This window comes from Neorhizobium sp. DAR64872/K0K18, assembly GCF_050500175.1.
In the GTDB taxonomy this organism is placed as follows: domain Bacteria; phylum Pseudomonadota; class Alphaproteobacteria; order Rhizobiales; family Rhizobiaceae; genus Neorhizobium; species Neorhizobium soli.
The window spans coordinates 921072-1112500 of the sequence record NZ_CP191445.1 but is presented as its reverse complement, the minus strand read 5'-3'; the positions used below and the strand labels follow the sequence as shown (position 1 = coordinate 1112500).

The 191429-nt window shown below is 57.4% G+C and carries 157 protein-coding genes, 3 tRNA genes, 7 pseudogenes and 2 other annotated features (1 of these 169 only partly in view); of the genes and pseudogenes, 62 read left to right on the top strand and 105 right to left on the bottom strand.

What is annotated here, in order from left to right; translation table 11 throughout:
- Nucleotides 1-131: 131 nt before the first annotated feature.
- On the top strand, nt 132-2069 hold the full coding sequence (locus tag ACQY1P_RS04910) for a M23 family metallopeptidase (RefSeq protein WP_430253235.1): 1938 nt from the start codon (nt 132-134) through the stop codon (nt 2067-2069).
- Between the two features lie 68 nt (nt 2070-2137).
- Here ACQY1P_RS04910 and clpB read toward each other — a convergent pair whose 3' ends face one another.
- The 7 genes from clpB to ACQY1P_RS04875 all read right to left on the bottom strand — a co-directional run bounded on the left by clpB (nt 2138) and on the right by ACQY1P_RS04875 (nt 13291).
- The gene (clpB, locus tag ACQY1P_RS04905; protein ID WP_325264143.1) at nt 2138-4738 is read right to left on the bottom strand and encodes an ATP-dependent chaperone ClpB; all 2601 of its coding nucleotides are present in this window, start codon (nt 4736-4738) and stop codon (nt 2138-2140) included.
- Nucleotides 4739-5132: 394 nt separating this feature from the next.
- Nucleotides 5133-6140, bottom strand: a complete 1008-nt coding sequence (locus tag ACQY1P_RS04900; protein WP_062454272.1) for a DUF4167 domain-containing protein — start codon at nt 6138-6140, stop codon at nt 5133-5135.
- Between the two features lie 314 nt (nt 6141-6454).
- On the bottom strand, nt 6455-7369 hold the full coding sequence (prmC, locus tag ACQY1P_RS04895; RefSeq protein WP_062454273.1) for a peptide chain release factor N(5)-glutamine methyltransferase: 915 nt from the start codon (nt 7367-7369) through the stop codon (nt 6455-6457).
- Nucleotides 7366-8448, bottom strand: a complete 1083-nt coding sequence (gene prfA / locus ACQY1P_RS04890) for a peptide chain release factor 1 (RefSeq protein WP_062454274.1) — start codon at nt 8446-8448, stop codon at nt 7366-7368. Before prfA ends, prmC begins: the two co-directional genes overlap by 4 nt.
- A 32-nt stretch (nt 8449-8480) precedes the next feature.
- Nucleotides 8481-10748, bottom strand: a complete 2268-nt coding sequence (ptsP, locus tag ACQY1P_RS04885) for a phosphoenolpyruvate--protein phosphotransferase (protein ID WP_062454964.1) — start codon at nt 10746-10748, stop codon at nt 8481-8483.
- An 81-nt stretch (nt 10749-10829) separates the two neighbouring features.
- Entirely contained in the window at nt 10830-12104 is a 1275-nt protein-coding gene (locus tag ACQY1P_RS04880) for an aspartate kinase (RefSeq protein WP_062577503.1), read from the bottom strand.
- Between the two features lie 293 nt (nt 12105-12397).
- A complete protein-coding gene (locus ACQY1P_RS04875; protein WP_092664587.1) occupies nt 12398-13291 on the bottom strand; it encodes an SH3 domain-containing protein in 894 nt (297 codons plus the stop codon).
- Nucleotides 13292-13583: 292 nt separating this feature from the next.
- Here ACQY1P_RS04875 and ubiG point away from each other — a divergent pair, with 292 nt between their 5' ends.
- The gene (gene ubiG, locus ACQY1P_RS04870) at nt 13584-14330 is read left to right on the top strand and encodes a bifunctional 2-polyprenyl-6-hydroxyphenol methylase/3-demethylubiquinol 3-O-methyltransferase UbiG (RefSeq protein ID WP_113110273.1); all 747 of its coding nucleotides are present in this window, start codon (nt 13584-13586) and stop codon (nt 14328-14330) included.
- Between the two features lie 3 nt (nt 14331-14333).
- Here ubiG and ACQY1P_RS04865 read toward each other — a convergent pair whose 3' ends face one another.
- From ACQY1P_RS04865 to ACQY1P_RS04840, 6 genes are all read right to left on the bottom strand, one after another.
- Entirely contained in the window at nt 14334-15425 is a 1092-nt protein-coding gene (locus ACQY1P_RS04865) for an acyltransferase family protein (protein WP_430253233.1), read from the bottom strand.
- A gap of 151 nt (nt 15426-15576) precedes the next feature.
- Nucleotides 15577-15650: transfer RNA gene (locus tag ACQY1P_RS04860), tRNA-Ala, on the bottom strand.
- 143 nt (nt 15651-15793) lie between these two features.
- On the bottom strand, nt 15794-16222 hold the full coding sequence (locus ACQY1P_RS04855) for a DUF1178 family protein (protein WP_430253231.1): 429 nt from the start codon (nt 16220-16222) through the stop codon (nt 15794-15796).
- Nucleotides 16219-17079, bottom strand: a complete 861-nt coding sequence (locus tag ACQY1P_RS04850) for a carbon-nitrogen hydrolase family protein (protein ID WP_430253229.1) — start codon at nt 17077-17079, stop codon at nt 16219-16221. Before ACQY1P_RS04850 ends, ACQY1P_RS04855 begins: the two co-directional genes overlap by 4 nt.
- Before the next feature lie 12 nt (nt 17080-17091).
- A complete protein-coding gene (gene grxC / locus ACQY1P_RS04845; RefSeq protein ID WP_062454280.1) occupies nt 17092-17349 on the bottom strand; it encodes a glutaredoxin 3 in 258 nt (85 codons plus the stop codon).
- Between the two features lie 56 nt (nt 17350-17405).
- Nucleotides 17406-18164, bottom strand: a complete 759-nt coding sequence (locus tag ACQY1P_RS04840) for a ComF family protein (RefSeq protein WP_430253226.1) — start codon at nt 18162-18164, stop codon at nt 17406-17408.
- Nucleotides 18165-18257: 93 nt separating this feature from the next.
- On the opposite strand from ACQY1P_RS04840, the gene ACQY1P_RS04835 reads away from it, so the two are divergent.
- On the top strand, nt 18258-19136 hold the full coding sequence (locus ACQY1P_RS04835; RefSeq protein ID WP_430253224.1) for a methyltransferase domain-containing protein: 879 nt from the start codon (nt 18258-18260) through the stop codon (nt 19134-19136).
- Nucleotides 19137-19163: 27 nt separating this feature from the next.
- On the opposite strand, the gene ACQY1P_RS04830 is transcribed toward ACQY1P_RS04835, so the two are convergent.
- From ACQY1P_RS04830 to ACQY1P_RS04805, 6 genes are all read right to left on the bottom strand, one after another.
- A complete protein-coding gene (locus ACQY1P_RS04830; RefSeq protein ID WP_325264164.1) occupies nt 19164-19337 on the bottom strand; it encodes a Flp family type IVb pilin in 174 nt (57 codons plus the stop codon).
- A gap of 61 nt (nt 19338-19398) precedes the next feature.
- Nucleotides 19399-19719 carry a hypothetical protein gene (locus ACQY1P_RS04825; RefSeq protein ID WP_062454284.1) on the bottom strand — a complete coding sequence of 107 codons (321 nt, stop codon included), beginning with the start codon at nt 19717-19719 and terminating at the stop codon, nt 19399-19401.
- A gap of 111 nt (nt 19720-19830) precedes the next feature.
- Complete coding sequence (mutT, locus tag ACQY1P_RS04820) at nt 19831-20235, bottom strand: 8-oxo-dGTP diphosphatase MutT (protein ID WP_062577544.1); 405 nt, start codon at nt 20233-20235, stop codon at nt 19831-19833.
- Between the two features lie 8 nt (nt 20236-20243).
- Nucleotides 20244-21014, bottom strand: a complete 771-nt coding sequence (locus tag ACQY1P_RS04815) for a GNAT family N-acetyltransferase (RefSeq protein WP_430253925.1) — start codon at nt 21012-21014, stop codon at nt 20244-20246.
- A gap of 8 nt (nt 21015-21022) precedes the next feature.
- Nucleotides 21023-22264 (bottom strand): bifunctional glutamate N-acetyltransferase/amino-acid acetyltransferase ArgJ, encoded by a 1242-nt coding sequence (argJ, locus tag ACQY1P_RS04810; RefSeq protein WP_430253222.1) that lies wholly within the window; start codon nt 22262-22264, stop codon nt 21023-21025.
- A 57-nt stretch (nt 22265-22321) separates the two neighbouring features.
- Nucleotides 22322-23200 carry a peptidylprolyl isomerase gene (locus ACQY1P_RS04805; protein ID WP_325264170.1) on the bottom strand — a complete coding sequence of 293 codons (879 nt, stop codon included), beginning with the start codon at nt 23198-23200 and terminating at the stop codon, nt 22322-22324.
- A 261-nt stretch (nt 23201-23461) separates the two neighbouring features.
- Here ACQY1P_RS04805 and secA point away from each other — a divergent pair, with 261 nt between their 5' ends.
- From secA to ACQY1P_RS04785, 4 genes are all read left to right on the top strand, one after another.
- Nucleotides 23462-26173, top strand: a complete 2712-nt coding sequence (gene secA / locus ACQY1P_RS04800; RefSeq protein WP_092664569.1) for a preprotein translocase subunit SecA — start codon at nt 23462-23464, stop codon at nt 26171-26173.
- A gap of 170 nt (nt 26174-26343) precedes the next feature.
- The gene (locus tag ACQY1P_RS04795) at nt 26344-27756 is read left to right on the top strand and encodes a lipopolysaccharide biosynthesis protein (protein WP_113469605.1); all 1413 of its coding nucleotides are present in this window, start codon (nt 26344-26346) and stop codon (nt 27754-27756) included.
- 53 nt (nt 27757-27809) lie between these two features.
- Complete coding sequence (locus ACQY1P_RS04790; protein ID WP_430253923.1) at nt 27810-29039, top strand: GNAT family N-acetyltransferase; 1230 nt, start codon at nt 27810-27812, stop codon at nt 29037-29039.
- A gap of 82 nt (nt 29040-29121) precedes the next feature.
- Nucleotides 29122-29206, top strand: a tRNA-Leu gene (locus ACQY1P_RS04785).
- A 251-nt stretch (nt 29207-29457) separates the two neighbouring features.
- Here the strand turns inward: ACQY1P_RS04785 and ACQY1P_RS04780 are convergent.
- Complete coding sequence (locus ACQY1P_RS04780; RefSeq protein ID WP_430253220.1) at nt 29458-30225, bottom strand: EAL domain-containing protein; 768 nt, start codon at nt 30223-30225, stop codon at nt 29458-29460.
- A gap of 251 nt (nt 30226-30476) precedes the next feature.
- On the opposite strand from ACQY1P_RS04780, the gene ACQY1P_RS04775 reads away from it, so the two are divergent.
- Complete coding sequence (locus tag ACQY1P_RS04775) at nt 30477-30875, top strand: hypothetical protein (protein ID WP_325264175.1); 399 nt, start codon at nt 30477-30479, stop codon at nt 30873-30875.
- Between the two features lie 56 nt (nt 30876-30931).
- On the opposite strand, the gene paoC is transcribed toward ACQY1P_RS04775, so the two are convergent.
- Genes paoC through paoA form a run of 3 tightly spaced genes read right to left on the bottom strand, consistent with a single transcriptional unit; the run spans nt 30932 to nt 34737 of the window.
- Nucleotides 30932-33139, bottom strand: a complete 2208-nt coding sequence (gene paoC / locus ACQY1P_RS04770) for an aldehyde oxidoreductase molybdenum-binding subunit PaoC (RefSeq protein WP_062454371.1) — start codon at nt 33137-33139, stop codon at nt 30932-30934.
- Between the two features lie 3 nt (nt 33140-33142).
- Nucleotides 33143-34093 carry an FAD binding domain-containing protein gene (locus tag ACQY1P_RS04765; RefSeq protein WP_062577460.1) on the bottom strand — a complete coding sequence of 317 codons (951 nt, stop codon included), beginning with the start codon at nt 34091-34093 and terminating at the stop codon, nt 33143-33145.
- Nucleotides 34090-34737: an aldehyde dehydrogenase iron-sulfur subunit PaoA gene (gene paoA, locus ACQY1P_RS04760; RefSeq protein ID WP_062454375.1), complete on the bottom strand. Its 648-nt coding sequence runs from the start codon at nt 34735-34737 to the stop codon at nt 34090-34092. Before paoA ends, ACQY1P_RS04765 begins: the two co-directional genes overlap by 4 nt.
- 210 nt (nt 34738-34947) lie before the next feature.
- Between paoA and ACQY1P_RS04755 the strand changes: the two genes are divergently transcribed.
- Nucleotides 34948-37650 (top strand): DNA translocase FtsK, encoded by a 2703-nt coding sequence (locus tag ACQY1P_RS04755; RefSeq protein ID WP_430253922.1) that lies wholly within the window; start codon nt 34948-34950, stop codon nt 37648-37650.
- 48 nt (nt 37651-37698) lie between these two features.
- Here the strand turns inward: ACQY1P_RS04755 and ACQY1P_RS04750 are convergent, their stop codons facing one another.
- Genes ACQY1P_RS04750 through ACQY1P_RS04730 form a run of 5 tightly spaced genes read right to left on the bottom strand, consistent with a single transcriptional unit; the run spans nt 37699 to nt 41918 of the window.
- Complete coding sequence (locus ACQY1P_RS04750; RefSeq protein ID WP_430253921.1) at nt 37699-38115, bottom strand: DUF2177 family protein; 417 nt, start codon at nt 38113-38115, stop codon at nt 37699-37701.
- 37 nt (nt 38116-38152) lie between these two features.
- On the bottom strand, nt 38153-38533 hold the full coding sequence (locus tag ACQY1P_RS04745) for a DUF2147 domain-containing protein (protein WP_430253218.1): 381 nt from the start codon (nt 38531-38533) through the stop codon (nt 38153-38155).
- Nucleotides 38526-39758 carry a class I SAM-dependent methyltransferase gene (locus tag ACQY1P_RS04740; protein WP_430249575.1) on the bottom strand — a complete coding sequence of 411 codons (1233 nt, stop codon included), beginning with the start codon at nt 39756-39758 and terminating at the stop codon, nt 38526-38528. The genes ACQY1P_RS04745 and ACQY1P_RS04740 overlap by 8 nt, the downstream gene beginning before the upstream one ends.
- Nucleotides 39745-40560, bottom strand: coding sequence for a DUF1365 domain-containing protein (locus tag ACQY1P_RS04735; RefSeq protein WP_430253216.1), 816 nt, complete (start codon nt 40558-40560; stop codon nt 39745-39747). Before ACQY1P_RS04735 ends, ACQY1P_RS04740 begins: the two co-directional genes overlap by 14 nt.
- Nucleotides 40557-41918, bottom strand: a complete 1362-nt coding sequence (locus ACQY1P_RS04730; protein ID WP_113110201.1) for an NAD(P)/FAD-dependent oxidoreductase — start codon at nt 41916-41918, stop codon at nt 40557-40559. The genes ACQY1P_RS04735 and ACQY1P_RS04730 overlap by 4 nt, the downstream gene beginning before the upstream one ends.
- A gap of 197 nt (nt 41919-42115) precedes the next feature.
- On the opposite strand from ACQY1P_RS04730, the gene ACQY1P_RS04725 reads away from it, so the two are divergent.
- Genes ACQY1P_RS04725 through ACQY1P_RS04715 form a run of 3 tightly spaced genes read left to right on the top strand, consistent with a single transcriptional unit; the run spans nt 42116 to nt 45005 of the window.
- Nucleotides 42116-42910 (top strand): DUF1295 domain-containing protein, encoded by a 795-nt coding sequence (locus ACQY1P_RS04725; RefSeq protein ID WP_430249571.1) that lies wholly within the window; start codon nt 42116-42118, stop codon nt 42908-42910.
- A gap of 12 nt (nt 42911-42922) precedes the next feature.
- Nucleotides 42923-43951, top strand: coding sequence for an SAM-dependent methyltransferase (locus ACQY1P_RS04720; protein WP_062454391.1), 1029 nt, complete (start codon nt 42923-42925; stop codon nt 43949-43951).
- A gap of 19 nt (nt 43952-43970) precedes the next feature.
- Nucleotides 43971-45005 carry a trans-3-hydroxy-L-proline dehydratase gene (locus tag ACQY1P_RS04715; RefSeq protein ID WP_430253214.1) on the top strand — a complete coding sequence of 345 codons (1035 nt, stop codon included), beginning with the start codon at nt 43971-43973 and terminating at the stop codon, nt 45003-45005.
- A 7-nt stretch (nt 45006-45012) separates the two neighbouring features.
- Here ACQY1P_RS04715 and ACQY1P_RS04710 read toward each other — a convergent pair whose 3' ends face one another.
- From ACQY1P_RS04710 to cyoA, 6 genes are read right to left on the bottom strand one after another with little or no spacing between them, the layout of a single operon-like run.
- Nucleotides 45013-46881 (bottom strand): adenine deaminase, encoded by a 1869-nt coding sequence (locus ACQY1P_RS04710; RefSeq protein ID WP_430253212.1) that lies wholly within the window; start codon nt 46879-46881, stop codon nt 45013-45015.
- A 33-nt stretch (nt 46882-46914) separates the two neighbouring features.
- Nucleotides 46915-47673, bottom strand: a complete 759-nt coding sequence (locus tag ACQY1P_RS04705; RefSeq protein ID WP_430253210.1) for an SURF1 family protein — start codon at nt 47671-47673, stop codon at nt 46915-46917.
- A gap of 7 nt (nt 47674-47680) precedes the next feature.
- Nucleotides 47681-48082 carry a cytochrome o ubiquinol oxidase subunit IV gene (gene cyoD / locus ACQY1P_RS04700; protein WP_062454400.1) on the bottom strand — a complete coding sequence of 134 codons (402 nt, stop codon included), beginning with the start codon at nt 48080-48082 and terminating at the stop codon, nt 47681-47683.
- On the bottom strand, nt 48079-48699 hold the full coding sequence (gene cyoC, locus ACQY1P_RS04695; protein WP_062454402.1) for a cytochrome o ubiquinol oxidase subunit III: 621 nt from the start codon (nt 48697-48699) through the stop codon (nt 48079-48081). The genes cyoD and cyoC overlap by 4 nt, the downstream gene beginning before the upstream one ends.
- Nucleotides 48700-48704: 5 nt before the next feature.
- Nucleotides 48705-50708 (bottom strand): cytochrome o ubiquinol oxidase subunit I, encoded by a 2004-nt coding sequence (cyoB, locus tag ACQY1P_RS04690; RefSeq protein WP_430253208.1) that lies wholly within the window; start codon nt 50706-50708, stop codon nt 48705-48707.
- 11 nt (nt 50709-50719) lie between these two features.
- Complete coding sequence (gene cyoA / locus ACQY1P_RS04685) at nt 50720-51841, bottom strand: ubiquinol oxidase subunit II (RefSeq protein WP_244473942.1); 1122 nt, start codon at nt 51839-51841, stop codon at nt 50720-50722.
- A 304-nt stretch (nt 51842-52145) separates the two neighbouring features.
- Here cyoA and ACQY1P_RS04680 point away from each other — a divergent pair, with 304 nt between their 5' ends.
- Nucleotides 52146-53495 carry an MFS transporter gene (locus ACQY1P_RS04680; RefSeq protein WP_062454408.1) on the top strand — a complete coding sequence of 450 codons (1350 nt, stop codon included), beginning with the start codon at nt 52146-52148 and terminating at the stop codon, nt 53493-53495.
- A gap of 84 nt (nt 53496-53579) precedes the next feature.
- On the opposite strand, the gene modC is transcribed toward ACQY1P_RS04680, so the two are convergent.
- The 3 genes from modC to modA are packed head-to-tail and all read right to left on the bottom strand — an operon-like array spanning nt 53580 to nt 56140.
- On the bottom strand, nt 53580-54650 hold the full coding sequence (gene modC, locus ACQY1P_RS04675) for a molybdenum ABC transporter ATP-binding protein (protein ID WP_325264198.1): 1071 nt from the start codon (nt 54648-54650) through the stop codon (nt 53580-53582).
- Nucleotides 54647-55348: a molybdate ABC transporter permease subunit gene (modB, locus tag ACQY1P_RS04670; protein WP_174197373.1), complete on the bottom strand. Its 702-nt coding sequence runs from the start codon at nt 55346-55348 to the stop codon at nt 54647-54649. The genes modC and modB overlap by 4 nt, the downstream gene beginning before the upstream one ends.
- A gap of 48 nt (nt 55349-55396) precedes the next feature.
- Entirely contained in the window at nt 55397-56140 is a 744-nt protein-coding gene (gene modA, locus ACQY1P_RS04665) for a molybdate ABC transporter substrate-binding protein (RefSeq protein WP_184656013.1), read from the bottom strand.
- A gap of 768 nt (nt 56141-56908) precedes the next feature.
- Here modA and ACQY1P_RS04660 point away from each other — a divergent pair.
- Nucleotides 56909-57568, top strand: a complete 660-nt coding sequence (locus tag ACQY1P_RS04660; protein WP_430253206.1) for a hypothetical protein — start codon at nt 56909-56911, stop codon at nt 57566-57568.
- Nucleotides 57569-57572: 4 nt separating this feature from the next.
- The gene (locus ACQY1P_RS04655; RefSeq protein ID WP_430253204.1) at nt 57573-58529 is read left to right on the top strand and encodes a hypothetical protein; all 957 of its coding nucleotides are present in this window, start codon (nt 57573-57575) and stop codon (nt 58527-58529) included.
- A 353-nt stretch (nt 58530-58882) separates the two neighbouring features.
- Here ACQY1P_RS04655 and ACQY1P_RS04650 read toward each other — a convergent pair.
- From ACQY1P_RS04650 to ACQY1P_RS04615, 8 genes and pseudogenes are all read right to left on the bottom strand, one after another.
- A pseudogene (locus ACQY1P_RS04650) lies at nt 58883-59080 on the bottom strand (transposase); the annotation flags it as partial.
- Nucleotides 59081-59219: 139 nt separating this feature from the next.
- Nucleotides 59220-60059 (bottom strand): HEPN domain-containing protein, encoded by an 840-nt coding sequence (locus ACQY1P_RS04645; protein WP_430253202.1) that lies wholly within the window; start codon nt 60057-60059, stop codon nt 59220-59222.
- A 225-nt stretch (nt 60060-60284) separates the two neighbouring features.
- Entirely contained in the window at nt 60285-60902 is a 618-nt protein-coding gene (locus ACQY1P_RS04640; RefSeq protein ID WP_430253201.1) for a hypothetical protein, read from the bottom strand.
- 549 nt (nt 60903-61451) lie between these two features.
- Nucleotides 61452-61528 (bottom strand) — tRNA-Ile (locus ACQY1P_RS04635).
- Between the two features lie 689 nt (nt 61529-62217).
- Nucleotides 62218-62529, bottom strand: coding sequence for a helix-turn-helix domain-containing protein (locus ACQY1P_RS04630; protein ID WP_430253199.1), 312 nt, complete (start codon nt 62527-62529; stop codon nt 62218-62220).
- A gap of 70 nt (nt 62530-62599) precedes the next feature.
- A pseudogene (locus ACQY1P_RS04625) lies at nt 62600-62966 on the bottom strand (VOC family protein).
- Between the two features lie 302 nt (nt 62967-63268).
- Entirely contained in the window at nt 63269-63982 is a 714-nt protein-coding gene (locus ACQY1P_RS04620; RefSeq protein WP_430253197.1) for a hypothetical protein, read from the bottom strand.
- A 1155-nt stretch (nt 63983-65137) separates the two neighbouring features.
- A complete protein-coding gene (locus ACQY1P_RS04615; RefSeq protein WP_430253195.1) occupies nt 65138-65872 on the bottom strand; it encodes a 3-oxoacyl-ACP reductase family protein in 735 nt (244 codons plus the stop codon).
- A 105-nt stretch (nt 65873-65977) separates the two neighbouring features.
- Between ACQY1P_RS04615 and ACQY1P_RS04610 the strand changes: the two genes are divergently transcribed.
- From ACQY1P_RS04610 to ACQY1P_RS04590, 5 genes are all read left to right on the top strand, one after another.
- Nucleotides 65978-66610, top strand: coding sequence for a TetR/AcrR family transcriptional regulator (locus ACQY1P_RS04610; protein WP_430253193.1), 633 nt, complete (start codon nt 65978-65980; stop codon nt 66608-66610).
- A 532-nt stretch (nt 66611-67142) separates the two neighbouring features.
- Nucleotides 67143-68780: an AAA family ATPase gene (locus ACQY1P_RS04605; protein WP_430253191.1), complete on the top strand. Its 1638-nt coding sequence runs from the start codon at nt 67143-67145 to the stop codon at nt 68778-68780.
- A gap of 8 nt (nt 68781-68788) precedes the next feature.
- Nucleotides 68789-69457: a 4Fe-4S single cluster domain-containing protein gene (locus ACQY1P_RS04600; protein WP_430253189.1), complete on the top strand. Its 669-nt coding sequence runs from the start codon at nt 68789-68791 to the stop codon at nt 69455-69457.
- A 196-nt stretch (nt 69458-69653) separates the two neighbouring features.
- Nucleotides 69654-75707, top strand: a complete 6054-nt coding sequence (locus ACQY1P_RS04595; protein WP_430253187.1) for an AAA domain-containing protein — start codon at nt 69654-69656, stop codon at nt 75705-75707.
- Nucleotides 75704-77062, top strand: coding sequence for a hypothetical protein (locus ACQY1P_RS04590; protein ID WP_430253185.1), 1359 nt, complete (start codon nt 75704-75706; stop codon nt 77060-77062). The genes ACQY1P_RS04595 and ACQY1P_RS04590 overlap by 4 nt, the downstream gene beginning before the upstream one ends.
- Before the next feature lie 257 nt (nt 77063-77319).
- Here the strand turns inward: ACQY1P_RS04590 and ACQY1P_RS04585 are convergent, their stop codons facing one another.
- Nucleotides 77320-77604 (bottom strand): hypothetical protein, encoded by a 285-nt coding sequence (locus tag ACQY1P_RS04585; protein ID WP_430253183.1) that lies wholly within the window; start codon nt 77602-77604, stop codon nt 77320-77322.
- Nucleotides 77605-78082: 478 nt separating this feature from the next.
- Here ACQY1P_RS04585 and ACQY1P_RS04580 point away from each other — a divergent pair, with 478 nt between their 5' ends.
- Both ACQY1P_RS04580 and ACQY1P_RS04575 read left to right on the top strand, forming a co-directional pair.
- Nucleotides 78083-79222 carry a hypothetical protein gene (locus ACQY1P_RS04580; protein ID WP_430253181.1) on the top strand — a complete coding sequence of 380 codons (1140 nt, stop codon included), beginning with the start codon at nt 78083-78085 and terminating at the stop codon, nt 79220-79222.
- A gap of 108 nt (nt 79223-79330) precedes the next feature.
- Nucleotides 79331-79639, top strand: a complete 309-nt coding sequence (locus tag ACQY1P_RS04575; RefSeq protein WP_430253179.1) for a helix-turn-helix domain-containing protein — start codon at nt 79331-79333, stop codon at nt 79637-79639.
- A 541-nt stretch (nt 79640-80180) separates the two neighbouring features.
- Here the strand turns inward: ACQY1P_RS04575 and ACQY1P_RS04570 are convergent.
- The 7 genes and pseudogenes from ACQY1P_RS04570 to ACQY1P_RS04540 form a co-directional block, all read right to left on the bottom strand.
- Nucleotides 80181-80821 (bottom strand): annotated as a pseudogene (locus tag ACQY1P_RS04570) (integrase core domain-containing protein).
- A 370-nt stretch (nt 80822-81191) separates the two neighbouring features.
- Nucleotides 81192-82190 carry a hypothetical protein gene (locus tag ACQY1P_RS04565; protein WP_430253177.1) on the bottom strand — a complete coding sequence of 333 codons (999 nt, stop codon included), beginning with the start codon at nt 82188-82190 and terminating at the stop codon, nt 81192-81194.
- Nucleotides 82191-82200: 10 nt separating this feature from the next.
- Nucleotides 82201-83955, bottom strand: coding sequence for a hypothetical protein (locus tag ACQY1P_RS04560; RefSeq protein ID WP_430253175.1), 1755 nt, complete (start codon nt 83953-83955; stop codon nt 82201-82203).
- A gap of 5 nt (nt 83956-83960) precedes the next feature.
- Nucleotides 83961-85208 carry a hypothetical protein gene (locus tag ACQY1P_RS04555; protein ID WP_430253173.1) on the bottom strand — a complete coding sequence of 416 codons (1248 nt, stop codon included), beginning with the start codon at nt 85206-85208 and terminating at the stop codon, nt 83961-83963.
- 1545 nt (nt 85209-86753) lie between these two features.
- Nucleotides 86754-88496, bottom strand: a complete 1743-nt coding sequence (locus ACQY1P_RS04550) for an AAA family ATPase (protein WP_430253171.1) — start codon at nt 88494-88496, stop codon at nt 86754-86756.
- 177 nt (nt 88497-88673) lie between these two features.
- Complete coding sequence (locus ACQY1P_RS04545; RefSeq protein WP_430253169.1) at nt 88674-89096, bottom strand: hypothetical protein; 423 nt, start codon at nt 89094-89096, stop codon at nt 88674-88676.
- A 568-nt stretch (nt 89097-89664) separates the two neighbouring features.
- Nucleotides 89665-90318, bottom strand: coding sequence for a glutathione S-transferase family protein (locus ACQY1P_RS04540; protein WP_430253167.1), 654 nt, complete (start codon nt 90316-90318; stop codon nt 89665-89667).
- Nucleotides 90319-90479: 161 nt separating this feature from the next.
- Nucleotides 90480-90597, top strand: a sequence feature (AL1L pseudoknot).
- Between ACQY1P_RS04540 and ACQY1P_RS04535 the strand changes: the two genes are divergently transcribed.
- Entirely contained in the window at nt 90535-90711 is a 177-nt protein-coding gene (locus tag ACQY1P_RS04535) for a hypothetical protein (protein ID WP_430253935.1), read from the top strand. It overlaps the preceding feature by 63 nt.
- Before the next feature lie 31 nt (nt 90712-90742).
- Here ACQY1P_RS04535 and ACQY1P_RS04530 read toward each other — a convergent pair whose 3' ends face one another.
- From ACQY1P_RS04530 to ACQY1P_RS04520, 3 genes are all read right to left on the bottom strand, one after another.
- A complete protein-coding gene (locus ACQY1P_RS04530) occupies nt 90743-92134 on the bottom strand; it encodes an anti-phage deoxyguanosine triphosphatase (RefSeq protein ID WP_430253165.1) in 1392 nt (463 codons plus the stop codon).
- Nucleotides 92134-92292 carry a hypothetical protein gene (locus ACQY1P_RS04525; protein ID WP_430253163.1) on the bottom strand — a complete coding sequence of 53 codons (159 nt, stop codon included), beginning with the start codon at nt 92290-92292 and terminating at the stop codon, nt 92134-92136. Before ACQY1P_RS04525 ends, ACQY1P_RS04530 begins: the two co-directional genes overlap by 1 nt.
- Nucleotides 92293-92464: 172 nt before the next feature.
- Nucleotides 92465-93898 (bottom strand): hypothetical protein, encoded by a 1434-nt coding sequence (locus tag ACQY1P_RS04520; RefSeq protein ID WP_430253161.1) that lies wholly within the window; start codon nt 93896-93898, stop codon nt 92465-92467.
- A gap of 319 nt (nt 93899-94217) precedes the next feature.
- Here ACQY1P_RS04520 and ACQY1P_RS04515 point away from each other — a divergent pair, with 319 nt between their 5' ends.
- The 4 genes from ACQY1P_RS04515 to ACQY1P_RS04500 all read left to right on the top strand — a co-directional run bounded on the left by ACQY1P_RS04515 (nt 94218) and on the right by ACQY1P_RS04500 (nt 99786).
- Nucleotides 94218-95585 (top strand): SIR2 family protein, encoded by a 1368-nt coding sequence (locus ACQY1P_RS04515; protein WP_430253159.1) that lies wholly within the window; start codon nt 94218-94220, stop codon nt 95583-95585.
- Between the two features lie 65 nt (nt 95586-95650).
- On the top strand, nt 95651-97363 hold the full coding sequence (locus tag ACQY1P_RS04510; RefSeq protein ID WP_430253157.1) for an ATP-binding protein: 1713 nt from the start codon (nt 95651-95653) through the stop codon (nt 97361-97363).
- Nucleotides 97364-98372: 1009 nt separating this feature from the next.
- Nucleotides 98373-99068, top strand: a complete 696-nt coding sequence (locus tag ACQY1P_RS04505; protein WP_430253155.1) for an SOS response-associated peptidase — start codon at nt 98373-98375, stop codon at nt 99066-99068.
- 214 nt (nt 99069-99282) lie between these two features.
- Nucleotides 99283-99786: a PAS domain-containing protein gene (locus ACQY1P_RS04500; RefSeq protein ID WP_430253153.1), complete on the top strand. Its 504-nt coding sequence runs from the start codon at nt 99283-99285 to the stop codon at nt 99784-99786.
- A gap of 304 nt (nt 99787-100090) precedes the next feature.
- Here the strand turns inward: ACQY1P_RS04500 and ACQY1P_RS04495 are convergent.
- The 3 genes and pseudogenes from ACQY1P_RS04495 to ACQY1P_RS04485 all read right to left on the bottom strand — a co-directional run bounded on the left by ACQY1P_RS04495 (nt 100091) and on the right by ACQY1P_RS04485 (nt 103360).
- A pseudogene (locus ACQY1P_RS04495) lies at nt 100091-101358 on the bottom strand (IS3 family transposase).
- Nucleotides 100921-101077 (bottom strand) — a sequence feature (AL1L pseudoknot). (Overlaps the previous pseudogene by 157 nt.)
- A 69-nt stretch (nt 101359-101427) precedes the next feature.
- Complete coding sequence (locus tag ACQY1P_RS04490; protein ID WP_430253151.1) at nt 101428-101685, bottom strand: hypothetical protein; 258 nt, start codon at nt 101683-101685, stop codon at nt 101428-101430.
- 1270 nt (nt 101686-102955) lie between these two features.
- Nucleotides 102956-103360, bottom strand: coding sequence for a winged helix-turn-helix transcriptional regulator (locus tag ACQY1P_RS04485; RefSeq protein ID WP_430253149.1), 405 nt, complete (start codon nt 103358-103360; stop codon nt 102956-102958).
- Between the two features lie 84 nt (nt 103361-103444).
- Here ACQY1P_RS04485 and ACQY1P_RS04480 point away from each other — a divergent pair, with 84 nt between their 5' ends.
- Entirely contained in the window at nt 103445-104209 is a 765-nt protein-coding gene (locus ACQY1P_RS04480) for an NADPH-dependent F420 reductase (RefSeq protein ID WP_430253147.1), read from the top strand.
- 242 nt (nt 104210-104451) lie between these two features.
- Nucleotides 104452-108429 carry a PAS domain S-box protein gene (locus ACQY1P_RS04475; RefSeq protein ID WP_430253145.1) on the top strand — a complete coding sequence of 1326 codons (3978 nt, stop codon included), beginning with the start codon at nt 104452-104454 and terminating at the stop codon, nt 108427-108429.
- Nucleotides 108430-108498: 69 nt separating this feature from the next.
- Here the strand turns inward: ACQY1P_RS04475 and ACQY1P_RS04470 are convergent, their stop codons facing one another.
- Nucleotides 108499-109071, bottom strand: coding sequence for an alpha/beta hydrolase (locus ACQY1P_RS04470; RefSeq protein WP_430253143.1), 573 nt, complete (start codon nt 109069-109071; stop codon nt 108499-108501).
- Between the two features lie 316 nt (nt 109072-109387).
- On the opposite strand from ACQY1P_RS04470, the gene ACQY1P_RS04465 reads away from it, so the two are divergent.
- The 3 genes from ACQY1P_RS04465 to ACQY1P_RS04455 all read left to right on the top strand — a co-directional run bounded on the left by ACQY1P_RS04465 (nt 109388) and on the right by ACQY1P_RS04455 (nt 111380).
- Nucleotides 109388-109732 carry a DMT family transporter gene (locus tag ACQY1P_RS04465; RefSeq protein ID WP_430253141.1) on the top strand — a complete coding sequence of 115 codons (345 nt, stop codon included), beginning with the start codon at nt 109388-109390 and terminating at the stop codon, nt 109730-109732.
- A complete protein-coding gene (locus ACQY1P_RS04460; RefSeq protein WP_430253139.1) occupies nt 109732-110301 on the top strand; it encodes a TetR/AcrR family transcriptional regulator in 570 nt (189 codons plus the stop codon). Before ACQY1P_RS04465 ends, ACQY1P_RS04460 begins: the two co-directional genes overlap by 1 nt.
- A gap of 704 nt (nt 110302-111005) precedes the next feature.
- Nucleotides 111006-111380, top strand: coding sequence for a hypothetical protein (locus ACQY1P_RS04455; RefSeq protein ID WP_430253137.1), 375 nt, complete (start codon nt 111006-111008; stop codon nt 111378-111380).
- A 623-nt stretch (nt 111381-112003) separates the two neighbouring features.
- Here ACQY1P_RS04455 and ACQY1P_RS04450 read toward each other — a convergent pair.
- Both ACQY1P_RS04450 and ACQY1P_RS04445 read right to left on the bottom strand, forming a co-directional pair.
- A complete protein-coding gene (locus ACQY1P_RS04450; RefSeq protein WP_430253135.1) occupies nt 112004-112435 on the bottom strand; it encodes a response regulator in 432 nt (143 codons plus the stop codon).
- A gap of 308 nt (nt 112436-112743) precedes the next feature.
- On the bottom strand, nt 112744-112971 hold the full coding sequence (locus tag ACQY1P_RS04445) for a hypothetical protein (RefSeq protein ID WP_430253133.1): 228 nt from the start codon (nt 112969-112971) through the stop codon (nt 112744-112746).
- A gap of 308 nt (nt 112972-113279) precedes the next feature.
- On the opposite strand from ACQY1P_RS04445, the pseudogene ACQY1P_RS04440 reads away from it, so the two are divergent.
- From ACQY1P_RS04440 to ACQY1P_RS04430, 3 genes and pseudogenes are all read left to right on the top strand, one after another.
- Nucleotides 113280-113783: pseudogene (locus tag ACQY1P_RS04440) on the top strand (non-homologous end-joining DNA ligase); the annotation flags it as partial.
- Between the two features lie 104 nt (nt 113784-113887).
- Nucleotides 113888-114328 carry a hypothetical protein gene (locus ACQY1P_RS04435; RefSeq protein ID WP_430253131.1) on the top strand — a complete coding sequence of 147 codons (441 nt, stop codon included), beginning with the start codon at nt 113888-113890 and terminating at the stop codon, nt 114326-114328.
- An 81-nt stretch (nt 114329-114409) separates the two neighbouring features.
- A complete protein-coding gene (locus tag ACQY1P_RS04430) occupies nt 114410-114757 on the top strand; it encodes a hypothetical protein (protein ID WP_430253129.1) in 348 nt (115 codons plus the stop codon).
- A 1028-nt stretch (nt 114758-115785) separates the two neighbouring features.
- On the opposite strand, the gene ACQY1P_RS04425 is transcribed toward ACQY1P_RS04430, so the two are convergent.
- Both ACQY1P_RS04425 and ACQY1P_RS04420 read right to left on the bottom strand, forming a co-directional pair.
- A complete protein-coding gene (locus tag ACQY1P_RS04425; RefSeq protein ID WP_430253127.1) occupies nt 115786-116097 on the bottom strand; it encodes a hypothetical protein in 312 nt (103 codons plus the stop codon).
- Between the two features lie 255 nt (nt 116098-116352).
- On the bottom strand, nt 116353-116772 hold the full coding sequence (locus ACQY1P_RS04420; RefSeq protein WP_430253125.1) for a hypothetical protein: 420 nt from the start codon (nt 116770-116772) through the stop codon (nt 116353-116355).
- A gap of 203 nt (nt 116773-116975) precedes the next feature.
- On the opposite strand from ACQY1P_RS04420, the pseudogene ACQY1P_RS04415 reads away from it, so the two are divergent.
- From ACQY1P_RS04415 to ACQY1P_RS04405, 3 genes and pseudogenes are all read left to right on the top strand, one after another.
- A pseudogene (locus ACQY1P_RS04415) lies at nt 116976-117575 on the top strand (IS3 family transposase); the annotation flags it as partial.
- Between the two features lie 242 nt (nt 117576-117817).
- The gene (locus tag ACQY1P_RS04410) at nt 117818-118816 is read left to right on the top strand and encodes a hypothetical protein (RefSeq protein WP_430253123.1); all 999 of its coding nucleotides are present in this window, start codon (nt 117818-117820) and stop codon (nt 118814-118816) included.
- Nucleotides 118817-118913: 97 nt separating this feature from the next.
- Nucleotides 118914-119126: pseudogene (locus tag ACQY1P_RS04405) on the top strand (IS3 family transposase); the annotation flags it as partial.
- A gap of 86 nt (nt 119127-119212) precedes the next feature.
- Here ACQY1P_RS04405 and ACQY1P_RS04400 read toward each other — a convergent pair.
- From ACQY1P_RS04400 to ACQY1P_RS04375, 6 genes are all read right to left on the bottom strand, one after another.
- The gene (locus ACQY1P_RS04400) at nt 119213-119440 is read right to left on the bottom strand and encodes a hypothetical protein (RefSeq protein ID WP_430253121.1); all 228 of its coding nucleotides are present in this window, start codon (nt 119438-119440) and stop codon (nt 119213-119215) included.
- Nucleotides 119441-119655: 215 nt separating this feature from the next.
- Nucleotides 119656-120399, bottom strand: coding sequence for a hypothetical protein (locus ACQY1P_RS04395; protein ID WP_430253119.1), 744 nt, complete (start codon nt 120397-120399; stop codon nt 119656-119658).
- Nucleotides 120400-120586: 187 nt separating this feature from the next.
- On the bottom strand, nt 120587-121414 hold the full coding sequence (locus tag ACQY1P_RS04390) for a hypothetical protein (protein ID WP_430253117.1): 828 nt from the start codon (nt 121412-121414) through the stop codon (nt 120587-120589).
- A gap of 14 nt (nt 121415-121428) precedes the next feature.
- Nucleotides 121429-123111: an AAA family ATPase gene (locus ACQY1P_RS04385; protein WP_430253115.1), complete on the bottom strand. Its 1683-nt coding sequence runs from the start codon at nt 123109-123111 to the stop codon at nt 121429-121431.
- Nucleotides 123112-123343: 232 nt separating this feature from the next.
- On the bottom strand, nt 123344-123523 hold the full coding sequence (locus ACQY1P_RS04380; RefSeq protein WP_430253920.1) for a 3-hydroxyacyl-CoA dehydrogenase NAD-binding domain-containing protein: 180 nt from the start codon (nt 123521-123523) through the stop codon (nt 123344-123346).
- Nucleotides 123524-123672: 149 nt separating this feature from the next.
- Complete coding sequence (locus tag ACQY1P_RS04375) at nt 123673-125349, bottom strand: ATP-dependent nuclease (RefSeq protein ID WP_430253113.1); 1677 nt, start codon at nt 125347-125349, stop codon at nt 123673-123675.
- Between the two features lie 762 nt (nt 125350-126111).
- On the opposite strand from ACQY1P_RS04375, the gene ACQY1P_RS04370 reads away from it, so the two are divergent.
- Both ACQY1P_RS04370 and ACQY1P_RS04365 read left to right on the top strand, forming a co-directional pair.
- On the top strand, nt 126112-126747 hold the full coding sequence (locus ACQY1P_RS04370) for an N-6 DNA methylase (RefSeq protein WP_430253111.1): 636 nt from the start codon (nt 126112-126114) through the stop codon (nt 126745-126747).
- 142 nt (nt 126748-126889) lie between these two features.
- The gene (locus ACQY1P_RS04365) at nt 126890-127591 is read left to right on the top strand and encodes a hypothetical protein (RefSeq protein ID WP_430253109.1); all 702 of its coding nucleotides are present in this window, start codon (nt 126890-126892) and stop codon (nt 127589-127591) included.
- 439 nt (nt 127592-128030) lie between these two features.
- Here the strand turns inward: ACQY1P_RS04365 and ACQY1P_RS04360 are convergent, their stop codons facing one another.
- The 3 genes from ACQY1P_RS04360 to ACQY1P_RS04350 form a co-directional block, all read right to left on the bottom strand.
- Nucleotides 128031-128969 carry a hypothetical protein gene (locus ACQY1P_RS04360; protein ID WP_430253107.1) on the bottom strand — a complete coding sequence of 313 codons (939 nt, stop codon included), beginning with the start codon at nt 128967-128969 and terminating at the stop codon, nt 128031-128033.
- Between the two features lie 950 nt (nt 128970-129919).
- Nucleotides 129920-130510 (bottom strand): hypothetical protein, encoded by a 591-nt coding sequence (locus tag ACQY1P_RS04355; RefSeq protein WP_430253105.1) that lies wholly within the window; start codon nt 130508-130510, stop codon nt 129920-129922.
- Nucleotides 130511-130764: 254 nt separating this feature from the next.
- Nucleotides 130765-135084 carry a hypothetical protein gene (locus ACQY1P_RS04350; RefSeq protein ID WP_430253104.1) on the bottom strand — a complete coding sequence of 1440 codons (4320 nt, stop codon included), beginning with the start codon at nt 135082-135084 and terminating at the stop codon, nt 130765-130767.
- Nucleotides 135085-135610: 526 nt separating this feature from the next.
- Between ACQY1P_RS04350 and ACQY1P_RS04345 the strand changes: the two genes are divergently transcribed.
- Nucleotides 135611-136165, top strand: a complete 555-nt coding sequence (locus ACQY1P_RS04345; RefSeq protein ID WP_430253102.1) for a hypothetical protein — start codon at nt 135611-135613, stop codon at nt 136163-136165.
- 126 nt (nt 136166-136291) lie between these two features.
- Here ACQY1P_RS04345 and ACQY1P_RS04340 read toward each other — a convergent pair whose 3' ends face one another.
- The 4 genes from ACQY1P_RS04340 to ACQY1P_RS04325 form a co-directional block, all read right to left on the bottom strand.
- A complete protein-coding gene (locus ACQY1P_RS04340; protein ID WP_430253100.1) occupies nt 136292-136888 on the bottom strand; it encodes a hypothetical protein in 597 nt (198 codons plus the stop codon).
- A gap of 129 nt (nt 136889-137017) precedes the next feature.
- On the bottom strand, nt 137018-137419 hold the full coding sequence (locus ACQY1P_RS04335) for a hypothetical protein (protein WP_430253098.1): 402 nt from the start codon (nt 137417-137419) through the stop codon (nt 137018-137020).
- 474 nt (nt 137420-137893) lie between these two features.
- Nucleotides 137894-138148, bottom strand: coding sequence for a 30S ribosomal protein S21 (rpsU, locus tag ACQY1P_RS04330; protein ID WP_430253918.1), 255 nt, complete (start codon nt 138146-138148; stop codon nt 137894-137896).
- 430 nt (nt 138149-138578) lie between these two features.
- Complete coding sequence (locus tag ACQY1P_RS04325; RefSeq protein ID WP_430253096.1) at nt 138579-138872, bottom strand: hypothetical protein; 294 nt, start codon at nt 138870-138872, stop codon at nt 138579-138581.
- A gap of 1075 nt (nt 138873-139947) precedes the next feature.
- Between ACQY1P_RS04325 and ACQY1P_RS04320 the strand changes: the two genes are divergently transcribed.
- Together ACQY1P_RS04320 and ACQY1P_RS04315 are read left to right on the top strand one after the other, a co-directional pair.
- Nucleotides 139948-140466, top strand: a complete 519-nt coding sequence (locus ACQY1P_RS04320) for a PIN domain-containing protein (protein ID WP_430253094.1) — start codon at nt 139948-139950, stop codon at nt 140464-140466.
- Nucleotides 140467-140726: 260 nt separating this feature from the next.
- The gene (locus ACQY1P_RS04315; RefSeq protein WP_430253092.1) at nt 140727-143030 is read left to right on the top strand and encodes a DNA cytosine methyltransferase; all 2304 of its coding nucleotides are present in this window, start codon (nt 140727-140729) and stop codon (nt 143028-143030) included.
- On the opposite strand, the gene ACQY1P_RS04310 is transcribed toward ACQY1P_RS04315, so the two are convergent.
- Complete coding sequence (locus ACQY1P_RS04310) at nt 142952-143743, bottom strand: hypothetical protein (protein WP_430253090.1); 792 nt, start codon at nt 143741-143743, stop codon at nt 142952-142954. The two genes, ACQY1P_RS04315 and ACQY1P_RS04310, sit on opposite strands and share 79 nt — an antisense overlap.
- 425 nt (nt 143744-144168) lie before the next feature.
- Here ACQY1P_RS04310 and ACQY1P_RS04305 point away from each other — a divergent pair, with 425 nt between their 5' ends.
- The 6 genes from ACQY1P_RS04305 (at nt 144169) to ACQY1P_RS04280 (ending at nt 151652) form a co-directional block, all read left to right on the top strand.
- Nucleotides 144169-144570 carry a hypothetical protein gene (locus ACQY1P_RS04305; protein ID WP_430253088.1) on the top strand — a complete coding sequence of 134 codons (402 nt, stop codon included), beginning with the start codon at nt 144169-144171 and terminating at the stop codon, nt 144568-144570.
- Between the two features lie 138 nt (nt 144571-144708).
- The gene (locus ACQY1P_RS04300; RefSeq protein WP_430253086.1) at nt 144709-145566 is read left to right on the top strand and encodes a hypothetical protein; all 858 of its coding nucleotides are present in this window, start codon (nt 144709-144711) and stop codon (nt 145564-145566) included.
- A gap of 353 nt (nt 145567-145919) precedes the next feature.
- Nucleotides 145920-146327: a hypothetical protein gene (locus ACQY1P_RS04295; protein ID WP_430253084.1), complete on the top strand. Its 408-nt coding sequence runs from the start codon at nt 145920-145922 to the stop codon at nt 146325-146327.
- 170 nt (nt 146328-146497) lie between these two features.
- Complete coding sequence (locus tag ACQY1P_RS04290) at nt 146498-148657, top strand: hypothetical protein (RefSeq protein ID WP_430253082.1); 2160 nt, start codon at nt 146498-146500, stop codon at nt 148655-148657.
- 118 nt (nt 148658-148775) lie between these two features.
- Nucleotides 148776-149741, top strand: coding sequence for an ATP-binding protein (locus ACQY1P_RS04285; protein WP_430253080.1), 966 nt, complete (start codon nt 148776-148778; stop codon nt 149739-149741).
- A 9-nt stretch (nt 149742-149750) separates the two neighbouring features.
- Complete coding sequence (locus ACQY1P_RS04280) at nt 149751-151652, top strand: TniQ family protein (RefSeq protein ID WP_430253078.1); 1902 nt, start codon at nt 149751-149753, stop codon at nt 151650-151652.
- 260 nt (nt 151653-151912) lie between these two features.
- Here ACQY1P_RS04280 and ACQY1P_RS04275 read toward each other — a convergent pair whose 3' ends face one another.
- Complete coding sequence (locus tag ACQY1P_RS04275; RefSeq protein ID WP_174197375.1) at nt 151913-152089, bottom strand: hypothetical protein; 177 nt, start codon at nt 152087-152089, stop codon at nt 151913-151915.
- A gap of 67 nt (nt 152090-152156) precedes the next feature.
- Nucleotides 152157-153749, bottom strand: coding sequence for an isocitrate lyase (locus tag ACQY1P_RS04270; protein ID WP_430253076.1), 1593 nt, complete (start codon nt 153747-153749; stop codon nt 152157-152159).
- A 117-nt stretch (nt 153750-153866) separates the two neighbouring features.
- Between ACQY1P_RS04270 and ACQY1P_RS04265 the strand changes: the two genes are divergently transcribed.
- Nucleotides 153867-155267: a helix-turn-helix domain-containing protein gene (locus tag ACQY1P_RS04265; RefSeq protein ID WP_430253074.1), complete on the top strand. Its 1401-nt coding sequence runs from the start codon at nt 153867-153869 to the stop codon at nt 155265-155267.
- Between the two features lie 213 nt (nt 155268-155480).
- Here ACQY1P_RS04265 and ACQY1P_RS04260 read toward each other — a convergent pair whose 3' ends face one another.
- The 6 genes from ACQY1P_RS04260 to pcaD form a co-directional block, all read right to left on the bottom strand.
- Nucleotides 155481-156656 (bottom strand): ABC transporter substrate-binding protein, encoded by a 1176-nt coding sequence (locus ACQY1P_RS04260; protein ID WP_430253072.1) that lies wholly within the window; start codon nt 156654-156656, stop codon nt 155481-155483.
- Nucleotides 156657-156768: 112 nt separating this feature from the next.
- A complete protein-coding gene (locus tag ACQY1P_RS04255; protein ID WP_430253070.1) occupies nt 156769-157839 on the bottom strand; it encodes a 3-carboxy-cis,cis-muconate cycloisomerase in 1071 nt (356 codons plus the stop codon).
- A gap of 40 nt (nt 157840-157879) precedes the next feature.
- Nucleotides 157880-158497 carry a protocatechuate 3,4-dioxygenase subunit alpha gene (pcaG, locus tag ACQY1P_RS04250; protein WP_325264210.1) on the bottom strand — a complete coding sequence of 206 codons (618 nt, stop codon included), beginning with the start codon at nt 158495-158497 and terminating at the stop codon, nt 157880-157882.
- Nucleotides 158498-158499: 2 nt separating this feature from the next.
- The gene (gene pcaH, locus ACQY1P_RS04245; RefSeq protein ID WP_430253069.1) at nt 158500-159240 is read right to left on the bottom strand and encodes a protocatechuate 3,4-dioxygenase subunit beta; all 741 of its coding nucleotides are present in this window, start codon (nt 159238-159240) and stop codon (nt 158500-158502) included.
- Nucleotides 159237-159656, bottom strand: a complete 420-nt coding sequence (gene pcaC / locus ACQY1P_RS04240; protein ID WP_062576770.1) for a 4-carboxymuconolactone decarboxylase — start codon at nt 159654-159656, stop codon at nt 159237-159239. Before pcaC ends, pcaH begins: the two co-directional genes overlap by 4 nt.
- A gap of 5 nt (nt 159657-159661) precedes the next feature.
- Nucleotides 159662-160456 carry a 3-oxoadipate enol-lactonase gene (gene pcaD / locus ACQY1P_RS04235; RefSeq protein WP_430253067.1) on the bottom strand — a complete coding sequence of 265 codons (795 nt, stop codon included), beginning with the start codon at nt 160454-160456 and terminating at the stop codon, nt 159662-159664.
- 86 nt (nt 160457-160542) lie between these two features.
- Here pcaD and pcaQ point away from each other — a divergent pair, with 86 nt between their 5' ends.
- Both pcaQ and ACQY1P_RS04225 read left to right on the top strand, forming a co-directional pair.
- Nucleotides 160543-161487: a pca operon transcription factor PcaQ gene (pcaQ, locus tag ACQY1P_RS04230; protein WP_430253065.1), complete on the top strand. Its 945-nt coding sequence runs from the start codon at nt 160543-160545 to the stop codon at nt 161485-161487.
- 54 nt (nt 161488-161541) lie between these two features.
- Entirely contained in the window at nt 161542-162798 is a 1257-nt protein-coding gene (locus ACQY1P_RS04225) for a glycerate kinase type-2 family protein (protein WP_430253063.1), read from the top strand.
- A gap of 12 nt (nt 162799-162810) precedes the next feature.
- Here ACQY1P_RS04225 and ACQY1P_RS04220 read toward each other — a convergent pair whose 3' ends face one another.
- The 4 genes from ACQY1P_RS04220 to ACQY1P_RS04205 all read right to left on the bottom strand — a co-directional run bounded on the left by ACQY1P_RS04220 (nt 162811) and on the right by ACQY1P_RS04205 (nt 165952).
- A complete protein-coding gene (locus ACQY1P_RS04220) occupies nt 162811-163716 on the bottom strand; it encodes a S1C family serine protease (RefSeq protein WP_430253062.1) in 906 nt (301 codons plus the stop codon).
- Nucleotides 163717-163914: 198 nt separating this feature from the next.
- Nucleotides 163915-164442 (bottom strand): DUF992 domain-containing protein, encoded by a 528-nt coding sequence (locus tag ACQY1P_RS04215; RefSeq protein ID WP_062454438.1) that lies wholly within the window; start codon nt 164440-164442, stop codon nt 163915-163917.
- A 192-nt stretch (nt 164443-164634) separates the two neighbouring features.
- Nucleotides 164635-165048: a TIGR02588 family protein gene (locus tag ACQY1P_RS04210; protein WP_430253061.1), complete on the bottom strand. Its 414-nt coding sequence runs from the start codon at nt 165046-165048 to the stop codon at nt 164635-164637.
- Nucleotides 165049-165058: 10 nt separating this feature from the next.
- Nucleotides 165059-165952: a TIGR02587 family membrane protein gene (locus tag ACQY1P_RS04205; RefSeq protein WP_430253060.1), complete on the bottom strand. Its 894-nt coding sequence runs from the start codon at nt 165950-165952 to the stop codon at nt 165059-165061.
- A gap of 118 nt (nt 165953-166070) precedes the next feature.
- Between ACQY1P_RS04205 and ACQY1P_RS04200 the strand changes: the two genes are divergently transcribed.
- The gene (locus tag ACQY1P_RS04200; protein ID WP_430253059.1) at nt 166071-166706 is read left to right on the top strand and encodes an alpha/beta hydrolase family protein; all 636 of its coding nucleotides are present in this window, start codon (nt 166071-166073) and stop codon (nt 166704-166706) included.
- Nucleotides 166707-166734: 28 nt separating this feature from the next.
- Here ACQY1P_RS04200 and ACQY1P_RS04195 read toward each other — a convergent pair whose 3' ends face one another.
- From ACQY1P_RS04195 to ACQY1P_RS04145, 11 genes are all read right to left on the bottom strand, one after another.
- Nucleotides 166735-167529, bottom strand: coding sequence for a DUF1194 domain-containing protein (locus tag ACQY1P_RS04195; RefSeq protein ID WP_174197384.1), 795 nt, complete (start codon nt 167527-167529; stop codon nt 166735-166737).
- 103 nt (nt 167530-167632) lie between these two features.
- Nucleotides 167633-167809, bottom strand: a complete 177-nt coding sequence (locus tag ACQY1P_RS04190) for a hypothetical protein (protein ID WP_174197385.1) — start codon at nt 167807-167809, stop codon at nt 167633-167635.
- A gap of 291 nt (nt 167810-168100) precedes the next feature.
- Nucleotides 168101-168880: an ABC transporter ATP-binding protein gene (locus tag ACQY1P_RS04185; RefSeq protein ID WP_113110186.1), complete on the bottom strand. Its 780-nt coding sequence runs from the start codon at nt 168878-168880 to the stop codon at nt 168101-168103.
- Nucleotides 168877-169893, bottom strand: a complete 1017-nt coding sequence (locus tag ACQY1P_RS04180; RefSeq protein WP_430253057.1) for a FecCD family ABC transporter permease — start codon at nt 169891-169893, stop codon at nt 168877-168879. The genes ACQY1P_RS04185 and ACQY1P_RS04180 overlap by 4 nt, the downstream gene beginning before the upstream one ends.
- Nucleotides 169890-170876, bottom strand: a complete 987-nt coding sequence (locus tag ACQY1P_RS04175) for a FecCD family ABC transporter permease (RefSeq protein WP_430253055.1) — start codon at nt 170874-170876, stop codon at nt 169890-169892. Before ACQY1P_RS04175 ends, ACQY1P_RS04180 begins: the two co-directional genes overlap by 4 nt.
- Nucleotides 170873-171919 carry an iron-siderophore ABC transporter substrate-binding protein gene (locus ACQY1P_RS04170; RefSeq protein WP_430253053.1) on the bottom strand — a complete coding sequence of 349 codons (1047 nt, stop codon included), beginning with the start codon at nt 171917-171919 and terminating at the stop codon, nt 170873-170875. The genes ACQY1P_RS04175 and ACQY1P_RS04170 overlap by 4 nt, the downstream gene beginning before the upstream one ends.
- A gap of 80 nt (nt 171920-171999) precedes the next feature.
- Nucleotides 172000-174105, bottom strand: a complete 2106-nt coding sequence (locus ACQY1P_RS04165) for a TonB-dependent siderophore receptor (RefSeq protein ID WP_430253051.1) — start codon at nt 174103-174105, stop codon at nt 172000-172002.
- Between the two features lie 293 nt (nt 174106-174398).
- The gene (locus ACQY1P_RS04160; protein ID WP_062576754.1) at nt 174399-174863 is read right to left on the bottom strand and encodes a GNAT family N-acetyltransferase; all 465 of its coding nucleotides are present in this window, start codon (nt 174861-174863) and stop codon (nt 174399-174401) included.
- A 48-nt stretch (nt 174864-174911) separates the two neighbouring features.
- Entirely contained in the window at nt 174912-175205 is a 294-nt protein-coding gene (locus ACQY1P_RS04155) for an Rmf/CrpP family protein (protein ID WP_430253049.1), read from the bottom strand.
- A 73-nt stretch (nt 175206-175278) separates the two neighbouring features.
- Entirely contained in the window at nt 175279-176781 is a 1503-nt protein-coding gene (locus ACQY1P_RS04150) for a carnitine 3-dehydrogenase (protein WP_430253047.1), read from the bottom strand.
- A 5-nt stretch (nt 176782-176786) separates the two neighbouring features.
- Entirely contained in the window at nt 176787-177689 is a 903-nt protein-coding gene (locus ACQY1P_RS04145) for a 3-keto-5-aminohexanoate cleavage protein (RefSeq protein ID WP_062454994.1), read from the bottom strand.
- Nucleotides 177690-177796: 107 nt separating this feature from the next.
- Here ACQY1P_RS04145 and ACQY1P_RS04140 point away from each other — a divergent pair, with 107 nt between their 5' ends.
- The gene (locus tag ACQY1P_RS04140) at nt 177797-178783 is read left to right on the top strand and encodes a GlxA family transcriptional regulator (RefSeq protein ID WP_430253045.1); all 987 of its coding nucleotides are present in this window, start codon (nt 177797-177799) and stop codon (nt 178781-178783) included.
- Here ACQY1P_RS04140 and ACQY1P_RS04135 read toward each other — a convergent pair.
- Both ACQY1P_RS04135 and ACQY1P_RS04130 read right to left on the bottom strand, forming a co-directional pair.
- Nucleotides 178767-178925 carry a YqaE/Pmp3 family membrane protein gene (locus ACQY1P_RS04135; RefSeq protein WP_082471680.1) on the bottom strand — a complete coding sequence of 53 codons (159 nt, stop codon included), beginning with the start codon at nt 178923-178925 and terminating at the stop codon, nt 178767-178769. The two genes, ACQY1P_RS04140 and ACQY1P_RS04135, sit on opposite strands and share 17 nt — an antisense overlap.
- Nucleotides 178926-179030: 105 nt before the next feature.
- On the bottom strand, nt 179031-179531 hold the full coding sequence (locus ACQY1P_RS04130) for a hypothetical protein (RefSeq protein WP_062454454.1): 501 nt from the start codon (nt 179529-179531) through the stop codon (nt 179031-179033).
- A gap of 265 nt (nt 179532-179796) precedes the next feature.
- Between ACQY1P_RS04130 and ACQY1P_RS04125 the strand changes: the two genes are divergently transcribed.
- The 5 genes from ACQY1P_RS04125 (at nt 179797) to ACQY1P_RS04105 (ending at nt 184389) form a co-directional block, all read left to right on the top strand.
- Nucleotides 179797-180576, top strand: a complete 780-nt coding sequence (locus tag ACQY1P_RS04125; protein ID WP_430253043.1) for an SDR family oxidoreductase — start codon at nt 179797-179799, stop codon at nt 180574-180576.
- A 67-nt stretch (nt 180577-180643) separates the two neighbouring features.
- Nucleotides 180644-180877: a hypothetical protein gene (locus ACQY1P_RS04120; protein WP_113110177.1), complete on the top strand. Its 234-nt coding sequence runs from the start codon at nt 180644-180646 to the stop codon at nt 180875-180877.
- 249 nt (nt 180878-181126) lie between these two features.
- A complete protein-coding gene (locus tag ACQY1P_RS04115; RefSeq protein WP_062576743.1) occupies nt 181127-181582 on the top strand; it encodes a MarR family winged helix-turn-helix transcriptional regulator in 456 nt (151 codons plus the stop codon).
- A gap of 184 nt (nt 181583-181766) precedes the next feature.
- Nucleotides 181767-183281, top strand: coding sequence for an MFS transporter (locus ACQY1P_RS04110; protein WP_162237937.1), 1515 nt, complete (start codon nt 181767-181769; stop codon nt 183279-183281).
- Nucleotides 183282-183318: 37 nt separating this feature from the next.
- Complete coding sequence (locus ACQY1P_RS04105) at nt 183319-184389, top strand: HlyD family secretion protein (protein WP_430253041.1); 1071 nt, start codon at nt 183319-183321, stop codon at nt 184387-184389.
- Between the two features lie 109 nt (nt 184390-184498).
- On the opposite strand, the gene ACQY1P_RS04100 is transcribed toward ACQY1P_RS04105, so the two are convergent.
- Entirely contained in the window at nt 184499-185581 is a 1083-nt protein-coding gene (locus ACQY1P_RS04100; protein ID WP_062576737.1) for a glycoside hydrolase family 25 protein, read from the bottom strand.
- 310 nt (nt 185582-185891) lie between these two features.
- Here ACQY1P_RS04100 and ACQY1P_RS04095 point away from each other — a divergent pair, with 310 nt between their 5' ends.
- On the top strand, nt 185892-187598 hold the full coding sequence (locus tag ACQY1P_RS04095) for a glycoside hydrolase family 13 protein (RefSeq protein WP_430253039.1): 1707 nt from the start codon (nt 185892-185894) through the stop codon (nt 187596-187598).
- 53 nt (nt 187599-187651) lie between these two features.
- Here the strand turns inward: ACQY1P_RS04095 and ACQY1P_RS04090 are convergent, their stop codons facing one another.
- Nucleotides 187652-189877, bottom strand: coding sequence for a heavy metal translocating P-type ATPase (locus ACQY1P_RS04090; protein ID WP_430253916.1), 2226 nt, complete (start codon nt 189875-189877; stop codon nt 187652-187654).
- 239 nt (nt 189878-190116) lie between these two features.
- Between ACQY1P_RS04090 and ACQY1P_RS04085 the strand changes: the two genes are divergently transcribed.
- Both ACQY1P_RS04085 and ACQY1P_RS04080 read left to right on the top strand, forming a co-directional pair.
- A complete protein-coding gene (locus tag ACQY1P_RS04085; protein ID WP_430253037.1) occupies nt 190117-191157 on the top strand; it encodes an ABC transporter substrate-binding protein in 1041 nt (346 codons plus the stop codon).
- 145 nt (nt 191158-191302) lie between these two features.
- Nucleotides 191303-191429 carry the beginning of an ABC transporter permease gene (locus ACQY1P_RS04080; RefSeq protein WP_430253035.1) on the top strand. Its footprint extends 698 nt past the window's final position, so the window shows 127 of its 825 coding nt (coding positions 1-127); the start codon lies at nt 191303-191305; its stop codon lies off the right edge, out of view.

Below are 191429 nucleotides of genomic sequence, written 5' to 3'. Positions count from 1 at the left end.
GGCGGGTTCCCTAAGGTGCTGAGTTTGACTCATGTCGATGAAACGGGCACATGGTTGGCCCAAGGTACTGCAGGCAGCATTCCCCCGCTGTCTATGGAACAACACGCATCACGGGACTGGCAAAGACTGGCATGATGACGGCCCGCAGCATGATACGCACGCTCGGCAACGAACCGCCGATCCTCGCCGATGGCCGTCGCGCGCCGGATCGGCGCGAGATCTCCATGCGCTGGCTTTCGGGCACCTTCCTGACCGGCATTACATCGTCTCTCCTAATGGGCGTCGCGCTGTTTGCTGCGCTTGACGGTCGCCAGCAGCTTGCCACCCCTGCCGAAGCCTCTGCCGCGGTCCCCTCGGATCATGACGACGACATCACGTCGCGCGGCAAGCGCCTGCTCGGCGGCAATATCGTTGCCATGCCGACCGACCGGCGGATCATGGAAGTGTCCACCGTCGTTCACGAGGGAAATAAGGAAGTCGTGCGCCGCCGGCCCTTCGCGCATGTGAAGATGAACCTTGCCGTCAACAACGTCGCGCCGGAAGCCTATCCGAAATTCGATCCGCTCAGCATCTTCTCTTCCAGCGAAGCGCCGCCGCCGGCCAACAGCCGCACCGGCGCGATCTATGGATCCAACGTGGAATCCGACGTCAGCCTGCAGACCGTGCCGTTCCCGGTGAAGGGCGGTACCTTTGCCTATGCGGCGCCGATGACGCTCGAGGAAGTGGAAGAAAACGTCCGCTCCAACGGATCCGTCCTGACATCGGGCAATACCCAGCTCTCGGCACTCTATTATGTCGACCCTCAGCGCTTCTCCTCCGAAGATGAGGATGTCGACCTGACATCGGGTCTGGCTGCCCGCATCGTCGAGCAGAACATGTCGGTCTCGACGCCGGAACCATTCACGGCACGTAGCCGCGAATATGCAGACGATATCATCCCGGTCCGCCAGCCGACCACGATCGCCCAGGCGATGACCTCCGTCGGCTACCCCGAGACTAAGGCCCGCGAAATCGCCGGCTATCTCAAGTCGCGGATCGGCAGCGAGGATGTGGCCGCCGGCGACGTGATCCGCATCGGCGTGATCCAGGAGGGCCAGATGGTCCTCGTCGTGCGCGCCAGCATCTATCGCCGTGGCAATCACCAGATCACCGTTGCCGCCGACGACAAGGGCCATTTCATCGACGGCAAGGAACCGCAGATGCTGGATGCGGTCGCATCCGCGTTCAGCGAGCAACCGGCCATCGTCGCCGGCCGCGAATTGCCCGATGTCTATGACGGCATCTATCGCGCCGCCCTCTCCTACGGCATGAACAGCGATATGACATCGCTGCTCGTCAAGCTTCTCGCCAGCAATGTCGATCTTCAGGCACAGCTGCGTCCCTCCGACATGATCGAGGCCTTCTTCTCCGTTTCGGACGAAAAGGGTCAGGCCAGCCGGGATTCGGAACTTCTCTATGTAAACGCCAGGTTTGGCGACACGACTACCCGGTTTTACCGGTTCCAGGATCAGGATGACGGTTCGGTCGATTACTTCGATCAGGACGGCCGCAGCGTCCGGCAGTTCCTGTTGCGCAATCCGGTTCCGAACGGACGCTTCACGTCAGGCTTCGGCATGCGTAACCATCCGATCCTCGGCCGGGCCTTGATGCATACCGGCTCCGATTGGGCGGCCCCGCGCGGCACGCCGATCATCGCCACCGGCAACGGCACCGTCGAAAAGGCGGGCTGGGACAGCGGCGGTTACGGCAACCAGACTCTCGTGCGCCATGCCAACGGTTATGTCTCGTCCTACAATCACCAGAGCGCGATCGCCAAGGGCGTTCGCGAAGGCGCCAAGGTAACCCAGGGTCAGGTGATCGGCTATGTCGGCTCGACCGGCCAGTCGACCGGCGCCCATCTGCATTACGAACTCGTGGTCAACGGCACCAAGGTCGATCCGATGAAGGTGCGCCTGCCCGGCGGCAAGTCGCTCGACGGCAAGGCACTGGCGCGGTTCGAGGAAGAACGCACCCGCATCGATGCGCTGCTGAAGAGCACATCGAAGCCGGCCGAAGTCGCCAGCCGCTAATCTTGCCCTCAAACGAAAAAGGCCGCCCCGTTTCCGGTGCGGCCTCATTTTTCGTTCGCGGTTTGCGTTTATGCCGCTTCGCTCATGCTGCCCTTGATACGAAACAGCAGCCGGTCCGAGCCTGATGTCACGTTGATCGTCGATCCGTCCGGGATCTGTCCGGCAAGGATCTGCTCGGCCAAGGGATCCTGCACGAACTTCTGGATCACCCTCTTCAAAGGTCGGGCGCCATAGACAGGGTCGTAACCCTTGTTCGCCAGCCATTCGCGGGCATCGCTGTCCAGTTCCAGTTCGACCTTGCGATCGGCCAGAAGCTTCAGCAGACGCTGCAGCTGGATATCGACGATCGCGCCCATCTCGTTGCGCTTCAGCCTGTGGAACAGGATGATTTCGTCGACGCGGTTGAGGAACTCAGGCCGGAACGAGGCTTTCACCACGCCCATCACCTGCTCGCGCACGCTTTCAGAATCCTCGTCCTCGCGAAGGCCGGTCAGATATTCGGCCCCGAGATTGGATGTCATGATGATCATCGTGTTCTTGAAGTCGACCGTGCGGCCCTGCCCGTCCGTCAGGCGCCCGTCGTCGAGAACCTGCAGGAGAACGTTGAAGACATCGGGATGCGCCTTTTCGATCTCATCGAACAGAACGATCTGGTAGGGCTTGCGCCTGATGGCTTCGGTCAGAGCACCACCTTCGTCATAGCCGACATAGCCGGGAGGCGCGCCGATCAGCCGCGAGACGGAATGCTTCTCCATGTATTCCGACATGTCCAAGCGCACCATCGCCGTTTCGTCGTCGAACATGAAGCGTGCGAGCGACTTGGTGAGCTCGGTCTTGCCGACGCCGGTCGGGCCGAGGAAGATGAACGAGCCGATCGGCCGGTTCGGATCCTGCAGGCCGGCACGCGAACGGCGAACCGCGCGCGACACGGCCTGCACCGCATCGCCCTGACCGACGACCGATTTCGCCAACTCGTCTTCCATCCGCAGCAGCTTGTCGCGCTCGCCTTCCAGCATCTTGTCGACGGGAATACCGGTCCAGCGGGACACCACATGCGCGATCGCATCCGGATTGACCACTTCCTGCACCATGGCGTTGCTGGAACTGTCCTGTGCTTCCGCCTGTGCGAGCTCCTTTTCGAGATCGGGAATGACGCCGTAGGTCAGCTCGCCGGCACGCTGGTACTCACCCTTGCGCTGGGCAGTGGCCAGTTCGTTGCGTGCTTCGTCGAGCTTGCCCTTGAGATCGGCGGCAAGTCCGAGCTTCTGCTTCTCAGCCTGCCAGCGCGCGGTCAGCGCATCCGCCTGCTCTTCCAGCGACGTCACTTCGGTCTCGAGACGGACCAGCCGGTCGGCCGAGGCTGTGTCGGTTTCCTTCTTCAGCGCCTCACGCTCGATCTTCAGCTGCATGATGCGGCGATCGAGTTCGTCCAGCTCTTCGGGCTTGGAATCCACCTGCATGCGCAACCGCGATGCGGCTTCGTCCATCAGGTCAATTGCCTTGTCCGGCAGGAACCGGTCGGCAATGTAGCGGCTCGACAGGGTTGCAGCGGCAACCAGCGCCGAATCCGAGATGCGGACCTTGTGGTGCTGCTCGTATTTTTCCTTGAGGCCGCGCAGGATCGAGATCGTATCCTCGACCGACGGTTCCTCAACCATGACCGGCTGGAAACGACGAGCAAGAGCCGGATCCTTTTCCACATGCTTGCGGTATTCATCGAGCGTGGTCGCGCCGACGCAATGCAGCTCGCCGCGGGCAAGAGCAGGCTTTAAAAGGTTGGACGCATCCATCGCGCCATCCGCCTTGCCGGCTCCAACAAGCGTGTGCATCTCGTCGATGAACAGGATGATCTCGCCGTTTTCCGACTGCACCTCGTTCAGCACGCTCTTCAGCCGCTCTTCGAACTCGCCGCGATATTTGGCACCCGCAATCAGCGCGCCCATGTCGAGCGCCATCAGCTTCTTGTCTTTGAGGCTTTCCGGCACGTCGCCATTGACGATACGCAGCGCCAGACCTTCGGCGATCGCCGTCTTGCCGACGCCGGGTTCACCGATCAGGACGGGATTGTTCTTGGTGCGGCGCGACAGAACCTGGATCGTGCGGCGAATTTCGTCGTCACGGCCGATCACCGGATCGAGCCGGCCATCGCGCGCTTCGGTCGTCAGGTCGCGGGCATATTTCTTCAGGGCTTCAAAGCCCTGTTCAGCAGTCGCGCTGTCGGCGGTGCGGCCCTTGCGCAGGTCGTTGATGACCTGGTTGAGACCCTGCGCCGTCAGCCCCGCCTTCTTCAGGCTGGCCGATGTCGAGGCCGAGCTTTCGATCAAAAGCGCCAGCAGCAGTCGTTCGACCGTGACAAAGCTGTCGCCGGCCTTCTTGGCGGCTTCTTCCGCTGTCGAAAACACTTTTGCCAGCGGCTGCGAAAGATAGATCTCGCCATTGCCGCCCGATACCTTCGGAAGCTTGGAAAGTGCAGCGTCGTTTGCGATGCGCGCATCCTTGGCGCTGCCGCCAGCGCGTTCGATCAATGCGGAAGCCATGCCCTGGTCGTCGTCGAGCAGAACCTTGAGCAGATGCTCTGGCGTAAACTGCTGATGACCAGCGGACAGGGCCTGGGTCTGGGCAGACTGAAGGAAGCCCCGTACCCGCTCGGAATATTTTTCGATGTTCATAAGATAAACCTCCTGAATCGCCCCGCCCTCCATGGAGGCACGGACCGATGATTGAGATGGGGCTCCCTTTAAAGGCGAACCCGGCCGGCCAACCGGCCTTGGTGAAGATATGGGAGCGCGATTTTGTGATTTAAAGACGCGGAGAAGAGGATTTAGGCGATATTGGCGCGGCGTCGATCGAGCCGGGATCGCGCGATGTCGTCGAGCCGACAACTCGCCGCCGCACCCGGGTAAGACCGGCGACGTAACAGGTGCAAAACGTGCAAGGGACAGGATCCAAGGCGAGCCAGGTGCAGCATGGCGATCTCCCGCACGAGCATTCGGCTACCCCTCAAAGAAAAACTCCGGCCTTTCGACCGGAGTTTTCATATCAATCGTACAGTGTCAGACCGGCTTATTCGCCAGCTTCTGCCAAGGCCGGCTTGTCGTCACCGTCGCCGGCATCTCCGCCGTCTGCCGCATCGGCATCCTTGCGGGTCTGGCGACGTGGACGGTTACCTGCCGTGCGGCGACGGCGTGGCGTGGCTTCCGTCTGCGATTCCTCTTCGACCGAAACCTCGACCGGCGTGCCCTCGATATCAGGCTGCGGGCCGGATCCATCGACCACAGGCGCAACGGCTACCGGAGCTTCGGTGACCTGAGGCGCGCGCTGTCTGGTCCGTGTCGGAGCGACCGGCTGTTCGGCAGCCGGTGCAGCAGGCTGCTCCATCGGCTGCTCGCTGCCCTGTTCAGGTGCGCGCTCTGCACGGTCCTGACGCTCTGGGCGGTCGGGACGTTCCGGGCGACGCTCGCGGCGCTCGTTTCGGTCACGCCGGTTTTCGCGCGGCTGCTGGTCCTGGCCGGACTGGCTGCCCTGGTTGTGCCCAGAGTTTTGACCCGGGTTCTGTCCAGAGTTTTGACCGGAATTCTGGCCTGAGTGCTGTCCAGAGTTCTGGCTGGAATTATGCTCGCGGCGTGGCTGCTCGTCCATCATCGGCTGTGGTGCGTAGCCCATATCGTCGCCGTCACCCTGATCCATATCGTCTTGATCGATCGAGTTGCCGTCGCGGTCCTGGTATTCGCCACGCTCCTGATGCTGGAAACGGTCCTGCATCTGTGCCTGCGCTGCAGCAATGATGCGGTAATAGTGTTCCGCATGCTGCAGGTAGTTTTCGGCCATGACACGGTCGCCTGCGCTTTGCGCATCACGAGCAAGCGTCGAGTATTTTTCGGCGATGTGCTGAGCGGTGCCGCGGATTTTTACATCCGGGCCGGAGCTGTCATAGGACCGGCTGAGCGGGTTGCCGCCCTTGCGATTGAAATTGTTGTTTCCACCGCCGCTGCCGCCGCCGCCGCCATTGCTGCTGCCGCCATTGTTGCTGCCACGCCCCCGACCGCGCTTGTTTTGCTGTCCTGGCCTCATATATCGTTCACCAACTCTCTGTCTTCGCTGATAAAAGGCCACGCGGCCCGCCGGTCATCGCCGGAACAGGACTTCGCGTGCCATGCGCAGGTCGACCAAGGCGGCCTGCCGCTTTCAAAGTCAAATTACCTGATCACGCACTGGATCTGCTCAACCTGCTCGGTCTTCGAAAAGAGCCGGTTCTACGGTTGACCTTTTAGCGAGAACGAATCGTTGTTCACTCCCAGCCGCCCCGATGCGTGATTTACGCTAACTCGCTTCCTGAAGGATTCCAAGCCCTTTCTTTTGCTTTGCAACATCGAAAGCCTGGATAATCAAGGGCCACCTCTCGTAAAGACAAGCACGCGATCGTTGTTACCATAATCACGTCTTGCTTGCGTCAAGATGAAGCCTGCATCCTCAAAGATACGTGTCACCGTGTCTCGCTGATCGAACCCGATCTCGACGCCGATCGACCCTTCGTCCTTGGGAAACGAGCCGTCTTCCTGTGGACCGCGCAGTTCGAGAAAGTGCTCGGCCTGCGATGCGATTGCCCGGTAGGCATCCAGGCCATCGGGTCCGCCGTCCAACGCTGCCGGCGGATCGAAATCGCGAACTTCCGGCTCTAGTTCAGGAATGACATCGCTTCTGATATAGGGCGGGTTTGACACGATTATGTCGAAACGCCCGTCAATTGCGTCAAACCAATGACTTCTGACGCCCTGAAACCGCTCACCAAGATCAAGACGTTGCGCATTACGCGTCGCCGTCGAAAGCGCATCCTCGGAAATATCGGAGCCGACGCCCGTCGCTTGCGGAACCTCGCTCAACAGCGCCAGAATGATGGCGCCGGTCCCGGTGCCAAGATCGAGCACGCGGGCATGGCCCTTTTCCGCAACGATCCGTCTGAGCACGGGCAGCATGCATTCGACCAGGAGTTCGGTATCCGGCCGCGGCTCCAGCGTCTCTTTCGAGAGCAACAGGTCCAGCCCGTGAAACGCCCGCATTCCTAGAATACGGTGAACCGGCTCGTGACCCAGCCGCCTGGCCACCGCGTCCGCAATCCGGGCCATGTCGAGGGCATCGACAACACGGTCGCCATCAACGAACACCTCGGTCGAGGAAAGTCCCAGCAAGCCGCCGATCAGAAGCCTTGCCTCGATGGCCGCATCGGCGATCCCTGCTGCGGCAAGCTGCGCCCTTGCATCCGCCACCACCGCCTTCAGCACAGACGCCGGTTGCTCGCTCATCCGTGCTGCTCGCCAAGCTGCGCCAGCTGTCCGGCCTGATAATCCGAAATCAGCGCATCGACGACTTCGTCGATCTCGCCGATCATCATCCGGTCGAGCTTGTAGAGCGTCAGGTTGATACGGTGGTCGGTCACACGTCCTTGAGGGAAATTGTAGGTGCGGATGCGCTCCGAACGGTCGCCCGAGCCGACCTGGCTCTTGCGGTCCGCAGAGCGTTCGCTGTCGGCTTTCTGCCGCTCCATGTCGTAGAGCCTCGAGCGCAGGACCTGCATGGCTTTTGCACGGTTCTGGTGCTGCGATTTCTCCGAACTGGTGACAACCAGCCCCGTCGGCAGGTGGGTGATGCGAACGGCAGAGTCGGTGGTGTTGACGTGCTGGCCGCCGGCGCCGGATGCCCGCATCGTATCGATGCGGATATCGTCCGCCTTGATCTCGATGTCGATCTCTTCCGCTTCGGGCAAAACTGCGACTGTCGCAGCCGAGGTATGGATGCGCCCCTGCGTTTCCGTATCGGGCACCCGCTGCACCCGGTGCACGCCGCTTTCGAATTTCAGCTTGGAAAACACGCCGCGGCCGGTCACGGTGGCGATGACTTCGCGGAAACCGCCCGCTTCGCCGTCGCTGGCAGACAGCACTTCCACCTTCCAGCCATGGGCACTCGCGTAACGCTCGTACATGCGAAACAGGTCGCCGGCAAACAGCGCCGCCTCGTTGCCGCCGGTGCCGGCGCGGATTTCCAGGATGGCGCTGCGCTCGTCGGCCGCATCCTTGGGAAGGAGAAGGATCTGCATGTCCTTTTCCAGCTGCTCGATGCGTTCTTCCGCATCCGGCAGCTCCATCTCGGCCAGCTCGCGCATCTCGCGGTCGGTCGCCTTGTCGACAAGCATCGCACGCAGGTCAGCGACCTCAGCCAGGGTCTTTTCGTATTCACGGATCTTGGTGACCACCGGCTGCAGTTCGGAATATTCCGATGCCAGCTTCACATAGACATCGGCAGCCGGACCCTCCGACATGCGCGCCTCGATCTCGCCGAACCGGCGTTCCAGTTCGCGCATCTTTTCGACAGGAAGCTTCGCCACCCAATCACTCCACTCTTGTTCTTTGTGTTTTTCTATACGGGAATGTTGTTGGTTTCCGCAAACCGCAACAGCAAATTGCGGATCGGCTCGTCCGAGCGCACGTCGTCCAGCGCGGCGTCGAGCTCCTCGGCCAGCTGCCCCGCATCGAGACCAAGCAGCATTGCCTTCACCGGCCCGATCGAGGTTGCCGCCATCGACACCGAGCGGAAACCGACGCCGATCAGCGCCATGGCCGAAAGCGGCTTGCCGGCCATCTCGCCGCACAGCGTCACCGGCGTGCGGTTCTTATCCCCCGCGCGGGCGATGTCGCGCAGAATGCGCAGGAACGGCTTGCCCAGAATATCGAACCGGTCGGAGACGCGGGCATTGCCCCGGTCGGCGGCCATGGCGAACTGGAACAGATCGTTCGAGCCGACAGAGACGAAATCCACTTCCGCCATCAGTTCATCCAGCTGCCACATCAGCGACGGCACTTCCAGCATCGCGCCGAACTGCAGCTTGCGCGGCAGGCTGTGGCCGAATTTGGAGAGATGCTGGACTTCCTTCTGGAACAGCTCGCGCACCGCGCGGATCTCGGAAACCTCGGTGATCATCGGCAGCATCATGCGCAGCTCGGCACCCGCCGATGCCCGCAGCAGCGCGCGCATCTGGGTGCGCAGCAGGCCCGGCCGATCGAGAGACAGGCGGATCGCCCGCCATCCCAGCGCCGGGTTTTCCTCTTCCTGGCTACGAAGGTAGGACACGACCTTGTCGCCACCGATATCGAGCGTGCGGAACGTCACCGGAAGGCCAGCCGCCTGGCGGATCACGGCGCGATAGAACGCCTCCTGTTCCTCAAGCTTCGGCATGGTCGAGGCGATCATGAACTGCAGCTCGGTGCGGAACAGGCCGATACCCTGCGCACCGGATTCGGCAAGCTGCGGCAGATCCACCAGCAGGCCGGCATTCATGTTGAGGCTGATCGCCTTGCCATCCTTGGTCACCGGCTCGACCGAGCGCAGTGCCTTGAACTGCTCCTGGCGCCGGGCCCGCAGCTTGACCTTTTCCTCATAGGCCTTCTGCAGATCCGCCATCGGGCGCACATGCACCTGGCCGTCGTCACCGTCGATGATGATGGGATCGCCGTTTTCGGCAAGCGCAACCAAGCCCGTCGCCTGGCCGACAACCGGAATACCCATGGCGCGGGCCACGATCACCACATGGCTGGTGACCGCACCTTCTTCCAGCACCAGCCCGCGCAGGTTCTCGCGCGGATAATCGAGCAGTTCGGCAGCGCCCATGGCGCGCGCAAGAATGATCGCATCGAGCGGGAAGTTCTCGTCCGTTGCTCGGCCGGAATAGCCGGTCAGCTGGCGCAGCAACCGGTTGGCCAGATCGTCGAAATCATGCATCCGCTCGCGCAGATAAGGGTCGGTCAGGCGCATCATCCGCGCCTTGGTGTCGCTCTGCACCTTTTCGACCGCAGCTTCCGCCGTCAGTCCGTTATGGATCGCCTCTTCCATGCGGCGCACCCATCCCTGGTCATGCGCAAACATGCGGTAGGTCTCGAGAACCTCGCGGTGCTCGCCCTCCTGCGCCACGTCGCGGCGCTGCAGCATGTCGTCGATCGAGATCCGGAGCGATCCGAGCGCTTCGGCCAGACGGAGGATTTCCTTGTCCGAGTCCTCGTTGAGAAGATTGGTAACGACGATGCGCGGCTCGTGCAGCACGACATGGCCGAGCCCGATGCCCTCGTTATAGCCGTTGGCCGCAATCGTGACCGCGCGGGTGAGGTCCAGCTCAAGCCCCGGTGCCGTGATCTTTTTGAGGTCGCCGGTCGCGATCATCTCGGCGATCACCATCGCCGTCGTCTCGAGCGCCTCGACCTCGTCTTCGCGGTAGTTGCGGCTGGCCTTGTTCTGCACGACGAGAACGCCGAGCGTGCGGCCGGCGCGCAGGATCGGCACGCCAAGGAACGAATGGTAAATCTCTTCGCCGGTCTCGGGCAGGTAGCGGAATGCTGGATGCGCCTGCGCATCGGAAAGATTGAGCGGCTGTGCCGAGGCGGCAATCGTGCCGACCAGACCCTGCCCCATCTTCAGCTGCGATGTATGGACAGCCTCCTTGTTGAGGCCCTCGGTGGCATAAAGCTCGAGCACACCATCGGAGCGCAATACATAGACGGAGCAAACCTCCGCCACCATGTTGCTGGCGATCTGGCGCACGATCCGGTCAAGCCGCTCCTGCGGCTCAAGTGGCTCGGCCATCAACTCGCGGAGCCGCTTCAGAAGAACGCGCGGCCCGGCCGACATGTCTCTCATCGGCATCATTGCTCCCGAATGCATCTTTAATCCGGAAGTGGCCGCGCGAGTTTCACACCCACGCGGCGAACCGGTTGACGATCAAGTCTTATCGAGACCGTAGGCGGAATGCAAAGACCGAACTGCAAGTTCCGAGTAGTCGCCGGCGATCAGGATCGAAATCTTGATTTCCGAGGTGGTGATCGCCTTGATGTTGATCGACTTTTCGGCAAGTGCCTTGAAAGCGGTCGCGGCCACGCCTGCATGGCTGCGCATGCCGATGCCGATCACCGACACCTTGGCGAGACCCGATTCGCTCTGCACGACGTCGAAGCCGATCTTGTCCTTGTTGTCTTCGAGAACGCTGATGGCCTTCGCCACGTCCCCGTAAGGCACCGTAAAGGTCATGTCGGTCTTTGATCCGTCCTCGGAAATGTTCTGGACGATCATGTCGACATTGATGTGATTTTCGGCCAGCGGGCCGAAGATGGCGGCAGAAACGCCTGGCCGGTCGGAGAGACGACGCAGGGAGATCTGCGCTTCATCCTTGGCGTAGGCGATGCCGGTGACGACTTCCTGTTCCACGATCTCTTCCTCGTCGCAAATCAAAGTACCGGGCGGGTTGATGAGGTCGCCCATGCCCGGTGCATCGGGATCCTCGAAACTGGAGCGCACGAAGGTGCGGACCTTGTGAACCATGGCAAGTTCCACAGAACGCACCTGCAACACCTTGGCGCCGAGTGATGCCATTTCGAGCATTTCCTCGAACGAAATCTTCTTCAGGCGCCGCGCCTTGGGCACGATGCGCGGGTCCGTCGTATAGACGCCATCGACATCCGTATAGATGTCGCAACGATCGGCCTTGAGAGCGGCAGCAATCGCCACCGCCGACGTGTCGGAACCGCCGCGACCGAGCGTCGCGATCCGGTTGTCCGGGCCGATGCCCTGGAAGCCGGCAACGACGGCCACCTGGCCCTCGCCCATCCGCTTGATGATGTCGGAACCGTCGATTTCCTGAATCCGGGCCGCGCCATGGGCATTGTCGGTGCGGATCGGCAACTGCCAGCCCTGCCAGGAGCGCGCATTGATGCCCATCGACTGCAGCGCGATCGCAAGCAGCCCTGATGTCACCTGCTCGCCGGAGGCGACGACGGCATCGTATTCGCGCGCGTCGTAAAAGGGAGAATCGGCGCCATTGACCTTCGGTGTGTCCTGTACCCAGCCCACCAGCTCGTTGGTCTTGCCCGACATTGCGGAAACGACGACGGCCACTTCATGGCCCGCGTCGACCTCGCGTTTCACATGGCGTGCCACATTGTGGATACGGTCAAGATTGGCGACGGACGTGCCGCCGAACTTCATCACGATGCGAGCCATTCGACAAAAACCACTGTTTCGTCCCGGCACCATACGCTGGAACGTCTGCTTCCCGTTTCTCTGCTCTCCGGGCCTCAAGGCCTGGAGTCACAAAGTTGCGGGGGTCTCATATCGAAAAGGGGCTGGCGGTGCAATGGCCGGAACAGGCCAGAACGGTACGCCCGGCAAAAACCGGAGGCAGTATTTCGCGATTATCCGCGGAAAACCGCCGAACATGAAAAGGGCCGCTTTCGCGGCCCCCGACTATCATCAACTGTAACCGTTCACGGCGGACGGGCTCCGCCGTTGTCGCCTTAGCGATTACGGCAACCCGGGCCGACGCACTGCTCAGTTTCACCCTGCGGGGCGCGACGGTCGTTGTTGCGCTCGGCACGAGGCTCCTGACGACGCTCTTCTCTGCGTTCGTCATTGCGCTCGGCACGCGGCGGCGGGCGGCGATCGTCCCTGCGGTCATCGCCACGATCCATGCGCGGCGGTGGTGGGCGACGGTCGTCGTCGCGATCAATCCGCGGTGGCGGACGGCGGTCATCCCGGTCGCGGTCGATACGCGGTGGTGGAGGGCGACGGTCGTCGTCACGATCGATACGCGGCGGTGGGCGACGATCGTCCCTGTCACGGTCGACGCGTGGCGGGTCGCGGCGGTCGCCGCGATCACGGTCCCAACCGGGACGGTTGTCCCAGCGGTCACGATCGCGGTCGCGGTCCCAACCCGGAGGTGGTGGCGGCGGACGTCTGTCACGATCCCAACGCGGCGGTGGCGGCGGCTGACGATCGGCGCGCCAATTGTAATCGCGCCAGCGATCACGTTCACGATAGAAATTGCGCTCTCTATAATGGCGACCCCAATAGTCGTTGACTTCGAAGGTCACCGTCGGGATGCCGAGACCCTGATAGTAGTCGGGCGCGACATAGACGCGGTTCGAACGGTACGCCGCCTGGACATAGTTTCCCGACACCCAGCCACGACCGCCGTAGAACGAAACGTCGCACCAGTTCACGCTGCTCATGCAGCCGTTGATGGTAACGGTCGCGCTGACCGGGATCACTGTGACCGCCGGATAGGCGGTGCTCGGACCTGACCGCATGTTCACGTTCGCGGTTGCGAATCCCTGCACGGCAGCCGAAGCAATCGACGGCGCCAGCATCAAGGCGCCGAGAGCGGCTACCCGTAAAAGTAACTTTTTCACCTGTTTCCTCCTGGAAAACATAAGCGGTCGGAATTGCTTCCGTTTTGCGCCCCGTAATTTTCAGCCTAAATGCTCGGAACGACCTATTGTTCCAGTTGTCGGCTGAATGGCGAATGAATGATGTATTTGACTGTCATTCACCATTTTTCTCCTCGCCGTAAGCAACGGTTCATCCCCGCCTGCTCACTGGAAAACAATGACTAAGCTGTCGCGCGACCTCCGCGGCGATGTCACCCCTTGACATCAACCCGGGATCATCCGACTTCAGGCCCTAGTACGAGAGGATGACGATATGACCGAAACCACACGCAGCACAGTCGATAAGGACCAGGTTGAATGGTTCTCGAAAATGGCAGCCGAGTGGTGGAACCCGACAGGGAAGTTTCGGCCTCTCCACAAGTTCAATCCGGTCCGTCTCTCCTATCTTCGCGACCGGATCTGCGAGCATTTCGGCCGTGACCCCAACGGTCACCAGCCGCTTGCCGGTCTTCGCATCCTCGATATCGGATGTGGCGGCGGTCTGTTGTCGGAGCCGATGGCCCGCATGGGTGCGACCGTTGTCGGCGCGGACCCGTCTGAAAAGAACATCGGCATCGCTTCCACCCACGCAGCTGAGACCGGCGTCACCGTCGATTATCGCGCAGTCACGGCCGAAGACCTTGCCGCGTCGGGCGAGCTGTTCGACGTTGTCATGAACATGGAAGTAGTCGAACACGTCGCTGACGTCGATTTTTTCATTACTACCTGCGCTTCGCTGGTGAAGCCGAGCGGCCTGATGTTCGTCGCGACCATTAACCGCACGCTGAAGGCCGGCGCGCTGGCGATCTTTGCTGCGGAAAACATTCTCCGCTGGTTGCCGCGCGGCACCCACCAGTACGACAAGCTTGTGCGCCCGGAAGAGATCGAAAAACCGCTGTCAAAAAGCGGCATGGAGATCATTCACCGCACCGGCGTGTTCTTCAACCCGCTGAGCGACCGCTGGAACCTGTCGTCCGACATGGACGTCAATTATATGCTGCTGGCGCGACGTCCGGGCTGAGCTTCAATCCTTGACGACAGCCGTGGCGGGTGTGGCAGTAACGGCGTCGACGGAGCCGCCCTTGCGGTGCAAAAGCCAGGCCCAACGGGGCCGCTCGAACAGGAAGTTGCCGATCCCTGTCGCCCTGACAATCGCGTAGAGGATGAGCGAGCTCACGATCGACACGATCATCACCGAAACGCTCAGCAGTCCCGTATCGGTAATCAGTCCGGTCTTGAGCGCTACTGCCCTGAACAGAGACATCGGGATGGTAAAGGCGAGGTAGACAACCAGCGAATGCTTGCCGAGCCAGACCAGCCAGCGCGAGAACGGCAGTTGGACGACGAGGCCGCAAGCGATGCAAAGCGCCAGCGTTCCAGCGACAGCAAGCACGAAATGCATCCCTGGCAACACCGCAGACCCCATCTGCATCCCGACCGGTTGAACCTCATAGCCGGGTGAAAACACGAGCACTCCGTTGACCAGCGCCCAGACGCACAGCGCAGCCCAGGCTCTCGCCGAATAGCGCTGGCAGAGATCGACCAGCTTCAAAATTGCGGGACCCGTCAGGAAGCCGAGATAGAAGAAGACGAAATACGCAGCAAACTGCGTGACCACGTAGCTCGCCGAGTGCGGCGACCAGACCTCAAGGCCGATCGCGACCGGAAGAACGACCCAGGCAGGCACCGAAAGCTGGTAGAACAGCTTTGTCACCAGTCCGAAAATGGCAAGCAGATAGACGAACCACAAAACGCCGTAGGGCTGGACCATCGCAAACGCCAGCTCCTTCAGCATCTTGCTGAGATCGAGCTCGTAGACCCCGATCTTCAGGCCAAGCATGATCGTGACCCAGAGCACGTAGAAATAAAGGTAATGGACCACCCGGCGGTCGACGAACTGCAACCACGGGCGGGCGATAACCTGCGACAGGAACAGACCCGAGATCAGGAAGAATTCCGGCATCCGGAATGGCGTGGCGAAACCGATGACATAGTGCAGAAAGCCGACCTGCCCGGTATATTCGCCGGTATTGTAGGCCGAGTACATCATCACAACCAGGATGATCGAGACACCTTTGGCGGCGTCGACCCACGCTAAACGATCAATCTTTTCCATGCTGCAGAGCACTTTCTGTCTGATCAAGGTTACGGGGACGCCCTTGCGATGTGATCGCAACGATCCGGCCTGTTCGGTCTAAATCCAAAGGGTCATGTCGAATGCGATGTTGGTGTCAACGTCTGCCAATTCGTCGCCGGAGTGTGGTCCTTGGAGAACTGGGCAGGATTTGAACCTGCATGTACGGGCTTGCGGGCCCGCTCCATTTCAGTCTGGCACCAGTTCATCACGGACGGCTTTCGGCAGCCCGTCCGCAGAGATAGCGCAGTCAGGTTAGAGTTCGGTAAACCGGCATGGTAAAGATGCATGTCTTGGAAGAAATACTTACAAGATACTTCCGACATCGCTAATGAACTTGGAGACCGGCGTCAGTTGCCGTCTTCCGGGAGCGTCGGCAAGGGGGCGATGTCGATGCCCTCATCAATCAGCTCGCGCACGTCGTCGAAACTTGCCTTGCCGATAATCCCGCGCGCATCGGCCTCGCCGTAATGGATCTTGCGCGCCTCTTCCGGAAATTTCTCGCCGACATCTTCGGAACTGGCGCGGATACCGGCGACGGCTTCCTTGAGCTTCGCCATCACCTCATGGCGCGCCATATTCATCGCCAACTCCTGCTTGGCTTCCTTCTTCCGTGCTGTCGAAACGGCGGGCGCCATCAGGGATTTTGAGATCGCGGTGGAATTGCAGACCGGACAGGTTAAAAAGCCGCTTTCCACCTGGCGGTCGAAATCGGCGCTTTGGGCAAACCAGCCTTCAAACGCATGTCCGTTCTCGCAGCCGAGCGAATATTTGATCACGCCGCCTCTTCCCTGTCACCGCGGTCTGGGACGATCGCCACGGAAAACTCCCGGGCATTCTTGAGGTTGGGGATCTTCTGGCGTGCCGCCCGGACCTGGTCGAGATCGATCTCGGCGATCAGGACCTCTTCGCCGGTGCCGCCAGCCATCGCCAGAACTTTACCCCAGGGATCAACGATCATCGAATGACCGTAGGTTTCGCGGCCATCTTCGTGGGTGCCGCCCTGTGCCGCAGCAATCAGGAACGTGCCGTTCTCGATGGCGCGGGCCCGAAGCAGGATTTCCCAATGCGCCTCGCCCGTCTGGCGGGTAAAGGCAGCCGGAACCGAGAGGATTTCGGCGCCGGCCAAGGCCTCAGCCCGAAACAGCTGCGGAAACCGCACATCGTAGCAAATCGCAAAACCGAGCCGGCCGAAACCAAGATCGGCGACCCGCGCTTCGTTGCCGGGTTCATAGGCCGAACTCTCGCGCCAGCTTTCGCCATTGTCGAGATCGACATCGAACATGTGGATCTTGTCGTAGCTGCAGACGGTTGCGCCGTCTGGCGAAAACAGGAAAGCGCGGTTGGCGATCTTGCCGTCGTCGCGGGCAATGGCGGTCGAGCCGACATGCAGGAAGACACCAAGCTCTTTTGCGAGATCGCGCGCAGTCGAGACGATCACATCATCCGCCTCGCCCCGCAATACTTCGCGGGCCGCCTTGCGGTCACGCTGCAGCATGCCGGTCATTTCGGGGGTCTGAATATAGGTCGCGCCATGGGCTGCAGCGTCACGGACAAGGCGCGCCATGTCGGCCGCATTCCTGACCGGATCGACGCCCGAACACATCTGGATCGCTGCAACCTTGACCGCGGTCATTGAAAAATCTCCTCAGGCCGCCAGAAGCGGATCGAGCTTGCCGGCACGGTCGAGCGCATGCAGGTCGTCGCAACCGCCGACATGCCGACCATCGATGAAGATCTGCGGGAATGTCGAACCGCCGTTCGACTTCTGCACCATTTCGGCGCGCAGTTCCTTCGAATAGGTCGCGTCATGCTCGGTAAAGGCAACGCCCTTGGATTCGAGCAGCGCCTTGGCGCGGGCGCAGTAACCGCAATATTCGCGGGTGTAAATGATCACATCTGCCATGATTTTCTCCACGTACTGTCAGGACTTTGTGCAGCGCGTCACAATTGCCGTCTCTGTCATATAGGCCCGGCAATGGCCATTGCAAAGGTCAAAACCGTCACCTCGGCAGCCCCTGCCCGCTTCAGCGACCGGGTTGCGGAAGACACTGTCGCGCCGGTCGTGAACACGTCGTCGACCAGTACGATATGCTTGCCGAACACGTCCTGTTCGCGACCCGCGGCCACCTTGAACGCGGCGCGGACGTTCTCCTCGCGGCCCCGCGCGGTCAACCCCACCTGACGCCGCGTGCTCTTCGTGCGCAGCAATGTTGCTGCAAGAAAGGGCTTTTCGGATTGAGCGGCGAGATGCCGCCCGAGCTCGGCTGCCTGATTGAACCGGCGCCAGAACATGCGCGAGCGATGAAGCGGCACCGGGAGAATAGCGTCGCAATCGGCCACGTGGGTCTCGCAAGCGCGCAGCATCCACCCGGCCATCATTGCGGCGAGGTCGGTGCGATCCCTATATTTCAGCGCATGGACGAGCGAGCGTGCCGCACCTTCGTGGATTGCCACAGCCCGCAGGCGGTCGAACACCGGGGGATTGGCGATCGCTTCCGGCGAGATCAGCAATTGCTCATCCAAAGCGGGATCGGAAGGATCATAGGAGAACGGAAGGCCTAGAACCTCGCAGTAAGGACGTTCGATGAAGCGCAGACCGCGCCAGCACTGTGCACAGAAACCGCGATGGCTGCCGGTGATCACGCCGCATCCGGGACAGGCTGGCGGGTAGACGACGTCGCCTATCCGGCGTGTCCAGACGGACGCGGCCGATACCATGCTCCTCAGCGATCGCAAGGCGGGGGACGAAGACATGCTTGACATTAATCGACGGAGAGCGACTTTGCGACCCGCGGAAATTGAGTGGAAAACATGGACATCATTTTTGACGCCGAACTGGTCGAAGCACGGCGCCGGCGTGCGATTGTCGCTGGCGACCGCAACGCGGCGTTTTTGCTGGATATAGCCGGACGCGAACTGGCCGAGCGGCTGTCCGTGGTCGAACGGCAGTTCGAACAGGGTGTCGAGTTGCATGGCGGTACCGGCACTGCAGCCCGCGAAGCGAAAGCAACCGGCAAGATCGACAACATGGTCCGGGTCGAGAGCGATCCTACCTTCGCCGTCTCTGGCGAAGACATCACGGTCGCACCGCTCGACGATGTGCCGCTTGAGCCGGATACGGTCAATCTCATCGTCTCACCGCTCGCCCTTCACTTGATCAACGATCTTCCCGGCACGCTGGTCCGCATCCGCCGGGCGCTGAAGCCGGACGGGCTGTTCCTTGCCGCCATTCCCGGATCCGGCACGCTTGCCGAGCTGCGCGATGTACTTCTGTCGGCCGAGGTGGAAATGACCGGGGGCGCTAGCCCGCGTGTCATTCCGTTTGCGGACGTGCGCGACGTCGGCGGGCTACTGCAGCGGACGGGTTTTGCCCTGCCCGTGATCGATGCGGAAACCTATACGGTGCGCTACGACAACCTGTTTGCGCTGATGCGGGACTTGCGCGGCATGGGCATGACCAATGCGCTCGCTGGCCGCAGCCGCAAGCCGCTGACGAAGAGCTTTTTCCTGAAAGCCGCCGAGCTTTATGCCGAACGCTACTCGGATCCGGATGGGCGCATCCGGGCCACGTTTTCGATCATCTACGCATCGGGATGGGCGCCGCATGAAAGCCAGCAAAAGCCCCTGAAGCCGGGATCGGCCAAGATGCGGCTGGAAGATGCGCTGCGCGGATCGCAGAACGAAAACTGATAGATCAGGGTAACGATCGGGGGAGGGTCAGGTAATCGGCTTGTCGACCTTGCCGCCGAGGAAGCTGAACATATTGCTGAGCGCCGAGGAAAAAGCGCCGAAACCGGCGAGCAAGGCGGCCGATATGATCGCGATGATCAGGCCGTACTCGACAGCCGTCGCCCCACATTCATCGCTCATGAAGGAACGCAGGAGACGCATGACTTGCCCTTTATCCGGTAAACCGCTGATCTGTCGCCCGACTATAGCGACTAATCGTTAATTAGCAGCCATCGTTTGCGCCGTAGCCCTGTACGATGCAGACGGAGCCCGGCGTGTCCTGAAGGACGCTACGGCGGATCGTGTAGGTTTTCGTGCCTTTCTCGACCGGCTTGATCGAGCCGGTGGTGATCATGTCGAAGTCCTGCTTGACCGTTGCCAGCCGCTGCTGGTCGTCGTGGCCGGCGAGCATCGGCGTCACGATCAGCGCAAGCGCAACCGCAGCGGTGCCAAACAGCAGAGCAATATTGAGGGCGCCGGTCCTACCGGATCTGTGCTTTGCCCGCTGGCGGGCCTGCACAGTTTTCCAGAATTCGTCTTCCATCGCTGAAAAGCCTCGTCAACGCAGTCACTGATCCCCCTGACGATGCCACGATGGGCTGAATTAAAGGTTAACAGGCTCTGAATTCGACTGCGCTAATTCGACTGATCTCGATCAGACAAGATCCTGAATGATCGGGATCAGAGGCTCGTCGGCGGGCGGCATCGGATAGTCCCGAAGCGCGTTCGGCTTGACCCACTTGATCGCCTGCCCCTCGCGCCCGTGCGGAATGCCCTCGAAACGGCGACAGACATAGAGCGGCATCAACAGATGGAAGGTTTCATAAGTGTGGCTCGCAAATGTCAGCGGCGCGAGGCAGGCTTCCTTCGTCTGGATCCCGAGCTCCTCGTCGAGTTCACGGATCAACGTCTCCTCGGGCGTTTCGCCAGGCTCCACCTTACCCCCCGGAAACTCCCAGAGCCCGGCCAGCGACTTGCCCTCAGGGCGCTGCGCAAGCAGGATGCGGCCATCGGCATCGATCAGCGCGCAGGCTGCAACGAGAAGAATTTTCCTCGACATGAGATCGGTCACCCTTTGCGCCAGTAGCGGTATTCATAGACCTTGCGAAAGCCGAACTGGCGATAGAGGGCAATCGCCGGTTCGTTGTCTGCCTCCACCTGCAGCCATGCCGAACGGGCACCGCTGACGCGCGCCCAGCGCAGTGCCGAGGCAAGTATTTCCGAGCCGATGCCCTGCCGCCGAACCGTTTGCGACACGGCAAACGACATGACGCCCGCAAGATCGTTGTCCTGCACGCAAAGCGCGACGGCGACGGCGCCGTGACGTGGGCTTTCCTTGATGAAGAAGCCCGATTGCGGCTTGATGGAACTGAGGATTTCCGCCAGTGCCGGCTTCAGCGCTGCGTCGTCCTGCCCCACTGCAATGCAGGCATCGACGAAACGGCCGATATCGTGGCTGGGAAGATGACCGAGCGTCGGCGGCAGCGGAAGGTGGGCGAGATCGCCGATCATCACATCTGCGGTCTCGAACATCTGCCAGCCATCATCCTCCAGATGACGGATCAGGTGCGGCGGTGCGAGCGGCGTTTCGCGCACCACCAGAGACCGTCCGTAATCGGCAAAACGCTTTCTGGTCTTTGAGAGCCGCAGGTCCATGTCCCTGTAATCGGACGGGTCGAGCGGCACGATGCAGTTCAACCGCTTCGACGGGTGGCTCCCCGTCAGCCGAACCTGCCAGCTGCCGTCATAGACCACGGACGCCGCGGGCCAGGCCCGGAAGCCGACCGCTTCCAGCCTTCGAACAAGGGGCAGATCGGCTTGAACGGGAGATGCGGTCATATCCGTCATCAGCTCCGGTAATCTCCGTTGATGGCGACGTATTCCTTCGTGAGGTCGCAGGTCCAGACCGTGGCGGTGCCGGAGCCAAGTCCGAGTTCGACCTTGACCGGAATGTCCTGTCCCTTCATCACGTTGGACGCGGCCTCTTCCGAATAGGCAGGATCGCGTTCGCCATTGACGGCAACCCGGACATCGCCGAACCAGATCGCCAGCTTGTCTCGGTCCGCGGCTTCGCCGGCCTTGCCGACGGCCATGACGATCCGGCCCCAGTTGGCGTCTTCGCCAGCGGCTGCGGTCTTGACCAGCGGCGAATTGGCGATCGACAGTGCGATCGTCTTGGCGGCGGCATCGCTTTCCGCGCCCGTGACGGTGATCTCGAGCATCTTGGTGGCGCCTTCGCCATCGCGGGCAACCTGGATCGCCAGGTCCTTCAGAAGCGCGTTCAGCGCATCCCGGAAAGCGGCAAGCGCCGGATCGGCGGGATCGGTGATCGGCGCTTGGCCGTCGGAAGCAGCAGCCCCGGTTGCAAACAGCATCAGCGTATCTGAGGTCGATGTATCGCTATCGACCGTCATCGAATTGAAGCTCGGCTCGACGCCTGCAGAGAGAAGCGACTGAAGCACCGAAGACGAGATATCGGCGTCGGTGACGACGAAAGACAGCATCGTCGCCATGTCAGGCGCGATCATGCCAGCACCCTTGGCAATGCCGTTGATCGTAACCGCGACGCCGCCGATCTCCGCCATGCGGGTCGCGACCTTCGGATAGGTATCCGTGGTCATGATCGCCTTGGCAGCCTCCTGCCAGAAATCGCCCGTGGCCGACCCGTGCATATCGCCAAGCACGCCTGCAAATTTCGTGGCATCGAGCGGTTCGCCGATGACGCCTGTCGATGCGAGGTAAATTTCATTCTCGCTGCATCCGACAGCAGCCGCTGCCGATTGTGCGGTAAGTTCCGTTGCCTGGCGGCCCTTGGCGCCGGTAAACGCATTGGCATTGCCGGAATTGACCACCACGGCCCGCGCGGTGCCATGGGCTAAGTTCGCGCGGCAGAAATCCACCGGTGCCGACGGGCATTTCGACTTGGTGAACACGCCGGCCACCGCTGCCGGTGCGTCGAACACCATCAACAGCACGTCGGTACGGTTCTTGTATTTGATGCCGGCGGCAGCTGTCGCCATGCGGACGCCGCGCAGGGCCGGCATTTCGGGATAGGACTTCGGGGCGAGCGGCGAGACGGAAGAGGACATCTGAACAACCTGACTGAATAGGAAAGGGCCCGGATATACCGGGCCCAGATGCGAATTTTACTGCTGTGCCGGTGCCGGCGCTTCTGCACCGTCCTGCATCTTGCTCACGTCCTCGTAGCCCTTCTTCAGGCCCTCATCCATGATCTCGATCTTCTGGTCGGCCTTCGCCTTTTCGATAATGGCGACATACTTGTCGCGCATCACGAGCTGCTTGACCTGGTCCTCGACCTGGTCGAGTGCCGGCGGAGCGGCTTCGCGCTTGTCGAGAAGCTTGATGACGTGGAAACCGAACTGGGTCTTGACCGGGGTCTTGGTGTAGGCGCCCTTTTCGAGGGCAAACGCGGCCTGCTCGAATTCCGGAACCATGCGGCCCTGGGCAAACCAGCCGAGATCGCCACCTTCGTCCTTGTTCGAATCCTGCGACTTTTCCTTGGCAATGGCTGCGAAATCGCCACCCTTGTCGAGGTCGGCAATCACGGCCTTTGCTTCATCCTCGGTCTTTACCAGGATATGGGCAGCATTGACCTCTTCCTGCTTCGGGATCGACGCGATTTCCTTGTCGTAGCGTGCCTTTACTTCTTCGGGCGTCGTGGCATCGACCACGTGCTTGCGGAAGTAGGCGTTGTGCAGTTCGCGATCGCCGATATAGGCCATGCGCTTCTTGTAGTCCTCGGTGTTACCAAGGCCTTCGGCGGCAGCACCGCTTGCCAGAAGCTTCACGTCGATTGCGCCGGAAAGGGCCGCAACCTTCTTCTGTTCTTCGGGAAGCTGGGCCAGCTGCGGGTCGAGGTTCTGGACCGCGACGTCGAGTTCGGCCTGAGTGATGTTCAGGCTGCCCACCTTGGCGACGACCGTATCGTCAGCGGCGAAAGCCGGGGCCTGGACGAAGATCGCAGCGGCAATAGCAGCCGATACGAGAAGTTTGTGGCGCAGCATCGAGTTACCTTTCGATTGGTGAACCGGATCCAGAACGTCTGGCACCGGCCGGAAAACCTTCACAAACACCGGATTGTGGCCATTCTGTATCGGCCGTCACCGTTGACATAATTCGGACCCCCTCTTATCTGTCACGCAACTTCGCGTCCAGAAGCTTTGCGGGCGCCACGGGTCGAATTGTCAGAGGCGCCGCCGGCCGACAAGCTCAATCGTGGTCTCGACGAGTGACATCAGGGACTGACATCAGAAAGGGCCATTCGTATGGTCAGCTTTGGCGGCATTGCCCGCAAACTGTTCGGATCTGCAAACGAGCGCCGCGTGCGGGGCTACAAGCCGATGCTCGAGAAGATCAATGCAATCGAGGAAGCCACCAAGGCGCTCACCGATGAGCAGCTCGCCAACAAGACGGCGGAGTTCCGCCAGATGCTGGCAGACGGCAAGACCCTGGAGGATATCCAGATCCCTGCCTTTGCGGTGCTTCGCGAAGCGGCCCTTCGCGTACTCGGCATGCGACCCTTCGACGTCCAGCTGACCGGCGGCATGATCCTTCACGACGGCGCAATCGCCGAAATGAAGACCGGCGAAGGCAAGACGCTGGTGGGAACCCTGCCCGTCTACCTCAATGCACTGTCGGGCAAGGGCGTGCATGTGGTGACCGTCAACGATTATCTCGCACAGCGCGACGCCAGCATCATGAGCCGCCTCTACGGGTTCCTTGGCCTGTCGACCGGTGTCATCGTCCACGGCCTGTCGGACGACGAACGCCGCGAGGCCTATGCCTGCGACATCACCTATGCGACGAACAACGAGCTCGGCTTCGATTATCTTCGCGATAACATGAAATACGAGCGCGGCCAGATGGTGCAGCGCGGCCACAACTTCGCGATCGTCGACGAAGTCGATTCGATCCTGGTCGACGAAGCCCGCACCCCGCTGATCATCTCAGGCCCGCTGGACGACCGTTCCGATCTCTACAACACGATCGACGCCTACATTCCGTTGCTGTCTCCGGAAGACTACGAAATCGACGAAAAGCAGCGCTCGGCCAACTTTTCCGAAGAGGGAACCGAAAAGCTCGAAGGCCTGCTGCGTCAGGCCGGCCTGCTGAAGGGCGAATCGCTCTATGACGTCGAGAACGTGGCGATCGTCCACCACATCAACAACGCGCTGAAGGCCCACAAGCTCTTCACCCGCGACAAGGACTATATCGTCCGCAACGACGAGATCGTCATCATCGACGAGTTTACCGGCCGCATGATGCCGGGCCGCCGCTATTCCGAAGGTCAGCATCAGGCGCTGGAAGCCAAGGAAAAGGTGCAGATCCAGCCGGAGAACCAGACGCTCTCCTCGATCACCTTCCAGAATTACTTCCGCATGTACGACAAGCTTGCCGGCATGACCGGTACGGCGCAGACGGAAGCGGAAGAATTCGGCAACATCTACAAGCTGGAAGTGGTGGAGGTTCCGACCAACCTGCCGATCCAGCGTATCGACGAAGATGACGAAGTCTACCGGACGTTTGAGGAAAAGTTCAAGGCGATCATCGTCGAGATCAAGGCGGCCAGCGAACGCAACCAGCCGGTTCTGGTCGGTACGACCTCGATCGAAAAGTCCGAACTTCTGGCAACCATGCTGCGCGAGTCCGGTTTTGAGAAATTCCACGTTCTAAACGCACGCTACCACGAGCAGGAAGCCTATATCGTGTCGCAGGCCGGCGTGCCCGGTGCCGTCACGATCGCCACCAACATGGCCGGTCGCGGTACCGACATTCAGCTCGGCGGCAATATCGACATGCGCCTTGAGCGCGAGCTCGAAGGCATCGAGGACGAGGGCGAACGCGCTGCCAAGGAGGCTGCCGTCCGTGCCGAGGTGAAGGTCCTGAAGGGCAAGGCTCTGGAAGCCGGTGGCCTTTACGTCATCGCCACGGAACGTCACGAAAGCCGCCGCATCGACAACCAGCTGCGTGGCCGTTCCGGCCGCCAGGGTGACCCGGGCCGCTCGAAATTCTACCTGTCGCTCCAGGACGATCTGATGCGCATCTTCGGTTCCGACCGGATGGATTCGATGCTGCAAAAGCTTGGTCTCAAGGAAGGCGAAGCGATCGTCCACCCCTGGATCAACAAGGCGCTCGAGCGGGCGCAGAAAAAGGTCGAGGCGCGTAACTTCGACATCCGCAAGAACCTTCTGAAATACGACGACGTCACCAACGACCAGCGCAAGGTGATCTTCGAGCAGCGCATCGAGATGATGGATTCGGAAGACGTGTCCGAGACCATCGAGGACATGCGCAACGAAGTGATCGAGGTCCTCGTTGCCAAGCACATCCCTGAGCGGGCCTATGCCGAACAGTGGAGCGTCAAGGAACTGCGCGAAGACGTTGATCGCCTGCTGAACCTTGATCTTCCGATCGAGGACTGGGCGACCGAAGAGGGTATCGGCGAAACCGATATCCGCGAGCGGATCACTGCCGCTGCTGAAGCTTCCGTCAAGGATCGCCGAGAGCGGTTTGGTGCCGACGTGATGAACTACGTCGAACGCTCCGTGGTGTTGCAGACGCTGGACGCCCTGTGGCGCGAGCATATCGTCAATCTCGACCACCTGCGCTCCGTCATCGGGTTCCGCGGCTATGCGCAGCGCGATCCGTTGCAGGAATACAAGGCGGAAGCCTTCGAGCTGTTCCAGGCGCTGCTTGCGAACCTGCGCGAAGCCGTGACCGCCCAGATGATGCGCGTCGAGCTTGTGCAGAACCCCGAGCCGCCGGTACCGCCATCGGTGTTCGAGGAGCATCATTTCGACCCGACGACCGGCGAAGACCAGGTGTCGGGCGCAGACGGCAGCGACTTCATCGCAGCGCCTGCCGATCGTCATCCCGAAGACCAGTCTACCTGGGGGCGCGTCGGCCGCAACGAGGCTTGCCCCTGTGGTTCGGGCAAGAAATACAAGCACTGCCACGGCGCCTTCGAACAGGCCTGATCGGGCAACATCAGTGCTATCGATAGAACGCCGCCTTCGGGCGGCGTTTTTCGTTTGCGGGAACGTCGCCGTCTTAACGTTCGGGTCGGCTGAGCCAACCGTTTCTTAACCCTGCTGTGGCAGATTTGCGAGCATGGCTCCTGTAGCGTAACGAGTATTGCGTGCCCATCATGGCGGTGATCGAAACAGCGGAAAGACTGCTTCCGGCCGGTTTGCGTGCCAGAGTCGCACCGCTGACGGGCAGGATCAGAGCCACTGTGACCGAAAACAGCGATACGGCGCGGGCGCAACGCCAGGCCATGACCGCGTTTGCGATCCGCATTTTCAGCGCCGCTATCGCCTTCCTGTCCCAGATCGTCATGGCCAGGCTGATGGGCGAGTTCGAATACGGGTTGTTCGCCTTCGTCTGGGTGATTGTCATCCTCGTCGGCAATCTCTCCTGCCTCGGCTTTCACACCTCGATCATCCGCTTCATCCACCAGCATTCAGCAGAGGGTGAAAACGGCGAGATCCGCGGCTTGAGCCTTGCCGCCTGCCTTGTCGCGCTCGTCACCTCGACCGTGATCGGCGGCCTCGGCTTTGCCTTTCTCTGGGCGTTCGGCAGCAGCATCGAGCCCTACTACATCGTGCCGGTTTCGATCGCTCTTTTCATCATTCCGATGATCGGCATCGGCGACATCCTCGACGGGATTGCCCGTACCCATGGCTGGACGATATCGGCGCTGGCGCCAACCTACATCCTCAGGCCCATCCTGATCCTCACTTTCATGACGGCAGCCGTCCTGTCCGATGCGCCGCGCGATGCGCAGACCGCCATGCTGGCGGCGCTTGCCGCCACATACGCCACAACGTTTGCGCATCTGACGCAGCTCATACTTCGGCTGAAAGGCAGCTACGGCAATGCATCGCGGCGCTACCGGCTTGGCTCCTGGATCCGATACTCGATCCCGCTATTTGTAGTCGACGGCATCGGCTTCCTGCTGACCAATGCGGACGTGGTCGTGGTCGGCATCTTTCTGCCGCCGGACGATGTCGGGATCTATTTTGCGGCGTCGAAAACGATCGTCCTTGTGCAGTTCGTCTACTTCTCCATCAAGGCGGCCGCCGCTCCCCGTTTCGCCGCCATCATGGCGGAAGGCGACATGACGGCGTTGGCCACATTCGCGGGCCAGACCGTCCGCTGGACCTTCTGGCCGTCGCTCGTCGTCGGGTTGACGACGCTTGCTGCGGGTGAACTGCTTCTGTCGCTGTTCGGCGACGCTTTCACTTCAGGCTATATCCTGATGGTGATCCTGTTTGCTGGCATTCTGTCCAAGTCGCTCGTCGGCCCCGGAGAAGTGCTGCTCAGCATGGCGGGCAGGCAAAAGCTCTGCGTTGCAGTCTATACGGCAACGCTTGCCGGCAGCATCGTCCTCAATGTCGTGCTGATACCACATTATGGGCTGGTCGGTGCGGCGATGGCGACCGCCGGCGCCATGATGATCGAGGCGACGTTGCTGCACATAGCAGTACGCCGCACGCTCGGAATCGTGCTATTCGCTTTTTCCGATCCACTGCCCAGACCCTCGTTCAAGGTTCGATAGACACAATGGCTCTTCCCCCGAACAGGAGCGAGAAGGAATACGACGACGTCACAATGCCGAACGTCGCGTCGCGTCTTCGCGCAGACCGGCCGGATGCCGATACACGGGTAGAAATCGGCCGGCCCGGCCGCGAATTTTGCCTCTATCCGGCAGGTCTCGGTTACGATCTGCAGGAAGAACTCGAATTTTTGTCTCACCGCGCGATGGAACCCAACATCTTCTTCTCGGCGCGGCTTCTTGCCCCCGCCATGCCGCGCATCGATGACCGCCAGGTGAGACTGGCGCTTATCCGTGACGAAGGCGAAAGCCATAGCCGCCTTCGCCTTTTAATGCCGTTTACCGTGGAGAAACCAGGCTTTGCCATGGGTGCCCCGATCATCCGCGTCTGGTCCAATCCGTTCGGCCCGCTCGGTACGCCACTGGTGGATGCCGAAGATGCGGCCGAAACCATCGACAACCTCCTGGAGGCCCTGACTGCCCGGGAAGCAAAACTTCCCTCCGTTCTCGTTCTGCCCGACGTGCGCTTAGGCGGCCGCTTTGCCCAGCTTGCGCGCGCCGTTGCCATCGGCCGCGACCTGCCCGTTGCCGTCACCGACAGCTTTCGCCGGCCGATGCTGGAAAGCCTTCAGGACGGCGAAACCTATATGAAGGCCTCCGTCTCGCCGCACCATTACCGCGAGATGCAGCGCCAGTGGCGAAAGCTTGGACAGCTGGGAAGGCTCGAATACGCCGTCGCCCGTCAGCCGGAAGAGGTGCGCCAGCGGATGGAGGAATTCCTGGCGCTTGAATCGACAGGCTGGAAAGGCCGCAAGCGTTCGGCCCTGATCAACGACCGTTACCGCGCAGCCTTTGCTCGCGAAGCGATCACCAATCTTGCCGAAGTGGACGCCGTGCGCATCCACACGATCAATCTCGACGGCCGCGCGATCGCCTCGATCGTGATCTTCTTGATGGCCGGCGAGGCCTATTCCTGGAAGACCGCCTATGACGAGAGCCTCAGCCGCTATTCGCCCGGCAAGCTGTTGGTCATGAAGCTGACCGACTGGCACCTTGATGATGCCAACATCCTGCGCACCGACAGCTGCGCCGTGCCCGACCATCCGATCATGAGCAGGCTATGGGAAGAGCGCGAGGAAATGGGAACGCTGGTGATCGGCCTTGCCCGCAACAGCGACCGCGACGTGAGACAGGTGGCGACACAGCTTCACCTCTACCGCAACACCCGCAACATGGCGCGTCTGCTGCGCGAAAAGATCCTGGCGATTGCCGGACGCAATGCCTGACATCGCGGTTTGCAGCGATCCGAATAGTTCTTCTTGCATCCGCCGCCGAGGCCATGTTAGAGGCCTTCACCATACCCTCCGTGCCCCATTGGCGGAACTGGTAGACGCGCTCGACTCAAAATCGAGTTCCGAAAGGAGTGCTGGTTCGATTCCGGCATGGGGCACCACTCGCTCTAAAGAGCGTTGATTTTGCATCCCTTCTGGAAATATCCCTCACCTGCATTCCGGCGCGAAAAGTACTGTCTCGATTGACGTCAAGCTGTCTCGAACGTGAACGAACGCGCTGTTTCACTCGTCAAATCGAGTTAGCCTGAGCTTGCCCTTGCCAGCGTCCAGTGGGCATCTCTGCCTGTTTCCACTGCGTCGAAACCGATACCGGACCTTTCATTCCGCTTTGGTTCGCCTATCCCACCGTTTCTCAGGCCGCAGCAGCAAGCATCGCCTTCGCGGAAGCCGGGATGGCGAGGTGTTCGAAGCTTGGCTTGGCGAGCAGGTAGCCCTGGATGAGGGACACGCCCAAATCCCGCAGGGCCGACATTTCGCCGACGGTTTCGACGCCTTCGCAGAGCGGCACGATGTTGAGTTCTTCGAGCATCCGCAACGTGTGCTTGACGATGGTGCGCCGGACCGGATCGGTGTCGATCCCTCTGATCATGTCCATATCCAGCTTGACGATATCGGGCTGGAAATGACTGAGGAGGCCAAGACCGGAGTGGCCTGAACCGAAGTCGTCGATCGCAGTTTTAAAGCCCATATCCCGGTATGTCCGCAGGATGTGAAGGATGTGCCTGGTATCCAACTCCTCGTTCTCGGTGAACTCGAAGATGATGCGATCAAGCGGAAAACCCGTCTTCATGGCCGTGGCAAGCGTCAGGCGGATACACGCCCGCGGTTCGTAGACGGCGTTCGGCATGAAGTTGATCGACAGTTTCACGTCGTCAGCGGGGTCGTAGAGCTGCGCGGCAAGTTCGATCGCCTTGACCCGGCACTGCTGATCGAACGCATAGCGGTTGTCGGCCTGCACCTGCGATAGAACTGACCCGGCGCCTTCTCCGTTTGGACCGCGAACAAGCGCTTCGTGGGCGAAAACCTTGCCTGTTGCGATGTCGACGATCGGCTGGAATGCCATCGAGAACGGTAGTTCGAATGCTGCGCCGTCGCGGCAGCCTTGGCAACTCGTCGTCATTGTGGAAAAATCTCCGTTTGCATCAGACTTAAGGCTCATCGATTAAACTTCCGTTTCCCGCATGCGTCGGAACCGAAGCGCTTTTCTTGCGTCACACACCCCGCAGTGATATGCGGGCGGTGCCGTTTTGCGGCCTCCCGCACCCAACTCTGGATCCGGCAGCCTCTTCAATCGCGTGCGGCTCTTGAACGAAACTGTTTGAAGGTCGCAGACCGGGGGTATCCCGAAGACGCAGGAAGCGTATCGCAAGAATGACACCAGCCATTGTCGAGGGCCGCGCGTGCGGAACCTGCACCCTTTGCTGCCGGTTGCCGGACATTGATGATCTGGACAAGCCTGCCGACGAGTGGTGCAGGCACTGCGTTGCCGGACAAGGCTGTTCCATCTACCAGGATCGACCGATGCTTTGCCGCGACTTCGTGTGCCATTGGCTAACGCGCGAAGGACTGGGCGACGAGTGGGCTCCTCAAAGATCCCACCTGATGGTCTATGGGGAAGGACAGCAGATTACGGTCCTTGCCGATCCCGACTATCCCGATCTGTGGCGTCATCCGCCCTATATGCCGCAGTTCAAGGCATGGGCATCCAACGCTGAAGCACGCGGCGGCTATGTTATCGTCTTCTGGCGCGACGAGGTTCTAAAAATATAAGGCCGGAGCATCTGTGGATGCTCCGGCCAGAGTTTTGCATAACGATGCCGAGCGGATCAGCCGACCTGCGGCATGTCCCGCAGCAGCTTGTCGAGCGTGACAGGGTAATCACGGATACGCACGCCGGTTGCGTTGTGCACGGCGTTGGAAAGCGCTGCCGCCACACCGCAAAGGCCGAGTTCGCCAACACCCTTTGCCTTCATCGGCGAGGTGGTCGGATCCGTCTCATCGAGGAAGATGACATCCTGATGCGGAATATCGGCATGGACAGGAACTTCGTAGCCGGCGAGATCATGGTTGACGAAGAAGCCGCGACGCTTGTCGACGGCCAGTTCTTCCATGAAGGCGCCGCCGACGCCCATCGTCATCGCACCGATGACCTGGCTGCGGGCCGTGATCGGGTTGAGAATGCGCCCTGCTGCACAGACGCTCAGCATGCGCCGAACGCGGATTTCAGCCGTGTACATGTCGACGCCGACCTCGACGAAATGGGCACCGAATGTCGATTGCTGCATCTCTTCTGCAAGATCGCCATACTCGATCGTATCTTCCGCAACGACACCATCCTTGCCAGCTGCCTCAGCGAGAGCAATGCTGCGGTTGCCGGAACGGATCTGGCCGTCGGCAAACGTGACATCTGCGGAGTTGAAACCGACCTTTTGCGAGATCGCATCCCGCAGCGCCACGCATGCGGCGTAGACGCCGGCGGTGGAGCTGTTTCCGCCCCACTGTCCGCCCGATCCCGACGACGCCGGGAAGCGGGAATCGCCGAGTTCTACGGCAACCTTGTCGATCGTTACGCCCATCATTTCGGCCGCGGTCTGGGCGATGATCGTGTAGCTACCCGTACCGATATCCGTCATGTCGGTTTCGACAGTCACGACGCCTTCGGAATCGAGCCGCACGCGAGCGCCAGACTTCATGTTCATGTTGTTGCGGAACGCTGCCGCAACACCCATGCCAACCATCCAGCGTCCGTCCTTGACGCGACCCGTCTCGGCGTTGCGCTTGTCCCAGCCGAAGGTTTCAGCACCCCGGCGAAGACATTCGACCAGCTGACGGTGCGAGAACTTCCGTTCAGGCTTTTCCGGATCAACCTGCGTGTCGTTGATGATCCGCAATTCGACGGGGTCGAGGTTGAGCTGCTCGGCCAGTTCGTCCATGGCGATTTCAAGCGCCATGAGACCAGGCGCTTCGCCCGGTGCGCGCATTGCATTGCCCTCTGGCAGATCAAGCGCCGCAAGCCGCATCGACGTCATCCGGTTTTCGCCGGCGTAGAGAAGACGAGTCTGCGCCACGGCTGTCTCCAGGCTGCCGCCCGGCAGATTGCCGTTCCAGCTTTCGTGAGCAATCGCGGTTATCTTGCCTTCCTGCGTGGTGCCAATGCGGATACGCTGGATCGTTGCCGGGCGGTGCGTCGTGTTGTTCATCACGAAGGGACGCGGAAGCGCAAGCTTGACGGGGCGTCCCGCCGCTTTCGCACCAAGCGCTGCAAGCACCGCATCCGACCGTAGGAAAAGCTTTGAGCCGAAACCACCGCCGACAAACGGCGACATGATATGGACTTTCTCCGGATCGATGCCGAGCGTGATCGCCATTTCTGACTTGTTCCAGGCAATCATCTGGTTCGAGGTCCAGACCGTAACTTCGTCGCCGTCCCACATGGCAAGAGACGAATGCGGCTCCATCATCGCATGTGACTGGTCGGGTGTCGTGTAGGTCTGGTCGAACTTGACCGCTGCCTCGGCGAACGCCTTGTCGAAGTTGCCGGCAGAGGTGTCTGCGTCTTCACCTTCGGAGCCCTCCGGCTTCTTGGCCGTGTCCTTCGCTGCTTCCAGATCGTAGGAACCGGGAGCGCGAACGTAATCCACCTTGATGAGGCTCGCTGCGGCGCGAGCCTGCTCAAAGGTTTCAGCGACGACGACGGCGATGGCCTGGTGATAATGCGAGATCTCGGGGCCACCGAGGAGCTTGGCCGCATTCATCTTGCCCTTGGAGAGCTTGCCAGCCGTTTCAGCCGTGACGACAGCCAGAACGCCCGGAGCGTTGCGGGCCGCCTGGATATCCATCGAGCTGATCCGGCCCTTGGCGATGCCGGCGCCTACGGGATAGCCGTAGGCAACATTGAGGTTGGCGTGGTTCCATTCATAGGCATAGGTCGCCGTGCCGGTGACCTTCTTAGGGCCGTCGATACGCGTGATGTGCTGGCCGACCACCTTCATCTGGTCGATGGGATTGGTCGTGGCGGGACGATCGAATAGCATGGCTTACCCCTTGGTTTCTTCAAGGATGCCGGCGAGCGTGCGCTCCGCCAGTGTCACCTTGAACGAATTTTCTTCGGTTGGCTTTGCGCCTGCAAAGACCTTGGCCATCACGGCCTTGGACCCCTGCGGCAAGTCGGCTTCCGCCTCTTCGACGCGCCATGGTTTGGGAGCCACACCGCCGACCGCAACGCGACCGGTGCCATCCGGCTGGATGATCGCGGCAACCGACACAAGAGCGAACGCATAGGACGCACGGTCTCTCACCTTGCGATACACGTGCTTGCCACCCACAGGTGCCGGCAGCGTGACGGCCGTGATGATCTCGCCGCGCTCAAGCGTGGTTTCGATCTCGGGCGTATCGCCGGGCAGTTTATGGAAGTCGGCAATCGGGATCGCGCGTGTTGCGCCATCGGGCTTGACCGTCTCAACGGTTGCATCGAGGGCACGCATGGCGATTGCCATGTCGCCGGGGTGGGTGGCGATACAGGCATCGCTGACGCCGATCACGCCCAGCTGGCGGGTCACGCCGCCGATGGCGGAACAACCGCTTCCGGGCTTGCGCTTGTTGCAAGGCTGGGCGGTGTCGTAGAAGTAAGGACAGCGCGTCCGCTGCAACAGGTTGCCGGCCGTCGTTGCCTTGTTACGAAGCTGACCCGATGCGCCTGCGAGAAGTGCGCGCGAAAGCACGCCGTAGTCGCGGCGGATGCGCTCGTCCGAGGCGAGATCCGTATTGCGCACGAGCGCTCCGATCCGGACGCCGCCATCTTCGCTCTGTTCGATCTTGTCGAGGTCGAGACCGTTGACGTCGATGAGATGGGTCGGTGATTCGATCTCTAGCTTCATCAGGTCAAGGAGGTTAGTGCCTCCCGCGATGAACTTGGCGTTCTGGTTGTTGGCGGCCTTGGACGCAGCTTCAGCCGGTGATGCGGCGCGTTCATAAGTAAACTGTTTCATGCCTGCCTCCCCGAAACTTCCGTGATAGCCGCAACAATGTTCGGGTAGGCCCCGCATCGACAGATATTGCCGCTCATACGTTCGCGGATTTCCATCTCGGAAACCTGCGTGGGGGCGGTCAGGTCTTCCGTTACATGGCTCGGAATGCCGGCCTTGATTTCTTCAAGAACGGCGACGGAGGAACAGATTTGCCCAGGGGTGCAATAGCCGCACTGGAAGCCATCGTGCTTGACGAATGCCGTCTGCATCGGATGCATCTCGTCCGGTGTGCCAAGGCCTTCGATCGTGGTGATCTCGGAGCCCTCGTGCATGATGGCAAGCGACAGGCACGAATTGATGCGGCGACCATCGACCATGACAGTACAGGCGCCGCACTGGCCGTGATCGCAACCCTTCTTGGTGCCGGTCAGGTGCAGGTTCTCACGCAACGCGTCGAGCAGGGTCGTACGGTTGTCGAGATCGAGATCCTGGCGTGTGCCGTTGACGACAAAACCCACCCGCGACGTCGCTGTCCCCGGCCGGGGAGGCGGTGTTGCCGCCTGCGCATTTGCAGCTCTGTTGCTATTTGCCACGGCCACAGAGCCGGCAGCGGTTGCGACGAGAAGATCCCGTCGTGACATTTCAAACGAATTCGGACTCGACATGGGGGCTCCATCTTGACGACTACAGTTGACCCAATAACCACCAACTGCCCGAGTCTGTTCCGTCCCAAAGACCATTTCACCGGCGCCTTTTGTCACAGGCCATCACCGCGCTCTGACGATTTATCGGCGCCGGCAACGCATGGTTAATGTTTGTTTTATATCCAAGGACGTTCGTGTCCCAGATTTGTTCATATGGTTTCATTGGTGGCAATGCGTCTCACAGGCCCGCAATTTCGCGAAACTGACAAGCTGGAAGCCCAGGCTTCCGAACTGCCGGATACCGGCCACTCTCACCCCATAAATCCGCCTGAGCCCCCGAATGCGGGGCAACAGGTGGCTTGCGACATCGTGTCGACAGTCCAGATGCAGGCCCACGAGATCGAGGCGCTGCCGGACTGGCAGAAGGCCTTCATGTTGGGCCCGACCGTTCGTTTCACCCGCACGCCGGAGAAGACCATCTCCAGGCGTGGGGCACCCTCCGGCCCGGAAGCGGAGGGCGAAGCCGTCGCTTCCCACGCCGTCCCCGAGGCTGTCATTCCCCCTATGGCGGCGCCAGCCGTTCAGGAGATTTCCGAGATTACTTTCACCCAAAGACATGACGGCGACGCGCTGTCGACCTCTATCGCCAGCTTCCTGTCGCCTGAACCCGGCGCCCGCAATCTCGTCGGCACTCTCGATCAGGCGCTGAGGGAACGCCGGGCCACGTTTGCCCGGGAAACCGTTGAACCGGTGCTGGTCGCAGTTGCGCCGGCGCAGCCTGAAGCAGTGATTGATGCTCCCGTGATTAGCACTGAAAGACAGTCTCCGATCGCCAACCTGCCGGATCATCTGTTCTTCGAGGTGATGAGCCTTGGAGAGGCCACCGGCGAAGAGTTCGCGCTGACCCCGCCTCCCCCTCCAAAGGTCGAGCAGAGACCTGTGTTCGTTGCTCAGCGTCCGCTCCCGAACTATCCGAAACAGCCGGTCCGGCCCGAACCTGTGCGGGTTGCCCTGAGGGCGCCGGTCATTCGCCAGCCGATCGAGACCCTGACCAAACGTCTGGTTGAAGAAATTCCGGTGGGGCCGTCGCCGCTTGATCTCTATCGTTCGATCACGTTGCGCCAGGCCGGCCACGATGCTGCGCCAAATCCGGTGGGGCCTCCAGTGGAGGATGCGCCCGTCATCACTGCTGCTGCTCCGGTCGTTCCTGAGCCTGTCATTCCTGAGCCTGTTCTCGTTGCGCCCGTCATCGCTGAGACCGTCATCGAGGCCCCGGCGCCTGCGGTCGCCCCCGTTGTGCCAGTAAAGTCGACGCGGCAGGTTGTCATGGCCACCCGCGCGATCTCTCCGATCCGGCCGTTCAACACCGAACCGCTGCATGCGTCCGACGACTACGAGTTCCCGTCGATCGAATTGCTGCAGGCACCGGTGGACGACCAGATCAGCCCCGTCAGCCAGGAAAGCCTGGAACAGAGCGCCGGGCTTCTGGAAAGCGTGCTCGAAGATTTCGGCATTCGCGGCGAGATCATCGACGTTCGTCCCGGCCCTGTCGTGACGCTCTACGAATTCGCCCCGGCACCCGGCGTCAAATCCTCCCGCGTCATCGGCCTTTCGGACGATATCGCCCGCTCGATGTCAGCGCTTTCGGCCCGCGTGGCTGTCGTTCCCGGTCGCAACGTGATCGGTATCGAACTGCCAAACCCCGTGCGCGAAACCGTCTACCTGCGTGAGCTGATCGAAAGCGGCACCTATGCGGGTACCGGCTTCCGGCTTCCGCTCTGCCTCGGCAAGACGATCGGCGGAGAACCCGTCGTCGCCGAGCTTGCGAAGATGCCGCACCTGCTCGTCGCCGGCACAACCGGTTCGGGCAAGTCGGTCGCGGTCAACACGATGATCCTCTCGCTGATCTACCGTCTGCGGCCGGACCAGTGCAGGCTGATCATGGTCGATCCGAAGATGCTCGAACTGTCGGCCTATGACGGTATCCCGCATCTGCTCACCCCTGTCGTGACCGACCCCAAGAAAGCGGTTCTGGCGCTGAAATGGGCGGTGCGCGAAATGGAGGACCGCTACCGCAAGATGTCGCGTCTTGGCGTTCGCAATATCGACGGCTTCAACGCCCGTGTGGCGGCCGCGTCCGCATCCGGCGAGGTCATCTCGATCAGCGTCCAGGTCGGTTTCGACCGTCAGACCGGCGAGCCGATCAACGAGCAGCAGGACATGGACCTGACGCCGTTGCCCTATATCGTCGTCATCGTAGACGAGATGGCCGACCTGATGATGGTGGCCGGCAAGGAGATCGAAGGTGCGATCCAGCGGCTTGCGCAGATGGCGCGTGCTGCCGGTATCCACCTGATCATGGCGACGCAGCGGCCTTCGGTCGACGTCATCACCGGTACGATCAAGGCGAACTTCCCGACCCGTATCTCTTTCCAGGTGACGTCCAAGATCGACAGCCGCACCATCCTTGGCGAACAGGGCGCGGAAAACCTGCTCGGTCAGGGCGACATGCTACATATGGTGGGCGGCGGACGCATTGCCCGCGTTCACGGTCCCTTCGTGTCGGACCAGGAAGTCGAGCGCATCGTTGCGCATCTGAAGACGCAAGGTCAGCCGCTCTATCTCGGCAGCGTCACGGAAGACGAAGAGGGTGAAGAGGTCGAGGAGGAAGACCAGGCGGTCTTCGACAGGTCCGCGATCAGCGAGGAAGACCGGGACGAGATGTACGAGCAGGCGATCAAGGTCGTCATGCGCGACAAGAAGTGCTCGACCTCCTACATCCAGCGCCGCCTGTCGATCGGCTACAACAGGGCCGCATCGCTTGTCGAACGCATGGAGAAGGATGGGCTGGTCGGCCCGGCCAACCATGTGGGCAAACGAGAGATACTCGACCAGCGCGGTCAGCCGACCGCGGTCGAAGAGCCTGAACAGTAATAGCTCAAAGATATGGCCGGGATTTCCCGGCCATATTGTTTTCGAACGCTAGTGGTGTTTTGTTCTGAAGAACCGCAGAACGATCCAGGTGGCAAGACCGCTGGCGAGACCCGAAAGCAAGGTACCCCAAACGATGTCGGCCACGGAAAGCAGCGTCGACCAGTTCTTCATGACCGCATGGTTGGTGAGATCGTAGGTCATGTACGACATGAACCCGATCGCCGCTCCCTGCCGCACCGCTGCTCCAACACCGCCTGCAATCAGGGCCGGACGCACTGCCATCAGCGTCAGTCCGCCGATGTAGAGAAGGTAGAAGATCACGGCAGGCGCGAGACGGAAACTCGGCAGAAGCATGTCGCCCATGACCGGCCGGTAAAGCAGGCTTGTCATCGTGCTGAGCCAGACGGAGTCTATCGCGCCGAACACGATGAACGTGGTGATGTAGGCAAGAGCCAGCGTCTTCAGCGAGATCTTCGCCATGGGTTCGTTCCCTCTATTTGTGTCAGTCGATGCGGGACCAGTTGACGGCACGGCAAAGAATACCGCCAGCAACGCAGCCTTTCGTCGTCATCTTCTTTTCCGCGACAACGACCGTGATTTTGAACGTCATGTTGCGTTGTGGATCAAAGGCGGTACCGGAATAGGATCCGTCAGCTGTCCTGTCGATCGTCATGACCAGCTTGTCGCCGGCCTTCTCGCTTCCCGATCCGGGCTTGATCCAGGTGTTGGTGGCGCAGATCTGGGCGCCGCAAGGCGCGATCTCGACCTTGGCATTGCCGTCGCCACGAGCCCAGTTGCCGTCCAGATCAGCGGCAAGAAGCGGCCCTGCCGACAGTGACAAGAATGCTGCGACAGCACCGCTGCGCAAACCCAGATTACGCATGTTCAATCGTATAGAAGCCAACATTGATCGCTTCCTCCTCGAAGCCAGCCTCGCAATAGCAAAGGTAGTAGTCCCACAACCTACGGAAACGGCTGTCGAAACCGAGTTCCGCAATCTTCGGCCACGCGGCGTGAAACCGCGTTCGCCACTCGGCCAGCGTCCGCGCATAGGACGCGCCAAAATGTTCGATGTCGCTGACGACAAGCCCGGATTTCTCAACGGCTGCCGTGAACGCGCTGTCCGAGGGAAGAAATCCTCCCGGAAACACGTATTTCTGGATGAAATCCGGATTGCGCCGATAGGAATCGAAGCGGTCCTCGTTGATCGAGATCACCTGCAAAACCGCACGGCCACCGGGCTTCAAACAGCGACGGATGGTGTCGAAATAAGCTGGCCAATAGGCCTCTCCGACCGCTTCGAACATCTCGATCGAGACGATCCGGTCGAATTGCCCTGATGTATCGCGGTAGTCCTGCAGTCGGAGATCGATCTGCCCTTCCACGCCGGCCTGCCGGATGCGCTCGTTTGCAAAGGCCAGCTGCGAAGGAGAAAGAGTAAGGCCGGTGACCCGGGCATTGACGTTTTGTGCGAGATCCAACGCGAGAGCGCCCCAGCCGCAGCCGATCTCAAGCACGCTGTCGCCGTGGCTCATGGCGAGCTTTTCGCGGATACGCTCGAGTTTTTGACGCTGGGCATCTTCGAGAGACTGTCCCTGATGCTCGTAGAGCGCCGAGGAATAGAACATCGAAGGGTCTAGCCACTCAGCGTAGAACTCGTTGCCGAGATCGTAATGGGCCTCGATATTGCGTTTGCTGCCGCGCTTGGTATTGGCGTTGAGAAGATGCGACAGGCGAACCGCGATCCGGCCGAGATAGCCCCCATGGGTCGCAAGCGTCAGCCCATGCCGATTGCGTGCCGCAAACCGGATCACATTGGTAAGATCAGGTGTCGTCCATTCCTGCTTGAGATATCCTTCTGCAAAGCCGATGTCGCCCGCATGCAGAACGCGGCTCAGCATCCGCCAGCGCTTGATGACGATAACGGCGTCCGGCCCTTTTTCCGGCCCGGCCATCTCTATGGTGCGACCGGAAGGCAGCACAACGCGAATGGAACCGTAGCGGATACCGCTCAGCAGCCGGTTCACAACCCGCGCACCGAAGCCGGCAACGCCAGCTCCGGGTGTGCGATCGGTCGTTACGGAGGTGAATTCGTCAGATTGGCTCATGGATTTCCACTTTGCGTAGGGGAGCAGCAGGAGTGACAGAGACAGGGTTTTCCGGTGGCTTTGGACGCTTGCGCAAACGCACGCCCTTGAGCCAGATTTTCAGTGCCTCCCAATGGATGCCGCCGATGACACGGAGCGTCAGGAAGGGAATGGCGAAGAAGGCCTTCAGAAGCGCCCGGTCTGTCAGATCACGGCGGTGCGCGAGATGACGGGCAGTCAGCATCGGCCCCTCGGCATCGAATGTATCGATCTTGATCGACAGCCGTTCGGACGGCGGCGTCACGCGAAAGGTATAGCGCTGGTCCATGTCCATGAACGGCGAGACATAAAATGCCTTGTCGCAGTGCTGGACGATCTCGCCGCCGACACGATTATCGGCCGGGATGAGGTAGCCATGGCGTTCGCCGAACGTGTTGTCCACTTCCCACAGGATCGCCTTCACCTCGCCATCGCGTCCGTAGCAGAAGAAGATGCTGAGCGGATTGAAGGCCCTGCCGAGTATTCTCGGCATGGTGAGAAGCTTGATCGACCCGCCATCAGGCTCAAGCCCTGCGGCGCGCATCCATTGCTCTATCTGGCCCCGAAGATCGGATCCCGAGCGGTCGCCGCGATCTCTTTGCCGAAACGAGAATAGATTGAACCGGTCGACGGAAAACAGTTTCAGGCCGCGATCAAGCGCGTCGAGCTCGTCGAGATCGATCAGCAGCGAATAGATCCTGTAGGCCAGCCGATGCTCTTTCGGCCGCATGCGTGCATGCGTGACATGACCGGGATAAAGCGCCGACCGAAACGAAGCCGTCATGCCGTGACCTCGATCGGAACGGTAGCGCCGAGCGGCCGGCGCACGATCCGGGCGCTTTCCTCGGCGACCTTCCAGGGACGCCGAACGCCGCCAAGATCTTCCGCGACCGCCAGGCCTGCCTGGAGGCCGTCTTCATGAAAGCCCGAGCCGAAGTGGGCGCCGCAGAACCATGTGTTGCGCACACCCTGAAGCGACCAGATTTCCCGTTGTGCCCGCTCGGTTGCCATGTCGAAGATCGGATGCTCGTAGATCTCGCGTCGGATGACTGCGTCCTCGCGGGGCTGACGTGGGGGATTGAGTGTCACGAAGGTCGGCGGCGCATCGCCAAGCGGCTGCAGCTTGTTCATCCAGTAGGTGATGGCAGGCTGGACCTGCGCCTCGCCGGTCTTTGCCGAATAATTCCAGCTGGACCATGCGCCCTTGCGCTTCGGCATGAAGCTCTGGTCGCTGTGCAGAATCGCCTCGTTGCGGGAATAGCGGAAGGCACCCAGAATGCGTGTCTCGTGGTCATCAGCGTCCGACAGAAGACGACGTGCCTGATCTGCATGCGTTGCGATCACCACCTCGTCGAATGCCTGCCATCCGTCCGGTCCGGTGGAAATTTCAACACCGCCACCGGTTCGCCTGATCGCCTGGACGGGTGTCGACAGGCGAATGCGATCGCGAAAGTCAGCTGTCAGGCGATCCACATACTCCCGGCTTCCGCCCGTCACCGTGCGCCAGATCGGCCGGTTCCAGAGTTCGAGCAGCCCGTGATTGCCGCAGAAGCGGACGAAGTTGACCGCGGGATACTCACCCACCTTACCCGCGGGCATCGACCAGATCGCAGCCGCCATCGGGTAGAGATGGTCGTCGCGGAACGCCCGGCCGTAGTGATGTCGGTCGAGGTAGTCATCGAGTGACAAACCGCCCATCGTCGACAGGTCACGCGGCGCATTGCGGTAGAAGCGGACGAGATCGCGCATCATCGACCAGAAGCGTGGGCTGACGATGTTGGACTTCTGGGCGAACAGTCCGAACCCTGTGCCACCAGAATATTCGAAACCGCCATCGTCGAGCGAGACGGCGAAGGACATGCTGGAGGCCGTGGTTGGAACATCCAGATGACGGAACAACGCCGTCAGATTAGGATAGGTCACCTCGTTGTAGACGATGAAGCCGGTGTCGACGGAAACGGTTCTTCCCGATGCGTCGAAATCCACGGTATGGCTGTGGCCGCCGATACGATCGGCTGCCTCGAACATGGTAACATCGTGGGCCTTGGCCAGAAGCCATGCAGCGGACATGCCGGATATTCCACTGCCGACAACTGCGATGCGTCGACGTCCCGAGGTCCTATGCGTCTCACGAAATGGCATACAATTCCCCCAGCTCCCAAAGCAATCGATCACCTGCCCTGTGGGCTCTGTAATCATTACGAGAGATTGAGATAGAGAGTTTCACGTAATATCACTTCTTTTTGCGACATTTTTTCCAAGCCCATGAAACTGATTGGCTATGTCAGCCGTAGAGGGACACAAAGAACGTGTCGGGCTTTCTACGTTCGAGGAGACCAATGGATTACATTCACCTCATTTTTCTGGCGATAGGCCTGTCGCTGGCCATGGCGATCTCCTGGGCCGTACAGCGCGCGACGGGTGCGAGCGGCTGGATAGACACGATCTGGTCGCTGGCGGTCGGCGTCGGCGGCGTGGCTGGAGCCTATCTGGCGGCCGGTCCCGTCGAGCGCCGCGTGACGGCAATCGTCATCGTTGCGGCCTGGTCGCTGAGGCTTGCCTTCCATATTGGCGCCCGCACGCGGCTCGGTGGCGAGGATCCCCGCTACGAAAAGCTTATCAAGGAATGGGGCGATCGCGCTTCCTTCCGCCTGTTCTATTTTCTCCAGATCCAGGCGGTCGCTGCCTTCATTCTTGTGCTTGCAGTCTACTGCGCCGCTTCGAACCCGGCAGAATACCCGCAGGTGGGCGATCTTCTCGCGCTTGCCGTGGCAGCGATTGCCGTTATCGGCGAGATGGTAGCCGACGTTCAGCTCTCGAGATTCCGCAAGACGCCGGAAGCCAAGCGGGAAATCTGCCAGAAGGGGCTGTGGGCCTATTCCCGCCACCCTAACTATTTCTTCGAATGGCTGTTCTGGTGCAGCTGGCCGCTGATGGCGCTTCCGGCGCTGGGCTTTGCCGCGATCGCGCTTCTCGCACCGGTGATGATGTACTGGCTGCTGGTGCACGTCTCCGGCATTCCGCCGCTTGAGGAACACATGCTGAAATCCCGGGGTGACCAGTTCCGTGCTGTCCAGGCACGCGTCAACGCATTTTTCCCCGGTCCGCGTCGATCCAAACTCTCAACACAATAAGGGAACGCCACGATGAACATGCTGGCCTTTGCCATCAATACGGCTGAACGAGCACCCTTAAGCGATGGCGTGACGCTTGCCGGGATCGACTTTCTATGCGGTCGCACCAAGCGAAAGCTGGCCTCCACGCCGGCAACCGCCGAGGACGCGTTCGCAAGATCGATGGCCGACTTTCCGATCGCCACCCATACAGATGACGCCAACCGCCAGCATTACGAACTGCCGCCAGAGTTCTTCAGCCTCGCTCTCGGTCCACAGCGGAAATACTCCTGCGCATTGTATCTGGCTGACGATACTACGCTTGCGGAAGCGGAATCCTACGCGCTGGCCGAGACCGTGCGACACGCGGAACTGAGTGATGGAATGGACATTCTCGAGCTCGGCTGCGGCTGGGGTTCGCTGTCGCTCTACATGGCCCAGCATTTTCCCAATGCCCGGATCACCTCCGTCTCCAACTCGGCCCCGCAGCGTGAGCACATCCTCAGCGAAATCGAGCGGCTGAAGCTCGACAACCTCACCGTCATCACCGCCGACATGAACGACTTTTCGACGGATGAGACCTACGACCGGGTCGTTTCGGTGGAAATGTTCGAACACATGTCGAACTGGCGAGGCCTTATGGAGCGCACAAGAGGCTGGCTGAAGCCCGACGGAAAGCTGTTCCTGCACGTGTTCACCCACAAGGATCGGTCCTACCGGTTCGAGCACGACAACCCAGCGGACTGGATCGCCCACCATTTCTTCACAGGCGGCATCATGCCCGCGCACGACCTGCCGCGGCGTTTCGATGATATTTTCACCGTCGAACAAGACTGGCGCTGGTCGGGTCTCAACTATCGCCGCACCGCGATGCACTGGCTTGAAAATTTCGATCGCGAGATCGGGCAAATCCAGCCGATCCTGAAGGATGTCTACGGCAAGGACGCCTGCCTCTGGCAGCGCCGCTGGCGTCTCTTCTTCCTTGCCACTGCCGGATTGTTCGGCCATGACAAGGGAGAGGTCTGGGGCGTTGGGCATTACCTGATGACACCCAAGCGGTAACATCTGCCGGGGGGTCGCGTTGCGCACATCAAAAGTCATCCACATCGTCAGCTGCCATGCGGAGGGCGAAGTCGGGGATGTCATCGTCGGCGGTGTACTGCCGCCGCCGGGCGATACACTCTGGGACCAGTCCCGCTTCATCGCCCGTGACGAAACGCTGCGCAACTTCGTGCTGAACGAGCCCCGTGGCGGTGTCTTCCGGCACGTGAACCTGCTGGTGCCGCCGAAGGATCCGCGCGCCCAGATGGGCTGGATCATCATGGAGCCCGCCGACACGCCACCGATGTCCGGCTCCAACTCCATCTGTGTTGCGACCGTACTGCTCGACACCGGCATCATTCCCATGACCGAGCCGGTGACACGCATGACGCTCGAAGCGCCAGGCGGCCTGGTCGAGGTCACAGCGGAATGCCGCGACGGCAAGGCCGATCGGATCACCGTGCGCAACGTGCCGTCCTTTGCGGACAAGCTCGCAGTGTCGCTGGAAGTGGCCGGCTTCGGAACACTGACGGTCGACACAGCCTATGGCGGAGACAGTTTCGTCATCGTCGATGCGGCTTCACTGGGGTTCGAGGTGAAACCCGACGAGGCACGCGAAATTGCAGAAGCGGGCGTGAAGATTACCGCGGCTGCCAACGAGCAGATCGGCTTTACCCATCCGGACAATGCCGGCTGGGACCACATTTCCTTCTGCCAGATCGCCGCTCCCCTTACCCGGGAAAACGACGTGCTGAGCGGCGCAAACGCCGTCGTCATCCAGCCGGGCAAGATCGACAGGTCTCCCACCGGCACGGGCTGCTCGGCGCGCATGGCGGTTCTCCTTGCGCGTGGCGAGATGGCAATCGGCGACACCTATATCGGACGCTCGATCATCGGTTCGGAATTCCACTGCCGTATTGACTCGACGACGCTTCTCGGCGATCGCGAGGCAATCTATCCGCTGATCTCCGGCCGCGCCTGGATTACCGGAACGCATCAGTTGATGCTGGATCCGTCGGACCCTTGGCCGAGCGGTTGCCGTCTTTCGGATACCTGGCCGAAGCTCGGAAGGTGAAGCGGCGTCAAAAAACGACCGGATGGGTTTTGCCGGTCTGGACGTTGACGAGCCCCTCCGGCGCGTAGTCGCTCGGGGCGACCAGAACCCAGCGCCAGGGCGCGCAGGTGAGCGTCGCAAAGGCGAGACGCTCCGGGAAACCTGCGGACCAGCGCGGATGAAAACTCGGCTCGAACATCCACTCGACCTTTTCGCCCTCGGCATAGAGCACCTGCATCTCCTCATGCAGAGCGTCCGCCGACCGGCAGCTCATCAGCCCCGCCACCTCGTAGCGAACCCGCGCGACGACCTTTCCATCGCGAACCAGTGCCCAGCCACCATCATTGGCAGCGACGGCGTTGACAGCTGCGGCCATCGCTTCGTCCGATGAGCCGACGCACCAGATATTGTGCTTGTCATGCGCCATGGAGCAGGCAAGCGCCGTATCCGGCGTCCGCGGCCCGCAGCCAAGCCAGAACATTTTCGACACCGCTCCCTTGCCCGAGAACCGGTCGATGATCGAGAACTTGGTGATGTTGCGATCGGCATCGCGCTGGACGAACCCATCTTCGACGGGAAGGTCGAAGGTCAGGAAATCATCGGTCCAGTGGAACGGCCGCAACACCGCAGCCGTCATTGTCTCGCGTCCGGGGTGAGCGGCGATTGCGAAATCCGCAGCTTTCAGCACGCGGCCGATATTGATTGTCTTCGTCGCCCAGTCCGGCCAGTCGATTTTGGGCACCTCGGGCAGATAGCGCTTGCCATCGGAAACCTGGATGCCATCGGCCCAGACCTTGGCGATCTGGAACTTTTCGACGTCGGACAGAAGCACGATATCGGCATAACGTCCCGGCGCGATCGTGCCCACCCAGGGCGTCAGGCGCATGTGACGGGCCGGATTGATGGTCACGCACTGTATGGCGATCTCGGGCGCAAGGCCTGCCTCGATGGCGAGGCGAACGTTGTAATCGGTGGCGCCGAGTTTCAGAGTATCGGAGGCGCTGCGATCGTCGGTCGTCAGGGCGATCTGCGACCAGTCGGCGAGGCCCTTCTCGAGGAGACCGGCGATAACCTCCGGCAAACTGTGCGGGCGCAGTTCCATGAACAGGCCGCGGGTCAGCTTGTCCCAGAACTCCTCGACCGTCCAGGCTTCGTGATCCGATGCCAGACCGGCCGCGGCGAAAGCGTTGATCGTTGGGATGTCGCGAATGCCCGCCGCGTGACCTTCAACGACTCCGCGCTTCTCGAACGTTGCTCGGATCATGCCCCAAAGGCGGTCGTAGGAAGGGCTGGTTCTGTCCCACACGCCCGGCCAGTCCATCACCTCGTCGAGGCCCGCAACCATCAGGCTTTCGGACATGAACTGCTTTTGCTCGTCATAACCGAGATACCCGCCGCCATGCTCATAACCGGTGGGCGGCACGGCCGATCCGGGCAGCGGGAAGATCTTGAGCGGCGAGCCGGCGGCGCGGGCCTTCAGCCAGAATTCGAGCGTCTTTGCGCCGTTGACGTTCGAAAACTCATGGCTTGCCTCACAGGTCCAGGTATTGCCGCGGGGAAGAACGAGTGCTGCTTCCCATTCCGGTGTCAAATGCGAGCTTTCGATATGCTTGTGCACCTCGCCAAGCCCTGGAATGGCAGCCAGATCGGGTTCATGCACCCGATGAGCGACGGTACCCGGATAGGATCCCGCATCGCCGACATAGGCAATGCGGCGACCCTTGATGATGATTTCCTGATCGGTGCGCCATGTCCGCGTGCTGACATCGAGCAGCCGGCCTACCCGAAGCGCCGTATCGGCTGGCAACTTGCCAAGTGCGACGAGCGTCAGTTCCTGGCGAACCGCGATCTCGACATCAGAATCGAGGCCAATATCGTTGATGGCGGGAGTATCCAAGGCGCGTTCTCCTCAAGATGAAATCGTTGCGGATCAACCGGCCGCGCGCTGCAAGCGTCCGAAGAAGATCGCAGCACCGAGAGACATGATTGCGAGCGCAAACCAGGTCAGTGCGTAACTCAGATGGCTGTTGGGAAATTGGATGACGGTCAGGCCGCCGACCGGATAGCCACCCGGGTTCGACGTTGCGTCCGCATCGATGAAATAGGGCATGACGCCCTGAAGACCGCGCGACGCGCTGATCGCTGCGACATCGCGCGAATACCAACGCTCGTTGCCCGGATCGTTCTCCCGCAGGAAGCCGCCGCCGGGTTCGGAGAGGCGGACAAGACCTGTGACGGCGGCTTCGCCGACGGTCTGGCTTTCAACCCGGGTTGAGGGATCCCTGCGGTCAGGGGGCACGAAGCCGCGATTGATCAGGATCGTCCTGCCGTCTTCAAGCTTCAGCGGCGTCACGACCCAGTATCCGGGCCCGAGCTTCGTCACGGCCTGAACCAGCGCTTCCTTCGTGTGATCGAAGGACCCGGAGATGGCGACGTGGAGATATTCGATATCGTCAGGTGACTGGCCGGCTGCCGGAGGTGCCACCGGCGTTGCATGCACACGGGCGTCGACCCTTGCGATAAGATCGAGCTTCCATAACAGGCGTTGCACCTGCCAGGATCCGAGCGCCACGAAAATCAGCGTCGCGAAGACCAGAAACACCCGCACGATGATGTGGGAGCGAGAACGGGAAAGTGGCGCGGAATGACCCGCGCCACTTTGATTGTTGTCTGTCTCAACCGGTCTCATGACCGCCTCAAGGCATGTTCTTCATCATCTCCGGCGACATGACCATCATGTTTGCATTGAGATGGTGCATGACCCAGAGCGAGCCGGAGAGAGCGATGACCACGATGACGATCGTGAAGATCAGTGCCATCGCCGTCCAGCCACCTTCGGACTTGGTGTTCATGTGCAGGAAGTAGATCATGTGCACGACGATCTGGATGACGCCGAAGATCATAACCAGAGCGCCGGTGACAGCCTTGTTGTCGAAGACGTCGCCCATCACAAGCCAGAACGGTATCGCCGTCAGGATCACCGACAGGATGAAGCCGGTCGTATAGCTTTTCAGCGAACCGTGGCTCGCCTCGTGCCCGTGGCTATGGGCGTGATGCGCGGCGTGCGCATCTTCGTGCGCGGGTGCTTTGTCGGTCATCCGAGGACTCCCATAAGGTAAACGACGGAGAAGACGCCGATCCAGATGACGTCGAGGAAGTGCCAGAACATCGACAGGCACATCAGGCGACGGCGGTTTTCCGGGATCAGGCCATGCTTGGAAACCTGCACCATCAGCGTGACCAACCAGATGATACCGAAGGTAACGTGCAGACCGTGGGTTCCGACCAGCGTGAAGAACGCCGACAGGAACGCAGAGCGCTGCGGGCCGGCACCTTCGTGCAGGAGATGGCTGAATTCGTAGAGCTCGATGCCCAGGAAGGCGAGACCGAACACGCCGGTCACGCCCAGCCAGAACAGCGTCTCCGCCTTGGCGCCACGCTCCATCTGAAGCATCGCGAACCCGTAGGTGATCGACGAGAACAGCAGCATCGCGGTGTTGAGCGCGACGAGCGGCAGGTCGAACAGATCCGCCGGCGATGGGCCGGCCGCATAATTGCGGCCGACGACAGCGTAGGTGGCGAACAGGATCGCGAAGATCAGGCAGTCGCTCATCAGGTAGAGCCAGAACCCAAGATTGGTGCTGTTCTCCGGATGATGATCTTCTTCCAGGTAGAATTGCGGGTTTTCCGCCGTCTCTGTTTTAGAAGCACTCATGGTTATCACACCTGCCTAGCGAGCAGTTCGGTCCGCTTGTTCTCTTCCGCGACAACGTCGTCCGCCGGAATGTAGTAGTCGCGGTTGTAGTTGAACGTATGGACGATCGACACAACGATGATGGCGATGAAGGACACGGCAGCAAGCCACCACATGTACCAGATCAGGCCGAAGGCGAGTGCCACGCTGATGCCGGAGAGGATCGCGCCGGTGCCGGTGTTCTTCGGCATGTGGATCGGCTTGAAACCCTGAAGAGGACGCGCATAACCGCGGTTCTTCATGTCGTACCAGCTGTCGTGATCGTGGACCACCGGAGTGAAGGCGAAGTTGTAGTCCGGTGGCGGCGACGATGTCGACCATTCCAGAGTACGGCCGTGCCACGGATCGCCGGTTTCGTCCCTCAGTTCATCACGCTTCCAGACGCTGACGCCGATCTGGATGATGAATGAGGCGATACCGATGGCAATCATACCTGCACCGCAGGCTGCGATGATGAACCAGATCTGCAGCGACGGATCTTCGAACTGCGATACGCGGCGGGTGACGCCCATCAGGCCAAGAACGTAGAGCGGCATGAAGGCGAAGTAGAAGCCAACGAACCAGAACCAGAACGATACCTTGCCCCAGAATTGGTTCAGCTTGAAGCCGAACGCCTTCGGGAACCAGTAGTTGACGCCTGCGAGAAGGCCGAACAGCACGCCGCCGATGATGACGTTGTGGAAGTGGGCGATCAGGAACAGGGAGTTGTGGAGCACGAAGTCGGCAGGCGGAACAGCCAGCATGACGCCGGTCATACCACCGATGGCGAAGGTCACCATGAAGCCGACCGTCCAGAGCATCGGGACGTCGTAGCGAATACGACCGCGATACATCGTGAACAGCCAGTTGAACATCTTCGCACCCGTCGGGATCGAGATGATCATCGTGGTGATGCCGAAGAAGGCGTTGACCGAAGCACCCGAACCCATCGTGAAGAAGTGGTGCAGCCACACGAGGTAGGACAGGATCATGATCACGCAGGTCGCGTAGACCATCGAGGCATAGCCGAACAGGCGCTTGCCGGAGAAGGTCGCAACGATTTCCGAGAAGATCCCGAAGACCGGAAGGATCAGGATGTAGACTTCCGGGTGACCCCAGATCCAGATCAGGTTCACGTACATCATCGGGTTACCGCCGAGGTCGTTCGTGAAGAAGTTGGTGCCGACGTAACGGTCAAGCGACAGCAGCACGAGGGTTGCGGTCAGGATCGGGAACGAGGCAACGATCAGGATGTTGGTGCAGAGTGCCGTCCAGGTAAAGATCGGCATCTTCATGAAGGACATGCCGGGAGCACGCATCTTCACGATCGTCGCGATCAGGTTGATACCCGACAACGTCGTGCCGACGCCTGCCACCTGCAGACCCCAGATATAATAATCGACCCCGACACCCGGGCTGTAATCGGCGCCCGAAAGCGGCGGATAGGCCAGCCAGCCGGTGCGCGCGAACTCGCCGATGAACAGCGAGATCATGATGATGATCGCACCAGCGGTCGTCATCCAGAACGAAAAGTTGTTCAGGAACGGGAACGAAACGTCACGCGCGCCGATCTGCAGCGGCACGATGTAGTTCATGAAACCGGTAACGAAAGGCATCGCCACGAAGAAGATCATGATCACGCCATGGGCGGTGAAGATCTGGTCGTAGTGGTGAGAGTTGAGGTAGCCCTCGTTGCCGTTGAAGGCGATGGCCTGCTGTACACGCATCATGATGGCGTCGGCAAAGCCGCGGAACAGCATGATGATGGCCAGCACGATGTACATGATGCCGATTTTTTTGTGATCGACACTGCAAACCCAGTCGCGCCAGAATGGCCCCCAGAGCTTGAAGTAGGTCATGAGACCCACCACGCCGATGCCGCCCAGACACACGGCCGCAAACGTCACGATCAGGATCGGTTCGTGAAACGGCAGTGATTCGAAGGACAACCTTCCGAAGATAAACTTCAGGATGTCAGGATTGGAAAACATGGGACAACCCGTTAATTGTTGATCTGCGCAGGCGCCGGATCGGCGTCGCCATTGTTCGTGTCCGGCATCGAGTGGTTGCCGTGACCTTGCTCATTGTGCGGCTGTTCATCGCTCTTGGCAGGTGTGCCAGTCGCGGGGAAAGTCGCGGCGTTTGTACCTTCCGCATCTCCGATACGACGATTGTCATACTGAAGTTTCGCGCGGTTCTCGTGGCTCTCAGTGCCGGCACCACCCATCATGTCGATATGCATCATTTCGTTCATGCACATCTTGCCCGGTTCGGCACACATGTTGAGGATCGCGCTGTAGAGATCCTTGTCGGCCGCCGCAAAATAGCGGATCGGCTCGCGCTCGGACGGCTTCTCAAGCTTTAGATAGGCATCGCGGTTGAGTGCGGTACCCTGCTGCTTGACCTTTGCGATCCAGCCGTCGAAGCCTTCGGCCGTGTAGCCGTGGAACTTGAAGCGCATGTGCGAGAACCCGGCACCGCTGTAGTTTGCCGAAAGTCCCTCGAACTCGCCTTCCTTGTTGATGACGGCGTGCAGTTTGGTCTGCATCCCCGGCATCGCGTAGATCTGGCCGGCGAGCGCCGGAATGTAGAACGAGTTCATCACCGAGCTCGAGGTGATCTCGAACGTGATCGGGCGATCGACCGGTGCGGCCATTTCGTTGACCGTGGCGATGCCGTATTCTGGATAGAAGAACAGCCACTTCCAGTCGAGCGCCACGACCTGAACCGTCAGAGGCCGCGTTTCGGCGGGAACCGGACGTTCCGCATCGAGGCGGTCGAGAGGACGATACGGGTCGAGACGGTGGGTGCTGATCCAGGTGATCGCACCGAGCGCCACAATGATCGCCAGCGGCGCGGCCCAGATAACCACTTCGAGCCGTGTCGAGTGATGCCATTCCGGATCGTATTTTGCTGTGGTGTTCGCATGACGATAGTGCCAGGCGAAGTAGAGCGTGAGAAACACGACCGGCACGATGATCAGCAGCATCAGAACGGTCGAGACGATAATCAGATCTGCCTGCTGCCTGGCGATATCGCCTGATGGCGACATCACGACGAGATTGCAGCCCGAAAGGGTGGCCAAAAGCGGCAGCAAAGCGATTTGGATGAGACGTTTCAACATTGGGAACATTGGTCTGCTCGAAACTTTCGATGTGTCCAGTCGGCCTAACGGAGCAAGCAACTGATCTCCATGAGGTGTTTCGTCGCAGTGCAATAACTTTTTCGCGCTGCAATGCAAGCGGGGTGTGTGGATTGATGATGGTCGTTGCAAAAACATCAACTCCGCCTCAATGTCCATCTGTTGCCATGGGTGCCTCAGAAAACACCAAAATCCGCCCAAAATATGCTTTTTGCGCGACGTCTTGATTGACAGCTGGTACGCCCGACATTCTCATGTGGAAACAGACGTGCAGGAGAACACATTCATGAGCCAACTTGCCAATCCTACATCCACAGAGATGGAACGGGATGCCCGGCAGATCCACGACGACAAGCCGGTCGAACCGAGCAATATTGCTATCGGGGTCGTCATCGGCAGAATGTCGGAATTTTTCGACTTCTTCGTGTACGGCCTCGCCTCGGTCCTGGTTTTCCCTCGCGTGGTCTTTCCGTTTGCCGGAGACCCGGTCACCGCCACGCTTTACTCGTTTGCGATCTTCTCGCTCGCGTTCATCGCGCGTCCTGTTGGCTCGGTGGTCTTCATGTGGGTCGACCGTACCTATGGACGCGGCACGAAGCTGACGATTGCCCTTCTCGTGCTCGGTGGCTCGACGGCCTCGATCGCCTTCCTGCCCGGCTATGAGACGATCGGATACTGGTCGCCGGCTCTGCTGGCGCTGTTCCGTCTCGGCCAGGGTTTTGCGCTGGGTGGAGCCTGGGACGGTCTTGCATCGCTGCTGGCACTGAATGCACCCCCGAACCGCCGCGGCCTTTACGCGATGATCCCGCAGCTCGGCGCGCCATTCGGGTTTGCGCTCGCGAGCGTCCTGTTCGGCTATTTCGTCTTCAATCTCTCCGACGCCGACTTCCTGAGCTGGGGCTGGCGCTATCCGTTCTTCGTCGCGTTTGCCATCAACGTTGTGGCCCTGTTTGCTCGTCTGCGCATTGTTGCATCGAAAGAGTTCGGCGATGCGCTCGAAGCGCACGAATTGCAGGCAAAGCCGGTTCTGGAAGTGCTGCGCGTTCACGGGGGCGACGTCGTTCTCGGCGCTTTTGCCCCGCTTGCAAGCTTCGCGATGTTCCACCTTGTAACGATCTTCCCGCTGAGCTGGGTGACACTTTTCGGTGGCCAGAGCGCCGGGAAATTCCTGTTCGTCCAGGTCATCGGTGCTTTGCTCGGACTCGTGACGGTCGTGATCTCCGGTCTTCTTGCAGACAGGATCGGTCGTCGCCGCCAGTTGATCATTGGTGCGGTGATCATCGCCATCTTCAGCTTTACGGCGCCGTTCCTGCTGAATGCGGGCGGTACCGGCCAGGATGCATTCATCATCATCGGCTTTGCCATCCTCGGCCTTTCCTTTGGTCAGGCCTCCGGTTCGGTTTCGTCGCGCTTCAGCCAGCCTTACCGTTACACCGGTTCGGCCCTGACCTCCGACCTCGCATGGTTGGTCGGCGCAGGTTTTGCGCCACTGACCGCGCTCGGTCTCGCGAGCCAGTTCGGCATCATCTTCATCGGCGGATACCTGATTTCGGGTGCCATCTGCACGATCGTCGCCCTGATGCTCAGCCGTGCACCCGACAGGTCGGCCGACAGCCCGCAGGGTGTCGCGACCTGATCGAACGGGTTAAAGCCTATAGACAGACGAAAAGGGTCAGCCAGCGCTGGCCCTTTTTATTTCGGGCACAGCTTACCCGGCCAATTACCGTGCCAGGGCGACGGTCTTGATCACCGCATAGACGGGAAGTCCGGCTTGAAGTGCAAGACGCTCAACCGACAGGCCGGTGATCCGGGCAAGCACCACGTCTTCGCCACACCGGATCTTGACGCGCACCATGCCCTCCCCTTCGGCATCCATCTGGGCGATCTGCCCTTCCAGAATGTTGAGGGCGCTCAGCCCTTCGGGCTTCCTGGTGGCGAGCATCACATCTCGCTCCGGCACATGGAGCCTGACGCTCTGTCCAACCTGCGCCCGCGCGTTCGAAACGACGAGAACTTCGGACGAAAGCCGCACAGTCGCCAAGCCATGCGCCGAATCGATTGCTTCGACGGTTCCGGAAAGCACCACGCCGGCTTCGCGGCGCTCTGTGGCCAGCACTTGGCTGCCGGACAGCACGTCCGACGGTGTGCCTGATATCTCCACCCGACCGTCGCTCATCATCACGACGCGGTCCGAGAGCCTCGCCACTTCCGCGACCGAATGGCTGACATAGACGATGGGCATCGCGGTCTCATCGCGCATCCGCTCCAGATAGGGCAGGATTTCGGCCTTTCGCTCGTCGTCGAGCGCTGCGAGTGGTTCGTCCATCAGGAGCAGTCTGGGTGACGACAAAAGCGCTCGGCCGATCGCCACGCGCTGCTTTTCGCCACCGGAAAGGTTGCCCGGCCGGCGGTCGAGGAGCGGACCGATGCCGAGCAGTTCGACAACATGCGAGATATTCTCGACCTGCCCTGACTTGGGCGCGAACCATTTTCCGTAAAGAAGATTCTGACGGACGCTTAGGTGCGGGAAGAGCCGTGCTTCCTGGAAGACATATCCGAAGCGACGCCTGTGCATTGGCACGAAGATGCCACGGTCGGTATCCAGCAAGACATCGCCGTCAATCTCGATCCGTCCGCGCTGCGGTTTGGAGAGGCCGGCAATGGCGCGCACCAGCGATGTCTTTCCGGATCCCGAGCGGCCGAACAGCGCCGTCACGCCGCCTGTCGAGGTGAAGGATGCGTCGAGCACGAAGCTCTTGAACGACTGCCGCACGTCCACGATCATCGTCATTCGACCGCCACCTTGCGTCCGACCAGATAGGCCATGAATTCGGACGCGAGCAGCGCCGCAAACGAGATCGCGATCGCCACGATGGTAAGACGCATGGCGCCGACATCACCGCCGGGAACCTGCGTGAACGTGTAGATCGCTGCCGACAGCGTCTGCGTTTCGCCGGGGATATTGGACACGAATGTGATCGTCGCACCGAATTCACCCATGGCCTTTGCGAAGGCGAGAATCATGCCGGCGATAATGCCGGGAAGAATGAGCGGCAGGGTAATGGTGAGGAAGACCCAGAGGGGACTGGCGCCAAGCGTGCCGGCCGCCTCCTCCAGCTTCCGATCCACAGTTTCGATCGACAATCGGATCGAGCGGACCATCAGGGGAAATCCCATCACCCCGCAGGCAAGGGCGGCACCCGTCCAGCGAAAGGAGAGGACGATGCCGAGATAATCCGCGAGGAACGAGCCCACCACGCCACGTCTGCCGAAGACGATGAGCAACAGGAATCCGGTCACAACAGGCGGCAGGATCAGCGGCAAAAGCACGATGCCGTTGAGGATCGATTTGCCCCAGAATTTTCCGCGCGCCAAGACATAGGCGACGAGAATGCCGAGCGGAAGGCTGACAAGGACGGCCACGCTCGAGACCCGAAGGCTCAGGCGCACCGCCGTCCATTCCTCCTCGCTGAGTACCAACCAGTCCAACGCTGCTTCCCTTCAGACATCAGCCCAAGGGGCCCAAGTCAAACTGGCTTACTTCAGAACCGTAAAGCCTTCCTTTTCGAAGAAAGGCGCGGCTTTGGCGGACTTCAGGTAATCGAGATAACCCGCGGCATCCGGCGATTTTGAATCCGAGAGAATCGCAATCGGGTAGATAATCGGCGCGTGGCTGTCCGCAGGGAAGGTTCCAACCACCGCGACACCCGGATCGGCAGCGGCATCGGTTGCATAGACGATGCCGTAAGGCGCTTCGCCGCGCGACACCAGCGCGAGCGCTGCCCTCACACTTTCGGCACCGGCGACGCTTTTTTCGACCGAAGACCAAATGCCGAGCTTTTCCAGCGCCGACTTTGCGTATTTGCCCGCAGGCACCGAATTCGGCTCACCCATGGCAAGCTTGCCGCCGTTCAAAAGCCGGGCAAGGTCGAGACCCCTGATGATATCGACCGGTGCGGCATTCTCTTTGGGCGCGACCAGCACGATTTGATTTCCGAGCCAGTTGGACTTTGTGTCTTCCTTCACCAGAGCCTTGCCGGACAGATAGTTCATCCAGTCGAGATCCGCGGAGACGAACACGTCTGCCGGCGCACCGCTTTCGATCTGCTTGGCGAGCGCCGAGCTTGCCGCATAGGAGGCGGTCACCGGCTTGCCATAGGCCTTGTTGGCAGCGTCGAGCGCATTCTTCATGCTGGCTGCAGCAAACACCGTCACCTTCTCATCCGCCGCGGCCGGAGCAGCCAGCACGGCGAGAGACAGGGAGACTACGAGGACGGTCATCAACCCTTGAAAAACATAGGAACGTCGAGTCTTACCATTCATCCAATCGCGCTCCCAGGCATAAGCAAGATATCCATCTCGATATATCGTACGCGGAATTTTTGCCAAGGGATATATTCGGCGAAATATCTCGCTGGGTAAGCCAATCCAGAACGCTCCATGTTGGCGTCGCGGAAGAACGCACCCGGATTAGCTAGGTCGGGTCCGAAAGTCGCGGTATCGCGTATCCTGGCATTCTGGCGACTTGAAGCAATATTTATCGCGGAGGCCCAGATAAGCGCCGGATTAACCCGTTTAATTCGCGAACTCTGCGTTCCCATTTGCCGTAGGACGCGGCTCGCGATCACAGCACAAGATTGGCCTCCCTAAGTGCAAGAGTGTTCTCGCCTCATTAAGATCTAGAATTTTGCCATATAACGAGGCGGTGAATATCACTCGGGCGTGCTCAGCGGTCATCTATATAAGTGCGATCACCCTCAACGGCGTCCACACATCCTAACGGACTGGTCAGCATCTGAGGCAACTCGCATCCACGTTCTTGTCAGCCTCCTCATCAGAATCTCGGGGATGATTTCAAATGGGGTTCGATGCAACACCACGCCTCTGCGTATCTGTAGCTGACGGGGCCGTCTAAGCTACACCACTCCTCGGGGACATGATCATTTTCTCGCACACCTTGATGGCTCGCCTGAGATTCTCCCTCAGCAATTTACTGTAAAATAAGAGGCTCTTGTGTTAGACGCTGGGCATCGAAAAAATGAGCTTAAAATGACAGTAGAGACACTTTCTATCCTCGTTGACGCAGTAACAAGACGCTACGAAAACAATCGCTCGCCTCTCTATCTGTCAGCGCTTGGACAGCTTCTTAAGCAAGATCGTGAACTGGTGATCAAGCAGTTCGGTAGCCTTTCCAAGGCAGTCGATGCGGCAGGCCCGAATAAACTTGAGATGATCAATCGATCACATCCAGGTGCCATAGTGGTTGTCACTCCTGCTGTCCGAGATGAGGTTCAGTCTGTGCTGGAGAGTTTGGCTACCTCCAAGTTCGACGCACTTCCTGCTCCCCTGCAAATCGCGTTCTGCCTCCGAACGGAAGCCGGACAGAGCGTTGCTGTGAAAGTTTCGCCACCTATGCGCTACCTGCGCCTTGAGTCGACCGAACCAGTTCCGGCGGGTTTTATCGCTGTGGATGGAGTCTACAGGTCGCCTGGGCTCGATCTGCGCACCGCATCGACGAAAGAAAAGGAGGTCTTATGGAGAGCTTTCTTAGGCTGGGCGGAGAAAAACAACATCGCACCAGATATTTTGGTTCGTGGCACTCAACCGACGAACGCCCTAGAGCGGCTACTTTCGCTGCAGCCCCCAGAGATTCTTGATCGACTGAACATCCCCGCCGACATCATAGCGATTTTGCTTAAACACCAGTAATTATATGCGCAACATTGCCCGAAGACCGATTGGGGATGCAACGGCGCAACCGCTCGTAATCGTAGCTGGTCTCCCCGCGCCCAATCATAGCGCCATAGCTAAGGCGATACGTGCCGACTTTCCAACCTGGAAAGTTATTGCGACACCGTTTCCAAGAGATCCCAAGCCTCCCTACGGAGATAACGGTGCGTTGCTGGATCTAGTCCGAACTGTCTGCGATTTTGCTGAGGCGCAAACGGTTTCGCATCCACCAAGACCAGGCCAACTTGTTCTGCTCTACGTGGATGATGCAAATTGTCGAAAAGTAATCGATGTGTTCGGTTATTCGACATTGGCAATACCGCTAATACACGACAGCTGGGACTGGCCCTACGGAAAGCACTGGCGATCCGATCCCGATGCGGTGTATCAACTTGTCCAATCAGCGCTGCATCGGGCGTCAGTCGGCGATTTGCACGAGTTAAAGATCCGGCTCGAAAAGGACAAGTCCGATGAAGTGCTTCTCCTCCCACCTCGAAACTTCCATTTAACCGCAGGGGCGGTCCTTGACGACCGGTTTAGAGACGCCCATTTATTGGGAGCGATAGGCGACATAGACGACGCTGACATCCTCAACGAGGAGTTTACTATTGAGAGCCTTCCGACGTTTTTCAAAAATACCGGAGAGGTTCGGAAGAATTTTCGAGTAGATGATAGGGGACTCGTTTTTGCGATCTCTAAGCACGGTCAACACGGGCCTAGTCGGATGCAAAATGTTTCCCAGACACAATCCCTTTCTGACTTTAGGGCATTGCTGGAAGGGTTGTATCGTTTTGGACATCCACTGCGGTCGGGATTTCAACACGACGTGCAATGGCCTCATGACAAGGCACTGGTCTCGGAAACGTTTGTAGACGTGAACAAAAGTGTTCGGCTATCGCAGTCGCACGCGAATATCTACAGTAACGACGCAGTACGCTAAAAATAAAAGGCGGGCATTTTTGCCCGCCTTTTCATAACTGGGGTATCTTCTTTTGCCAGCCGGTCGGTTGCTTTAACAACCGTGCGACACCAAGTTTGGAGACCCATACCGGTATCACAGGAAACGAAATTTCCGTCGACTCAGGCTTCCAATGAAGCCCTGCAGCGGAGGCTGCGGATTAGGATATCTCCCGTGTGAATTCCTTTATCGCCACTTATATCGCACGTTGTGTTGCAAAAATCAAGACTGGGACCAAAAGGTCGATGAACGGAGAAGGTCCCTAATGATTGGGCTGCGAGGATGCAAGCTTAGGGATATTACCGCCTGCAGCGACTCGCTCCCATGAATACACCGAGATCAGGAGCGCCGTCGCGATCCTGGATATCAGCGCTTTGAAACATGAGGCCGACCATCAGTCCGAGCGTGTCTACAATTGTGTGGCATTTGCGGCCCTTGACCTTTTTGCCTGCATCAAACCCACGGATACCATCACTTTCCGTCGTTTTGACGCTCTGGCTATCGATGACGCCTGCCGTTGGAGAGGCGTGCTTATTGACGCTGCATGAGCGCGTAAAGGATGCGCCGTTCCTAATGGCGCAGCAGGAAGAACTAAACCGCTTCCTGGAGCCAGTTTTCTGTTTAGAGGCGGAGATGATCAGATGGTGGGACATTCATATGAGCCAACTCTTTTCAAGTCTCCTCTGTGTTTAATCGAGTGATCTCTTTCTGGAGCGAAGCTTTGTCGCGCTTGTTCAACCGGACATTCGTGAGAAGCCACCTATTGAATTCGATCCGATACTGACGGGAACATTCCAAACTTTGGATGGCTGCGGCATAAGCTGACTGCTGCAAGGCCAAAATAGGTTGAAGTCCAACCTCCACGCCGCCTCCGGAAATGATGGATTGCCAAATAGCGTTGCCGGTTAGAAAGTCGTCTACCAATTGGTTGTCTTTATCGGCCGCCCAGTCCTTTTTCACAGTGTGTGTCTCAAGAGGCATGGCGGCACCTAGTTTCCAGTTCGTAATGTCCTTATGCGCCGGATTGTCAGCGTTTAGGGTTCGACAATTGCGACGTAGGAAATAGATCAGTTGGTCAAGTTTAGGCAAAACATAAAAGTCGAATTGGTAGCCGTTTCGTCCATACCGGTTATCAGGGCTCCCATAGACTTCGAGGTAGCTTACAAAGTAGCGGATCGAATTATTTCCCCAGCTAAATCCAGCCTCCTTCAGCGTTTCCGAAACTGGAAAAGAAACGAATTCATCCGGGATGATTGCCAAGGGAACATTCGTCTTCAATTTGTCGAAGAGACCGACAAGTCCATGGGTATTAAGGGCATCGAAGCCATTTAAAAGCAGAGCTGCCTTGAGATATTTCTCAGTGGCTTGTGCCGCAGCCCAGTAACTGTCGAAGATCAAACTTCGGTTGAACGCTATCCGTGCAACCAAGTAATTTTGGTCCGCAGGCATTGTAAATGCCTGCTCGACGTAAATTTGTCGCATAGCGTTCGGCATTCCTGCATCTTTAGCCATTAGCAACCGTTCGCCTACACTGTGCCCATTGTCGCTCATTTCCGCATATACGACCCATCAGACGGATTATAAGAGGCGATGGCTACCTCGAAATCCTTCGCGCTCGCCTTTTCCTCCACCTCCTCACGACAACTCCCAGGCAGCTGCCACGGCTCTCGCGGCTACTCACAAAAAGCGAGCTATAACTTGTGCGCGTTGATAACGCGCCCACGCGAGTAGCTTACTTCAATCGCTGAAGGTCTCGCTGGCGGATGGCGTTCTGCTCTCAGCCACCGACCAGTGCTCTTGTAGAGGCAGCTCATCGGACTCAGCAAGCACCGTGATGTTTGGTGAAAGAACGAGAGGGAAATCCGTGTTGTCGAAACCCTCCAGTTCAAACCATTTGTCAGCGAGTTCCCAGTGGACGCCGACACAGGTCGACGGAAGTGCGGCTAACAATGCAAGCCCATTCGACAACCGCTGAACCTTTAGGATGCCAGTCGTCCTCACCAAAAGATCAGCCCAATAAAGCGATGCCCGTCTAACTCCGAGGCGATCTGTTGACGACGGAACCACTGTAGATTTTTGTGCGTCCGGCGATGAGCGCATAAGACGGTCCACCTCGTCGGCTTCGATTGCCTGGCAAACCTCACCAGGAACCGCCCATCTTATCGCCATTGCCGTCGCAAAACTGACTTCAGGAAGCGCGGGGGAACCGAACGAGGCGTCCGAGAACCATCGTCCGTCCCGGGCATCAATTTGCTTTGAGAAAAGCGGTTGGAGCTTGCCCCGCGCCTCTTTCAAGGAGTTTGCTTGAATATAGATGGTAGCGGCCATTCCGAGGCCGATTGAGAAGAAGGCCATGAAGGGCACTCGTTTGCGATACCGTTATCGTCACCCTGCATGCGGGCGGCGTCAAGCCGTCCTACCTACTGTCGGCTGAGGCATCTTGCATTCACCGAGACCCAAACATCAATCCGGTCAAACCTGGACTGGCGTCGTAACTTGCCCGTCGTAAAAATCAGAGTTGAGAATCCAGACTTGCGTCTGTGATCGAGCAGCGCCTACATGATCTGAGCGCACGTCTCCGGCGTCGCTGCTATTTTCCCCTGAGCGTCGAACTGGATCCCGAAACCGTACCCAGCCTGATTGTCACGCAGCCATTGCATCAAGAGAGGATCTCTGTAGAGCCCCTCTCGCGGGTCGCAAATGCACGCCGGAGCTAAATCTTGTTATCGCCGACATACGCGACTAGGGGAGCTACATCGCGAGCCGCTGTTTCACGTCGCTGGGGGAAGCGTCGGCAATTCAACGTCTTTTCGCGCCTAATCGTACCGAAAAGATCGGGCTAACTTCGAAATCTGGATTGAGATCGGTTGCAGATTTCCAGACAGATGTGGGCGCAGCAAAAATTGGTGGGCCCGGCAGGACTCGAACCTGCAACCAATCGGTTATGAGCCGACGGCTCTAACCACTTGAGCTACAGGCCCTCAATCATTGCTTAAACCAGGTTCCGTAAATCCGCAACCTGACTAAAGCGGTGCCTCGAACCCGGCACGCCTGAGGAAGAGCGAACGACTGTGCTCTGCCCTCAACGGCGAACCCTACAGCCCGAGTTTCGCTCGGAGGTCCGCATTCTCCTTGCGAAGTTTCTCTGCAAGAGTAGCCCGCAATGATTTGTTTTCTTCTTCCAATTTCAGCAATTCGGCGAACTCGTCTCCGACTGATACCGTTTCAGTTGATGCAATTTCGGAGATGTCTCGGGACTTGCGACCTCTCCGTGTCCTTTTGCCTGCCTCGTCAGAACGTGTTTCGAGCGTAATGGTCTTGGCCGCACGCTTGCGGCGCTTAACAGGCTCAGACTTCACAACGCCTTCGGTGTTACTCTTGCGGCCTGGTCCCCTAGTCTTCTTTGGGGCAGCTTCTTCATGCGTTGTATTGACGCCAGCATACTCAGCTATGGAACCAATTATATCGACGACTTTCGCTTCGTCAAATGTCAGGACTGTCTCGTGTTACTCTGCCAATTAAGACACCAGCATTGATAAAAAACGGATAACAAACGTCCTCAGCCAATACGATCACTGCCACTTTCGAGGCGTCCAGATATCCGAGATCGAGACGACAATCCAAAGTCTTAGGAACGCTTACTTGGACTGAGCCAAAACTCCCCCGATACTCAGTCGTCATCATCCGGGATAAAAAGTTCGTCGCGAACCGACATCACCGGCCCCACCGAAGCAGGCCTATTGAGGTGCCTGTCGACCATTGCTCGGATGTCACCGCCAATACGCCGAGGAACCAAGATCAATTCGGCATCCAAAGCGGCGCAGAGCGCGTTCAAAGTTGCAGATTCTGGGTTCCCCCTGCCCGCCTCGATTTTGGAGACTTTGCCCTGGGAAATGTCCGCCAGATCGGCCAGCGTGCTCTGGCTCATCTTCCGCGCTTCTCGCAAGGTTCTAAAAGCACCAAAATCCACACCGAACCCCATCTTACCTGCTCCCAACCCGCCATACCTCTGAAGGTATAACCTGTCTCGATTATACCTTATACAGCATACTTCAAGCCGTCCGAGCCGTCAGCTTATTTCCGTCAGGATCGCGGAGGTACGCTACGAATGCCCCGTTAGGGCGCTCAGTAGGCGGGCTCTCAATCGCGGTGCCGCCGTTTGCGACACCGGCAGCGTGCCATGCCAATACGTGGTTTCGGCTCACGGCGGCGATACCGATTGTCCCACCGTTGGCCACGGTGGCCGGATTGCCGTCAATCGGCTTGGTGACCATCAACCGGCCGCCGTCGTGGGCGTATACCAACCTACCTCTGGCATCCATCTCTCCAGGATTACCTCCCAACGCCAAAAAACGTGGCATCGTAGAAGCTCCTCGCTCTTTCAATGTAATTACTTCCGATCATGACGTGGGTGAACATGCTTATCTCCATAAGGACCGCGACAACGATACTCGACCCGCCCTACCCTCCGCAACGATCGCAGCTGTGGTAAGTCGGGCATGGCGGAGATGTGCGATTGGTGCGCAACGGTTCTGCGACTGGCTCCAGCAGCTCAAGTTCCGCTGACCCGTGTTTGCAGCGCGAATTGAGCGTGCCAGTTAATAACGACGAAAGGGAGCAACTTTGGCCGCTCCCTCCGCTAGTGTGTGCCCTCGCGGAACGTGGACGCCAGTTCACTTCGCGCCATAGATGCCCTCTTTTGGCCTACCTCACGGTCTGCATTAAACGAATGCGTTCAGACCCTCGCTGCTTACCCGCAGTGTCCGGCGTATCCTGGATAGTGACGCTAGCAATGCGTTCTCAATCTGTAGCAATCGTGACTCGTAGTGGTCGCCGAAACGATCTGCAAGCTGGTCAAGCGTCTCCGCCAACGTCTGCACCGCGATATCGCATGTTTTCCACGAGCCCCTGCCCTGCAGCTTCACACATTCGATACTACAAGCAAGGTTGTAAACCTCTTCAAGGATCTCTTCGAGAGACCAATCGACCGTAAGGTCTTCAAGTCGCTTTCGGAGCGCCATCGTTTGCTGTTTGGCGGTCATTTCAAAGAACCTGGGCGAGTTGTCGCAGTCCTGATGCTCTTCCAGAAAAACCTGCCATCCATCCTCGGCAAACGCGCTATCATTAATATTCTTCGGATGGGTTGGGCTTCGATATTCTGCCAAAACGCCCTCACGATCAAACATCGGCAAGCCGAGCACGGCACCATTTGGGTGAAACCAGATATGCGTGGACTCTTTCGGGACAGTGGCGAATACCGCCTCGAGCGGAGCGACCGCGTATTGGACATGGCTTCCTCTGACGGCCTGCACTAAGAATCCGGCCTTGTAGGGAGCGTAAGCAACAGCCATTCGGTAGCAATCTGAGATCAGTAGGTCTGCCACCGAAGCTGGTTCCAAATGGAATAAGCTGATCCCGATGATTTTTCTGGGCATCAGTATGACCTTTCGGGCGTGGTCTGGATTTGCGCTGAGCGTTTCAGCAAGGGATCAGCCAATTGCGGCGCTGCTTTGCCTGCAAGCCACCTGCCCTTAAGATTCTCGACGAGTAGCATCATCTCAACCTCGCCAAGGTCGGCAAGAGTGCAATTGCTGGCGACCAAAGCCTCCCTTAAACGTCCGCACGCATTACTTGGTAGGGATCCATCCTTAGAAAAGCCCGCGCCTGACACCGTGTTTTCCGGCCGGACGTCCAGGCATACTGGGTACAGGACGGTCTCGCCACCGGAGGAAGCCGGAACGACATCAAGGTCGAACCGAAAACCTAAAGCTTTGGACGCCTTCTGTGGGGTGCGGCTCCTACCTGCTATTTCTGTTGTTTCCCGGTCTCTCATGAGCGCCGCACCCTACTAGTCTGGAATGACCCGGCGAACGCAGGACCGTTGCGCAATGTAGGCGACCACGCCAACGGTGTGCCGCTGACGGTTTCGATATTCATCATCATGATTGGGGAGCCGGTTTCGTTGCAATAAGTGTGCTTCAAAAAATCGGGGGCAGTCAATTAATTACTAGAGCCGCCTATAGATTTGCAAACGTATTGAAGCCGTCGAGTTGGATGGGCTCCGAGACGGCGTGATGCGAAATCTGATCCCCGATTTAGTGGAAACGAAGCCGTCATAAAGCTTCGCAGCCGAACGTTTCGAGAGCGGAACTTGAAAGACTGAAGGCAGTCAAAAATTCAAAGGTTCCGAGTGATTCTCGCTGAAGCGTAGATGTTCTTCAACGCCGTGGACCAAATCCCATCCTGGAGCCGACCGTATCGTGGGGTGGGATCGAGCACTGGTCGTGATGAACTCCATCCCTTCAGTCTGAAAAGTCCTAAGGGATCTTCATTGAGGCAGATAGCCCTTCGCCGGACCGATCGGTCCCAGCCGAGAGGTCGTTTCGAGGTGGCGAGGAGGTTCTCCGTCGCTCGTTGAGGTTTATGCACCTAGCTTGCAACCTGCTGGAATTGAACCTGGGTTATTTCCCGGTACCTGTGTATGCGTCGGTCATCGCAGCGGTAAAACGCCACTGCGCCGGACGGCGAATGTCCGGATACCAATCTTACGCGCAAGGTCGCTAAGAATGGCCTTGCGCGTCATGAGGACCTCAAGCGTTAATGCCGCCATCGACAGACAAGCCAGTACCTGTGATCTGGCCCGCTGCTGGGCTTGCGAGAAACGCTACAGCTACGGCGACATCTTCAGCTTTCCCATAGCGCCCTAGCGCCATGATCTGTCGAGTAGCGTCCGCGCCTTGCACCGGGTTCATATCCGTGTCCGTTGGCCCAGGATGAACAACGTTGACCGTAATGCCCTTTGGCCCGAGTTCACGGGCAAGCCCCCGGGTGAAAGCAAGCAAAGCAGACTTCGACATCGAATAAACTGTGACCCCCGGCCCCGTAACCCGCTCAGCCAAGCAGGAACCGATGGAAATGATGCGACCACCATCCTTCAGATGCGGAATTGCGGCTTGCGACGCGATGACGACAGACCGAACGTTGACGTGGAGCATCGCATCGACGTCCTCAAGCGCCATTTCCTCCAGCATGCCAGCGCGAATGATCCCAGCATTGTTTACCAGTATGTCGAGACCGCCCAACTCGGCTGCGGCCTGGTCTACAGAGCGCCGCACAGCTGCGGGGTCAGCACTATCTGCTTGAAGCGCAATCCCGCTCCGCCCCAGCTCCTTGATCTGATCGACAACGCTCTGAGCGAGATCCGCCGAGCGCTCATAGGTAACGGCAACATCTGCGCCACGCTCTGCGAGTTCGAGCGCAATGGCCGCGCCTATCCCGCGCGAGGCACCCGTCACCAAGGCTCGCCTACCCACCAAATCATTCATCTTGATTTCTTTCTGAAGTGATCATTACAAAACTAAATAGGTGGCTTGCGGAACCTCGTCAACACCTTATATAACGATCACTTCAAAAATTAGTTGGGCCCCGAGATGCAGGCGAGTGAGGCAGGACAGGTGCGCGGCCGACCGCGTGCATTCGACCGTGAGGCTGTTCTGGGCAGGGCGATGCGCCTGTTCTGGGAGCGTGGTTACGCAGCGACGTCCATTTCCGATCTGACCGAGGCTATGGGTATCGGGGCGCCGAGCCTCTACGCAACGTTCGGGTCAAAAGCACTCCTTTACGCGGAGGCTATCGAGCAATATCAAAAGCAGTATGAGAATTGGACTTGGTCGGGGTTCCTTACCGCTCCCACGGCGCGTGCAGCCGTCGAGCGCCTATTGATGGATTCAGCAGCCGTGTTGACGGGGTCTTGTTCGGAGGGCGATCCGCTTGGGTGTATGGTCACACTTTCCGCAGTCCAAAACGAAGGACAAGCTCACCTTGGCGATCTCGTTATTGCGGCGAGAAATCGATCTCTCATGCGTCTGAAAGATAGGCTATCTGCCGCCGTAGTCGGCGAAGAGATAGATGCGGCTGTCGATATTCCTGCACTGGCTCGATACATAGTGACGGTCCAAAACGGCATGTCCATCCAGGCGCGGGATGGCGCATCACGTAGCGAGCTTGAGGCTGTTGCCCGCATGGCTATGGTTGGATGGGATGCGCAAACAAGGCCGTCCTAACCAACGCAATCGAGAAGTGACTTTTGAATGGGATCAATTATCGGCCAGAAACGATCGCGTTGCTAGATCTGAACGCCGATGCGTGGCGAATGCGAGGTCAAGTCCTCGAAGTCAAACTGTTGCGGCTGTGGTTCAGAGACGCGCTTTTCTTGTATGTCCTGTACAGTTTAATCCTTAATGGATTTAAACTGGCAGTTTTGAGAGCTGGTCCGATTCCGTTGGCAAAAAGCCTACCTAAGTCCCGCCCGCTGAAGTCAGACGTTATTTTGCAATCAAATTGATTAGGCATTTTTACTTTGTCGGAAATCGTGATCTAACACACCAATAACGATCAAATAGTGACTCAAGTAAAGTGACATCTAAACCCCGTTGGCTCCGCGACCTCGTCCGATTTCTTCCCCTGAAAAGCCAGTTCGTTCTGACCGGCAACATCAGGGATCTCCAGGCTTACGAGACGACGCTAGGCACGGTCGCCGCCATCCCGCTGCCGCTTTGTCTAGACATGGAACTACGAGCGGCCGGATACAACGACGTGATCGTTTTCACTCCGTTGCACGGCTTCAGCTTGCCGGGTGGAAGCTCTTCTGCAGAAGATATCCTGACCGTGATGGCCCGCAATGGCCTTGGGTCCGACAACACGGTCGGAATGGGCCTGGATGTTCTCAACAGCGTGCTCAGCAATTTTACGGCGTCTACCGGCGATCCAGCGGTGCTTATCGTCGACTTCGCGTCTCGCTTGATCAACCGTGCAGATGCCCTTGCACTAGCTGAGCAAATGCTCTTCACCAAGGCCCAGATAGTCAGCCACACGGCTAACGCCCGGCCTGCTGGACCTGCACGCCGACCCTTCTACAACACGATCATATGGATCGCTGACCGAGAAACCGATTTACCCGACTGGCTCACAGTCGATAACCCAAAGCTGCGCCACATCTCCATAGCTGCCCCGGATAGTCTGACACGAAAGTCTCTGTCCATGTCGATGTTGCGGGCACTTCCAGATGCTCGCGATGTGCGACCCGAGGAACTCGACAAGTCAGCTGATGCGTTCGTAAACCTGACTGATGGCCTCCTGCTCGCGGACATGAACTCAATCGCTCAGCTGGGGCGAAACGAAGGGCTGAGAGTATCAGAGATCTCCGACGCTATCAGGCGCTACAAGGTCGGAGTCACCGACGACCCTTGGCGGCGGATAGACCACGCGAGAATCTTGGGCGCCGAGGACTTCATCGCTTCTCGTGTGAAGGGCCAAGGTCACGCCGTCGTCCACATGCTCGATATAATCAAACGAGCTGTAACCGGGATTGGGCGATCGTCAACAAACGGCCGACCGCGAGGCGTTGCATTCCTCGCCGGTCCGACGGGCGTCGGCAAGACTGAGTTGGCCAAGACGATCACAAGCCTCCTGTTTGGTGACGAGTCTGCCTACATACGGTTCGACATGTCGGAGTTCAGTGCCGAGCATGCCGATCAGCGACTGATAGGCGCTCCTCCAGGCTATGTTGGTTACGATGCCGGTGGTGAGCTAACGAACGCCATTCGCGAGAAGCCGTTCAGCGTGGTCCTTTTCGATGAAATCGAAAAAGCGCACCCGAAAATCCTCGACAAGTTCCTGCAGATCCTTGACGACGGCGTCTTGACCTCCGGGCGAGGTGACCGAGTGTACTTCTCCGAGGCAATCATCCTCTTCACATCGAACCTTGGAATTTACCGCACCGATAGTAGTGGTGTGCGAGTACAAAACGTCTCGTCGAACGACAGCCATGAGCTAGTTACTGAAAAAGTCCGCGAAGAGATTGATCGCCATTTCAAACTCAATCTCAACCGCCCCGAGATCCTCAATAGGATCGGCGAAAACGTTATTGTCTTTGACTTCATCCGACCTGCGGTGGCGGAGGCCATCTTCGAAGGCATGGTGTCCAGTCTTCTGGAAAGTACCCGGGCACTTGGCTTCAGCATTTCTATATCGGACACTGCCAAAACGGCGCTTAAGCAGAAATGCCTTGTTGACCTATCAAATGGAGGACGTGGCGTACGAAACATGGTCGAGGCGCACTTGGCCAACCCGCTATCACGCGCCATTTTCGACATCAGCGCAGTCGATGGCGCTTTCGTTATAAGTGAAATATCTCCAGGCTCAGTCACCTCGTTGACGCTCGTTCGGCAATAGGAGACCTCATGTCAACGATCTCCTTGTCCCGTATCCATTTCCCCGTGACCACACTTGGTCCGGGAAATCGAATCGGAATCTGGATGCAAGGCTGCTCGATACGCTGCCCAGGATGCATTTCAGCGGACACTTGGGCGGCAGGTCGCGGCCAGACCACGATAGAGCAGGTGCTCCTCGCGATGGCCGACTGGTTTCCTAAAGCCGACGGCGTCACGATATCCGGCGGAGAGCCGTTCGATCAGCCAAATGCCTTGAACGAGCTACTGAGAGGCATCCGAACCTACACAAAAGCCGACATTTTGGTCTTTTCCGGGTATCCCTTAGAAAGCATTTCACAGCCTCTGGAGGGGATGACGGGTCTCATCGACGCCCTTATCTCAGATCCATACGAGGTCGAGGCACCGCAAACAAAAGCATTGCGTGGCAGCGACAACCAGCGCCTTCATCTCTTCACCTTACTTGGGCAGAATCGGCTCTCATCCTATGAGCGTCCGATCGGCTCTGAAGATCGCCGATTTGACCTCATGATGGGTGAAACCGGAGAAGTTTGGATGGCGGGCATACCCGCACGGGATGACTTCGAGCGCCTGGCAACGGTCCTGAACGAACAGCACCATCAAGTACTCACAACGCAAGATCGTTCGATACGCGGCCGGAGTGGAAACCTCAATGATTAGATTTTGCCCAAACTGCAAGACAGAGAGACCGCTCAGCGAGTTTTATTGCGAAGGCGTCCTCGACGATGGCGGAACTTGCAACTGGGACCTGACAACGGTCACCGCACGGGAGCCTGGCCAGCAGATCGAGGCTAATTCCCAGGTTACAACTGCTGTGGTTGTAGAGGCCGCCTCTCGGCTTTGCGGAAACAGACATGTGGTCGACGACGGTGATCTCATATGCATGATCTGCGGTGCCGACGTCGTAGCACAGGCACCGACGGCTGAGGAATCATCAGGCCCAACAGTCCCTGCTGATCACATGCCGGGTGAGGTCGTCACGGAAGTCGCGGGTTGGACTATCGAAAGCCGCCTGCCCTCTCCTAGCGCCGTTCGCGAGCGCTTCCTCGCAATTGAGAAGGACACCGAGCGGCGGGGCATTCTCACCCTCTACACGGACGGCTCGGAGCCTGATACCGCCGTTTACGACGCTGTCAGGAACCTGCCGGACGATCACCTACCTGTCATCTATGATGTCGGCCGGTGGCACGAGCGTGCCTACGAAATCGCTGAAGAGACCACTGGTGGAGACCTCGAGAGCCTCCGCTTTGACGGTCGCGATGTCGAGGTGGTGCGGACAATCGTGTTTGAGATAGCAAAGGCCCTTGGCTCCTTCTCGCAAGCTGGGCTTCGACACCGCGGCATACGGCCATCGAACATCCTTGTCCGGTCGCTGCAGCCGCTTGATCTTGTCATAACTGGGTTTGGTTCGGCCAGACTTTCGGATTATGACCTCGACATCGTCGCGCCGTTGGACACGACAAGGTATATGGCGCCTGAAGCGATTGCAGGCGGGGTCGCGGCTGCATCGGATTGGTGGAGCCTTGGAATGGTCGCGCTGGAAATTGCTACCGGCGGGACGTGCTTTGACGGGGTGAATGAGCAAGCGTTTCTCATCCACGTCCTGACCGACGGCGTAGACATCCCCAACAACCTTGACCCGTCGATCGAAGTTTTGCTGCGAGGCCTACTGGTGCGGGACCACCGCGAGCGCTGGCAATGGAATGAGGTTCGCTCATGGTATGATGGAGAAGCCGTCGCGGTCTCGCAAAGCTCCATGCGCGATGCCGACGTCGAAGGTAAGGCGCCGATTATGTTAGCGGGGAAACCCTATCGAAAAGCCTCCGCTTACTCCCTTGCTGCTGCCGAACCAGGAAATTGGGACGAGGCCCGGATCCAGGTCGCTCGCGGTGTGATCGCAACTTGGGCTCAGGACGCAGGTCTGGAAGACAACGTCCAATCGGCCATCAGACGTTTGGCCCACACCGAAGGCTTGCCGGACGATCTCCGTCTGTCCTTGGCTTTGAAAATTCTGCATCCCGCGATGCCGCTGATCGTAAAGGGTAACATAGTCACACCTGGCTGGCTTCTTGATCACCCGGCTGAGGGCACGGAGCTGATATTCGGGCCAGCGGCCGACATTCTAGCCAGACTTGATGCCGAGCTGTGGCTACAGCGGATGAAGCAACGTGGTATTTCGGTGCGCGAGAAAGCGAAGCAGTTCGCGATCGCACTTAACGAAGAAGACCTTCAGGTTCATCTGCTCGCCAGTTCGAAAGCCCGGCTTGCCGCTCTGTGGTCTGAAAAACGTCGTATCCTGCCGGACACCGATCACCCCGGCCTCAATTCGTTGATCGAGAGGCGGCAAACCACCGACGAGGACTTCATACTTCTGCTCTCCGCTGAAGTCGGACAATTCCGTTCTGTCGATGACATCTTGGACGAGGCAACAGCTACCGCCGACCGAGCTGGCGTCGCGCTCTTCGACCGTGAGCAAAGTCGCGAAATGTTAGGGCGGTCTCGCCGCGATCTTCATGCTTTAATCGATCAACGTCTTGCAGGATTTGCTCGTTGCAACGTTGAGCGTGTCGATGAGTGGGCCGATCAATTCCGCCTAGATAGGCGGATAGGCCTCGACCGCGCCCTCGTTCTTTTATCAATTCCGACTGATGCTTGGCAGGAACCGCCAAAGCAAAACTATGTCTCTACGCTGCTGGATTACTTTTCAAAGAAGATCTCCGGTAGCATCCTACGTGGGCCGCTGACCCGAATGGTCATAGGTAAGACGACGCCACGCGTTGACCTCTTTGAGCTTGGCACTGCTCGGCGGCCTGCCCCAGCCCTGATGGATCACATCCTGGCCCGAACAGATCGTTCTGAAGATTTGGATCCAGCTGCCTTCGGCGCTTCGGAGACCCTGGAACGCCGACTTCGCTCACTTCACGCCCATGCCACGCTATATAAGCGAGATACGGGTATCGACGGGCTCTACCTTGGGTTCCCATTCCTCATTCATCGCGACGATCGTCGGAAGCCGAAGATCGCCCCCATCCTGCTATGGCCGGTGAAAATTGTTCCCGAAGTTGGTAACCGGGGTCATGCCACCATTGCCTTCGACCGGGATCGCGACGAAGTCCGTTTAAACCCCGCGTTCGAGGGGATGATTGGCATTGATGCCTCCAGACGCTGGCAAGAAGCCGCCAATGATCTACTCGGCAGGGCAACTCTGACGGCCGCCGATGTGGTGGATGGATTTGCTGGCCTGGCAAAACTCGACGGGCGCACTTTGGCCAAGTTGCCCGGCAAGGACGCAGATGCGGCTTTTGGAGAAAGTGCGATCGCTTGTTCCGGTGCTCTGTTCCATCTCGCTTACATGGGTCAGGCAATCGTCGAAGACCTTCGCCAGATGAAGAGCAAGCAGTTGACCGGAAGTGCTCTGGAAACTGCTCTCAAAGTGACGGACGCGCCACCACAGTCGACGGTCCGCGAGAAGCCTGCGGAGATTGATCGCTTCTTCACCGTGGCGAGCGATCCCTCCCAGGAGGCAGCGGTCCTCGAAGCACGGTATGCGCCGGGCCTTCTCATCGAGGGACCTCCTGGCACGGGTAAGAGCCAAACCATCGTCAACATGGTTGCGGATGCTATTGGCCGAAAGAAAAGCCTGCTGGTGATTTGCCAGAAGCAGGCAGCCCTTGAAGTCGTGAAGAAGCGGCTCGAAGCCGAAGGCCTCGAAGATCGCATCTTCATGGTCACCGACGTTAACCGTGACCGAGAGCCGGTCATCAATGCCATTCGTGCTCAGCTGGAATCTCTGCATGGTAGCCGAGCGAATGAAGGATGGAAACGCGATAGGCAGAACCTCGCGACCCGAATACAGGCCGTCGAGAGCGACTTGAACAATCACCATGAGGCCCTCCATAAGGTCGACGACCAGATCGGTCTTTCCTATCGGACGCTCCTTGGCGAACTCATCGGACTAGAGACGCCTACCCCGCCCCTCGACGTTCCTGCACTTCGGCGATCGCTCAGCGCGTTAAGCCCTATCGAAATCGAGACGTTGGTTGAGGCATGCGCTCCCCAGGCCAGATACTGGCTTCCCGCCAGGTTTGAAGGAAATCCGCTCGAAGCGCTGAAAACATTTACGGCCGACGCTGCAAACTCCGCCGCTTTCGATGAGGAACTGGCTGCCTTTGCATCCAGCGAAGCGGAACGTCTCACCGTTCTTGCTCGTACCGATCAGGCTCTTGCGATGGACGATCCTGCTCCGTATCGCACTTGGTACGATCACAACGACACAGCTTTTTCCGCACTTGATGACACCGACCGTGGTGAGTTGGCTCGATGGTATCGGCTCTGCACTCATGAAAATGGCACAACCAAAGCCCTGACCGGGGTCAGCCGTCTGAGGCAAGTCGAAAAGGCCATAGGCGCACTGCAGGGAAAGCCGCCGAGCGAACCGTACCGCAAGAAAACGATCGATCTTTCTGATCAGGATCTGGAGACTTGGGGTATCGAGGCCGCTTCACTGGTCAAAGTGCCCTCGACCCTCGGCGCACTCAATCCAATTCGTTGGCTGCGCTCACGAAAAGTCAAGACGTTCCTAAGCTCGCAGGCGTTGGAGCCGCCGGACATAGCAGCTTTCAACGCTGCACTTAATTGGGAGAAGCAGCTTCGCCCCATCCGACGCGACCTAACGGCAACGCTCCATTTATTTGGCGAGGCGGCAATCGTCACGGATGATCTGTTAAGCGACGACATCGCAGTCATTGCCGCTCACCGCGCTGAAGCTATTGAAAGCACCCAATCACTGGCCGACAGGGCAATGACCTTTCCCAGCCGATTGGACTTTGAGAAGGTTATCGCTTCAGCTTCGCTGTCGGAATATCAGAAACTACGCGACAGCGCTCAGCAGGCATTCGAACGTTTTGAAGCAAAGCAGTTCAGTCGTGCATCTCTGGAAATCGTTTCTCAATGGTTCGGATCAGGTTGGTCAGCCGACAGGCTCAGGGCAATTGAGGAAGACGGCGGAAACAGCGGCGCAATCGCGAGTATCGTCCAGGGAAGACCAACGCTTGAGCCCTTTCAACGCTTTCGAATTCGAGCGAGTGCTCTTTCGAGCCATGCGATAGAAATCTTCAGGCACCTTCGTCCGAAAGCATCAGAGCTAGCGGAGATCCCTGTCCATCAGTTGGAAGAGGAAGTCAGGAGGATCATCAAGCGTGAAGCCATGCTTGCCTGGAAAACTCGCTTGGAGAGTGAGGATCCGAGACTTCTTTATGAAGCTCCCGAACTGGAGGCGAAAATCCGTTCAGTTGAAGAAGCAGAGACAGCAATGCGCCGAGCGAACCGGCAGATGCTGACGCACGGGATCGACGCTGCACGAGTGTCGTCGCAACGAGATTGGGAGCCAATCACCCGGTTGCGCGGACAGCGGGCACAGCGCCTGCGTGAATTCCTTGAAAAGGGCCCAGACCTGGGGCTGATGGAATTGCGCCCCGTCTGGCTCATGAACCCTGACGTGGCCAGTAGAATACTTCCGCTCCGTAAAAGCATGTTCGATACGGTCATCTACGACGAAGCGTCACAGATGCCCGTCGAGTACGCCCTTCCCACACTGTTCCGGGGCGAAGTCGTTATCATCAGCGGCGATGAGAAGCAGATGCCACCGACGGCGTTCTTTGCCAGCAAGGTCGAAAATGACGAAGCCGATGTGTTCGACGGGGATGATCTCGACGAGGATGCAACGGAAGTCGAGCGGGAAACCTACAACGAAAGCTGGAACCGTCGTGAGATCAAAGACTGCCCAGACCTCCTTCAGCTAGGCAAGTCAGTTCTGCCGACCACCACTCTGCAAATTCATTATCGATCCGCTTACCGAGAGCTGATCTCCTTCTCGAACGCCTCATTCTACGCAAACCGCCTCAGCGTGCCGGTTCGCCATCCAGACGAGGAAATCCTTCGTGCGAAGCCTATCGAAGTCATTCGGGCGGACGGGATCTATATCGATCAAACGAACGAGATCGAAGCACGCAGGGTTATTGACGTCATTGTTGATGTTTGGAGGAAGCCTGGCCGCACACCAACAGTGGGTGTTGTCACATTCAATCGTAAGCAGGCGGATCTAATCGAGGATATCCTTGAAAAATATGCCGAAGGCGACGACTGGTTCCGAGCAATGCTTGCCAAGGAGCGTGATCGACATGAGGGTGGCGAAGATGTAGGGTTTTTTGTCAAAAACGTCGAGAACGTTCAAGGCGATGAGCGTGACTACATCATTTTCTCTTCGACGTTTGGGAGAAATCAGCAGGGAACCTTCCGCCGAAACTTTGGTGTATTGGGTCAGAAGGGCGGCGAACGTCGACTGAATGTTGCGGTGACCCGAGCACGGGCCAAAGTCATCATGGTGACGTCTATACCCGTCAACGATGTATCGGACATGATGAGCAGCCGTCGGAAGCCCAACATTCCCAGAGATTACCTTCAGGGTTACCTCGAATATGCCCGCACTATATCCGACGGCGAATTCGACAACGGTCGCACTCTCCTCGCTCGCATGACAACAGAACGATCCGGATCACAGCACCGGGACGGCGACAGCCTTGATGGCTTTGCGTCTTCGGTTGCTGCGTACCTGACGGAACTTGGAGTATCTTCGAACCAGGTAAATGACGGCAGCGCCTTTGGTCTCGACTTCGCTGTCGAAGACCCGTCAACTGGCCTATACGGACTTGGCATCGAATGCGACGCGCCACGCCACCGCATACTGGACAGCGCCAGAGCGCGTGAAATATGGCGGCCTTCGGTGCTTCGTCGCTCGATCCCGATCATCCACCGGGTGTCTTCCCATGGGTGGTATCATGCCCGCGAAGAGGAGCGTCAACGGCTGCGGCTTGCGGTAGAGAAGACTGTTCGCAAGGAGGCGGCAGAATGAGCGGTCCGAAGGTTGTCAGGATTGTCACACGCGAAGAGATCATCGCCATATGTGAAAGGCAGATTGCGACGCTGCAGGCTGCGGTGGCGCAGTGGCAGAAGGTCGTAGAGCGAAATGGCGTTCTGACGCCCGAGGTCTTTGCGACAGCCAATGGTCGCGTCATCGCGATGCAGCAGCTCCTCGCAACCGATAAATTCTTGGAGCTTCAGAAGCAGGTCCCGCTTGAGATCGGCTTTCTCACGTCGGACATAGAAAGGCACATCGCCGCAGTTGCCGAAAAGAACGCGGCTGCTCGGAAGGAAGCGCGGCAGCTGCTGAGAGCAGCGACATCCCTTTCGAACGCGCTGGCGGCGAAGGGACTTCTGGTCCCACCTGCCCTTTTACGCCCCGTAAGCGCCAATCAATCCGAGCTGCGCGAAGCTGTCCGCCAGGGCTTTGGTCTGCTTCAACCGTCCGCCACTCCTGGAGCAATCACCGACCGGCAACGCGATCTGGCGTCTCGGCTCGCCGGAGATGACGAGCGATCGAACCTGGCGGAATGGTTGGCTGGCCAGGAACGTCAGGCGATAGATGAGCCGGGCCTGTTGATGGTCGAGCGCAGGTACGAGGAACTGCACGCACTAGATCCTGATGCATCGCAAATTTTCGCAGATCGCCTAGACAAACTGGTCACCGACCAATCTAACCGACGTTCGTTGCTGATCGATAGCTTGGCGCTCGACATCAGTGATGCATACAAGACCACCGTTGCCAAGTCGGTGGCCATCGCGGAGCTGCGTGGGATCGAGGCAGAGCTTAAATATCTTGGAGATCCGTCTGTAGACCTACATCTCCAATCAATCCGGCGCCTACTGGCGCAGAAGCCAGACCTCCCGGCGCTGATCAGCGAAATTGGTTCATCAAAAAACACCCTGCTGGCCGTGGTCGAACGCAGAGCAGCTGTTGAGCGCCGACGCGCAATTCTCAGCGGACTATCGGACCTTGGATATGAAGTCAAAGAGGGTATGGAAACCGCTTGGGTCGAGAATGGGCGAGTCGTCCTGAAAAGCACGAAGTCCCCATCGTATGGTGTAGAGGTCGGCGGAAATCCCTTGACGTCGATGCAAGTAAGGACCGTCGGAATTGAAAGCTCAGGCGTTTTCCGCAATATGACAGGCGACATCGGAGCAGAAACGGAATTTTGCGGAGATTTCTCAAAACTCCAGGCGAGATTGGCTGCAGATGGCGGTTCCCTCGAAATTATCAAAGCCATGGGTATCGGCACTACTGCTGTGAGGACAGTTACCTTGGATGACGAAGCAAGCAATACAGAAGCCGCACTGCCAGCAAAACCGGAAGCAATTGCCCGACGGTAGGGGACGCGACAACTGGGGAAGCATTTCTGGATCGCCCACTCAAATTCAACTTGGGCAGGGCGATTTTTTTGATTTGCAGCGAACGCTAAGCGACGGCATTGACCGGCCTTGATCTAAAACCGCTTCCATTGTTTTAGCGGCGCTGAAAGGACCCGCTGTCACGGTGGCGCTGCCATTAGCGAGGCCCCGGTCGGCCTCGTCTCTGACGCTGCAGAAACCCACACCTTGTTGTGTTCTGGTTGAGCCTCCGTCGACACCTAAACCATCGCCAAATGGGACAGATTACGATCTGCGTCTTCCGAGTCTTCAGCGATACCCGCCTGGAAATTGTAGACCCAGACCCAGCTCATAACGAAGGCACCGTTGTCTCCCGGTGAGATCAGCGTGTCGGGATCGACTTCAAGCTCGTCGTTGGTAACGACTGCATCAGCATATTCCTTGCTGAAGGGATGCGGTGGCGCCTTTAGTCTCTCAGCCAACTCTCCGTCGGGAATTGATTGCAGTATCAGCGCGACTTCATCGTCATCCAGTCGTATCCACATCAGAATTTGCTCGTTTTCGGTCTTTCAATGCTGATCTGTATATTTGCAGGACGCAAGAAGGAGGAATTAGGCCGCGATCTGCAACTTTTACAAAGCTTCAGATCGACCCGAAACGGCGATGAGTTCAAGCGTTGAAGGTCGAGAATATGCGATGCTTGTAAAGACGTCATTGGACTGTGAGTCGAAAGCTATAGCCAGCTCCGGGGCTCGGCTTTGGAGAACATTACGGTCAATTATTGGCACTGCTGGCATTGAGCGCTTCATCACCGCTACGACCAGACGGCGCAAATTTCACATGCAGATGACAGGTTGATTGTCGGCTGTTGCGCATGGCCAAAATCCGGGCGACACTTCTTTTATCGAAGAGTGGGAAGCGACGAGATCGCTATCTGAGCCACAGCTAATCAACACAACGCGCAGCCTAACCGGAGACAAACCCAGTCTTCCTGTAGAGCTTCGCCTGTGCAGCGGAGTTGAGATGTTTGCGCAGCAAGAGATCTACACCCTGAGCGTCGACCGAATGCTATCTAACGACATGGCAGTTGAAGGAACCGATTATGTTGGGCAGATCGTTCTCGGTGGCCCGGATTCGGCGATCGAGATCCGAGATCAAGCAATCATGCTCTTCATGTATGGGGCGCCCAACGATAACCAGGCATTCGCGAACTTCGTTCATGGCTACGATGCCGCGCTATTTCAGGAAGCTAGAACACTGACCGATGGCAGTGGTGAGACTGTCGTAATCTCGGGAAAGTGGCACCATGTGGAATTTGACTGCGAGCCGTTCTTCGCCCCGTACGTAATTCATATTCGTTCTGCAAACGGCTCGGTTCGAAGCTTACCTTACGACATATCGATCTTTGACACTGACGAAGCTGATAATGGCCGTGACATTGGGGTGACAATCAACGCCGTCGACGCAAACGACTTGATTGGCGGTCTACGCGCCGCGACGCAAACTGTCCTGTCGGGTTATGGATCATGTCCTACGTCGTCAGGCCATCCCAGATTTGCTGGAATCCTTTGGAGACCGAAAACTGACTTCAGCTCTCCGGTGTACATTGATTTCTCGTTCGATTGCCCGGACGGCGTGACGCCTAAGCTCGAAACCGACGAACTGAACACGTTATTAGCGGCGGTGGAACTCCAACTAGCCTATGCGATCTGCTCTAATACGATGACTGAGAGTCTAAAGATTGCCGTCGAAGATCTTCTGCGCAATGCCGAACGTCTGGCTGGGGATCAGGGCGCGGTGATTACGCGAGTGCTTGAGATGCTAGCCCGGTCACCTGTTGGCATGCGTGACGGACATCTGGTCATGAGAACTAGTTTGCCGGTCTCTGAAACGACCACACTCGACGAACTGGCGAACGCGACAAACACACCAGGGTTCTGGCTTCAAATGCGCAAGGAAGACGGGGGCTACGATAGGGCGAAATTCTACTTATTTGATAATGCCCATAGGCTCCCCAAGATTCATCCTATTGTAATGCGGCGTCAGCGAACAGTGATCGAGGACGAAACGTTGGGTTGCCAATATGCTAGCGACTGGGAAGATGAGGGTGGCTACATGTTCCGGCGACTGGCCATTGGACCTGTTCCAACTTTGTCTTGGTAAGACTTAGTTCCGCTACTCGTCCAGCTCTGCTGACAAAACGAGTTGCGGATATACCTTATTCGATATATCTAAGGGCTCCTATACCTTTAACGATATAATGGATGAGTCATGAGACTTGCTGAACTGGTTCGTGATATCCGGAAATCACGGGGGATCTCCCAGGCCACGCTTGCGGACCTCGCCGGGACTACGCAATCGAAAATTTCGGGTATCGAGAACGGGAAAGCAAACGTAGAGCTCGCTACGTTGAGGAACATATGCGCAGCACTCGATGCAGAGGTCGTCATTATTCCGAGACGGACCATCGGTGCGGTTCAGTCAATCATTGACGAGTATCTGAATCGAGATCGTCGTCTTCGATCCGAGTCAGTGATGAGCGTTCGAGATGAGCTGTTCATCCCCGACAGCGACGATTGATCTCGGCGGTACCCACCAAATTCGCTACTCTGCCACAGGCGACCGAGTAAACTACTGAACGATGCCCTGGTACGCCGAGACAGCGTACTAGCTGCAATTAGCCGAACACAAACTCTGAAACGTTCCTAGAAAACCCGCCTCGTGGAACAACGACTGGATCAAATCGAAGGATGTCATGGCACTCGCAGTCTTACAACGGAAACCACTGATGACCGAGAAAGATGTAGCCGGTGGTGTGCTTCGACGGTTCCCTCCCCCGTAAACTTCGTCGCCTTTCCATGGATGAGCAGCCGAAATTCTCCACGGAGAAAATAGTGAAGTTTTCACGGCGGCGACATCTGGAAGTGAGGTTGATAGGAATTGGCCATACAAGGCCGAGGCAGAGATCCTTCCGAGGAGCCCTTAGGCAGAGCGTTGGTGAGTGAGGCGGCCGAGCGATATGGCCTGAAGCCGTTTCAACTGTTCACCTAACGAGCGATGCCACGGCAGGATAGGTTGGCTCTAGCTGCACATTTGGATGCAGTGACCTTGCCCCCAAGTTTTATCCAGTTTTGATTTCGCTCCAACGGTTTTGGGTTGGTGTATTCGGGGCGGTAGCGGCGGGTTGCGGTGCGGAGCCATTTCGGCTGCGCAGCACCGCATCACGTCGCGGGTTGATAGTCTGAGCGAACTCGGCAGGTGTCATCCAGCCGAGGCCGGAATGCGGTCGGTGATCGTTGTAATCGCTGCGCCAGTTTGAAAGCGCTGATCGAGCTTGGGTCAGTGACGAGAAGAGAGTTTCATTCAAGAACTCGTCTCGCAGCCGCCCATTGAAGCTTTCGATGAAGGCGTTCTGGATCGGCTTGCCAGGCGCGATGTAGTGCCATTCCACCCTGGTCCGATCCGTCCATTGCAGGATCGCATTGCTGGTGAACTCGCTGCCATTGTCGCTGACGATCATCTTTGGCTTGCCACGCCCCTCATGGCATCCGCCAGGAGTCGCTTCAGCTTCGTGTTCTCGTCCTCCAGCGTCTTCAACCGCTTGGCCTCGGACACGTCCATGCCGCCAAACTTGGCTTTCCACTTATAAATACTGGCATCGCTGACGCCGTGCTTGCGGCAAAGCTCCGCGACTGGCGTGCCCGCCTCGTGCTCCTTCAGAATGCCGATGATCTGTTCGTCTGTGAAACGCTTGCGCTTCATTCCCTGGTCCTCTCAATGGGCCAGAGCTTACTTCAAAATGGATTATTTCAACGGGGCAAGGTCAAACAAGCTAGCGGAGCACCCAGGCAACACAGCTGAATGGGTTCTGATATCGAGGCCACCTTGTTTTGTCACATGCGTAAGGTAGCATCAAAACTCAGTGGGCTGTGGCCAGACCGCTTGCCCTGCATAACTTCCACAATGAGGGTCTTCGACCGAAAGATGACTTCTGAAAACCATTGCAGGAGCATGGGTTACCCATGCCAGCGCGGAACTAGTTGCGGCCTGAAGGTGTAAATAATTTCGGTGTGCCGTGACGGCCTCGAAGGTTGGCCGCCCGCAGGTTCGAACCTACTGTATCCGAAAAAGGCTATGCGATATATTCAGCCAAGCGAATTGCACATTTGAACGCTATTTTCGTAGCATGACCCTGAATCAGTTTCTTCTGTTCTGGATTGCTTCTCGGCTTTATCTCGGTCACGTCTTTGAGTTCAGGAATAGCTTCCTGCAAGATTTCGATTTGCCTAGCAGGCAGATCTTGCTTGCCATAGTCAGCAACCGCTTTGACAAAGCCAAAAACGACGTTTTTGTTGTCTCCCTGTTGGTCAGTGCTGGCATCAACTACCGCATAACCTTCCATCTCCATTCCGACAATCTCGCCCGCGTCATGTCCGACAATTTCCTCGAAGAGTTCCTGATTCGTGTCTTCAATCGTTGCACCGGTTGTGACCACACGCTTTGTATTCTTGTAGGCGAAATTGAACTCCTCGGCAATTTCCGCTGTGAAAGTTGCCGACACGCTTGCGAATTTCTCATGGACGGGACGGCTAGTCCTAGCCCATTTTGGCTTATTATCCTCAGTCCCAACGTTCGTGCCGTCGTACACAACTGTTGGGATGACCACATCGAGCAAATCTACCCGTCCAGGGATCCCTCCCATCATACCAACTAGAATTATAGCTTTCGGGTCCGCGCCATTCCTGATGCGATGCACTAAATTGCTCTGCGCCTGCTTACCGTCGTGTGACGCAGCTATCAGCGCGAACCTGAATAATTTTCCAGGATCCTTGGAAGGGATCTCACATCTATAGCCACTCAGATTGGTACCCAAGTATGCGTCACCCTTCCACCTGCCGCCGAGTTCCTCGATCGCCTTACGGACAAACGGGATTTCCTTTGAGGCACCGGTTGTAATCCAGATACCAAGATCTTGATCGCCCGCGCTCTGATTCATGGCATTTGTGATCTCGTTGTTGATCATTTCTTTTGCCCCCGTCTGCTGATCTGGGGACGCTTTATCGGTGAATGGTAGTGAGGGCAAATCTCGGAGAATAGTAAGCGCCAGAAGATCTCGATCGTCTTTTTTCATCTACTGCATCTCAAATTGGTAGACCGAACTCGTAATAGGTGTGGTCAACAAACTCATTTTTGATTGTCCGTGGCCCCATCAGTAGCGGACATACTACAGCTTGGACTTCCCATCCGAGCATGTTCGCAAGCCTGCGGAGTTGATCGACCGTATCGCCCGTACCAGAAAACTCATCTATGATAACAACTTTGACAGGATCGTCGCCCATGTAGATCGTGCTTAGTTTCTCGCTCTCAGCAACTCTCTTCAGCATCGCAAGGTGCTTTAGAAGATCGGGATCACCCAGCTTTTTCTCGAGTTCGACGACCGCAGTACAGCCTTGTACCGCATCCAAGACCCCTCGCTCGATACCAATCGATCGTTTTTTCGTTACCCGGCAAATGTAATCCACCAGGGTGATTGCCGCAGGTTCGCGCGGATGTACAAAGAAGTAGGTCCCCTGGGGAACGCGCTCACCTCCACTTCGCGAGGAAAGCGACGCAGCGATCTTCCCAGCTAGTAAAGGCCCGTGCACACCCACAAATTTCTCCATATCGGGCACCCACTTGAAAGCGGATCGATTTGAAGGCACCTCGGTCTCCGGCTTGATCCCACTTTCCAACAAGAGCGACCACATTTCGTCGGCACGGAAAGGATCGCGCAACTCGATACGGCTCACGGGGAAAGGGGCAAGTGATGACTTTGCCCAAAGAGATGATAAATGTTCGTCGTCGAAGGAATTTTTCACCATTTCGACGAGGACGTTCGCTTTCGCCCCTGACGGAAGACTCACCGATTTTTTGTAAGGCTCGCTAAGATTAGCCGCCCTTGGTTCTGACGAAATAAGCGACCACAGGAAAGCATCGTCCCTGATAGCGTGCGAGCTAGACGTCAGCAGCGATTTCACCGTATTTCCAGAGCGTATCACTGAAAACAGTACAGCATCTAGTTTGACGTCTGAAAAAGACTTCCCTCTCTCGCTAACGAAATGAAATGTAATCGAAGAACCCGACTGCATTTTCGCGTTGTAGGCAGCGTCAGCGAGCCACCTGCTGTTCTCGTCGTCCACGAGGACGTTGATATGGCGGTGATCTTTGCCAAAATGTTCTGTTAATCGACTCAACAATAGTTCGGAAATCTCGCCAACACAGTTCCGACCGTCGAAAACGGAAACCGTTGTCTTCGTGCCGATTGGAAGTGAGTAGAACCCTCGGTGCCTAATGAGCTTGAGACGAAGGTTCTCCCTGTTTGATTCGGAAGTCAGCGCACACAGATCGCGTATTTTGACTGCAAATGCGTCAGACCGCTCACCGTTCCCGTCGGCATTGAACCTCATGCCACTGTCAGCGAAAAGGATCATTGCTTGATACTTACAGCAACTCATCTCAAGGTGACGCACGAACCGATCGGCGGGCATATACTCGCGCTGCATCAACATCGCGACCTGAGTGAACTGATATTTTATGCTGAGTTCGTCAACGGCGTCCGCTAATGCTCTCGCGATCTTGGGAGGCACTGTCTCGTCGAACGACGGCCCACCGACATCAATGAATATGCTTTCGCCATGTTCCAAGCCGGACGCTCGGATCGAAGACACGATCCTCTCGCAAAGGTCGTCGGTGTGGATTGTCTCAGGATTGCCTAAGCTCAAATCATCAACGTAATTCATCCGCTGCTGATAATCATCAGGGAAACATAAATCCCGTAAGCTCCTTAAAACAAAGTTTGCATCGGTGCTGATTTGTAGAGGTGCAGTGCGCATCCTCAAAGGGACAACAATAGTCATTTGGGCTATTCTGCTTGCAAATCGATTGACAACATGTTGCCGTAAAACGTCGGAACGTTGGCAGGGACCTTCGATATCTTGGCTACTAGGTCCACACCATGATCCCGCTGCTTCCGAGGTCCCGCTTTTGAAAGCTGCATGAAGTACCGTCCGGTCCGAAAAGATACTTTGCCGCCCAGGGTATTACAGACGGTTTCCACCAAAGTGTAGAGGCCCATACCTCGGCGACTCATTATGTTTCCTTCCCGGTCCTCGTCTGCTTCAGGTCCGGAAGTTGAAATTCCTGGGAAGATTGTTGAAAGAAGCCGGATCTCTTCATCCGTTTCGATGGTCACGTCGATGTCAGAGTTGAGAATGACCTCTTTTTTCATATGCTCGTCATACGTTATATCAGCATATTCGAGGTAATAGCTAGTTTTGTAGGTAGGATCTACGTTCGAACGGAGTTTTATACCGTCGATGAGCGCACGCCTCATGATTTCAGTAAATGATTTTCCATTATCCCAGAAAACAAGTGAGAATGGTCCCTTCGGGTCTTCAGCCGTCTCTCCGCTTGAACGCTGGTACAACTTTGGGTGCCAAGACGCAGTCTGAATTATTTGCGCCCCCGGATGCTTCAGCGCGTTGAATATCGCTTCGAAGATGACTCTGCTCGCAAGGTAGTCACTCCGTATGGCAAGCCCCTTATCCAGGATGTCGCGTATCTCCTTTGTACGCCATTGCTCAGTTTCGGACACAGCGACCATTCCGCTGGCCTTTCCACTCAAAAGAATGCTGTGGTATCCGAAGAAGTTCTGGCTCCTGAGCGGCAGGCCTCCAGTTTGATAGGTTGTCGCCGTTGATCGTGCACGGAACGTGGTCTGCTCTTCAGCTAAAAGGTGGCGGGCGTCTGGATGAACGATGGTCGAGAGCGCAGTATCCGTGGCGAGGACAAGCGCGTCGAAAAAATTCCAAAGGCGCCAGAAGTCTCTCACCCTTCGCGAGTCTGGAGGAATCAGCTGAAACCTCCACCGGTGACGGGCGCATTTCACGGCGAAAGCTATGATGTATTGGCTTGAGCTTACGTTGATGAATTGCGTAGCTGAAAAGTCGAATATGTAAACTCTGTCCCGCCGAGTGGATATGTCGCCGCTTAAATCGCTTCTGGAGATTTCCCGGTCTATATGGCTTCCGACCACAGTACGGCCAAATCTGACATGCACCTCGATCTCCCCGGCATTCACGCTCGGATTCTTATTTGTAGCCTTAGCCATCTGTCCCGTGTTTATCATCGCGTCTGCCGGATCTCTCAGTCTACACGCTATTAATTCGTTTCGGCGGATGGATTGTAAAGGTCTGTTTCGATGGATTGCGCAATTTTGACGTTAGCACTTCAGATGACATCGCGTCACCCCTCCCACGATGGTGGGAGCCACCATTGAGCATTGCATCAAATGATCGTTAACGGGCCAGCTTGAATCGCGAGCCAGCTTGTGCCTCGGTACGGATCTCGGTATTTCCAATCGTGCTCGGTGTCGATGGCATAAATTTGCCGTTCCGGGCGGGTCTTGGCGTTAAGGCAGATATTATTCATGACACCAGTCCGCGAGCTTAATTCGGCGGAAGCTCAGCTGTTTGCGGTCGGGCGTAGCACCTGATCAGCTGCTGGCGTAACACGATCACGCCTTCGGAACCATCAAGCGTGAAAGGATGATACTACTCTCCGCGCGTGCTCTCGTGGCTCCGGGCTCGTGGCTCGTGGCTCGTGGCTCGTGGCTCGTGGCTCGTGGCTCGTGGCTCGTGGCTGGTGGCTCGTGGCTCGTGGCTCGTGAATTGCACTTTGGTCGTTGAGGCAAACCGAAATGGTTCATTCTATTTCTATAGATTCCGAATTTTCGAACTACTCGTAACTAATTGTTCTTACACGTGTATCGCGTGGTTGATTCTGACCAATCCACTAACTTTTGCACGGAATCCCCTAAGAATCATCACAAACAATATCCCGAACTACCGAACATTCCCTTTCAATTGTTCCGAACCCTCGAACAATTACGACTCTCGTCTTCCGAGCTTATGTATGACCCACCGCGTCCTCTTCTCGGATTCAGAGACTTCCCTATTGTTCGAAATTCGGAATAAACGGCAGCAACGGTTCGCTCTATCGGAATAATAGAGTGTATCGTTCTGCGGATCGGGACGGTTAATTTTATTGTTCGGAACGACGATATAATCAACCCAATGCCAATTTGCTTAAGGTGGGTCACGGTCGCGAATTGCGACGACAAGTAGAGATAGAAGTCGCAGCTTCGCCTGCTTACTTCCTTTTTTTGATCGATATGGCGCAGCGAGGAGGTCGCGTTCAGTCCAAGATGACCGTTCGGCTTATTATCTGGAGAGAAGAGGAGACATCCCTTTTCAACGCTTTCAACTCAAGATTCGCAAGGTAGGGAAATCAAGCTCGTACGAATGTACGATCGGCAGAACGAGCAGCTCCATTTTCTGAGACGGCTTTGAGTACCAACCACTTTTTCGTTTCTTACGCCTATGTCTGCTATGTTGTAATCAGCGACGCGTGGAGCCGGAGACGTCCAAGCTGCGATATTCATGGCTTGCAACCCGCGTGGGCGAGATGTCGATCACTTAGATTGACTGAGTCGGGTAGCTTCCCATTCCTCGCGGTAGCCGCTCGGGTTGCAGACGAGCCGGGTTGTGCCCTCAACATAATCACGGAAATGATGGACGTGCCCGTGCACCCAAAGACCCGGATTTTCTGGGACGCCGCGTCGGGCACTGCGAGGATGCCCATTACCGCGCAGCTGCTATATCCTGCGGTCGAGCATCGCGACCTCTTCAGCCGACACCGACCCGTTCGCCTCAAGGGCTGCTACGATACGGTCCATGAACGCACGGTGCTTACGCAGGAGTTGCTTCGCTCGCGAGAACTCCGTCGCGAGAACATCATCTACCCATTTCGCAACTGTCGGGTCCTCGTGACGCAGCCTTTCGAGGTGGGGATCCTCTCGCCCCAGGCTGTGCCGCAGGCGACTTCCCATCCCCATATGTGTCTGCATACTCGTCGCAATCCGGGTCGCATTAGCGAGATCGGAATTTTGCCCTGCACCTGAGCCATCAGAGATAGACCCCAAGCAAACCTCTTCAGCGGCAATCCCTGCAAGCATCACGAGGATGTGGTCGCGATAGAACTGAACGTTCCGGTAACCTACGGCGGGTAGTTCAAAATACGCCCCTCCTCCGGCCTGAACATCGCTATCGGTGCGTGCCTGATCCGCAATCACCGTGCCACGATACCTGCCGTGGTTGAGCCGAAGTAGCGCGACCGTATGGCCAGCCTCGTGCACCGCGAGCGCTCGCCGATGCTGGCCAAGGATCGGGATAATCTTCGGCAGTGCCGCGATGACATCCTCGGCAAGCAGCTGGCGTTTCTGCCGTCGGGCAATCCGTTGGGCGTCCCGCGCAACCTTCGCAAGGTCAGCTCCCGAGAAGCCGGATGTGGCAGCCACCAACCCTTCAATGTCTTGCAGCCAAACGGCTCCACCGAGTTTCTGATGCAGAATTGCGATGCGATCACGTGCATCTGGAAGCGAAATTACAACATGCCGATCCAGACGACCCGGTCTCAGGATGGCCGGATCGATGCGATGAATATTGTTTGTTGCACCGATCACAACGACACCCTCTCGTCCGCCGAGACCGTCTAGATGTTCTAAAAATGCATTCACGACCTGAGTGCTGTAATCCCTGTTATCGTCACTGAATGACTTTCTGTCTCCGAACGAATCCAGTTCATCGCAAAACAGAATGCTTGGAACCGACTCCTTCGCCTTACTAAAGTCTCGCCTCATCGCCTTTAGCAGATCACCCAAATTTCCGTTTGCTTGCCACTGGCCCAACGAGGTGGCGATAAGTGGGACATTGCAGTGGAGTGCAAGAGCCTTAGCAAAGATCGTCTTTCCGACCCCAGGTGGACCGGACAAAACGATACCTTTATCGACTTCCGACCAATCGATTTCGCCTCGTCGCCAGTCGGCTAGATCCTCCGCCAGCTCGATGCCCCACGTTTTTGCGGAAGCGTAGCCATGCATTGAGGTGAGTGGAGGAACGTCAGGCACTTTGGCATGAGATCTGATACTGGACGCCGCAGTGGTCTTTGCAAGCCTCGCCAGTACGTCGTCAATCGAGCGTCCTTTACGCAATGCGGTCCAAAGGAATTCAGAGTCGTAGCCAAGGGCGGCCTCGGCATCGGAAGCGCTAACGCGGATCCCAAAAAGTGCTCTGCAGGTAGCTCGGAAGTCTAGGGGCGAAATCTTATCCAGAAGCACTTCAGCGTCGATCGCAAGAACGATCTTCGACGGCGTCTCCGCTTGGTAATCTTTGATGATAATTACCCGGTCCCTACCTTCAGTTTCGCTGCCGAAATTGTTGAGTACAGCTTTCGTCGTCTCGGACGCGCTAATCGTCAGGAAACCAGATTTATCAGAGTAGGCGTCGTCGGCCTGACTGCAGATCCTAGCGACCACAGGTGAATAGTCGTTCGAATTCACGCCGGGCGGGGCCCTCAGGAGAAGCAAGATTGGTTGCCCCTCCCTGAAGCAGGATTGCCTTCGAAGTGAACGCCTCAAGCTGAAAAACAGGGCGAGTTGGTACGGCCCTTTGATAGGCTTGGATCTAGACACAGGTATCTCCGTGAGAAAACGTACGCGGACGCTGAGATTGGTGGTTCAGCCGCGGTGGCGGCGAACGGTTGTTTCGGGCCCGATGAGGGCATCGTCGATGTCGACTGCAATGAAACGCGATAGAATAAGGCTTGCCAGCCCGGCTATTGGGGGAACCGTCTTAAATGCTGGCAGGCACTCGGCTACGGTCAGCGTGCCGTTTTCATCGAGTGCCGCGAGTAGACGTACACGATCATCAAGCGTTACGTCGTAACGAGCGTACCGCAACAGATCTTTCGCGTTCCGGAGACGGATCGCTGGAACATCTGCTTTACCAATGCTCTCGAATTGAAATCCCTGTGAGCGCACAACTTCGTCCAGCCACACTGGGCGGTCTTGGCCGTCACTGACGTCAATGACAAGGATCCCTTCATCCCGTTCTACAACGAAGTCGGGTCGGTAGATCTCACCATCGACGGCGAAAGTCATGCTCTTACACGACCACGCCGAAACCGACGCGTCGACGTCAAGAAGACACGCCACATCCCTCGCCAGTTGATTTCGATAAACCATTTGGCCAGTGCCGCGGACGGATTGAAGGGGGTAAAAGATTTGCGTTGGAACGTGCCGCGCCTGTCGGCTGGACGGACTGGAGATGCTCATTGTGAACCCTCAAAACAAACAGAAAGGGAAGGCCCGCTAAAGCGGGTGCGTCCTAGCTTTCTATTCGTATTGAGATGTGAGCAAAGTTTTCCATAGACGAACAAATACGGAACATCCGTTGGTCTGTCAAATGCTTTTTGCGCAGGCATATAATCTGACCGGCCGGGATGGCACCGATTGCAAAATCGCAATCGTGGAAGTGGACAAGGTACATACCGCAGCATCGTATCCGGCTTGCCAGTCGTTGCCCCTCGACAAGCCAGACGCAACAATTAACGCCTGCCTTCGTCACCCGTACAGCAGAAGACCAAAATTTGTTGCCAGACGAGGATGGTTCAGAATAACCGGTATTTATCTGAAGTCGTCAATGCTGACTATTGCGCGAACTGCGCGATCATTCCGCGAGAATCGCTTCATGCTGTCGTAGTTGAGTTCTAAGACGTTCAGCATAATCGCCCTTCACTGCTGCTGATACGCTTCCTCGGGCCCTAAGGGACGCACGCCAAGCCATGACGAGCTCCAGGTCGCTAAAAATTGGCTCCGATGCGGAGCTATTGAGAGTGTCAAAGTAGCGGAAGATTGGTGCAAATACGACGTCAACCATTCCGAACGTCTCGCCGTCAAACCATGGCTGTCTAGTCAAGACGCGTTCCAATGTTTCCAGTCTCTTGCGGAAACCTGTCCTTTGACGCTCCGCAGTAGCATCATCTTTGGCACTGATGAATTGCCAAGCGTCCGACAAAGTCGCTGACCCGAACTCAATCCAAGCCCGTTGCTTTGCACGTGCCAATGGGTCGGTCGAATAAAGTTTTGTGCCACCCTGAGTTTCTTCGAGATATTCGCAAATTGCCATGCTCTCAAAGAGCACTTCATCAGCCTCTCCGTGGTGACTGATTTGAAGGAGTGGTACTTTTCCTGTCGGCGAAAGCTGAAGAAACCACTTTGGCTTGCTGGCGAGGTCGATGTCGACCTGAACCTCACCGGGTTTGCCGGAGGCTCCAACTGAGTATCGATCCCGCTGGGCTGGCGTTTCATCTATCGCTGTCAAGATTGGCTGCTCGACAGCAACCTGCACGGATGGGTCAAGAAGACCGAGGTCGTTAGTGGTAAACGAGCAGGCCAGCCGAGCGATGTCGCTGAGAAGATGAAGGCTCTTCAGCGGGAGAACCGCGAGCTTCGTCAGGCCAACGAGATTTTGCGCAAAGCTTCGGCTTATTTCGCCATGGCGGAGCTCGAACGCCCCTTCAAGCGGTGATCTCGTTTAGTGACAACACCGTCGTGTGTGTTCGGGGTCGAGCCGATCTGCAGACTGCTGGCGATCGCCCCTTCAAACTACTATAAGAATGTCGCCAAACGCCCGGATGTGGATCGCCTGTCGATCAGCGGCCGCAGCGATATCGGCGTGAAGATCGAGATACGTCGCCATGTGGCTAATCGATAATTCGTGAAACTCAAGTATCTTTCCAAGTACGCTATACGTCCTTAAACATGCTTTCGCCGGTGTCCGAATTTAAACGGGCCCAGAATTCGACAGCATACCGATCAGTCATGCCCGCAATGAAATCGCAAATCGTCCGAGCTTCCTTCGCTCGATCGCCTGCGTGGTCGAGATACCTTTGTCGAACGTCGTCCGGCATCAACATATGGCCCTCGCGTTCTTTGCTGTCGAGCGCGTCGAAGAGATCTGAAACTAGCTGGGTTCCTCGGTACTCGCCGAGTTTTACGCGAGATGAATTTATGATCGCGTTATAGGTATACCGCTTTAAAACTTCGACCTTCCTATGGGTGTCCTCATCAAACCACACCTTAGACAGTGCCGGGCAGTCCGCTTTATATTCGAACTTTACGCCTTTGATGAACTCGTGCACCAGCGACGATGACAACTTTGTCCGCCGGTAAGCATCAGTGCTCAGTACCTTGGAACGTTTCGTTGCCGCAATGAAATCGACGAGGGCGTCGCCGGTGTCGTCATCGCTTCCGGGACCAATTCCGTCGAATACATCCACCAAGGTGCCCAGGACTTCGCTGCTGGTGAACTCTCTTTTCAGCGCCTTCCCCACGCGTTTAGCCACCGCAGCAAGGACACCTTCGTCACTCGCTAAAATGGCTGATGGTGTTAGAAACCCAGCTTTCAAGCTATCTTCAAGATCGTAGACTGAGTAGGCAATATCATCCGCCAAATCCATGATGGCGCACTCTAACGTCTTGAACTCACCAGTTTTTGGCTGTTCGGTTCCACGCAGGAGTTTTTTCTTGATCTCATCGACAATGAACTGCTCCGAGAGATAATACCCCTTCGCAAGGTCGTCCTTCTTTTCTCGCTTTTCGGGGATGGGCTCGTCGTATTTCAACACAGCTGCCAGCGTCCGATAACAAAGGTTCATTCCGGCTCGATCATCGCCCTCTACAGGCTTCGGATACCGCTCCTTCTTCTCAAGACGAGATAGTATTCGAAGAGTTTGGGCATTACCCTCAAAGCCCCCAAATTCTTTCATTTTTTCGTCGAGCGCTCTCTCACCATTGTGGCCGAAGGGAGGATGTCCAATGTCGTGAACGAGACCGGCGGCCGCGCACAGGCGACCATCAATTCGGCTTCCCTCCATCTGACCATGAAATTCATGGTTCAGCCTGTCGGCAATGCCCTCCGCGATCTGAGAGACTTCCAGGGAGTGAGTCAGCCGATTGCGAAAGAAATCGGATTCATGACCTGGGAAAACCTGCGTCTTGCCTTGCTGTCGGCGGAAGCTGGCGCTGTGAACGATGCGACCGTAGTCTCTGACAAACGGCGGCCGGTAGTCGGCCGACTGAGCATCTTCCTTGCCAACTACCGGCCGTCCGAAATCACCGGCTTCATACAAAGCCATTATCGGTTACTGCTTTCGTCCTGCGCTGCGCTTTGTCTGACGCTGGCCGCCGCCTCGGCCTTTGCTGCGGCACGCTCCCGGCTTATGCGAACGCCTTCGCGGACAACATCCATCTCTTTTTTTACATCGGCGCGGACATCAAGCATGACTGCGTACATTTCTAGTTCCTCCGGTTTAGGTACTCAAGAAATCGTAACGGCGACTCCTGATCCCAACTCTATAACACATTTGTTTACGCTTCGTTCATGTTTGGCGCAGATTTTATCGTTTAATGCCACCGCGGCCGTATCAAAATGCTGGTGCAGAAGTATGTAAGTGGCAATAGCCAATTCATAAATCTGACCTTTCGCCGCTCGCTATTTTTGTCGGTACGTTGGCTTTACGGACGACGTCTGCCATGTGGCTCGACCGACCCACCAGCCCGTCAAGTTCGATACCGGTGTCTGATGGCAAGCTTTCCACAAGCTGGCGAAGTGCCTCCAAGCCGCGAGTGATATCGAACCGTACCCATGAGCTAGGTTCACCGGGAACGAGAGTGTATCCAAGAGACTGACTTGCCCCCGTATGAAGTTGCAACACCCATGTGCGTGAGCCATCGAACGCCCACTCGAAGCGAACACTGCCGAGTACGGCATGCAGACGCCGATTTACGTCTGTGACGCTGGCTATCACTTCGGCAGGTAGGTCTTCAGGCGCGGTGGATCCGACCATAAATGTCTCACCTGTCCCCGATGCACCCTCGACGACCAATGAACCGTCCGATTGCTCGATCGCGGCACCGGAGAAAGAGGCATCAACAGCTTGCTGAGCTAGAAGCGACGCGAGCAAGGCTCCTTCGGGATCTTCGGCTTGAACCAACCTGAAGGGATCAATCCATCCTTTGGCGGTAGTAAATTTCCCAGGGACCTGCACGACCGGGCTAGTCCGTATCCAGCGCTCGGAAGAGCCCGTATCGGTGCCGAAAGTGAACGGTGCCACCCGGCGCGGGATAACCGTGGTCGTTGGCACAGGCAAACCGGCGGCATGGGCGATCAATAGCCCGTACACCTTATCTCCGATCAAGCGGCTGAAGTCGTTAGGCCAAGAAACCTGTGCGGTGCGATCGAAATCCTCAGCATCGCCAAACTCCCAGTAAACAACGTGGGACTTTCGCCATCCCTGCCGCCGTGGATGAAGGCTAAACTCTATACGAGAGGCGCGGCTTGCTGAAAGGTCCGCGTCAAAACCGTAGACGTTCTGGAAAACCGAGGTAGCCCACGCGAGAGGGAGGCTTGCAAAGCCCGGACTTTCGACGCCGCGAGGCGTTGAGTCGGGTTTGAACTCTACCAGTCCGCCAACAGCAACACCTGAAACCCCTCCGTCGGAAACGTCGATGGTCTCGTTTGCTATAGTAAATGCCCCTTCGGACGATATTCGGCGGATGACGGCAACGGCATCATCGACGGACGTCAGTCCGTAAAGGAACTCCCGGCTCTGGGATTGCTCTTCGCTAAAACTGCGAATGTTGACGGTTCCCTCGGCGCTACGCGAGAACAGAGCTTCAATTGCCAGCGGCACAGAGTCGAACCGAGTGTTTGGCGCAACGTCTGATAGACGGCAGAACTGTTGGACCGGTTCGGCCTTGCCTGGAGCGTAGCTTACAAACTGGGCAACGTTGAAGCGTTCGGCTAACAGATCGAGCTTGCGGTCCTTGCGGAATGAAGCGATCGAATCCTGATCAGGGCGGGGGGCCTTTGATTCGTTCATCTGCTGCTCTTCACTCATCAACACTTCTGTTCCACTGACCCGGCTTCGAGGTTCCACGGACATAACGCACTTTGCAAATGGCAAAAGCCCCACAGCCGTAGACGCCGGTTATAGTCCCCAACAAAAATAAGGAAAGCGTTCCGGCTACAATTTGCGAAAGCAACAGAGAACTGCCGAAGGTGGGGTTCGGAGAGCATCTGTTCGCCGTCACAGTGAAAGGAGCTCTTCATTTAATGGGGGAAGAATTCCGTGAGACGCGTGGGACGATGTGACGACTCGCGGAATAGCTGTACATTCCACAGGCAATTTAATAGTGCAGCGTGGAGATATTTAGCGGATGCCTTCATACTGGGATAAGCGTCCAGGCGACGCAAAAAATCTCCGTCTTCTCACCGCCAGCGGAATGTGGCGGCAATGGTCTGACGAGGTCTCAGACGATGCACCTGGGCCACCGACTCCAGCGACAGGTGCGAAGAAACGAATTGTGGACGCGCTTCAGCAGGCGCTGCATTCAACGAACGTCATGGTACTGCTTGGCTCTGGTGCATCCTTCGGAGCCAGTAATGAGTCGGGCGTGCGGGCCCCAGGGATGAAAGACCTCTGGATCGCCGTTCGTGACGCATATGAAGTATCTGCCCCTGGCAAATTCAACCACTTGGTAGAAGATCTGTTGGGCGTCAAACTCGGCGAGGACGAAAATCAAGCGCCGCAAACTGGGAACATTGAAATTCTGCTCAGTCATTGCAAGATGACGATCGAAATGCTGACAACCAAATCTGCAACCATTAAGGCGGAAGCGGCCAAAAGCTTAGAGGCACCGGCCTTTTCACTGGATGTGGAAATCGCCAGGCTCACTTCATTCGTCGGGATTGCCGAGAAAGCCATTCTGAAGAGCGTGAATTTCGTTTCTGACGAAACGACCCTCGTCGCTCACAATGACCTTTTGATGAAATTGGCTCGTCGAAGCCCTGAAAAGCCGAGGGTTCGTATCTTCACAACGAACTATGACCTCTGTATCGAAGAAGCCGCCTTGCGTTTGAATGCCGTCTTGATAGATGGCTTTTCGCACAGTGCGAGGCAGCGGTATAATCGCGATAATTTCGAGCATGACATCGTCCGTCGGCGCCCATCAGCTTCCCAAGCAGATTACATCGATGCCGTATTCCACCTTTATAAAATGCACGGATCCGTCGACTGGCGACGTCAGCGTGAGATTGTCATACGTAGTATGGACGCGGACCTGACTAAATTTCAGCCAGTCCTAATCTATCCTCGGTCATCCAAGTACCAGGAAGCGTTCGACGCTCCCTACCTCGATCAATTCGCCGCATTTCAGGCCGCTCTGCGGGAGCCTGACACTACTATTATAATTTCGGGCTTCGGGTTCGCTGACGATCATATCAGCGCACCCATTTGGGCCGCGCTGCAATCAAATTTGAGTCTCCATCTCGTTTTATGTGACGTCGCCTTCATTCACGATCCAAAGCTCGATGGCGGAGAACATGATATTCCCCTGGATATGGCCGGATGTAATACCCACCAAAAGCGAATCTTAAATCTCGCTGTTCTCGGCGATCGCCGCGTCACTATCTTGAACGGCCGATTTGAAGACTTGACGTCAGCGATCCCGATGATCGAAGGCCGAACAGACCGGCAACGCATCGAAGAACTGATCGCCGCCGTGAATTCGGCGGTGCCCAAATGACGGCGCCAGCTTCTCTCATTGATTCCGACAGACGTATAGGAACTGTTACTAGATTAACGGCAACCATGGCTGAGGTGACGTTACCGCTTGCCTTAGCGGCATCAGGCCGCAGAGGCCTCGCGCGAGGTACGGTTGGTGACTTCGTTTTCATAGACTGCGACCTCGAAACTATTCTTGGACGTATCGTTGAGGTCGGTATTTTCGGCTCTGATAGGACTGGGCTTGATCGGCAAATCGAGAACCAGCCCATAGTTCATCCCGACGGCAAAATACAGTTGCTGGCCACGGTTGATAAGACCAGCCTCAAGGTCACCCGGGGAATCGCTGTCCAGCCACGCATTGGCGACAGCGTATATTTGGCCGAGGGTCGATCCCTCTCAAAAACTATACAGGACGCTCTGGTTGGCGATCTGAAGGACCCAATTTTGATTGAACTCGGCCAACTGGCCGGTTTGGAAGATGCGACGATAAGTATTCCCCCAGAGAAACTATTCGGCCGTCACTGCGGAATCTTTGGCGCGACAGGAGGTGGGAAGAGCTGGACGCTGTCGAGGCTTGTAAACGAGGCGGTCAGGCTCGGAGGAAAGTGCATCCTTTTCGACCCGACCGGCGAGTTCGCGGGCAAAATACCTGGGGCTAAAGAATTTGCATTTACCAAGGCCCCGCCTGGGCAGACCTTAGCTCGATTTCCGTTCAGAGATCTGGCGGAGGAAGATCTCAGGGCTTTGTTGACCCCTACCAGTCAAACCCAAATTCCCACCCTTAGGAATGCCGTTAGAACACTTAGAATGGCTGAGGCATTTTCTCTTCCAACTTCCCCGTTTGCTTCGATCATCGTCGATGGTCGTAGAAAAGTCGATATCACAATCGGCCAGAAAACGTGGGGAGACATTTGGGTCCAGCCAGATGGGACAATCAAGAAAACCGATAGTCCGCGTGCACCGTTGGGCATGGCAGAGATACATCTATACAAGGCTATTGGATCAGACGTATGTGATTTCAACATTCACGCCCTTGCTGGCCAGCTAAAAAACGAATGTGTTCATCCCGCTGGATTTGGCGATGCTGCAGGCAGCTATGGAGGCATTGATAAGCAGGCCTTGGGGTATTGCACCTCGCTGATCGTTAGGACGGAAACCTACCTCAGCGCTCCGGAACTTGGATGCATATTTTCCGAAGACGGAGCAAACATCTGTACGGCAATTAACCAGTTCATTGTCGATCCTGATCAGCATGCCATGATCCTCTCCTTCAAAGATGTGACGTTCAAATACAATACAAGAGAATTGCTTTTGAATGCGCTTGGCCGCTATCTTGTGCGAAAGGCGCGGGCTGAGGCTTTCAAGAATAATCCTGTGATATGCTTCCTCGACGAGGCGCATCAATTTATCGGACGAACGGTCGGCGACGAAGCAAACAGCGTTGCCTTGGATTCCTTTGGTCTCATCGCAAAGGAAGGCCGGAAGTACGGATTGACGGTCACGATCGCCACGCAGCGTCCCCGAGACGTGCCGCAGGATGTGCTCAGCCAGCTCGGGACCCTCATCGTTCACAGGCTTACGAACGAGCGAGATCGGGAAACGATTGAGAAGGCATGCGGGGAAATGGATAGAAGCGCAGCGGCTTTCATACCTTCATTGGCGCAAGGGGAAGCTATTTTCGTCGGCCCCGACCTCCCTACCCCGATGCCGATTCAAATGATGATACCCGCGCCTTCACAGCAGCCAGAATCTCGCGGGCCCGACTATCAGTCGGCTTGGGTACTAGCGGCACAATGAGACGCCACTCCCGCTCAACGACATAGAATGGGCTCGCCCTCTCTTATCACCGCTTGAGGCTGGAAGTGGTCACGGACAGCGACGGAGCTTGTGAGACCCTCTTCGGAGACGGTGCTGTTGGTAACAACCGAGCGTAACAATGATCCGTTTGAGGAACAATGGTCAGATCCGCTTGGCGGCAACAGAACGCTCAACGTGAGGATTGTAACGGAGCATGTCGGGAGCAGGTACCAATCACTGCCGACATGCTCGCTGAGCTACTGGTATTGCGGCACCAGAGGCAGCACGAATATGTGTGATTCTGGTTAAGGAAGCATTGTGGATTGGAGCCCTGCTATCTCGCGGGATATTAGGCGAAGGGCAAGTCGGATGGTCCTGGCCTTCCCTTCGCCGTTTAAGAAGATCGCAACTTGTAGGGAACGAAGCTTCAAGCCGTCAAGATAGATATGACAACGGCTCACAACCTATCAGTGACGATTAACCCGAGCAAGAGGCAGATAACTACCAGCGGGAACCGTCGTAGCCGCCGTCTCCAACGTGATGCTGATGATCACTGACCGAACCAAGAAGGCAAAGGCTGTGATCTGATACCTTTGCCTTCTTGGAAGCCGACAACGACCGAGACGTTCATGCTTGAAACGCCCGTCCCGGTCGTCACGCATCTCGGCAAGGCGTTGCCGAGACGCTGACTGGTTATCAGGCTTTTGTTTAAGGAATTGTTGCGGGCTCATCACCGGTCTTAACCAACCAGTCGTCGTTTTAGCGGGCGTGTCGGTAGCCGGTAACTACCAACTCCAACACGCTCGCTCACCATCTGGAACGGCATTCCAGAGGCATGTCACCGAGCACGAGGGGGTGTCCTGCTGGCAACGCATTAATATTAGCATATCCTACTAAACACGCAAATGCGGCTTTCATGTTAATGACGCTCCGCCGTCATCTAGCCATTGAAAGCGCTGTTGATACTACAGCGTGGCCGCATATCTAAGCACGACACGGAGAGACGGGCATGTGCAACCTCTACAATGTCACGACCAACCAGCAGGCCATTAGAGACTTAATCAGCATCACGCGGTTCAGGGAAGGAAACCTGCCGCTTTCAATCAATGTCCACCCCGATCGCGAAGGACCGATTATCCGCCTGGACACGGAGGGCGAGCGTGAGCTGACGATGTCGACGTGGGGCATGCCGACGCCCGAGGTGCATCTCGACGGCAAGCCCGACAAGGGTGTTACGAACGTCCGCAAGACGTTCATTCCTCACTGGCAGCAGTGGCTGCGCGTCGAGAACCGTTGTCTTGTTCCCGCAACGGCATTCAGCGAGTACGAGCAGACCGCCGATCCGGCCACGGGAAAGAAGCCGCTTCGGTGGTTCGCCGTCGGCGAGGACCAGCCTCTATTTATGCTTGCAGGCATCCATACGAAGTGGATCGGCTCACGGGGACCGATCAAGGCGCCGCGCGAGGGAGAACACGACCTCTATGCCTTCCTGACGACCGACCCCAACGAGATCGTAAAACCCATCCACCCGAAGGCCATGCCCGTTGTCCTCACGACGCAGGAAGAATGCGAGATTTGGTTGACCGCGCCTTGGAGTGAGGCGAGGGCCCTTCAACGCCCCCTGCCCGCAGACCGAATGATGGTATTGCCGCGTTACACGGAGGTCGGTGGCCTCGGGGGGCTTCCGACATTGACGAAAGGCTGATCTTGCGTGGCCACCTCTTTGAGGTAGATTCGAAGCTAGCTGGATCAACCCTGTAACAACAACTCGCAGATAGTCTGCGATATTCAACGTACGACCAATAATCTACTCGGCCGCCGTACGAACCTTGGAACCCGTAAGCATCTGTTGACTTAGATGAAAAGCCATTATCGGAAATGCTAATTAGGCTTTGGTGTTGGTTATAAAGAGGTCTGTCATGGGAAATATGCACAGCGGTCTTATCGAAGTCGTACTCAACGGTGCAGGGTTCTACTCCTGGTCTTTGACGACGAACAAACTATCAGCGGATGCGGCTTTTGCGGCTATTTACGAGATAAGTGAAGCCGATCTGGCGAAAGGGATTCCAGTCGAATCCATCCTTGAACGTATCGTTGCTGAAGATCGCCCTCGCCTTGCCAAGCGCATCCACGAAGTCATTCTTGGAGCGAAGCCCCTCGTTTCGCCCTATCGAATCCTGACAAGCGATGGGAGTATGAGATCCCTACTTAGCATGGGGTCTTGTTCGCACGACGAAGACGGTGTGCCCTCGATCTACTCGGGGATCGTGCTTGTAGCAGAGAAAGTCGAGATTGGTCTCGAAACTGCCGGGATCGAACGCCACATAGGAGCCGCACTCAATCTAGCAAAGAACGACGGACTTGAACTGACCGAACGCTACTTGTCCTCGGCACTACGGTCGCTCTCTTCCGAAGAATCGTAGAACTTACTCAACTGTCTGAGCACTCGAAGGACAATTTCCTTCTTCTCGATGCGGGCATCCTCATCACCTACGGTACGGATTGAAGCTGTCCGAATTCGTACAATCAACTCCGCCAACTTTTCTTCCTCGTTCATGTGCATACCAATGCTCAGACTTACATGGCCATAGCGTGCATCGCGGTTGAGCTATGGCTGTGACGCAAGTCGTAAGCGAGACAGAACAGCAGTCGAGTTGGCACGGAGTAAAGAGTTCACGCCGATGGGCTTGAACCGCGCCGGGTTTGCCGGAGGCCATTTCGTTTAAGTTATGCGGCCATGGCTGCTTCGTCCAGCATGGCGTAATATCGCTCCTCGGCTTTGGCTGGCGGTATATTCCCAATCGGTTCGAGAAGTCGTCGGTGGTTGAACCAGTCGACCCATTCAAGAGTGGCGAATTCCACTGTCTCGAAGCTCCTCCATGGTCCACGCCGATGGATGACCTCGGCCTTGTAGAGACCGTTGATCGTTTCTGCGAGCGCGTTATCGTAGCTGTCACCGACACTCCCGACGGACGGCTCGATGCCTGCCTCTGCCAGGCGTTCGGAATACCTGATCGAAACGTATTGAACACCGCGATCCGAATGATGCACAAGGCCGCCGCCATGCGCAGGACGCCGATCATGAAGTGCCTGCTCCAGCGCATCGAGGACGAAGCTTGCATGTGCTGTCCGGCTCGCCCCCAGCCGACGATGCGACGAGCAAAGACGTCGATGACAAAGGCCACGTAGACGAAACCCTGCCAAGTAGCGACATAGGTGAAATCCGAAACCCACAGCCTGTTTGGCGCAGGGGCTTTAAACTGGCGGTTCACCCGGTCAAGCGGGCTTGGAGCCGTCTTGTCCGAGAACGTCGTGCGGATCGGCTTTCCCCGAATAACACCTTGCAGGCTCATCGACCTCATAAGCCGAGCAACGGTGCAGCGGGCGGCGTCGAAGCCTTCACGCTTCAACTGCCGCCAGACTTTACGAACGCCATAGACCCGAAAGTTCTGCTCGAAGACGCGACGGATCTCGATCTTCAGGCTGATATCGCTGCGGGCGCGGACCGACAGGCGATCCACGTCCAGTCGTTTGGCGACATTCTCATGGTAGGTTGATGGGGCAATCGGCAGCAGCTTGCAGATCGGCTCGACCCCGAACACGCTACGGTGTTCGTCGATGAACGAGATCATCGCTTGAAGGGGCGGTCGAGCTTCCTCTTACCCGGTAGGTGAATGCTCGCATTCACCGTTAGGGGCCATGGCGAAATATGCAGAAGCTTTGCGCAAAATCTCGTTGGCCTGACGAAGCTCCCGGTTCTCCCGCTCAAGAGCCTTCATCTTCTCGGCCACATCGCTCGGCAGGCCTGCTCGTTTACCGCTGTCGACCTCGGACTTCTTCACCCATTCATGCAGCGTGGCTGGCGAGCAGCCGATCTTGGCCGCAATAGATGAAACGGCAGCCCAGCGGGATGGATGCTCGGCTTCGTGATCCAGCACCATACGAATGGCACGTTGACGGACTTCAGGTGAAAACTTGTTCGTTGTCTTGCTCATGATGACTCCACTTTCTCAGAAGTTGGAGCCTCCAGCAAACCCGGCGCGGTTCAGATCGGACAGTTAGTATTATGAAATCGGCTCGTCAGAAGGCCAGTCGTTGGCAAGTTTTTTGACGTATCGGGTACCGTCTGCCGCAGAATTGATAATTAGATTGTCGGACGGTTCGGGGGGCTTCGCCCTAACACCAGTGGCTTGATCTGCTGATCGCAGAGTCTGTCCATTCCCTTCTGCTAGTATGCCGTCTTGACGTTCTAACTCGCGCTCGACAACTTCATGGGATCGCTCTGCCGGATCTTGCTCTGCTAGTACGGTCTCTTCGATCATTATATTCTCCTTTCCGCATAAACCGACCCGATCATTTTTCGTTCCTCAAAAGAGCGTTGATCATCAGTTGCCGTGCGTCACTCAAGCGACAACGAACTTGGGTTTCCCGGACGGAAGAACGCGAGATTTCGATAACCGTGCCGTGAAGTGACTCGATGGCTTCTCGACGCCGCCTGCTCGCGGGCGAAATGTTAGCTTTGCGCGTATCGGGGAGTTAGGGGTCAGAGAAGACTTCTGGCACAGAAGAGATACCTCTTCTGCAGACTTCTAAGTGATGAATGACGGTGCGAAACGTAAAGTCGCGGAGCGGTCATGACTGGGCAGGCGAAGGCAAGCCGCCCCGTAGCGGCACGATCCAGTTTCGGGAAGTCACGTTCATACAGAAAGCGGTGTGTCGCAACGCCCGAACCGACCGGGCAAACGGCTCATTTCATTGGCGAGAAATGAGGCTCGCTGCCCGCATGAAGCATGGTCCGTCTGCAGCGAGCCTCGGCTGCAGTGCCGGGGTGGGGCAACCGCAGCACGCGACTGTGGGCCTATCAAATACCGAGCGCAACGCCAGATCTAGCCCACTGGACGGCTAGGCAAGCCTGCGGGAGCGAAGGTCAATCGTTCCGGTATTTAGGTCGAGGCAGAGGATGCCGCTGTCAGTCAAACGGTAAGGCTCGACGGAAGCGCAAAGACCGAGAGACGCCAGTTCTCCAATGCAGAGAACGTGCTTCGCCCAAGTCGACGTGGAAGCTGGCCAGCGAGCATCCGTAGCGTTTCGATCTCGTCCGGTAGCAATTCAGGCATGAGTTCCTCTAACGCCCGAATAGAACGAGGGTGATAGATTCGTCAACAACACGATGACGTGCAACGTATGTAATTGCCAGTAGTTATGGCTTTTGCCGACCAGCCTTCGAGCGCATAGCACACCGGACATTGGTCGGTAGGTTGACGTCGTTCTGCCTTCGTTCCATTTATTTATCATGGTCGGGAATCTCAGAACACTTGCCGAGGCTGTCAGGCACAACATGGTCGTCGTTGCGACGTGCCGCCCATGCGGTCGTGAGGGCAGGTTTCTAGCCCGGGATCTCGCCCAGTACAAAGGATGGAATGCAAACCCCTGGAAATTGAAGTTCCGGTGCAGTGGGTGTGACGGGACCGACATGAAAATCACTTGCGAGTTGTTCGATCCCGATCCCAGAAGCGTCCAGGTGATTTGGAAGCCGATCGAGATAAAGCGCTGATCGCGACGCAGCGAAAATCGCTGCCTCGCAGTACGCCTTCACAGTCGCGGCGCACTCGTCTTTTCGTGCGTTACTGTCGGCTCGCTCATCGTCTCCCGTCGCATGAACGCCCAGTCAATCAACTCCGCCATCGCGGGGCCGAGCGCGATGCCCATCCCACTCAGCTCGTACTCCACTCGCGGTGGTACCTGAGGGAAAACGGTCCGTGTGATAATCCCGTCTTTTTCCAGTTCTTTGAGCTGCTGGATCAGCATCTTCTGATTGACGCCCTCTACGCGCTTCTCCAGCTCCGAGAACCTCAAAGGCCCCTTTGCGCCGAAAAGCTGGCAGACGATAACGATCTTCCACTTGCCTTCCAGTACACGCAGGGCGTCCCGAGTGGCGGCTGCCCAAACGAGCTGCTGTTTAGGATCGTCGCATCTCCAATCGCGTTCGATGGCCATACTTACCTCGCAGTGGGTTACCCACTTATTAGTAGGTTCTTGTTGTAGTGACTAGCTACACCTAATCTAGGACGTGAAACAACCGTGAAGGAGCGCAGTCACGTGAAGATAGGAATTCTAGGCGTCGGACACATCGGGAAAACCCTGGTTCGGACCCTCAGCGAAGCAGGACATGACGTAAAGGTCGCCAACTCGCGCGGCCCGGAAACAATTCCGTCCGAGGTGCTTGCCTCAGGCGGCAAAGCTGTCACCGCCGAGGAAGCTGTTAAGGGAGCCGACGCTATCATTCTCTCGATACCCCTGAATCGTATCCCCGGTATCGCTTCGCTGTTGGCGACGATCCCTGAGGAAACAGTCGTAATCGACACCTCGAACTACTATCCAATGCGCGACGAGAAGATCGCCGAGATCGAAGACGGCAAGGTAGAGAGCGTCTGGGTGTCCGAGCAACTTGGCCACCCCATAGTCAAAGCCTGGAACGCGATTGGCTCGGACTCCTTCGCGAGGAAGGGCAAACCCGTAGGAAGTCCCGGACGTCTCGCCATTCCGGTGGCAGCAGACCGGGATCGAGATCGCGAGGTAGGGCTCGCGCTCGTCGAAGACTCTGGGCTGGATGCCGTATACTCAGGCACTATCGCGGAGTCCTGGCGGCAACAGCCGGGCGCTCCTGGCTACTGCACCGACCTAACGCGGGAAGAGATGCCCGATGCGCTGGCGAAGACGGAGAAAGCTCGCCTGCCGAAGCGTCGTGATCTAGCCGTGGCTGTCATCCAGGAACGGGTCGGCGACGCGACGACAAACCCCGATGCGGACTTCGGCGTCCGTGTTAACCGTGCGATCTGCATGTGACCCGTTGAGAAGGATGTCTGCGGAGCAGGCATCCTTTGTCTGTCAGTTCACTCCGCAGGCGGAAGCAGCCATGCTTATCAGTACCGCTCTTTTCAGCGCAGCCGTTTCGACCGACCAGCGCTGGACTACTGAGTCCAAATTTTGCAGCTGATCCTGTTTCTTATAAGCTTCCCCTTGTTCAATCTAACGATTAAGGCTTTGGCGGGTAGCGGTCGCCGAAGCGGCGTGTTGGGGGGTACTGGGTGGCGTTATCTTACACTGCTTTGATTTCGGGATCGGGCTCTACAGGTGAGCGCATTGCTGAGCTTGACTGGTCGCAGACCTCGCTTGGAAAGATCGATGATTGGCCGGAGATCGTTCATTCAACCGTCCTGCTCATTCTAAAGTCACCGCTCGCCATGGCTACCCTGTGGGGTCCCGACGGAATTCTTATCTATAACGATGCGTATGCAAATTTTGCAGGGAGTCGCCACCCAGGCCTGCTTGGAATGAGAGTGCTTGAGGCTTGGCCGGAGGCGGTCGATCTCAATTCCCAAGTCCTGCAAACATGTCTTGCGGGTGACACCCTCTCATATGAGGATCAACCACTCGTCCTCTATCGTGAGGGTGAGCCGGACGACGTTTGGGTTGATCTCGATTACTCTCCGATACTCGACGCTGAAGGTAATGCCATCGGCATTTTGGCCGTTGTCGTTGAGACGACGGACAAAGTGTTATCGGAACGCTGGCTCAGCGGCGAACGGGATCGGCTGCGACTTCTTTTCGATCAAGCTCCCGGGTTCATAGCGATCCTTCAAGGGCCAGACCACGTATTCGACATTACCAATCCGGCTTACATGCAGCTGGTCGGTCATCGGCAAATCATCGGACGCTCCGTTCGCGACGCATTGCCGGAAGTCGCGAGCCAGGGATTCGTTGAGCTTCTTGATAACGTTTACTCGACCGGCAAGCCTTTTACCGGCAGGGGTCTTCGGGTTGCTCTTCAGCGTGACGAAAATTCAGTACCTGAAGATCGGTACGTGGACCTTGTCTTCCAGCCCATCCGGGACCGCAAAGGAAGTGTGACTGGGATATTTGTTCAGGGCACCGACGTCTCCGACCGTGTTGCCGCCGAAGCTGCGATAAAACTGAGCGAAGCGCAAAATCGTCAGGTCTTAGACAGTGCGGTGGACTACGCCATTATTGCGTTCGATACCGACGGCAAGGTGACCCGCTGGAACAAGGGTGCTGCGACAATATTTGGCTGGTCAGAGGATGAAATCCTCGGGCAAGACGCCTCTCGCATTTTCACGCCGGAAGACCGCGAGATAGATCGCATCGCCACAGAGATGGGTCTCTCGATCAAGGATGGTTCGGCGAACGACGAGCGCTGGCATATCCGCAGATCGGGCGAGGTATTTTGGGCAAGCGGGGAAATGTCTACGCTCCTGGATGACGCAGGTAATCTCGTAGGGTTTGTCAAAGTCCTCAGAGACAGGACTGAGGAACACCGGGCGACTGAAAAACTCAAACAAACCGAAGAACGATTGCGACGTGCTCAGGAAGCCGGAGGCGTCGGCATCTTCTCTATTTCGGTTGGTGACGACGTCCTGGAAGTTTCTCCGGAATTCTGCCGCCTGTTCGGTATTCAGGACACGGAAAACATCTCCGCGAAGACAATCGAGAGCCTGGTCATACCGGAGGACCAGGACAAGGTGTCTAATGCAGAGACACGGAATACGCAGACCGCACAGCTTGACGTCCAATACCGTATCAAGCGGGCAGACAACGGCGAAGAACGGATCATAGCTCGCAAAGCGGAGTTCGAGTACAATTCCGAAGGACAGCCTGTCAGCCTAGTCGGTGTCGTTCAGGACGTCACGGATCGGGATCGGGCGGTCCTCGCCCTGCGTGCGAGCGAAGAACGGTTTAAGACGTTCGCGCAGGCGATGCCGAACCATGTCTGGACCGCAACGCCAGATGGATTGCTGGATTGGTTCAACGACCGCACCTACGCGTACTCGGGCGCATCCGAGGGCGAGCTTGACGGGCGGGCGTGGACTGGCATCGTTCATCCCGACGACATCGACACGGCAGGCCTGCAGTGGCTGGAAGCCTTAACAAGCGGGCTCGTCTACGAGACGGAATTCCGCTTGCGACGTCATGATGGTGTCTACCGATGGCATCTTGCAAGAGCCGTACCGATGCGAGACGAACGGGGCGAGATCACTCGTTGGGTTGGGACGAACACCGACATCAACGATCTCCGCGCCACGCGCGAGGCACTCTCTAACCTCACCAATCATTTGGAACAGCAGGTCGAGGAAAAAACTGCCGACCGGGATCGAATGTGGCGTCTCTCAACTGAGATCATGCTGGTCGCTGGTATGGATGCAAAGATAATGGCGGCTAACCCCGCTATGCTGGCCCTTGTCGGACAAACAGAGCAGGAACTGCTGGGACAGGCCTTCATGGACTACGTCCATCCCTCTGATCGTCAGGCTACGCTCGATGAGGTCGCAAAGCTTGATAAGGGCCTTCGGACACTCAACTTTGTGAACCGCTATCGCGGTGAAGGCCGCGTTTATCGAACGGTTTCTTGGACGGCAGTCCCCGACAACAATGTTATTCATGCCGTCGGTCGCGACGTAACAGCCGAAACTGAGGCAGCCGAACAGCTGAGAAAAGCCGAATTAGCGCTTCAGCAATCGCAAAAGATGGAGTCGATTGGAAACCTGACTGGCGGCGTGGCTCACGACTTCAATAATCTTCTTCAGGTCGTATCAGGTAATCTTCAGCTGCTGTCGAAAGAAGTGGTTGGAAACGACCGCGCAGTAAAGCGGATAGCCAACGCGCTCGACGGGGTCAATCGCGGTGCCAGGCTTGCAAGTCAGTTGTTGTCCTTCGGTCGTCGACAGCCTCTTGAACCGAAGGTCATTAATATCGGTCGCCTCGTCACGGGTATGGACGAGATGTTGAAACGCTCGTTGGGTGAAGCCGTCGAAATCGAAACTGTCGTCTCTGCTGACTTGTGGAATGTCCAGGTCGACCCGACACAGATCGAGAATGCGCTGCTGAACCTTGCGATCAACGCTCGCGATGCAATGGATGGAACGGGTAGGCTGACAATCGAAGCTCGCAACATCACTCTGGACGCTGTGTATGCCAGGGACAATTCTGAGGTTAGGCCAGGCTCCTACGTCATGCTGGCTGTCAGCGACACGGGTTCGGGGATGTCGCCTGATATTGTCGCCAAGGTGTTCGAACCGTTCTTCTCCACCAAGCCAGAGGGCAAAGGAACTGGTCTCGGACTGTCCATGGTGTTCGGCTTCGTGAAGCAGTCCGGCGGGCATATCAAGATTTACAGCGAGGTCGGCGAAGGGACGAGCATCAAGCTCTATTTTCCGCAGGTCCTGTCTGATGAAGACCTGATCATCGATATGGACGTTGGCAAAATCGAGGGTGGCACGGAAACTATCCTGGTGGCCGAAGATGATGAGGCCGTCCGTGCCACGGCCGTCGAATTGCTTCGCGATCTAGGTTACTCGGTTATCACCGCGAACGATGCCGAAAGCGCCCTGGTCGTTCTTCAAAGCGGCGTGCATGTCGATCTATTGTTCACGGACGTCGTCATGCCCGGGCCGCTGAAAAGTCCCGAACTGGCGCGGATCGCTCGGGAGAAGAACCCTTCTCTGTCTGTCCTCTACACGTCGGGTTACACTGAAAACTCAATCGTACATGGCGGACGACTTGATCCTGGCGTGCAGCTCTTATCAAAGCCTTACACCAAGGAGGCCATGGCTCGGAAAATCCGTCATGTATTCGCCAATCAGGCGCAGCGAAATCAATCCCTCTTGGTGACACCGACGCCGACCACAATCATTCCCGCGACTGTCTCCAGGAATATCCTGCTGGTTGAGGACGACGTTCTGATCAGGCTGAACACAGCCGATATGCTTGAAGAGATGGGACATCAGATTACCGAAGTAGGCAACGGCACCGACGCGCTTAAAATGCTTGAAAGCGGCAATTTCGATGTTCTGTTTACAGATGTGGGACTACCTGGCATCTCGGGCATTGAACTCGCGAAAGGTGCCAGGACCAGGTTTCCGAACCTTACCGTGATATTTGCGACCGGCGATCCTAACGTGCCATCTTTGGGTGGTTCAGGAGTAACGAAAGTGCTTTTGAAGCCGTATGGTGAGGACGACCTGCGCTCCGCGCTCTCGGACATTGCTTAGCGCCAGGAGTAATGAACAGGCCGCTCGGTGTGCTGACCGCCGTGGCATTTGTTGTGCCAGTAGCGGACGTTAAATGTTGGCGATGGTCGCCAACCAGGAGCGTGCCAACGTAAGGTCCGCATTGTGACGTGCCCATCCATGACCGGCATCTATGACATGCAGCGAAACGACAGCCCCAGCGCTGACAAGCTGCTCATTGAGAACAACAGCGTCGTCATGACGTCGACGCTCGTCATGCGTTCCTGCAACGATTAAAATCGGTATTTCCGGCATTCCCGGGAAACGGAAGTTCGGGGACAGCGGTTCGGGGCGCATGAGGATTGCCCCTGTAAACCTCTTGGGTAAGACGGACAGTAATGCTTCAGCAAATATCGCTCCGCTGGAATATCCCACTAAAACGACGTCACCCGATGCCGGGAGATTGGCGTTGCCTTCCTGCGAAACCCAGCTTGCCGCCCGATCCATGACCTCAGCAGCTGGAATGCTGCGATCAGAGCCCCGTTTGAAGAAAGTGAACCCGCCCGCCTGTGCAAATGGTCCACGAGGCGCGATTATTTGGGCCTGAGGTGCAAGCTGCTGACAGAACTCTAGCAAATCAGTTTCGTCTCGGCCTGAGCCATGAAGGGCTAGAAGTGTCAGCATCGAATAGTTTCTTTGTGGTTGACCTCCCTGTCTAGCATTCCCCCAACAACACATCGATACCGGCTTTGGGCTGTAGGGGCCGACCTCGGCAGCTTTGCGTCATCAGACAACATCGAACCAACAACTTAAGGCCCGTTTCGCCGTCTTTGATTTTGAGACACCGGGTTGAGGTCTCAAAATCAAACGCTTCCCACCTTCATTTCTAGTAGGTTTGTTGAAATTCCAGATCGGATTTGGGTCATCGATTACGAAGCTTGCAAGAAACCGAACATTCGGTATTATCAGGATATGGCCAATCTTTGACGGAGTGATTAATATGAACCCTGCGGTCTACGCCTATGCCGCACTTGCCATCGCCATCATCTTTGAGGTTGTCGGCACCTCGTTTCTCCAGAAGTCAGAGCAGTTCTCGAAGCTTGCACCGACACTGGTCATGGCCGTGTTCTACGCTGGGTCGTTCTTCTTCCTCGCGCAGGCTCTGAAACTTGTGCCGCTCGGCGTCGCCTATGCCATCTGGGGAGGCCTTGGCATTGTGCTGACTGCAATTGTAGGCGTCGTCGTGTTCAAGCAGACGCTCGACACTGCGGCTATGGTCGGCATAGCCATGATCGTCGGTGGCGTGGTCGTTGTGAACGTCTTCTCGAACTCCGGGGGACACTGATGGCGAAAAACGCCCACAAGCGCAAAAAACAGCCAGAACTCGTCCGCCGGGCTTTAATCGACCACGCTGCGAGGTTGGCGGTAGAACAAGGCTTGGCGGCTGTGACGGTGCAAGCCGTTTCGGACGCTGCCGGAGTGACAAAAGGTGGTTTTATGCACCACTTCCCGTCAAAGCAGGCCTTGGTCGATGCCGTGTTCACGGAGCTGATCGAGATCATTGATCGCGACATTCAAACCCGTATCACCGCAGACAGCGAAAGCTACGGCGTATTCACCCGAGCGTATCTCGCTTCGGTATTCGAGGCCAGTCTCGATGCCGAAAGTGGACCCTGGGTCTCACTGTCGATGTCATGGCTGACCGATCCCGATCTTCGAGCGCTCTGGGCTAAATGGTTCGAGGATCGCATTGCGCGGCACAGCGACACGGACGGCGACTTAAAGTTGGCCATTGTACGCCTCGCTGCCGACGGGCTGTGGATTTCTGACCTCGCGGGCATTTCGGTAGGCGACCGGAAGCGGCTACACAACGAGCTTCTCCAAGCTACTCGACTAAATGCCGCTCCAGATTAACGACTACAATCCTGTCTACAATCGACCTATGCAAGCTTCTGTGAAATCTACCTTTTGTGGGTCAACCCACGAGACCAAGGCGACTTTGGCCGCTTTGCGCCAGAAGCGGTCATTGCACAACCTGCGAAATAGGAAGTGTAGCCGAGTACCTTTGGAGGTACATAAGCGTGGTAGCCTCTCGAAGAGGTCGGTGTTCAAAATCGCACTGAGGAGTAGATGATATGCGGTTTATCGGCTCGCTGTTGGTCGTTCTATTTGCATCAGCGGCTGGAGCTGTGAGGCCACCGGGGCCCCCGCCATGGTCCTGCAGACCTGACAGCGTGTGCGACACCAAGGACGTCTGCAAAAACATTCCTTTGCCTCTAGGCTTTGAACTTCGTCAAAGCGACCGAGAGAAAGAGCATCTCCCGTCAGCACCAGCTGAACGCTGAATGGGAAACCTTCGATGCTCGTATGTAGGTAGCCTATGCGCGGGTTCAGGCTGTGTTGAAGGCAACTGGGTATGACAGAGCACCTCGGGGACCGCTGCGGCGATAAAAGACCTTTCCCCGGTCACGAACCCTTAGTCACCGTCAAAAATTAAAACGCTCTACGTTTATGTTTACAACGGCTGGAGGAAAGACCCGGACCGGTTACGCCAATCCTGCTAGATCAAGTCACGACCATTGATACTCGACACACGGCGTTTGCTCCAAGGAGGGGTAGTGGAGTTTCTTATTTTCGCTGCACTCATTTCGCTACCCTACCTTCTGGGGTGGGCGTTTCTGGCGTTCCTCTCAGGTTGGCGGAGTCTGAGCGCTACCACGATAATTTTCTTTATCCTTATCAGGGTTGTCGCCGATGGAGAAGGTTACGAAAAAGGCGGCGTGTTGGGAGGACTCTTCGCAATCCTGGCTCTTTTCGGGACGGGGCTTTTTGCGGGAGCTGTGAGTGCTGCATTGAGCATAATATTTCAGAAGACTCCCACACCACGAGTGCGCCCAATCTTTGTCCGTGTCGGATGCGCAGCAGTTATCTATCCGCTTTACGCTACCTGGAAGCCGTTCCGTGAGTTGGTTTCGGGAATAGCCATTGGGTGAGAAGTTGTGACCGACCGAGCGGTCTCTTTAGTCTTTTTACGACCAGGTTCGCGATGCGGATCAAGCTCAGTTTGCGCCGGAGCACGGTTTGTGAATGACGGTAATTTGGGATCGCCTCGATTAAAGGCGAGGAAGGCAGGCTCGCTCCTGTCGAGAAAAGCGAGCCTGCCGACTACTTCTCGTCTCTCACAACTTGAAGCACGTACCTCATACACTTTTTCTGTTAATGGGCTTTTAAGGACGCCTTCTATGGCGAGGGCTCTGAGCCTCTATAGACGACCCAGACTGATGCTGTATTCTTGATGGGAGAACCAGAGCTATGCGGATTTCATCGACGGGCAACCGTTGGGCGCTTGCCCACCACTAAGCTTACGACGCGAGTTCACGACCATCGCGTCAGGTCGTTGAGCCGCTCTGCTTATGGTGCGTAACGATAAGCACTGCGGTGGCCGTCAGAAAAGCAAGTGGTCGATGACTCGGGCTTCAAGGTCTCATGATCGCGGTGTCTACTGCCAGTTCTCAAGGTGGCCTACCGCGCCTCATCAAGCACAAAAATATTCGAGGCTTGCGAGGACCAAAGTACGCGCAGTCTGAATAACAGAGAGAATGCCGACTCCTCTCGTTTAGACGAATGACCTGAAGCGATCAGGAGCAACGGCTTTGGTGCCATTCCGGCTATCGACTGCAAACTGTATGACAGTCGCCAATTCCAGAGGCAGGAGTGGTTTGGCGATCACCCCAAGCGCTTTAGGTACGCCGCTGCCAAGTATCTCGGGATTTGCCGTCAGGAAAACAACGGTGACACCAGCAGATGCAAGTTCACGCCCGATATCGGGTCCCGTTGGGCCATCTAGCAGGTTACAATCTACTAAGGCCACGTTGACGCTACCGAAGGGTGGAACATCATCACGGCTTGCAGCAATGCCAACGACATTAAATCCAAGTTCAATTACTGCATCCTCTGCCATCATGGCCAGGATCGGCTCGTCTTCGACAATGAGTACGTTTGTCACGCTACATTCTTCCCCGTTTTTTGCAGAAGCAAAAAGGAGCATGTATTGTTCCGAGGCTTGTTCACATTTTATCCTAAGGTCAGGAGCACAGGTTTCAAGCCCAGCTTAACAGCGCGACGTCATAGCGGAAGCGCCGAACGGTGCTTGTCACGACCACGGTTTCCCTTTGGAGCTGCCCAAGGTTTGTCAGTCATTCAGCCGTTGATGATAAGATGAACAACCTTCGATTCCCCTTACCATTGGACAGTTGAGCCCCGCTCAAAGTACGGCGGAGGGGGGTAACTTCAAAGGGAACAACCGAATTTCTCCCTTCGACAGCCCGACCGTACGGAGGCCGCATTTGGTCAGCATCAGACTTCCTGGAGACAGTGCTTGACGAAGTTCGACAAACGCTTCTCTTTCTCGCGACCTTCCAACAGCTCCTGGTAGTGGTTTCGAAGATTTTCTGCGGTGATCGACCCCGCAATCCACTCTTCGACAGCGTTTAAGTACGTGGGATCGTCCTCGAACTGCAATCCAAGTGAATGGGCTCTATTGCGGACCGTTTCGAATATATCGCGGCGTCTCTCAGGCGTCATGTGAACCTCAATGATTCGCTGACGATAGCGACACTCGTTGAAAATGACAGTAACTCACGATTGCACGGGATCGTACCGCTGTCCTCTAAGGGGAACGTCTCTGACTGAGATGCTTGAGTCTCAGCGGTCGCAAGGTCCGCCGCCTAGAGCGACCGCAGGACAGGCGACCCTCTTCAAACGGAGCGTCGCCTGTTCGCTCCCTTATGAAAGAACCGAGATCATCGTCTTTGGCTGACGAATAACCTGTCCCCAAAGCCCCCTGTCAACACGCGCCTTCGATACAGCGATGGGGTGGCAACCTCGGGTGGCGGATATCTGAGGAGATCGACGCTGATCCGCAAGAACTGCTCGATCATGCCTGTCGCCTCGGGCTAGAGGGCATCGTCGGCAAAGATCGCGATAGTTCTTATCGATCCGGCCGGAACGGTGATTGGGTCAAAATCAAATGTGTACAATCGGAGGGCTTCTTCATTGTCGGCTACGAGCCGTCAAGCTCGTCGCCGTTCTCGTCGCTCCTGCTGGCTGCGTATCGAAGCGATCAACTGGAGTATGTCGGAAGCGTGGGAACTGGTTTTACGGCCCGCCAAGCGTCCGAACTGCGGTCGATGATGGACCGCCTGACTTGGAAGCGGAAAACGCCCCCTGTGCCCTACGAAGACAAGCGTAACGTTGTCTGGATCGCGCCGACGTTGATAGCCGAGATTGAATATCGAGCGTGGACGACCAATAGGCAACTACGACATGCCTCGTTTAAGGGGCTGCGAGAGCGGCAAGACAACGCGGAGGTCTACCGCCTCGATAGTGAAAACTAGGAGCAAGCCGTGTAACTTCCGATCAACTATATTCAAATGTGGTGGTGGACCTGCGGTAATGGGCAGAGCAAGTTTAAATAAACTTGCTTGTCTGGAGTTGCCTGATGATCCGCTTCTTCTCGGGCTTCGCCCTACTGATTGTCCTTTCGGTTTTTGTGATCCCGACTTTGTTAGTCGCTACCGGCACTCCCCTGGAGGTCGTTTATGTTGTTCCGTTCGCACTCGGTGTCATCATCACGATAAAGCGCCTTAGCGGAAATGAACCTCGAAAAGGCGACGAACTTGCTACCAAGTTTGGGCTGTTAGTGGCAGAGCGGATTAGTAAGACCTTCGATTTACAGCCTCGGTCAGAGCCTACCAGCGAGGAAAGGCTGATCGCGGCGGCTGTGGGAACAGCTGCTGCTATTGGGCTTGTGGTGGTGGCGTATGTTAGTCAGGCGTCTCTCCGCTGGTATCGCGTTGTATTCAGCATGTGGCTTATTGCTATGTTTGTCGCTTGGGCATTGCGACGGCCGGGCTTGCAACCGCCTACGGATGCCGAGTAGCTTGCTCTGGGCAGCCTGCTATCGTCATGCGATGCGGTATCAGCATTTAAATTTTTGGGCGAAACGTAGGCCGTGAGGACCATGAGCAAACGAAACAGACCAGAAATGCTGGTTGGTCGAGTTCTCATGATGACCGGCTTCTTGATCGAATGGCTCTTTTGGAGCTTTGCGGTGACACGCCGTGCTCCAATTCTGTTCGGTGTTATCGGCTCATTCTTAAGTTTTCCCGCATCTCTCTTAATCGATGCGCATCCCATACTGCTTTGGTGTCTATTCTTTGGTACGACAACATTCCTTTATCCAGGGCGTTTCCTATTATTGGTGGCAGAGCAGCGCATGGATTTCTGGATGGGCTACGGCTACGAGTTGGCGATGTATCAAAAATACAAGTTAAAGGACTTGAGGCAGAGCTGGTGGTTTAGTCGTTGAGGACACTTCCTCGTGTAATGCTGCAGGCGTCTCCTTGAATTTAGCTCGGCCGCTCTGGCCCGAATGCAGAAATCGGCACCTTTGCGCCAAGATCACTGATCGAGCTGATTACGCGGTTTAGTCGGCATCTGTTACCGCGTTGATGAATTGCTCCGACCTGGCCGTGGCAAGAGATCACAATCCGTAGTAGATGAAGCCAATGAAAATCAAAGAGAGCTTGGTCGTCTTGCGCCGGTGGGAGCGGCGTCACCCCTTCTTAGGCTTCATCGCCTTCATAATCATCTCCTGCACCACCCTGCCAATATTCTTTGGTACGATCTTCCACCTCTTGTGGCCGAAGGGGTTTTGAATAGAACGGCGGTTACCGTTGTTTTGAAGCAGAAGGTGTGACCGCGCTTGGCGAAATTCGGGCGCACCGCCGACGTCTATTAAGCTGAGGCACGTTTTGCAAAGAAACGCAGTTTTGCCGGGACCATTCAAACGCTGTTACTTCGGCGGTTAGAGGGAATAAATGGAAGGTGAGCATAGCTCTTCTGCAAAGTCGTTTGTGACCCGGGTACTTGATGCAGCAGGTAGCCTGGCTATCGCCCACCTCGTAGGAACGTATGTGAGTTGCCTGATAGTGTGTGCACCGGGTGGTTGGGCCGCTCCCATGGCCGCGTGGGTGCTTACAAGCCTAATGCTAATACCTTTGCTTCTTCTGGTCTCGCCATTCGCCGCCGTCTTGCTACTGTTATTGAAGCGGTGTCGCGCAAAAAGGAAGAGGACGTTCGCGATAGCCGGGTTGCTCGCTGGACTTTTGGCCCTAGCGACGCTCATGTGGCTTGCGCCGACACTTTCGACTGAACTCCACCCCGCGCTGATGATAGTTGCCGCATCGTCGGGTGGAGCAGCAGGAGGTTTCCTCTACCGCCTCACAACAACCTTACCGAGTTCGCGCAGGCCAGCAAGGTCCGCTTAGTGGTAAGAGAACTTTGCCTGCTTTGCGCCCAAAAGCCTACCCTGCAACCCCATCAAATTTTGCGGATTCATTCATCACGTCTAATGGCGGTGTCGGTGCTGTGTCGGCGTCTAACCAAAGCGACCACTCGTCTGTCAAACTTAACGTCCTGCCATATCACCCACAAGAAGAAGGCGTTGAACATCAGGCAGAGCAACCGCGTGAACCAAAGCGCTCCAGTAGGCCCAAAGAGCGCGACAAGCAGCGCGGCACGAGGATATGATGTGACGTCTTTGATCAAGATAAGCCCTGCTAGGCAGAACCCGATCAGGCCTATTCCCAATACCCTGGAGTTGAATAAGTTTTTCACCGTATTGTCTCTGCCACTTTCGGCGGCCATCGAACGCTTTCCTGCGAAACTGCTGTCTGAGTAGTATAGCGGCATTGTCCGAAACCGAAAGTAAGTAGGTTCTTCCGATTTTTAGCTTTCTTGCATCAGTCGGCAGCACACCACGTACCCCAATTGAAACTGGTGGGCCCAAGAACCAATTTCCGCTTCGGGCTGAAAGGCGTCTTCCGCTTCGCACCATAAGCGGTCAGCCGCGTAAATCCCAAGCAATGGCTTTCATATCAACACGAGTTGCGTGGGCGGCTTTCACGGAAGAATACACGCAGAGCAACGTGTCAGGCCCAAATTGTCCGCATTTATAAGGTCGGCAAAGTTTGTCTTTTGGGCTGGGCTGAGAGACCTGGCATGATCCAAGATGTATGGGACCACTTCACCCGAACTCTGTTCCGCTGTTTTGCCTTCGACCATGAGGATACCGGACTTGAATAGAGTTTTGGTTGCGAGGTCGGCGACCGCAGTGTCGGCAACAAAAGGTCGAGCAGCAAGGTCGAGGCACCCAGGAAGTGCAGCCGAGATCAGTTCCTGAAGCCGATCAGGCGCAAGTTGCGCCATTAGCAGATACTCTCGTGCATATGGGTCTACCGTGTTCCTTGTCGAAACGCCATAGATAGCCAGCGCCCCCGCAACTGCAGAAAAAATCGAAACTGATAGCAGGATGATGCGCATAAAATCACTCCGAACGGTAGCCAGGCTAAACGCCTACAGTAACCGTGCGATTAAACTGCAGGCTGAACCGAACGAATACTGCGCTGACTGACGCATCTGTGACACCACGACGAAGGACCATTAGACGTCACGACGCTGATGCGCCAGAAGCAGTCATCGGTTGGTTGCAGTCATGCGCTGGGTCGAAACACAAGTTCCTCGCCAAGCCGATCCGCACGACGTTCTCAGACAAGACGGCTCCGAGCCCGCTTGACCGCGTGAACCGCCAGTTCAAAGCCCCTGCACCAAACAGGCTGTGGGTTTCGGATTTTACCTATGTCGCCACTTGGCAGGGCTTCGTCTACGTGGCCTTCGTGATCGACGTCTTCGCCCGTCGCATTGTTGGATGGCGGGCGAGCCGGACGGCGCATGCAGGCTTTGTCATCGATGCCCTGGAGCAGGCTCTTCATGATCGGCGTCCCACTCATGGCGGCGGCCTCGTGCATCACTCGGATCGCGGTGTTCAATACGCGTCCATTCGCTATTCCGAGCGGTTGGCAGAAGCAGGTATCGAGCCATCTGTCGGAAGCGTCGGCGACAGTTACGACAACGCCCTCGCAGAAACGATCAACGGTCTTTACAAGGCCGAGGTCATTCATCGACGCGGACCATGGAGGAGCTTCGAGGCGGTCGAGTTCGCTACCTTGGAATGGGTAGACTGGTTCAACCACCGACGCCTCCTGGAGCCCATCGGCAATATACCGCCAGCCGAAGCCGAGGATCAGCATTACGCCATGCTGGACGAAGCAGCCATGGCTGCGTAACTTAAACGAAATGGCCTCCGGCAAACCCGGCGCGGTTCACCCGCTTTGACTGAGTTGGCAAAGAAGGGGTAACTACGCATAGTTGGCTGGGAAGCTTGCAGAATTGGGCGTTGACCAGACGGAGGTCAATGTGCGGAATAGCTGAGTAGAGCAAACTCAAGGCAGCTTTTGATAAAATGTCAAACAGTAATAGGAACAGATACTATAGCGCCCTAGCAGTCCTGTTTCTCGGAACGATATTGTTGGCGTTGGCCGTTGCGATCTGGTCCGTCGCATCTAACACCGCCCGTGATGAGGAGCGACGTAACCGCCATACCGAGCATTACGCCCTGACTTCGCAACAGCGCATCAAGACCGATTGCCTCAACCGAGAGGTCGTCGCCATGTCTCAATGCATAAGTGAAATAATACAGTCCTCCAATGAAGAGAAACGCAACGAAGCCGATCTTCAGGCTCAAAAAGGAATGGATCGTTGGGCTTTTTGGATGCTCGTCGTTTCCACTTTCTCCGCAGTCGTAACGAGTGTCGGTGTGATTTACGTTGCTCTGACTCTGCGAGAAGCCCGGGCAACTACCGCCGCTGCAATCCGCTCTGCCGTTGCTGCTGATAAGACGCTTATCGAGGCGGAGAAAGCAACTAAGCATGCCGAGCTTTCGGTCACTCTGGCGAGTGAAGCGCTGATCGCAACGGATCGCGCGTGGATCAAAATCACATGCGACGCCATGACCGATCTCATCTTTGAGGAAGATATCATCAGCCTCTCAGTCCAGTACACTTACGAGAATATCGGGGATTCGCCCGCGATAAATGTGACCATTTTTCAACCGGAAATCTTCACTGACGCATCGAAAGCAATTGAACGTTTGGACGAGCATGTTGAGACCTGCGATAGGACACAAAAGTACAACTCAGTAATCAATAGTGGAATTCCGATGTTCCCCGATCAGGCGGTCTCTGAGCCTTTTCACTTCGTACTTGATACCGACGAATTCGCCGCCAGAATTGAGGAGATCGATCAATATCAGAGGGATGATGCAGTTGGCAGAGGAACTTTAGCTCCAACCGTCTTGCTGTTTGCAACCTACAGATTGCCGGGCGATGAGAAGAATCGCATTACTGGTGTAATGTTTAGTCTGCGGTGGGTTGGCCTCGATGGTGTCGCTTTCGACGCTAAACCGAAAATTGTTGCCAAGGATATGGTGGATCTGAGTTCCACCGGGTTCGGCTCACGCCTTTCTTGAGCGTGCAAAGATAAAATCATCTCGCCGCCCTCCGCCGACCTAAGGGCCTTGGAATTCACGTTCCGGCAGGAAGCGAGTACGACCGAAGCCCAACAGGATCGACGAACACCGTAGCGTGGTCGGGCCAATGCCGACTATTGGGTCGATCTGCAAGCTGCTGCCGATTGCCCCATCAACCTACCATGAGAATGTCGCCAGACGACTGGACGTGAATCGACTGTCGGTCCGCGCCCGCAGCGATAACAGCCTGAAGATCGAGATCCGTCGCGTCTTCGAGCAGAATTTTCGGGTCTATGGCGTTCGTAAGATTGTAGGGAGGGTAACTCTCGCGGTTGCATCTCCTTACTGCAGCTGCGAAATCGTTCCGGCGGGCGTTCAGACAACCTGCTGCATTGGTTAGGCGTCGTCCAGATCGATGAACCGGCGTATACTTCTCAGGTAGGCGATGATCTCCGCCTTCAGGTGATCGATCTCGCTGAGGATCGGCGCAACCCGCTCGTAGTCGACGTCAGTCAGGTCCGCATCGCCAAAGAGATAGCTTTCATGGCCTACGGCGCACATGTCGCATCTGATGGCGGCCACTTCACTGACGAAGTCGGCGATCCGGGCTTCCAGCATGTCCATGGCCTGCCCGCTTCGTCAACTGATAGGTGGTGCTCTAACTAAGGCCGTATATCCCGGCAATTTGCGCAGTGACCTCGTCCTTGGCAACCCTCTGGGAGGCTTTCGTTCTTCGAGCAACGACAATTTGGGCTTTCGGCCGATGCTCGCTACGCCAAGAATGTCCCGGGCCCAAAGACCGACGTAAGCGATGCGGAATGGCTGCGCCAGCTACTCTCCTACGGCACGCTGACCGCCGTATCCTTGCGCTTTCCATTCAATTGCGACCAGAACCCGAATATGAGTCGATCCACCTCCCAGGCGGTATGCCCCGCTTCATGAGCAATGGCGACAAGCTCATTCTCCGTCCATTTGGTCTTTGATGTTTGACTGTAGGTGTGTCCCAGACCCGTCGTCGCCTCTAGAAAGCCGAGGATTCGGGAGTCTAGAGCGAAGCTGCCATCCATAAACTCTGGGTGACCAACGTCCATCATTAGGTTTCGTGCATACTTGTCGCTGATGCCGGGAATCGCTTTCAGGAGTTTGATGCATGCAGCGCGATCGGAGCCTTGGAGTCTTAGACTGACTTCAACGAGATTGCACCGATTGGTAGTCACGAAGTCCTTTAGCCGACCCCTTATCTGCTCCCAGCGCTGGTAGTGAGGGTTTGCCGCGACGCCAACCCATTGTGACAACAGTTCGTTGTCGTACTGAGTGACAGTTTCCCATTCCAGCGGATCAATGCCGCAGGCACTCTCAAACTCCTTTCGGATGAAGATCAACCGATCAAGATGGCCCGCCCCGCCATTTGTCGCTGAGGACTGAACAAATGCGTTCCAGAACCAGTATGGCTCATCCCCGTTCGCAATCGATACCCATCTTCTCTCGGCGTTCTTTCTTGCAATGGCAATCTCTTCCTCGGAGATCTCCTTGAGAACTCGAAGTGCTCGATGCATTGCTTCCTTCTGCTGCTCTGTTTTCATGTTTCCCCCAGTAGCTGGGATTACATGACTCACAGATAAATAAGGTTCACTTAAGCTACCTGCCATGTCGACGCCCCCGCAAGGCATCTTCCCGACCGCAGACCACCTCCACCATGTCCCGAGTTGAGCTTGAATTTCGAGACGCCACCTGTCTCACAGCCATGAGAGGTCTCAATGGCTCCTGCATTTACAGATAAGGCGGAAGATCTGAGTACGTCAGATAGCCAATCAACTCCGAATTGCTTAGAACACCATCGTAGAAGACGTGCTGCCACGAGCTCGGCGAAACGTCATGTGCGTTAAATCTAAAAAACGAAAGGGTGGCTTCGCAGTCTTGGCCGTTGGATCGCATCAGATGAACAAGGCGGAGCAACCGGCGATATTCCTCTTTAAAGAAATCGATATATCGCTCAGCGATCCCGAGTTCCTTCAGATGCGTCGCAACTAGTGCCCGTTCAGCCACGTCCAATTCTGGGTTTGGGACAAGAGTGAAGGTCGGTGTCTCGAAGGGTGCCACAATCGAGAGCGTTGCGAGTTGTGAACACGTGAACCTGTCGTAGTATGGATGGATAAAGAACCGTGCGGTGTCGCCATCCCCGACCTTCTCCAGCTTTATACCTTGGCATGCGTCACACATTGGAAACAGATTGTGCGGGACGACCGCAAAATGCGGATAGATGCCTTTCGGCAGATAGTGATCTAGGGTGTTCGGGCGGCCGAACTCCCCGCATGCTGGGCAAATTTGCAGCGAATGCTGGCGTAGATCCCTAATCGCGGTGCCTTGGGCAGAGCCTTTCGTACGGTTCTTGTAGAGATTGATAAGCTTGTCTTTGTCGTCCTCGATCGCTGGCCACTGTGCAACAACCTCGGGGGAGCCGTGACTGTCGAGGTAAGATTGCACGCGATCACGCCATTCTAGCGCGATACCGTTGAAGAAGGCGGCGTTCGATCCATTTTGCCGTTCGGCTATTACTTGGTTGAGAAGTGCGATGCTGTCTATAGTTGGGGGATTCAAAGGGTGGACCACTGTTATCGACCCTTAGCGGCTATTTGTATGATCATCTCTTCGTTCAACGCGGGTCCAAGCAGTCCAATTAGCTCTGCGGCGGATCGCTCGCGTAACTGTTCATCAATCCACGCTTCAAAAGGTTTGGTTACTGCTCGATCACCGAAGACGTACGAAGTAATTCGTTGCACGTCGCCACCGAAGGTTTGAAACGGAGGGTGACTAAATTGAATCCCATCGTCGGTTCTCGAAAAGACGTGAACGCAGTCAGCTGGCACCTCTCGAACGGTAACGATGGAGTGGGTGGCAAACAGCGCTTTCGAGCTGAAATGTTTTAAAATTTCTTTCAGCATCTCGACCAGCTGGATTTCAAGAGACGGATGCAGAAAAAGCTCCGGCTCGTCGATCAAAATTAGACTATTGCGTCGCATCACTCCGAGCAGATTTATCACGATGTAGGAGAAGAGCCGCTGTCCTGAGCTCAGCTCCAGAAGCCGATCGTCCTTGAAGAATAGGACGCCACTTTCTGCAACGATATTAGGAGCAATGGCCTCTGGGTCCAAACGGCTCATACTCGACGACCTTATGGCCACGTAGCGGCGACCATCGCGCCTGAATACGAGTTCAGTGGGGTCGAACAAGCTCTTGTTGGCGTAGGCGGCAGAGGCATTCGGATCAACCTCAACCGCCGCGAAATCGAAATCGAATGCCGACCTAAGGACATTTTCGACTGTGGCGAGTTTCTTTGCCCACTCCCTCATCGATCGAAAGCGGATGTCATCGGCAAGGCAGGCCAAAAGTGAGTGAGCCGTAGCCATTTTCGGCGTATCAAGACTTAGAGCGGTGTTGTTGCCCTGCCCCTGAGTATCGCTCCGCAGACCAAAATAGCGGTATGCGTCGGCATCCTGGCGCTTATCCTTAGGCATGCTGGCAGGAAAGTTTTCAAAAGGACTGTAAGATAGGACCACTAGTTGACTAAGGCTTGGTCGGTTCGTGAAGCCAGTCAATCGGTCTTCGTGTGGCTCATTTTGGATCCAGTCATCAACAATTTGATGCAGCAGACGCGATTTTCCGACACCATTGGGTCCTATCAACACGTTGATATCGCTGGGCAGCAAGTTCGTGGACTGATATTTGAAAGAGATCTCTTGGATCGAGCCTTGTGCGTCAGTAAATCGAAAATCCAGATTGCTGACCGCGATCGCCTCCTTGGCGAGGATCTTCCAGCCGTCTGCGAATGCCTTCTCTTCTCCACGCTCCCGCTGAAGCGAGGTTTCAAAGCCCTCTAACTTCCTGATCCGTATTGCTTCGGCGTCTTGTCGGGTGTTGATCAAAAAGCTCGCATCTTTCAACGCAAGGGCTACCTCGATGGCCCGGACTTCGCCGAGTTGAGATACAAGCTGCTCGTAAAACGAAATCTCCAAGGGGACAGAGACATATCCGACCTCAGTTATAGGGAACGTGCCGTCCCAATTTTCATCGAGCTTGCTCTTCAAAAATTCTCGACTTCTGGAGGAGCCCTCGAAAAGAACCTTGATCAGCCCTAGCTCAAGCGTCTCCTCCCCGATCCGACACGCGGTATTGAAAGTCGTTTCAAAGCCGTAGTCGTTCCAGTTATTATCGAGCAACTCAAGGACGTCTCCCGGTTCGCTCGGCGTCTTGGGGGCATTTTGGCCACCATATCGACCTTTGTAGATGACCTTCATTCCATTTTCTCGCGGCATCAGGGCGTTCAGACTCGGGGCTGACCGTCATATTCAATCGCGAGATTTTGCGGGAAGCAAGATCCTATTGTGCTATCTAGTACCCGCTCAGGTGGCTTGTGGATCGGCCGCATTGGGAAGAAGCGGCCGATCTCACCCGGTCTTACGTGCCACGCGGGCCCTCGTCGTCATGCATTGACGGCTTGGCGTCGACTGCCCCGCGATCCAGCAGTGTCTACGTCGTACTCACACGCGACCCGATTAACAATAAATCGGGTGTCGACTTTGTGTGAACCGCCAACTTACCCCAATTGGTAGCGGTAGCTCGGATCAGACTAGCGGTAGCGCTTGATGTCATTATGCCAGCGACGATTTCAACCAGCTTCATGATTGGAGCGGGGTTGAAGAAGTCCATACCGACAATGCGACCCGGAAGCCTTAAGCCAGCAGCAATCGATGTACGCTCACGACCGGTCATCAGTGCCTAGTCAGCAAGCGGATTGAGGGCCTTGCGGTTACCTATTGGTAACGGCGTGAAGGTCGTTTGCCTGTGCACACCGAGCGTTAGAGAGGAATTCCGCGTCGTGCCTTGTCCTTGATCCAAGCAGCGACCTTATCGAGAAATGCCCAGACATCGCCGTCATTGGGATGAACATAGTTGAAAGCGTTCGGGTCGCTGCCCAGAGCTTCGAAGATGTTGCGCAGCCACCTTTTGCTTCTCGGAACATTCAATTCCGGCAGCCAGTGCTCGACTTCGCCATGCCTCAGAACGAACAGGCCATATTGATCGAGGCGGTCAAAAAGATTCTCTGCCTTTTCTTTCGCAGCGCCACTAAGCAGGGCAATTCCGCCATCCGACTTGGGTTTTTTGTCGTTCGAGATAAGGTCTGACCAGATGCCTGCGCGTTCCAATTTGATCGAATCGTGGGCCTTCGGGTAACTTGTAGCTTCCAAGAGAACTGGGAAGTTGGTCTCGGGATTGAGTGCGTCGATGTCAAGAATGGCGGCGACGGGTATTCCGAGCGCCCGAAGCGGCCCGACGATCTTGTTCACTGAATCCTTGCCGTTAGCGTTAAGAAAAAGGGTGTTCGGAGCTCCTCTTCCAGAATCCTCCGCAAGCAGCCGTTCGTTGAGCTCTTGATAGAAAGCGCGGTCCGCGTCCGCTTCGGTAACCACGACGCCTTCGTAAAAGACGCCCGAAAGAGCATTTGCAGACCGCAAAAGTGGCTCTTGCATCATGACGCGGATATCGTTGTTCGAAAGCATCCGAGCAGTGGCATCGCCTTGCTGATACGTCAGCCGAACTACATTGACCTTCGCTCCCGACTGGATTGCGCCCATCAGGAACTGGCTGCTATGGGTCGATACAAAAACCTGCTTATCGCCTTGGGTCGCAGTGTTGGCAATTTCGCGACCAAGCTTATAGGCCAGCGTAGGGTGCAGAAAGGCTTCCGGCTCGTCGATGATCATGACTTTCGGGTCACCTGCGCGTAGTACCAACAGCATGCCCGTAAAGGCCTTCATGCCATCGCTCCACTGATAGCTGGGGCGAGCATTCCTCATCCATTCCAACGTGACGTCCTCTACGGAGCGCTCATTTGGTGGGGCTGTGTTCCCATATCGCAGGTGGATTGACGCACCCTCTGAAATGTCCATGCCCAGATGAAGGCCGAAGGCATCGAAAAGAACACTTCGTAGCGACTGTCGTCGAAGATCGTCCGTTAGAAGCCTCGCAAAAGTGCTCTGCGGGTCCTTCAGATTGCCTCTTCCCTGTTCCGCGATCAGGCCAATCCGGCTTGGTCCATCGAGAATGAGCATGTGACGGGCAGCGTAGCTCTGGGCGAAACCGTTTATGTCGGCATCAGGATTCTGCAGAGTTTCGCGGAAACCTGGGACGTGAATTTGCGTCCGCCACGGTCCAAACTTGACGTACACATGATCAGGGTGATCCACTTCCCCCGGATTGCGGGTGTGGTCCGTCCAGACATCAAGAATGGCGTCGATTTCTTCAACAGTATGTTTGCGAAATTTGAGCCTATCAAGAATTGTACGATGCGTATTTCCCTGGCTGCTGAATTCGGCAATTTCGCGCAGAACCATGCTCTTACCCGAGTTGTTTGGTCCGACGAAGATGGTAACGGCAGGCTCGTCCAACACCAGCGGGGTTGACCCTTGGCCAGCCCCAAATTTAAACCTTATTTCCTCAATGAGCACCGAAATCCCCTCTTCAACCCGTGTCAACACCATCGCGCCTCAGGCGTCCGGCCCCAAATTGTCGTATATCACAGACTTTGAAGGGACTGGGAAAAGAGGTTTTTCGGTAATGACGCCAAATTATCAGAGCTAAGCTGACAGCGAACGGCTTACAGCGGTACGCGATCTAATCGAACTGCGAGACAGCCTTTTGAAATGCCATAGTCGGCAACCGGGGTTCTGTTGGTACAAGGGCAAGCCTGTTCTTCTCACGCGCAGGGATATCGAGGTCGTACTCACTTCATACCTCAAAGGCAGGCTCAGTTCGGACGAGATAGAGGAGTGGGCCGATGACCGTGAAGTGCGGGGGATTTCGCCCACGAGATTGTACACCAGGATTAAATTAATCTCGTTCTATGGACCTTGTCGGATCAGCGGTTAAAAAGTGAGATACCGTAGCCACGGTCTCGCAACTGCTGGCAATAGATCAGTGGCGAGGCTCTAGCTGACGGATGTCTGGGCCGAGAGGCATATGGCAAGACTTCAACAAAGGAGTTGTCGACAACAGCGACATCGCCCATCGACTATCTTGAGCCGGAAAGCCGATAGGTTCGATATGCAACTGCCGATTATTCGGTTTTGGTGGCTGTTACGCACCAGCGCTCCGCCCTTTGGGTCGAGCGCTCGTTGTGTTTCGGCGATCCGAGCGACAGCGTGGCACTTTGGATGAAGCCGCCCCTATTCGTCGGCTATTGCACTCAACAGTAGAACGCTATGACAATTGATCAGTCGCATCTCGATTGACCACACATGAACTTTGTCTCGCCATCCGCCCTTACCGGCAAAGCTGCCGGTCAATATTTTACGCCTGAGCACGTTTCGAAATCTTTGGTGGACTGGGTCGTCCGCTCCCCCACCGACCTCCTCCTGGATCCCTCCTGTGGCGACGGAGCTATCCTTTGTCATCATGCAAACTCCAGAGGGATAGAGTTGGACCTTCATGCCGCTTGGGTCGCACGCGAGCGTGTCCCGTCGGCAAACATCGACAATATCGAATTCTTCTCCTGGGCTGCCTCCACTGACGAGCGTTTCGACTGTGCTGCAGGAAATCCGCCGTTCGTACGCTATCAGCATTTTAAAGGTATTACCAAAAACGCTGCTCTAGCCATCTGCGCTGCCCAGGACGTCAAGCTCAGTGGCCTCAGCTCAACCTGGCCTGCCTTCCTGGTGGCGACAGCATCATTGCTCAAGACGGGCGGACGTATGGCATTCGTCGTTCCCGCCGAGATAGGGCATGCTCCCTATGCCAAATCGCTGCTGGACTTTCTCGTCCGCAGCTTCTCGTATGTCCAGGTCATCGCCGTTCGCGACAAACTGTTTCCGCGTCTGTCCGAGGACTGCTGGCTACGGGGGCCAAGCGAGCGAGATCTTCTTCTCAAAGGTTGAGTGCTTCTCATCATGCTTGTGGCCGCCGAAAGTTGACGAAACTGTCGCGTGGTTAACGGTCTCCACCGACTGGCGTGGCAGACTTCGCCCTCTTCTGATCTCGCCGGAAGCCAGAGAGTTCTATCTCTATGCCCGATCGAACATGGCCAGCACACGGTTTGGAGACTTTGCCAAGATCGGTATCGGCTACATCTCAGGTGATAACGACTTCTTCCACCTGTCTCCGTCCGAGGCCCGCCTCCATGAAATTCCCTTCGAGTTTCTCGTGCCGTCGGTGCGACGCGGAAGGTCTCTGGATGGAGAGGCGATAGATGAGAATACAATCAAGCGATGGCACGCGGCTGACGAAGCTTTCTACCTCCTGAGTTTGCCCTCAAGTGGTGTCCTACCTGAAGCCATCACCCGATATCTGGCCACTGAAAGAGGGGCTGAAACAAGCAAGCGATATAAGTGCCGAACTCGACGTGTCTGGTATTCGGTTCCAGGTGTCTCACGTCCCGATTATTTTTTGCAGTACATGTCCGGCGTCGACGTGAAGTTGGCTCGGAACGATGCGGGGGCTTCGTGCACGAACAGCCTGCATGCCGTCCAAGTCATCAACCACGCCGCGGCCGCCCGAGCGTTCGCCAACTGGGGATCGAATCTCACGAAACTGAGCTGTGAACTTGAGGGGCATCCCTTGGGCGGAGGTATGTTGAAACTTGAGCCTCGGGAGGCGACGCGCATCGTTTTCGCTGAGGGCATCGCAGAGCCCTCCCCTCATGTGGTCATTGAGGCACTTGCCACTCTCAAGGCATGGCGCCATCAAAGCAAGATTGCTCAGACTGTTCACGATGAGAACTGAGGGGGCGGGACCGGGTGACTTAGATCAATCCAGTCGTGGGTTATGGGTCCGAGAACGGTGATCCAGCTTCCACGGGGATCACGTACCGCGGCATGGACCGCCAACTGCAGCGCTTCTTCAATGCGAGGATTGCAGCGTGAGAGTGAGTTACCCTCGTTCGGAAGCGGAGCCACGGCACAGACGCGATCCATGTTTCCGCGATCACGCAGCGTATTCAGCGTCTCACGTACCATGGTGTTACCAAGCGGCTTCTCGCCACGACGTTCGCCTACTCCCTTCGGTGTCTGCTGAGGAGACTTTTCACTCGGTCGTCCCTGGTTAAGCTGGCTGAACCCCTGAGGGATCGGCGCGTAGATAAACGGCAGTCCGTGGCTCGCAGCCAATATTCGTTATGCGCTTGCACCTCCGAGTTCTGGGGTCGAGTTCCAGAGAGAGAAACTCAGTTCCCGCTCATTTCTTGGGAGCTTCCATCTGCATAGATCACCTTCAGGATTTCATCCGTGACGTGGTAAGTGCCATTGGAAACCGGCGCGTTGAGCCGATCATAGGGCTCCCCGCTTATGAACTGATTATCTTCCCAAAAGTAATGCACGGAAGACTCTGCCGTCTGCTTGGGCAAGAGTTTGACGTCCAGATTGTCCGTCCCGCTGACCAATATTTCGCCGAACGCATTTGTGACTGAGAATTTGTGCCGGACCCCTACGACTGGTTTCGACGTCTCATTGGCGTAGGACAGATAAAGTTCTATTCGATTGCTCCAAACCCCGTTATCCAAGTCTTGACGACGGCTAGCTAAACGCTGGCTAGCGGCAGCCACAACCTGTCGCGCGGGTTTATCTGTAGCTTGACTTGTCGATTGATAAGCTTGGGAGCGAAACTGCGCCTCCAGTTGGACGTCAGATGGCCCGTTCGGATCTTCGGCATACACTTCTTCCGCGTCGGGCTTGTTTATTCTGTCGTAACAACGCAGGCGGGCAACGGGATCTGACATAGTAGTGCACTCACTTGAGTTGCGGCCTACCGGTACCCATTCACCATTAGTTTTGTTCTCCCAGGACGGCAGCCACATCGTCTCTGCCATCTTCGTGCCCGTGCTGAGATATGCGTCCGAGGGAACGTTCTTCATTGCCTTCAATGTATTGAGGTCTGGATCACCGAACGGACCAAGGACGGTCGCAAAGCGCCCATTTTGAGAGCGAACCACCCTTACTCCTGCCTTCTCGAGAGCGAAGACATCCGCTCTCTTCTTCGCGTCCTCAAGGGTGACATCGGAACCAACAATGAGCCAACGCGCAGTGTCGGACAGGGTTATGTTTTCCGCCCTTACAAAAGAAAGCGGTACAATGGCGAATGAAAGAAATAGCAGTGACTTGAACATGTTCCACCCCAATATTTTAGGTCAACGGTATCTGACAATCGCTAAGATCCCACTCAACCGTTAGGTGAACGTTTTTTAAACGTACGCTGACTTTTTCTACTCCTCCCTATCCGACCAGCCGTGCAGGTTGGAACCTGGCGGTTTCGTACATCCTTTTCGGCGTTGGAAAGCTGATCCGGGGGCGGAGACGCTATGATAAGAACCTGCGATAGGCCGACGATAGTTCCATCATTATCGGTCCGCCTGCCTTAGCAGCCTTTGACAGCGTGTGTGTCCTCGAAATCAAGCCATGATCCTGTAATACGGTCGACGACATCGCTATAGTACCTTTGCAAGTGGCTTGCCGATGGCATTACACGCTATGGACGCGACCTGGGTTGCAGAGGAACCGGCGACCAAGGATCCCCAGCGATCAGAGGGACTCGGGCGAAGCATCTCCTCAAATGTCTCGCCGCCACCTAAATCCGATAGGAGGCCGCTCTCGCAATCATAAGCTCGCATCGTGTAATTCCAACCGGAAGCCTTCGAAAAGCTTGTGTTCAGACATCGGCATCTGGAATTTCGAGGAACTCCGGTCGTGCCAGTTCCTGATGAATGATATGCAAATCGCTTATGATCCCCCTTCATGGAAATCTCCTCTTGAATGGATGCTGCTGGGGATTGGCTGGGGAACTCTCGGCACCTTGGGGTGAGGCCGTACGGTCAGCGCGGGCTGCCGTCCGGATGTCAGCCGACTCTATGGGCCTATCAAGACCGGCAACCTGTTCGGCCGATACCATCCCATTCAATTCGAGGGCGGCAGCGACGTTGCCCAGGAACGCCAGATTGTCACGAAGAAGTTGCTTTGCACGCGAGAATTCCGTTGCGAGAACCTCATCTACCCATTTCCCTACCGTCGGGTCGGCGTGCCTCAGCTTTTCGAGGTCGGGATCTTCACGTCCCAGACTGTGTCAGAGCCGATTCCCCATCCCCATTTGGGTTTGCATCGCGGTCGCGATCCGGGTCGCATTGGCCAGATCCGAATTCTTGCCTGCTCCGGCTCCATCAGAGATGGACCCCAAGCACACCTCCTCAGCGGCGATGCCCGCCAGCATAACGAGGAAATGGTCTCGGTAGAATTGAGCGTTTCGGTAGGCGACTGCGGGCAGCTCGAAATAGGCCCCTCCTCCGCGTTTCACCGGACTGTCGCGGGGTACCTGATCCACGATCATAGTGCCACGGTACATCCCATGATTAAGCCGCAGCAACGCAACCGTGTGTCCGGCTTCGCGGACGGCGAGCGCTCGCCGATGCTCGCGAAGGATCGGGACCATCTCTGGCAATGCCGCGACAACATCCTCGACGACCAAGTCACGTTTCTGCCGACGCGCAATACGCTTGGCGTCACGCGCGACCTTTGCCAGATCAGCGCCCGAGAACCCGACCGTGGCAGGCACCAGCGCTTCAAGCTTCGCTGGCGCAACAGCCTGACCTAGCTGCTGATGGAGGATAGCGGTGCGATCTTCGGCGTTTGGAAGCGAGATTTCGACGTGCCGATCCAATCGCCCTTCCGATGTTCGCATCAACCTCGCAAGACGGCCCTAACCGTGGGCTTACTAATTCGCGTCGACCGTCATTGGTTATCTCCGTGTATAGTGATGAGCGATAACGCGGCTGCGGCCACCGGGGGTCTCTCGCTAACAGCGCAGCTTCCCCAATACCGATGCTCCCCGGCAAACTTGCAATCCACACTCAGGTGCTATTGACGAAACGGCAGCGACGCATCCAACAGCATTCGCATATGTTTCCCACACCTTCATGCTGTTGTTTTACCCGGTGCCCTTCTTCTTTCGCGGGGGTGCTGATCAGGGCGCCGTTCCTGCAAGCGTTTTGTCAGATCGATGCCGACGACTTTGATGCCGTCTATATCAGGGCGCTTTGCAATGTAATCGTCAGCGAAATTTTGCAGTTCGATGCAGAGCTCCTCGAAGGTAAGCATTTGGAGCGTGACTGGATGCTCCCAGCTTTGCCGCTTAACGCCACGGTTGGACATCAGGAAAATGCCGTACGACGACCGTGCGTCACGCAGATAATCATTGACCAGCTGATTCTGCAGGCGCTCGAATAGTTTGGGCCCAGTCCAACTGTCCGCGATCTTGAACTCGATCGGAACAGGTCCGTGGACGTCAGGCGCGTGAATTCTAATGTCCGGCCGCTTGGCGTCGGCTAGTTCTTCTTCATTGGGCGCAAAATATCTGCCGTTAGCGCGGTCCCGGAAGAGCTTCCCAAAAAAGTTTCGCTGAACAGTCTCGGCCCCGGTCTTGTGAACGATGCTCGCGATACTATCGTCGCCCTCCTCAAGCTCCTCCTTAAAATCGAGCAACCGATTCCAGACCAGCTCGAACAGCTCGCGGGAACTTCCGGGACTTCGGTCCAGGTCATTTTCATATGCGTGGAAATCAGCAGCGGTCCAAGGTTTTAAATTTGCATCAGCCTCCGCACGCGCAAGTGCCGCACTTCGTATATATGGGCGGATGTCTTGGTCGGCATGGGTATTGGCAAGCTCCATCAAGGCGATGAATGCCTCCTTGCCTTCTATTTCGCCAAGCAACCTCAAAACTAGATCGCGTTCCCGCTGCGCATGGTCTCGACCTTCCGGCGAATAGGCTCGAAGATGCACGCGTTTGGTATCTTCCGACCTTTTAATGTGGCGGCAGAAAATTTCGTAGAGCCGCTTTAACGATGAAGGCGTTTTGAAATTTTCCCGCTTCGAAACCCAGTCGTGATCATGTGAAAGAAATGCCGAACTAACTGCCATTGTAAATTTTTGGGCATTACTCTCAGTGAGGCCGACCAGATAACTATCGAAGAACGCAATAGCTTCCGGCGCTTGAACAGTGAGCCATAGTGCAACCCAAAGAGCGGTGTTGTCCGATGAGGTCAGGGCTTTGACTTTGGCTTCCGCCAGAACCGCTAACTCTGCGTCAGTGACTTTGGGGTCTGTCGATACAATCTTTAGAGCACCCCTCAGAACGTCAAGAGACCGCGGCTCTTGTGAACTCAAAAGAGTGAGAAGTTGAGGGCCAACGATTGGTCGAAGTTGCTCTCCATGCCAAACTAGGTCATCGATTACATAGCTGTCCGGGTCGTCCTGGACAAATTCCCAGCCGATCTCCTTGAATAGGACTTCGACAACTTCCGATGGGAACCTTTCGGCCAGCGACCCAAGCCAATCCGAGAAGCCATTCATTTCGCAGAGCGCATAACGTGTGGCGAGCTTGGCGTCATCAGAGGACAGAGCGTCAAGCCAGCCTTCCTCTTGCGAATTGAACTCGAGGCCGGTCAAACCAAGATAGGTTTGGTGCGGAGTAGAGTTGATAGCCTCAAGGCCCTCGGATCGAAGTTGCGGAACGTAATGGCGCCAGTACCGCTGAGCTCCATCTTTGAATGCCTGAACGACTTCATCGCCATGGGAAGGAACCAAGCCCTGCCAATTTGCATGCGCAAGCCTGTTCCGGTCGAGATCAAGATCTCTGAGCGCTTCTAGCATATAAAGTTGAGCACGAGTGATGCCACCGGAAGAAACCGCGCTCAACAACGTGAGGTTCTGCGAGATCTGTGTTTTCCACCGCTCTAGCTGAGCTTCTCGCTCAAGCTCGTGCCTGTCCATCTCCTCTGCATGCTCGAGCCTTCGACGCTGGGCTTCCAATTGTTCCGGACTTGGACTGGGATCTAGAAATTCTTCGAGGCGAGCCGCCAAGTTCGGGTTGTTTCCTATCGCTTCTCTGATCAAAGCTATGTTTTCCTCCCGCGCTTCGGCCGGAAGACATTCGAAAGCGGCAGACAGCGCAACGAACCGGTCATCCTCCTGCTTTTGACCGATCTGAGCAACCAGCCGTCCAAAATCGGCACTTGAGATCTGCCAAAACGACAGAGGCTCACTAACCTGCCACCAGTTTCTGATGACTCTGCCTTTGGCTCTTTCAGTTGAAATCTGATGCCAGAACAAGTGTTCGTTCAGGTCGCTCCAAGCCTTAACCTTGGCCCCAAGATCCGTCTTGATTGAGGAACGATCATAGAGCGCTGCCTTTTCAGTTAGCGATATGATATCCAAGGCTGTCGGCGAGAGAGCGAAAGGGTCCCGTGCTTCTACAAGCCTTTCACACGCTCTGGCTCCGACGGGCAGAAGCCAATAGGCCTTATCGGAGACCCTGTAGTTCCGGCCGTCCTTGAACGGAGCTTCCTGCAACTTAACAAGAATTTCATCTAACGCGGTGCGGCATTCGGCAAGAGATAACTCGTTTGTGTATTCAACGAAGCGTACCGTGAGCAACTGGAACCCGTATTTGTCTGGACCGAGCAAACTGGATGCGCCCTCGATCGCACGTTTTAAATCTAAAATTTTGCCAAGGCTTCGAAGGCACTCGCCGAAGACAACAAGATCACGCTCGCCGATCGATGCGAGTAAGTTATCGCGAAACTGAGCTAACTCAGCTTGCCCAGCGGTCGCTGCTACAACCTGAATTGCCGCACTACGAGTGGTGCCGTCGTAGGAGATGTTCAAAGCGAATGCTTTTGCTTGCTCCAAGCACTCAACCATTGCTCCTTGCCATGCCATGCGGAGCAAGGAAATCCGAACGACGTCATTACCTTCATAGAGCGTTAGAAGCTCGCTGATCGCGGAGCCAAGGTCTCTGGTGGCCATCCTTCGGACAGCCCCCGAATCCAAAAGTCTGCCGGTGCCAGCTGTGGCGTGTCTGGCACAAATATCCTCAATCAGCCGTGCCCTGAACTCGCGAGAAAATTTGCCCGGATCGCCACCCTCGGTTAAAATTTCGGGAGCGATCTTCGCTGTTTTGTTGCGGATCCGCTCATCTTCCAGTGCAATCCACGGTAACAGCGGTCGCATAGCCGGAATGACCAACTCGATCCCATACTGGGTCTTGAAGAAGAGTTGCTCGACGCGGCGGCGAGAGTTTCCCTTGCGCAACAGCCCCAGTACCCATTCTGCAGCTAAGAACTCTCGTACAGAGCGGTGGTGGAACCTGACACGACCGTAGATGGCCTCATCAAAGATCGGGCGAGAAAGAAGCGTTTGGCAGTCGCCGTCGCTCCATGCGTTGAGAATAGCGCTGACATCAATACCTTTCAAGCCACCGTCGTTGTCCGGAACGCAGAATTGTTGATCACGCAGCATCGACGCGGCAGCCGCCAGTGTTCTTGCTCCCGACCTTGCAGCGATTGGTGCCAGTAGCCTCTTATCGGCACGGTCGCGATCGCGTTCCTTAAGCTTCAGTTCGATGTCGTTAACGACCAACGCCAGTCGCCCATCAATTGAGCCGTTCGTTATCCAGTAGCCAGCTAAGTCTTCCAGATCCTTCGGCCTGCTTGCGAAGCCGACCGCGTCAGCTTGCTCAACTGCATTATAAAAGGTTCGTGGCTCGTTGACGCCGAAATGACGGGCTAGTTCACAGATGCGCGGCTCATCGAGGGGGAGCAAAGAAAAAATTCTAGCCTGTCGTTGCTCCTCACTTCCGTCCACTTGGTCCGAAATTGCGTCGAGTAACGGCTCGAAGCCATCAGGGTTCGGCTCTGGTGGCCTCTGAATTATTTCCGGAAGTGGCAAATAGGTGTTCACGAGAAGAAGATCGCTAGTGGGGCGCCATTCACTAGCCCGGCTCGTGACGATAATGTTGGCACGGAGCGCGGCATCTCCAAGTTTTGAGGCGAGAAGCTTAACGGCACGCTCGAAGTTCTTGGCACTGGTCAGACGCGCTTCGTCGACTGAATCCAACATAAGCCACCCTGCGTCGTTTCCATCCAGCCATTCGTCTAGCCCTCGAAGATCGCCGGTATCACGTTCGTCGAACGAAGCCGCCGTCACTCCGTCTGACACTTCTTCAAGCCGCATGAAAAAGGCGTGTTTGCCGTCCAGCCGGAGCTTTCGAATGGCCGCCTTTATTTCTTGCGTCTTTCCTGCTCCGGCCTCCGCCAATACTATTGCGCGAGGTTCTTTGAGAAGCGCGTCCCAGCCAACACCTGGACCAGCGCAACTCCAGTCATCCATGTCTCCACGGAGCTGGTCGTCCATTTGGACAAAGCGGCGGTCTAGGTCAACGAACGTCTGATTTACCATCTTCGGAAGTTCTTCTCGTGATTTGTAGGGCGTTCGCTGAGGGCGATCCCAAGACCAACATTAAAAATGCATTTCACACATAGCAAGTGGCGCGACCAGCAGGTGCCGCACCAAGGGTACGCTGCTCATCACTGTATAACGCGGTCGGCGATTCTAATCAGGCGGGAAGCGATCCTCGTCCCTTGAGAAGTGGTCCTGGGGCCGGGGGTTGTAGTCCGAAACGACGCGCCCGCTGACGCCGGAGAACAGGCGAGCGACGCCGATATGCAAGACAATGGTGCGGAACATAGCAGGGGGGCATAGCGCCTTCCGTTCACTGTTCGGGAAGCGGGGTCGTGCTTTGTCAGGGTCTTACCCAATCTGCAAATTCGGCTTTCGAATTTGTAGCGACGTACGCCGTCGAGCAGGCGACGGCTTGATACGCATCGAAAATAAATCGGCGCTCAGCATTTAAAAAAGATTGTTTGATCAAGTAACACGCAAGGCAGATCTCCAGCCTCTGCGAATAACAACGGGAGAACCGCTCGTGACCATTATTGATAAGAGTCCCAGTATCCACAGCAACTACGCCTACCGCAGCCGCCAAGCACACAACGAAGAGACACAATACCAGGACGCTATCGGAACTACGGATAGTTCTGCGGCCATTAACGGAAGCTCTACAGTTTTCTCACCGAAGCTCTCGGGTGAACTGTGGTCGATGCAGTCCGAGATGCCAGACGAGGAACCAAATGCGTTAGCTGCGAAAGACCGTAAGAAAGAACTGGAGGACGAACTGCACAGGTGGGCTGAGATCAACGTCGCCGAAAAGATTCATGCTCAGTACCTAGCCTCTAAGGGTATAACTGAGGAGCAGCTGGCAGCGATGCCTGCGGAGGACCGGAAGGCGATTGAAGATGAGATCGGCAAAGTCGTTAGGGAGCAGATGAAGGCTCAGGAGCAGACACTGGGCTCCGGCTCATCAGGCCTGCTCCTTCAGCAAGGTGAACAAGCACAGCCTCAGTTAGGAGAAGGAGGTTTATCGGAGACCTTGGGGAGGGATAATGATCAAACGTCCGTTACTGACTTTACAGCTACATAACTGCCTCCAGGCGGATACAGTTCGTGAGCACATCTGTTGGATGCGGATTTCTTAGCAATATTCCCCGGAAATGCGCCTAACCACGCAGCCCAACTTTTGGCAAGGTCATCATTTTTTCTGAGCCTATCAGTCTCTGTCGTATCGTCTAAGCAACCCCCGAAGCTGCTCATTCTGCGTCATAAGCTTCCCAGCCAACTGTTTTCGCAATTCCTGAATTTCAGCGTTGGAGATCAACATACGTTCTGAGAATGTCAGTTCCTTAGGCGGTACGTTTCCGGCAGAAGCCTGGGAAGACCTCTGATCTAGAGCTACTGGTTGAAGCACACTCGTTTCGGCGCTGACCATCTTTTTCGGAGAAGAGAGATGCACGTCATCCTTAACTGGATCTTGCTGCCCCGCACGAGCGAGCGAGGCAGCGCCGACAATAACCTCGTCCGGATAGGCAGCGGACGACATAAGTTCGTCGGTTGCCGTATGATGAAACGAATCGGCCGCAGTATGCGTGGCGGGAACCTCGGTCGCGTCTTGTAACGCTCCCACGGGACTATCATCTGCGGTGGGAGGAACGACCGAGCCACCTTCCTCATGCGAAGACTCGACAGGCACCTCAACCGGGAAATACTCCAGCGCTTTCATCTCAGCGTTACCGCCAGCAATGGCAGCTTGATCGACTCTCGATTTCGGTGAGATCAGGTCGGCCAGGAATCTCCAGGGTGTTTTCATGATAGTCATGCCTTTCGCACGTGACGGCATCAAAGCCGTTCATTTGCATGCCGGACCATGAAGGCCCGGCATGTAGTTAACAGGATAGATAATCTGGTAGCCGAGCGAAAATGTCGCGTTTACCGCCGGTCAATTCTTTCCAAGGCGCTTACGGAGGTTCTCATTCTCAGCGCGGAGTTTCTCAGACAGCTCCCTGCGAAGGCTTCTGTTTTCTTCCTCTAGCTTAATGAGATCGGCAAAGTCGTCGTCGATGGCAGTCGCAGGAGTTAAAGTTTCGACGTCAGAAGCCGCTGCGGCTGTCGCACCATCTCCGCGACGACCTGGCGACTTCATCGCCTCAACGGTAGTGGACTTCGACCCGCGCTTCGCTCTTGTCTTTTTCACGGGCGTATCGGATGCGGCTACATCGGCAACTTTCGCCGCTTCGGCAGCAGCTTTGGCTTTCCGGGACTGCCGGGTTTTCTTTACTGGCGTTACAGTTTCTTGGGCGTCGGTAACGGCTACTACGTCATTGTTGTCTTCGTCGGTCATAGGTCATCTCCTGTTTTCACTAGCGATACTTCTTCGAATGAGATCGCTAAGGAGTCAATGTCCACTACCTCGGGAACAAAGGTACTTTATGCCTTAGAACCAGAACATGTGCGGAGGAGTGAGCTACCCCGATAAATAAGACGGCCGACGCTTTGCAGGTGTTCCGCGTCGCCTCGTGCGTCGCATTGCTGACTTTTTAGGTCGGGCGTCGTCAAGTGGGAGTTGAAGGTAGCATTGAACGATGGGCTTTAAAGGCTCTGCACTGGCGTTGATTCTTTTACGCTCGCTAATTTACATTGAATTGACGACCGTTCCGTTCAAAACGTGAGTTGGCATGGTTCGACGGCAAAGGAACTACGCACTGGGCTTATGAACTTCGACTTAAAGCGGACCAGCACCAATTTTATTTGTTCACGTTATGTTCTCACATATGGTTCGGAAAGTCAAACCCATCTTTTTCTCAGAGAAAGACGTTTAAACCGACGGTTTTGGACGCGTAGCCTGTTTAGGCTTCTTAATCGACACGATCCCGAGTTCCTTATTTAGCTTCTTCTGAGCAAGCTTGCGGGTACGACGGATCCCCTCGGCTTTCTCGCGGGCCCTTTTTTCCGAAGGCTTTTCATAGTGTTCGCGAAGCCGCATTTCGCGGAACACGCCTTCCTGCTGCAGCTTCTTCTTCAAAAAGCGGAGTGCCTGGTCAACGTTATTATCGCGAACTTGTATCTGCAAGTTTTGCTCCTCAAAGGGTAGGTCACCCGAACGAATGTCCATTACTACCCACTGTCTCCCTTCGCAACAAATATCGCGAGGTAGCAACGAGTACACTTCCCGTGTCGATTGAGTCCGGGTGACGGTCGCATTCAAGATCGACGAGTGCTGGTCATGAGACCAGCGGCGGACAACGAACCTTACAAGGGGCCCAAAGTAATCGGAATTGAGGTCAGAGAGTAAAGTATGACGATTGCCTCCAAAGTACTGGCCTTCGGGTCGGGCGCCTCAGCGGACGCGAAACAATTCGCCTACGCTTTCATAAATGTCCGAACTTGGGCGGTCGAGAGTGACGACCGAGCGTTTAGCTTCGACGCGGTACTGCCCGCCGCCCTATCCCTCCTATGTGTGCGGCTGAATGTACAGTAGGTGCCGTACGTGGCAATGAACATTACATCCGGGGGTCGATCCGTCCATCGATCTGCATTTTCGTCATGACATTTTGATATTCGACGGACGATGCAATGAAGCTGAGATGTTTCTCAATCAACGAGAGCATTGAGATAACGCCACAGATCAAAGCGGCGAAGAAGCATCCTATCACCGATCCAACAACGTAGCCGATCAGGGCCATTTCACCCTGCCCAGCGTAGAGCTTCGCACCCGCAAAAGCTGATATTAGAATGACGCCAGCTGCGGTGAATACGTTGGCGACATCGAGAATTGTTGCAAGTATTCGATTCACTGTGCTGCCCCCATGATACGGTACAAGCCATATATCGACCAACTCGCAATTATAGGTTTATCGGCACAGTAAATACTTGATGAAAACAGCCCTAAGCTTTGTTCGGTGACCCGCAGTTCGAGGTCCAGTACGGTATAGGGCGGAAGCCTATGCAAAATGTGTCTTTGGCTAATTGCAATCCAACTGCCTAACAGGGAGGGGCGCACTAACTTTTTTGTTCATCTTGCAACGCTATGTCTGCCCCACTGGAAATCCAATAGCGCTATCGAAACGTCGTATGGCGTTTGTTTAGAGGTCGTGCGGGGGAAGCGAAGCCGCGGTTACCGATGGTAAGTCGATAGATAAGCACTCTATCCATGTTGCGCTAATCATGAACCGCAAACGGGAGGGTGTCCTGGGCTGCTGTTGGCTCGTGTGCTCAACAGCCAACGGCCGCCCGCTGTCAGGCAATCGACGACGACCGACATTTTCCACATTGGTGGCGCTCATCTGCTTGAAGGCAACGTGATTGCGCCGTCAACTATGGACGGCTCTCTCAAGTGCAATTGTGTAAACGGAACCACGCTCCTAATTGTCACCGACAAGGGCAAGCGACTCGTTGGTAATAACGGGTAGCGCTTGGTAATCGATCTTGTTCGACGACTGCGGGAGGAACAGGCGACACCCTGCCCTCTATGTCTCTGCGATCTAGGACGTACTATAGATCGTCTTCTGTCGACGGCCCCCCCTGGGCTAGGAAATCCCGCCCCGACTGTTTGATACTCTTCGTTGTCATCCTCAGATCGTACGTCTCCGCTCCGATCTGAACCGAGACACTACCGGCTAGCCGCAGCCGCTCAAGGAAATCCAAGACTTCCTTGTCGTCTTCGGAGATGACGATAGTTTCCTTGGCTGGCATGTGGATCACGATCTAGGATTTTTCACTTCTTTCCTTATCACGGTTCCTGCCACTCGGGGAGTCTAAGTATTGCTTCTTCCGGAAGGACGCCCAGCGACCTATCCAACAGGACTCATGAGTTAACCTGATATTCACCTTCTATGCTCAGCCTTCCTTTAACGGCAGGGAGAGCGTGCGATGGCAATGGCATTCCTTTTGGACACATGCGTGCTGAGTGAGACCAGCAGGGTCAAGCCTCACCCCTTAGTCGTCGACTTCATTCAAATGGCCGACAACCTGATTATACCCGCTGCTGCGCTAATGGAGCTTCAGCTCGGGATTATGAAGTGCTGCGCGACTGATCCGATAAAGGCCGTTAAACTTAGCAACTGGTACCAGAAGCTCGTCTCAAGCGGAATTCCGATTGCCGAGACAGACCGACACGTGTGCGAGGTCTGGGGGACATTGTCGGCCGACCCTCGGCTGCGCAACCTCATAGTCCCCCGTCAGGATGCAAAAAAGACGCGCAGTGGCCAGGATCTGCACATCGCCGCCGCGGCCTTAGTCCACCGAGCGGCGATCGCGACCTTCAACATCAAAGACTTCCTTTTGATCGACAGTTATTATCCGCTACCAGGGATCTACAATCCAATGGAAGATAAATGGTACGCTAAGATCGAATCGCTTGAAACTCCTCAATTCGCACGATCAATTTGAACGTTAGCTCGTCCACAGCTTACCAGGTGAGAATCAAAAGCTTGCAATTGCTCTGATACACGGCGGCCGCAGGAGGCGTGGCTTGGCTTCAATCAGAGCGCCTTGGGCCTCGCTAAAATGTTGGCCCCACCCCGCCGCACTTGCCATCAATGCCCTGGACGTCTGGAAACTTGTAGTTCTGTAAAATTTTAAGCACGTAATTTCTGTGACTGAAAGTCTCCTTTGTCATGTTCCGCAAAAATATTGGGAACTCGAGCGACATGACCACGACTGTGCACGCAGCTACTACATCGTCAACAGACATCGAAGACCCGCAGAAGCATGCGGCAACACTGCTGTCTGAGCGCCGAAATCAGTTCATAGAAAGCCGTCGAGCTGTTGGCAATCAGCTTATCAAGCAGTTGAAGTATGCCGCCGACGTGCGTGACAACGAACTGCTGTCACAAGACACGTTCCTTCGCGATTGCGGTGTAGCTGAAGAGGATGTGGTCGTATTTGGCCAAGTTACCGAGGAAATTAGAAGTTTTCTGGAAGCGATCCCAACCGATTGCATAACCCAAAGTTTGATAAGGGCGCTGATCAACCCTGACGGCAAACCGCGACAGGTGGCCGATGACGAAGCGCGGAAGCGAGTGGATCGGGAAATCCGAGAGAGAGCCACAAGCGGCATTAATTCTGGCGTGGCCGTTGCCAGTAACGAGATAAGCCGTCTCTTCGCTTCTGCGACAGATCGACAACTTAGCGATCAACTGTCTCATCTTCAGGATGGTCAAGCTACCTTAAAATCCGGGGCTCAGATTTTGGCGGAGAGGAAAGAACGCCAGCTACTTGCCGAAATGCAGCTTTTATATCGGAAGATGCTCGATTACGAAGAAAATGGCTGCAGTGCGGCAAATAACGCGCACAAGGAAATAACCGACCTGTCGCGCATAGCGCTGGATAGCTTCAGGGAGCTGTTCGGCGATGAATTCCCGGAGGTCAAAGCTTGGTTTTGGGCTGGGCTGGAAAGGCCTGAGCGCTGCTATCTGGCCCAATGTCACTACGCTCTTTCGGAGTTAGCAAACGGAAATTTCGATACACGGTTTCCCGAGCTGGAGAGCGCCCTTGTGGCTTGGTCCGCGTTCGACGGTATAAACTATCTGGCTGGGTTACCAGAAACCGACAAACGCTGCCACCTTCGCCGGGACCACGATGCGCGGGCGCGGCTTGGTCCCCGCCCGGTTCGCAAGCTTACAGCAATCGATCTTTGCTCGAAAAGCGGCGGACAAGCCTTAGGTTTGGAGGCCGCAGGGTTTTCGCTTGAGCTAGTCCATGAGAATCAACGCGAGCATTCCGCGGAGACCATCAAAGCCAATCGACCCGACTGGAACTTGAAGGTCGCGGACATTCGCGATCCAGACGTGCGAAAAGACATCATAGAAGCACATGCTGCCAAGATAGACCTGTTATCCGCCGCCCTGCCGACAGCTCCTTGGGGCCGTGGAGGAGAAGGTGATTCCGACATTGGTAGCTTGCTGCAGCCAGCGCTGGATCTCATCGCCGGTCTCCATCCCCGTGCTTTCTTCCTGGAAACCACTGAGTATTTCGAAACAAAACGGTACTTGGTCGCTCGCGACAAGTTCCTTCAAAAATGCGCTGAGCTGAAATATCGCGTCGACATCTTTAGCATAGAGGCTGCAGATCACGGCGTACCGCAGCAGGGGCGCTTTCACACATTCATTGTGGGAATAGAAGAGAAGAAGTGGGGCCAGTATAAGGCAGCGTCGTTTAATATGCCTCACAGGACCTACCTAGCAAACACCCTCAAGGACATCGCTTTCCCACATCGACCACAACGGGTAGCCTTGAAAAACAGTGAAAAGATTACCCCGGAGCGGACTAAGGAGCTCCGGTACCGGACTTGGGCGGCTTGCTGGTTGAAGTCTCACAAAAAAACGCTGGCTCCCGATTTAAGGAAACCAATGAATAGCGAAGCGTGGAGGACGCACGGGCTTCTTGCGCGGCTGGTGCAGGATATGCCTCTTACAAATGAATCAGCATCAAAATTCGCTTCGATTCCTCTGACGGTGCAGGCCATCGCTCGATTGCAGGGCATGCCCGACGACTGGGTTTTTTCAGGTAAGAGCCTTGAGGATAAGTACGGAGAGCTGAGATCTCTCACCCCGCCACTGGTGGCCCTTGCAGTTGCCAGATCGATATATACCGCTCTAACCGGAGAAGAATTCGATGAGACCGCCCCGGGGTCCTTGAGGGTCAAGAGTGGTAGGCAAACGCCAAGTTGGCACAGGACAATTGAGGGCATGCGCTTGTTGAAAGGCCTGTCGCCCGAACGCAGTTGGAACAATAGTCCCAACCCCGATCAGTATCTCGCGGAAGAATGGTTTGATTTCATGGAGGACCTCGACCGCTCGAGAGAGGTCGAGCGGGTTCAAGACGCCTGCGATGACGATGACCTCGATGATCCCGTTCATGAGGACGTCGGCGTCTACCAGCCGAACAGCGCTGCCAGCCGCTCATCTTCAATCCGGTTCCAGACGAGATCAGCAACTTTGTCGGGGCGTTGAGGAGAGCATGATCCTACCCTGTCTCCATTCACGTAGAGAACGGCCTCGGACGGTTCGAAGGCTACGCGCCAAGGCACGCCACCATCGAGTTCAAAGTTGTAGCTTTCAATCCCTTCGTTGCGTTCACATGTGATCGTCGGCCCCTTTTCGCGAAGAACACTCTCGAGATGCTCGTATGCTCTCGCAAAGGCCTTATCTTCGGTGCGGCGATCAAGAACATCGCCGCGCAACACCACGTCGGCGTCACGGATCATGACTTCCATAGCATCAAAGATTTCCTGTTGGCTGCCTTTCAGGGCTTCGGTCTGTCCCAACGGTAGACACTCAAAAAACACCCAGCCGTTGCTGCCCAGTTCGTGCTTCGCCCAATGGGTTACAACCATTGCTGATTCTTCCCAGGAGAGCGTCCGCTTGGCTGACAAGCTCCCGAGTGCAAGCTCCACAGGGCTAAAAGCCGTCCTGTCTGAGTTCTGAAAACTGATAATGACTGGTCGGTTGCACGTATCGTCGGTATGGATAGGATCGACAGGCTCCAACCTTGCCTGAAGTCCCAGCTCGTCCAGCACTCGGCCCAAATGTTTCCTGATTTCGCCCATGCGCGAGAGCAGCTCGAATTCCATAAGCAGACATCCTTGATTGATTGTGGCGTCAGCTTCGAGTCCTTTGTTGCAACCAACAAACCCGCGGAAAATCCGGTCAAGAAAGTTCGCCATCCGAACGACTTTCTGGCTGGTCCTGCCGGTCAGCCGTTAACCATGCCTAATGAATTCTTAACAATCGGTGGACACACTTCTCAAGCGGTGAGAAGATTGGCTATCCATCACGCGAGGCCGTGCCTATGTCGTTGCTTCTCATAGCTTTTGTTAGCATCTGACGTTCGACACTGTTCGTTGGCCCTGTGCCAGAACGAGCCACTCGATCGTCAAGGGTATCCTCACCCGCCATGGCTATCGAGATTGCTGAAATGGAAAACTTCCCCAAAAACCGTTTTTGTATGCGGGAGTGCACAGATCGCGCTCTTTTTCAACGCGGAATCAGCTTCCTAATATCGATTCTTCGAACGGCGTAGAGCCAGTGCCAGCCAGATTTCATCGACGGGCTAAGGCATTTATGGCGTCACCAAAACGAGGTGACGACGATGATCGTGAATACACAAATCCATATCAGTGAAGCCCTGGTCGTCGTCGGCTGCCGTCGTTGCGGTCAACCCAACTATTCGCTCATCATCGAGGAGACCGTCATGGAACGGATCGACTACATGCGTTCATACTGCAACCAGCCCACCGAAGACGAAGAATACGCTAGCCTTTACGATGGCCACAAGTTCGTGAACCTTCTCACTGACGAGACGGACGACCTTACCAACGACGCCATCTCAAACGAGACGGACCCGGACGAGCAGGTCGAGGACTTGCTCGAAATGATCCAGGACGCCTTTGACAAAGCGAGTGTCCCTTTTAACCGCCGCTACCGCGATAATCGCGTCCATCCTTGGCGTCACAAATCGAGCGCTTCAACCCGCGGGCGCAGTTCAAAGTAACAACTCTCACAAGTGAATGGGGGGGGGCAAATACCTCCCCCAGTCGCCTCGTCTCTCACGGATCTTCCTATTCGCATCTCCACCCTTATGACCACTAACGCGTCGCGCCAACGTTCGTCCAAAAGGAGGTTAATTATCATGTCCGTCATTTACGCCCGCAAGCGTGCCAAGATCGTCAACCGTATGAAAGCTGGTCTCGGTTTCCTGGACCACACGACAACAAATAATCAGGGCGGGATCCAGCAACCGGAGGAGAACGTTTCGCGCGGTCTTAAGGTAGCGACCATCGATCCAACCACTCCGACACACGTCAAGTTCTGGAACCCGCCGGTACAGGGCCCGGACAAAAGGACGACGACCCGTAAGAGCCGGAAGGTAAGGGACGATGGAAAGCACAACAAAAGCTCAAAGGCAACGGCCCGTGGGTTTACGATCTTCAACGGCGTCATCGTTCAGCACGAGAGCGAGCTTGAGCGCAGGTTTTCACAGTCGGTCCAGGCGCGGAACGACGTTGAGTTCGTATTCTCCCAGTTTCCGCGCTTGGGCTGGGAAGACGACGATCGAACACTGCATCACCACACGGCAGATTATTATGTAAAGTATCGTTCCGGTCTGAAGCGTGCTTTCGTCGTGAAACTGGAACGCAAGCGAGCGGAAATGGAGGACTTGATCAAGCGCATCGAAGCCTACGGTCTTGATGGAAAAGTCGACGATATCCGACTGGTCACTGAGCTTTACGCCACCCATGAACGTGCTGAAAATGCTCGCTGGCTTCTTTGGTCACGCGACAAGCACGACGAGATGGACGTGGCGGCGCTACTGTCAATTGTTGAAAAGATGCAGGGCTGGTTTCGCTTCGGAGATTTGCTTCGCGGTAGCAACGACCCGCGGGCCCGTCGCGTTGCGATCTGGCGTCTCATCGATTCTGGGACGCTTTTTCCTCCGACTGACGAGAAGATCACCGAGGTGACCTGGCTTCGCCGAGCCACAAACTAAGCATCTTCAAGCTTACAGTTATAATCAGAAGAGGATCAGAAAATGGCGCTCAATAAGAAGGGCCGTCGGCAAGAAGGGCCGTCGGCTTAACCACAACCCTGGATTGCTTTTACACCATACCCACTTAACCACCCGCAACCGCTGGGCACGCCTGAATAAAGGGGCGCGAACTAAAGACGTGTTTTTCGAGGACGAGATGGACAATGAGCTGGATGTCGAAATCGAGCGTCTCACCGCATTCAACTACATCGACGACGTCCTCCCGCGTTTTGCGGACAGTTCGATCAGCAGCCGCAGTGACTACAGCGAAGAATGACTTTCGATTTGTCCATTCCCTTTCAACGGAGATTAAAATGACGAACGCACAATCTACCACGAACACCATTCCCCTCGGCAAGTTCAGTGACCCCTCAATGGACTTCGCAACGTTGAAGGCACGCAGTTACCTGTCCAGAGTTCGGCCGACAATGAAGTCGATCTACGTCAAATACAAACGTGAACTCGCCGTCGAAAATGAACTCCGACATGAGGCCGGGTTGCCGTTGTTGCGTCAGACTGGAGGGGCGCGATTTAAAAAAATCATCAAGCTTTTCCCCGCAAGTGAGGTGGCAATGGCACGGCACAGCTTCGAAGAGGTCGGTGAGCTGCTCAGGTCGCCCTGGTTCGGGTCGACCGCTCCATCCAATATTGCCACGGACAACGGCCCCTTCTTTCATTTGGCAGCTCTGGCCAGGCTGAAGAAGCTTCGGGAGCAACGGTGAATGGTTGAACACGAAAGACGCAGTGCCAACGACGCAGGCATTACTGTGAAACCCAGGCCACCGTAACCGCCGCGACGGCGCTAAGCGCATCAGAATTTCATCGTCCAGCTAATTTTTCGCCGGGGCTCTCCGCCCTGGCTCCCCAAACTCGTCCTAAAAAGGAGCCGTTTATGCACTTCTATCCCGTCCCTGCTCGCGCCCCAATTCATTCAATCGTCGTGATGTCTCCCGTCGACCGCATCACCGTCGGCAAGGAGCACTATACGCCCATTCGGCACGACCGAGACGTCATCAAGGTTGTCCACGAAGACGATCCGGCACACGAAATGGTGTTCACGCACCAGGAATTCGGTAATCTCCTCCGTCAGAAAAAGGCTTCGATTCATTACGGCTATCACAAGCCGGAAGTGAAGCTGCTTGAGATCATTTATCGCGGCCGCAAGCTGGAGGAATTCGACGAACGCCGCCGCACGCTCGCACTGATGCGCGAGCGTGTGATTTACTGGTGGCGTGCCAAGCAGGTGAACTCTGTAGAGAAGATCCCGCTCACCGCTGCCTCTCAGGAAATTCTCGACGGCCTCTGGGTCAAGGTCCAGCGCGAATTCAAAGGATCAGTACGCTGCGATGTGAACGGTGACGGGTTCGGTGCGCCGAGCATGTCGACGTTCAAGAAGTTTTTTCGCACCTACAAAAAGTTCAACGACAACCCGCTTTCCCTGATCCAGCGTTACGATGGCTGGAGCAATAAGAAGACCTTTGCCTTGTCGCCTGTGAGCTTGAGCTTCGCGACCCTGGAAGCACGTCGCTACCTGAGCCGTGGCAAGCCGTCCAAGGAGAAAGTCTTCGAGGATTATAAGGCCGCCCTCTTGCTTGAGAACGCTTCGCGGGTCGAACGCGGCCTGGAAGAGCTTCCTCCAGTCGGACGGACGAAGTTCAAGGAGATCATCAAAAGCTTCGCGGCCTTCGACGTCATGGCGAGCCGCGAAGGTGAAGATGCCGCCTTGAAGCACTTCCTCCCCGTCACACGTGGATTCGACGTCGACCGTCCCGGCGCACGCGTCGAAATGGACGAATGGAAGGTCGACCTTAAGACATTCTTCGCGACTTTGGGGCAGTTGCAGAACATCCCGGAAGAACTCCACAGCGAACTCGAAAAGGTCCGCGTCCACTTCGTTGTCGCGATTGACGTCGCCACTCGCTACGTCCCTGCTTTGCACGTTACATTGAACCCGAGCGGCGAAGCGGCTTCCGACGCGCTCCGCATGATCCTGACGGACAAGACCCTCATCTCTGAGCTTGCTGGTGCGAAGACACCGTGGTTTGGATGCGTCCTGCCCGAAGAAATGTTTATGGATAACGGTACGGCTTTCGCGTCCGAAACCCTGGTCAACAAGCTTAAGATGCTTGGCATTGCGGTTACACGGCCGTCGGCAGGAAACGCGCCGGGCCGTGCGACTATCGAGCGCGTATTCGGCACCCTGGGTCCAATCTGGACCTCCTTCTACGATGGCCAGACTTTCCGCAACATTGATGAGAAGGGGAACTATAACCCCGCCGCCTTGACGACTCTTTTTGTCGAAGAACTCGCTAAGAACGCGGTCTTTGGCCTCTGTGACATCTACCATAACCGCCCCCATTCCTCGTTGGGCGGAATGACACCACACAATGCCTGGGTACGTGCGTGCGAGCAATTCGGCTACCGCCATCCGCCGAGCGATCTTGAAATGATCCACGCATTCGGCCTGCCCGCGAAAGCCAAGATTAGCCCCTATGGCATCGTCAAATGGGATATCCCATACGGCAACGAGACCCTGACGAACGAGCGCCTCCAGTACGGTCAGCAGGAATTTGATTTCAAGTACGATCCGGCCCGCATCAATTCCATTGCCGTAAAAGGCACTGAAGGCTGGTTCATCGTCGATAACCTTCTGGGCTTCAACACCGAAGTTTGCGAGGCGGAATGGGTTCTCTCGGGCGAACGCGACGATGTCCGCGACGCAAAGGACGAGGATACGTCTCTCAATCACCGCCTCCACGCAATCAATCGTTTGCGCCGCAACGGGGAGGCCGCAACACTCCGTGCAAACTTCCATCCGATGGTCGTAGACGATGCGAAATTGGTACAGGCACGCAAGCAGATCTTCCACGGCTACGCACCTGTCACGCCGTCAGGTTCCGCCGTTGCTTTGATCTCCGAGCTGACGAAGCCCTTTGACCCGCTTCACGACGGCAGTGTTGGACCGGTCCAGTACCTCCCCCTTGAGGATGAGCCCGAGCAGGTTCCTCAGGCCCCACTCTCCGTGAATGACGAATTCGACGACGACCTCTGATTGTCGCGACCGCTCACCACTCAGGTGGCGGCCTTGCCAGGCCGCCGCCTATGCGCCGACTGTCCCGCCTCGCCGTAAGTGGGTCTCCCCTACCCCAGTGATCTCGAAAGGACACACGATGTCTACTATTTCTGACCTTACCCCTCTCGACCATTTGAAGGCATCTCTCCGGGTCGAATATTCACCTTTGGGCGCTCGCGAGAAGGATCTGGAAAAACGTCTTGCAGGCTTTGTTCAGAACTCACGCGACTTTTTCAATGGTAACGCGGCCTCTGAGCGCTTTCTCTTTGTTCCTGGCATTTCAGGTAGCGGGAAAACCTACACGTTGCAGCATCTGTTCAAGCAGGTGGAGGCGTTCCAGCCTTGGACTGACAACCACGGCCGCGTCATTCGTCCCATGATCAGCGCCCCGACGCCCAAGCAGGCTGGCACCAAGGACCTTCTGATCACCGTCCTTGAGGCAATGGGTTTGCCGTCCGAGGGAAACGAGCGTTCTTTGACCAAATTGGTGAAGGAGCAGATCGTTGCCCAGAAAGTTAAATACATCCACCTGGATGAATTCCAGCACGCAATCCGCTCGGGGACTCCGAAACAGATCGACGGGGTGCGGGATACACTAAAGAATCTCGTATCGATCCCTAGCTGGCCGCTTCATATCATCCTGTCTGGCGTCCCCCTTCTGGATAAAATCCGCGTCGGCGATGGTCAGATCGAGCGCCGTTCGCATGTGGTCGCTTTCCGCCCTCTCGAATGCCCTGCTGACACAAAATTCATCGAAAGCGCCCTTGTGAAAATCATTGTAACACAGTGCGGGCTTGAACTGGATGAGACGTTGATGAAGGACGATTTCGCGGACCGTCTTTGCCGGGCAAAACGTGGTGGATGGGGCTCCATCATCGAAACTGTCCAGAATGCTTGCTTCACCGCAATCGAAAACAACCGTCGGAAGGTTACGGTAAAGCACTTCGCTTATCTCTATCGCATGAGCACAGGCTGCAAGCCTGACGATAACATTTTCACCGCGCCTGAGGCTAAGTACAAGAAGCTGAAGCCTCAGAACGCTCTCATCGATCTCGAAGTCTGAGGAGTGGCCATGACGCTTCCGATCACCGTGCCGTTCAGGGACGACGAGCCTTGGACAGGAGTTGCGTCGCGCCTTGCGATCGCCAACGGATATTCGTCCATGAAGAGCTTCTTGGCTTCGGCTGGGGTACACCCGCGGAACCTTGTAAACGGAGACGTGGAAGAGTCTGAACTCCTGGCCAAATGGTCAGGAGTTCCCGCTGATGCACTTAACCGATATGTTACTCCCACTGCCTCAAAAGGGGGTATCTGGAAGCTGGGGGATGCGTGGTTCTCAAAGGGATCGCGTCGCGCCAACCGAATCCGAATGTGCCCGAATTGCATCATCGAGGATATCGAAACTGGGAATGAAATGCCTAGCGCTCGCCCCCGTTTGCGTGCTCCTTGGTTGACGCGGGCATTCCAAAACTGCGTGGAGCATCGTCGCCCAATTCTTGAAATTGAAGTCCCGATAGAGAGCGTCGATGAGTTTTCACACACCGTCGCAACGTATCTCGAAATGCTCCGGTCGGCGGCCACATCACCGCATGTTCCAGCCAATGTCACGGTCGACACATTTGTGCAGGATCGAATCCTTGGTAGACTTACGCACCAGCACCTCAACATGTTGGAGGTGTACATTGTTACAGAGCTGGCCGAACGCTTTGGTGCCTTCCTGCAAGGATATCGTGAAGCGTTAGGGGAAACTGACCTCGACTTAGATGGCTGCGATGCGCGGACGCTCGGCTTCAATGTGATCGCTGCCGGTCCAGAAGTCATTCGTTCAGTGGTCAAGGCGATTATCGCCTACGTGCGGCCTGTCCAAGACATGTTCATTTTCGGCAATTTCGGGTCTTGGCTGCGTCGCAACAGTGATGTCGTAGCCTTCAAGGCTGTGGTTACGTTGTTCCAAGATATCGCTGAACGTAATATGCCCTTCAGTGTGGGAGAAATGTGCTTTACTCCTGTGCGTCACCGCTACATGCATAACCTTATCAGTGCGAGTGCTGAATACGGGGTGACGACAGAACGCATAAAGAAACTGCTTCTCGATAGCGGCTTCATTCAGGACGCCAGTGGGCCTCCTTCGCGTATTTACATTCCCAACAACGATAGCCTCCGCAACATACTGAAGCCCGCAAGCGTGACTTTGAGCACGACGGAAGCACGGGAGTCCTTGGGTTTCGGTGACCGTGTGATGCGCAACGTTCTTGCCAGCGGCCTTTTGCAACGGGTCGAGGTAACGACGGAAGGCAGGGTATATACACGCATCCGACCAGAGGACTTGCTGGAATTTCAGAGAGCCATGTTTGCGAAGGCTATCGTGACCGCCGAAATTCCCGGCGAATACGCCCCGCTGAAGGCAATCTGCCGGAACTACGCGAAACCCGTCGATCAATTTCTGTCACTGGTCTTCGAAGGAAGGCTTCGTGACATCCTGACCGTGGAAGATCACGAGCACCGTCTCACCAACCTCTACTTCTCTAGAAAGGAAGTGAAGCGCGTTTTGCGAGCGGTCCGCGACTCCGCTGATCGCGAAACCGACCCTCCATTCATTAGTTTTGCGAAGGCGGAAAGGCAACTCGCCTGCAGGACGTCGACAATCCGAATGCTGACAGAGACAGGCCATCTTGATGCGGTCGAGGGACGTAAAAGCGGCTTCATGCACCGTCATATGTTAGTCTATTCGCGCTCGCTTGATCAGTTTTGCAAAACCTACATTGCAATTTCTCAGATCGCGAAAGCACATGGCACCCATCCAAAGGCAGCGTCGGAACAACTTGCTGCTCTTGGTATCCTTCCGGTGATTGGAGGCGAAAGCTGTGGTTCCGGCAACTCGCAAACTACGCGCTTCTATCGACGAGCTGATGTTGATCATCTGAAGCTTGTGCGCCGGACTGGTTCCCGGAAAGCTGGTTCAGTGGTCAAATGAGAGGAATATCAAACCGATTTAATAAAAGCCCGCATTTGCGGGCTTTTTTGTGCCCAATTTTCGGTTGGCTGGGATACGCGAAGTCGCGACGAAAATGACTAACCAATCGACGGGGCGTCACGAAAGGCCCGGGAAACAAGGGGGTTCTAGGAGGCCCAGGATCGATCTTCCGCGACGCTAACACTCCACAGCAATCGGCCCCAAGCACCAGCATCGAGTGCAGCACCGATGGTCTCTATCACCGGTGCTGCTTTGCGGGTTCAAACAACGCGACCGAGCCGGTGGTACAGGTTCGAGTATTTTACCGCTTCCGGCTGCTCCTTGATTTCCTGCAGATAGTGACTGATCGCGACCCGGATCAGTTCGAAGTCCTGGTTTGAGAAGACGGCTCTCGATCGTTCGGGTTGTGACGTCTTGGTCTCAGTATTTGTCGACATTTCAGCTCCTCCGTTGAAAGTGTACCTCGAAGGAGCATCGCTCCTTCGAGGCGTATGATCCTGCAGCTCAAGCTGCAAACTGGTTCATCGTGTTGTGCTCTCCAGCCGCCTTCAGCGCCGCATCGCCACCGAAGTATTCCTTGTGATCGTCGCCCAGATCCGAACCGGCCATATTCTGGTGCTTCACCGCTGCGATCCCCTGGCGAATCTCCTGGCGCTGAACGCCGGCGACGTAGCCAAGCATTCCCTGATCGCCGAAGTAATCCTTCGCAAGATTGTCGGTCGAAAGCGCCGCCGTGTGGTAGGTCGGCAGGGTGATCAGATGATGGAAGATGCCTGCTCGCTTTGCTGCGTCACGCTGAAATGTCCGGATCCGCTCATCAGCTTCTTTGCCGAGTTCCGTACCGTCGTAGTCGACGCTCATGAGCTTCGCACGGTCATACTCCGAAACGTCCCTACCCTGCTCGACCCACGCGTCAAAGACCTGCTGCCGAAAGTTCAGCGTCCAGTTGAAGGAAGGCGAGTTGTTATAGACGAGCTTCGCGTTCGGAACGACATCGCGGATGCGGTCGACCATCCCGGCGATCTGCTCGATGTGCGGTTTCTCGGTCTCGATCCAGAGAAGGTCCGCGCCGTTCTGGAGCGCATTGATGCAATCGAGCACGCAACGATCGGCACCCGTGCCGGGTCGGAACTGGTAGAGGTTCGAGCGGAGGCGCTTCGGACGAAGAACCTTCTCGCCACGGGTCAGCAGGACGTCACCGTTCGATCGCTGGCCCGCGGCGACCTCCTCGCAATCCAGAAACGAATTGTACTGGTCGCCGATATCGCCTTCGGAGACCGAAAAGGCGATCTGTTTGGTCAGCCCGGCGCCCAAAGAATCCGTGCGAGCCACGATGACGCCGTCGTCCACTCCCATCTCGAGAAAGGCGTAGCGCAACGCACGGATCTTCGCGACAAAGTCTTCATGAGGGACGGTAACTTTACCATCCTGATGACCACACTGCTTCTCGTCGGAGACCTGGTTTTCGATCTGAAGAGCGCAGGCCCCTGCCTCGATCATTTTCTTGGCGAGCAGGTAGGTCGCTTCGGCATTGCCGAACCCGGCATCAATATCGGCTATGACCGGGACGACGTGCGTTTGGAAATCATCGATCGCGGAGGTGAGCTGCCGTTCCTTGACAGCATCGCCTGCCTCCCGGGCTTTGTCGATTTGCCGGAATATGTCGCCCAGTTCACGAGCATCGGCTTGCCGCAGGAACGTGTAAAGCTCGTTGATCAATGCCGGTACAGTCGTCTTCTCGTGCATCGACTGGTCTGGCAGCGGCCCGAACTCCGAGCGTAACGCGGCGACCATCCAGCCGGAGAGGTAAAGGTAGCGCCGCTCCGTGCTTTTAAAATGCTTTTTGATCGATATGATCTTCTGCTGACCGATGAACCCATGCCAGCACCCGAGCGACTGCGTGTACTTGGACGGGTCGTTATCATACGCGTCCATGTCTCGCCGCATGACCTTGGCGGTGTATTTGGCGATGTCGAGGCCGGTCTTGAACCGGTTCTGAAGCCTCATCCTCGCAACGGCCTCGGGTGTCATTCCAGTCCAGCATTCATTCCCACCAATCAGGTGCTCGGCTTCTTCGAGTAGCTTTTGATACGACATGAGACCCTCCAATGTTTCTGTCCATGGGAGGATAACAGCCGGTAAGGCCATGGCGAGCCACGCTGAAGTCAAGCTGTCAAACTTTACAGAAGTTCTTCGTAATGCTGTAATGCTTGTATGGATAATCGTGTTTACCTTGGGCCGCGCTTGCGAAGACTTCGCCGGGACTTGGGCCTGAAGCAGGTAGAGATGGCGAGCGACCTCGACATCTCGCCATCCTATGTCGCGCTGATGGAACGCAATCAGCGCCCGGTGACAGCTGAAATACTGCTGCGACTGGCCAAGGCATATAAGATCGATTTTAGCGAATTTACCGCTGACGCAGGCCAGGATCTTGTCGCGCAGTTACGGCTTGCAGCACGAGACGCGATCTTCACTGACATCGATTTGAATGCGGTCGATATCGCGGATATCGCACACAGCTTTCCCGGGTTTGCTGAAGCGCTGCTGCGACTTTACACGGCATACAAAGAGGAGCAGTTCGCTTTAGCCGACCGGCGCCAACACACGACAAACGATGGACGCCCGTTTGAAGGGGATTCCATCGCCGCCGTCAGAAGCTTTCTAGCCGCCCGAAAGAACTACTTCCCGGTTTTGGACACGCTGTCGGAAAAGCTGGCGGGCCGGGTAAGCCAGGGCGGCGGTTTGCCAGCCTTCCTCCAGAACGAGCACGGGTTTAAAGTCCGAAGGCTTCCCGCAGAGGTGATGTCAGGATCCCTCCGGCGACTTGACTGGCATCGCAAGGAACTGCTGCTCAACGACGCTCTGGATCATTCAAGCCAGAATTTCCAGATGGCGCAGCAGCTCGCCTACCTCGAGTTTGAGAACGAGATTGCAAGCACCGTTGCCGAAGGGAATTTCGAATCGCAGAATTCGGAGCGGCTTGCTCATCGAGCTATCGCTGCCTATTGCGCGGGGGCAATCCTGATGCCGTATGCTGCCTTTGCCAAAGCTGTGGAGGCTCGCCGATACGATCTAGACTCATTAGCTCGTTTCTTCGGGACGAGCTTCGAGCAGACTGCGCACCGGCTCACGACGCTCCAGAAGCCCGGACACGAGAGAGTTCCCTTCTTCTTCATAAAGGTCGACGTTGCCGGAAACGTCTCCAAGAGACTGAACAGCGGCGCCTTTCCCTTTGCACGACACGGCGGCGGCTGTCCGTTGTGGACGGTCCATCAGGTGTTTACCTCTCCAAGGCGGGTCGTGACACAATGGATGGAGCTGCCTGATGGCCAAAGGTTCTTCTCGATAGCTCGAACCGTGCACTCGGGCGGTGGCAGCCACGGCCTTCCGAGCGTCGACCGCGCGATCGCGATCGTCTGTGAGGCTCGATATGCAGACCGGCTTGTCTACGCCTCAGAGCACCCTCAGACACATAAGCCGACGCCTATCGGCATTGCGTGCCAGCTCTGTCAGCGCACAGAATGCACTTCTCGTGCCGAACCGCCGATTGGACGGCAGGTACTTCCGGACAACTATCGGAGGACGGAGGCTCCGTTTGGGTTCTCCGACGCGTAGCCCGACTGAGGACGCGTACGATGTGCTCGACATGAGCAAGAAGGGTAATAGCGCTTTGCAAACTAACGGATGCTGCGAACGTGTCGGCGAGCCGGGGATCATAACTCGAAGGCTTTCCAACCCTGCTGAACACGGGCTCAGCAGGGCCGTTTTGACAATTGGGTCGGTCCTACAAACCCATTGACAGGCCGGAGCAGCTCTCAGCAGGAACGCCTACTTCTTGGCGAAGGCGAGACCCGGATCGCCCTGTTTCTCGAAGGTCTGGATTTCCTTGTTGAAGTATTTGCCGTCCGCGCCTTTCTCGACGCTGCGCAGATAGATGTTCTGGGTGATGTGCCGGCTGGCGGGATCGATCGTCACAGGGCCACGCGGACTGGTCCATGCCAGACCTTTGACGGCCTCGACGGCCTTGGCCGCATCCTGCTTGCCGCCGGTTGCCTCGATCATTTTTGCGATGACATGCATGCCATCGAATGCGCCGACGGCCGGGAAGGAAAGTTCGGCGGGGTTGCCGATCGCCTTCTGCGCCGCTTCGACGAAAGCCTTGTTTTCCGCAGAGTCATGCGACACCGCATAGTGGAAACTGGTGGTAAGGCCGAGGCCGGCTTCACCGAGGGCGGGAAGATCGGATTCCTGCGTCAGATCGCCCGTCGCGAAGAACTTGATGCCTGCTGCCTTGAGGCCGGTGTCGTTATAGGCCTTCACGAAGGCAAGCGTCGGCGGGCCGGATGGCAGGAAGGTGAACAGCGCCTGCGCGCCGGAATCCTTGATCCGCTGCATCAGGGGTGCGAAATCCGTTGTCGAAAGCGGCATCCGGATGGATTCGACAACCTGCCCGCCCTCTTTCTCGAACGCTGTTTTGAAAGCCGTCTCGGCATCGGCGCCTGGGCCGTAATCGCTGACCAGCGTGATCGTCTTGGTGACGCCGCCGTCCTTGGCGACCTTGGCGAGCGGCGTGGCCGTCTGCCAGGTGGTAAACGAGGTGCGCACCACATAAGGGCTCGCGTTCACGATTGCGGACGTGGCGGCGTTCATGACAACCATCGGCACATTGCCCTGCTGCAGCATGGGGGCCGCCGCCATCGCGTCTGGCGTGAAATAATATCCGGCGAGATACTGGACCTTCTCGCGAACGATCAGCTCCTGCGACATCGCTTTGGACTTGGCGGGATCGGCGGTCGGCACGTCGCGATAGACCACCTCGATCTCGTTATCGCCAACCTTCTTGCCGTTCAGGGCAAAGAAGGCATCGATACCGGCTTTGAAGTTTTTTCCCTGCAGCGCGAATGGGCCCGAGAAGGGACCGACGACGCCGACCTTGATGGTCTCGGCATAGCTGGCTCCCGACATCAAGGTCAGTGCGAAAACAGTTGAAATCAGCGTCTTCATTAGGCTCTCCCGTGCCATGTGTCGCATCGCCTCCCGATGTAACGTTGCGAGAAGATTGCATGCGGTGCTGCAATGTAAAACCGAAATCGGCGTGTCAGCCGATTGCTATCCGTCAAATATCGCGCGGGGCATCGCGGCCGAGCGCGGTGATGTTGAAAGCGAGCTCGCCGGCCAGCCGCAGGCCCGCACCCGCCGCCATCACGATATGCGGCAGGACCAGCCATTCCAGCGTCCAGGCAGCGCCCGAGCGTTCCTGCTCGTGGACCATGGCGAGTTGCATGCCGGAAAGCTGGACCGCGGTGTAACGCGAAAGAGCGACAAGCGCTTCGGCCGCCACCGGGTTCTGCTTGTGCGCCATGGCCGATGAGGCACCACCGCCCGACAAGGTTATCTCGCCACCCATTTGCGCGAGAAGAGCGATATCCTGTCCAAATTTGCCGAGGCTTCCGGAGATCGTGGCAAGGATGCCGGCGAACTCGGCAAGCCTGCTCCGCTGGCTCTGCCATTGCGGAGCATCGGCAAGACCAAGCTCGGCGGCCATCATGGCGCGCACTTGAGCCGCGTGATCACCCAGTTTTTCCAGCGTGCCGACGGCACCGCCAAACTGCAGCGCAAAGCCATCTTCGGCAAAGGCGGCAAGCAGATGTTTCTGCCGGATAAGCGGATGGCGCCAGGCATCCACGCGGTCCGATACCTTGATCGGCAAAGCCGCCTGCATGCGCGTATGCCCCATCATCGCGCGGGAACCGTTCGCCCGGTCCAGTTCACTGAACCGCTCGGCCAGATCCTGCAGTCGCCCTAACAGAAGTGTGGCGACCGATTTCAGGCGCAGCATCAGTGCGGTGTCGATCACATCCTGGCTCGTCGCGCCGAAATGGACATGCGGGGCCGCCTCATCCCCGATCACACTACGCAGCTGTCGGACCAACTCCGGCACGACGACACCGTCGCGGCCGGTCGCCTGCTTCAACTTGGCCATGTCGGGCGAAAACGACGCGCATGCCGCAGCGATCGCCTGCGCGGATGCATCCGGTATAAGACCGCTTTTTGCCTGGGCGGTGGCGAGAGCCGCTTCGAACGCCAGCATCGCCGCGATCTCGGCCTCTGGAGCAAGGAGCCGAGACACCTCCTCATCGCCGAGCAGACCGGACAGGAAGGGATGTTCGAATGCGGAAACGGTCATGCCGGAATTGTCACCTTGCTGGTCTCTCTTAGAGTGGCCGTCAGATATCGAAGAATATCGTTTCCTTGTCACCCTGGAGATGGATGTCGAAGCGAACCGTATCCCCGTCCCGCTGCCCGATCAGGGTCGGCACCCGCACGCGATGCTCGATGCGGGCAAGGACCGGATCCTCCGTATTGGCGGTTTCCTCGTCGGAGAAATACATCCGCGTCTGCAGGCCAAGATTGATGCCACGCGCCACGATCCAGAACGTGACATGAGGCGCCATCAGCCGGCCGTCCCGGAACGGCACCCGCCCGGGCTTGATCGTTTCGAACGCGAACTCGCCGGTTGCCATATCGCCGGGACAACGGCCCCACCCCAGGAAATTGGGATCGGCTGCACCGCGCGTTTCCGACGGGCTGTTGTAGATCCCGTCCGCGTCGGCCTGCCAGATCTCGATCAGCGCATCCTTCAGCGGTGCGCCGGCACCGTCATAGACAAAACCCCTGATGGTGATCCGTTCGCCCTTGGTCTTGTCGCTGGCCATCGGCCCGGACCCAAGATCTTGGTCGTAGATGCCTTCAAGGCCTGCGAAATTCGGCGTGCAACCGATATGCACGTAAGGCCCGGCGGTCTGGGATGGCGTTTCTTTGAGGTAGTTCAGCGGCTGCGCCATGATCAATTGCCTTCCAGACGATTTTCGAAAAGGGTCGAGCGGCGCCCGCGCAGGATGATATCAAACTTGTAGGCCCGCAGATCGTGCGGGATCGAGGCATTCATGTCGAGCGGTGCGATCAGGCTTTCGATCGCGTGCCGGTCCGGGATCGTCTTGACGATCGGGCAGAGCCAGATCATCGGATCGCCCTCGAAATACATCTGGGTGATCAGGCGCTGGGCAAAACCGTGCCCGAATACCGAGAAATGGATGTGCGCCGGACGCCAGTCGTTGACGCCGTTCGGCCAGGGGTAAGGACCGGGCTTTATCGTCCGGAAACAGTAATAGCCCTCTGCATCCGCGATCGCCCGGCCGAAACCGCCGAAATTGGGATCGAGCGGTGCAAGATAGCTTTCCTTCTTGTGGCGATAGCGTCCGCCGGCATTGGCCTGCCAGAATTCGACGAGAGCCCCCGCAACGCCCTTGCCCCGTTCATCGAGCACACGGCCATAGACCATGATGCGCTCGCCGATCGCGGATTCACCGGGCTTGGCGTAGTTGACGATCAGGTCGTTATCGAATTCGCCGAGAATGTTGTGACCGAACACCGGCCCGGTGATTTCGCTGCGCGTGCCTTCGAGCGAGATCAGCGCCCGCTGCGGCGAGCGCAAGACCGAGGTCTTGTAGCCGGGCGTGTATGCCGGAGGGTGCCTCTCCCGGTCTCGGGCAAAGAAGGGTGTCGTTTCTGGTGGTGCGTTGCTCATTTCTGCTCCTCCGCAGCAGGCTTAGCCGCATCGATTTCGGCATAGGTGGCCTTGGCGATCTTGAAAGCGTGGTTGGCGGCGGGCACGCCGGCGTAGATCGCCACATGCATCAGCGCCTCGCAGATATCGTCGCGCGTCGCTCCCGTATTGGCCGTGGCGCGGATATGCATCGCCACCTCTTCATCATGGCCGAGTGCGGCCAGAAGCGCGATCGTCACCATCGACCGTTCCCGCTTCGACCATTGGTCCCGCGACCAGACCGAGCCCCAGGCGCCTTCGGTGATCAACTGCTGGAACGGCTGGTCGAACGGCGTCTCGTTGGCAAGAGCACGGTCCACATGCGCCTCGCCGAGAACCGAGCGGCGCGTCGCCAGTCCCTGCTTGTAGCGTTCCGACGGGATGGAAGCTTCTGCCATGTCGTTCAGGACTCCAGTTCTTCGAGAAAGCCGCGGACCAATGCCGCGTAGGCGCCAGGCGCTTCGATGCAGGGTATATGCGCCGTGCCTTCGATGACTTCATAGCGTGCACCGGGAATGAGATCCGCAAGCGACCGCACCAGTTCGGGCGGGGTCGATCCATCTTGATCGCCTGCGATGCAAAGCGTCGGCACCGCGATCCGGGCTGCCTGCTCCGTGTAATCCGCCTTGCTGATCGCAGCACATGTGCCGCTGTAGCCGAGGGCGGGTTGGCGCACCAGCATGTTGCAATAGGCCTTGTAGGCGGCATTTCCGGGCTCGCGGAATGCTGCGGTGAACCATCGCTGCATGACAGGTTCGAGAATGCTGCCGATCCCGTTTTGCTCGACGGCGCCGATACGGTCAGCCCACATCTGCGGTGTCCCGATCTTGTGCGCCGTGTTGGAAAGGATCAGCGCGCGAACGAGATCCGGCCGCGACACGTAGAGGCTCTGGGCAATCAATCCACCCACGGAAAGGCCGCAGACGATGACATCGGACAGGCCGAGATGATCGAGCAGGGCTGCAAGCTCACCGGAAAGGTCCTCGATGGAATAGGGAGGGTTTCCGAGATCCGACAACCCGTGACCACGCTTGTCGTAGGTGAGGACTGTATAGTCACCCGCCAGCTTAGGGATGACGTGATGCCAGATGCGGCTATCCGTGCCGAGCGAGTTGACGAGCACAACGACCGGCCGGCTATCTCCTGCCCAGTCGATGTCATAGTGAACTGTGACGCCGTCGAGATCGACAAACTGCATGAACCAAATCCTCCCGGGCACAGTGTTCGCACTGGCATGCGGTTAAGTAAAATGATAATTTTCGGCCATTGCTTAACCGTTAGGTTATGGATTTGGACAATCTCAAGATCAAGTTCCGCCACCTGCAGACCTTTGTCGAGGTAGCCCGGCAGAAGAGTGTCGTGCAGGCCGCAAAGATGCTGAATGTCAGCCAGCCGGCGGTGACAAAGACCATTCGCGAGATGGAGGAGGCGCTTGGCGTGACGGTGTTCGAGCGCGAAGGCCGCGGCCTGCGCCTGACGCGGTCAGGGGAAGTGTTTCTGCGCCACGCCGGGACCACGCTCGCCTCCTTGAAGAGGGGAATGGATGCCGTCTCCACCACCCGTTTCGGCGACACGATGCCGCTGCGGATCGGCGCACTTCCGACGGTCGCCAGCAACATCATGCCGCGGGCAATGACGCTTTTTCTTGCCGAGAATGCAGGCGGCCAGGTCAAGATCGTGACGGGCGAGAATGCCGTCCTGATGGAACAGCTACGCCTCGGCGATCTCGATCTGGTGGTGGGACGGCTTGCGGCGCCCGAGAAAATGGCGGGGTTGAGCTTCGAGCATCTCTATTCGGAACAGGTCGTGTTTGCGGTCCGCACCGGGCATCCTCTGCTCGAGGCGAAACAGTCGCTCTTTGAGACGCTTGGCAATTTCCCGATCCTGATGCCGACGCGCGGATCGATCATTCGGCCGGTCGTCGAGCAGTTTCTGATCACCCACGGCATTACCGATCTCCCGGTCCAGATCGAGACGGTTTCCGATACGTTCGGTCGCGCCTTCGTCCAGACCAGCGACGCTATCTGGATCATCTCCCACGGCGTTGTGGCGGCCGATATCGCCCACGGCCTGCTGGCAACGCTGCCCATCGACACGGCGGAGACGAAGGGTCCGGTGGGGCTGACCCTCAAGGCCGAGGCCGGCGTCCCTGCGCCGCTCGATATTCTGATGCAGACGATCCGCCAGGCGGCGCGCGACATTGCAGGGGCGGCGGGCAAACGCGATTGACGACCGCAGGTCACCGTGATCGAACGGACGAATAAAGGCATGAGGGAGCGTAGAATGCAGGATCGGGAATTGTTGGAGGCGATGTTCCGCGCAGCGGTAAAGGCAGCCGATCCTCTAACCGGCATCAGCCGGCACCTGCCTGAGCCGCCACAGAACGGCCGTACCGTAGTCGTTGGCGCCGGCAAGGGTGCAGCCCAGATGGCAGCAGCGCTGGAAACGATATGGCTCGGGGAGCTCTCAGGCGTCGTCGTCACCCGTTACGGCTACGGGTGCGAAACACGGTTGATTGAGGTTCTGGAGGCGTCTCACCCTGTGCCCGATGCGGCCGGTCTCGCCGCTGCGGTGAAGATCATGGAAACGGTCTCTAATCTGACGGAACGGGATCTGGTGATTGCACTGGTCTGCGGCGGCGGGTCTGCCCTTCTGCCGGCGCCACCGGAGGGACTGACGCTCAATGACGAGATCGCGCTCAACGAGACCCTGCTGGCATCGGGCGCGCCGATTTCAGCGATGAACGTTGTCCGCAAGCATCTGTCGACGATCAAGGGTGGCCGTCTTGCGGCAGCAACCCAGGCCAGGGTCGTCAGCCTGATCGTCTCCGACATCCCCGGCGACAATCCGGCCTTTGTCGCGTCCGGCCCGACAATCCCCGACGAAAGCACGCGGCACGATGCCTTGGCCATCGTCGAAAACTACGGACTCAATCTCACGCGGGCCATGATGGCGCATCTGACGTCGCCCGCGGCCGATGCTCCGGATCCTTCAGACCCGGTTTTCGCCCGGAACGAGCATCACGTCATCGCCTCGGCCGGCGTTTCGCTGCAGGCCGCCGCCGAGATAGCGCTGGCACACGGCCTGACGCCGCATATCCTGTCGGATTCCATCGAAGGTGAAGCGCGCGATGTGGCGCTCGTTCATGCAGCGATTGCGCGGGAAATTGCAAAGCACGACCGGCCGTTCGCCAAGCCTGCCGTGCTTCTCTCAGGTGGCGAAACGACTGTGACGCTGCGCTCCGACGGCGGACGTGGCGGACGCAACGGCGAATTCGCACTGGCCCTTGCGCTCGCTATCGACGGCCTCGAGATCACTGCGCTGACAGCCGATACGGATGGGATCGACGGCTCCGAAAACAACGCCGGCTCCTTTTGCGACGGCAGCACGACAAGGCGACTGATCGCGGCCGGACAGGATGGACGCGCGCTTCTGTCACGCAACGACAGCTATACCGGCTTCGAAGCGACCGGTGACCTGTTCGTCACCGGCCCGACGGGCACGAATGTCAACGATTTCAGGGCGATCCTGATCCGGTAATCCGGCTGTCGTTCACTGCAGTTGCGGTTTCAGAAGGAAGTCGTTGCGGTCCGCCGATTTCACGCGAAGCCAGGCTTCACGGCCGTCACGGAGAACACGCATGGGAATTTCGGCACCGGGCGGTCCGCTTTCCCAAACCTTGCGGTAGAAGTCAGCCAACCCGTCGACCTCGCCGTCGCGGATTTCCGAGATGACGTCGCCACGCTTGAGACCTGCCTTTGCGGCCGGACCATTTTCGGTGACGCTCATGACAACGACGTCGCCATTCGTTTCTGCCGAGAACGCGCCGAGCCAAGGGCGCGGCTGGCGCTTCAATTCGCCGCTGTTGAGCAGGTCATCCAAGATTGGAGCCAGTAGGTTGATCGGGACCACCATATTGATATCGGCGATCTCTCCGCCCTTGCTCATCTGCAGCCGTAGCGAGCCGACGCCGATCAACCGGCCTTCGGCATCGACCATCGCGGCGCCTCCCCAGGAGGGATGCGCCGGCGTGATAAAGATCGCCTCGTCGAGCAGGTACTCCCAGTATCCTGCGAACTCCTGCTTGGCGACGATATTGCCGCGCACATACTGGCCCTCCCCGTCCGCAAAAACGATCGGATCTCCGACAGCAGCATTGTCGGAATCCCCGATCTCGAGCGCAGGCAGTTCCAAGGGCGCCAAGGCCTGCACGAGACCGAAGCCGCTTTCCTGATCGTAGGCGAGTGCATGGCCCGGGACCTTGCGGCCATCACGGCTCGTGATCCACACGTCATCGGCCTCGGTAATCAGATAGCCGATCGTCAGGATAAGACCGTTTTCCCGGATGACCACACCGCTGCCTTCGCGCCGGACGCCGAGAGCATCGGCCGTGAACGCGTTATCGGGAATGGAGGCGCGTACCGCGACGACGGACGCCAAGATTTTTTCTATATCCACGATGCCGATCCTTATCTTGTCGCGGTAGGGGCGCGGCCGCCTAGCCGAATTGATTGATCGCAAACTGCACGCTGTTTCCAAGCGACAGGGTCAAAATATGATTTTGCGCGGACCGGTTCAAGAGGTTGCTTCCAGACATGGAAAGGCCACCGGAGTTACCCGGCGGCCTTCCAAATTACTTGACGTCTAACCGTTGGATCAGTTGGCTGGGGTCAGCGTAACCGAAGTACCTGTTGCAGCAACGTTCAGGCCGAGCTGGCCGGTGATGCTGACAGTCTGGAGATGGATCGAACCGGATGTGCCGCCGACGAGAATGTTGGCGCCGATGCCGGCACCGACAGTCGCTTCAGCCGTTGCGCCCTGGTAGAGGCCGCCGAGCGAACCGTGGTGATAGCCAGCTGTCGGTGCGAAGACTGCCCAGATCAGGCGGCTGCGCGTGGTGAAGCCGAGATCGACACCCATCTTGCGAATGACGCCGGTGTACTGATCGATCGGCTCGCTGCCCATCGTGGACGAGAAGGTGCATTCGGCTTCCTTGGCGGAACCGATGACGTAACCGACGCCACCGCCGACCTGGCAGTCGAGATAGCCGATACGGACGCCGCCGCGCTGGTCAGCTTCCTGGTATGGTGCATCCCTGCGCGAAATCACGTCTGCAGAAAAGGCGGTCGTTGCGGTGAGAACGATCGGCAGGGCGGCAACAGCCGCGGCGAAAGTCTTATTCATCCCTGTACTCCATTTAATTCTTCTTTTACCGCGACCTCACCTCTTGGTCGGTCGCAGGCAGCGAACATAAACGCACATGACTCCGAATCGATCCCGTCATCGCTACACGAAATGTCACGCCGGATTCCAGAACGTGAGTGGATTGCATTGGCGGCGCCCGTCGAAAAGCCATGATCGGCTGGCGGCGCCCGTTCAGGGATCGGTGAAGCTGATCGTCCGCAACCGGATCTGATCCTGACGCGGCTCACGGGCGAAAAGGATGGCCCCCGAAGCTTTCGATTGCGCGGGAACGTAATCGAAGGTGACATCCGCCTGTTCGACGGCCGCATCACCATCCATGACCTCGCCGCGCACGACGACCGCTGCCGCCGTTCGGTTAGCGCTGTTGGAAACATCGAACCGGATGCGGTAGCCGCCCTCGACCGGCATGCGTTCGGTGATCTCGATACGGAACGCGGGTGAGACTTTCTCTTCGATTACGGCGCGCCAGCCAACCCAGCCTAGGACGCCCGCAACAATCAGCGTCGAAACGATCGCAGTGACCCACTCGATCCAGTGTGCCTCACCCTTTTCGGTGACCTTGCCGATATCGCTCGTGTCTTTCATCAGGGCCTCGCTAAAGGATCAGTCGGGCCGCGGCAGCGCCGATCGCCCCCGGGAATGAGAGGACGATGACCGAGATCAGCACCGGCGTTGCGGCCATGCCATCCAGCCGGCCGAAGATCCACAACACATAGAGACTGACCAGCATCGCGACCATATAACCGGGAAGCGTGTAGCGGAAGAAGATAGGCCAGCGTGAGCTGTCTTCCGGCATTCTGTGCCCGCCGCGAAAAGACACCGCATAGACGAAACAGTGCATGATGGCGATCGACACCAGGATCGTCAGCACCCCGTGCCAGTTCATCATCTTGTAGGAAATCAGGACGACTTCTTCCGTCGGCGCGACATTGAGGTTGAGAAACAGCGCACCGATCGCCATCAGAAACAGCTCGCGCACGTAGTTCGTCGAAAGACTGTCGGGAACGGCATCTGATGACTGGGACGTCTCGTCGTCCTCGTCGTCAGCGTTATCCTCTCCACCCAGCTGGGAGCGCCCGAGCATGGCGCCGATGCTTGCCGGCACCGCCTGGATGGCGATCTTGCCGATGATGGTTGCCATGGGCATATCGGCCTTCAGCACGCCGAGCATCACAAGTGCCGCACCACTCATGACGATCCCGAGCGCGAAGGCCGTCAACGCGTCGCGCACGGCCTGCCAGAAGGTAGAGGTCCGCTCAAACCCGATGAGATGCGCAAGCACGATCAGGAGCGGGATGTTGACGAGGAGCAGGATCAGGAGCCGGGATTGCTCGATATAGAAACCCAGTTCCCACAGCTCCATCGTCATCAGCATGGGAATGCCGAACAGCATCGCGCCCGCGGCACCCCGGCCAAGGCCCACGAGAAAGCGCCGCAATTCGCCATCGGCTTGCGTCTTGCTGTTTTCGATACTGGCAGTTCCGCCCAAACCGGTCGCTTTCGCTTACACGCCTGAATGGCATAGATAGGAACATGGCCCCGATTGGCTAGCTATCCCTCTGCCGATAAAAGGACTTATCCTCAGTTTGCGGAAGGGCTTCTTAACGATGGCGACACAATTTCTGATCGATGGACGACAAGACGCGCCGGTGACCATCCTTCTTGCGCATGGCGCAGGCGCCCCGATGGACTCAAGCGCGATGAAAGCGGTCACTGAGGCTCTCGCTGACGAAGGGTTTCGCGTGGCGCGGTTCGAGTTCGCATACATGGCGGCGCGGCGTGAAAGCGGCAGCAACCGGCCGCCACCGAAAGCCGAACGATTGCAGGAGGAATACCTAAAGGCAATCACCGACCTTGATGTGAAATCCCTTTTGGTGATCGGCGGAAAATCCATGGGCGGACGCGTCGCCAGCATGGTTGCTGACCAGGAGTTTGCCGATGGCAGGATCGGCGGTCTCCTCTGCCTGGGTTATCCGTTCCACCCGCCGGCCAAACCGGACAAGCTCCGCACCGCACATCTGAGCGACCTTAAGACGCCGACGCTGCTCTGCCAGGGAACCCGCGACCCGCTCGGCAGCGAAGAGGAGGTCAAAGGCTACGATCTTTCGGACGCGATCGAACTCCTGTGGCTTCCCGATGGCGATCACGATCTGAAGCCGCGAAAAACCGTTTCAGGCTATTCCGCCGACGATCACCTGAAGACGGTTGCGACCCACGTCAAAAGCTGGTCCGCGCGGCTTTGATGCTCACTACCCCGTCTTTAGTCTTAGTCTAACGGTCGAAAATGTCCTGCCACTGTTTCTCGCCCATCATGCAATCGCTCTTGGGCGCCGAAGCAATCTTCATGACTTTCTCCGGTGGCGTGATGCCGCTCACCTCCATCACCAGCTTGCGGCGCACCGCGACTGCGAAATCCTCGATGCGGTGAACCGGGAGAACGAAGGAGCCCGGACCACCCGTCACGCAATCCGCGTAATACTTGTCCAGGCCGCCCGGTGCACCAGACGGTCGCAGCATCAGAGCCAGACCGTTGATGACGATTCCGGCCTCGACCGCCTTGTTCCTTGCAGGCTCAACCGGGTTGCCGGAATTGTTGGGCCCATCGCCCGAGATATCGATGACCTGGCGCATGCCCCTCAGCGGGTTGGAGACGATCATCGTCGCCCCTTGCGTGATCGCCGCGGAAATCGACGTCCGCCTTTGTGTCTCGATCGGACGCGCTGCCAGTTTTTGCGTAAAGACGAGCGCATCCTGCGCATTTTCGATCACGTGCCAGTCGATGACCGACCCCGGCACGACCCCGCCAGCCCATTCGAAATAGCTGATCGCAATGCGGCCGGTCATGCCGGACCTGACCGCATCGAGAAATTCCCTGTGCTGGAGAGCTTCGATATAGCCTTCGCGCTGGATGGCGACCTCTTCGAAATCCATGGAACGGGAGGTATCGACGGCGAGGACGAGTTCGACATCGACCTCGCCAGACGGACCGCCCGCAGTGGCAGGCGATTGTACGACGAGCGTTGCAGCCGAAGACAGGCTGATCAGCATCGCGAGTGTTGCAAGCATCTGGACTCCAATCACTGCGTTTGTACTGGTGAAAACAGTAACACAGGATTGAAAAGCTTCGATGCAGTTGCGCGAACTCGACTTCAACTCTCAGTGATGAGACTCATTCTGCAGGCGTCACCTCCTGCTGGGCGCCTTGTGTGAGCGCTTCGACCAGGCAATCCATGATCGCTTTTCTGAGCGCGTAGGTGTTTGCGCTGGTTCGCTTGCGGTCAAGGCACTGCGCGGCTTCGATCAGGCTCATACCGTGGTGGACGACAATCTGATGGGCCCTGTTCATGGCCCAGTATTCGACTGAAGAACTCTGGTCTTCAAACCTGTGGCTTACTGCGTCCAATGTGGCCTCACTAGATAAATGCATCGTGACGGCGAATCATTTGCTGAGCAGAATCTAGCGCAACAGTATAGATTCGTGAATCCTGCACGGATTTGCTTCGCGGCAATAAACAGTCCAAATTTGCAAGCAAAAACAATCACTGTTAGTTCTTATGAATGAGATCTTCCCCATGATATGAATATATATCACGTTTCTGGCGCGAGGCTTGTCGGCATGCCGCCGGCATTGGCCAGTTTACCGCGGGACGACCATCGGTTTTCCCGTCACCGGATCGGCAATGATCATCGATTTCAAACCGAAAGCCTCGTCGAGATTGGCTTCCGTCATGACCTGCTCGGGGTTTCCCACGTCCACCAGTCCGTTACTGCCGAGCAACACGAGATGATCGGAAAACCGGACAGCTAGATTGAGATCGTGCAGTACGGCCACAACCGTCGTTCCGTGGTTGCGATTGCGCTCGCGCAGCACGGAAAGCACGTCCATCTGGTGGCTGAGGTCAAGCCATGTCGTCGGCTCATCGAGCAAAAGGTAGGGCGTATCCTGTGCGAGCACGAGCGCGATCCAGGCCCGCTGCCTCTGGCCGCCGGACAGTTCGTCGAGCGGCCTGTCGGCGAGATCGGCAAGGCCGACCTGTGACAACGCCCGTTCGCAGGCGATCGCATCGGTCTCGCTCCAGGGCGCGAGCAGTCCGCGCCAGGGTGTGCGGCCTCGCCGCACCAGATCAGACACACTGATGCCTTCCGGGGCCTTGGATGCCTGCGGCAGGATGGCGAGCCTTCGTGCGAGAGCTCTCGTGTCGATCTTCGCAATATCATCCCCGCCCAGCGTCACAGTGCCGTGCAGCGGCGGGATAAGCCGTGCCAACGCTTTTAGAAGCGTCGATTTTCCGCATCCGTTCGGCCCGAGAATGGTCGTGATCTTGCCGTCCGGCAGAGTGAGCGACAGATCCTGGATCACGATCCGGTCGCGATAGCCAAGGGTCAGGAGTTCGGTTTTCAGCGCCTTGCCTGTCACAGGTCTCCAGTCTCCATTGCACGCGAGAGCAGCCACAGTAGATAGGGCGCTCCCATGATCCCTGTCATCACGCCGACCGGTAGCTGCAGACCCGGCACAAGCGAGCGCGCGACGAGATCCGCGAGTACAGTGATTGTGGCACCTGTGACGGCGGCTGCCGCAAGCCGCGATCCCGGCCTGCTGGCCTTAGTCATCCGCGAGCCGAGCGGCCCGGCCATCAGCGCCACGAACGGCACCGGCCCCGCCACGGCGACACCGGCGCCGGCCAGCAGCACACCCGTGGTGATCAGCAGATATTTCGACCGGCGCACACGCGCGCCGAGACCCGTTGCAAGCTCATCGCCCAGTTCGAGCAGGCCGAGCGAGCGCACCTGAAAGGCCAGCAAAGCAAACAGAACGCCGCCGGTGGCGGAAACCTGAAGCGCATGTCCCCAGTTGCGGGCGGCCAGAGAGCCTGCAAGCCAGCGCTGCGCATCCGCAGCCTCCTGGAGCGGCAGGCGGGTCATCAGGAAGCTGCTTGCAGCAGAACAGAAAAAACCCATTCCGAGGCCGACGAGAATAAGCGTCAGCGCCGCCTGCGTACCGTGCCGCCGGTAAGAAAGTCCCGCAACAATGACAGCCGCAATCAATCCGCCAGCGGCGGCCAGAAATGGCAGCGGCAGGGAAAGGCCGAAGGCGACGCCGCAGATCACCGCAAGGCCAGCACCTTGCATGAAACCCATCACATCCGGCGCCGCCAGCGGATTGCGCAGCAGGATCTGGAAGATCGTGCCGGACGCGCCGAGAACGGCCCCGACACCGACTGCCGTCGCAATTCCCGGGCCTCGCAGGACACGCAGCGTCAGCGCTCCTGGCCCGGTCCCCGTCCATAGACCGGTCCACAGATCCTGCGGTGTCAAAAAGATCTGGCCGAGCATGAGCGATGCGAGAATGGAGGAAAGCAGCAGGCCAACCAGCAGGACGACGCCAGCCCTGCCGCCACCCCTCGCCAGACCATTGCCTCGCGCCGTCACGATGTCGCTCCGGGACGAAGCCGCCGTGCGATGATGACGAAAGCCGGAGCCCCGATCAGCGCTGTCATGATGCCGACGCGAATTTCCGATGGCGCGAGAAGGATACGCCCGAGCGTATCCGCATAGAGCAGGATCGACGCGCCGATGACAGCGGCCGCCATCAGCTCGAACCGCAGGGCGTGTCCGGCGACGCGCCGCGCCAGGGGCGGAACCAGAAGGCCGACGAAAGCGATGGGGCCCGCGACCGCGACCGCAGCACCCGTCGTCAGCGTGATCGCCACGAGAGCTCCGGCCTGCACGCGCGCCGGTTTCGTGCCCAGCCCGCGGGCAAGCGAAGACCCGAGTGAAAGTGCCTCGATGCGCGGCGCAATCAGGAGAGCCACCCCGATACCGATGGCAGCGGCGCTCCCCATGCCGGCGAGCGGACGCGCGCCAGCCTGTGCCAGCGATCCTGTGATCCAGAAACGGAGAATTTCGAGCGTCTCGTTGCGGGCAAGGACGATGGCCGAGACCAGAGACAGAAGCATCGCATTAAGCGCTGTGCCCGCGAGCGCCAGCCGGACGGGGCCCGCATCGCCGCGTAGTCCGCCGCCCAGCATGAACACGGCGGCGGCGGCGAGTGCTGCGCCCGGAAAGGCCATGGCAGACATCAAGCCACTATCGGACCGCCCTGTCAGCAAAGCCGCAATCACCACTGCGAAGGCGGCACCGGAGTTGACGCCCATGATGCCGGGATCCGCCAGCGGATTACGAGTGAGCGCCTGCATGATCGTGCCGGCGATACCGAGGCCCGCACCGGCGATCAGCGCCGCGACAAGGCGCGGCATTCGGACGGAAACGATGACGATATGGACCGGATTGCTCTCATCATATGCAAAGATTGCCTGGAAGACATCGATAGGCGTGACATCGCGCACCCCGACGCCAAGTGTCAGAACCACGGCGAAGAGGAAGATCAGGCCAAGGACGGCGGCTGATTTCACGGGGCAAGCCCGGCGGCAACGCTTGATGGAACCTGTGTCTCGGCTTTTCCGTCCAAAGCCAACCCGATCTCCGCTTCGAGCCGCTCGAGCGCGAACGGCAGGGAAAGAACGCTGCCGAAGGTCAACGCTCCGGCCAGAAGCGCTCCGGCCAGAACCTCACGACCCTCGACATGGGCCTTCAGCGTCTTGCGCATCGGCATTGAGACGATGTCCGGCACGGCATCGGACGTGGAAACCCAGATCAGCAGGTCCGCGTCGAGACTGGAAAGATCCTCCGGGGAAAGCCGGGCGTAAAAACCCTCGTTTGTTTCGAGGTTGGCGAGTGCTGGCGGCGGCCTGAAACCCAATTCCTTCAGGAACGTCGCGCGGGTATCGGTGCCGATGAAGGCACCGGTTTCTCCGCCGAAATTGTAGGCGCAGACAGCGGTCTGTTCCGCCCATTGCGGATGCCGTGTCCTGATGTCCGCAAACCTCGACTTGACGCCTTCGATGAGTTCCTCAGCCTTGCCAGTGTTGCCGACCGCGCGACCGATGACGCGGGTCTGGGCGTCCCAGGTGGTGCCATAGGCGAGATCGCCCTTTTCCTGCATCAGGACAGGCGCAATCTGGGATAGGATATCGTATTCGGCCTGCGAGATACCTGATCCGATGCCGATAATCAGGTCCGGTTGGAGCGAAGCGACGATCTCCATTGACACTTCACCCGAGATGACCTGCGGCTGGGCATCTCCCATCAGCGCCTGGGCCCAAGGCCAGACGTTGTAGGGATAGCCTCCGAACCACTGGCGCGTGGCGACAGGGACGACACCCAGCGCCAGGAGAGGATCATGGGTGGAATACCCGAGCGAGATCACACGCCTGGCCGGCTGCGGCAGTACCGTTTCACCGAAGGCATGGACAAAGCGAAGTTCGTCTTGCGCCATCGCGACACCAGGAAGGCCTCCGGTCGCCGCAGCGGCAAACCCCGACGCGATAGCCGTCAGAACCTGTCGTCTCGTGGGTGCAACGATACCGAAGCCGATCGCTGTCTGGCAGATAGGCATCTGTAAACGGTCCTTTCCACAGTCATGTCTTGGTATAATCAGGTTTCACAGTTCGAGTGCCCCATTGAGGCGAAGCCCGGTTACCAAGTGTATTTCAGCGTTGCGAGAACCGTACGGCGATCGCCGTAATAGGCGGTGTTGCTGAAGCCGTCGATCTGGCTGATATATTCCTTATCGAGCAGGTTCGTGACGTTCGCCGAGAGAGCGACGTTGTCGCGGATCTGATATTTCACGGCTGCGTCGAACAGGACCCTCGACGGAACGGGATCCGTGTTGGCGTTATCGGCATAGGAACTGCCGACCAGGCGTCCGCCAACGCCGAGCGTCAGATCGCCGCGCGCGCCGTTGCCGGGAAGCGTGTAGTCGAACCATGCCGACGCCATGTGCTTGGGAACCAGATACGGCCGGTTGCCGACGAGAGTGGGGTCGACATCCTCCTCGATCTCTGCATCCAGGTAGGAATATCCGGCGGTAAAGTTGATCCGATTGGACAGCGCGACCTTGGCTTCCAGTTCGAGACCGCGAACGTTGATCTTTCCGACCTGGTACTGTGCCGAATAGTCCGGTGCCCATTGTGCAACATTGGTCTGCGTCAGGTCGAACAGTGCCGCCGTGAAGAGCGCATCGATGCCGGTCGGCTCATACTTGATGCCAATTTCGTACTGCCTGCCTTCCTGCGGTTTAGGGGTGCCGATGAAGTAGCTGCGATTGGCCGCAACCGGAAGGAAGGATTCCGAGTAGTTGGCGTAGACAGAGACTTCGCTCGTGGCCTTGTAGGTCACACCGGCTCGCTTTGAGAAATTCTCGTCGACCGCGTCGTAGTCGGTGCCGTAGGAGGTACTTTCAGTTTCGGCATGGTCATACCTACCGCCGACGGTAAAGATCAGACGATCGTCGTAGGTCAGCTCTTCCTGAATATAGAGACCCTTGGTCGTGAGATCGGACTCGGACGCAACGCCGGCACCGAATGACACGCAGCTTCGACCGCAGTATACCGGATTGCGGATATCGCCGACGCCGAGTGCAGTACCGTCAAACCGCATTTCCTCGTTGCTGTCGCGACCGTAGTCGAAGCCGAACAGCGTCCGGCTGTCGAAGGCACCAAAGCTCGCCTCGTATTGCAGCTGGTTGTCGATGTGGAAACGCGTGGATTCGCCGTAGACTGCAAGAGCGTTCCGGCTCGTGGCTGGATCAGCCGAATTGTAGACACTCTCGTAGGTGACATCGAGTTTGGTGTACCTGGCGTTCTGGCGGAACTCGAGACCATTGCCGAAATCGTGGCGGAACTGGTAACCGATATTCTTCTCGATTACGTCCATGTTGTCGAAATCTTGCTCGCCGAGATAGGTCTCGGAATCGATGCCGGAGCCGAGCGGAATGCCGTGAGACGTGCTGCCGTCACGCTTGTTGTAGTCCATCAGAAGCGTGAAGGACGTATCCGCGGTCGGAGACCAGGTCAGCGCCGGCGCGACGTAGATGCGATCGTCCTCGGTCTCGTCGATCCCTGCGTCGGCATTCTGCCACTTGCCGGTCAAACGATAGCTCCAGATACCGTCTGCATCCAGCGGGCCGCCGAAATCGGTTCCAGTCTCGACATGACCGTCGCCGAGTGTCGTGTAGACTTCGCCGAATTTCTCGTCCTGCGGAAGCTTGGTCACCGCATTGACGATACCACCCGGTCCCGACAGTCCGAACAGAGACGAGTTGGAACCCTTCAGCACTTCGATGCGCTGCATCGCGTAGGGTTCGATACGGTTGGTCGTAAAATCGCCACCCGTATACATCGGCAGACCGTCGCGATAGGTGGCGTTGCCGGTCGAGTAGAACCCGCGGATCAGATAGTGATCGTAGCGATTGTCGGAGCCGTAGATGTCGGTCGAAACACCCGGCGTATAGGCCAGAGCCTCGTCGAGCGTCGTGACGCCGCGCTTTTCCAGTTCTTCTTCCGTCACGACGGAAACCGAAGCGGGCGCGTCGAGCAGAGGGGTATCGGTCTTGCTGCTGGAACGGGAAGCCTTGGCAACGATCGTCGCATCGGGACCCACTCCATTGCCACCGCTTTCGAGCACAATCGGGGCGAGCGTTGTGCCGGTGGCATCAGCTGTCTGTGCAAGAGACTGCAGCGGCAGCAGGATTGCCACACTGGAAAGAAGCGCTATCCGTTGGGCGCTTACCCGGCGCCCCATCGAAATCCGTGAAAAACGATTGATTTGAAAAGGTCTTGACCGAAACGCCACGCGAAATTCCCCTCGTACTAAAATTCCTGCCACGACGCCCCGCCGCTTCAGACCAAGCGGAAAGGAAATCATGATTATTTTGATCAGGAATTATCGGGAGGGCTTTTGCAAGTCAACGGCTGAACTCTTTTGCTCAAAGCAAGAGTTGCCCGGAACGGGAAAGCGGGGTCAAACTGTGGCAGGAATGTCATAGCGGGGGCGCTGGCTGTCCGTGCTTCCTGGATAGGACGGCGCTTTCTAAGCTAGCTCCGTTCAGCCAGCGCGTTCAGTTTCGCACCCTCGAGACGGTAGAAGATGTGGGTTTCCTTCCGCTCGCCGCCGAGGTCGTCGTAGAACTTCAAAAGCCGCTGGTTCGTGCGCGCCGCCGTCCAATCGACGCGGCCAAACTTCCGTTCGACGGCAATCGCTGCAAGCCGCTGCATCAGTTTGATACCAACCTCTTGGCCCCGCTCGGAAGCTGACACGAAAAGCTCTTTGAGGAACAGGCCTGGCACCAGGCCGGGACCGGGAAAGATCGAAGCGAAGGCGGCAAAGCCGATCACGCGGCTGGTTCCGGCGACGATGATTTCGGTATTGAGCGGCCGGTTGAGAATCCCCGCGACGATTGCGTCCCGCGGAGGGCAGAACACGCCGTAATAGTCCTGCATTTCCTCGAGCAGTCCCGCAAGTTCATCGGTGTCCCCGGCGCTAAACGCACGAATCTGCATGATTTTTGCCCTGTTGGGATACGTGTGATCGTCCGGCAGAAAAATCAATCAGCGCGGATCCTGATATCCTTCCAGCCAAAGTGCGCGACGGTCAAGATCATCCGTGTAAGGGCAGGTGTCCAGCGTGTTGCCGCTTGCCGCGGACCTCCGGCCTTCTTTCAGGATGATCAGCCGTTCCGAATCCGTCAGTGTATCAGGCTGGACTGCGGTGCTGTCGATGGCTACTTCCACCCGCACCCCCTGTCCACGCAACGCATCGATCGAAGAGACGGCATCCTGCGCCGTTGCGAAACTTTCCCGAATGATCTGATCGCCTCGGACGGCCCTTAACTCGTAGGTCATGGCGCATCTCTCCTTGTTGTCAGAAACAGAGGAGATGCGGTTATTGTTCCGGCCGCCTAACGCTTCCGCTGAGCTAATTTTTCTGCCCGACTGAGCGGCCTGCCCCGTCCGGGAACGTTAGCTTGGCATGCGCCTGCGCAATCGGCGCAAGGTTTGCCATCACTTCCGGAGGAGCGACAACGGATTTGCCGGCGCTTGCATCCACATGCAGCATCAGTTGCTCTGCCGTCGCGATGATGCCGTCAGTCTTCGAGTCGTGAATGGTCGAGAAAAATCGGACGCGCTTTTCGTCGACGGACAGGATCTGCAGTGTGGCGTAGATCGCCTGGCCGAGCTTGGCCTCGCCCAGATGCCGGATATGCGTCTCGACCGTGTAATAGCTGTGGCCCGCCTCGACATACGCGAAGTCGACGCCGATCAGGCGCAGCAGGGCATCGGACGTGTCGCCGAACACCTGGAGGTATCGGTGCTCCGTCATGTGGCCATTGTAATCGACCCAGGCGGCGTTGACCTTGGTATCGACCAGCCGCAGCGGGGCCGAGGTGTCGACGGACAGGCTTGCGCCGTTGCCGTTTCCGCCGCCTTCAGACCAGAGATGCGTCTCGAACTCGGAGAGGATCTTTCCCGCGCCCCAGCCCTTGCCGCCGTCGCCGGCTTTCAGCGCCTGCATGATGCCTACCAAGTTTTCGTCCCGGATGCGTTCCAGATCGCGGATGCCATAGGCGCCGGACTGGGCATCCGATTGGGCTGCGATCTTGTCGACCAGGGCGTCGTCGAGATCGACCACGTCGGTCAGCTTGGTCCAGGGCCAGGCGAGGCAGGGGCCAAACTGCGCCAGAAAGTGCCGCATGCCCGCTTCGCCACCCGCAATGCGGTAGGTTTCGAACAGTCCCATCTGCGCCCAGCGCATGCCGAAGGAATAGCGGATCACATCGTCGAGTGTCTCGGTATCGCAGATATCGTCATGGATCAGCCACAGCGCCTCGCGCCAGAAGGCTTCCAGCAGACGGTCGCCGACAAAGGCTTCGATCTCCTTCTTGAGGATCACGCCCTTCATGCCAATCGGCGCCAGCCGTTCGCGGGCGAGAAGCAGCGTCTCCGGACTTGTGCGTTCCCCGCCGACCAGTTCGGCCAGCGGCAGGAGGTAGACAGGGTTGTAGGGATGCGCGACGAACATCCGCTCGGGATGCCGCATGTCGCGCTGCAGTTGCGTCGGCATCAGTCCTGAAGTGGACGATCCGATCAGCGCCTTCGGATGGGCGGCCGCATCGATTTTCGTCAGCACGCCACGCTTCAGGTCCAGCCGTTCCGGGACGCTTTCCTGGATCCAGTCGGCGCCTGCGACCGCCTCCTCCAGCGTCGCGCAGAACGTGAGTATTCCCCGAGGCGGCAGCGGCGCCATGGTAAGCATGCCATAGGCGCGCTCCGCATTGGCCACCACCTCCGTGACGATGCGCTCGGCATCGGGGTGCGGATCGAAGATGGAAACGTCGATGCCACCAAGCAGGAAACGCGCGGCCCAGGCGCCACCGATGACACCGCCGCCGATACAGGCTGCCTTCTTGATCTTGCTCATGCCGGTCACCTTTTCTGCAGCTTGAGTTTTTCGCGCACCTCGGCCGGGCCGATGATCTTTGCGCCCATGCCCTCGATCACCCCGACCGCTTTTTCGACGAGCTGCGCATTGGTCGCGAGTTGCCCCTTGCCGGCATAGAGATTGTCTTCAAGACCGACCCGCACATTGCCGCCGGCCAGCACCGCTGCCGCCGGATAGGCAAGCGCGTTGCGGCCGATCGAGAAGGCCGAGAACGTCCAGGTTTTCGGAACGTTGTTGACCATGGCCATGAACGTGTTCAGGTCGTCGGGCGCGCCCCATGGAATTCCCATGCAGAGCTGGATCAGCACCGGATCCTCGATCAGGCCTTCCTCGACGAGTTGCTTGGCAAACCACAGATGGCCGGTATCGAAAGCCTCGATCTCGGGGCGGACGCCAAGCGCCGTCATCTGCCTTGCCATTTCGCGCAGCATCGACGGCGTGTTGGTCATGACGTAATCGCCGAGCGAGAAATTCATGGTGCCGCAGTCGAGCGTGCAGATCTCCGGCAGGCACTCCGCCACATGCGCCACACGCTCGGTCGCGCCGGCCATGTCGGTTCCATCAGGATTGACCGGGAACGGCGCTTCGACATTGCCGAACACGAGATCGCCGCCCATGCCGGCGGTGAGGTTCAGGACCACATCGACATCGGCCGAGCGGATGCGATCGGTCACTTCCCGGTAGAGTTCGATATTGCGGGCCGCGGCACCGGTTTCCGGGTTGCGCACATGGCAGTGAACCACGGCGGCTCCCGCCTTCGCCGCGTCTATCGCAGAATCGGCGATCTGCTTCGGCGTGATCGGCACGTGTGACGATCGTGATGTCGTATCTCCGGCACCCGTCACGGCGCAGGTTATGAAAACCTCGCGGTTCATCTCAAGCGGCATCATATGCTCCTTCTGATCGAGCGTATTACGACCGAGAGGCAGATGGAATGCTTTGCATTATCGGAGCCATTTCATACACTATCGGCAATCAGCACGGATTACGATGAATGACCCAAAAGGGCCCCAGTCAGCACTTCGATATTCTTCTTCTGCCAGAGACCAACCTCATCCTTCTGGCGTCGGTGATCGAACCGTTGCGGGCTGCAAATCGCATTGCCGGGGGCAACCTCTATCGCTGGACACTGCATTCTCCTGATGGAACGCCGGTCGACACGACATGCGGAATACCGATCGCGGTGGCTGGCGCGTTTCGACCGGCAAGGGAAACGGACCCGCTGTTCGTCTTGTCGAGTTATGACTGGAAGAAAAGCGTCACGCACGACCTGAAGGCGCAGCTTGCCCGCACCGCGAGACATCGCAGCCTGATCGCGGGTATTGAGACCGGAACCTTCGTGCTGGCCGAGGCTGGCCTGCTGAACGGGTCGCGTGCAACCATCCACTGGGAGGATCTGGAGGCCTTTTCGCTGGTTTATCCGGAGGTCGAGCTTGTACGAGACCGCTTCGTGATCGACAGCAAGCGCATTACGACAGGCGGACCGGTTCCGACGCTCGACCTGATGCTGGAACTGATCCGCAGGGCCCATGGCCATACGCTGGCGCTCGAAGTGTCCAGGCTGTTTCTCTATGAATACGGTCACCGCTTAGACCGCGAGCATGGTTCAGCCGTCACTTCCGTCAGACAGGGACGCGACGCCAGAGTTCAGGCGGCGGTGCGATTGATGGAGGAGACTGTCGATGCTCCCTTGGTTCTCACCAGGCTCGCAAAGCGCGTCGGTGTAAGCGCCCGGCATCTTCAAGACATGTTTCAGACAACGATAGGTGTGGGACCACACACTCATTATATTGCCCTGCGTCTGAACGCAGCCCGACGAAAGGTCATCGAGACCTCAGCGGCAATCGCCGACATCGCCGCAGAGACAGGTTTTAACTCGGCTTCCGCCCTATCGCGCAGCTACAGAGCGCAGTATCGCGAAAGTCCGAGTGAGACGCGACGGCGCGTCAAGCGCCGCGATCCTGTTATTTCTTCAGGATGACCCACAGCGCGTGCACGATACCCGGAAGAAAGCCGCACAGGGTGAGGAGGATGTTCAGCCAGAAGTGCAGGCCGAGGCCGACCTGGAGGAACACGCCCAGCGGCGGCAGGAGGAAGGCAAAAAGGATGCGGATGATGTCCAAAATTATCTCTCCGAATGATCAATGGCGCAAGACAACGTGCAGTGCAGCGAAAAGTTCATTTACCTGCTCTGCGGTCGAGGTGCGTGGCGAGGCGCTTTCGAGCGCCTACCTGGTTAAATTGATGCTGCTGGTTACGACGGTCTTGCCCGTGCTCGGATCCTTGTCGACCGTCTGCAGACGCAGGCTGCCAGCACCGCGCGATTCGATTGTCATATTGGCAGTCCGATCGCCGTTGATGACACGTGCCCAACGGACGGACAGATTGATCCGGTTGCCGGATTGTCTTCCCGAAAGGGTCGAAGGCTGACCGGAAGGGCCGGTATAGGTGCCGCGGTAGCCATTGCCGCTTTCCTGAAGTGTGGCGGATATTTTGCGCTGGACGACCAGCAGGCCGCGGCAGGTGCCGTCCATCGAAAACGCCGTGCGCCCACCCGACATATCGAATTTGCACGTCACGTTGATCGGCTTTGCGCCGATGCGCGTCACGACGGTGCCGACGCCGGTCCAGCTGCCCTTGAGCGTCGGAAGAAAGGAAGACTCCTGTGCCGATACGGGCAAGCTGAGAAGGCTGGCGATGCAGGCGATGATCGGGCGGCGAAAGCGCATGGGTTGGCTCCATCTGAGATTGCTACCCAACGTCGCAAACGCGTTTGGAGTTCCCCTCCTCCAAAGCAGGATCCGGCGGAGCCTGAACGAGAACTGTGACGGGCTCGAATGCGGGACGCTGCCCTTGATCCTGGAGCCTCTATCAAGAGACGCCGGCGACCGGGGTCTCTCCATGCGGTCACTTTTGACGTCCGGACTGGGAACCACGATTTACGTTTGCCGTTTGCCCTTCGCTGATTTTCGCGTCGCAGCAAGGAATGTGCTCATGGAATTGAAAACGCAGGTCGCCCTGGTCACTGGCGCCGGATCTGGAATTGGCAAGGCGGCAGCGCTCAAGCTAGCCCAATCGGGAGCCAGAATCGGGCTTCTCGGCCATACGCGCAGCGAACTGGAAGAGACGGCTGACGAAATCACGGCCGGAGGCGGCGACGCCCTCGTGCTGGATGCCGACGTTGCGGAGGAAGCCGCAATGAGAGCAGCGGTTGATCATCTGGTCGAAGCCTATGGCCAACTGGACATCGTTGTGATCAACGCCGGTATAAACGGCGTCTGGGCCCCGATCGACGACATGAAGCCGGACGAGTGGGACACCACGATCCGCGTCAACCTGCGCGGCACCTACCTATCCTTTCACGTCACCGTGCCGCATCTCAAGAAACAGGGCGGGTCGGTCGTCGTAATCTCCTCGATCAACGGCAACCGCACGTTCACAACGCCGGGCGCTACCGCCTATTCGGCCACCAAGGCTGCCCAGGTTGCGATGGTGCAGCAACTGGCACTCGAACTTGGCAAGCACAGGATCCGCGTGAATGCGATCTGCCCGGGATCGATCGGGACAAGCATCGACGACAATACAAGCCTTCGCGGCAAGGAGGAAACGGCTGTCCCTGTCGTTTTCCCGGCAGGTGAAATTCCGATCACCGGAGGAAAGGCAGGCGAAAGTGAGGATGTTGCTGACGTCGTGCTGTTTCTCGCGTCCAATCGCTCCCGTCACATCACTGGAACGCCGATCTTCGTCGACGGCGGGCAAAGCCTTCTTCGCTAAGATGTAAAGGCGTGGAACCAGTCGATGACATTCGCGTTACTGTCCGCCATCAAGGAGGGCAGGAAACGTGAAGAATTTTATTATCGCAGCCGCTATTGCTATTACATCGACTGTATCATTTGTACCTTTTGCACAGGCTCAGAGCGTTACGATCGTTACCGACGACCGCCGTGGACCGCCGCCGCCGCGCATGATGCGCGAACGTGACCGTCATCATCAGCGCCGCGGTTGCGTCGTGAAGAAGGTCAAGACGATGCGTCACGGTGCCGTGATCATCAAGGAAACGAAGGTTTGCCGCTAACACCAAGTGCTGGCCGCAGGTTTTCTGCGATACAGCGATAAGTCCTGCCGCGCTTCCCAAGAGCGCGGCATTTTCTATGGAATAGGCACGTCAGTATGGGAGCGGACACTCCGGACCCATGCAGCAGAACGGGGTCCGCAATGCGATAATGGCGTTGCTGAAGCCGGCAGACAGGGCGATCCCGACCTTGAACCGGAATAGTACGCATGCTAACTAATGGTCATCATAAACTTAGCACACTAACCTTTTATGGATCAGGATCTCGCAAGCTCTGATTTTCTGGAATCGCTTACCAAGGTAAGCCGGAAAATCCGCACGGCGTTCAATCAGCAGGTCACCGCCCACGGCCTGACCTATCCGCGCGCCCGTGCGTTGTTTCGGCTGACTAAAAAGCAGAGCATGACACAGACCGAGCTTGCGTTTGAGCTTGAGCTCGAGCAGGCGACACTGGTCCGGCTGCTTGACCGCATGGAACAGAACGGCCTGATCGAGCGCAGGCCCGATCCCGGCGACCGACGCGCGAAACTGATCTCGCTGACGTCCCACGGCAAGGAGCAGGCAGACTTCGTGCGCTCCCTCGCGGACCAGATCCGGAAACAGATTTTTGCAGGCCTCGACCACGACGATATCCGCCGTGCCAACGACCTCCTGGACGCGATCGGCACCAATCTTGCCGATCTGGAGAGCTTCAATGTCATCACGTGACACAAAAGTCGTGAAAGACGACGTCGAAAATTCAGATGCGAGCCCCGATGCGGGGCGATCGGCCGCCTCAGCTGTGCAGGATGCGGCCCCTGCCGTTGCGCCGCCTGTAGCCCCCCCGGCTTTCGTTCCGAAACCGCTTCCAATTGCGCTCCTCTATGCATTCGCGTCAATTGCCGCGGCGGTCATGCAGGGCCTGGGCACAAGTCTGATTTCGGCCAACCTCCAGCAGATTGCTGGCCCGATGGAAGCGACCCAGACCGAAGCGTCCTGGCTGGTGGCCGCCTATCTGTTTCCCAACGCCAGCCTTGGTCTGTTCCTGTTCAAGGTCCGCACGCAATACGGTATCCGCAACTTCTGCGAAATCGCCATTATCCCTTACGTGATCATCAGCCTGGCACATCTGTGGGTGAACGATCTCAGCGTTGCCATTGCCCTCCGGTTTTTTGCGGGAGCCGCGGCCGCGCCTGTCTCCTCCATTGCAATTCTCTACATGCTGGAGATCTTTCCGCCGGAGAAGAAGCTGAATATCGGTATCTGTCTGGCGCTGATCGGTCTGCTTCTGGCAACGCCGATTGCCGGTCTCGTGTCGCCATCGCTGCTCGACGAGCGCGACCTTCAGGGCCTCTACCTTCTGGAACTGGGCCTCGCACTGATCGTGTTCGGCCTTGTGTTCCTGCTGCCACTCACCTCGCCTCCAAGAGCCAAGGTGATCGCGCCGCTCGACTTTGTCAGTTATGCGCTTCTGGCCACCAGCATGGGATGCCTTGCCGTCGTCTTCACCATGGGCCGCCTGTATTGGTGGTTGGAAGCGGACTGGCTCGGCTGGCTGCTTGTCGTCGCGATCGTCACCGGCGTTCTGATGACGATCATCGAACTCAACCGCAAGACAAACCTCATCGACGTGCGCTGGATCACCTCGCGCGAGATCATCCATTTTGCAGGCGTTCTCCTGGTCTTCCGCATGCTTTTGACCGAGCAATCCACAGGCGCGATCAACTTCTTCAAACAGCTCGGGCTGTTCAACGAACAGATGGCTGGGCTCTACTGGGCGATCCTGATTGCCAGCGTGATTTCAGGCCTCGTCTGCGCGCTTGTGATGAAGCCCGGCCGGGAAGGCTTCATCCACCTCGTCGCGTTGATCCTGATTGCGGCGGGATGCTACATGGACAGCCAATCCACAGTCCTGACCCGTCCCGAACAGATGTATGTCAGCCAGGCCATGATCGCATTCGGAAGCGGTCTGTTTCTACCGCCGGCCATGGCGGTGGGTTTTGCCGCCGCGCTGAAGAAGGGCCTGACCTACGTCATCAGCTTTATCGCCGTCTTCCTGTTTACCCAGAAGGTCGGCGCGTTCCTCGGCAGCGGCTTGTTCGGCACCTTTGTCACCTGGCGCGAGCAATATCACTCGTCGATCCTGACATCCCGCCTGCTGCCGACCGATCCGATGGTGACGGCGAGAATCCAGCAGTATGTCGGCGCCTACGCGCGGTCGACATCCGATCTGACCCAGCGCACGATCCAGGGCACCACGACCTTCGCCAAGGCCGTTCAGCAACAAGCCTATGTGCTCGCCTATAACGACGCCTTCTACGTGACTTTCCTGATCGCAATCGGCGCGATCGTGATGCTTGTATGCCATCTCGCGTGGACCCACCGCGATCGGCTCATACCGCATGCGTCTGCCTCCACGCAGGCCTGACCGTCAATTCGATACACTTTAGAAAAAGAACAGAGCTATGAACGCTGCCTTCAGATCCATTTCCACATACGTCGCGCTGATCGTCGGGATCGTCGGCGTGTTTATCGTGCTTTACGCCTGGAACCTGCCCCCCTTCCACGGCACGGTCGAGACCACGAACGATGCCTATGTCCGCGGACAGGTGACGTTGCTCAGTCCGCAACTGGCGGGAGTCATCGTCGACGTGCCGGTGCAGGACTACCAGAAGGTCAAGAAGGGCGATCTGATCGTCAAGATCGATGACCGCATCTATGCCCAGAAGCTCGAACAGGCAGAGGCGCAGCTCGCCACCGCTGAAGCGTCGCTCGACAATTCCGAGCAAAGCCGCAAATCGGCGGAGGCCAATATCGTCTCGGCAAAGGCCGGCATCGAAAGTGCGCAGGCAGCACTGAACGCGGCCAAGCTGGCCTATGAGCGCACCGAGACTTTGCTCAAAAACAACGTCACCACCCAAAGCGAGTCGGAGAAGAACCGCGCCGCCTATGACCAGGCGCAGGCGAGCCTCCACCAGGCACAGGCGACCGAACTGGTGACTGAACAGGACCTCAACACGATCGTCGTCAGTCGTCGTTCGCTGGAAGCGAGCGTCGGAAGCGCCAAGGCCGCGGTCGAACTCACGCGGATCGACCTGCAAAACACCAGGATCATCGCACCGCAGGACGGAACCCTTGGAGAGGTGACCGGCCGCATCGGTCAATATGTTTCCGTTGGCACACAGGTCGCTTCGCTCGTGCCCAATCACGTCTGGGTGGTCGCAAACTTCAAGGAAACCCAGCTGGAGAACATGACCGTCGGCCAGCGCGTGACATTCACGGTCGATGCTCTGGGTCATCAGGCGTTCACGGGAACGATCGAGCGTTTCGCCCCAGCGACAGGCTCGGAATTCTCCGTGATCAAATCCGACAACGCGACCGGCAACTTCACCAAGGTCGCTCAGCGTATTCCGGTGCGCATTGCCATCGATACCGAACAGCCCCTGACGGACCGTCTTGTGCCCGGCATGTCCGTCGTGGCCAAGATCGATATCGCTCAGGAGAGTGCAGCAGCTGCAGAAGTAGAGACGCGCTAAGCCGAAGTGGCGATGGTGTCAGCGGAACCTGCATATCCCGGATAGCAAAACGCCCCGCATCAGACGCTGACGCGCGGCGCTCGCCGATTATCGTCTGAAGTCGATCCCGTCAGTTGCGGGCGACCCAGTCATGCCAATCGCCCTCGCCGCCGCGAAAGACGTTGAGATCGATCTTACCCTCGACGCCCTGCGAGAGGCCGGATCCGGAATACTGCCAGAACACCCATCTGCGATCGGGATAGACCACCGACGGATGCTGAGCGACCGCGCGCAGCCAGAATGGGTAGTTAAGGAACTCGCCGCGCAGGTTGTCCTTGTAGAAATCCGGCGCCGTGTAGATCACCGGCCGCTTGCCGTAATGACGCTCCAGCATGTCCATGAAGACCTGCATCTTTTCGAGCACCTTGGCGCGCGATAGACGCATTTTGCAGCTCGACTCGCCGTTATATTCGACGTCGATCACAGGCGGCAGCGCGTCGGGATCTTTCGGAACATTGCGGATGAACCATTCGGCCTGGTCGCTCGCAACGCGGCACCAGTAGAAGAAGTGGTAGGCGCCACGCTTGACGCCGGCCTCCTTGGCCTTGCGCCAGTTGGTCTTGAACATCGGATCCAGATGATCGCCGCCGTCGGTCGCCTTGATATAGGCAAAGTTGGCGCCCTGCGTCCGCAGCTTTGCCCAATCGATATCGCCCTGCCAGCGAGAAACGTCGACGCCGTGAACGGACATCTTTCGTGGCGAGACCTTGCCGAAATTGATCGGTTTGGCATCGCGGAAGCTGTGGCTGTAGATCCGCGAGCGGCCACCCGGCGAAACCCCGAGGCCTGGCCTCATGTCGGGCAGGGAAACCGGAGTGAGCGCCGAGACGGGCCGCTGAGCCGGCATCGGCATGCCGACGGTCGTGACCATCGGATTGCCTGGCGCTTCGACCGAAGGACCCGGCGCGATGTTGCGGAACGCCGGCGACTGCGGCACAGGCCCGCCCCAGGCCAATGGCTTTTGCGGTGGCGACGGAATTCCGGCCGTCGTCCCGACGTCGACGGCGGGAACCAGCGGAGCCGTTCTTGCAGCCAGACGCGACGTCTTTGCAGACCCGGATGAAGCGGGCACAGCGGATTCCAGATCGCTGCTGGAGGTACATCCAGTCGCAGCGAGGGCCAGAACGAGCAGTGATACAGCCGTAAGACGCATAAGGAACCCGTACTCGATACAAAACGGAATCCGTGCAGCAGACGATCAGCGCCGCACGTTTACTAACGGGACCTTACCGGGAAATACTGAATGCAATCTTTACGGAGGTGCTCCAAGCCCTGCAGGATGACGTCTAGAGAGGCGAAATCGATAACACTTCAGTCACGAGGGCGTCAGGTGAGCGCAATGAGCCCGCGAGGGGCGCCACGCGATCGGCCAGGCAGTCTTGATCTAATCCGGGAGACGCTCGTTTGGAACTCTCCATGCGGCGTTGGCGTTCGGTTGTCGAATATATCTCAAGGAGACATGGATGGACCAGTTACGGGATCAGCTCGAGGATCAGCTGGCAGCACTTGTCCAGGAAGCGGCGCCACCCCTCGAACGGCAGTGGTGGCATAGCTCGACCGTCTACCAGATCTATCCGCGCAGCTTCTGCGATCTGAACGGTGACGGCATCGGCGATATTCCGGGCATTATCTCGAAACTGGATTATATCGCGTCTCTCGGCATCGACGTCATATGGCTCTCCCCGATCTTCAAATCGCCGATGGATGACAACGGTTACGACATCTCGGACTATCGCGATATCGCGCCCGAATTTGGAACGCTTGCCGATTTCGATCTGCTGGTTGCCGAGGCTCGGCGCCGGGGCATCGGCATCTTGCTCGATCTGGTTGTCAATCACACGTCCGACGAACACCCGTGGTTTCAGAACTCACGAGCCTCTCTCGACAATCCGTTTCGTGACTTCTACGTCTGGCGCAAGCCGGGTCCTGACGGCGGACCGCCCAACGATCTCCAGTCGACATTCGGCGGCCCCGCCTGGACGCTCGACGAGACGACCGGCGAATACTACCTGCATCTCTTCTCGCGCCGCCAGCCCGATCTGAACTGGGAAAACCCAAGGGTTCGCGCTGAGGTTCATGACATGATGAACTGGTGGCTGGAACGCGGTATTTCCGGTTTCCGGATGGATGTCATCGATTATATCGGCAAACAGGTGGACCAGGGCGTGGTGACCGACGGTCCACACCTGCACGAGTATCTGCAGGAGATGAACCGCGCGACCTTCGGCGGCCGCAACGTCCTGACCGTCGGCGAGGCGTGGAGTGCCACGCCTGCATCGGCACTTCTCTATTCCGGTCGCGAGCGGCAGGAACTCTCGATGGTGTTCCAGTTCGAACACGTGACCCGCCAATGGGATGAAACCTACGGCAAATGGCAGCCGAAAACCTTCGACCTCGTCGAACTAAAGTCGGTGCTGAGCAAATGGCAGAACGCGCTGGCCGACGATGGCTGGAATTCCCTGTTCTGGGGCAATCATGACCTGCCGCGTGCCGTTTCGAAATATGGTGACGCTACAGGCTATCCCGTCGAATCCGCTAAGATGCTGGCGACGGTCCTGCATCTGCTGAAAGGCACGCCGTTCATCTATCAAGGCGAGGAAATCGGCATGACCAACATGCCGTTTAGCGCGATCGAGCAGTACCGTGATATCGAGACGCTCAACATGTATCAGCTGCATGTGGATGCCGGCCGTTCGCCTGAGGATTTCATCATGGGCGCCAACGCGAACGGCCGCGACAACGCCCGCACGCCGATGCAGTGGAACAGCGCAGCTTATGGCGGTTTTTCCACCGTAGAACCCTGGATCGGCGTCAATCCGAACTATGCGTCGATCAATGCAGATGTGGCGATGAGCGACGAGCGCTCCGTCTGGAACCACTACCGCCAGTTGATTGCCCTACGGAAATCCCATCCGGTCATCGTCTACGGCAAATACCAGTCGTGGCTCGACGACAATGCCGACGTCTTTGTTTACACCCGCAAACTGGACAGGGACCTACTGGTCGTTATCGGCAGTTTTTCAGCACGCGAGGTCAGTCTGGATCTGCCGGAAGAGCTGCAAATCTCCGGCAGCTGTCTCATCTCCAACTACCAGCCGATCGAAGCGCTGGGTGAGACGGTCGTTCTGAAGCCGTATGAAGCCTTCGCCATCCTGCACCGGATGCCATGACGAAAAGTCTTCGATCTTAGAGAGCCCTGCGCCCGGAAGCGCAGGCTTCTTTTCTATCTCCGCAACAGTCTGAGCGCATTGATCGTCACGAGCACGGTTGCGCCGGTGTCGGCGAGGATCGCGGGCCAGAGCCCGGTTATGCCGATCACCGTCGTGACCAGAAAGACGGCCTTCAGCCCGAGCGCGATGGTGATGTTCTGGTGGATGTTGCGCATCGTCTTCTTCGACAGGGCAATCATTGCTGCGATATCTGCCACCCGGCCATGCAGCACAGCGGCATCGGCGGTTTCGAGCGCAACATCCGTGCCGCCGCCCATGGCGATGCCGACATCCGCCGCAGCCAGCGCCGGCGCGTCGTTGATCCCGTCCCCGACTTTGCCGACGACGAAACCGTCACGCTTCAGTTCGCCAACGATCCGGCTCTTGTCTTCCGGCAGCAGGTCGGCGCGAACCTCGATCCCGAGCTCCTGTCCGATTGCACTTGCCGTGCGCGCATTGTCGCCGGTCAGCATGACTGTTTTTACGCCCGCTTCGGTCAGAGCCAGAAGCCCAGCCTTGGCATCAGCCCGCGGCTCGTCGCGCATGGCGATCGCACCAGCGAGCACACTGCCGACGATGAGCACGGAAACCGTTTTGCCCTCGTCATTGAGCGCTGCGATGCGGCGGCTGTGCGCCATCGACATCGACACCCGCTCGGCGGCAGCCTTGGGAGAGCCGAAGAATACGTCCTGTCCCTCGACCTCTGCAGTCAAACCTTTTCCGCCGAGCGCCTTGCCATCGCTCGACTGCGGAATGACCACTTCGTCTTCTTCAGCTTTCGCGAGGATGGCCTTTGCAAGTGGATGGCTGGAGCCGATTTCCAGCGCGGCCGCAATCCGCAGCACCGCATCGGCACTGTGGCCGAACGCAATGACATCGGTGACCTGCGGCCGTCCCTCGGTCAGCGTGCCGGTCTTGTCGAGGGCGACGGCGGTGAGCTTTCCGAGTGTCTCCAGCACGGCACCGCCCTTGATCAGGAGGCCACGGCGGGCACCGGATGAAAGCGACGCAGCGATCGCCGCAGGCGTCGAGATGACAAGTGCGCAGGGGCAACCGATCAGCAGAATGGCAAGCCCTTTGTAGATCCACTCGTTCCAGTTACCACCGGCAATGAGCGGCGGCAGGATGGCGACCAGAGCGGCAACCGCAACGACGCCGGGCGTATAGTACCGCGAAAAGCGGTCGATGAAGCGTTCGGTCGGCGCCTTCTTTTCCTGCGCCTCCTCAACGAGGCGAACGACGCGGGCAATCGTGTTGTCTTGCGCAGCGGCGGTGACACGCACCCGAAGCGCGCCATCGGTGTTGATGGTGCCGGCAAACACGACATCGTCGACGCCCTTGGCAACCGGCGTGCTTTCGCCCGTCACGGGCGCCTGATCGACCGCGCTCTGGCCCGACATGATGACGCCATCGGCGGATATCCGGTCGCCGGGCCTGACCAGGATGATCGAACCGATGGCAAGGCTTTCGGCCGGCACGGTTCGCGTCTGGCCGCCCTCCTCCAGGAGCGCTTCCTTCGGGACCAGAGCGGAGAGGCTTCTGATGCTGTCGCGTGCCTTTCCGGCCGCAACGCCTTCCAGCAATTCACCGACGAGAAACAGGAAGACGACCGCCGCTGCTTCCTCCGATGCATCGATCACAACGGCGCCGACAGCTGCGATCGTCATCAGCATTTCGATCGAGAACGGCGTGCCGGCGAGCGCTGCCATGATCGCGCGCCGCGCGATCGGCACGAGACCGATCAGCATCGCGGCTGTGAAAATATAGGTCTCGTAAGCGGGAAACAGGTGGCCGAGCCCATAGGCAACTGCAAATGCCAGGCCTGCCATAATGGTCAGTCGACCCTTGGCAGATTTCCACCATGGGCCCTCCATCGGACCGTGGTCATGGCCGTGCAGGCCCTCAGTGGCGGCTGTCTCCCGCTTATGATGGGAATGATCGTGCTTGCTTCCATCATCTTGAGCATGAGGGTCGGCGTGATCCGCAACGGGGATGACCAGCTCGTCCAAGCGGTTTCGCTGCGAAAGCTGTCTCAGCGGATAACCGAGACCGGAAACACGCTTTTCGACGGCGCTAAGATCGACGCTGTCATTGTGGCTGACCGTCATCGTGCCCGCGGCAACCGATACCGAAACATCCTCGACGCCGGGCATGCGGCGGACAGCCGTGTCGATCTTGGTGGCGCAGCTGGCGCAGTCCATACCGCCGACCTTGTATCGCGCCTGATTTCCTGCCGTCATCATCGTATTCCCTGCCGTTCGTCTCAGATCGTCTCTCTTGTCTACAACCTCTAGCCACTAGAGCTGCAAGAGTGAAAACGCCCACAGTTGCGTTCTTATTGCAGTGCATATCCCCACTCATATTGCGCATGCACAATTATTGAGCTTGCGGGGAAAGCGATGAAAAAATACTGTCGTTCTACGCTCGGCATTGTCCGAGCAGCCAATTCAACACCGATTGTTCGACAAAGGATCACCTCATGAAGGCTCATCGCCTCACCAAGTTTGCAGCGCTTGCAATTCTTGCCACGTTTTCCGGCGTCGCCTCGGCCAGTGCCCAGACGAAGACCTTCACCATTTCCTGGTGGGGCTATAACGGCGACAAGATGAAAGCCAACATCATCGAGCCGTTCAAGAAGATCTGCGGCTGCGACATGGTGTTTGAAACCGGCAACAATGCCGACCGCTTGAACAAGCTGAAGCTGCGCGACGGCAAGGGCGTGGACGTGATCTACCTCTCGGACAGCTTCTCCCAGCTCGGCGTCGCACAGGGCCTGTTTCAGGAAGTCGACGCATCCAAGATCCCGAACCTTTCGGAAATCTACGAACTCGGCCGCAACCCGCAGGGCAAGTATGGTCCGGCCTACACGATCGGCCGCGTCGGTCTCGTCTATGACAGCGCCAAGGTGGATCCGGCGATTACATCCTGGGCCGATCTGTGGCGCGCCGACATGAAGAGCTCGGTCTCGCTGCCGGGCATTACCACCACGGCCGGCCCAATGGTCGTGTTGCAGGCCGGCAAGCATGCGGGCGTCGATGCCTATGAGGATTCCGAAAAGGCCTTCGAGGCGATCAGCGAGTTGAAGCCCAATGTAGTGAAGAACTACAATACGGGTTCCGAACTGGTGAACCTGATCTCGACCGGCGAGGTGCGCGTGGCCCTGGCGCAGGATTTCACACTTGCTTCGATGCAGGCCGCCGTCAAGACCATGACCTGGGCGACGCTCAAGGAAGGCGATATCGCCACGCTGAACATGGTCAATATTCCGAAGGGCTCCGAGAACGTCGAGCTGGCGCACCAGTTCATCAACTTCGTTCTGTCCAAAGAAGTCCAGCAGAAGGAAGCGGAACAGGGCGTCGATGCGCCGATCAACAGCAAGGTCGAGCTTTCGCCGGAACAGGCCAAGATGTGGACCTATGGCGCTGACCAGGTCTCAAAGCTCGGCCGCATCGATTACGCCAAGCTGAACGACGCCAAGACCGACTGGATCGACCAGTGGAACGAGGTTTTCGGCCAGTAATCCCACTCGCAGATGACGAGCCCTCTCCTCGATCCAAGGAGACGGCTTTGCCTGATCCGGGCAGGGAGTGCGGAGCACATCCGCTCTTCAAGACAGCCGCGGCCTGACGGCGGTGGCGGCAGCCAGGGACTTTGAAAGACTACACATGAAGCGTTTTGCCAAATGGGGGCTGACGATGCCGGCGACGATTGCTGTCGTCGTCGCTCTCGTTATTCCGGTTCTCTTGACCATCGCCACCACGTTCGGTGAGCCGAAAGGCGCCTTTTCGACCT

Coding starts and splice junctions, on each gene's coding strand:
- ACQY1P_RS04910 (WP_430253235.1), top strand. CDS start 132: ATGATGACGGCCCGCAGCATGATACGCACGCTCGGCAACGAACCGCCG.
- clpB (WP_325264143.1), bottom strand. CDS start 4,738: ATGAACATCGAAAAATATTCCGAGCGGGTACGGGGCTTCCTTCAGTCT.
- ACQY1P_RS04900 (WP_062454272.1), bottom strand. CDS start 6,140: ATGAGGCCAGGACAGCAAAACAAGCGCGGTCGGGGGCGTGGCAGCAAC.
- prmC (WP_062454273.1), bottom strand. CDS start 7,369: ATGAGCGAGCAACCGGCGTCTGTGCTGAAGGCGGTGGTGGCGGATGCA.
- ptsP (WP_062454964.1), bottom strand. CDS start 10,748: ATGAGAGACATGTCGGCCGGGCCGCGCGTTCTTCTGAAGCGGCTCCGC.
- ACQY1P_RS04880 (WP_062577503.1), bottom strand. CDS start 12,104: ATGGCTCGCATCGTGATGAAGTTCGGCGGCACGTCCGTCGCCAATCTT.
- ubiG (WP_113110273.1), top strand. CDS start 13,584: ATGACCGAAACCACACGCAGCACAGTCGATAAGGACCAGGTTGAATGG.
- ACQY1P_RS04865 (WP_430253233.1), bottom strand. CDS start 15,425: ATGGAAAAGATTGATCGTTTAGCGTGGGTCGACGCCGCCAAAGGTGTC.
- ACQY1P_RS04850 (WP_430253229.1), bottom strand. CDS start 17,079: ATGACCGCGGTCAAGGTTGCAGCGATCCAGATGTGTTCGGGCGTCGAT.
- grxC (WP_062454280.1), bottom strand. CDS start 17,349: ATGGCAGATGTGATCATTTACACCCGCGAATATTGCGGTTACTGCGCC.
- ACQY1P_RS04840 (WP_430253226.1), bottom strand. CDS start 18,164: ATGGTATCGGCCGCGTCCGTCTGGACACGCCGGATAGGCGACGTCGTC.
- ACQY1P_RS04835 (WP_430253224.1), top strand. CDS start 18,258: ATGGACATCATTTTTGACGCCGAACTGGTCGAAGCACGGCGCCGGCGT.
- ACQY1P_RS04830 (WP_325264164.1), bottom strand. CDS start 19,337: ATGCGTCTCCTGCGTTCCTTCATGAGCGATGAATGTGGGGCGACGGCT.
- ACQY1P_RS04825 (WP_062454284.1), bottom strand. CDS start 19,719: ATGGAAGACGAATTCTGGAAAACTGTGCAGGCCCGCCAGCGGGCAAAG.
- mutT (WP_062577544.1), bottom strand. CDS start 20,235: ATGTCGAGGAAAATTCTTCTCGTTGCAGCCTGCGCGCTGATCGATGCC.
- ACQY1P_RS04815 (WP_430253925.1), bottom strand. CDS start 21,014: ATGACCGCATCTCCCGTTCAAGCCGATCTGCCCCTTGTTCGAAGGCTG.
- argJ (WP_430253222.1), bottom strand. CDS start 22,264: ATGTCCTCTTCCGTCTCGCCGCTCGCCCCGAAGTCCTATCCCGAAATG.
- ACQY1P_RS04805 (WP_325264170.1), bottom strand. CDS start 23,200: ATGCTGCGCCACAAACTTCTCGTATCGGCTGCTATTGCCGCTGCGATC.
- secA (WP_092664569.1), top strand. CDS start 23,462: ATGGTCAGCTTTGGCGGCATTGCCCGCAAACTGTTCGGATCTGCAAAC.
- ACQY1P_RS04795 (WP_113469605.1), top strand. CDS start 26,344: ATGGCGGTGATCGAAACAGCGGAAAGACTGCTTCCGGCCGGTTTGCGT.
- ACQY1P_RS04790 (WP_430253923.1), top strand. CDS start 27,810: ATGCCGAACGTCGCGTCGCGTCTTCGCGCAGACCGGCCGGATGCCGAT.
- ACQY1P_RS04780 (WP_430253220.1), bottom strand. CDS start 30,225: ATGACGACGAGTTGCCAAGGCTGCCGCGACGGCGCAGCATTCGAACTA.
- ACQY1P_RS04775 (WP_325264175.1), top strand. CDS start 30,477: ATGACACCAGCCATTGTCGAGGGCCGCGCGTGCGGAACCTGCACCCTT.
- paoC (WP_062454371.1), bottom strand. CDS start 33,139: ATGCTATTCGATCGTCCCGCCACGACCAATCCCATCGACCAGATGAAG.
- ACQY1P_RS04765 (WP_062577460.1), bottom strand. CDS start 34,093: ATGAAACAGTTTACTTATGAACGCGCCGCATCACCGGCTGAAGCTGCG.
- paoA (WP_062454375.1), bottom strand. CDS start 34,737: ATGTCGAGTCCGAATTCGTTTGAAATGTCACGACGGGATCTTCTCGTC.
- ACQY1P_RS04755 (WP_430253922.1), top strand. CDS start 34,948: ATGCGTCTCACAGGCCCGCAATTTCGCGAAACTGACAAGCTGGAAGCC.
- ACQY1P_RS04745 (WP_430253218.1), bottom strand. CDS start 38,533: ATGCGTAATCTGGGTTTGCGCAGCGGTGCTGTCGCAGCATTCTTGTCA.
- ACQY1P_RS04740 (WP_430249575.1), bottom strand. CDS start 39,758: ATGAGCCAATCTGACGAATTCACCTCCGTAACGACCGATCGCACACCC.
- ACQY1P_RS04735 (WP_430253216.1), bottom strand. CDS start 40,560: ATGACGGCTTCGTTTCGGTCGGCGCTTTATCCCGGTCATGTCACGCAT.
- ACQY1P_RS04730 (WP_113110201.1), bottom strand. CDS start 41,918: ATGCCATTTCGTGAGACGCATAGGACCTCGGGACGTCGACGCATCGCA.
- ACQY1P_RS04725 (WP_430249571.1), top strand. CDS start 42,116: ATGGATTACATTCACCTCATTTTTCTGGCGATAGGCCTGTCGCTGGCC.
- ACQY1P_RS04720 (WP_062454391.1), top strand. CDS start 42,923: ATGAACATGCTGGCCTTTGCCATCAATACGGCTGAACGAGCACCCTTA.
- ACQY1P_RS04705 (WP_430253210.1), bottom strand. CDS start 47,673: ATGAGACCGGTTGAGACAGACAACAATCAAAGTGGCGCGGGTCATTCC.
- cyoD (WP_062454400.1), bottom strand. CDS start 48,082: ATGACCGACAAAGCACCCGCGCACGAAGATGCGCACGCCGCGCATCAC.
- cyoC (WP_062454402.1), bottom strand. CDS start 48,699: ATGAGTGCTTCTAAAACAGAGACGGCGGAAAACCCGCAATTCTACCTG.
- cyoB (WP_430253208.1), bottom strand. CDS start 50,708: ATGTTTTCCAATCCTGACATCCTGAAGTTTATCTTCGGAAGGTTGTCC.
- cyoA (WP_244473942.1), bottom strand. CDS start 51,841: ATGTTGAAACGTCTCATCCAAATCGCTTTGCTGCCGCTTTTGGCCACC.
- ACQY1P_RS04680 (WP_062454408.1), top strand. CDS start 52,146: ATGAGCCAACTTGCCAATCCTACATCCACAGAGATGGAACGGGATGCC.
- modC (WP_325264198.1), bottom strand. CDS start 54,650: ATGACGATGATCGTGGACGTGCGGCAGTCGTTCAAGAGCTTCGTGCTC.
- modA (WP_184656013.1), bottom strand. CDS start 56,140: ATGACCGTCCTCGTAGTCTCCCTGTCTCTCGCCGTGCTGGCTGCTCCG.
- ACQY1P_RS04660 (WP_430253206.1), top strand. CDS start 56,909: ATGACAGTAGAGACACTTTCTATCCTCGTTGACGCAGTAACAAGACGC.
- ACQY1P_RS04655 (WP_430253204.1), top strand. CDS start 57,573: ATGCGCAACATTGCCCGAAGACCGATTGGGGATGCAACGGCGCAACCG.
- ACQY1P_RS04645 (WP_430253202.1), bottom strand. CDS start 60,059: ATGGCTAAAGATGCAGGAATGCCGAACGCTATGCGACAAATTTACGTC.
- ACQY1P_RS04640 (WP_430253201.1), bottom strand. CDS start 60,902: ATGGCCTTCTTCTCAATCGGCCTCGGAATGGCCGCTACCATCTATATT.
- ACQY1P_RS04630 (WP_430253199.1), bottom strand. CDS start 62,529: ATGGGGTTCGGTGTGGATTTTGGTGCTTTTAGAACCTTGCGAGAAGCG.
- ACQY1P_RS04620 (WP_430253197.1), bottom strand. CDS start 63,982: ATGCCCAGAAAAATCATCGGGATCAGCTTATTCCATTTGGAACCAGCT.
- ACQY1P_RS04615 (WP_430253195.1), bottom strand. CDS start 65,872: ATGAATGATTTGGTGGGTAGGCGAGCCTTGGTGACGGGTGCCTCGCGC.
- ACQY1P_RS04610 (WP_430253193.1), top strand. CDS start 65,978: ATGCAGGCGAGTGAGGCAGGACAGGTGCGCGGCCGACCGCGTGCATTC.
- ACQY1P_RS04600 (WP_430253189.1), top strand. CDS start 68,789: ATGTCAACGATCTCCTTGTCCCGTATCCATTTCCCCGTGACCACACTT.
- ACQY1P_RS04590 (WP_430253185.1), top strand. CDS start 75,704: ATGAGCGGTCCGAAGGTTGTCAGGATTGTCACACGCGAAGAGATCATC.
- ACQY1P_RS04585 (WP_430253183.1), bottom strand. CDS start 77,604: ATGTGGATACGACTGGATGACGATGAAGTCGCGCTGATACTGCAATCA.
- ACQY1P_RS04580 (WP_430253181.1), top strand. CDS start 78,083: ATGTTTGCGCAGCAAGAGATCTACACCCTGAGCGTCGACCGAATGCTA.
- ACQY1P_RS04575 (WP_430253179.1), top strand. CDS start 79,331: ATGAGACTTGCTGAACTGGTTCGTGATATCCGGAAATCACGGGGGATC.
- ACQY1P_RS04565 (WP_430253177.1), bottom strand. CDS start 82,190: ATGAAAAAAGACGATCGAGATCTTCTGGCGCTTACTATTCTCCGAGAT.
- ACQY1P_RS04560 (WP_430253175.1), bottom strand. CDS start 83,955: ATGACTATTGTTGTCCCTTTGAGGATGCGCACTGCACCTCTACAAATC.
- ACQY1P_RS04555 (WP_430253173.1), bottom strand. CDS start 85,208: ATGGCTAAGGCTACAAATAAGAATCCGAGCGTGAATGCCGGGGAGATC.
- ACQY1P_RS04545 (WP_430253169.1), bottom strand. CDS start 89,096: ATGACTTTCGCCGTCGATGGTGAGATCTACCGACCCGACTTCGTTGTA.
- ACQY1P_RS04530 (WP_430253165.1), bottom strand. CDS start 92,134: ATGGCTTTGTATGAAGCCGGTGATTTCGGACGGCCGGTAGTTGGCAAG.
- ACQY1P_RS04525 (WP_430253163.1), bottom strand. CDS start 92,292: ATGTACGCAGTCATGCTTGATGTCCGCGCCGATGTAAAAAAAGAGATG.
- ACQY1P_RS04520 (WP_430253161.1), bottom strand. CDS start 93,898: ATGAGTGAAGAGCAGCAGATGAACGAATCAAAGGCCCCCCGCCCTGAT.
- ACQY1P_RS04515 (WP_430253159.1), top strand. CDS start 94,218: ATGCCTTCATACTGGGATAAGCGTCCAGGCGACGCAAAAAATCTCCGT.
- ACQY1P_RS04510 (WP_430253157.1), top strand. CDS start 95,651: ATGGCTGAGGTGACGTTACCGCTTGCCTTAGCGGCATCAGGCCGCAGA.
- ACQY1P_RS04505 (WP_430253155.1), top strand. CDS start 98,373: ATGTGCAACCTCTACAATGTCACGACCAACCAGCAGGCCATTAGAGAC.
- ACQY1P_RS04500 (WP_430253153.1), top strand. CDS start 99,283: ATGGGAAATATGCACAGCGGTCTTATCGAAGTCGTACTCAACGGTGCA.
- ACQY1P_RS04490 (WP_430253151.1), bottom strand. CDS start 101,685: ATGATCGAAGAGACCGTACTAGCAGAGCAAGATCCGGCAGAGCGATCC.
- ACQY1P_RS04485 (WP_430253149.1), bottom strand. CDS start 103,360: ATGGCCATCGAACGCGATTGGAGATGCGACGATCCTAAACAGCAGCTC.
- ACQY1P_RS04470 (WP_430253143.1), bottom strand. CDS start 109,071: ATGCTGACACTTCTAGCCCTTCATGGCTCAGGCCGAGACGAAACTGAT.
- ACQY1P_RS04465 (WP_430253141.1), top strand. CDS start 109,388: ATGAACCCTGCGGTCTACGCCTATGCCGCACTTGCCATCGCCATCATC.
- ACQY1P_RS04460 (WP_430253139.1), top strand. CDS start 109,732: ATGGCGAAAAACGCCCACAAGCGCAAAAAACAGCCAGAACTCGTCCGC.
- ACQY1P_RS04450 (WP_430253135.1), bottom strand. CDS start 112,435: ATGCTCCTTTTTGCTTCTGCAAAAAACGGGGAAGAATGTAGCGTGACA.
- ACQY1P_RS04445 (WP_430253133.1), bottom strand. CDS start 112,971: ATGACGCCTGAGAGACGCCGCGATATATTCGAAACGGTCCGCAATAGA.
- ACQY1P_RS04435 (WP_430253131.1), top strand. CDS start 113,888: ATGATCCGCTTCTTCTCGGGCTTCGCCCTACTGATTGTCCTTTCGGTT.
- ACQY1P_RS04430 (WP_430253129.1), top strand. CDS start 114,410: ATGAGCAAACGAAACAGACCAGAAATGCTGGTTGGTCGAGTTCTCATG.
- ACQY1P_RS04425 (WP_430253127.1), bottom strand. CDS start 116,097: ATGGCCGCCGAAAGTGGCAGAGACAATACGGTGAAAAACTTATTCAAC.
- ACQY1P_RS04420 (WP_430253125.1), bottom strand. CDS start 116,772: ATGCGCATCATCCTGCTATCAGTTTCGATTTTTTCTGCAGTTGCGGGG.
- ACQY1P_RS04400 (WP_430253121.1), bottom strand. CDS start 119,440: ATGGACATGCTGGAAGCCCGGATCGCCGACTTCGTCAGTGAAGTGGCC.
- ACQY1P_RS04395 (WP_430253119.1), bottom strand. CDS start 120,399: ATGAAAACAGAGCAGCAGAAGGAAGCAATGCATCGAGCACTTCGAGTT.
- ACQY1P_RS04385 (WP_430253115.1), bottom strand. CDS start 123,111: ATGAAGGTCATCTACAAAGGTCGATATGGTGGCCAAAATGCCCCCAAG.
- ACQY1P_RS04380 (WP_430253920.1), bottom strand. CDS start 123,523: ATGGACTTCTTCAACCCCGCTCCAATCATGAAGCTGGTTGAAATCGTC.
- ACQY1P_RS04370 (WP_430253111.1), top strand. CDS start 126,112: ATGAACTTTGTCTCGCCATCCGCCCTTACCGGCAAAGCTGCCGGTCAA.
- ACQY1P_RS04365 (WP_430253109.1), top strand. CDS start 126,890: ATGGCCAGCACACGGTTTGGAGACTTTGCCAAGATCGGTATCGGCTAC.
- ACQY1P_RS04360 (WP_430253107.1), bottom strand. CDS start 128,969: ATGTTCAAGTCACTGCTATTTCTTTCATTCGCCATTGTACCGCTTTCT.
- ACQY1P_RS04350 (WP_430253104.1), bottom strand. CDS start 135,084: ATGGTAAATCAGACGTTCGTTGACCTAGACCGCCGCTTTGTCCAAATG.
- ACQY1P_RS04340 (WP_430253100.1), bottom strand. CDS start 136,888: ATGAAAACACCCTGGAGATTCCTGGCCGACCTGATCTCACCGAAATCG.
- ACQY1P_RS04335 (WP_430253098.1), bottom strand. CDS start 137,419: ATGACCGACGAAGACAACAATGACGTAGTAGCCGTTACCGACGCCCAA.
- ACQY1P_RS04320 (WP_430253094.1), top strand. CDS start 139,948: ATGGCAATGGCATTCCTTTTGGACACATGCGTGCTGAGTGAGACCAGC.
- ACQY1P_RS04315 (WP_430253092.1), top strand. CDS start 140,727: ATGACCACGACTGTGCACGCAGCTACTACATCGTCAACAGACATCGAA.
- ACQY1P_RS04310 (WP_430253090.1), bottom strand. CDS start 143,743: ATGGCGAACTTTCTTGACCGGATTTTCCGCGGGTTTGTTGGTTGCAAC.
- ACQY1P_RS04305 (WP_430253088.1), top strand. CDS start 144,169: ATGATCGTGAATACACAAATCCATATCAGTGAAGCCCTGGTCGTCGTC.
- ACQY1P_RS04300 (WP_430253086.1), top strand. CDS start 144,709: ATGTCCGTCATTTACGCCCGCAAGCGTGCCAAGATCGTCAACCGTATG.
- ACQY1P_RS04295 (WP_430253084.1), top strand. CDS start 145,920: ATGACGAACGCACAATCTACCACGAACACCATTCCCCTCGGCAAGTTC.
- ACQY1P_RS04290 (WP_430253082.1), top strand. CDS start 146,498: ATGCACTTCTATCCCGTCCCTGCTCGCGCCCCAATTCATTCAATCGTC.
- ACQY1P_RS04285 (WP_430253080.1), top strand. CDS start 148,776: ATGTCTACTATTTCTGACCTTACCCCTCTCGACCATTTGAAGGCATCT.
- ACQY1P_RS04280 (WP_430253078.1), top strand. CDS start 149,751: ATGACGCTTCCGATCACCGTGCCGTTCAGGGACGACGAGCCTTGGACA.
- ACQY1P_RS04275 (WP_174197375.1), bottom strand. CDS start 152,089: ATGTCGACAAATACTGAGACCAAGACGTCACAACCCGAACGATCGAGA.
- ACQY1P_RS04270 (WP_430253076.1), bottom strand. CDS start 153,749: ATGTCGTATCAAAAGCTACTCGAAGAAGCCGAGCACCTGATTGGTGGG.
- ACQY1P_RS04265 (WP_430253074.1), top strand. CDS start 153,867: ATGGATAATCGTGTTTACCTTGGGCCGCGCTTGCGAAGACTTCGCCGG.
- ACQY1P_RS04260 (WP_430253072.1), bottom strand. CDS start 156,656: ATGAAGACGCTGATTTCAACTGTTTTCGCACTGACCTTGATGTCGGGA.
- ACQY1P_RS04255 (WP_430253070.1), bottom strand. CDS start 157,839: ATGACCGTTTCCGCATTCGAACATCCCTTCCTGTCCGGTCTGCTCGGC.
- pcaG (WP_325264210.1), bottom strand. CDS start 158,497: ATGGCGCAGCCGCTGAACTACCTCAAAGAAACGCCATCCCAGACCGCC.
- pcaH (WP_430253069.1), bottom strand. CDS start 159,240: ATGAGCAACGCACCACCAGAAACGACACCCTTCTTTGCCCGAGACCGG.
- pcaC (WP_062576770.1), bottom strand. CDS start 159,656: ATGGCAGAAGCTTCCATCCCGTCGGAACGCTACAAGCAGGGACTGGCG.
- pcaD (WP_430253067.1), bottom strand. CDS start 160,456: ATGCAGTTTGTCGATCTCGACGGCGTCACAGTTCACTATGACATCGAC.
- pcaQ (WP_430253065.1), top strand. CDS start 160,543: ATGGATTTGGACAATCTCAAGATCAAGTTCCGCCACCTGCAGACCTTT.
- ACQY1P_RS04225 (WP_430253063.1), top strand. CDS start 161,542: ATGCAGGATCGGGAATTGTTGGAGGCGATGTTCCGCGCAGCGGTAAAG.
- ACQY1P_RS04215 (WP_062454438.1), bottom strand. CDS start 164,442: ATGAATAAGACTTTCGCCGCGGCTGTTGCCGCCCTGCCGATCGTTCTC.
- ACQY1P_RS04210 (WP_430253061.1), bottom strand. CDS start 165,048: ATGAAAGACACGAGCGATATCGGCAAGGTCACCGAAAAGGGTGAGGCA.
- ACQY1P_RS04200 (WP_430253059.1), top strand. CDS start 166,071: ATGGCGACACAATTTCTGATCGATGGACGACAAGACGCGCCGGTGACC.
- ACQY1P_RS04195 (WP_174197384.1), bottom strand. CDS start 167,529: ATGCTTGCAACACTCGCGATGCTGATCAGCCTGTCTTCGGCTGCAACG.
- ACQY1P_RS04190 (WP_174197385.1), bottom strand. CDS start 167,809: ATGAACAGGGCCCATCAGATTGTCGTCCACCACGGTATGAGCCTGATC.
- ACQY1P_RS04170 (WP_430253053.1), bottom strand. CDS start 171,919: ATGCCTATCTGCCAGACAGCGATCGGCTTCGGTATCGTTGCACCCACG.
- ACQY1P_RS04165 (WP_430253051.1), bottom strand. CDS start 174,105: ATGGGGCGCCGGGTAAGCGCCCAACGGATAGCGCTTCTTTCCAGTGTG.
- ACQY1P_RS04160 (WP_062576754.1), bottom strand. CDS start 174,863: ATGCAGATTCGTGCGTTTAGCGCCGGGGACACCGATGAACTTGCGGGA.
- ACQY1P_RS04155 (WP_430253049.1), bottom strand. CDS start 175,205: ATGACCTACGAGTTAAGGGCCGTCCGAGGCGATCAGATCATTCGGGAA.
- ACQY1P_RS04150 (WP_430253047.1), bottom strand. CDS start 176,781: ATGAGCAAGATCAAGAAGGCAGCCTGTATCGGCGGCGGTGTCATCGGT.
- ACQY1P_RS04145 (WP_062454994.1), bottom strand. CDS start 177,689: ATGCCGCTTGAGATGAACCGCGAGGTTTTCATAACCTGCGCCGTGACG.
- ACQY1P_RS04140 (WP_430253045.1), top strand. CDS start 177,797: ATGACCCAAAAGGGCCCCAGTCAGCACTTCGATATTCTTCTTCTGCCA.
- ACQY1P_RS04130 (WP_062454454.1), bottom strand. CDS start 179,531: ATGCGCTTTCGCCGCCCGATCATCGCCTGCATCGCCAGCCTTCTCAGC.
- ACQY1P_RS04125 (WP_430253043.1), top strand. CDS start 179,797: ATGGAATTGAAAACGCAGGTCGCCCTGGTCACTGGCGCCGGATCTGGA.
- ACQY1P_RS04115 (WP_062576743.1), top strand. CDS start 181,127: ATGGATCAGGATCTCGCAAGCTCTGATTTTCTGGAATCGCTTACCAAG.
- ACQY1P_RS04110 (WP_162237937.1), top strand. CDS start 181,767: ATGCAGGGCCTGGGCACAAGTCTGATTTCGGCCAACCTCCAGCAGATT.
- ACQY1P_RS04105 (WP_430253041.1), top strand. CDS start 183,319: ATGAACGCTGCCTTCAGATCCATTTCCACATACGTCGCGCTGATCGTC.
- ACQY1P_RS04100 (WP_062576737.1), bottom strand. CDS start 185,581: ATGCGTCTTACGGCTGTATCACTGCTCGTTCTGGCCCTCGCTGCGACT.
- ACQY1P_RS04095 (WP_430253039.1), top strand. CDS start 185,892: ATGGACCAGTTACGGGATCAGCTCGAGGATCAGCTGGCAGCACTTGTC.
- ACQY1P_RS04090 (WP_430253916.1), bottom strand. CDS start 189,877: ATGACGGCAGGAAATCAGGCGCGATACAAGGTCGGCGGTATGGACTGC.
- ACQY1P_RS04085 (WP_430253037.1), top strand. CDS start 190,117: ATGAAGGCTCATCGCCTCACCAAGTTTGCAGCGCTTGCAATTCTTGCC.